Annotated in this window: 226 protein-coding genes, 2 tRNA genes, 2 pseudogenes and 1 riboswitch (2 of these 231 only partly in view); of the genes and pseudogenes, 104 read left to right on the forward strand and 126 right to left on the reverse strand. The window is 61.8% G+C overall.

Annotated elements, in window-relative coordinates; translation table 11 throughout:
• The 3 genes from J2J99_RS20160 to J2J99_RS20170 all read left to right on the forward strand — a co-directional run.
• Positions 1-166, forward strand: the 3' end of a protein-coding gene (locus tag J2J99_RS20160; RefSeq protein ID WP_168296677.1) for a cell division protein FtsX. Its footprint begins 848 nt before the window's first position; only the last 166 of its 1,014 coding nucleotides appear in the window; the start codon falls outside the window, past its left edge; its stop codon occupies positions 164-166.
• Between the two features lie 67 nt (positions 167-233).
• Positions 234-950 (forward strand): YdcF family protein, encoded by a 717-nt coding sequence (locus tag J2J99_RS20165; RefSeq protein WP_205918807.1) that lies wholly within the window; start codon positions 234-236, stop codon positions 948-950.
• Positions 951-1,036: 86 nt separating this feature from the next.
• Positions 1,037-1,834, forward strand: coding sequence for a lysophospholipid acyltransferase family protein (locus J2J99_RS20170; RefSeq protein WP_168296675.1), 798 nt, complete (start codon positions 1,037-1,039; stop codon positions 1,832-1,834).
• Between the two features lie 21 nt (positions 1,835-1,855).
• Here the strand turns inward: J2J99_RS20170 and J2J99_RS20175 are convergent, their stop codons facing one another.
• Complete coding sequence (locus J2J99_RS20175) at positions 1,856-2,419, reverse strand: gamma-glutamylcyclotransferase (protein WP_168296674.1); 564 nt, start codon at positions 2,417-2,419, stop codon at positions 1,856-1,858.
• A 50-nt stretch (positions 2,420-2,469) separates the two neighbouring features.
• Here J2J99_RS20175 and J2J99_RS20180 point away from each other — a divergent pair, with 50 nt between their 5' ends.
• Positions 2,470-3,486, forward strand: coding sequence for a DUF2125 domain-containing protein (locus J2J99_RS20180; protein WP_168296673.1), 1,017 nt, complete (start codon positions 2,470-2,472; stop codon positions 3,484-3,486).
• A 12-nt stretch (positions 3,487-3,498) separates the two neighbouring features.
• Here the strand turns inward: J2J99_RS20180 and J2J99_RS20185 are convergent, their stop codons facing one another.
• From J2J99_RS20185 to J2J99_RS20200, 4 genes are all read right to left on the reverse strand, one after another.
• Positions 3,499-3,918 (reverse strand): GNAT family N-acetyltransferase, encoded by a 420-nt coding sequence (locus J2J99_RS20185; RefSeq protein ID WP_168296672.1) that lies wholly within the window; start codon positions 3,916-3,918, stop codon positions 3,499-3,501.
• Between the two features lie 7 nt (positions 3,919-3,925).
• A complete protein-coding gene (locus J2J99_RS20190) occupies positions 3,926-4,852 on the reverse strand; it encodes a prephenate/arogenate dehydrogenase family protein (RefSeq protein ID WP_168296671.1) in 927 nt (308 codons plus the stop codon).
• Positions 4,849-5,958 (reverse strand): histidinol-phosphate transaminase, encoded by a 1,110-nt coding sequence (gene hisC, locus J2J99_RS20195; protein ID WP_168296670.1) that lies wholly within the window; start codon positions 5,956-5,958, stop codon positions 4,849-4,851. Before hisC ends, J2J99_RS20190 begins: the two co-directional genes overlap by 4 nt.
• Positions 5,959-6,039: 81 nt before the next feature.
• A complete protein-coding gene (locus tag J2J99_RS20200; protein WP_168296669.1) occupies positions 6,040-6,816 on the reverse strand; it encodes a class I SAM-dependent methyltransferase in 777 nt (258 codons plus the stop codon).
• Between the two features lie 53 nt (positions 6,817-6,869).
• Here J2J99_RS20200 and gloB point away from each other — a divergent pair, with 53 nt between their 5' ends.
• A complete protein-coding gene (gloB, locus tag J2J99_RS20205; RefSeq protein ID WP_168296668.1) occupies positions 6,870-7,640 on the forward strand; it encodes a hydroxyacylglutathione hydrolase in 771 nt (256 codons plus the stop codon).
• On the forward strand, positions 7,640-8,062 hold the full coding sequence (locus J2J99_RS20210; RefSeq protein ID WP_168296667.1) for a cupin domain-containing protein: 423 nt from the start codon (positions 7,640-7,642) through the stop codon (positions 8,060-8,062). Before gloB ends, J2J99_RS20210 begins: the two co-directional genes overlap by 1 nt.
• Before the next feature lie 3 nt (positions 8,063-8,065).
• Here J2J99_RS20210 and yddG read toward each other — a convergent pair whose 3' ends face one another.
• Both yddG and J2J99_RS20220 read right to left on the reverse strand, forming a co-directional pair.
• The gene (yddG, locus tag J2J99_RS20215; protein WP_168296666.1) at positions 8,066-8,956 is read right to left on the reverse strand and encodes an aromatic amino acid exporter YddG; all 891 of its coding nucleotides are present in this window, start codon (positions 8,954-8,956) and stop codon (positions 8,066-8,068) included.
• A 30-nt stretch (positions 8,957-8,986) separates the two neighbouring features.
• Positions 8,987-9,766 carry a DUF3108 domain-containing protein gene (locus tag J2J99_RS20220; protein WP_168296665.1) on the reverse strand — a complete coding sequence of 260 codons (780 nt, stop codon included), beginning with the start codon at positions 9,764-9,766 and terminating at the stop codon, positions 8,987-8,989.
• A gap of 240 nt (positions 9,767-10,006) precedes the next feature.
• Here J2J99_RS20220 and rpmB point away from each other — a divergent pair, with 240 nt between their 5' ends.
• Both rpmB and J2J99_RS20230 read left to right on the forward strand, forming a co-directional pair.
• Positions 10,007-10,297 carry a 50S ribosomal protein L28 gene (gene rpmB / locus J2J99_RS20225; protein ID WP_168296664.1) on the forward strand — a complete coding sequence of 97 codons (291 nt, stop codon included), beginning with the start codon at positions 10,007-10,009 and terminating at the stop codon, positions 10,295-10,297.
• Positions 10,298-10,412: 115 nt separating this feature from the next.
• On the forward strand, positions 10,413-11,048 hold the full coding sequence (locus tag J2J99_RS20230) for a VUT family protein (RefSeq protein ID WP_168296663.1): 636 nt from the start codon (positions 10,413-10,415) through the stop codon (positions 11,046-11,048).
• A gap of 14 nt (positions 11,049-11,062) precedes the next feature.
• On the opposite strand, the gene J2J99_RS20235 is transcribed toward J2J99_RS20230, so the two are convergent.
• The 5 genes from J2J99_RS20235 to J2J99_RS20255 form a co-directional block, all read right to left on the reverse strand.
• The gene (locus tag J2J99_RS20235) at positions 11,063-11,629 is read right to left on the reverse strand and encodes an ATP-binding protein (protein ID WP_168296662.1); all 567 of its coding nucleotides are present in this window, start codon (positions 11,627-11,629) and stop codon (positions 11,063-11,065) included.
• A 60-nt stretch (positions 11,630-11,689) separates the two neighbouring features.
• Positions 11,690-12,715 (reverse strand): esterase-like activity of phytase family protein, encoded by a 1,026-nt coding sequence (locus J2J99_RS20240; protein ID WP_168296661.1) that lies wholly within the window; start codon positions 12,713-12,715, stop codon positions 11,690-11,692.
• Positions 12,716-12,739: 24 nt separating this feature from the next.
• Complete coding sequence (gene cobT, locus J2J99_RS20245) at positions 12,740-14,641, reverse strand: cobaltochelatase subunit CobT (RefSeq protein ID WP_168296660.1); 1,902 nt, start codon at positions 14,639-14,641, stop codon at positions 12,740-12,742.
• Between the two features lie 12 nt (positions 14,642-14,653).
• Positions 14,654-15,646, reverse strand: a complete 993-nt coding sequence (gene cobS / locus J2J99_RS20250) for a cobaltochelatase subunit CobS (protein WP_168296659.1) — start codon at positions 15,644-15,646, stop codon at positions 14,654-14,656.
• A 306-nt stretch (positions 15,647-15,952) separates the two neighbouring features.
• On the reverse strand, positions 15,953-16,570 hold the full coding sequence (locus tag J2J99_RS20255) for a J domain-containing protein (RefSeq protein ID WP_168296658.1): 618 nt from the start codon (positions 16,568-16,570) through the stop codon (positions 15,953-15,955).
• A 102-nt stretch (positions 16,571-16,672) separates the two neighbouring features.
• On the opposite strand from J2J99_RS20255, the gene J2J99_RS20260 reads away from it, so the two are divergent.
• The gene (locus tag J2J99_RS20260) at positions 16,673-16,957 is read left to right on the forward strand and encodes a BolA family protein (RefSeq protein WP_205918806.1); all 285 of its coding nucleotides are present in this window, start codon (positions 16,673-16,675) and stop codon (positions 16,955-16,957) included.
• A gap of 44 nt (positions 16,958-17,001) precedes the next feature.
• On the opposite strand, the gene J2J99_RS20265 is transcribed toward J2J99_RS20260, so the two are convergent.
• From J2J99_RS20265 to J2J99_RS20275, 3 genes are read right to left on the reverse strand one after another with little or no spacing between them, the layout of a single operon-like run.
• A complete protein-coding gene (locus tag J2J99_RS20265) occupies positions 17,002-18,312 on the reverse strand; it encodes an HlyC/CorC family transporter (RefSeq protein ID WP_168296657.1) in 1,311 nt (436 codons plus the stop codon).
• Complete coding sequence (aroB, locus tag J2J99_RS20270) at positions 18,312-19,442, reverse strand: 3-dehydroquinate synthase (RefSeq protein ID WP_168296656.1); 1,131 nt, start codon at positions 19,440-19,442, stop codon at positions 18,312-18,314. Before aroB ends, J2J99_RS20265 begins: the two co-directional genes overlap by 1 nt.
• The gene (locus tag J2J99_RS20275; protein ID WP_168296655.1) at positions 19,439-20,029 is read right to left on the reverse strand and encodes a shikimate kinase; all 591 of its coding nucleotides are present in this window, start codon (positions 20,027-20,029) and stop codon (positions 19,439-19,441) included. Before J2J99_RS20275 ends, aroB begins: the two co-directional genes overlap by 4 nt.
• 148 nt (positions 20,030-20,177) lie before the next feature.
• Between J2J99_RS20275 and J2J99_RS20280 the strand changes: the two genes are divergently transcribed.
• The 5 genes from J2J99_RS20280 to J2J99_RS20300 all read left to right on the forward strand — a co-directional run bounded on the left by J2J99_RS20280 (position 20,178) and on the right by J2J99_RS20300 (position 23,982).
• Positions 20,178-20,354, forward strand: coding sequence for a hypothetical protein (locus J2J99_RS20280; protein ID WP_168296654.1), 177 nt, complete (start codon positions 20,178-20,180; stop codon positions 20,352-20,354).
• A gap of 5 nt (positions 20,355-20,359) precedes the next feature.
• A complete protein-coding gene (gene xerD, locus J2J99_RS20285) occupies positions 20,360-21,313 on the forward strand; it encodes a site-specific tyrosine recombinase XerD (protein ID WP_168296653.1) in 954 nt (317 codons plus the stop codon).
• A gap of 62 nt (positions 21,314-21,375) precedes the next feature.
• Complete coding sequence (locus J2J99_RS20290) at positions 21,376-22,329, forward strand: acetyl-CoA carboxylase carboxyltransferase subunit alpha (protein WP_168296652.1); 954 nt, start codon at positions 21,376-21,378, stop codon at positions 22,327-22,329.
• Between the two features lie 196 nt (positions 22,330-22,525).
• On the forward strand, positions 22,526-23,752 hold the full coding sequence (locus tag J2J99_RS20295; RefSeq protein WP_168296651.1) for a L,D-transpeptidase family protein: 1,227 nt from the start codon (positions 22,526-22,528) through the stop codon (positions 23,750-23,752).
• A 5-nt stretch (positions 23,753-23,757) separates the two neighbouring features.
• Positions 23,758-23,982: a sulfurtransferase TusA family protein gene (locus J2J99_RS20300; protein ID WP_168296650.1), complete on the forward strand. Its 225-nt coding sequence runs from the start codon at positions 23,758-23,760 to the stop codon at positions 23,980-23,982.
• On the opposite strand, the gene J2J99_RS20305 is transcribed toward J2J99_RS20300, so the two are convergent.
• Together J2J99_RS20305 and J2J99_RS20310 are read right to left on the reverse strand one after the other, a co-directional pair.
• Complete coding sequence (locus J2J99_RS20305) at positions 23,979-25,181, reverse strand: CobW family GTP-binding protein (protein WP_168296649.1); 1,203 nt, start codon at positions 25,179-25,181, stop codon at positions 23,979-23,981. The two genes, J2J99_RS20300 and J2J99_RS20305, sit on opposite strands and share 4 nt — an antisense overlap.
• A gap of 19 nt (positions 25,182-25,200) precedes the next feature.
• Positions 25,201-26,334, reverse strand: a complete 1,134-nt coding sequence (locus J2J99_RS20310; RefSeq protein WP_168296648.1) for a D-alanyl-D-alanine carboxypeptidase family protein — start codon at positions 26,332-26,334, stop codon at positions 25,201-25,203.
• Between the two features lie 157 nt (positions 26,335-26,491).
• On the opposite strand from J2J99_RS20310, the gene J2J99_RS20315 reads away from it, so the two are divergent.
• A complete protein-coding gene (locus J2J99_RS20315) occupies positions 26,492-27,655 on the forward strand; it encodes a M20 aminoacylase family protein (RefSeq protein WP_168296647.1) in 1,164 nt (387 codons plus the stop codon).
• Positions 27,656-27,812: 157 nt separating this feature from the next.
• Positions 27,813-27,889, forward strand: a tRNA-Arg gene (locus J2J99_RS20320).
• A gap of 33 nt (positions 27,890-27,922) precedes the next feature.
• Here the strand turns inward: J2J99_RS20320 and J2J99_RS20325 are convergent.
• Both J2J99_RS20325 and J2J99_RS20330 read right to left on the reverse strand, forming a co-directional pair.
• Positions 27,923-28,168, reverse strand: coding sequence for a DUF982 domain-containing protein (locus J2J99_RS20325; protein WP_004679623.1), 246 nt, complete (start codon positions 28,166-28,168; stop codon positions 27,923-27,925).
• Positions 28,169-28,260: 92 nt separating this feature from the next.
• Positions 28,261-28,779 (reverse strand): DUF2937 family protein, encoded by a 519-nt coding sequence (locus J2J99_RS20330; RefSeq protein ID WP_168296646.1) that lies wholly within the window; start codon positions 28,777-28,779, stop codon positions 28,261-28,263.
• Between the two features lie 167 nt (positions 28,780-28,946).
• Here J2J99_RS20330 and J2J99_RS20335 point away from each other — a divergent pair, with 167 nt between their 5' ends.
• Positions 28,947-29,210, forward strand: a complete 264-nt coding sequence (locus tag J2J99_RS20335; protein ID WP_168296645.1) for a hypothetical protein — start codon at positions 28,947-28,949, stop codon at positions 29,208-29,210.
• Positions 29,211-29,313: 103 nt separating this feature from the next.
• Entirely contained in the window at positions 29,314-29,466 is a 153-nt protein-coding gene (locus tag J2J99_RS20340; protein WP_010023044.1) for a hypothetical protein, read from the forward strand.
• A 118-nt stretch (positions 29,467-29,584) separates the two neighbouring features.
• Here J2J99_RS20340 and J2J99_RS20345 read toward each other — a convergent pair whose 3' ends face one another.
• Both J2J99_RS20345 and J2J99_RS20350 read right to left on the reverse strand, forming a co-directional pair.
• Positions 29,585-29,875, reverse strand: a complete 291-nt coding sequence (locus tag J2J99_RS20345) for a BON domain-containing protein (protein ID WP_168296644.1) — start codon at positions 29,873-29,875, stop codon at positions 29,585-29,587.
• Positions 29,876-29,938: 63 nt separating this feature from the next.
• Positions 29,939-30,592: a hypothetical protein gene (locus J2J99_RS20350; RefSeq protein WP_168296643.1), complete on the reverse strand. Its 654-nt coding sequence runs from the start codon at positions 30,590-30,592 to the stop codon at positions 29,939-29,941.
• 361 nt (positions 30,593-30,953) lie between these two features.
• On the opposite strand from J2J99_RS20350, the gene dxr reads away from it, so the two are divergent.
• Entirely contained in the window at positions 30,954-32,144 is a 1,191-nt protein-coding gene (gene dxr / locus J2J99_RS20355; protein ID WP_168296642.1) for a 1-deoxy-D-xylulose-5-phosphate reductoisomerase, read from the forward strand.
• A 40-nt stretch (positions 32,145-32,184) separates the two neighbouring features.
• On the opposite strand, the gene J2J99_RS20360 is transcribed toward dxr, so the two are convergent.
• From J2J99_RS20360 to hemA, 7 genes are all read right to left on the reverse strand, one after another.
• Positions 32,185-33,270 (reverse strand): ABC transporter ATP-binding protein, encoded by a 1,086-nt coding sequence (locus J2J99_RS20360; RefSeq protein WP_168296641.1) that lies wholly within the window; start codon positions 33,268-33,270, stop codon positions 32,185-32,187.
• Between the two features lie 10 nt (positions 33,271-33,280).
• Positions 33,281-35,203, reverse strand: a complete 1,923-nt coding sequence (locus tag J2J99_RS20365) for a glycoside hydrolase family 127 protein (protein WP_168296640.1) — start codon at positions 35,201-35,203, stop codon at positions 33,281-33,283.
• A 15-nt stretch (positions 35,204-35,218) separates the two neighbouring features.
• Positions 35,219-36,082, reverse strand: coding sequence for a carbohydrate ABC transporter permease (locus J2J99_RS20370; protein ID WP_168296639.1), 864 nt, complete (start codon positions 36,080-36,082; stop codon positions 35,219-35,221).
• Entirely contained in the window at positions 36,079-36,996 is a 918-nt protein-coding gene (locus J2J99_RS20375; protein ID WP_168296638.1) for a carbohydrate ABC transporter permease, read from the reverse strand. The genes J2J99_RS20370 and J2J99_RS20375 overlap by 4 nt, the downstream gene beginning before the upstream one ends.
• A gap of 74 nt (positions 36,997-37,070) precedes the next feature.
• Positions 37,071-38,309: an ABC transporter substrate-binding protein gene (locus J2J99_RS20380; protein ID WP_168296637.1), complete on the reverse strand. Its 1,239-nt coding sequence runs from the start codon at positions 38,307-38,309 to the stop codon at positions 37,071-37,073.
• A gap of 54 nt (positions 38,310-38,363) precedes the next feature.
• A complete protein-coding gene (locus J2J99_RS20385; RefSeq protein ID WP_168296636.1) occupies positions 38,364-39,341 on the reverse strand; it encodes a LacI family DNA-binding transcriptional regulator in 978 nt (325 codons plus the stop codon).
• A gap of 338 nt (positions 39,342-39,679) precedes the next feature.
• A complete protein-coding gene (gene hemA / locus J2J99_RS20390) occupies positions 39,680-40,894 on the reverse strand; it encodes a 5-aminolevulinate synthase (protein WP_168296724.1) in 1,215 nt (404 codons plus the stop codon).
• A 326-nt stretch (positions 40,895-41,220) separates the two neighbouring features.
• Here hemA and J2J99_RS20395 point away from each other — a divergent pair, with 326 nt between their 5' ends.
• The 3 genes from J2J99_RS20395 to J2J99_RS20405 all read left to right on the forward strand — a co-directional run bounded on the left by J2J99_RS20395 (position 41,221) and on the right by J2J99_RS20405 (position 50,063).
• A complete protein-coding gene (locus J2J99_RS20395; protein WP_168296635.1) occupies positions 41,221-41,478 on the forward strand; it encodes a YMGG-like glycine zipper-containing protein in 258 nt (85 codons plus the stop codon).
• 167 nt (positions 41,479-41,645) lie between these two features.
• Positions 41,646-43,574: an autotransporter assembly complex protein TamA gene (locus J2J99_RS20400; protein WP_205918805.1), complete on the forward strand. Its 1,929-nt coding sequence runs from the start codon at positions 41,646-41,648 to the stop codon at positions 43,572-43,574.
• 66 nt (positions 43,575-43,640) lie between these two features.
• Positions 43,641-50,063 carry a translocation/assembly module TamB domain-containing protein gene (locus J2J99_RS20405; protein ID WP_168296723.1) on the forward strand — a complete coding sequence of 2,141 codons (6,423 nt, stop codon included), beginning with the start codon at positions 43,641-43,643 and terminating at the stop codon, positions 50,061-50,063.
• 66 nt (positions 50,064-50,129) lie between these two features.
• Here J2J99_RS20405 and J2J99_RS20410 read toward each other — a convergent pair whose 3' ends face one another.
• Positions 50,130-50,567: an Lrp/AsnC family transcriptional regulator gene (locus tag J2J99_RS20410; RefSeq protein WP_170960055.1), complete on the reverse strand. Its 438-nt coding sequence runs from the start codon at positions 50,565-50,567 to the stop codon at positions 50,130-50,132.
• Between the two features lie 122 nt (positions 50,568-50,689).
• Between J2J99_RS20410 and rocF the strand changes: the two genes are divergently transcribed.
• The 4 genes from rocF (at position 50,690) to J2J99_RS20430 (ending at position 55,583) form a co-directional block, all read left to right on the forward strand.
• Positions 50,690-51,625, forward strand: coding sequence for an arginase (rocF, locus tag J2J99_RS20415; RefSeq protein ID WP_168296633.1), 936 nt, complete (start codon positions 50,690-50,692; stop codon positions 51,623-51,625).
• Positions 51,626-51,664: 39 nt separating this feature from the next.
• Positions 51,665-52,864: an ornithine--oxo-acid transaminase gene (gene rocD / locus J2J99_RS20420; protein ID WP_168296632.1), complete on the forward strand. Its 1,200-nt coding sequence runs from the start codon at positions 51,665-51,667 to the stop codon at positions 52,862-52,864.
• 197 nt (positions 52,865-53,061) lie between these two features.
• A complete protein-coding gene (locus tag J2J99_RS20425; RefSeq protein WP_168296631.1) occupies positions 53,062-53,538 on the forward strand; it encodes a chemotaxis protein CheW in 477 nt (158 codons plus the stop codon).
• Between the two features lie 284 nt (positions 53,539-53,822).
• Entirely contained in the window at positions 53,823-55,583 is a 1,761-nt protein-coding gene (locus J2J99_RS20430) for a methyl-accepting chemotaxis protein (protein ID WP_168296630.1), read from the forward strand.
• A 94-nt stretch (positions 55,584-55,677) separates the two neighbouring features.
• On the opposite strand, the gene J2J99_RS20435 is transcribed toward J2J99_RS20430, so the two are convergent.
• The 10 genes from J2J99_RS20435 to soxR all read right to left on the reverse strand — a co-directional run bounded on the left by J2J99_RS20435 (position 55,678) and on the right by soxR (position 66,676).
• Positions 55,678-57,336, reverse strand: coding sequence for an OFA family MFS transporter (locus J2J99_RS20435; protein ID WP_168296629.1), 1,659 nt, complete (start codon positions 57,334-57,336; stop codon positions 55,678-55,680).
• 188 nt (positions 57,337-57,524) lie between these two features.
• Entirely contained in the window at positions 57,525-57,770 is a 246-nt protein-coding gene (locus J2J99_RS20440) for a formate dehydrogenase subunit delta (RefSeq protein WP_168296628.1), read from the reverse strand.
• Entirely contained in the window at positions 57,760-58,584 is an 825-nt protein-coding gene (fdhD, locus tag J2J99_RS20445; RefSeq protein WP_168296627.1) for a formate dehydrogenase accessory sulfurtransferase FdhD, read from the reverse strand. Before fdhD ends, J2J99_RS20440 begins: the two co-directional genes overlap by 11 nt.
• Positions 58,585-58,786: 202 nt before the next feature.
• Positions 58,787-61,666, reverse strand: coding sequence for a formate dehydrogenase subunit alpha (gene fdhF, locus J2J99_RS20450; RefSeq protein ID WP_168296626.1), 2,880 nt, complete (start codon positions 61,664-61,666; stop codon positions 58,787-58,789).
• A 69-nt stretch (positions 61,667-61,735) separates the two neighbouring features.
• Positions 61,736-63,292: a formate dehydrogenase beta subunit gene (locus J2J99_RS20455; RefSeq protein ID WP_168296625.1), complete on the reverse strand. Its 1,557-nt coding sequence runs from the start codon at positions 63,290-63,292 to the stop codon at positions 61,736-61,738.
• Entirely contained in the window at positions 63,289-63,768 is a 480-nt protein-coding gene (locus J2J99_RS20460) for a formate dehydrogenase subunit gamma (protein WP_168296624.1), read from the reverse strand. Before J2J99_RS20460 ends, J2J99_RS20455 begins: the two co-directional genes overlap by 4 nt.
• A 133-nt stretch (positions 63,769-63,901) precedes the next feature.
• Positions 63,902-64,795 carry a LysR family transcriptional regulator gene (locus J2J99_RS20465; protein WP_168296623.1) on the reverse strand — a complete coding sequence of 298 codons (894 nt, stop codon included), beginning with the start codon at positions 64,793-64,795 and terminating at the stop codon, positions 63,902-63,904.
• 76 nt (positions 64,796-64,871) lie between these two features.
• On the reverse strand, positions 64,872-65,213 hold the full coding sequence (locus J2J99_RS20470; RefSeq protein ID WP_168296622.1) for an ArsR/SmtB family transcription factor: 342 nt from the start codon (positions 65,211-65,213) through the stop codon (positions 64,872-64,874).
• Between the two features lie 102 nt (positions 65,214-65,315).
• Positions 65,316-66,086: an SDR family NAD(P)-dependent oxidoreductase gene (locus J2J99_RS20475; protein ID WP_168296722.1), complete on the reverse strand. Its 771-nt coding sequence runs from the start codon at positions 66,084-66,086 to the stop codon at positions 65,316-65,318.
• 119 nt (positions 66,087-66,205) lie between these two features.
• The gene (gene soxR, locus J2J99_RS20480) at positions 66,206-66,676 is read right to left on the reverse strand and encodes a redox-sensitive transcriptional activator SoxR (protein ID WP_168296621.1); all 471 of its coding nucleotides are present in this window, start codon (positions 66,674-66,676) and stop codon (positions 66,206-66,208) included.
• A gap of 217 nt (positions 66,677-66,893) precedes the next feature.
• Positions 66,894-67,007, forward strand: a riboswitch (TPP riboswitch).
• Here soxR and J2J99_RS20485 point away from each other — a divergent pair.
• From J2J99_RS20485 to J2J99_RS20510, 6 genes are all read left to right on the forward strand, one after another.
• Positions 66,998-67,204, forward strand: a complete 207-nt coding sequence (locus J2J99_RS20485) for a hypothetical protein (RefSeq protein WP_168296620.1) — start codon at positions 66,998-67,000, stop codon at positions 67,202-67,204. It overlaps the preceding riboswitch by 10 nt.
• A gap of 11 nt (positions 67,205-67,215) precedes the next feature.
• Complete coding sequence (locus tag J2J99_RS20490) at positions 67,216-68,022, forward strand: ABC transporter permease (RefSeq protein WP_168296721.1); 807 nt, start codon at positions 67,216-67,218, stop codon at positions 68,020-68,022.
• On the forward strand, positions 68,019-68,831 hold the full coding sequence (locus J2J99_RS20495) for an ABC transporter ATP-binding protein (protein WP_168296619.1): 813 nt from the start codon (positions 68,019-68,021) through the stop codon (positions 68,829-68,831). Before J2J99_RS20490 ends, J2J99_RS20495 begins: the two co-directional genes overlap by 4 nt.
• Positions 68,832-68,895: 64 nt before the next feature.
• Complete coding sequence (locus tag J2J99_RS20500; protein ID WP_168296618.1) at positions 68,896-69,906, forward strand: ABC transporter substrate-binding protein; 1,011 nt, start codon at positions 68,896-68,898, stop codon at positions 69,904-69,906.
• Between the two features lie 87 nt (positions 69,907-69,993).
• Positions 69,994-71,214 (forward strand): acyltransferase family protein, encoded by a 1,221-nt coding sequence (locus J2J99_RS20505; RefSeq protein ID WP_168296617.1) that lies wholly within the window; start codon positions 69,994-69,996, stop codon positions 71,212-71,214.
• 168 nt (positions 71,215-71,382) lie between these two features.
• Entirely contained in the window at positions 71,383-72,120 is a 738-nt protein-coding gene (locus tag J2J99_RS20510; RefSeq protein ID WP_168296616.1) for a sugar transferase, read from the forward strand.
• 243 nt (positions 72,121-72,363) lie between these two features.
• On the opposite strand, the gene J2J99_RS20515 is transcribed toward J2J99_RS20510, so the two are convergent.
• From J2J99_RS20515 to J2J99_RS20550, 8 genes and pseudogenes are all read right to left on the reverse strand, one after another.
• On the reverse strand, positions 72,364-72,771 hold the full coding sequence (locus J2J99_RS20515) for a F0F1 ATP synthase subunit epsilon (protein ID WP_168296615.1): 408 nt from the start codon (positions 72,769-72,771) through the stop codon (positions 72,364-72,366).
• Positions 72,771-73,009 (reverse strand): annotated as a pseudogene (locus J2J99_RS20520) (hypothetical protein). The gene J2J99_RS20515 and the pseudogene J2J99_RS20520 overlap by 1 nt, the downstream one beginning before the upstream one ends.
• A complete protein-coding gene (gene atpD, locus J2J99_RS20525; protein ID WP_168296614.1) occupies positions 73,009-74,436 on the reverse strand; it encodes a F0F1 ATP synthase subunit beta in 1,428 nt (475 codons plus the stop codon). The pseudogene J2J99_RS20520 and the gene atpD overlap by 1 nt, the downstream one beginning before the upstream one ends.
• A 22-nt stretch (positions 74,437-74,458) precedes the next feature.
• A complete protein-coding gene (locus tag J2J99_RS20530) occupies positions 74,459-75,343 on the reverse strand; it encodes a F0F1 ATP synthase subunit gamma (protein WP_168296613.1) in 885 nt (294 codons plus the stop codon).
• 26 nt (positions 75,344-75,369) lie between these two features.
• A complete protein-coding gene (gene atpA, locus J2J99_RS20535; RefSeq protein WP_168296612.1) occupies positions 75,370-76,899 on the reverse strand; it encodes a F0F1 ATP synthase subunit alpha in 1,530 nt (509 codons plus the stop codon).
• Complete coding sequence (locus tag J2J99_RS20540; protein WP_207600973.1) at positions 76,899-77,465, reverse strand: F0F1 ATP synthase subunit delta; 567 nt, start codon at positions 77,463-77,465, stop codon at positions 76,899-76,901. Before J2J99_RS20540 ends, atpA begins: the two co-directional genes overlap by 1 nt.
• Before the next feature lie 254 nt (positions 77,466-77,719).
• A complete protein-coding gene (locus tag J2J99_RS20545) occupies positions 77,720-78,109 on the reverse strand; it encodes an AGROH133_08824 family phage infection protein (RefSeq protein WP_168296611.1) in 390 nt (129 codons plus the stop codon).
• A 79-nt stretch (positions 78,110-78,188) separates the two neighbouring features.
• Positions 78,189-80,405, reverse strand: coding sequence for a primosomal protein N' (locus J2J99_RS20550; RefSeq protein WP_168296610.1), 2,217 nt, complete (start codon positions 80,403-80,405; stop codon positions 78,189-78,191).
• 187 nt (positions 80,406-80,592) lie between these two features.
• On the opposite strand from J2J99_RS20550, the gene J2J99_RS20555 reads away from it, so the two are divergent.
• Both J2J99_RS20555 and J2J99_RS20560 read left to right on the forward strand, forming a co-directional pair.
• Positions 80,593-81,525 carry a dihydrodipicolinate synthase family protein gene (locus J2J99_RS20555; RefSeq protein ID WP_168296609.1) on the forward strand — a complete coding sequence of 311 codons (933 nt, stop codon included), beginning with the start codon at positions 80,593-80,595 and terminating at the stop codon, positions 81,523-81,525.
• A complete protein-coding gene (locus tag J2J99_RS20560) occupies positions 81,522-83,147 on the forward strand; it encodes a GMC family oxidoreductase (protein ID WP_168296608.1) in 1,626 nt (541 codons plus the stop codon). The genes J2J99_RS20555 and J2J99_RS20560 overlap by 4 nt, the downstream gene beginning before the upstream one ends.
• A 21-nt stretch (positions 83,148-83,168) precedes the next feature.
• On the opposite strand, the gene J2J99_RS20565 is transcribed toward J2J99_RS20560, so the two are convergent.
• Both J2J99_RS20565 and J2J99_RS20570 read right to left on the reverse strand, forming a co-directional pair.
• Positions 83,169-83,648, reverse strand: coding sequence for a GNAT family N-acetyltransferase (locus J2J99_RS20565; RefSeq protein ID WP_168296607.1), 480 nt, complete (start codon positions 83,646-83,648; stop codon positions 83,169-83,171).
• 16 nt (positions 83,649-83,664) lie between these two features.
• Positions 83,665-84,615 (reverse strand): GNAT family N-acetyltransferase, encoded by a 951-nt coding sequence (locus J2J99_RS20570; RefSeq protein WP_168296606.1) that lies wholly within the window; start codon positions 84,613-84,615, stop codon positions 83,665-83,667.
• 139 nt (positions 84,616-84,754) lie between these two features.
• Between J2J99_RS20570 and J2J99_RS20575 the strand changes: the two genes are divergently transcribed.
• Positions 84,755-85,690 (forward strand): tyrosine recombinase XerC, encoded by a 936-nt coding sequence (locus tag J2J99_RS20575; protein WP_168296605.1) that lies wholly within the window; start codon positions 84,755-84,757, stop codon positions 85,688-85,690.
• A 160-nt stretch (positions 85,691-85,850) separates the two neighbouring features.
• Positions 85,851-86,927: a TraB/GumN family protein gene (locus J2J99_RS20580; protein ID WP_168296604.1), complete on the forward strand. Its 1,077-nt coding sequence runs from the start codon at positions 85,851-85,853 to the stop codon at positions 86,925-86,927.
• An 87-nt stretch (positions 86,928-87,014) separates the two neighbouring features.
• Here J2J99_RS20580 and J2J99_RS20585 read toward each other — a convergent pair whose 3' ends face one another.
• The 21 genes from J2J99_RS20585 to sdhC all read right to left on the reverse strand — a co-directional run bounded on the left by J2J99_RS20585 (position 87,015) and on the right by sdhC (position 106,425).
• Positions 87,015-87,515 carry a cytochrome b gene (locus tag J2J99_RS20585; protein WP_168296603.1) on the reverse strand — a complete coding sequence of 167 codons (501 nt, stop codon included), beginning with the start codon at positions 87,513-87,515 and terminating at the stop codon, positions 87,015-87,017.
• A 102-nt stretch (positions 87,516-87,617) separates the two neighbouring features.
• Positions 87,618-89,024, reverse strand: a complete 1,407-nt coding sequence (lpdA, locus tag J2J99_RS20590; protein ID WP_168296602.1) for a dihydrolipoyl dehydrogenase — start codon at positions 89,022-89,024, stop codon at positions 87,618-87,620.
• A gap of 26 nt (positions 89,025-89,050) precedes the next feature.
• A complete protein-coding gene (locus tag J2J99_RS20595) occupies positions 89,051-89,689 on the reverse strand; it encodes a LysE family translocator (protein ID WP_168296601.1) in 639 nt (212 codons plus the stop codon).
• A 20-nt stretch (positions 89,690-89,709) separates the two neighbouring features.
• Positions 89,710-90,462: an SDR family oxidoreductase gene (locus tag J2J99_RS20600; RefSeq protein WP_168296600.1), complete on the reverse strand. Its 753-nt coding sequence runs from the start codon at positions 90,460-90,462 to the stop codon at positions 89,710-89,712.
• Entirely contained in the window at positions 90,459-90,989 is a 531-nt protein-coding gene (locus tag J2J99_RS20605) for a hypothetical protein (protein WP_168296599.1), read from the reverse strand. The genes J2J99_RS20600 and J2J99_RS20605 overlap by 4 nt, the downstream gene beginning before the upstream one ends.
• Positions 90,986-91,735, reverse strand: a complete 750-nt coding sequence (locus J2J99_RS20610) for a DUF4241 domain-containing protein (RefSeq protein WP_168296598.1) — start codon at positions 91,733-91,735, stop codon at positions 90,986-90,988. Before J2J99_RS20610 ends, J2J99_RS20605 begins: the two co-directional genes overlap by 4 nt.
• Before the next feature lie 11 nt (positions 91,736-91,746).
• On the reverse strand, positions 91,747-93,012 hold the full coding sequence (gene odhB, locus J2J99_RS20615; RefSeq protein ID WP_168296597.1) for a 2-oxoglutarate dehydrogenase complex dihydrolipoyllysine-residue succinyltransferase: 1,266 nt from the start codon (positions 93,010-93,012) through the stop codon (positions 91,747-91,749).
• Between the two features lie 40 nt (positions 93,013-93,052).
• Entirely contained in the window at positions 93,053-93,361 is a 309-nt protein-coding gene (locus J2J99_RS20620) for a YciI family protein (protein ID WP_168296596.1), read from the reverse strand.
• Positions 93,362-93,377: 16 nt separating this feature from the next.
• The gene (locus tag J2J99_RS20625) at positions 93,378-96,362 is read right to left on the reverse strand and encodes a 2-oxoglutarate dehydrogenase E1 component (RefSeq protein ID WP_168296595.1); all 2,985 of its coding nucleotides are present in this window, start codon (positions 96,360-96,362) and stop codon (positions 93,378-93,380) included.
• A 150-nt stretch (positions 96,363-96,512) separates the two neighbouring features.
• Positions 96,513-97,415 carry a succinate--CoA ligase subunit alpha gene (gene sucD, locus J2J99_RS20630; protein WP_168296594.1) on the reverse strand — a complete coding sequence of 301 codons (903 nt, stop codon included), beginning with the start codon at positions 97,413-97,415 and terminating at the stop codon, positions 96,513-96,515.
• A gap of 13 nt (positions 97,416-97,428) precedes the next feature.
• The gene (locus tag J2J99_RS20635; RefSeq protein ID WP_168296593.1) at positions 97,429-97,920 is read right to left on the reverse strand and encodes a DUF1579 family protein; all 492 of its coding nucleotides are present in this window, start codon (positions 97,918-97,920) and stop codon (positions 97,429-97,431) included.
• 8 nt (positions 97,921-97,928) lie between these two features.
• A complete protein-coding gene (sucC, locus tag J2J99_RS20640) occupies positions 97,929-99,122 on the reverse strand; it encodes an ADP-forming succinate--CoA ligase subunit beta (RefSeq protein ID WP_168296592.1) in 1,194 nt (397 codons plus the stop codon).
• 34 nt (positions 99,123-99,156) lie between these two features.
• Positions 99,157-100,119 carry a malate dehydrogenase gene (gene mdh, locus J2J99_RS20645; protein ID WP_168296591.1) on the reverse strand — a complete coding sequence of 321 codons (963 nt, stop codon included), beginning with the start codon at positions 100,117-100,119 and terminating at the stop codon, positions 99,157-99,159.
• Positions 100,120-100,293: 174 nt separating this feature from the next.
• Positions 100,294-101,457 (reverse strand): cell division protein ZapE, encoded by a 1,164-nt coding sequence (gene zapE, locus J2J99_RS20650; RefSeq protein ID WP_168296590.1) that lies wholly within the window; start codon positions 101,455-101,457, stop codon positions 100,294-100,296.
• Between the two features lie 64 nt (positions 101,458-101,521).
• Positions 101,522-102,037, reverse strand: a complete 516-nt coding sequence (locus J2J99_RS20655) for a protease inhibitor Inh/omp19 family protein (protein WP_168296589.1) — start codon at positions 102,035-102,037, stop codon at positions 101,522-101,524.
• 137 nt (positions 102,038-102,174) lie between these two features.
• A complete protein-coding gene (locus J2J99_RS20660; protein WP_246763146.1) occupies positions 102,175-102,438 on the reverse strand; it encodes a hypothetical protein in 264 nt (87 codons plus the stop codon).
• Positions 102,435-102,812, reverse strand: a complete 378-nt coding sequence (locus J2J99_RS20665) for a DNA polymerase beta superfamily protein (protein WP_246763147.1) — start codon at positions 102,810-102,812, stop codon at positions 102,435-102,437. The genes J2J99_RS20660 and J2J99_RS20665 overlap by 4 nt, the downstream gene beginning before the upstream one ends.
• Before the next feature lie 179 nt (positions 102,813-102,991).
• Positions 102,992-103,771: a succinate dehydrogenase iron-sulfur subunit gene (locus tag J2J99_RS20670; protein ID WP_088677571.1), complete on the reverse strand. Its 780-nt coding sequence runs from the start codon at positions 103,769-103,771 to the stop codon at positions 102,992-102,994.
• An 18-nt stretch (positions 103,772-103,789) separates the two neighbouring features.
• On the reverse strand, positions 103,790-105,631 hold the full coding sequence (sdhA, locus tag J2J99_RS20675; RefSeq protein WP_168296586.1) for a succinate dehydrogenase flavoprotein subunit: 1,842 nt from the start codon (positions 105,629-105,631) through the stop codon (positions 103,790-103,792).
• A gap of 7 nt (positions 105,632-105,638) precedes the next feature.
• Positions 105,639-106,019 carry a succinate dehydrogenase, hydrophobic membrane anchor protein gene (gene sdhD / locus J2J99_RS20680; protein WP_168296585.1) on the reverse strand — a complete coding sequence of 127 codons (381 nt, stop codon included), beginning with the start codon at positions 106,017-106,019 and terminating at the stop codon, positions 105,639-105,641.
• 10 nt (positions 106,020-106,029) lie between these two features.
• The gene (gene sdhC / locus J2J99_RS20685; RefSeq protein WP_168296584.1) at positions 106,030-106,425 is read right to left on the reverse strand and encodes a succinate dehydrogenase, cytochrome b556 subunit; all 396 of its coding nucleotides are present in this window, start codon (positions 106,423-106,425) and stop codon (positions 106,030-106,032) included.
• A gap of 438 nt (positions 106,426-106,863) precedes the next feature.
• On the opposite strand from sdhC, the gene J2J99_RS20690 reads away from it, so the two are divergent.
• Positions 106,864-107,352, forward strand: coding sequence for a hypothetical protein (locus J2J99_RS20690; protein ID WP_168296583.1), 489 nt, complete (start codon positions 106,864-106,866; stop codon positions 107,350-107,352).
• A 123-nt stretch (positions 107,353-107,475) separates the two neighbouring features.
• On the opposite strand, the gene J2J99_RS20695 is transcribed toward J2J99_RS20690, so the two are convergent.
• The 6 genes from J2J99_RS20695 to J2J99_RS20720 form a co-directional block, all read right to left on the reverse strand.
• Complete coding sequence (locus J2J99_RS20695; protein ID WP_168296582.1) at positions 107,476-107,829, reverse strand: RidA family protein; 354 nt, start codon at positions 107,827-107,829, stop codon at positions 107,476-107,478.
• Positions 107,830-108,057: 228 nt separating this feature from the next.
• Positions 108,058-108,927 carry a LysR substrate-binding domain-containing protein gene (locus J2J99_RS20700; RefSeq protein ID WP_205918802.1) on the reverse strand — a complete coding sequence of 290 codons (870 nt, stop codon included), beginning with the start codon at positions 108,925-108,927 and terminating at the stop codon, positions 108,058-108,060.
• 129 nt (positions 108,928-109,056) lie between these two features.
• Positions 109,057-110,121, reverse strand: a complete 1,065-nt coding sequence (locus J2J99_RS20705) for an ABC transporter ATP-binding protein (RefSeq protein ID WP_168296580.1) — start codon at positions 110,119-110,121, stop codon at positions 109,057-109,059.
• Between the two features lie 10 nt (positions 110,122-110,131).
• Positions 110,132-110,971: an ABC transporter permease gene (locus J2J99_RS20710; protein WP_168296579.1), complete on the reverse strand. Its 840-nt coding sequence runs from the start codon at positions 110,969-110,971 to the stop codon at positions 110,132-110,134.
• Complete coding sequence (locus J2J99_RS20715) at positions 110,968-111,852, reverse strand: ABC transporter permease (protein ID WP_168296578.1); 885 nt, start codon at positions 111,850-111,852, stop codon at positions 110,968-110,970. The genes J2J99_RS20710 and J2J99_RS20715 overlap by 4 nt, the downstream gene beginning before the upstream one ends.
• A gap of 95 nt (positions 111,853-111,947) precedes the next feature.
• On the reverse strand, positions 111,948-113,024 hold the full coding sequence (locus J2J99_RS20720) for an extracellular solute-binding protein (RefSeq protein ID WP_168296577.1): 1,077 nt from the start codon (positions 113,022-113,024) through the stop codon (positions 111,948-111,950).
• 261 nt (positions 113,025-113,285) lie between these two features.
• Between J2J99_RS20720 and speB the strand changes: the two genes are divergently transcribed.
• From speB to lhpI, 5 genes are all read left to right on the forward strand, one after another.
• Positions 113,286-114,347, forward strand: a complete 1,062-nt coding sequence (speB, locus tag J2J99_RS20725; RefSeq protein ID WP_199287210.1) for an agmatinase — start codon at positions 113,286-113,288, stop codon at positions 114,345-114,347.
• An 84-nt stretch (positions 114,348-114,431) separates the two neighbouring features.
• A complete protein-coding gene (locus tag J2J99_RS20730; RefSeq protein ID WP_168296576.1) occupies positions 114,432-115,229 on the forward strand; it encodes a transporter substrate-binding domain-containing protein in 798 nt (265 codons plus the stop codon).
• A gap of 55 nt (positions 115,230-115,284) precedes the next feature.
• A complete protein-coding gene (locus J2J99_RS20735) occupies positions 115,285-115,953 on the forward strand; it encodes an amino acid ABC transporter permease (protein ID WP_168296575.1) in 669 nt (222 codons plus the stop codon).
• Positions 115,950-116,597: an amino acid ABC transporter permease gene (locus J2J99_RS20740; RefSeq protein ID WP_168296574.1), complete on the forward strand. Its 648-nt coding sequence runs from the start codon at positions 115,950-115,952 to the stop codon at positions 116,595-116,597. The genes J2J99_RS20735 and J2J99_RS20740 overlap by 4 nt, the downstream gene beginning before the upstream one ends.
• A gap of 156 nt (positions 116,598-116,753) precedes the next feature.
• A complete protein-coding gene (gene lhpI, locus J2J99_RS20745; protein WP_168296573.1) occupies positions 116,754-117,725 on the forward strand; it encodes a bifunctional Delta(1)-pyrroline-2-carboxylate/Delta(1)-piperideine-2-carboxylate reductase in 972 nt (323 codons plus the stop codon).
• Positions 117,726-117,758: 33 nt separating this feature from the next.
• Here lhpI and J2J99_RS20750 read toward each other — a convergent pair whose 3' ends face one another.
• From J2J99_RS20750 to tsaD, 5 genes are read right to left on the reverse strand one after another with little or no spacing between them, the layout of a single operon-like run.
• Positions 117,759-118,406 carry a class I SAM-dependent methyltransferase gene (locus J2J99_RS20750; RefSeq protein ID WP_207600941.1) on the reverse strand — a complete coding sequence of 216 codons (648 nt, stop codon included), beginning with the start codon at positions 118,404-118,406 and terminating at the stop codon, positions 117,759-117,761.
• A complete protein-coding gene (locus tag J2J99_RS20755) occupies positions 118,403-118,834 on the reverse strand; it encodes an EVE domain-containing protein (RefSeq protein WP_168301717.1) in 432 nt (143 codons plus the stop codon). Before J2J99_RS20755 ends, J2J99_RS20750 begins: the two co-directional genes overlap by 4 nt.
• Positions 118,835-118,836: 2 nt before the next feature.
• Positions 118,837-119,130, reverse strand: coding sequence for a YciI-like protein (locus tag J2J99_RS20760; protein WP_168301716.1), 294 nt, complete (start codon positions 119,128-119,130; stop codon positions 118,837-118,839).
• Positions 119,131-119,140: 10 nt separating this feature from the next.
• The gene (locus tag J2J99_RS20765; RefSeq protein ID WP_168301715.1) at positions 119,141-120,124 is read right to left on the reverse strand and encodes an NAD(P)H-dependent glycerol-3-phosphate dehydrogenase; all 984 of its coding nucleotides are present in this window, start codon (positions 120,122-120,124) and stop codon (positions 119,141-119,143) included.
• Positions 120,121-121,218, reverse strand: coding sequence for a tRNA (adenosine(37)-N6)-threonylcarbamoyltransferase complex transferase subunit TsaD (gene tsaD / locus J2J99_RS20770; protein WP_168301714.1), 1,098 nt, complete (start codon positions 121,216-121,218; stop codon positions 120,121-120,123). Before tsaD ends, J2J99_RS20765 begins: the two co-directional genes overlap by 4 nt.
• Positions 121,219-121,290: 72 nt before the next feature.
• Here tsaD and hemC point away from each other — a divergent pair, with 72 nt between their 5' ends.
• From hemC to J2J99_RS20800, 6 genes are all read left to right on the forward strand, one after another.
• A complete protein-coding gene (gene hemC / locus J2J99_RS20775; protein ID WP_168301713.1) occupies positions 121,291-122,220 on the forward strand; it encodes a hydroxymethylbilane synthase in 930 nt (309 codons plus the stop codon).
• Positions 122,221-122,227: 7 nt separating this feature from the next.
• Positions 122,228-122,935 carry a uroporphyrinogen-III synthase gene (locus J2J99_RS20780; protein ID WP_168301712.1) on the forward strand — a complete coding sequence of 236 codons (708 nt, stop codon included), beginning with the start codon at positions 122,228-122,230 and terminating at the stop codon, positions 122,933-122,935.
• 68 nt (positions 122,936-123,003) lie between these two features.
• Positions 123,004-124,272 carry a COG4223 family protein gene (locus J2J99_RS20785; protein WP_205919213.1) on the forward strand — a complete coding sequence of 423 codons (1,269 nt, stop codon included), beginning with the start codon at positions 123,004-123,006 and terminating at the stop codon, positions 124,270-124,272.
• 4 nt (positions 124,273-124,276) lie between these two features.
• Complete coding sequence (locus tag J2J99_RS20790) at positions 124,277-125,884, forward strand: heme biosynthesis protein HemY (RefSeq protein ID WP_168301710.1); 1,608 nt, start codon at positions 124,277-124,279, stop codon at positions 125,882-125,884.
• A 17-nt stretch (positions 125,885-125,901) separates the two neighbouring features.
• A complete protein-coding gene (locus tag J2J99_RS20795; RefSeq protein ID WP_168301709.1) occupies positions 125,902-126,387 on the forward strand; it encodes a tellurite resistance TerB family protein in 486 nt (161 codons plus the stop codon).
• A complete protein-coding gene (locus J2J99_RS20800; RefSeq protein WP_168301708.1) occupies positions 126,356-127,129 on the forward strand; it encodes a glutamine amidotransferase in 774 nt (257 codons plus the stop codon). Before J2J99_RS20795 ends, J2J99_RS20800 begins: the two co-directional genes overlap by 32 nt.
• Positions 127,130-127,161: 32 nt before the next feature.
• On the opposite strand, the gene J2J99_RS20805 is transcribed toward J2J99_RS20800, so the two are convergent.
• Positions 127,162-128,394 carry an MFS transporter gene (locus J2J99_RS20805; protein ID WP_168301707.1) on the reverse strand — a complete coding sequence of 411 codons (1,233 nt, stop codon included), beginning with the start codon at positions 128,392-128,394 and terminating at the stop codon, positions 127,162-127,164.
• A 139-nt stretch (positions 128,395-128,533) separates the two neighbouring features.
• On the opposite strand from J2J99_RS20805, the gene J2J99_RS20810 reads away from it, so the two are divergent.
• Both J2J99_RS20810 and J2J99_RS20815 read left to right on the forward strand, forming a co-directional pair.
• Positions 128,534-128,824 (forward strand): YggT family protein, encoded by a 291-nt coding sequence (locus J2J99_RS20810; protein WP_168301719.1) that lies wholly within the window; start codon positions 128,534-128,536, stop codon positions 128,822-128,824.
• Entirely contained in the window at positions 128,821-129,132 is a 312-nt protein-coding gene (locus tag J2J99_RS20815) for a DUF167 domain-containing protein (RefSeq protein WP_168301706.1), read from the forward strand. Before J2J99_RS20810 ends, J2J99_RS20815 begins: the two co-directional genes overlap by 4 nt.
• Positions 129,133-129,136: 4 nt before the next feature.
• Here J2J99_RS20815 and ppa read toward each other — a convergent pair whose 3' ends face one another.
• The 4 genes from ppa to J2J99_RS20835 all read right to left on the reverse strand — a co-directional run bounded on the left by ppa (position 129,137) and on the right by J2J99_RS20835 (position 134,594).
• Complete coding sequence (gene ppa, locus J2J99_RS20820) at positions 129,137-129,673, reverse strand: inorganic diphosphatase (RefSeq protein ID WP_168301705.1); 537 nt, start codon at positions 129,671-129,673, stop codon at positions 129,137-129,139.
• A 149-nt stretch (positions 129,674-129,822) separates the two neighbouring features.
• Positions 129,823-130,329 (reverse strand): GNAT family N-acetyltransferase, encoded by a 507-nt coding sequence (locus J2J99_RS20825; RefSeq protein WP_168301704.1) that lies wholly within the window; start codon positions 130,327-130,329, stop codon positions 129,823-129,825.
• Positions 130,330-130,526: 197 nt separating this feature from the next.
• A complete protein-coding gene (gene typA / locus J2J99_RS20830; RefSeq protein WP_168301703.1) occupies positions 130,527-132,347 on the reverse strand; it encodes a translational GTPase TypA in 1,821 nt (606 codons plus the stop codon).
• A 159-nt stretch (positions 132,348-132,506) separates the two neighbouring features.
• On the reverse strand, positions 132,507-134,594 hold the full coding sequence (locus J2J99_RS20835) for a M3 family metallopeptidase (protein ID WP_168301702.1): 2,088 nt from the start codon (positions 134,592-134,594) through the stop codon (positions 132,507-132,509).
• Between the two features lie 227 nt (positions 134,595-134,821).
• Here J2J99_RS20835 and J2J99_RS20840 point away from each other — a divergent pair, with 227 nt between their 5' ends.
• A complete protein-coding gene (locus J2J99_RS20840; RefSeq protein WP_168301701.1) occupies positions 134,822-135,253 on the forward strand; it encodes a hypothetical protein in 432 nt (143 codons plus the stop codon).
• 1 nt (position 135,254) lies between these two features.
• Here the strand turns inward: J2J99_RS20840 and J2J99_RS20845 are convergent, their stop codons facing one another.
• The 3 genes and pseudogenes from J2J99_RS20845 to J2J99_RS20855 form a co-directional block, all read right to left on the reverse strand.
• Positions 135,255-135,896 carry a LysE family translocator gene (locus tag J2J99_RS20845; RefSeq protein WP_168301700.1) on the reverse strand — a complete coding sequence of 214 codons (642 nt, stop codon included), beginning with the start codon at positions 135,894-135,896 and terminating at the stop codon, positions 135,255-135,257.
• Between the two features lie 206 nt (positions 135,897-136,102).
• Positions 136,103-136,543, reverse strand: a complete 441-nt coding sequence (locus J2J99_RS20850) for a DUF6130 family protein (RefSeq protein WP_168301699.1) — start codon at positions 136,541-136,543, stop codon at positions 136,103-136,105.
• Positions 136,544-136,635: 92 nt separating this feature from the next.
• Positions 136,636-137,042: pseudogene (locus J2J99_RS20855) on the reverse strand (organic hydroperoxide resistance protein).
• Between the two features lie 236 nt (positions 137,043-137,278).
• Between J2J99_RS20855 and J2J99_RS20860 the strand changes: the two are divergent.
• Entirely contained in the window at positions 137,279-137,524 is a 246-nt protein-coding gene (locus J2J99_RS20860) for a DUF2798 domain-containing protein (protein WP_168301698.1), read from the forward strand.
• A 44-nt stretch (positions 137,525-137,568) separates the two neighbouring features.
• Here J2J99_RS20860 and J2J99_RS20865 read toward each other — a convergent pair whose 3' ends face one another.
• Positions 137,569-138,483, reverse strand: coding sequence for a LysR family transcriptional regulator (locus tag J2J99_RS20865; RefSeq protein WP_168301697.1), 915 nt, complete (start codon positions 138,481-138,483; stop codon positions 137,569-137,571).
• Positions 138,484-138,764: 281 nt separating this feature from the next.
• On the opposite strand from J2J99_RS20865, the gene J2J99_RS20870 reads away from it, so the two are divergent.
• Positions 138,765-139,733, forward strand: a complete 969-nt coding sequence (locus tag J2J99_RS20870) for a DMT family transporter (protein ID WP_168301696.1) — start codon at positions 138,765-138,767, stop codon at positions 139,731-139,733.
• Between the two features lie 153 nt (positions 139,734-139,886).
• Here the strand turns inward: J2J99_RS20870 and J2J99_RS20875 are convergent, their stop codons facing one another.
• On the reverse strand, positions 139,887-141,110 hold the full coding sequence (locus J2J99_RS20875; protein WP_168301695.1) for an argininosuccinate synthase: 1,224 nt from the start codon (positions 141,108-141,110) through the stop codon (positions 139,887-139,889).
• Between the two features lie 177 nt (positions 141,111-141,287).
• Here J2J99_RS20875 and J2J99_RS20880 point away from each other — a divergent pair, with 177 nt between their 5' ends.
• Together J2J99_RS20880 and J2J99_RS20885 are read left to right on the forward strand one after the other, a co-directional pair.
• The gene (locus J2J99_RS20880; RefSeq protein WP_168301694.1) at positions 141,288-142,139 is read left to right on the forward strand and encodes an SDR family NAD(P)-dependent oxidoreductase; all 852 of its coding nucleotides are present in this window, start codon (positions 141,288-141,290) and stop codon (positions 142,137-142,139) included.
• 184 nt (positions 142,140-142,323) lie between these two features.
• Entirely contained in the window at positions 142,324-142,965 is a 642-nt protein-coding gene (locus J2J99_RS20885; RefSeq protein ID WP_168301718.1) for a LysE family translocator, read from the forward strand.
• A gap of 45 nt (positions 142,966-143,010) precedes the next feature.
• On the opposite strand, the gene J2J99_RS20890 is transcribed toward J2J99_RS20885, so the two are convergent.
• The 5 genes from J2J99_RS20890 to J2J99_RS20910 all read right to left on the reverse strand — a co-directional run bounded on the left by J2J99_RS20890 (position 143,011) and on the right by J2J99_RS20910 (position 147,835).
• Positions 143,011-143,805, reverse strand: a complete 795-nt coding sequence (locus J2J99_RS20890; protein ID WP_168301693.1) for an ABC transporter ATP-binding protein — start codon at positions 143,803-143,805, stop codon at positions 143,011-143,013.
• A complete protein-coding gene (locus J2J99_RS20895; RefSeq protein WP_168301692.1) occupies positions 143,802-144,680 on the reverse strand; it encodes an ABC transporter permease in 879 nt (292 codons plus the stop codon). The genes J2J99_RS20890 and J2J99_RS20895 overlap by 4 nt, the downstream gene beginning before the upstream one ends.
• A 120-nt stretch (positions 144,681-144,800) precedes the next feature.
• Entirely contained in the window at positions 144,801-145,754 is a 954-nt protein-coding gene (locus tag J2J99_RS20900; RefSeq protein WP_168301691.1) for an ABC transporter substrate-binding protein, read from the reverse strand.
• Between the two features lie 93 nt (positions 145,755-145,847).
• Complete coding sequence (gene rlmN, locus J2J99_RS20905; protein ID WP_168301690.1) at positions 145,848-147,077, reverse strand: dual-specificity RNA methyltransferase RlmN; 1,230 nt, start codon at positions 147,075-147,077, stop codon at positions 145,848-145,850.
• Positions 147,078-147,325: 248 nt separating this feature from the next.
• A complete protein-coding gene (locus tag J2J99_RS20910; protein ID WP_168301689.1) occupies positions 147,326-147,835 on the reverse strand; it encodes an invasion associated locus B family protein in 510 nt (169 codons plus the stop codon).
• A gap of 337 nt (positions 147,836-148,172) precedes the next feature.
• Here J2J99_RS20910 and J2J99_RS20915 point away from each other — a divergent pair, with 337 nt between their 5' ends.
• Positions 148,173-148,733 (forward strand): sigma-70 family RNA polymerase sigma factor, encoded by a 561-nt coding sequence (locus J2J99_RS20915; RefSeq protein ID WP_168301688.1) that lies wholly within the window; start codon positions 148,173-148,175, stop codon positions 148,731-148,733.
• Positions 148,734-148,749: 16 nt separating this feature from the next.
• On the opposite strand, the gene J2J99_RS20920 is transcribed toward J2J99_RS20915, so the two are convergent.
• Positions 148,750-149,142: a YkvA family protein gene (locus J2J99_RS20920; RefSeq protein ID WP_168301687.1), complete on the reverse strand. Its 393-nt coding sequence runs from the start codon at positions 149,140-149,142 to the stop codon at positions 148,750-148,752.
• A gap of 79 nt (positions 149,143-149,221) precedes the next feature.
• Positions 149,222-149,527, reverse strand: a complete 306-nt coding sequence (locus tag J2J99_RS20925; protein ID WP_168301686.1) for a 4a-hydroxytetrahydrobiopterin dehydratase — start codon at positions 149,525-149,527, stop codon at positions 149,222-149,224.
• Positions 149,528-149,562: 35 nt separating this feature from the next.
• On the opposite strand from J2J99_RS20925, the gene J2J99_RS20930 reads away from it, so the two are divergent.
• A complete protein-coding gene (locus tag J2J99_RS20930) occupies positions 149,563-150,063 on the forward strand; it encodes a low molecular weight protein-tyrosine-phosphatase (RefSeq protein ID WP_168301685.1) in 501 nt (166 codons plus the stop codon).
• Here the strand turns inward: J2J99_RS20930 and thpR are convergent.
• Positions 149,970-150,563, reverse strand: a complete 594-nt coding sequence (gene thpR, locus J2J99_RS20935) for an RNA 2',3'-cyclic phosphodiesterase (RefSeq protein WP_168301684.1) — start codon at positions 150,561-150,563, stop codon at positions 149,970-149,972. The genes J2J99_RS20930 and thpR overlap by 94 nt on opposite strands.
• Positions 150,564-150,631: 68 nt before the next feature.
• Positions 150,632-151,276 carry an arylesterase gene (locus J2J99_RS20940; RefSeq protein ID WP_168301683.1) on the reverse strand — a complete coding sequence of 215 codons (645 nt, stop codon included), beginning with the start codon at positions 151,274-151,276 and terminating at the stop codon, positions 150,632-150,634.
• 72 nt (positions 151,277-151,348) lie between these two features.
• On the opposite strand from J2J99_RS20940, the gene J2J99_RS20945 reads away from it, so the two are divergent.
• The 3 genes from J2J99_RS20945 to J2J99_RS20955 all read left to right on the forward strand — a co-directional run bounded on the left by J2J99_RS20945 (position 151,349) and on the right by J2J99_RS20955 (position 155,504).
• Positions 151,349-152,056, forward strand: a complete 708-nt coding sequence (locus J2J99_RS20945; RefSeq protein WP_168301682.1) for an ABC transporter ATP-binding protein — start codon at positions 151,349-151,351, stop codon at positions 152,054-152,056.
• Positions 152,053-154,596 carry an ABC transporter permease gene (locus J2J99_RS20950; RefSeq protein WP_168301681.1) on the forward strand — a complete coding sequence of 848 codons (2,544 nt, stop codon included), beginning with the start codon at positions 152,053-152,055 and terminating at the stop codon, positions 154,594-154,596. The genes J2J99_RS20945 and J2J99_RS20950 overlap by 4 nt, the downstream gene beginning before the upstream one ends.
• Positions 154,597-154,775: 179 nt before the next feature.
• Complete coding sequence (locus tag J2J99_RS20955; protein ID WP_168301680.1) at positions 154,776-155,504, forward strand: Bax inhibitor-1/YccA family protein; 729 nt, start codon at positions 154,776-154,778, stop codon at positions 155,502-155,504.
• Positions 155,505-155,648: 144 nt separating this feature from the next.
• Here the strand turns inward: J2J99_RS20955 and J2J99_RS20960 are convergent, their stop codons facing one another.
• Positions 155,649-157,019 (reverse strand): IS1182 family transposase, encoded by a 1,371-nt coding sequence (locus J2J99_RS20960; protein ID WP_207600942.1) that lies wholly within the window; start codon positions 157,017-157,019, stop codon positions 155,649-155,651.
• 141 nt (positions 157,020-157,160) lie between these two features.
• Here J2J99_RS20960 and J2J99_RS20965 point away from each other — a divergent pair, with 141 nt between their 5' ends.
• Positions 157,161-157,718 (forward strand): GNAT family N-acetyltransferase, encoded by a 558-nt coding sequence (locus J2J99_RS20965; protein WP_168302263.1) that lies wholly within the window; start codon positions 157,161-157,163, stop codon positions 157,716-157,718.
• Positions 157,719-157,724: 6 nt separating this feature from the next.
• Here J2J99_RS20965 and J2J99_RS20970 read toward each other — a convergent pair whose 3' ends face one another.
• From J2J99_RS20970 to acnA, 3 genes are all read right to left on the reverse strand, one after another.
• Positions 157,725-158,126: a DUF2794 domain-containing protein gene (locus J2J99_RS20970; RefSeq protein WP_168302262.1), complete on the reverse strand. Its 402-nt coding sequence runs from the start codon at positions 158,124-158,126 to the stop codon at positions 157,725-157,727.
• A 289-nt stretch (positions 158,127-158,415) separates the two neighbouring features.
• Positions 158,416-159,156 (reverse strand): DUF1223 domain-containing protein, encoded by a 741-nt coding sequence (locus J2J99_RS20975; protein WP_168302261.1) that lies wholly within the window; start codon positions 159,154-159,156, stop codon positions 158,416-158,418.
• Between the two features lie 234 nt (positions 159,157-159,390).
• The gene (gene acnA, locus J2J99_RS20980) at positions 159,391-162,081 is read right to left on the reverse strand and encodes an aconitate hydratase AcnA (RefSeq protein WP_168302260.1); all 2,691 of its coding nucleotides are present in this window, start codon (positions 162,079-162,081) and stop codon (positions 159,391-159,393) included.
• A 262-nt stretch (positions 162,082-162,343) separates the two neighbouring features.
• Between acnA and ccmA the strand changes: the two genes are divergently transcribed.
• From ccmA to J2J99_RS21045, 13 genes are all read left to right on the forward strand, one after another.
• On the forward strand, positions 162,344-162,991 hold the full coding sequence (gene ccmA / locus J2J99_RS20985) for a heme ABC exporter ATP-binding protein CcmA (RefSeq protein ID WP_168302259.1): 648 nt from the start codon (positions 162,344-162,346) through the stop codon (positions 162,989-162,991).
• Positions 162,988-163,647: a heme exporter protein CcmB gene (ccmB, locus tag J2J99_RS20990; protein ID WP_168302258.1), complete on the forward strand. Its 660-nt coding sequence runs from the start codon at positions 162,988-162,990 to the stop codon at positions 163,645-163,647. The genes ccmA and ccmB overlap by 4 nt, the downstream gene beginning before the upstream one ends.
• Positions 163,648-163,694: 47 nt before the next feature.
• Entirely contained in the window at positions 163,695-164,456 is a 762-nt protein-coding gene (locus tag J2J99_RS20995) for a heme ABC transporter permease (protein ID WP_168302257.1), read from the forward strand.
• A 3-nt stretch (positions 164,457-164,459) separates the two neighbouring features.
• The gene (ccmD, locus tag J2J99_RS21000; protein ID WP_168302256.1) at positions 164,460-164,627 is read left to right on the forward strand and encodes a heme exporter protein CcmD; all 168 of its coding nucleotides are present in this window, start codon (positions 164,460-164,462) and stop codon (positions 164,625-164,627) included.
• Positions 164,624-165,232 (forward strand): DsbE family thiol:disulfide interchange protein, encoded by a 609-nt coding sequence (locus J2J99_RS21005; protein ID WP_168302255.1) that lies wholly within the window; start codon positions 164,624-164,626, stop codon positions 165,230-165,232. Before ccmD ends, J2J99_RS21005 begins: the two co-directional genes overlap by 4 nt.
• A gap of 177 nt (positions 165,233-165,409) precedes the next feature.
• On the forward strand, positions 165,410-165,799 hold the full coding sequence (locus J2J99_RS21010; RefSeq protein ID WP_425526056.1) for a helix-turn-helix domain-containing protein: 390 nt from the start codon (positions 165,410-165,412) through the stop codon (positions 165,797-165,799).
• Complete coding sequence (gene hyfB / locus J2J99_RS21015) at positions 165,796-167,817, forward strand: hydrogenase 4 subunit B (RefSeq protein ID WP_168302254.1); 2,022 nt, start codon at positions 165,796-165,798, stop codon at positions 167,815-167,817. Before J2J99_RS21010 ends, hyfB begins: the two co-directional genes overlap by 4 nt.
• Entirely contained in the window at positions 167,808-168,764 is a 957-nt protein-coding gene (locus J2J99_RS21020; protein WP_168302253.1) for a respiratory chain complex I subunit 1 family protein, read from the forward strand. Before hyfB ends, J2J99_RS21020 begins: the two co-directional genes overlap by 10 nt.
• Positions 168,764-169,429: a hydrogenase-4 component E gene (locus J2J99_RS21025; RefSeq protein ID WP_168302252.1), complete on the forward strand. Its 666-nt coding sequence runs from the start codon at positions 168,764-168,766 to the stop codon at positions 169,427-169,429. The genes J2J99_RS21020 and J2J99_RS21025 overlap by 1 nt, the downstream gene beginning before the upstream one ends.
• Positions 169,426-170,889 carry a hydrogenase 4 subunit F gene (locus J2J99_RS21030; RefSeq protein ID WP_168302251.1) on the forward strand — a complete coding sequence of 488 codons (1,464 nt, stop codon included), beginning with the start codon at positions 169,426-169,428 and terminating at the stop codon, positions 170,887-170,889. Before J2J99_RS21025 ends, J2J99_RS21030 begins: the two co-directional genes overlap by 4 nt.
• Before the next feature lie 11 nt (positions 170,890-170,900).
• Positions 170,901-172,418, forward strand: coding sequence for a hydrogenase large subunit (locus J2J99_RS21035; RefSeq protein ID WP_168302250.1), 1,518 nt, complete (start codon positions 170,901-170,903; stop codon positions 172,416-172,418).
• A gap of 12 nt (positions 172,419-172,430) precedes the next feature.
• A complete protein-coding gene (locus J2J99_RS21040) occupies positions 172,431-172,964 on the forward strand; it encodes an NADH-quinone oxidoreductase subunit B family protein (RefSeq protein ID WP_168302249.1) in 534 nt (177 codons plus the stop codon).
• A 159-nt stretch (positions 172,965-173,123) separates the two neighbouring features.
• Positions 173,124-174,020, forward strand: a complete 897-nt coding sequence (locus J2J99_RS21045; RefSeq protein WP_246735474.1) for a DUF4365 domain-containing protein — start codon at positions 173,124-173,126, stop codon at positions 174,018-174,020.
• A gap of 48 nt (positions 174,021-174,068) precedes the next feature.
• Here J2J99_RS21045 and J2J99_RS21050 read toward each other — a convergent pair whose 3' ends face one another.
• The 6 genes from J2J99_RS21050 to J2J99_RS21075 all read right to left on the reverse strand — a co-directional run bounded on the left by J2J99_RS21050 (position 174,069) and on the right by J2J99_RS21075 (position 179,499).
• Complete coding sequence (locus tag J2J99_RS21050; protein ID WP_168294968.1) at positions 174,069-174,656, reverse strand: DUF2585 domain-containing protein; 588 nt, start codon at positions 174,654-174,656, stop codon at positions 174,069-174,071.
• Entirely contained in the window at positions 174,653-175,297 is a 645-nt protein-coding gene (locus J2J99_RS21055; RefSeq protein ID WP_168294969.1) for a septation protein A, read from the reverse strand. Before J2J99_RS21055 ends, J2J99_RS21050 begins: the two co-directional genes overlap by 4 nt.
• A gap of 76 nt (positions 175,298-175,373) precedes the next feature.
• A complete protein-coding gene (gene ftsY / locus J2J99_RS21060; RefSeq protein ID WP_168294970.1) occupies positions 175,374-176,972 on the reverse strand; it encodes a signal recognition particle-docking protein FtsY in 1,599 nt (532 codons plus the stop codon).
• Between the two features lie 16 nt (positions 176,973-176,988).
• Positions 176,989-178,260, reverse strand: coding sequence for a tRNA (N(6)-L-threonylcarbamoyladenosine(37)-C(2))-methylthiotransferase MtaB (mtaB, locus tag J2J99_RS21065; protein WP_168294971.1), 1,272 nt, complete (start codon positions 178,258-178,260; stop codon positions 176,989-176,991).
• A complete protein-coding gene (gene dapF / locus J2J99_RS21070) occupies positions 178,257-179,162 on the reverse strand; it encodes a diaminopimelate epimerase (RefSeq protein ID WP_168294972.1) in 906 nt (301 codons plus the stop codon). The genes mtaB and dapF overlap by 4 nt, the downstream gene beginning before the upstream one ends.
• A 112-nt stretch (positions 179,163-179,274) precedes the next feature.
• Positions 179,275-179,499 (reverse strand): hypothetical protein, encoded by a 225-nt coding sequence (locus J2J99_RS21075; protein ID WP_168294973.1) that lies wholly within the window; start codon positions 179,497-179,499, stop codon positions 179,275-179,277.
• A 401-nt stretch (positions 179,500-179,900) separates the two neighbouring features.
• Here J2J99_RS21075 and ffh point away from each other — a divergent pair, with 401 nt between their 5' ends.
• From ffh to J2J99_RS21125, 10 genes are all read left to right on the forward strand, one after another.
• Positions 179,901-181,484, forward strand: coding sequence for a signal recognition particle protein (ffh, locus tag J2J99_RS21080; protein ID WP_168294974.1), 1,584 nt, complete (start codon positions 179,901-179,903; stop codon positions 181,482-181,484).
• Between the two features lie 16 nt (positions 181,485-181,500).
• Positions 181,501-181,821: a chorismate mutase gene (locus J2J99_RS21085; RefSeq protein WP_003543666.1), complete on the forward strand. Its 321-nt coding sequence runs from the start codon at positions 181,501-181,503 to the stop codon at positions 181,819-181,821.
• 47 nt (positions 181,822-181,868) lie between these two features.
• Positions 181,869-182,240, forward strand: coding sequence for a 30S ribosomal protein S16 (rpsP, locus tag J2J99_RS21090; protein ID WP_012485541.1), 372 nt, complete (start codon positions 181,869-181,871; stop codon positions 182,238-182,240).
• A 114-nt stretch (positions 182,241-182,354) separates the two neighbouring features.
• A complete protein-coding gene (rimM, locus tag J2J99_RS21095; protein WP_168294975.1) occupies positions 182,355-182,924 on the forward strand; it encodes a ribosome maturation factor RimM in 570 nt (189 codons plus the stop codon).
• Positions 182,924-183,625 carry a tRNA (guanosine(37)-N1)-methyltransferase TrmD gene (gene trmD, locus J2J99_RS21100; protein WP_168294976.1) on the forward strand — a complete coding sequence of 234 codons (702 nt, stop codon included), beginning with the start codon at positions 182,924-182,926 and terminating at the stop codon, positions 183,623-183,625. Before rimM ends, trmD begins: the two co-directional genes overlap by 1 nt.
• Positions 183,626-183,839: 214 nt before the next feature.
• Positions 183,840-184,382 carry a 50S ribosomal protein L19 gene (rplS, locus tag J2J99_RS21105; protein WP_064683853.1) on the forward strand — a complete coding sequence of 181 codons (543 nt, stop codon included), beginning with the start codon at positions 183,840-183,842 and terminating at the stop codon, positions 184,380-184,382.
• A gap of 160 nt (positions 184,383-184,542) precedes the next feature.
• Positions 184,543-185,340 carry a basic amino acid ABC transporter substrate-binding protein gene (locus J2J99_RS21110; protein ID WP_168294977.1) on the forward strand — a complete coding sequence of 266 codons (798 nt, stop codon included), beginning with the start codon at positions 184,543-184,545 and terminating at the stop codon, positions 185,338-185,340.
• A gap of 16 nt (positions 185,341-185,356) precedes the next feature.
• Entirely contained in the window at positions 185,357-186,172 is an 816-nt protein-coding gene (locus J2J99_RS21115; protein WP_168294978.1) for an amino acid ABC transporter permease, read from the forward strand.
• Positions 186,173-186,415: 243 nt separating this feature from the next.
• Positions 186,416-187,825 (forward strand): 3-isopropylmalate dehydratase large subunit, encoded by a 1,410-nt coding sequence (leuC, locus tag J2J99_RS21120; RefSeq protein WP_168294979.1) that lies wholly within the window; start codon positions 186,416-186,418, stop codon positions 187,823-187,825.
• 262 nt (positions 187,826-188,087) lie between these two features.
• Entirely contained in the window at positions 188,088-188,432 is a 345-nt protein-coding gene (locus tag J2J99_RS21125; protein WP_168294980.1) for a cell surface protein, read from the forward strand.
• A gap of 81 nt (positions 188,433-188,513) precedes the next feature.
• On the opposite strand, the gene J2J99_RS21130 is transcribed toward J2J99_RS21125, so the two are convergent.
• Both J2J99_RS21130 and J2J99_RS21135 read right to left on the reverse strand, forming a co-directional pair.
• Positions 188,514-189,344, reverse strand: a complete 831-nt coding sequence (locus J2J99_RS21130) for an aldo/keto reductase (protein WP_168294981.1) — start codon at positions 189,342-189,344, stop codon at positions 188,514-188,516.
• Between the two features lie 131 nt (positions 189,345-189,475).
• A complete protein-coding gene (locus J2J99_RS21135) occupies positions 189,476-190,024 on the reverse strand; it encodes a L,D-transpeptidase family protein (protein ID WP_168294982.1) in 549 nt (182 codons plus the stop codon).
• A gap of 140 nt (positions 190,025-190,164) precedes the next feature.
• Here J2J99_RS21135 and J2J99_RS21140 point away from each other — a divergent pair, with 140 nt between their 5' ends.
• Complete coding sequence (locus tag J2J99_RS21140) at positions 190,165-190,848, forward strand: response regulator transcription factor (protein WP_011427159.1); 684 nt, start codon at positions 190,165-190,167, stop codon at positions 190,846-190,848.
• Positions 190,849-191,075: 227 nt separating this feature from the next.
• Positions 191,076-191,531, forward strand: a complete 456-nt coding sequence (locus tag J2J99_RS21145; protein WP_168294983.1) for a cyclic nucleotide-binding domain-containing protein — start codon at positions 191,076-191,078, stop codon at positions 191,529-191,531.
• Between the two features lie 26 nt (positions 191,532-191,557).
• On the opposite strand, the gene J2J99_RS21150 is transcribed toward J2J99_RS21145, so the two are convergent.
• The 7 genes from J2J99_RS21150 to tesB form a co-directional block, all read right to left on the reverse strand.
• The gene (locus J2J99_RS21150) at positions 191,558-192,343 is read right to left on the reverse strand and encodes an ATP-grasp domain-containing protein (protein ID WP_168294984.1); all 786 of its coding nucleotides are present in this window, start codon (positions 192,341-192,343) and stop codon (positions 191,558-191,560) included.
• Positions 192,343-193,146 (reverse strand): exodeoxyribonuclease III, encoded by an 804-nt coding sequence (locus tag J2J99_RS21155; protein ID WP_168294985.1) that lies wholly within the window; start codon positions 193,144-193,146, stop codon positions 192,343-192,345. Before J2J99_RS21155 ends, J2J99_RS21150 begins: the two co-directional genes overlap by 1 nt.
• Before the next feature lie 100 nt (positions 193,147-193,246).
• The gene (locus J2J99_RS21160) at positions 193,247-193,915 is read right to left on the reverse strand and encodes an outer membrane lipoprotein carrier protein LolA (RefSeq protein WP_168294986.1); all 669 of its coding nucleotides are present in this window, start codon (positions 193,913-193,915) and stop codon (positions 193,247-193,249) included.
• Between the two features lie 140 nt (positions 193,916-194,055).
• A complete protein-coding gene (locus tag J2J99_RS21165) occupies positions 194,056-196,743 on the reverse strand; it encodes an FtsK/SpoIIIE family DNA translocase (protein WP_168294987.1) in 2,688 nt (895 codons plus the stop codon).
• 246 nt (positions 196,744-196,989) lie between these two features.
• Positions 196,990-198,414, reverse strand: coding sequence for an ammonium transporter (locus J2J99_RS21170; RefSeq protein ID WP_168294988.1), 1,425 nt, complete (start codon positions 198,412-198,414; stop codon positions 196,990-196,992).
• 27 nt (positions 198,415-198,441) lie between these two features.
• Entirely contained in the window at positions 198,442-198,792 is a 351-nt protein-coding gene (locus tag J2J99_RS21175; protein WP_003543684.1) for a P-II family nitrogen regulator, read from the reverse strand.
• A 210-nt stretch (positions 198,793-199,002) separates the two neighbouring features.
• A complete protein-coding gene (gene tesB / locus J2J99_RS21180) occupies positions 199,003-199,887 on the reverse strand; it encodes an acyl-CoA thioesterase II (RefSeq protein ID WP_168294989.1) in 885 nt (294 codons plus the stop codon).
• A gap of 84 nt (positions 199,888-199,971) precedes the next feature.
• Here tesB and J2J99_RS21185 point away from each other — a divergent pair, with 84 nt between their 5' ends.
• Positions 199,972-201,186, forward strand: coding sequence for a ubiquinone biosynthesis hydroxylase (locus J2J99_RS21185; RefSeq protein ID WP_168294990.1), 1,215 nt, complete (start codon positions 199,972-199,974; stop codon positions 201,184-201,186).
• 79 nt (positions 201,187-201,265) lie between these two features.
• Here J2J99_RS21185 and J2J99_RS21190 read toward each other — a convergent pair whose 3' ends face one another.
• From J2J99_RS21190 to J2J99_RS21205, 4 genes are all read right to left on the reverse strand, one after another.
• Positions 201,266-201,454, reverse strand: coding sequence for a Trm112 family protein (locus J2J99_RS21190; protein WP_010034724.1), 189 nt, complete (start codon positions 201,452-201,454; stop codon positions 201,266-201,268).
• 8 nt (positions 201,455-201,462) lie between these two features.
• The gene (locus J2J99_RS21195) at positions 201,463-202,149 is read right to left on the reverse strand and encodes an LON peptidase substrate-binding domain-containing protein (protein ID WP_205918644.1); all 687 of its coding nucleotides are present in this window, start codon (positions 202,147-202,149) and stop codon (positions 201,463-201,465) included.
• Positions 202,150-202,224: 75 nt separating this feature from the next.
• Positions 202,225-203,199 carry a thioredoxin gene (trxA, locus tag J2J99_RS21200; protein ID WP_168294992.1) on the reverse strand — a complete coding sequence of 325 codons (975 nt, stop codon included), beginning with the start codon at positions 203,197-203,199 and terminating at the stop codon, positions 202,225-202,227.
• A gap of 56 nt (positions 203,200-203,255) precedes the next feature.
• Complete coding sequence (locus tag J2J99_RS21205; protein WP_168294993.1) at positions 203,256-203,765, reverse strand: prolyl-tRNA synthetase associated domain-containing protein; 510 nt, start codon at positions 203,763-203,765, stop codon at positions 203,256-203,258.
• 254 nt (positions 203,766-204,019) lie between these two features.
• On the opposite strand from J2J99_RS21205, the gene J2J99_RS21210 reads away from it, so the two are divergent.
• Positions 204,020-204,094: transfer RNA gene (locus tag J2J99_RS21210), tRNA-Gly, on the forward strand.
• Positions 204,095-204,380: 286 nt separating this feature from the next.
• Here J2J99_RS21210 and J2J99_RS21215 read toward each other — a convergent pair.
• A complete protein-coding gene (locus J2J99_RS21215; RefSeq protein ID WP_168294994.1) occupies positions 204,381-205,817 on the reverse strand; it encodes a DUF6880 family protein in 1,437 nt (478 codons plus the stop codon).
• Positions 205,818-206,047: 230 nt separating this feature from the next.
• On the opposite strand from J2J99_RS21215, the gene J2J99_RS21220 reads away from it, so the two are divergent.
• Positions 206,048-206,302 (forward strand): DUF2934 domain-containing protein, encoded by a 255-nt coding sequence (locus J2J99_RS21220; RefSeq protein WP_168294995.1) that lies wholly within the window; start codon positions 206,048-206,050, stop codon positions 206,300-206,302.
• A 75-nt stretch (positions 206,303-206,377) separates the two neighbouring features.
• Here the strand turns inward: J2J99_RS21220 and J2J99_RS21225 are convergent, their stop codons facing one another.
• Positions 206,378-207,022 carry a ThuA domain-containing protein gene (locus J2J99_RS21225; RefSeq protein ID WP_168294996.1) on the reverse strand — a complete coding sequence of 215 codons (645 nt, stop codon included), beginning with the start codon at positions 207,020-207,022 and terminating at the stop codon, positions 206,378-206,380.
• 228 nt (positions 207,023-207,250) lie between these two features.
• On the opposite strand from J2J99_RS21225, the gene galE reads away from it, so the two are divergent.
• Both galE and J2J99_RS21235 read left to right on the forward strand, forming a co-directional pair.
• Entirely contained in the window at positions 207,251-208,234 is a 984-nt protein-coding gene (gene galE, locus J2J99_RS21230) for a UDP-glucose 4-epimerase GalE (protein WP_168294997.1), read from the forward strand.
• Positions 208,212-209,795, forward strand: a complete 1,584-nt coding sequence (locus J2J99_RS21235; RefSeq protein WP_168294998.1) for an alkaline phosphatase family protein — start codon at positions 208,212-208,214, stop codon at positions 209,793-209,795. Before galE ends, J2J99_RS21235 begins: the two co-directional genes overlap by 23 nt.
• Here the strand turns inward: J2J99_RS21235 and J2J99_RS21240 are convergent.
• Positions 209,792-210,289: a DUF1993 domain-containing protein gene (locus J2J99_RS21240; RefSeq protein ID WP_168294999.1), complete on the reverse strand. Its 498-nt coding sequence runs from the start codon at positions 210,287-210,289 to the stop codon at positions 209,792-209,794. The genes J2J99_RS21235 and J2J99_RS21240 overlap by 4 nt on opposite strands.
• Before the next feature lie 354 nt (positions 210,290-210,643).
• On the opposite strand from J2J99_RS21240, the gene J2J99_RS21245 reads away from it, so the two are divergent.
• The 13 genes from J2J99_RS21245 to J2J99_RS21305 form a co-directional block, all read left to right on the forward strand.
• Positions 210,644-211,573, forward strand: a complete 930-nt coding sequence (locus tag J2J99_RS21245) for a sugar ABC transporter substrate-binding protein (protein WP_168295000.1) — start codon at positions 210,644-210,646, stop codon at positions 211,571-211,573.
• Between the two features lie 69 nt (positions 211,574-211,642).
• The gene (locus J2J99_RS21250) at positions 211,643-213,184 is read left to right on the forward strand and encodes a sugar ABC transporter ATP-binding protein (protein WP_168295001.1); all 1,542 of its coding nucleotides are present in this window, start codon (positions 211,643-211,645) and stop codon (positions 213,182-213,184) included.
• A gap of 34 nt (positions 213,185-213,218) precedes the next feature.
• Complete coding sequence (locus tag J2J99_RS21255) at positions 213,219-214,244, forward strand: ABC transporter permease (RefSeq protein ID WP_168295002.1); 1,026 nt, start codon at positions 213,219-213,221, stop codon at positions 214,242-214,244.
• 156 nt (positions 214,245-214,400) lie between these two features.
• A complete protein-coding gene (locus tag J2J99_RS21260; RefSeq protein ID WP_168295003.1) occupies positions 214,401-215,459 on the forward strand; it encodes a dipeptidase in 1,059 nt (352 codons plus the stop codon).
• A 99-nt stretch (positions 215,460-215,558) separates the two neighbouring features.
• Positions 215,559-217,202 (forward strand): ABC transporter substrate-binding protein, encoded by a 1,644-nt coding sequence (locus tag J2J99_RS21265; RefSeq protein ID WP_168295004.1) that lies wholly within the window; start codon positions 215,559-215,561, stop codon positions 217,200-217,202.
• 18 nt (positions 217,203-217,220) lie between these two features.
• The gene (locus J2J99_RS21270) at positions 217,221-218,291 is read left to right on the forward strand and encodes an ABC transporter permease (RefSeq protein WP_168295005.1); all 1,071 of its coding nucleotides are present in this window, start codon (positions 217,221-217,223) and stop codon (positions 218,289-218,291) included.
• The gene (locus tag J2J99_RS21275) at positions 218,288-219,223 is read left to right on the forward strand and encodes an ABC transporter permease (RefSeq protein ID WP_168295006.1); all 936 of its coding nucleotides are present in this window, start codon (positions 218,288-218,290) and stop codon (positions 219,221-219,223) included. Before J2J99_RS21270 ends, J2J99_RS21275 begins: the two co-directional genes overlap by 4 nt.
• Positions 219,220-220,053 (forward strand): ABC transporter ATP-binding protein, encoded by an 834-nt coding sequence (locus J2J99_RS21280; protein WP_168295007.1) that lies wholly within the window; start codon positions 219,220-219,222, stop codon positions 220,051-220,053. The genes J2J99_RS21275 and J2J99_RS21280 overlap by 4 nt, the downstream gene beginning before the upstream one ends.
• Complete coding sequence (locus J2J99_RS21285) at positions 220,050-220,799, forward strand: ABC transporter ATP-binding protein (protein WP_168295008.1); 750 nt, start codon at positions 220,050-220,052, stop codon at positions 220,797-220,799. Before J2J99_RS21280 ends, J2J99_RS21285 begins: the two co-directional genes overlap by 4 nt.
• Positions 220,800-220,958: 159 nt before the next feature.
• The gene (locus J2J99_RS21290; protein ID WP_168295009.1) at positions 220,959-221,144 is read left to right on the forward strand and encodes a hypothetical protein; all 186 of its coding nucleotides are present in this window, start codon (positions 220,959-220,961) and stop codon (positions 221,142-221,144) included.
• Positions 221,145-221,270: 126 nt separating this feature from the next.
• Positions 221,271-221,435 carry a hypothetical protein gene (locus J2J99_RS21295; RefSeq protein ID WP_168295010.1) on the forward strand — a complete coding sequence of 55 codons (165 nt, stop codon included), beginning with the start codon at positions 221,271-221,273 and terminating at the stop codon, positions 221,433-221,435.
• A gap of 7 nt (positions 221,436-221,442) precedes the next feature.
• The gene (locus tag J2J99_RS21300) at positions 221,443-221,745 is read left to right on the forward strand and encodes a hypothetical protein (protein ID WP_168295011.1); all 303 of its coding nucleotides are present in this window, start codon (positions 221,443-221,445) and stop codon (positions 221,743-221,745) included.
• Positions 221,746-221,928: 183 nt separating this feature from the next.
• Positions 221,929-224,174 carry the 5' end (the start) of a glycoside hydrolase family 94 protein gene (locus J2J99_RS21305; protein WP_168295012.1) on the forward strand. It continues 6,274 nt past the right edge of the window, so the window shows 2,246 of its 8,520 coding nt (coding positions 1-2,246); the start codon lies at positions 221,929-221,931; its stop codon lies beyond the right edge, outside the window.

The raw sequence follows: 224,174 nt of genomic DNA on the forward strand, positions 1-224,174 counted from the left end.
CGGCACCTTTTCCGTTGGCGTTCTCGGTTATGCCGGCATCTTCGCGACCATGATCGTCATCGCGCTGCTGACGACCGTCACCGCGCGGCTGACCGTCATGCGAACGATCTATGAAATCGATACATTGCGCTCGGACCCGACGCGCACCGACGGCATCGCAAGTTGATCGTGGCCATGTCGTTTTGTCATTAAAGCGTCTGTTCCACGCCGTAATCAGCGTATAATCACGATTCATGACCATGGGCCATACGACACGCAACCCGATTCGGCGGGATCCGGAGCTTGATCGCCCGGCAGGCCTGCCGCCGCGGCGCGGGCCGATCCGGCGCCTGCTGCGCTGGGCCGGCTTTGGTTGCGTTCTGGCGATCGCCCTGCTGTTCGGCGGCTTCCTCCGCTTTGCCGATTCGGTGACGACGCTTAAGCCCCCGGTCGAGCCGAAGGCGGACGCGATCGTCGTGCTGACAGGGGGCTACCAGCGCATCGACCAGGCCGTGGAACTGCTGCAGAAGGGTGCCGGCAAGCGGCTCTTGATCTCCGGCGTCCACCCGACAACGACGCCGGCCCAGATCCGCAAGATGACGCAGGGCTCGGCCGATCTCTTCTCCTGCTGCGTCGATATCGGGCATGACGCCTTGGACACGATCGGCAATGCCGAGGAGACCTCCAACTGGATCCATGCCAAGGGATACAGAAGCGTGCTCGTCGTCACCAACAATTATCATATGCCGCGCAGCCTAGCCGAACTCTCCTATGTCGACCCGGACATCGACTTCATCGCCTATCCGGTGGTCAACTCGGATCTGAAGACCCGCAACTGGTTCACCGACCCGAACGCGATGCGCGTCATGCTGGCCGAATATGCGAAGGTGCTGCTGGCCGGCGCCCGCAACATTACCGGCTTCGGCCGTCATACCGGATTGCGCTCGGCCAGCGCGTCCGCCTCAAACTAGGTTTTACATCCGGGCGGCATCAAACGCTTTTTATGACGACCAATATCGTGTAGGCCGGTCGCGTGAGCATGCCTCGGGAAAATTTCATGATCGCCCTGCGTTCCGTCCTCTTCAACACGATCTTCTACGCTAATCTCATTATCCGGATGATCGTGCTCTCTCCCTATTATTTCGTGGTGCCGCGGCTTACGGCCTATGCGATCCCGAAGAACTGGGCGCGCTCCAACCACTGGCTGATGCGCATGATCATCGGCACGACCTTTGAGATCGAGGGGCTGGAGAACCTGCCTGATGGCAGCTTTATCCTGGCGCCGAAGCACCAGTCCTTCTGGGATACCTACGCGCTGCTGCCGAAACTCAAGGACCCTGTCTACATCCTGAAGCGCGAGCTCATGTGGATTCCGCTCTTCGGCTGGTATGCGAAAAAGCAGCGCATGATCCCGGTCGATCGCGGCGCGCGCGGCAAAGTGATGGTGGAAGTGTTGAAACGCACGAGGGAAGAGCTTTCGACCGGCCGCCAGCTTATCATCTATCCAGAGGGTACCCGCCGGCCGCCGGGCGCCGAGCCCGTCTATAAATACGGCATCGCCCGCATGTACCGCGACCTCGCCATACCCGTGGTGCCGGTCGCCATGCATCCCGGCCTGTTCTGGCCGCGGCGGAGCTTCCGTCGTTACCCCGGCCACTTCAAAGTCCGGATCCTGCCGCCGATCATGCCTGGAATGGACCCCGATGCCTTTTTCGCCCATCTGATTGAGGTGACCGAACGGGCAAGCGACGAACTGCTGCTCGACACTGTCGAACGCAATCCGCATCTGCCGCTGCCGCCGACAGCGATCGCCAGGCTGACGGAGTTGCGCAAGGTGAAGGCGGCGACGGCCTGAAATTACAGGGCCGCGCGTCTTTCAGACGCGCAAAGCACGCGGTAACTCTGAGTTGCTGCACGCCCGCAGCCGCGCCACTTCGGTGACGACCTGCTCCAGCCAATGATCGCGGATGCCCATCTGCCTCAGATGCGCGAGCGTGTTGAAGACATAGGCATCGTTCGGACCGGACTGGCCGCTGGCCTCGTTCACCACCCGTGCCGCCGCGAGCGCATCGAGCGTGCCGGCATATTGCTCATGGTCGCGATCGGCGACGTAGGTGATCGCCTCCATCCGGCGACCGCCGGCAAACTGCAGCCGGACCCGGCGTTCCAGATAGACATTGGTGACAAGTTCGCGGGCGCGGAGATAATCGATCACCTCATCCCATCTGTCCGGCGAAATCCGGAAGGCCATGCCGCGGCAAGCGCCACCCCTGTCGAGACCGAGAACCAGGCCCGGATTGTCGCGTGTACCGCGGTGAACATAGGAGCGGACACAGAGCGAACGCCTGTAGCCATGCACCAGGGCCTCTGCCCGCTCCAGGAACTCGAAGCCCGGATTCCACATCAGCGAGCCGTAGCCAAACACCCAAAATTCGTCCATATCGCACGCCAGACCGGAATCACATTTGCGATTCACCATTGGAGAACATCATGGCAGCGTCAAGCCGATCCGGCAGCGGTCAATCCACCAGCGGCAAGAAATTCTGGTTGCTGGGCGGAGGCATCGTTCTGGCGATCGCGCTCTATACCGGCGGCTGGTTCTATGCGGCATCGGCGCTGAAGACCACGGTCTTGGAGGCGATCGCGCCGCGCGACCAGGCGGGCGTCAGCGGCGAATGCTCCGACATTGAATTCCGCGGCTATCCCTTCCGCATCGGCCTGTTCTGCTCCAAGGTCGATGTCGACGACAGTGTTAACGGCGTCTCCGCCACCTTCGGTGCCCTGCGCTCCGCCGCCCAGGTCTATGCGCCCGACCATATTGTCTGGGAACTCGATTCGCCGGCCGAGATCCGCACCAGCAACGGCCTTTCGATCTCGGCCCAGTGGACGAACCTGCAGTCGAGCCTGGCGACTAGACTGAAGGGCATCGACCGCAGCTCGACCGTCATCGAGGGCCTGAAAGCGACGGCGGTCTCTTCCCTCACCGGCCAGACGGTGAACTTCGATGCCGCCCGCACGGAAATTCATCTGCGCCAGAACGGCGCCGATCTCGACGGTGCGATCTCCGTGCAGGATGCGAATACTGTTATCACCGACTGGCCTCAGGTCTTCCCGAAACTCTCCGCCAGCATCGATCTGACCGTTGCCGGCAAGGCCGGCCTGATCGACGGCAGCGATCCGAATGGCCTCAACGGTTCTGCCGGCGAGCTGCGCCGCATCGTCGCCGATATCGGTGACGGCAAGGTCATGACCCTGACCGGCCCCTTCTCGTTCGACGAACAGGGTTTCCTTTCGGGACAATTCAAGTTGGAGATCGAACGGCTCGGACCCTGGAGCGACAGCCTGAAACAGACCTTCCCGGACATCGCCTCGACCGTCAACACGGCGACCAAGCTCTTGAAATCGCTTGCCGGCGGCAAGGACAAGGTGTCGGTCGATCTCGTCGTCGATCACGGCAACGCCACCGTCAGCGGCTTCATCCCGCTCGGCCGGATCCCGCCGATCTGACCAGGGTGTTTCTCAGGCTAGGTGCTTGATGAAGAAAACCTCGGGCACCGATTGCAGACCGGGCAGCTCGATTGCGCCGGTTTCGGTAAATCCGTTGCGGTGATGCCAATCCTGCGGCCGGCTCTCGTCGCATTCGCACGACGTCATCAGCAGGCGGGCGCCTTCGCCGCGCATCGCCTCTTCCCAGGCAACAAAAAGTGCGGTGCCGACGCCCGACCGGCGATAGGCGGGCTGGATACGGATCATTTCCATATAGGGAACCCGGCCCCAGAAACGGGAAAAGCGCAGGAAGCCGACGATCTCGCCGGCCTCCCTGGCGACGAAATATTCGCCGAGCGCCACGCAGCGCGAAACCCAGGCCTGAGCAAGGTTGGCATCTTCGCGCACCAGCCAATCTATATCCGCCTGGCTAGCGCTCGCCACCTCCACCATCGCATGGCTACTTCTTGTCCAGCGCGTGGGGGCGGCCGAAATCCGGTGCGTCGACGTCCTGACCGGCCTGGACGATCGAGCGGCGAATGGCGCGCGTGCGGGTGAAAAGTTCGAAAATCTTGTCGCCCTCGCCCCAGCGGATCGCCCGCTGCAGATAGGCGAGATCCTCCGAGAAGCGCGCCAGCATTTCAAGGATCGCATCGCGATTGTGCAGGCAGACGTCGCGCCACATGGTCGGATCGGAAGCGGCGAGACGGGTGAAATCGCGAAAGCCGGAGGCCGAATATTTGATGACTTCCGATTCAGTCACCGTCTCCAGATCGTCGGCAGTGCCGACAATGTTGTAGGCGATGATATGCGGCAGGTGCGAAACGATCGCGAGCACCTTGTCATGATGTTCCGCATCCATCTCATCGACCTTCGAACCGAGCGCCTGCCAAAAGCCGCGCAGCCGCTTCAACGCCGTCTCGTCGGTGTCCGCAACCGGCGTGAAGATGCACCAGCGGCCTTCGAAGAGGCCAGGGAAGCCGGCATCGGGACCGGACTTTTCCGTGCCGGCCAGCGGGTGGCCGGGGATGAAATGGACATTCTCAGGCATATGCGGCTGCATCTGCGCAATGACGGAAGCCTTGGTGGAGCCGACATCGGTGACGATTGCGCCGGGCTGCAGGTTGCCGGCGATTTCCTTCGCCACGCTCTCGGAAGCGCCGACCGGCACTGAAACGATGATGAGGTCGGCATGCTTGACGGCCTCTGCCGATGAGGTCGTATAGCGATCGCCGAGGCCAAGCTCTTCAGCACGCTTCAGCGTATCGGCGCTTCGCGTGGCGACGACGATCTCTTTCGTAAGCCCGAGCCGGCGAATGTCGTGGGCGAGCGAAGATCCGATCAGGCCGATGCCGATCAGCGCGATTCGGTCGAACAGCACGCTCATGCCTGACGTCCCATGAATTCGCGGAGTGCTGCAATGACGCCGCGATTGGCCTCTTCAGGACCGATGCTCATGCGCAGCGCATTGGAAAAACCGTAGCTGCGCACGGCGCGCAGGATGTAACCGCGGCTCGTCAGCAGTTCGTCGGCATCGGCGGCGCGCTTGCCGTCAATGTCAGGGAAATGGATGAGGACGAAATTGGCGACAGACGGCGTCACTTTCAGTCCGATCGCTTCCAGAGCCTCTGTGAGCGTTTCCACCCACATCTGATTGAAAGAAACGGCCTGTTGGACGAAAGCCTGGTCGCGAACGGCCGCGGCACCGGCAGCGATCGCCGCCGCATTCAGGTTGAATGGCGCACGGACTCGGTTCACGGCGTCGACGATCTCGGCCGGCGCGTACATCCAGCCGACGCGCAGCGCCGCCAGACCGTAGGCCTTCGAAAAGGTGCGGGTCATCACCACGTTGGAGCTGGAAGACACGACCTCGATCCCGGCTTCGTAATCGTTGCGGCGCACATATTCGGCGTAAGCCGCGTCGAGCACGAGGACGACGTGTTTCGGCAGGCCGGCCTGCAGGCGGCGGATTTCGCTGACCGGAACATAGGTGCCGGTCGGATTGCCGGGATTGGCGATGAAGACGATCTTCGTTCTTTCCGTCACGGCGGCAAGGATCGCGTCGACATCGACGGTATAGTCCTTTTCCCGAACGACGACGGGTGTCGCACCCGTGCCCATGATCTGGATCTTGTAGACCAGGAAACCGTGCTCGGTGATGATGCCCTCGTCGCCGGAGCCGAGATAGACATGGCAGAGCAGACCGAGCAGTTCGTCCGAACCGTTGCCGCAGAGGATGTTTGCCGGATTCAGGCCATGCACGGCGGCGATCGCCTCGCGCAGTTCGATCGCCTGCCCGTCGGGGTAACGTCCGAGATTATCGGCAGCGGCTTTCACGGCCTCGATCGCCTTCGGGCTGGCGCCGAGCGGCGTTTCGTTTGAGGACAGCTTGTAGACGCGGGCAACCCCCGACGCATGTTCCTTGCCCGGCACATAGGATGCGATATCGAGAATACCGGGACGCGGAACGGGCTTGCTGATCTCAACGCTCATGGGTCGACCTTGGATTTTTCCGGAAAATGACCAAGTGGCATTAAAGCGGAATGTGGTTCTTGTCGAGAGCCGGGAACGGGCTCACCGATTGCGCGTCGTCGGCACGCCGTGGGGTGCGAGAACTGGCACGAAGACACGGCGAGAGGCGCGTGCCGCCACCGGCAGGCCCTGATAAAGCCGCTTCTGCGCCTCGACGATGATGACGCCCGAAAAAGCTGGCCACAGCGTCCTGCCGATCCGCTCGAAAGCACGGCGGAGCCGCAGGATGGTTCTGAGTTTTGAGGGCGGAAAGAACAGCGCCTCGGCCGTTGCGCCCGGCGTGAAATTCGTCTCGCGCAACAGATGCGTCAGCTGACCGCGCGAATAGGGCCGCCCCGAACCGAAGGGCGTATGCTCCATGCGGGCCCAGACGCCGCGCCGGTTCGGCACGACGATGACAAGCCGCCCGCCCGGCGCCAGCACCCGCCAGAGTTCCTTCAGCGTCTCGCGCGGGCTTTCGGCGAATTCCAGCGAATGCACCATCAACACCCGGTCGATCGAGGAGTCCGGCAGCGGCAGTTCCTCATCGAAAATCAGCGTCGTCGACGATAGCGAACCCATCGGCCAGTTCACCGCGCCCTGCCCGGCCGGCATGAAGGCAAAGGTACGCTCGGTATCGGACTGGAACCGATCGAGGAAGGGCACGGCATAACCGAGGCCGACCAGACGCTCCTGCGGCAGGCGCACCCAGAGCGACGACAGCGCCATGGCGATCGACTGCTCGGCAAAACGCCCGAGGTCGGAATGATAGAACTGACGTAGGTCGACGATATCGGCGTGCATTGCGATAAATGTTATCAGCGGGCGGTTGGACTTCAAGGCCGGAACCTCTACATTCCCGCGAGACTAGCAGGACAAAGGATTATTGAACGATGAAACCTTTGGAATTAGACGTTTTTCTCTGCCGCACCGACAATTTCGGCGTTCTCGTGAACGATCCGGAGACTGGCCTTACAGCGGCAATCGACGCGCCCGAGGAGGCGCCGATCCTGGAGGCGGCGACACGGCGCGGCTGGAAGATCACGCATATCTTCACCACCCATCACCACACCGATCACGTCGCCGCCAATCTGGCGCTGAAGGAGCGGTTCGGCTGCGAAATTATCGGTCCGATCAATGAGGCGGTCGCCATTCCCGGTCTCGACCGGGCGATGGCGGATGGCGACAGGTTCCTCTTCGGCAACCACACGGTGAATGTGATCGAGACACCCGGTCACACCGCCGGCCACATCTGCTATCACTTCCTCGACGACAAGCTGCTTTTTGCCGCCGACACGCTGTTTGCCCTCGGCTGCGGCCGTCTGTTCGAACGGCCCGCCGCTGATATGTGGCACTCCCTGCAAAAGCTGGCCGTCTTGCCCGATGAGACCGCCGTTTATTTCGGACACGAATATACGCTCTCCAACGCCCGTTTCGCGCTGACGGTCGATCCCGGCAACGAACGCCTGAAGAGCCGCGCCGCGGAGATCGAGGCTTTGCGCGCCGATGGCAAATTCACCATCCCGACGACGCTGGGACTGGAAAAGGAAACCAATCCGTTCCTGCGCGCCGGCGATCCGGCCATCCGCCGCAACCTGATCATGGAAGGCAAGACGAACGAGGAAGTCTTCGCCGAAATCCGCAAGCGCAAGGACAATTTCTGATGTCGCCTGAGAGGATCATTCGTGAGCTCGGCATGCAGCCGCATCCCGAAGGCGGCTGGTACGTGCAGACATTCCGCGACACGGCCGGTGGAGAGCGCGGCCATTCGACGGCGATCTATTATCTGCTGACAAAGGGACAGCGTTCGCACTGGCATCGCGTCCATGACGCGGTCGAGGTCTGGCATTATTACGCGGGTGCGCCGCTGGCGCTGCACCGGTCGCAAGACGGGTTTGCAAGCGAGACGCTGACGCTTGGAACAAACCTTCCTGCCGGCGAGCGGCCGCAGGCAATCATTCCCGCCAATTGCTGGCAATCGGCCGAATCGCTCGGTGATTTCACCCTGGTCGGCTGCACCGTTTCGCCCGGCTTCGAATTTTCGAGCTTCGAGATGGCGCCGGCGGATTGGAAACCTGACGACTGAGAGCTACTCCGCTGCCGCAGACTGCGCCGGAATTTTGCGGCGGAACATTTCCTGGGCAGCGAGCACCGCTCCACCGGTGACGAGCAGGCAGGCGAGAGCAATGCGCCAGCTCGGCTCGGCAAATCCGAACAGCGTCAGGATGAGCGTCGACAGCAGCGGCGCGGCATAACTTGCCGCACCGAGAATCTGGATATCACCGTTCTTGACGCCATAATCCCAGGCGTAGAAGGCAGCCCCCACGGGCAGGAGCCCGAGTCCGATGACGGCAACCCACTCGAACATCGTCGCCGGCCAGACGGTCGCCTCCAGGCCGAGATGGCAGAAGAGCGACAGGACGGAAGTGACAAGGCAAAAGCCGGTAACGACATCGGTGGAAACGGCCTCAAAACGCCTCGTCAGCAGCGAATAACCCGACCATGTGAAGGCGCAGAGGAAGGCCGCCCCATAACCGACCGGGTAGGCGCCGTCGAAATCGATGCCGTTGCGGCCGACGATCAGGAAGGTGCCGCAAAGCCCGGCAAGCGCGCCCGCCACGTGATACCAGCGCAGCCGTTCGCCCGGCAGCAGCGCCGACCCGACCACGATCAACAACGGCCAGAGATAGGCGATCAGTCCCGCCTCCACCGCCGGCGCGTTCCTGAGCGCCGTAAAATACAGGAAATGATAGCCGAACAGACCTGCAATACCTGTTATCCAGACCTTTGGCGGCTGCTTCAGCAACGCCAGCCGCGCCGGGTTGAGGACAAGCATGACGAGGCCGGGAACGCTGCCGATCGCAAAGCAGACGGCCGAAAGCTGGAAGGGCGGCATCTTGCCGGAGCCGGCCGTCAACAGCGCCAGGAACGACCACATCAGAATGGCCGTAAAACCGATGGCCGTCGCGCGAAACTTCATCTATCCCCCTTTACGGAGGCGGAAGCTCCGTCAACCGACGCTGCCGTATTTGACGGCAGTGATCGTCACCATTCCATATTCGGTTGGAATGCGCACATAAACAGGAGCATATACATTCGCCGCGTCCGACTTGGCAAACCAGATTTCCATGCGGTCGCTTTTGCTGAGATAGTCGATATCCTTGCGGCCCTTCTTGTAGCCGGAGCGCGGCACGAAACGCACGCCACAGACAACCGCCTTGCCTTTGAAACCGTCGGTCGAAAAATCCTCGTCGCCCTTCGGCGAAAGCACCAGATCCATGCGCGTCTCGCCATCGAAGATCGGCAGCGTCTGCGAGCAGACCTTGGTATTGCCGGTGAAGACCAGGCCGGAGATCGGGTCGAGGACCGCGCGCATGTCGCGCGGCGTGACATCGATCCAGTTCTTCGGCCGCTTAGGTGGAGGGGTCGTCGTCGCCGAAATGATATCGCCGTTGCGGTAGCTGACCTCGTAGACGCGGGCCTTCTTGCCGCTCTTGTAATAGAGCGAATATTTCAGCGCCTGTAGGCGGTCATTGCGCACAACGCCGGTGACGCTGGTCGTTGCCGAGATAGTCTTAATGAGATCGGCAAGGCCGGCCGATTTGATATCGCCGGCGATCTTGTAAGAGTGATCATCCTCGATCTGCGTCAGGAATGCGGCGCGCGCGATCGGCAGGCCGGCAAGCGTCACCCGATATACCGTCCGGTGCTGGATCTCGGCCGCCGCTGCCGGTATGGCAAAAAGCGCGGCGATGACCGAAATCAAAATGCGTCTGCCCGAATGAGCCATGTGTTAAGCCTTGTCTTGCCGCGCGCGGCAGGTCTTGCCGAGATGCTCTATACTCCTGCCATGCCGGGAAGAAAACAGCAGCTTTTTGACAGAATTGCGGGAAAGGCCAAGGTTTGGCTTGACGCGCGCAGGCTCTCTGACTATAGAACCGCAACTTTCCAATCATGCCTGTTGGATTGCGAGCCCGGTTTTGCCGGGGATGGCAATTCGATGGCCCGAGAAAACAAGAATAGGTGTTCCATGTCCCGCGTGTGCGAATTGACCGGCAAGGCCGTCCTGACTGGTAACAATGTCAGCCATGCCAACAACAAGACCAAGCGCCGGTTCCTGCCGAACCTGTGCCAGGTAACGCTGATTTCCGACGCTCTCAACCAGCGTTATCGTCTTCGCGTTTCGGCTGCTGCTCTTCGTTCCGTCGAGCATCGTGGCGGCCTCGATGCCTTCCTGCTGAAGGCCAGCGAAAACGAGCTGTCGATGCGCGCACGTCTGCTGCGCCGCCAGATCGTCAAGAAGACCGCCGAAGCCGCATAAGCTTCGACACGTCTTTTTCATACTGCTTCGAAAGGCTTGCACGGATAATCTCCGGTCAAGCCTTTTGCTTTGCCGGTCCGTCGCTCCAACTGGTGGCATCACCCAGGATAAAAAAATGCTGAAGACGCGCTATACGCTTGCCTATGTCGCATTGATGACGCTGATCGTCGTCGCCTCCAACTTCCTCGTCCAGTTTCCGCTGAACGCCGAAGTCGCCGGCATCAACCTCGCCGACATCCTGACCTGGGGCGCCTTTTCCTATCCGGTCGCCTTCCTAATCACCGATCTGACCAACCGCCAGTTCGGCCCGCAGGCGGCCCGCAAGGTGGTCTTTGCCGGCTTCGTCGTCGGCGTGACATTGTCCTTCTTCACCTCGGCGCCGCGCATCGCCATCGCCTCCGGTTCGGCCTATCTCGCCGGCCAGCTGCTCGATATCGCCGTCTTCAACCGCCTGCGCCGCCAGGCCTGGTGGCGCGCGCCGCTGATCGGCTCGCTGATCGGCTCGGCGCTCGATACGGTGATGTTCTTCTCGCTGTCCTTTGCCGCGTTTTTCGTCTTCCTTGGCCCGAACGAGCCCTTCGCGCTGGAAGCGGCTCCCGTCCTCGGCGTTTTCGCTGCCGAGGCGCCGCGCTGGATTTCCTGGGCGATCGGCGATTTCGCCGTCAAGATGATCGTCGGCCTCATCATGCTGCTGCCTTACGGCGCACTGATGAATGTGCTGCGGCCGATGCAGCCCGCCCGCGCCGGCTGATCACGCCGGAAATGTTACCGCCGCCGCCGGACCGAGCCGGCGGCGATCGCCGGATGCAGAAGAACCTCTGCGAGCAGATCGTCGATATCTCGCGACGAATCGAGACGCAGCACCGGCGCGGTCTGCGTTTCAAGCCATTGCTCATGCGCAGCGAGGCTGCGGCGCTCGGGGCTGGCCGTATCGTAGCTTGCCGCCCATGCCAGGAATTCTCCGCTCTTCACCTCCATGTCGCCGCCAGGCCCGATCCTCTGTCCGTATCGGGCGGCCTCGCGCGCACGGATTCGCGCCATGCGAAGCTGCGGCTCTATCCTGAGGAACACGATCAGATCGTAAAGCGGCTCGAGCGGCCTTCCCCATTTCAGCGCCGATCCGGAAAGAACCCAGCCGCCGGGCCGCCGCGTCTCCTCAAGCAGCAGCCTTATGCGTTCGTCGGCATCCCGTGGTGTCGTGAACGGCGGATCGTTGGGCAGCCAGAAGAAGTCGTCGGTGTCGAGATGGGCGATATCCAGCCGTTCCGCAAGCGCGCGGCCGAGCGACGTGGTGCCGGAACCGGACGCGCCCATGATATGAATATGCACCATGATTTCCTCCGAAAACCGCAGCTTGCGATACCGCCAGCGGGATAACCGAGGCATGTGACGTCAATCTGACGATCCGAGCAATTGGGGCTCATCGTAAAGCCGGAATTCCAGCATCAGATTGCGCTGCAGAATGGAATGATTGTCATCCGACACCAGAATGATGTGGGTCGTGCCGTCGGCCGCCTGGAAAGCGTCGAGACCTTCCATATTGTCGATCTGCGAATTGAAATTGCCTTCGAGCAGCAATTCGCCCTCGACCACGGCCCCCGGCCTGATATCGGCGCTTTTGATGCGCCGAAGGCGCATGCCGATGCCTTCGGCCATGTTGAAGCGGCGTTCGAGCAGCAGCAGATCGCCGTTCGGCAAAAAGGCGCCGTCGGTGACGTCGAAACTGCCGTCTCGCGCCACCGAGAAACGTCCCTTCAATGGCCCGCTGAGAATTGCCGCCGCCCGGTTGCCGTCGCTATCGAGGCCGCGCTCCGAGACGACGACCACGCCGCCCTTGAGCGGGCTCGATGCGGGCGCCACGGTGATCGTCTCGAGGCCGCGATTGTCCTTCAGCATCTTTCGCGGAATAAGGATCGGCAGGGTGCCGATCGCCCTCGATTCGACAAAGCCGGGATCGGGATAGACATCGACGCGATGATCCTGCTCGAAGGAGACCAGGATCCGATCGCCGTCGAACGCCAGCCCCTCGGCATCCATGTGTCCTTTGCCCTCGAAACTACGGCCCGAGCCGTTCTTCATCGGCATGATTTCGACATCCGAGAGGCCCGAAAGCCGGCTTTTGACATCACGCTCGATGGTGCCGGTCAGCCACTGGCCGGTATCGAGCACCCCGACGAAATGCTTCTGGTCTTGCCGGAAACGGATCGAGGAAAGCGAGCCGAACAGGGCCTTGCTCGAAACCATCTCCAGCCCGCCGAGAAATTCCAGCGATCCGAATTTCGTCTCGGCAGAGCCGATCCTGAAATCTGATATTTGCCGGCTGATGACCGGCACTTCGCCGTCGGCCCATGCGGGCCAGGCGCCTGTCGCGATGCAAAGAGCGATCAACGCCGCATGGCAAAGGCGCTTGCCTGTCATTCCGGACATTTTCCTGAAGCGGCGTCAGCCGGCACGGCGAAGCCGGCCGCCGCGCGGCTGGACGGATTGATCTTCGAAAAGCGAGGCAAGCTGTTCGGTCATCGCGCCGGCCAGCTCGTCGGCATCGACGATCGTCACGGCCCGGCGGTAGTAGCGCGTGACGTCGTGACCGATACCGATCGCCAGCAATTCCACCGGCGAACGGGTCTCGATCCGTTCGATGACGGCGCGCAAATGCCGCTCCAGATAATTGCCGGGATTGACCGACAGCGTCGAATCGTCCACCGGCGCCCCGTCCGAGATCATCATCAGGATGCGGCGCTGTTCGCGGCGTGCGAGCAGGCGGTTATGCGCCCAGATCAGCGCCTCGCCGTCGATGTTTTCCTTGAGCAGGCCCTCGCGCATCATCAGCCCGAGATTGGCGCGCGCCCGCCGCCACGGCGCATCGGCCGATTTGTAGATGATGTGGCGCAGGTCGTTGAGGCGGCCCGGCGTCTGCGGCTTGCCGCCGGCAAGCCAGCTTTCACGCGCCTGCCCGCCCTTCCAGGCCTTCGTCGTAAACCCGAGGATCTCGACCTTGACGCCGCAGCGCTCCAGCGTGCGGGCAAGAATGTCGGCGCAGGTGGCGGCAACCGTGATTGGCCGGCCGCGCATCGAGCCGGAATTGTCGATGAGCAGGGTGACAACCGTGTCGCGGAACTGCGTGTCGCGCTCCATCTTGAAGGAGAGCGCCTGCATCGGATCGATGATGATGCGCTGCAGCCGGGCCGGATCGAGATAGCCTTCCTCCAGGTCGAAATCCCAGGAGCGGTTCTGCTGCGCCATCAGGCGGCGCTGCAGCCGGTTGGCCAGGCGGCCGACCGCGCCCTGCAGATGCGCCAGCTGCTTGTCGAGAAAGGCGCGCAGCCGCTCCAGCTCAGCGGCGTCGCAGAGCTCCTCGGCGGTGATGATCTCGTCGAACTCTTCGGTATAGACGTGATAATCGACCTTCTCGTTGAAATCGGCAAACGGTGTGTTTGGACGGCGGGTCTCGCCCGGCGTTTCCGAATCGTCCTCGCCCTCTTCCATCATGTCGTCGTCGGAGATTTCGGCACCTTCGGTCTCGCCGTCCTCCATCTGTTCGTCGGCGACTTCACTGTCCTCGACCGGGGCGGCATCGGTGCCGGCATCCTCGTCGACCTCGTCCTGATCCTGCTCGTCGCCGCTCGGCTGGTCTTCCTGTTCCGACTGATCGTCATTGTCGGCCTGACTGTCGTCGTCGCCGTATTCCTCGGCCATCTCCATGGCCGACAGCATGTTGCGGATCACCTTGGCGAAGGCCTGCTGGTCGTTGATCGCGCCCGACAGGTTGTCAAGCTCGGAGCCCGCCTTGTCCTCGATGAAGCCGCGCCAGAGGTCGAGCACCTTGCCGGCGGAAGCCGGCGGACGCTGGCCGGTCAGCTTCTCGCGCACCATCATCGCGACCGCTTCGCCGATCGGTGCGTCTTCCTGGCGCTCGATGCCGGTGAAATTCGCCTTGGAATATTTCTCCTCCGTCATGGAGCGCAGGTTCGATGCCATGCCCTCCATGCGCAGCGCGCCGATCGATTCGACGCGCGCCTGCTCGACCGCGTCGAAGATCACCCGGGCGTCCGAGCCCTGCGGCGCCATCGTCGCATGCACCTTCTCGTCATGGCAGGCAAGCCGCAGCGCCATGGAATCGCCGAGCCCGCGGGTTACCGCCAGCTCATGCGCCGTCGGCCGCTTGGAAAGCTCCGGCAGGCGGATGCGCTCGCCGGTCATCCCCGGCCGTTCGTTGGCGAAGGTTACCTCGACATCGCCGTCGCCGGCGACCGAGCGCACGCAGCCTGATATCGCCCGGCGCAACGGCTCGACATCGACGGGCGCGCCGGGCTTTGCTTTCGAATTGTCACCGCGAGCTGCCATGATCGGTCGGTCTCAGGCTCCGAGAACGATGTTGGCGGCACTTTCCTTCAGCTCGACGCCGAAGGCGCGCTGATAGTGCTCAGCCACCAGCGGCCGCTCCAGTTCGTCGCACTTGTTGAGGAAGGTGACGCGGAAGGCGAAGGCAAGATCACCGAAGATCTCGGCGTTCTCAGCCCAGGTAATTACCGTGCGCGGGCTCATGACGGTGGAGAGATCGCCGTTCATGAAGGCGGCGCGCGTCAGGTCAGCGACACGGACCATCTTCGACACGGTCTCGCGGCCTTCCCTATCCTTGCCGAAGCTCTTCACCTTGGCGGCGACGATATTCACTTCGTGATCATGCGGCAGATAGTTCAGCGTCGTCACGATCGACCAGCGGTCCATCTGCGCTTGGTTGATCTGCTGCGTGCCGTGATAAAGACCGGTGGTGTCACCGAGGCCGATCGTATTGGCGGTCGCAAACAGGCGGAAGGCCGGGTGCGGCCGGATGACGCGGCTCTGGTCAAGCAACGTCAGGCGGCCGGAGGATTCGAGCACGCGCTGGATGACGAACATCACGTCGGGACGGCCGGCATCGTATTCGTCGAAGACGAGCGCGACATTGTGCTGATAGGCCCAGGGCAGGATACCGTCCTTGAATTCGGTGACCTGCAGTCCGTCCTTGACGACGATCGCGTCCTTGCCGACGAGATCGATACGGCTGACATGGCTGTCGAGGTTGATGCGCACGCAGGGCCAGTTGAGGCGTGCCGCCACCTGTTCGATATGCGAGGACTTGCCGGTGCCGTGATAGCCGGAGATCATCACGCGTCGGTTATGGGCAAAGCCTGCGAGAATGGCGAGCGTCGTGTCGCGGTCGAACAGATAGTCGGGATCGAGGTCCGGCACATAGGCGTCGCCCTTGCTGTAGGCGGGAACGCGGATGTCCGAATCGATGCCAAAGGTCTCGCGGACCGAAACGGTGGTATCGGGCAGTTCAGATATATCCAGGTCGATCTTGCTCATCATGTCTCCAAGGCGGGTGATGCCACCCGGCCATACTGTCTCAGGCCATGTCGCAACCGTGACGCCGCGATTTTGTCCGCGCCCGTCCAGGTCGGAACGTCGGCGATACTTCTCCGGGACTGAAACGAAACCTCGGCGGGATGATGACCGCTTGCGAGCATTCTTGAAAGAGTCCCGGACAAGAAACGCCGCGTCCGGAAAGGTCGGCGGAGGCGATCGGTAAACACGCAGATAGGAGCCGCGTTTGCCTGCGGCCTCAGCCGACTTGGACCATACCCGATTGAAGCCTAAGAGCAAGGACGGGAATTAACAAAAACCGTTCTGCTTCAACAATTGATAGGCCTGGATGACGGCGCGGAAACGCTCCTCCGAGCCGCGGTCGCCGCCATTCGCATCCGGATGGTGCTTCTTGACCAGTTCCTTGTAGCGGCTCTTGATCTCCGCCGACGTCGCATTGGCATGCAGGCCCATCGTATCGAAGGCCTTGCTTTCCAGCGATTTCAGCTTGCGCGCCTGGGGAAAACGCGGCCCGCTGCCCTTGCCGCCCTCCTTGACGAACCCAAAGGGATCGCGAACGCGCGTATAGGCGCCGGAGCGCACTTCCGAATGCAGCGGACTGTCCTTCGCCGATTTGTTGACGCCGACGGTCCATGTCGGCCGGTGGCCGGTGATCGCCTCTTTCTGGTATCGCGCGATCTCGCCGTCCGAAAGACCGGAGAAATAGTTATAGCCCTTGTTGTATTCCTTGACGTGCTCGAAACAGAACAAAAAGAACTGGCCTTCCGCATTGCGCCCGACGGGCGCGCGATGCGAACCTTTCTTGTCGCAGCCGTCCCACTGACAGGTAGGCGGCGCCTCCTCTGCCTCCTGCTCGCGTTTGCGGCGTGTTCGGATGCGATCGAAATATTTGGAATCAAGTCTCATGGCGGCGCTAATTATGGGGCTGTCGGCAGGCGACAACAAGAATTGACAAATGGGAATGTTGCTGGCTTGGTGGGAACCCCTTTCGCGCAACAGCAAGACCGGATGATGACCCTCAGGACCCGCATCGAAGAAAAACTTGTCGACGCCTTCGCGCCCGAACGCCTGAGCGTCATCGACGAAAGCCACCTGCATGCCGGCCATCAGCCTGATATATCTGGCACCGGCGAAACCCACATGCGGGTGAGGATCGTTTCGGCGAAATTTGCCGGCCTGTCACGGCTGGCGCGCCATCGCGCCATTACCGACCTGCTGAAACCGGAACTCGATGCCGGCCTGCATGCGCTGGCCGTCGAACCGGCAGCGCCGGGCGAGGCGACGCGATGGTAGAACCGCAGCTTATATAGGAACCGGTTGCCTTCGCGCCAAGCCGATCAGCCGGGCTTGGCGCCGCCTTCCCCGGCCGGACGGATGCGAAGCTTGGTGATGCGGTTCTTCTCCCGCTTCATGACGACGAAACGTTTGCCGTAAAAGGTGAAGGCCTGGCGCTCTTCCGGAATGGTCATCGATTCATGGATGACGAGGCCGGCGATCGTCGTCGCCTCCTCGTCGGGCAGGTTCCAGTCGAGCGCACGGTTCAGGTCGCGAATCGGCACGCCGCCGTCGACGACGACTGAACCATCCGCCTCCTGGCGCACACCCTGAATCTCGATGTCGTGCTCGTCGGAAATGTCGCCGACGATTTCCTCGAGAATATCCTCGAGCGTGACGATGCCTTGCACCTCGCCATATTCGTCGACGACGACAGCGAAATGCTGCTTGCGGCGCAGGAAGGCATTGAGCTGGTCTTCGAGGTTGGTGCTGTCGGGCACGAACCACGGCTTCTGCGCGATCTTGACGATATCGAGGTTCTGTGGCTCCATGTTCGGCTCGGCCAGTGCCCGCAGCAGATCCTTGGCGTGAACGACGCCGATGATGTTGTCGATCGTGCCGCGCCACAACGGCATGCGCGTATAGGGGCTTTCCAGGATGGCGCGCACCACCGCCTCCGGCGGGTCGTCGGCATTGATTGCCCGCATCTTGGTTCGGTGAACCATGATGTCGGAGAGTTCCAGCTCGCCGAGATCGAGCACGCCGCCGAGGCGATCGCGGTCGGCCTTGACCACCGATCCCTCGCGATGCAGCAGGTCGACGGCGCCGCGCAGCTCCTCATGCGCCGTCAGCATCGATATTTCCCGCGAGAGATTGATGCCGAACAGCGCCAGGATCCGCCGGACGATCGCATTGACGAAGGAGGAAACCGGTCCGACGACGGTGACGAAGAGCTTGGCCGGCAGCGCGACGGCAAGTGCGAAGCGGTCGGGCGTCGAAATCGCCCAGCTCTTCGGCAGCACTTCCGCGAAAATGACCAGGATAACGGTCATCGCCAGCGTCGCCAGAGCCACGCCGGAACTGCCGAACAACCCGAGAAACAGGCTGGTGGCGATCGAGGACGACAGGATATTGGCGAGATTATTGCCGATCAGCAGCGCGCCGATCAGCCGGTCACGCCGCTCGATCAGCTGGCGCACGAGCCCGGCGCGCTCGTCGCCGTTGACCTCAAGCGTATGGATGCGACTGCGCGAAACGGCGGTCAGCGCAGTTTCCGAGCCGGAAAAGAAGGCGGACGTCAGCACGAGCGCCGTGATCGAAAGGATCTCCGGCCAATATGTCGCGAGAAATGCCAGAGCGCCTTCGACCGTCATCAGGGGTGTTTTTCCCGGAGAAAGCTGATCACCTCGGAGGCCGGAACGTCGTCGGCGACGAAGGACTGGCCGATGCCGCGCGTCAGGATGAAGGTGAGCTTGCCGCCCTTGACCTTCTTGTCCTGCGCGATCGCATCCATCAGCCGCTCGGCCGGCGGAAGCTCGCCCGGAATTTCGGACATCCGGGTCGGCAGGCCGACCGCCTGCAGATGCCGCTCGACGCGGCGCGCATCGTCAGGGCTGGCAAGGTTCATCCGTGCAGAGAATTCATGCGCCAGCACCATGCCGATCGAAACGCCCTCGCCGTGCACAAGGCGGCGGCTGTCATAGGCGGTCGCCGCTTCCAGTGCATGGCCGAAAGTGTGGCCGAGATTGAGCAGTGCCCGGTGGCCGTTCTCCCGCTCGTCGGCAACGACCACATCGGCCTTTGCCTGGCAGCTCGCGGCGATCGCTTCGATGCGCGCCGCGCCACCTGCAAAAACCGCCTTCCAGTTCGCTTCCAGCCAGGCGAAGAAATCCGGCTTGTCGATCAGACCGTATTTCGCCACCTCGGCGTAACCGGCGCGGAATTCACGCTCGCTCAACGAATTCAGCACATCGGTATCGGCCAGAACCAGATCCGGCTGATGAAAAACGCCGATCAGGTTCTTGCCGTGGCGGGAATTGATGCCGGTCTTGCCGCCGACGGAAGAATCGACCTGCGCCAGCAGCGAGGTCGGCACCTGCACGAAACGCACGCCGCGACGCACGATGCCGGCGGCAAATCCTGAGAGATCGCCGATGACACCGCCGCCGAGCGCGATGACGCAGTCGTTGCGCTCGACGCGTGCTTCCAGCACCTTGTCGCAGGCGGTCACCAGATGCTCGAAACTCTTCGTCTTCTCGCCGGCCGGCAGCACGACCGCAGCCGAGGCGATACCTGCCGCATCGAGGCTGGCAACGAGGGCGTCGAGATAGAGCGGCGCGACATTTTCATCGGTGATGACAGCCGCCTTGCGGCCCTTGAGGCGCGAAGCGATCTCGGCGCCGGCCCGCGCGATCAGCCCCGGCCCGATCAGAATGTCGTAGGCGCGCTCGCCGAGCGGCACATGCACGGTCTGGGCGGCGGGAGCGGAGGTTATCGCATTCATGACGCTGGACTTTCTTTGCGAGATTCGATCACCGCCGTCAGCACCTCATCGGCCATGATTTCCTTGCGCACATCGCGCGAGAGCACGGTAAGATCAGCCTGGGCGTAGATCGGATACCGTGCGTTCATCAGGTTTTCGAGCGTCTGCTTTGGATTTTCCGTCTTCAACAGCGGCCGCGTGTCGCGTTTGTTGACCCGTTCCCAGAGGACGTCGAGATCCGCCTTCAGCCAGACCGAAAGGCCGCCCCGCTTGATATGCCTGCGCGTTCGCTCGTTGACAAAGGCGCCGCCGCCGGTGGAGACGACGCGCGGACCGCTCTTCAGCAGACGCTTCATGACCCGCGTTTCCAGCGCCCGGAACTCGTCCTCGCCATAGGCGGCGAAGAGTTCGGCAATCGTCATGCGCGACACCCGCTCGATTTCGTGGTCGGTGTCGATGAAGGGAATGCCGAGCTGGCTGGCAACAATGCGCCCGACCGAGGATTTTCCCGCGCCCATCAGGCCGACCAGGATCAGATTGCGTGAACCGAGAGCGGCGCGAGCTCTGTCTTTCAGGCTGTCAGCAACGGTCAGCAGTGGTTCACTCATCGGTCCATTCACACTTTGTTTGCAAACCGTATCGACAAATGCAGGTGGAGCGTCAAGTCGCGGACAAGGGAATCACGGCATGAATACCGCTTCTTGCGCTTGCAGATACGCTTCTTATAACAGAAGCAGAGCATGAAGGAGTTGCCGGATGCCGACCCTGTTCCGTTTTCTGTTCTTTTGCGCGATCCTCGCCGGGACGGTTTACGGAGCGATGTGGGCGCTCGTGACCTTCGTCGAGCCCGAGCCGCGTGACGTGACGATCCGCATTCCGTCCGAGCGGGTCAATCCGCCGGCGACCGGCACGATCAACACCACCGGGAAGTGAGCGACATGAGGGATCTCGGCCGCGTCCATGTGGAATCCTTCCTGGAAATGATGAGCGCCGAACGCGGTGCCGCCGCCAACACGCTGCAATCCTATGAGCGCGACCTCGATGACATCAGGTCCTTCCTGAACGGCCGCAGCATAAGGCTGATCGAAGCCGCCTCCGCCGATCTTTCCGCCTATCTCACCTCGCTCGCCAGCCAAGGCTTCAAGCCCTCCTCGCAGGCGCGCCGGCTTGCGGCCATGAGGCAGTTCTACAAGTTCCTCTACGCCGAAGGCATTCGAACCGACGACCCCACCGGCGTGCTCGACGCGCCGAAGAAAGGCCGGCCGCTGCCGAAGACGATGGGGGTCGACGAGGTCGGCAGGCTGCTTTCTCAAGCGCAGAACGAGGCCGACGATCCGGCCCCTGGCCAGTTGCAGCGCCTGCGCATGCTGGCGCTGCTGGAACTGCTCTATGCCACCGGCATGCGCGTCAGCGAGCTCGTCTCGCTTCCCGCCCGCGTCCTCGACCAGGAGGGACGCTTCCTGATGATCCGCGGCAAGGGCAACAAGGAGCGGCTGGTGCCGTTGTCACAATCGGCGATCAGAGCCCTGAAGTCCTATGGCCGGCTGCTGGCGGCCGAAAATGCCGCGGCGAAGGAGCCGCAGGAGAGCCCTTGGCTGTTTCCGGCCGCCTCGAAGGAGGGCTACCTGCCGCGCCAGGTTTTTGCGCGAGACCTGAAAAACCTTGCGATCCGCGCCGGCCTGACGCCGTCGCTGATCTCGCCGCACGTCATGCGCCACGCCTTTGCCAGCCATCTGCTCGCCAACGGCGCCGATCTGCGCGTCGTGCAGGAACTCCTCGGTCATTCGGACATTTCGACCACACAGATCTACACACATGTGCTCGAAGAGAGGCTCCAGCAGCTCGTCCAGACGCATCACCCCCTTGCCAAACAGGCGAAAAAGCACGAATAGGACCGGCGACAAGGGGCGGAGCCAGGAAAACGCCCCGGGCACAAGGAACGGAAACGCACCTCATGCACAATTATCTCGACTTCGAAAAGCCGATCTCCGACCTCGAAGGCAAGATCATCGAGCTGAAGAAGCTCGCAACGGAAGACGAGAGCATCGACACCACCGATGAAATCGGCCGGCTGGAGGTTCGCGTCCGTGAGGCGATCGTCGAAATCTATTCCAAGCTCAATGCCTGGCAGAAGACGCAGGTCGCGCGCCACCCGCAGCGACCGCATTTCGTCGATTACGCCAAGACCCTGTTCCAGGAATTCACGCCGCTGGCCGGCGACCGCAAGTTTTCCGAGGATGCCGCGATCCAGGCGGGTCTTGCCCGCTTCCGCGGCCAGCCGGTCGCCGTCATCGGCCAGGAAAAAGGCAACGACACCAAGTCCCGCCTGAAACACAATTTCGGCAGCCCCCGCCCGGAGGGATACCGCAAGGCGATCCGCATCCTTGAGATGGCCGATCGTTTCGGCCTGCCGGTGATTTCGCTGGTGGATACGGCCGGCGCCTATCCCGGCGTCGGCGCCGAAGAGCGCGGCCAGGCCGAGGCGATCGCCCGCTCGACGGAAATGTGCCTCGGCGTCAAGGTTCCCCTCGTTTCCGTCGTCATCGGCGAAGGCGGCTCGGGCGGCGCGATCGCGATCGCCACCGGCAACAAGGTCTATATGCTCGAGCATTCGATCTACAGCGTCATCTCGCCGGAGGGCGCCGCTTCCATTCTCTGGCGCGATTCGACGCGCGCCCGGGAAGCGGCGACCAACATGAAGATCACCGCCGAAGACCTGAAATCGCTCGGCGTCATCGATGGTATCATTTCCGAGCCGCTCGGCGGCGCGCATCGCGATCCCGACAGCGTCATTGCCGCAACCGGCGATGTGATCGCCAATGCGCTGGCCGAAATGGCATCCCGCTCGGGCGAGCAATTGCGCAATGAACGGCGCCAGAAATTCCTCAATATGGGCCGGAATCTGTAAGCTCAAGCTGCAGCTCTTTGCGGATTGAGGCCAAACCTTGGCCACATTGATGTTATTTCTGACATCTGCGCTTGCGGGGGCGTTCCTCACACGTCATAGGCTGGTAAGGATTTGTGAAGTATAAGCCGCTTATGATTCTGCCTCGTGCCAGGACTCCTTAGGCGACCGGGTCGCACTTCTTTATGGGCTAGTTTGGATGCGCATACGTCATTTTGCCTATGTTTCACTCATCGCGCTGGCGCTGACCGGCTGCAATGATGCGCTGGAAACCGCGCAAGTCGACCTTTCCAAGGTCAAGAACAAGGTCGAGCAGCCGCTTCCTCCGCATATTCTCGCCGCCATGTCCGCCAAGGGAATGGACCGCAATTCGCCGATCATGATCCGCATCTTCAAGGAAGAGGGCGCCATGGAGATCTGGAAGGCGAAGACCGACAACCGCTTCGACAAGATTGCCGACTACAAGATCTGCGCCTGGTCCGGCCGTCTCGGTCCGAAGGTCAAGACCGGCGACCGGCAGGCGCCGGAAGGTTTCTACGAGCTGACACGCGCCAATCTGAACCCCAACTCGAAATATTATCTGGCAATCAACACCGGTTTCCCGAACCGCTACGACGCAGCGAACGGCCGCACCGGCTCTGATCTGATGATCCATGGCGCCTGCTCGTCCTCCGGCTGCTATTCGATGACCGACCAGCAGGTGCTGGAGATCTATGCCTTCGCCCGCGACGCCTTCAAGGGCGGCCAGGCGACCGTGCAGCTGCAGGCCTTCCCCTTCCGCATGACGGCCGAAAACATGGTCAAGCATCGCCTCGACAGCAATTACGACTTCTGGAAAATGCTGAAGGTCGGCTATGACAATTTCGAAGTTACGAAGCGCCCGCCCGAGGTGAACGTCTGCGAGAAGAAATACGTCTTCAATCAGCAGGTCACCGATGGCGGCGCCTTCAATGCCGCCGGCAAATGCCCTGCCATGTCGACGCCGCCGGCGCTGGCGGCCGCGCTGGCGTCCTACGGCAAGACCTATGATGCCGACTATGCCAAGGCGATGAGCAAATATGACGGCATGGCCTGGTACGATCCGTCCGAAGCCGAGCGCAAGGCGGTGGTCGCCAAGCTGCGCAAGGGCCGCGAGCTGGCCTTCGCCCCGACCGGCACCTCGCTGGAAGCCGGCCGCATGGTCAAGGTCGCCGAACTCGAGGACCTGATGGCCAAGCGCACGGCCCAGAGCCTCACCGCCAAGACCGCGCCGGGCGCGGCCCCCGCAGCCCCTGCCCAGCCGCAGGCAGTGGCCGTCGCTGCCGCCACCCCGGCGGTGGTGCCTGTGCCGACCCAGAACCCGCTGGCCTTTGCCGCGCCCGAATCGCAGGAAACGGCGGAAGCCGCGGCAAAGAAGCCGTTCTGGAAATTCTGGGCACGGAACTGAACGGCTTGAACCCCGTTCTCTACGATCTTCGCGGCTTGAAATGCCCACTTCCTGTGATGAAGACACGCAAGAAGCTTGCCGCCATGGCAAGCGGCGCCCTCATTCGCGTCGACACCACCGATCCGATGGCTGTGATCGACATGCCGCATTTCTGCAATGAGGACGGCCACGAACTGGTCGAGGCCGAAAAGACCGAAGACGGCCACCGCTTCCTGATCCGCAAGCGTTAAATTCTCAAGCCGGGAATGGCGAGCGGGTTGTCCGACAGCGCCGCACGATCCGGCCTGTCGACGCGCGGCTTGCCGAGGAAGGCGTCGAACAGATCCTTGACGAAGGCTTCCGGCAGGCCCCTGGTGATCAGCACCATGCGCGTGCGCCGGTCGCTGGGATCCGGCCAGGCGGCAAGCCGCACCGGCGGATGGAAGATGCTCTGGACACCGTGCAGCACCAACGGCCGTTCCGGCCGGTCGGAGACGGAAACGATCGCCTTCATCCGCAGCAGCTTCTCGCCATGGGCCGAGCGCAGGAGATCGATGAACATCTCGAGCGCCATCGGATCGATCGGTTTTTCCTCGATGATCGAAAAAGACCGGATCGAGGCATCGTGCCGATTGACGTCGTGGGCGTGCTGGTGCGCGTGATGATCATGATGGTGGTGGCCGTGGTGACCGCCAGGGTGATCATGATCGTGATCGTGATCATGATCATGATGGTGATCGTCATCATGATCGTGGTCGTGGCTGTGTTGCGCCTCGTGCGCATCCTCATCGCGCAGCCAGCGGCCGACATCGGCGATCTTCGTCGCCGGATCGTAGAGCCCGTTCACCAGCACCTCGGCGCTGCCGGCGACCGCGCTGTCGGCATCCATCATCGCCGCGCGCGGATTGAGCGCCCGCAGGCGCTGTTCCAGCCCGGTCGTTGCGCCGGCCATCGATTTCTTCGAGACGATCAGCCGGTCGGCGACGGCCGCCTGCTTGCGCGCTTCCTCGTGATTGTCGAGCGTCTGCAGCCCATTGACCGCATCGACGACGGTGACGACGCCGTCGAGCTCGAAATTCGTGGCAATGACCGGATTGCCCATGATCGCCTGCATCACCGGGGCAGGATCGGCAAGGCCGGTCGTTTCGATAACGACGCGCTTCACCGGCTTGACGCGCCCCGTCTGCACCGCGTCCATCAGGTTGGCCAGCGTATCGACAAGTTCGCCGCGCACGGTGCAGCACAGGCAGCCGTCGGAGAGTTCGATGATCGAATCGCCGGAGCTTTCGACCAGCAGATGATCGATGCCGACATCGCCGAATTCATTGATGATGACGGCGGCATCCTTCATCGCGGGGTCTTTGAGGATGCGGTTGAGCAGCGTCGATTTGCCGGCGCCGAGAAAGCCGGTCAGGATGGTGACCGGAATCCTGTCGTTGAGGGCGCTCATCTCGTTTGACCTTGGCAGTTTAGAAGGATGTCGGGCGCGGCAGCGGCACCGGCACGTTGGCGATGCCGCCGGCCGTATCGCCGGTCGCCACGTTTTCCGGCTGCTGAGACGGCTGTGGGTCCTGCCCCGGAATGAGGCCGGCGAAGACGAATTGCGGGTCGTGGTCCATTTCCAGAATATAGGGCGAGTGCACCTTCATGCGGCCGACCTCGTCGCGCGTTTCGCTGCGTATCTTGGCGCCCTTGGCGCTGCAGATATCGGCGCTAATGTCGGCCACCTGATCCTGACCCTGCCCGTAAGGCTTCAGCGAACCGAGCGTCTCGTTGCTGGGAAACTGGGTGGTGAAGCCCTTCTGCAACAGGTTCGCCGTTGCATCGGCACGCGCCGCCAGACTGTCGGTGCCGAGCACGACGGAGACGAGGGTACGGCCGTTGCGTGTCGCCGAACCGATCTGGTTGAAGCCCGAGGCGCAGATGAATCCGGTCTTCATGCCGTCCGCGCCGGCAAAACGGCCGATCAGCATGTTGAGATTCGGCACATTCTGCTGGCCGGTAGTAAAACCCTCCAGCGAGAAATAGCCGGCATATTGCGGAAAGTCGCGGCGCAGCGCCACCGTCAGCACCGCCAGGTCACGCGCCGTCGTATATTGTCCTTTGCCCGGCAGGCCGTTCGGATTGACGAAATGCGAATCCGTCATGCCGAGCTTCAACGCCTCGCCGTTCATTCGCGTCACGAAGCCTTCCTGCGTACCGCCGACGGCCTCGGCGACCGCGACGGCGATGTCGTTGGCCGATTTCACCATCAGGATCTTCAAGGCACTATCGAGCGTCAGCTTCTGCCCCGGCTTGAAATACATCTTGGCGGCCGGCTGTGCGGCGGCGCGTTTGCTCATGACGATGGGCGTATCGAGGCTGATCTGACCGGCGCGGATAGCATCGAAGACGGTATAGACGGTCATCAGCTTGGTGAGCGAGGCCGGATACCACTTGCGGAAGGCCTCTTCGTGTTCGAGCACGCGGCCTGTCTGCACGTCGACGAGAATATGCGGATTGGCCTGAACGAGCGAAACGGAGGCGACAAAAGCGGCAGTCGCGGCAATCGTGAAACGAAACGGCCGCATGGCGGCAAACAAACGGGAGTGGCTCGTCGACACGGTTCGTCCTTCAGATGTCCGGAAAATCTCGCAACCTTCATCTATCTAGCCTATATGGCTATGACATGGCAAAGGTCATTGACGAAGTAATTTGCAAAGCCTCACACCCTTGTGAAGCGATCAAAGATTGTCGGGATTTGATAACAGGAACGCCAACATGCCGATTTTGAATAGAGCCGCCGAATTGCAGGATGAAGTCGCCGAATGGCGCCGCCACATTCATGCCCGGCCCGAGCTCCTCTTCGCGGTCGAAAACACGGCCGCCTTCGTCGCCGAAAAGCTCAAGGAATTCGGTGTCGACGAGATCGTCACCGGTATCGGCCGCACTGGCGTCGTCGGGCTGATCAAAGGCAAGGGCGAGGGCCGCCGCACCATCGGCCTGCGCGCCGACATGGACGCCCTGCCGCTGACCGAGATCACGGGAAAACCCTGGGCCTCGAAGACGCCCGGCAAGATGCATGCCTGCGGCCATGACGGCCATACCGCCATGCTGCTCGGCGCCGCGAAATATCTGGCCGAGACCCGCAATTTCAACGGCAATATCGCCGTCATCTTCCAGCCCGCCGAAGAAGGCGGCGGCGGCGGCAATCTGATGGTCAAGGACGGCATGATGGAGCGCTTCGAGATCGAAGAGGTCTATGGCATGCACAATCTGCCGGGCCTGCCCGTCGGCCAGTTCGCCACCCGCAAGGGCGCGATCATGGCGGCAACCGACGAATTCACCGTCACCATCAAGGGCCGCGGCGGCCACGCCGCCCAACCGCACCGGACGATCGATCCGATCGCCATCGGCGCGCAGATCGTCACCAACCTGCAGATGATTGCTTCGCGCACCGCTGATCCGATCAGCTCGGTCGTCGTCTCGGTGACCAAATTCAATGCCGGTTTCGCCCATAACGTCATTCCGAACGATGCGACCTTCGCAGGCACGGTCCGCACGTTGGACGACGGGATGCGCACACTTGCCGAAACGCGCTTCCGGCAGATCGTCGAGGGCGTGGCTGCTGCCCACGGCGCCGAAGCCGAGATCAGCTTCCACCGCAACTATCCCGTCACCGTCAACCATCCTGATGAGACCGAGCACGCTGTCGCCATCGCCGGCGCCATTGCCGGCGAGGCAAACGTGAACGCCGAAATCGATCCGATGATGGGAGGCGAGGATTTTTCCTACATGCTGAACGCCCGCCCCGGTGCCTTCATCTTCATCGGCAACGGCGACAGCGCCGGCCTGCACAACCCGGCCTACGACTTCAACGACGAAGCCATCGCCCACGGCATCTCCTATTGGGTCCGCCTTGCCGAACAGCGCCTGGGTCTCTAAAGCGCGTCGCGATCTTTCCGATTGCTCCTCGCGCTTTAGGTCTATGTTTTTGCGCATGTCGTTAGCGCAAAACCGTCGCACATTTTTGCGCGACATGCTTCGGCAACAATTAAGGCTTGGCTTCACGCCAAGCCTTTTGTATGCATGGCGTGCAAGTGGTCCCGTAGCTCAGCAGGATAGAGCACCAGATTCCTAATCTGGGGGTCGCGCGTTCGAATCGCGCCGGGATCACCAGTCTTTAAGCGCTGCACCAGATCGGGCATTGCCTCACACCTTGATCGGAATTCCGGCCTCGATTGCAGCCTCGATGAAAGCCTGTCGCGCCTCCTCCCGGCTTCGCTTTCCGGAGATGACATCGGCGCATACGGCACAAGCCCGATCCAGGGCGGGGCCCTCGTCTGTCGGCCAGTCTTCGATCAACGCCCATGTCGCAGCCTGCGTGGTTTGTATCACCACCCATTGATCCGGACCTTCAAGGGCGATCGTCACCGGCTTCTTCCAGATGGTCTGCATTCTCTTCGGCCTTCCATGCTTGCTGCGGGGTAGTTAGACTGATCGATCTCGTCTTGCAAATCGGCGCCGACCGCATTGGCTCCCGCGTCGATTCATCGCACCTGGGGAGAGGCTCGCCGGCCGCGCACAACCCGCCGCACGCCAAACCCGAGCAGCGCCGCAACGACCCAAGCGCCGACAAAACCGATCGCGCCCCATACAAGGCCTGCGAAGCTGACCGGTACGCCGGGCACGAAATCCCGCCAGGTATTGGCGAAAACAACATCATCCGGCTCCCCGATGAGCACGAACGGCTTGGCGACGGGGGCAGCGGTGCCGAGTTTCAGCTGCTGCGACTGCAGCGTCTCGTAGCGTGTGATCGTGCTTTGCATCGAGACGCCGCGATCGCGCAGGAAATCGTCGGAAGATTGCGCATAGGTGTTCAACGCCTGCTGGCGATCGAGATGGTGCTCGGCCGCCTGTCTGTTGAAATCCTCGACGATGACGCGCAGCTCGTCGATTGCTCCGCCGATTCGCTGGCGATATTGCCGGGCAAATTCCGGCGCCTGCGAAAACACCGTGCCGCCCGCAAGCCCGGCGGCGATGGCGATGATCCTTGCAATCGATCCCATGATCGATGCCTCCGGCTGTTCCCTGCGCTAACGATGCGCGGCCGCAAAGGTTTCTGCTTTTGACACAATCGGTAACGCTATGTGATTGAACCGGCGACACTTCCGGTGAGTTGACACCATGACAACCGAGTTGCTCCCCGTGAGCAACTGAGAAAGAGAGGCTCGTCATGAAACAGCTCATCCTCGCCTGCACGCTCGCCGCAGCGTCCGTTTTATCCGCCGTGCCGTCTCAGGCAGCAAGTCTGACCATCACCACGGATGACGCGCGCCCCTATTATTACCGTGATTCGGAACGCCCCTATTACCGCCACCACAGCCCCTACTACCGCCACAACATGCGGCATTACGTTTCCCGCGATTGCTTCACCAAGACGGAAAGGATCCGCCGCCACGGTCATACGGTCATCAAGGAAACCCGAATCTGCCGATAAGGCAAAGCCCGGCCGATCTTTCGGCCGGGTTTTTTCATCTGGTTTCCGCGGCAAGGAACTTCGCAAATCCGGCCGCGTTTAAGGCGAAATGGGAGTATTCGCCATGCTTATCAAGATGACTGTTCTGGCAATCGCCTATGTCGCGGTCTGCGCTCTGCTTCTCACCATCGCCTATCAGCTGCAGGGGCCGGTGACCACGGCGAAGACCGATCGGCCGGCCGGCTCGTCTTTCCTCGTCGAACGCTTCGCAGGTTGATCAACTGAACGCCGGCCCCAGAAAGGCCGACTGATAAGACAGCGTGGCTCGTCATCGAGCCGCGACAGGACGACCTATCTGAATGCGCTCCTGCCAATGCGACGGAGCACCCTCACCATTAATGCGTGCCGTCCACGGAGAATCCACCGAGGAGGATCTGGTTCTGAACGCTCTGCACGCCCTCGACCGCCTTGGCGACTGCAGTCGCCCGTTCGATCTCACCGACTGTGCCGACCGTGCCGCTGAGCACGATCTGGTCCCTTTCCATCGTCACCTCGACATCGGAGGCATCGATGCCGCCGGCAATCGCCAGTGCATTGGCGACGGCCGCCTCGACCGACGCACGATTGGCGATTTCCGCTTCCATTTCAGGCTCGAGCCCGTGAAATGTCTGCTCCTTGAAAACCATGACCTATTCCTCTGCCAAACCTTGAAAGGAAACGCCTGCCGGTTGGTTTTGGTTTCAGCCGTGTTACCAGTTGAGGCGATAGCGCAGATTGACGCTACCAGCCTCGTCTTCCGAAAAGGGATTGTTCATCGACGCATCGAGATTGAGGTTCGGCAGGATCGCCTGACTGACGGCCACCGAACTGGAGAAGTCGCCGCTCGCATTGCTGAGGCCGGCGCCGGCCGAAAGCGCGGTTCCTGTCCAGGGATGGATGAGCTTCAGCGCCTGCGACGCCGTGACCGAGGCCTGCCGGGCATCGACCGGATCGTAACCGATGCGGACGGAGCGGCTCGATTGCATGTCGAGCGAATCCGACAGGATCCAGCTGCGCGAACGGCTGAGCGTCAGCGCACCGCTGCCGCGCAGCGTATCGACGCTCACCTTCACCCCCTGCTGTGATTGGCCTGCCGGTGTGACGTCCGTTCTCACGATTCTGCACCAGAGCATCGCCTGTTCGGAATCGGGCAGCGGCGCGCCGCCTTTCGTCGCCGCCAGTGCAACGTCGGCGCCAGCGCTGGTTTCCCATTCCGCCGGCAGACGAAAACCCATCGTCGCCTTGTACGACCGCTCCGAAAGCTTGGCGGGTGACCAGATCAGCAGGTCGTCCGCCTTTGCAGCCGCGGTGAGCGAAAAAGGCAGCATGGTGAAAAGAATGCAGGCTATTTTGAATATCGTCATGTGACCCGATCGTTTGACAAGCTTGCTCGCCGAACGGCGCGATGCCGAAAAAATGTGCACGGCGAATACGCGAGGAAGCAGCGCGGCCAAGCCGTCCATCCCAATGCCATCCTCGATTTAATGTTTGGCCGAAACGGCCGGCGGCAGCCAAGTGCCTGTTCAATGGACGCCGTGACGCCCTTGATACCCATGCGACCATAAGCGGCCGCCTGGGATTCACGATTCCCTACTGCCACGATCACATCTCGCCGCCGCTCTGTAAACCCCTTGATGGCCGAAATCTGCTGCACCGCACACTTGCCGCACCCTCCAAACCCTAGTAGAGCCTGAGCCTACGAGACAAATTTTCGCGAAAATCCACATGACGACCGGCAAAACCGCGCCGCGGCGCCTCAGCATCTTCGGTTCGACCGGCTCGATCGGCCGCAACACCCTGAATGTCGTCGAACACCTGGGTGGACGGGACAACTTCGAAATTTCCGTGCTGACGGGCAACGGAAATGTCGAATTGCTGGCCCGGCAGGCAAAGGCATGGGGCGCGCGACTGGCGGTGACGGCGAGCGACCGGCATTACGAATCGCTGAAGAGCGCGCTTTTCGGCAGCGGCATCGCGGTCGCGTCTGGAAAATCAGGCCTTATGGAAGCCGCCGATCGCGAAGCCGACTGGGTGATGGCGGCAATCGTCGGCACGGCCGGCCTCGCGCCGACACTCGCCGCCGCACGCCGCGGCGCCGATATCGCCCTTGCCAACAAGGAATGCCTGGTCTCGGCCGGCGATCTCTTCATCAAGTCGATCCGTGAAGGCGGCGGCAGGCTGCTTCCCGTCGACAGCGAGCACAATGCGATATTCCAGGTGCTGGAAGAGAACCAGCGCCACGCCGTCGAACGCGTCATCCTGACGGCCTCGGGCGGCCCCTTCCGCACCGCGTCGCTCAAGGAGATGGCCGATGTGACGGTGGAAACCGCACGCGCCCATCCGAACTGGTCGATGGGCTTGAAGATTTCGATCGACAGCGCCTCGATGTTCAACAAGGCGCTGGAAATGATCGAAGCCCGGCATCTGTTCGGCCTGACGCCCGAACAGATCGAGGTCATCCTCCACCCGCAATCGATCGTTCATTCGATGGTCGGCTATACCGATGGCTCTGTCCTGGCCCAGCTCGGCGCGCCCGATATGCGCACCGCCATCGGTTATGCCCTGTCCTTTCCGCGCCGGCCGAACCTGCCGATCGAGCGCTTGGATTTCGCCAGGCTCGCAAGGCTCGATTTCGAGGCGCCCGATGAGGTGCGGTTCCCGGCGCTGCGGCTGGCGCGTCTTGCGATGACCCGCGGCGGTGTCCAGGGCGCTGTGCTGAACGGCGCCAAGGAAGTGTCGCTGGAGGCCTTCATCGAAGGACGCCTGTCCTTCCTCGCCATGGCCGACATCACCGAGAGGGTCATGGACGATCTGGCCCACCTGCCGCCGGCTGCCGGTATGGACGATGTTTTCAGCGCCGACAGCCAGGCCCGGCAGCGGGCTTCGCAATTGATGAAACTGGATCTCGTCGGCTGAGGCCTACTGCATAACTCCTTGAGCGCTGTAGCGGCTGCAATTACCGCAGCCGCTGGCCGCCCTCGTCGAACAGCCGGCAATCAGCCGGCTCAAACAGCAGGCTGACTTCGTCGCCGGCCGCGATGCTGACCGGCGAACGATGCTCGACGGTCAGCGACTGGCCGTCGCCGAGTTGACAGTAGAGATATTGCGTTCCCCCGAGATACTCCGAGAAATCGACCGTGGCGACCAGCCTACCCGACCGATCGGGCGCCACCTTCAGATGCTCCGGCCGCAGACCGAGCGTCACGGCGCCGCCGGCCGGCCGGCCCGTGCAGGACAGGGCGGTTTCGATGCGGACGCCGGCGACCTCGACCAGGCCCTGCTCGGCCGCGCGGGCGTTCAGTAGGTTCATCCGCGGCGAACCGATGAAGCCAGCCACGAAGGTATTGGCGGGATCTTCGTAGATCTGTCGCGGCGTTCCGGCCTGTTCGACCCGGCCGTCGCGCAACACGACGATCTTGTCGGCAAGCGTCATCGCCTCGGTCTGATCGTGGGTGACATAAATCATCGTGTTGCCGAGTTCGCGGTGCAGGCGGGCGATCTCGATGCGCATGGAAACGCGCAGCTCCGCATCGAGATTGGACAGCGGTTCGTCGAACAGGAAGACATCAGGCTTGCGCACGATCGCCCTGCCGATCGCCACGCGCTGGCGCTGGCCGCCGGAAAGCTGTCCGGGCCGCCGGTCGAGAAGGTGGTCGATCTTCAGGATCGCAGAAGCCGCCTTGACCCGCGTCTCGATGTCGGCGGCCTCAGTGCGCGCCATCTTCAAGCCGAAAGCGAGATTGTCCCGCACGCTCATATGCGGGTAGAGCGCGTAGGACTGAAAGACCATCGCAATGCCGCGCTCGGATGGGTCGAGATCGGTGACGAGGCGTCCCTTGATCTCGATCTCGCCGTCGGTGACGTCCTCAAGGCCGGCGATCATGCGAAGCAGCGTCGATTTTCCGCAGCCGGACGGTCCGACGAAAACGACGAATTCGCCTTCATCGATCGTCAGATCGATCCCGTGAACCACCGGCAGATTGCCATAGCTTTTTCGCACGTCCTGGAGCACGACGCTCTTATTGCCCATACCGTTCGTCATCCCAAACGACCTACTTGTCCGCCTGGACCCAGACGAGCATCTCTCCGGGCGCGCGGTTGTCCCACAGATGATAGGGCACGAAGCGTGCGGTGGCGGCCCGCCTTTCGGCCGGCGCCTTGCGGTAGAGCGAATTGCCCCAATTCGATGTTTCCTCACGCTCGACCTTGAGATCGACGGCGACGGCATCATTGAGGTCCTTCAGCACGACGGTTTCGGCAGCCGGGAGTTCGCGGGGCAGAACGATGGCGTTGAGATCTTTGCCATTGTCCGTTGTCTCAACGCAATAGACGAGCGGACCGCGCATCAAGGCGACGCGGCCGGCATCCTGGCGCACTTTCGGATTGGCATATTGCGGGCGAAGCGCCAGCGGCAGGTAAAGGGCCACCTTATCACCGTCCGCCCATTCGCGGTCGATCCTCGCATATCCGTCGCGGACATGGGCATTGAGGTCGAGCATCGCCCTGTTGACGCTGAGGGTTGCGCCCTCCGCCCAATCCGGAATGCGCAGCGACAGCGCGAACCGAGCCGGCTTTGCCAGTCTGGCCGTGAAGGCGACTGCGCCGTCCCACGGATAATTGGTGGCCTGCTCCAGCTCCACCTCGGCGCCATTGGCAAGCTTCAGCCGGGCGGTGCTTTCGCCGTAGAGATGCACGGCGATCTCATCATCGGCAACTGCATACATGTATGATCCGATCGACGTCACCAGACGGGCGATGTTTGGCGGGCAGCAGGGGCAATGGTGCCATTTCCAACGGTGGTGCTTGCCCGCACTTTCCAGCGGATTGTCATAGAAGAAAGTCTTGCCGTCTGTGGAAAGACCCGGCAGCGCGCCGTTATAGAGCGCCTGTTCCATGATGTCGGCATAGCGGCGGTCCGGTCCACGTCCGAGCATGCGGCTCGCCCAGAAGACCAGGCCGACGGAGGCGCAGGTTTCCGCATAGGCCGTGTCGTTGGGCAGATCGTAATAATCGGTGAAGCCTTCATTGGACGCGGCCGGGCCGATGCCCCCGGTGATGTACATCTGCTTGGTGGTCAGATCGTCCCACAGCGTTTCCAGCGCCGCCGTCAGGCTGTCGTCCTTGTATTCAGTGGCAATATCAGCCATGCCGGAATAGAGGTACATGGCCCGCACGGCATGGCCGACGACCTTCGTCTGTTCGCGGACCGGCCGGTGCGCCTGGCCATATTCATAGGTCTTCTGATGGAAGTCGGCAGCGCTCCGGCCATCGCGCGCGGCCTCCGCCGTGAAGAAGTGCGGCTCGGTGCCGCGCTCGTCGATGAAGTATTTCGAGAGGTCGAGATATTTCTTTTCGCCGGTGACGCGGGCAAGCTTGACCAATGCCAGCTCGACTTCCTCATGGCCGCAATAGCCGGCGATTTGCCCCTCGCCATGGCCGAAAACCTTGATCATGTAATCGGCGTAGCGGCACATGATATCGAGCAGCTTGCGCTTGCCGGTCGCCTGGTAATAGGCGACCGCGGCTTCCATCAGATGGCCCGCGCAATAGAGCTCGTGATGATCGCGCAGATTGGTCCAGCGCCGGGATGGCTCGACGCGCTGGAACCAGGCGTTCAGATAGCCGTCCCTGTCCTGCATCCTTTCATACATGTCGATGATCTCATCGGCGCGTGCCTCGAGCTTCGGGTTCGGCCGGCGATAAAGCGAATAGGCGATCGTCTCGATCGACTTGCCGAGATCGGAATCCCAGAACATCTGCGTGGTCCCGCCCCAGGGCTGGATGGGAATGACGACGCCCGGGCTCGGCTGATTGACATCGATCGCCTTGAGCATGCCGGCCTCGACGCAGCGGTCGAGCAGCGTCTCGGCGGTGGAATTGCAGACGGCATCCTGCCATTTGCCCCAGAACCCGCCGAGATCGACATCGGGAACGGCGACGGGACGGAACTGGCGGTCATTGCTTGCTTTGGTCATGGGCTCGACTTTCTCTCATTTCACCGCGCCGGCCATCAGCCCGCGCATATAGTAGCGTTGCAGGAGCAGGAAAACGATCAGGCAGGGGATCGTCATGACGATGACGCCGGCCTGCACCGCTCCCCAGTTGATGCCGCCGAGGCGGCCGGCGCGGACCGCCGTCATCAGCACCGGCAGGGTGTATTTCTCATTGCTGGAAAGCAGCACGAGCGCGGCAAGGAACTCGTTCCACGCATTGAGGAAGGCAAAGATCGCCACCGTCGCGACACCGGGCAGCACCAGCGGCAGCAGAACACGCGCCAGGAGCCTGAGGTCTCGGGCGCCGTCGATGCGCGCGGCTTCTTCGATTTCCTTCGGCACGGCGTCAAAGGCGTTGCGCATCATGAAGACGGAGAAGGGCAGCTGCAGCGTCACATAGACGAGCGTCAGCCCGACGAGCGAATTGTTGAGGCCGAGTTTTGCCAGGATGATGAAGAGCGGCGTCAGGATCGACTGGAACGGGATCATCAGCGTGGCGATGATCAGCACGAAGAGCGCATTTTTCATCGGGAAGCGATAACGCGAGAAGCCGTAGCCGGCCAGCAGGCTGACGAGAACGGTCAGCGCCACGGTGGCGACCGACACGAACAGCGAGTTGATCATATGCCGCCAGATGCCGGCGCCGAACGTATCGAGCAGCGCATAGGCATCGAAGCTGATGCCAGATGTCGGCCAGGGCGGCAAGGGTGGCAGGCTGGCTTCCGTGCCCTGCCGGAAGGAGGCGAGCAGTGTGATGACGAACGGCGCCAGAAAGAAGATCGAAATGGCGATGCCGGTGAGATGATAGGCCGACTTCACGCGAAGGGCCTTGCGGGCGCGGCGCTCTTTCGACGTCATCATGGACGCTCCTCCCCGACGCGAAGCAGCCAGAGCTGCACGATGCTGATGGCGACCAGGATGGCGAGAAGCGCGATCGAAAGCGCTGCGCCGTAACCGAGATTGAACGAAACGAAGGACTGGTTGAAGATGTAATAGACGACCGAGATCATCTTGTTCTGCGGTCCACCGGCCGTCATGATGTAGAACTGGTCGAAGGCGAGGATCGAGCCGGTGACCGAGACGATCAGCGCCAGCGCGATCGTTTTACGCATCAGCGGCAGCGTCAGATGCCGGAAACGCTGCCAGCGGCCGGCGCCGTCGATGCGCGCCGCCTCCGTCAGCTCGGACGGAATGGCCTGCAGCCCGGTCAGCAGAATGATCATGGTGAAGCCGGCGATCTTCCAGACGACCATCACCACAACTGTCAGAAACGCCGTGTCGAAGGTCGCAAGCAGATTGGGGCTCTTTTCGACGACGCCGAGCGCCTTCAGAGCCGGGCCGACGAAGCCGCTATCGACATTGGCAAGCCAGACCCAGAGCAGCGAGGCGGTGGCAAGGCCGACGACGACGGGCAGGAAGATGATGGTGCGGTAGGCGCTGACGAACTGCCGCTCCTTTTCGACGAAGATGGCGAGCGGAAAGGCGACGGCGAAGATCGCGATGGTGACGATGACAGTGTAATAGGCGGTGAAATTCAGCGCCGTCATGAAGCGAGTGTCGTTGACCATGCGGTAGTAGTTGTTGAAGCCGATCCAGCGCGACGCCCCCATCAGCGGCCAGTTGTGCAGGCTCATCCATCCGGTGAACAGAACCGGCATGATGAAGAAGACAATGACCAGCGCCATGGCCGGCGCGATATAGGCAAGGCCGCGCCAGTTCGATCTGCGCCGTCGCTTTCGCCGAGGCAATAGGGTGTCGGAACCGGAACCGGTCATCGAAACGCTCCGCATCTGTCTATGGAAATTGGCCGGGAAGCTGCCACCGCTCCCCGGCCGCGGCCACGGGAGAGTTACTGGCCGCTATCGATGATCGACTGCATTTCCGACTGGGCGCTGGAGAACGCACCGTCGACATCGTCGCCGAAGATCGCCGCGTTGGTGAAGCTTGCCCACGGACCGTTGGCGCTGTTGATCAGGTCGTTGAACTGCAGTGTATAAGGGGTTTTGGCGACACTGATCGCCTTGAGGCCGATCTGCATGCGCGGGTCGAGGCCCTCGAGCACCTTGTCGGCAATATCGCCGCGTGTCGGCAGGCTGCCATATTTCGCCATGATCTTCTGGCCTTCCATCGAATAGATATATTCGAGGAACTCCTTCACCTCGTCGATCTTCTTCGTTCCCTTGGTGATGACGAAGTTGTCGCCGCCGGCAAAGGACGAAGGCTTGCCGTCGACGCCGGGAATGAGGGTCACGCCGAAATTGATCTCGGGATGCTGGGTCACCAGCGTGCCGATGGCAAAGGCGCCAAGGCTTTGTTGGCCGATCTTGCCGTTGGTGAAGGTCAGGAAGTTCGTGCCGTTGTCGCTGGCCGCACCCGCCGGCACAAGATCCTTCTTGACCATGTTGCGGTAGACGTCGACGGCCTTGCGCATTTGAGGCGTATCGAGCGTCGCTTTCTTGCTGTCGGCTGACAGGATGTCGGCGCCCGCGCCCCAGACCAGCGGCGTGAAGGTGAAGATCATGCAGCCGCCGCAGCCGCCGCCGGAGAAATAGAAGCCGTAGGTATCGTCACCGAGAGCCCGGATCTTCTCCGCATTGGCGGTGATTTCGTCCCAGTTCGCCGGCGCCTTTTCCGGGTCGAGGCCGGCCTTCTTGTAGAGATCCTTGTTCCAGGCGAAGACCGATGTCTCGACGGAAAGCGGCAGCCCGTAAACCTTGTCCTGATAGGTGCCGAGGCGGACATGCGACGGCGAAAGTGAGTTGAAATAGGGAAGCGACTTCGCCCAATCCGTCAGGTCTTCCAGCTGGCCGGCCGCGGCAAAGGCAGGATTGTAGATGAGGTCCATCGACAGGGCATCTGGCGCCTGTCCGCCGGCGATTGCCGTCGCATATTTCTGCACCAGCTCGGAGAACGGCACTTCGGTCATCACGACCTTGTTCTCATGGCTGGAATTGTAGGCTTCAACGACCTTCTTGAAGGCATCGCCAATCCCCGATCGGACCCACATTTCGACGTTCTCGGCAGCCGATGCAGCCGACACCAGGCACAAGGTAGCGATGCCGGTCGCCGCCAACAGACGCTTGATCATGACATTCCTCCCAATATGGCGCGTCTCCTCGCGCCTTCGCTCATTCCCTTGCTTTCACTCCCCGGGGGCTCTGCCCCCGCATGACTGCCGGACGATCAGCCGGCACGGCAATTTCCTGACACCCGGCTCGACGGGCCGGCCTTCCGCAAGCGCCAGCACCGTCAATCCGGCCTGCCGCCCGAGCTCTTTCAGCTCCATATCCACCGTCGTCAACGGCGGCCGCGTCTGAGCCGCGACGATCTCCCAGTTGTCGAAGCCGATGACCGAGACGTCCTGCGGCACCTTGACACCGCGCTCGCGCAGCGCGTCGACCGCGCCGCGAGCGATCTGGTCGTTGCCGCAGAAGAGCCCGTCCGGCTTCTCGCCCGGCCTGCTCCACAGCTGTTCGACCGCCTCATGGCCCCAGCTTTCCGACCACACGCCGTAGAGCACCGGCTCACGGTGACCTGCCACCTGATGATAGGCACCGGCCCTTTCCCGCACCGAGAAGAAGTCCTCCGGCCCGGTGATATGCGCGATCCGCCGCCGCCCGATCATCGCGAGCCATTCAACCGCCAGTTTCGCGCCCTGTTCGTCGTCCGAACGGAAGGTAACGCTGTTCTGCGTCCCCTCCGTGAAGGCGTAAACGACGGGCACATGCAAATTCGACAGATCGACGGGCAGGCGCTTGTCCAGCCGCTTGCCGGTGGCAATGATGCCGTCGACCTGCTTGTCCAGCATCGCGTCGACATGGGTCTGGGCGAGCGCCGGATCGTCTTCGATGGCGCAGAGGAAAACCGAAACCCCATGGTCGACGAGGGCGTCCGAAATGCCCGCCATCACAGGCAGCGTAAAACGGCCGTACGTGTCGTTCGTCAGCAGTCCGATGGTGAAGCTGCGCTTGCTGAGCAGCCCTCTCGCCAGCGCATTCGGCCGGTAGCCGATTTCGCCGGCGATCCGCTTCACCCGCTCGCGCGTTTCTGCCCCCATCCGGCCCGTATCGTTGAGCGCCTTCGACGCCGTCGAAATACTCACCCCGGCCGCCGACGCCACCTCGTGGATGGTGATCCTCCCTCTTTTTCCTCCCGTTAGGTTCAGAGCTTCCTCCTTCTGAAGTGGCCTGAGAAAAGCTTTTACCAGCTTCATTGTCAAGTGAGAAAAGGTTTTCTCATACAATTCGCGAGGCAGCGGGGAGAGACGGCTACTGCGAGGAAGATACAGAGAAGGTCGATCCGCGTCGGCCCGACCGGATTGCCGTGTGGATCGACCGCCCGGATCGGCGCAGCGGCGATAGCGGATTTGTGGCGGGAACTTGGGCGCAGAACCAGCCCAATCAGAAGCTCCGACGGAGATCCCGATTGGCGGTTTGAAGCGAAGCGATCATCGAAAAATCAGGCGACGTGCCTTGCCAGCGCGCAGCGCGACCAGAGCGAGTGCAGGGCTTCGACGAGATGGGCGATATCGGCGTCGGAATGCAGCGGCGTCGGGGTGATGCGCAGCCGCTCGGTCTTCTTCGGCACGGTGGGATAGTTGATCGGCTGGACATAGACGCCGCAATTGTCGAGCAGCAGGTCGGAGATCCATTTGCATTTGGCGGCATCGCCGACCATCACCGGCACGATGTGGCTGGGATTGTGCATATGCGGAATGCCGCGCTGGTCGAGCAGCGAGCGCAGCTTGCGCACCCGGTCCTGATGGCGGGCGCGCTCGAACTGGCTGACCTTCAGGTGCTGGATCGAAGCGACCGCACCGGCGGCCAAGGCCGGCGGCAGCGCCGTGGTGAAGATGAAGCCGGAGGCAAACGAGCGGATGAAATCGCACAGCGCTGCCGAGGCGGCGATATAGCCGCCCATCACCCCGAAGGCCTTGCCGAGCGTGCCCTCGATGACAGTCAGCCGGTCCATCAGCCCTTCGCGCTCGGCAATGCCGCCGCCGCGCGGGCCGTACATGCCGACGCCATGCACCTCGTCGAGATAGGTCATCGCCCCGTATTGGTCGGCGAGATCGCAAATCTCCTTGATCGGGGCGATGTCGCCATCCATCGAATAGACGCTCTCGAAGGCGATCAGCTTCGGCGCCTTCGGATCGGCGGCTTTCAGCTTGGCTTCGAGATCGGCGACGTCATTGTGCTTCCAGATCACCTTGTCGCACTTGGCATAACGAATGCCCTCGATCATCGAGGCATGGTTCAGCGCGTCGGAGAAGATGATCAGGCCGGGGATCCTGGCGCCGAGCGTGCCGAGCGCCGCCCAGTTGGAGACATAACCGGAGGTGAAGATCAGTGCCGATTCCTTGCCGTGCAGGTCGGCGAGTTCACGCTCGAGCAGGACGTGATAGTGGTTGGTGCCAGAAATATTCCGGGTGCCTCCCGCACCCGCGCCACAGTGGTCGATGGCCGCCTTCATCGCCTCGATCACCTTCGGGTTCTGGCCCATGCCGAGATAGTCGTTGGAGCACCAGACCGTGACGTCCTTTTCGCCATCGGCCGTATGGCGGGTGGCGCGCGGGAAGTGGCCGCGCTGACGCTCGAGATCGGCAAAAACGCGGTAACGGCCCTCGGCATGAAGCCCGCCCAGTTCGTTTTTGAAAAATGCTTCGAAATCCATCATATGCTCCAGTATCGCGCAGCCGTTCTTGCCGACCGGACGTCCGCGCGTCAATGCTTACCCTTTGCTTTAACATCAACTGCGGCAAAAGGCCCAGATCTTTGAATGATTCCAGATAAAAAATATGCGCGTAATCATCGATGAGTTTGATAGGGCGCAGCGCGCTGGAAATCGCAAAACCACAGGCGCCGCGACGACACTCGTGCTGCAAAAAAATCGGGGCAATGGTGGACAACCCTTTCTTCCGACATAGTTTTCGAGCTAGCGTGCCAAAGAAACAAAAGGGACGGCCTATGCCCATTGGGCGACAACCCAGGAGAAAAGTAATGAAGAAAGCTGTCATACTCGCATTGATCGGCCTGTCGGTCGCAAGCTGCACACCGACCCAACAGGGCGCCGGCATCGGTGCTGCATCCGGCGCCGTCATTGGCGGTGCAGTCACCGGTGATGTCCGAGGTGCTGCGGTCGGTGCCGCCATCGGCGGCGTGTCGGGCGCCCTGATCGGCAGCGTCGCGGAACAGCCCGGCCAGTGCTACTATCGCGACCGCTATGGCCGCCGTTACATCGACGCTTGTCCGCGCTGAGGACGCTGACGAACGGTAAAAACAGGAAATCCCGGCCACACATCCGGGATTTTTTGTACTGAATTAGCGCGTGGGCAATTTAAAATGGTACACCGTGCGCGATTTTGCCGCTAAGCTGTTCACGGCTGGGCAACGAAGCTTCATGTAGGCGTAACCAAAAGCAGCGGATGCGGATTAGAGGGACAAGTCCGAAAACAGGTACTGCGTATCGGCGAACAGGCACCATGATGGTGGTCGCAGCGGCAGCTGCTTTCTCACCGGTCCTGATCGGCGATGCCTACGCCTTCAAGCTTTTCGGCATCACCATCTTCGGCAAGGAGGAGGATGAAGGCGAACAGGTGCCCGATCCTGTACGCTATCACGTCGACCTCAAGACCGACACCGCCGATCCGGATCTTAGGGAAGCGCTCGAAACCAGCTCCCGCCTTGTCAGCGACCAGAAGCAGCCCGTCTCCGGCGACCTCGGTATCGTCGTCAAGGCGCGTGACGACCGCGAGCGGCTGATTGCCGCCTTGTACGAAAAGGCACGTTACGGCGGTGTGGTCACGATTACCATCGATGGCAAGGATATCGACGACCTGCCGCCCAATCCGGCATTCGACCGCTCCGGGCCGATCCCCGTCACCGTCGATATAACACCCGGCCCCGTCTTCAGGGTCAGAGAGGTGCAGTTCGGCGGCGACGCCGCGGACCGCAATCCCGCCGATTACGACCTTGCCCCCGGCGCCGAGGCCGGCTCGCTCGCCATCATCAAGGCCGGCGACAAGATTGTCGAACAGTTGAAAAGCGAAGGCCGGCCCTTCGCCAAATTGACCGAACGCAAGGTCGTCGCCGATCACAGAAGCGATACGGTCGACATCGTGCTTGCTGCCGAAGGCGGGCCTGTCGCCCCGATCGGCGATGTCGGCGTCACCGGCGAGAAAACCGTCAAGCCGGATTTCATCCAGCGTTATTCCCGGCTGAACAAAGGCGAGGCCTACTCGCCGGAGACGCTGAAGAAGGCCGGCGAGCGCCTGCGTGCCCTCGGTGTCTTTTCAAGCGTCACCATTCACGAAGGCGATGCGCTGGCGCCGGACGGCACCTTGCCGATGACCATCGAGGTTTCCGAAGGCAAGCGCCGCTATTTCGGCGTCGGCGCGCAATATTCGACCACCGACGGCCTCGGCGTTCAGGGCTATTGGGGCCACCGCAACCTGTTCGGCGAAGCCGAGACGCTGAGGATCGAGGGCTCCGTCTCGCGACTCGGCGAAACGACCGATGTCGGCGACCTCGACTATTCCGCCGGCATCCTCTTCACCAAGCCCGGCGCCTTCTTTCCGGCCGCCACCCTGAAGGCCGGCATCGTCGCCAAGACGCAGAATCCGGACGCTTACAACGCGACGCTCGTCACCGCCTCGCTCGGCCTTTCCTACGAACTGACCGATAAGGACACGATCTCGGCCAGCGGCGAAGTCAGCTGGGAGCGCGACGACGACGCCTTCGGCACCAATGACTATCTGACCTTCACCTTGCCGATCCAATATGATCGCGACGCCCGCGACGACAAGTTCAACCCGACAGAAGGCTATCGCGCGACAGTTTCGGCAAAGCCCGGCTACGAAATCTTCAATTCCACGCCCTATGCGGCGTTCGAGGGCTCGATCTCCGGCTATCTGCCATTCGGTGCCGAGGACCGCCTGGTCATGGCCGGCAGGGTCGCCGCCGGTGTGTTGATAGGCGGCGGCGGGATCGAGGACATTCCCGCCACGCAACGCTTCTTTGCCGGCGGCGGTGGTTCGGTCCGCGGCTACAGCTATCAGGAGATCTCGCCTTACAACGACAATGGCGACGCCACCGGCGGCCGCTCCTATGTCACGGCGTCGCTGGAGGCTCGCATCAAAATCACCGATACGATCGGCTTCGTTCCCTTCGTCGATGTCGGCACCGTATCGGACAGCACCTTCCCTGGTTTTTCCGATATCCGCGCCGGCGCCGGCGGCGGAATACGATACGCCACACCTTTCGGCCCGCTGCGGCTTGATTTTGCCGTGCCGCTGAACAAGTACGAAGATGGCACAGATTATGGAATTTACGCCGGCATCGGCCAGTCCTTCTAGGACTGCGATTCCGCTGTCATGCCCGATCTGTGAGCCGTCATGAAAACGGGGGTAATGTCCGCGCCGATGCAAACGCTGGCAAAAATCGTCAACTGGATCATACGGCTCACCGGCTATGTCGTGGGCACCGGCTTGATTCTCGCTGTCGCAGCGCTTGCGATCTTCGGCTTCACCTCCTTTGGCGCCCGCATCGTCACCGAGAAGATAGCCTCCACGCTTTCCAATCGCGACATGACGATCGAGGTGCGCGAACCGGAAGGGCTGTTGACCGGCGGGCTCCGCGCGGCCGAAATCTCCCTCTCCGACACGCGGGGCGTTTTTGCTGAGATCCACGGCGTGGCGATCGACTGGAATCCGCTGGCGCTGCTGACGGGAACCTTCCACGCCAAGCGCTTCGAGATCGAAGCGATCGACCTGCTGCGCAAGCCGGTGCGCACCCTGCCCTCCCGGCCCGGCGCCGAAAATTCCGGCGGCTTCTCTCTGCCGATCAAGATCGAGGTCGACCAGGTTGCGCTGCCCAATATCAAGCTTGCCGAACCCTTTGCCGGGCGGGCCTTTGCGCTCGCCGCCGAAGGCAGCCTCTCGGCAGATGGCGACGGCGGGGAAGCGATCGTCAATGTCAGCCGTCATGCGGTCCCGGATGCGCGGCTTACCGCCGATATCGCCTATGCGCCGGCCGAAAACCGGCTGCGACTGAAGGCAAAGCTCGCCGAGCCGAAGGGCGGGCTGCTGGCAGGCTTCCTCGGCCTGCCCGATAGTCCTGCCGTCAACATCGACCTTGACGGCCAGGGACCGATATCCGACTGGAAAGGCAAATTGCAGGCGGCGCTCGACGGGCAACAGCGGGCCGCAATCGAAGGCCGGCATGCGATCACCGCCGACGGGCTGCACCATCTCGACCTCAAGGGCGGCGGTGACCTGAGCTCGCTTCTGCCGGCAGCATTCCGGCCGCTTTTCGCCGGCCAGACCAACATCGATCTTGCCGCCACCTTCAACGATCATGGCAAGATCGATATCCAGACGGGCAATGTCGCCACCGGCAGCGTCGTCATTGCCGCATCGGGCACGCTTGATCCTGCCGGCAACAACAGCCTCAACGCCAACCTGCTCGGCCCCTCCGGGCCGGTCGATTTCCGCTGGCCGCTCGCCGAGGGAGAAGCGCGCTTCCTGATATCCGGCCTCAATCTGGCGCTGACCGGCGACGCGCAGGCGGCGCGACTGAGCGTCAGCGGCTCGCTTGACAGCGCGACCCTGCCGCAGGCCGATCTCGGCAACATCAAGCTGACGGCAAAGAGCGACGCCTTCAATCTTGCCGCCCGCTCCGGCAGCGTCCAGCTGCGCCTCGTCGCCGGCGACGCGACTTTTGCCGAGCCGAACCTGAACCGCGCGGTCAAAGGTCCCGTCACCATCGCCGCGCCGCTGCAGATCGCGGACGGCAGCATCGGTTTCAATGGCACCACCGTCGAAAGCGCCAATATCAACGGCAGCCTCAACGGCTCCTATCGGCTGACAGACCGGGCTTTGACCGGCAATCTCAAGCTGACCGTCGAACCGGCGGCTCTGCCGGCTGCGGCGACGAGCCGGTTCGACACATCGATCTCGCTCGAAAGCCAGGTGGCGGGCACCGTCCCGTCGAAATTGGCGCTGACCAACCTCGTCGTCAAATCCGGAACGCTCGAAGCCGCCGGCAATGTCGCGCTCGACGGCTCGACTTTGAACGCCGATCTCTCGGGCCGGCTGCCCGATGTCGGCAAGCTGATGGCGGGCGCGAGCGGCGGAGCAGCTTACGGATTGCGCGTCGGGGGCGAACTGCCGGCCCTCTCCGTGTCAGCCAATATCAAGGCCACCAGCCTGCAGATGGCCGATCGCAGGCTGGCCAACCTCAATGTCGATCTCACCGGCGTCGCCGATCCCAGGGCGCCGCAGGGCAAGATTGCCGCGACCGGCACGATCGACGGCCAGCCGATCGGCGTCAACGGCGATATCCGCTCGGAGAACGGCGGGATGAGCGTTCCGGCACTGACCGCCGACATCGGCGGCAACCGGCTGACCGGCAGTCTGGAATTTTCGCCCTCCCTGACGCCGTCAGGCGCATTCACCTTCGATTTTCCCAATATCGGCCTGTTGGCCGCCCTCGGCGGACAGAAAGCCGAAGGCGATCTGAAGGGATCGCTCGGCGTCGCCAGCGACGGCGGCAGGATTACCCTGAAGCTGCAGGCGACTGGCGCTTCGCTTCGCCGCGATACACTCGCCATCGTCAAACCCGAGGTCGACGTCACGGTCAGCGATCTCAGCGCGCTTGCAGCCACCGGCACGGTCCGGGCTGAGGAGGTGAGTGCCGGCGCGAACAGACTCGCCGGCCTTTCGCTGGCTTTCACCAAGCAGCAGAATCAGACCGACTTCGATCTCCACGCCGCCTATGATGGCAATCCGGTGCTGGCGGGCGGCAATATTCAGACGGCGGATGGCACGATCGACGTAAACCTCGATCGCTTCTCGGCGAGCCCCCGCAACATCCCGGTCGAGCTTGCCGAAGCGACGCAGGTCAAAATCGCCGGCGGCGTCGTCAGCCTGAACGGGCTGACGCTGAAAACAGGCGCCGGTTCGGTGAGCGTAACCGGTTCCGCCGGCGAGATGCTGAAGCTCGACGCCGTCATCAAGGAGCTGCCGGCAGCACTCGCCGACGGTTTCGTGCCCAACCTTTCGGCTGGCGGCACGATCTCCGGAACGATCGCCGTGACGGGAACACCGGCCGCGCCCATCGCCGACTTCAAGCTTGACTGGAAGGATGCAACGACAGGCCAGACCAAGGGTGCCGGGCTGGCGCCGCTCGGCATCACCGCCGGCGGCAAATTTGCCGACAAGAAGCTCGATTTCGACACGACGATCGGCAGCGCCGACGGCCTCTCGCTCAAGGCTGCCGGCAATGTCGGGCTCGCCGATCCGGCGGCGCCGGTGCTCGATATCAACGCCGATATTCTCAGCCTGCCCGCTCGCGTCGCCAATGGTTTTGTTCCCGATCTCGCCGCCGAAGGCGCGATCACGGGAAAGGTACGCGCCACCGGCTCCCTCAAGGCTCCGACAGCCAATTTCGCTCTCGCCTGGAAAAGTGCTGCGACGAGCCATACCAGGCGCGCCGGCCTTACCGGTCTTGATCTGACCGCGTCCGGCAAAATCGCCGACAACACGCTCGATTTCGACGCCGCGGTCAGCGGCGCCGAGCGCCTCTCTCTCAAGGCAAACGGCAATGTCGGCATAACCGGGACGACAATCGGAGGTGTCAGGATCGACGCGACACTGGCCAACATCCCCGCAGCCGTGGCAAACGGTTTCGTTCCCGATCTCGCGGCGGCAGGCCTTGTCTCCGGAACAGTCTCGGCGAGCGGATCCCTTGCCGCCCCTATCGCCGATTTCGATCTCCATTGGCAAAATGCCGTCACGAGCCACACGAAACGCGCCGGCCTTGCCGGTCTTGGCGTGACGGCATCCGGCAAATTAACCGACAGTAATCTCGATTTCGACGCTGCGGTCAGCGGCGCCGACGGCCTTTTGCTCAAGGCAAACGGCAATGTCGCCGTCAGCGGCAAGACGGTCGGCGCCGCCAAGGTCGATGCGACGCTGGCAAATATCCCGGCAGGCATTGCAAACAGCTTCGTCGCCGATCTCGCGGCCGAAGGTTCAGTCTCGGGAAAGATCTCGGCGGCAGGTTCGCTTTCGGCGCCGACCGCCGATTTTGACCTCAATTGGAAAGACGCTGCGACGAGCCACACCAGGCGTGCCGGGCTTGCCGCTCTCGGCATTACCACATCCGGAAAATTTGCCGCGAACAGACTGGATTTCAACGCAGCAGCCCTGGGCGATCAAGGCCTCTCACTGAAGGCCGTGGGCAACGTCGCCCTCGCCGGCACGGCGATCGACAGCGTGAAGCTTGATGCCGAGATCACCAAGATCCCCGCCGCTCTAGCCAATGCCTTCGTTCCCGAACTGGCGGCCGCCGGCACGATATCAGGCACCATGTCTGCGGCCGGCACACCCGCCGCACCAAAGGCCGATTTCAAGCTCGACTGGACGGATGCCGCAACCAGCCATACCAGGACCGCCCATCTTTCCGGCCTCGCACTGTCCGCATCGGGGCACCTCGCTGACAATAAGCTTGATTTCAACGCCAATCTCGGCGGCAAGGACGGCCTCTCGCTGAAAGCTGCGGGCAATGTCGGGATATCGGGAGCCTCGGTCCGCAACCTTGACGTCAAGGCCGATCTCGCCAATCTGCCCGCGGCCCTTGCCAATGGCTTCGTTCCCGGACTTGCGGCGGAGGGCACGGTGTCGGGAACGGCCTCTGCCTCGGGCGCACTTCCCAAGCCCGCCGTCGACTTCAAGCTCGACTGGAAAAACGCCGCGACCGCCCAGACCAGAAGCAGCGGCCTTTCTGGTCTCAGCGCCGCGGCGTCCGGCAAATTCGCCAATGACAGGGTCGATTTCGATGCCAACCTCGCCGGCACGGACGGCGTGTTGGCCAAGGCAACTGGGGGCGTCACGATTGCCGGAACGGCCATCCGCGACCTTTCGGTCAATGCCGATATTCCTGCCCTGCCGGCAAATATCGCCAATGCGTTTGTTCCCGGTCTCGGGGCCGAGGGCACGCTTTCGGCAAGCGCCGTGACTTCCGGAACGCCGGCTAATCCGATCGTCGATTTCAAGCTTGACTGGAAGGATGCCGCGACCAGCCACACCAAGGCTGCCGGCCTCTCCCGTCTGGCATTGGCCGCAACAGGAAAATACGCCGGCGAGCGGCTCGATTTTGATGCCAAGCTCAGCGGCAGCGGCGGCATTGCGCTGAAAGCCGCCGGTAATCTCTCCATCGCCGGCACGTCGATCCGATCGATCGACGTCACAGCAAACGCCACCAATGTTCCGGCGGGCATCGCCAACGGTTTTGTTCCCGGTCTTGGAGCCGAGGGCGCGGTCACAGCGACCGCAAAAGCTGCCGGCGGGCTGTCGGCACCCTCTATCGATTTCAAGGTCGATTGGAACAATGCCGCAACGAGCCAGACAAAGGGCGCCGGTCTTTCGCCGCTCAGCATCAGGGCATCCGGAAAGCTGGCCGGCAACAAGCTGACCGTCGACGCCAGTCTTGCCGGTGACGCCGGCATGTCGCTCAAGGGCGGCGGCAGTGTCGTGATATCAGGCAACCGGGCTCTCGACTTGCGCTTCAACGGCAATGTTCCTTTCGCGGTGCTCGGCACCCCGCTTGCGCAGCAGGGCCTGGTCGCCGACGGGGTCGCCACCGTCGACCTTGCGATCGGCGGAACGGCCGCAGCGCCCGTCATCAACGGCACGGTCTCGACAAATGGCGCCAAGCTCGTCGACGTCAGACGCAATCTTGCCGTCAACAATCTCGCAGCCACCGTGACCTTCAATGGCACCCAGGCCGTAATATCGCGTCTCAGCGGCAATCTTGGCAGCGGCGGCACGATTTCGGCGAGCGGCGCCATCGGCATCCAACCGGCCGGCGGCTTTCCCGCCGACATCTCGATCAAGCTCGACAAGGCGGTCTATGTCGACGGAACCCTCGTCGTCTCGACCGTCAACGGCACAGTGAACCTGCGCGGGCCGATCATGAGCGCGACGCTGAGCGGCAAGCTGCGGCTGGACAAGACCTCGATCACCGTCCCGGAAAAATTGCCGACCTCGCTCAGCGAAATCGACATACGGCACAAGAACGCGCCTCGCGCGGTGCTCGCTCAGCTGCGGGATGAAGGCGAGCGGAAAACCGGCGAGAAATCCTCGGTCATCACCCTCGATCTCGAAATCGACGCGCCCTCGAAAATCTTCGTGCGCGGCCGCGGCATCGATGCCGAGCTCGGCGGCCGCGTGACGATCCGCGGCACGGCGGCGGTACCCGTCGTCACCGGCGGCTTCACCATGCGTCGCGGCCGGCTGACCATTCTCAACCGCCGTCTGGATTTCTCCGACAAGAGCAGGATCACCTTTGCCGGCGACCTGACGCCGGCGCTCGATATGGAAGCCACCTCCACCTCCGGCACGACGACCCTGACAGTTGATGTGGCCGGCCTCGCGACCGATCCTTCGATCACCTTTTCCTCCTCGCCGCAGCTGCCACAGGACGAGGTGCTGGCGCAGCTGATCTTCGGCCAGTCGATGTCCAAGCTCTCTCCGGTGCAGATCGCCCAGCTCGCCGATGCCGTCAGCCAGCTGGCCGGCAACCGCTCCACCTCGCTTTTCGAAGGCCTGCGCAACCAGCTCGGCGTCGACGACTTCGACGTCAGCACCGACGAGAAGGGCCAGACGAACGTCAGCGTCGGCCGCTACCTCAACGACCGCACCTATTTTGAACTTCAGCAGGGCGGCTCGGTCGGCGCCAAGGCAATCATCAATCTCGATGTTGGCCGCGGCGTCAAACTGCGCGGCGCCGCCGGCGGTAATGGCGCCGGCGAAGCGGGCATCGTTTATGAGCGGGAGTATTGAGCCGGCTTAACCTCAGTTTGCGCAGTCCCGGACGGAAAACCGCTTCGCACTTTTCCTGGGATTGCTCTAGAAACCGGTCTTGCTCGTCTTCAGCAGGATATTCGTCTCGGTCGAGTTGATACCGTTGATCAGCCGAATGCGGCGCAGCGTCTCGTCGAAGGAGGCAAGGTCGCGATCCTCGAGTTCGGCGACGAAGTCCCATTTGCCATTGGTGCTGTGGAGGGCGCGGACCTGCGGCAGGCCCCGCAGCTGATCGGCCACCCTGTCGGCCAGTTTGCCGAGCACCTCGATCATGACGATGGCGCGTACGCCGGCCGAACGCGTCTCGTGGCTGGTGCGGATGGTGAAGCCGACAATCGTGCCGCTGGCGACCAGCCGATCGATGCGGGCGGCAACCGTTGCCCGCGATGCACCTGTCATTGCCGCAAGCGAGGAAACGGAAATGCGGGCATTGTGGCGAAGGGCGCTCAAGAGTTCGGTATCGAGATCGTCCACGCTGATCACTCTGTCAAAATGGCTTTATCAATCTGCGCAATCATAATCCATTTCTGACACTTTTCCATCTTTTTGCCGGCAGCCCTTTATCCCACTATCGGCCGAAACAGGCCTCAACACGGAGCCCTCGAATGAATGTCCAATCGCGATCTGTCACCCTCATCGGCGCACCATTGGAGGAAGGCTCCGGCCGTAGGGGTGCTGCAATGGGCCCCGCGGCGCTACGCATCGCCGGCGTCGACCAGACGCTGATCGATCTCGGCCACGATGTCACGGATAATGGCGATCTCAGGATCGTGCCGGCAATGGACCTGCCGGATCATCCGAAGGCCCATAATCTGAGAACCGTCGGCGCCTTCACCCGCGCACTCGAAAGCAGCGTTTATGATGTCGCCGCCTCCGGCCGCTTTCCCCTTATTCTCGGCGGCGACCACAGCCTATCCATGGGCAGCGTCTCCGGCATGGCCCGCTTTGCTGCCGGCAAAGGTCGCCCGCTCTTCGTGCTATGGCTCGATGCCCATGCCGATTTCAATTCTCCCAGCACCTCCCCCTCCGGCAATATTCACGGGATGCCCGTCGCCTTCTTCTGCGGCGAGGCGGAGTTCGCCGAGATCCTGCCGAAGGACCGTCCCTTCGTCGATCCGAAGCATGTCTTCCAGGTCGGTATCCGTTCGGTCGATGCGCGCGAGCGCGAGGAAATCCATGAACACGGCGTCAACGTTTTCGATATGCGCGCCATCGACGAGCAGGGCATCGGCGCTATCATGCGGGAGATTCTCGCTGTCGTTGCCAAGGCCAACGGCCTGCTGCATGTCAGCCTCGATCTCGATTTCCTCGATCCCGACATCGCCCCCGGCGTCGGCACGACGGTGCCTGGCGGTGCGACCTTCCGCGAGGCCCATCTCGTCATGGAAATGCTGTCGGACAGCGGTCTCGTCTCGTCGCTCGATCTCGTCGAGCTCAATCCTTTTCTCGACGATCGCGGCAAGAGCGCCCGCATATTGGTGGAGCTGACGGCAAGTCTCTTCGGCCGCAGGATCTTCGATCGTCCAACCCGTGCCGCATAGAAGGCACGCGCCGCAAACAAGGCTCAGAGGGAGAAGCGCATGCCCACGTCGGAAAAATTGATCGCCACGGAACAGCGGCTCGGCGCCAACAATTACAAGCCGCTCGACGTAGTGCTGACGCGCGGCGAAGGTGTTTATGTCTGGGATACCGACGGCAACCGTTATCTTGATTGCCTCTCGGCCTATTCCGCCGTCAATCAGGGCCATTGCCATCCGAAGATCCTCGCCGCCATGGTCGCGCAGGCGGGCCGGCTCACCCTCACCTCCCGCGCCTTCCGCAACGACCAGCTCGCCTATTTCTACGAAGAGCTCGCCGCTCTCACCGGCTCACACAAGATCCTGCCGATGAATTCCGGCGCCGAAGCGGTGGAGACCGCCATCAAGGCCGTGCGCAAATGGGGATACGAGGTCAAGGGCGTGCCGGAAGGCCAGGCGGAGATCGTCGTCTGCGCCGACAATTTCCATGGCCGGACGCTGAGCATCATCAGCTTCTCCACCGATCCCGACGCCCGCAACGGCTTCGGCCCCTACACGCCAGGCTTCCGCGTCATTCCCTTCGGCGATTCCGAGGCTTTCGCCGCCGCCATCAATGACAATACGGTGGCGGTGCTGATCGAACCGATCCAGGGCGAAGCAGGCGTCATCATCCCGCCGCCCGGTTATTTCACCCGCATCCGCGAACTCTGCACTGATAACAACGTCACCCTGATCCTCGATGAGATCCAGACCGGCCTCGGCCGCACCGGCAAGCTGCTGGCCGAGGAACACGAAGGCATCGAGGCCGATGTGACGCTGATCGGCAAGGCGCTGTCCGGCGGCTTCTATCCGGTATCCGCGGTCCTTTCGAATTCCGAGGTGCTGGGGGTACTGAAGCCCGGCCAGCACGGCTCGACCTTCGGCGGCAACCCGCTCGCCTGCGCAGTGGCGCGCACCGCGCTGAAGGTGTTGACGGAAGAAGGCATGATCGAAAACGCCGCAGCGATGGGCGACTATTTCCTCGACGGCCTGAAGTCGATGCGCTCGAACATCGTCCGCGATGTGCGCGGCCGAGGTCTGATGATGGCCGTCGAGCTGGAACCCGAAGCCGGCGGGGCACGCCAATATTGCCACGCGCTGAAGGAGCGCGGCCTTCTCGCCAAGGATACTCACGACCATACGATCCGCCTCGCTCCGCCGTTGATCATTTCAAGGGAGCAGGTCGACTGGGCGGTCTCGCAGATCGAAAAGACGATCGGCTGAGGTAAAGCGAGACTGAAAACCCGGCTAATCCGGCTTCCGATTTAGATTTGGGCAACACTCTTTCGCTAATGTCGTCGTAACCGTAACGATACTTCGCCGAATGCAAAGTCATCGCGTGGTGTGAAGGCAAAGCTCGTCAGCGCCAATGGGGGCGCACTCGCTTCTGCTTTGGCTTACGACAGTTGGGAAGAATTCTAATGGCCACGATCAATTCCACTAGCTTCAGCGGCGATACACTCGAGATCATTGCCTTCCGCCTGCATGATCAGGAATTCTGCGTCAAGACCACGACCATCCGCGAAATCCGCGGCTGGGCGCCGTCGACGCCGATCCCGCACGCGCCGGCTGATGTCATCGGCGTCATGAACCTGCGCGGCTCGGTGATACCGATCATCGACCTTGCATACAAGCTTGGCATGAAGAGCACCGTCGCCAACGAGCGCAGCGCCATCGTCGTCGCCGAAGTTCACAGCATGGTCATTGGCATGCTCGTCGACCGCGTCTCGGATATTCTGACCATTTCGTCCAGCCAGGTCCAGCCGGTGCCTGAGGTGACCGCCTCCTTCGACCGCGCCTATTGCGAAGGCATCATCGCGTCGGAAAATGGCATGATCTGCTTCCTGAACCTCTCCAAGATGTTCAAGGAAAATGAGACGGACGAACTGGCGGCGTAAATCGTCCCAATGCTGCAGATGCTGAAAACCGCCCGTGAAGGGCGGTTTTTTGTGGACACACGCACCTGAGCCAGACCGCAGTTTTTTCAACTTCTGACATATAAGCGGTCGCTTTCATATATCGAAAATTAACCACGCTCCATCACTATGGAATGTGAAGCACAAGGATGACATGGTTTCCGATCGGTGGGGGTTAACTCCCCGGCACCGCGCCTTCCTCGCCCCGAACGGCTTCGTTCTAGCAGCCCGAAACAGCAAAAGCTGTTAATCTCGAAGGGACAGGAATGTTTGGACTAGCCCCCGATTCGAAATACATTCTTGAAGCCATTTCCAAGTCGCAGGCGATCATCGAGTTCGACCTCAAGGGAAAAATCCTGGCGGCCAACGAGAATTTCTGCAACGTGCTTGGATATAGCCTGAGCGAGATCCTTGGCAAACATCACAGCATGTTCTGCGAGCCGGCTTATGCGGCAACCGCGGAGTACCGCGAATTCTGGGCGCGGCTCGGACGCGGCGAACATGATGCCGGTGCCTATAAGCGTTTTGCCAAGGGCAACAGGGAGATATGGATCCAGGCATCTTACAATCCTGTTCTCAAGGGCGGAAAGCCATTCAAAGTGGTTAAATTCGCGGCCGACATCACCGCCGCGAAGAAGAAGGCGGTCGAAGATTCCGGCAAGCTGGAGGCGATCTCACGCTCGCAGGCGGTGATTGAATTTGCCCCGACGGGCGAAATCCTGACCGCCAACGAAAATTTCTGCACCGCCATGGGATATTCGCTGGACGAGATCACCGGCAAGCACCACAGCATGTTCTGCGATCCCGCCTATACCAGCACCGGGGATTATGCCGACTTCTGGAGGCGGCTGGCGCGCGGCGATTTCATCGCCAACGAATTTGTCCGTTTCGGCAAGGGCGGCCGGCAAATCTGGATCCAGGCGGCCTACAATCCGATCGTCGATGCCAACGGCAAAGTCTACAAGGTCGTGAAATTCGCGACCGACGTCACCCAGCGCATGAGCGCCATTTCCATGCTCGGCGGCGCATTGCACCAGCTCTCCGAAGGCGATCTGACAAGAACGGTGGACACGGCTTTCGTGCCCTCGATGGAGCAGTTGCGCCACGATTTCAACGCCGCGATCGCGGGCCTTGCCGAGACCGTCAAGACGATTGGCGAAAATGCCGCGGCGATCGCTGCGGGCTCGCTCCAGATCGGATCATCGGCGGACGCCTTCTCCAAACGGACCGAACAGCAGGCCGCGTCGATCGAGGAAACGGCAGCGGCTCTGGAGGAAATTACCACGACGGTCAACGATTCCAGCAGCCGCGCCGATGAGGCGGGACGCCTCATCGCCAAGACCAAACAGGGCGCCGAACAGTCCGGCATCGTCGTTCGCAATGCCGTCGCGGCCATGGACCAGATCGAGCAGTCCTCGCGCGAAATCAGCAACATCATCGGTGTCATCGACGAGATCGCCTTCCAGACCAATCTTCTGGCATTGAATGCCGGCGTCGAGGCAGCGCGCGCCGGTGAAGCCGGCAAGGGGTTCGCGGTTGTGGCCCAGGAGGTTCGCGAACTTGCCCAGCGCTCTGCCAACGCCGCCAAGGAGATCAAGGCGCTCATCAATACGTCGAGCCAGCTCGTCAAGAACGGTGTCGGTCTCGTCGGCGAGACCGGCAAGGCGCTCGAGGAGATCGTCGCCCAGGTCGGCGATATCAACGGCAATGTCGAGGCGATCGTCGAGGCGTCGAGAGAACAGGCGACTGGACTGAGCGAAATCAATCAGGCGGTCAACACGCTGGATCAGGCAACCCAGCAGAATGCCGCCATGGTCGAGGAAAGCACGGCCGCCAGTCATAGCCTTGCGCGGGAGGCAGAGACGCTGCGTGTGCTGCTGACGAAGTTCCGTCTCCCGGGCCAAACCCAGCCCTCCGTCAGGCAGGAGGCAAGACAGGCGGGCTCACCGGCGCGGCATCTCGTTTCACGCGTCGCCAGGGCGCACGGCGCTGCCGCGGCAAGCGCCGAGAGCTGGGAAGAGTTCTGATCCTGGAGCCTTCCTATAAGATCGATTCAGGGAATGCGCCGTAGCACCAAGAGGAAGCGCGCCGTAGCATACCGACTTGGCGCGCTTCGATCGGTTACCCGAACAGCGCGAAGGTCGCCCGCAGCGTCACCCACACACCCCAGAGCAGCGGAATGCCGACGACGGCCCAGGCAAGCATTGCTTTGGCGTCGAGCCCGCCGGTACCGATGCCGAAGGAGCCCGTCGGCCCGGCTTTGACGGCGGCCGATTTTGCCTGCAGCGCTGCGACCTCGTCATCCGACATGAACCACTTGTTGCCAAGCGGCTTGACCAGCGCATTGGCGATCAGACCGAAAGCCAGCATGCCGGCGAGGATATACATGGTGCCGGTATAGAGGGTCGGGCCCGGTGCAACGCCGGCCGCGATCTGCGCTTCGCGGATATAGTTCACTACGACGGGGCCGACGATGCCGGCCGTTGCCCAGGCCGTCAGCAGTCGCCCATGGATGGCGCCGACGAACTGGGTGCCGAAGATATCGGCGAGATAGGCCGGGATGGTCGCAAAGCCACCTCCATACATCGACAGGATGATGCCGAAGGAGAGAACGAACAGCGCCTTGTTGCCCATGCCCGCGAAGGTGGGCGCCAGTGCATAGAGGGCAATGCCGATGACGAAGAAGCAGTAATAGGTGTTCTTGCGGCCGATCTTGTCGGAAAGCGACGCCCAAAAGAACCGCCCGCCGATATTGAAGAGTGACAACAGGCCGGCAAAACCGGCAGCAATTGTCGCAATCGCCGCCTTCTGCCCGGCATCGAGCTGCGCAAAGGCGACATCCGGCAAGCCGATCAGCGAGCCGGCGAAGATTTCCTGCAGCATCGGCGAGGCCATGCCGATAACGCCGATGCCGGCCGAGACGTTGAGGCAGAGCACGGCCCAGATCAGCCAGAATTGACTGGTCTTGTGGGCATCGCGCAGGTGCACGTGCCTGGTGGTGATCATCGTGCTCTTAGCCGCCGGCGGCATCCAGCCTTCCGGGCGCCAGCCGGCCGGCGGGATGCGATAGCCGAAGGCGCCGCCCATCATGAAGACGAAATAGATCGCCGCCAAGACGATGAAGGTCTGCCAGACGCCGACCGACTTATCAGTCTTGAACGCATTCATCAGCAGGTTGGCTAGCGGAGCGCCGATCATCGCGCCGCCGCCGAAACCCATGATCGCCATGCCGGTCGCCATGCCACGCCGGTCGGGAAACCATTTGATCAACGTCGAAACCGGCGAGATATAACCGAGGCCGAGACCGATGCCGCCGATGACACCGGCGCCGAGCCACATCATCCACAGCTGATGGGTGATGACGCCAATGGCGGCAAGCACGATGCCGCCGCACCAGCAGCAGGCGGAAACGACACCCGCTTTGCGCGGACCGGCCCGCTCGAGCCAGCCGCCCCAGATGGCGGCCGACGAGCCGAGCAGGACGAAAAACAGCGTATAGATCCAGCCGAGGTCGGCAACCCGCCAGTCGCAGGTCGTGGTGAACAGCGCCGAGGCGAGGGTCATATCGGGGCAGGCGGTCGAGGCGGTGATCCCCAGCGATTTGGACAGCGGCAGCCAGAACACGCTGAAACCGTAGGCCATGCCGATGCAGAGATGGATGGCGAGTGCTGCCGGCGGCACCAGCCACCTGTTGAAACCGGGCCTTGCGATAATTCTTTCGCGATCGAGCAGGCCTGAGCCCGCCACTGCTCCGTCTATACCTCTTTCGGCTGCAGTCATGAACCAACTCCTCCTTGTTTCAGACCTTGACGTGATGGGAGCGCCACCTGTTTTTTCAGGAGCGCAAGGGACGCTGTAACACTGTGAGTGTTCCGCCGAGTCTAATTTTAAATCGATTGAATTTTCAGGAATTATGCGGTGGCGCAGGCAGTATGCGCTGCCTCCCCCCCGGCATACGCCGCTTTGGATTACCGGATCTGGTGTGTTTCCGCTTCCGGTTTGCGGATCATCGGAGCGGCCTGCAGCACAAGCGCATCCAGGCCGTTCTCCTCTTTCTCGATAATTTCGAACAATTGCCGCCGCATCCGCGGCTCCCAGAATTTGTTGATATGATTGGCGACCCCCTCCGCTGCCTCGCTTGCCGGCTGGCTCTTGAAGAAGGTGGCGATCTGGTTTGCCATATAGACGAGTTTGGTCTTGGTATCATGCGACATCGGCGATGCTTCCGGACGAGATGCGGTGCGGGTGGCTGAAAATCTCAAAGTCCTCGCCCCGCACCAGGGCGACGAGCGTCATGCCGGCCTTTTCGGCCGTGCGGATGGCGAGAGCCGTCGGCGCTGAAATGGCAATAAGCACCGGGCTGCCGAGGATTGCCGCCTTCTGCACCATTTCGACCGAAAGCCGGCTGGTGACGACGACGGCGCCGTCACCGCCGCTTTCGCGGCAGTCGATGACGGCGCCGCAAAGCTTGTCCAGCGCATTGTGCCGGCCGACATCTTCGCGCACGGCAATCAATCCCTTGCCGGGACGATAGAAGGCGGCGCCATGCACCGCCCGCGTCTCGCGATGCAGCGGCTGCGCCTCGTTCAGAAGCGAGACGGCACGAACGATATCGGAATGCGACAGCGCCAAGGGTGATGCTGAGACATCGGGCACCGGCCGTACCGCCTGTTCGATCGATTCGATGCCGCAGAGCCCGCAGCCGACCGGCCCCGCCATGCTGCGCCGCCGCGCACGCAACCGATCGGCGACGTCGTCGACCAGGCTGACCTGCACATCGATCCCCTCCTCACCCGCAACGACCTCGATGTCCGATATTTCCGTCCGCTCGGCAATGATCCCTTCGGTCAGACTGAAGCCGACGGCAAAGTCTTCGAGATCGGCGGGCGTCGCCATCATCACTGCGTGTGAGGTGCCGTCATAGGAAAAGGCGATCGGCACTTCTTCCGGTACGATACGAGAGCCGCCGACCATGAGGCCGTTGCGGCGGGCGGTTTCGGAGGCGCGGGCGGTGGTGGGGAAAGTCATGATGCGCGCTCCCCCTTCTCCCCAGCGAGGAGAAGGGCCAAGCGAAGCGAGGCGATGAGGGGGGGAGCGACGATAGGAGCGAACGAACGAGCCGAAGCGGGTTCGCATTTGCCGAACCGTCCCCTCATCCGTCCTTCGGGCACCTTCTCCCCGAGGGGAGAAGGAGAGGCCTCACGATCGACGCCAGCCCACTCACCCATCATCACTCCGCAGCCTCGAGCTTGCCGGCGATGCGGCGCGATTGCCGCGCCTGCTCGTCATATTCCATCTGCCAGTCACTCGGCCCATTGGAAGGCGAAACCTGCACCGCCGTCACCTTATATTCCGGGCAGTTCGTCGCCCAGTCCGAGAAATCGGTGGTGATGACGTTCGCCTGCGTATTGGGATGATGGAAGGTCGTATAGACGACGCCCGGCGCAACGCGCTCGGTGATCAACGCCCGGAGCGTCGTGTCGCCGGAGCGGCTCATGAGCTTCACCCAGTCGCCGTCGCGGATGCCGCGCTGTTCGGCATCGTGCGGATGGATTTCCAGCCGGTCTTCCGCATGCCAGACGACATTCTCGGTCCGCCGCGTCTGCGCCCCGACATTGTACTGGCTGAGGATGCGGCCGGTGGTGAGCAGCAGCGGGAAGCGCGGACCGGTGCGTTCGTCGGTCGCCACATATTCGGTGCGGATGAATTTGCCCTTGCCGCGCACGAAGCCGTCGACATGCATGATCGGCGAGCCGAGCGGGTTCTTCTCGTTGCAGGGCCACTGCACCGAGCCCATCTTGTCGAGATAATCGTAGGAGACCAAGGCGAAACTCGGCGTTGTCGCCGCGATCTCGTCCATGATTTCCGACGGATGATTGTAGTTCCAGTCGAGCCCCATGGTCTGGGCAAGCTTCTGGGTCACCTCCCAGTCGCCATAACCGTTGCGCGGCGACATCACCTTGCGCACGCGATTGATGCGGCGCTCGGCATTGGTGAAGGTGCCGTCCTTCTCGAGGAAGGTCGAGCCCGGCAGAAAGACATGGGCGTAATTGGCGGTTTCGTTGAGGAACAGGTCCTGAACGACGACGCATTCCATTGCCGCAAGGCCGGCCGCGACATGTTTGGTATCGGGATCGGACTGGAGGATGTCCTCGCCCTGGACGTACAGGCCCTTGAAGGACCCGTCGACCGCCGCATCCAGCATGTTCGGAATGCGCAGGCCCGGCTCGTTGCTGAGCTTCACACCCCAGAGCTTTTCGAAGATATCGCGCGTCGCATCGTCGGAAATGTGCCGGTAACCCGGCAGCTCGTGCGGGAAGGAGCCCATGTCGCAGGAGCCCTGCACATTGTTCTGGCCGCGCAGCGGATTCACGCCGACGCCGGGACGGCCGATATTGCCGGTCGCCATCGCCAGATTGGCGATGGCGATGACCGTGGTCGAACCCTGGCTGTGTTCGGTGACGCCGAGACCGTAATAGATCGCGCCGTTGCCGCCCTTGGCGTAGAGCCTTGCCGCGCCGCGCAGATCCGCGGCCGGCACGCCGGTGAAGATCTCGGTCTGTTCGGGGCTATGCGCCGGTTCGGCGACGAAGGCGGCCCAGTCCTCGAATTCCGACCAGTCGCAGCGCTCGCGGATGAAGGTCTCGTCATAGAGCCCTTCGGTGACGATCACATGCGCCAGCGCCGTCATGACGGCCACATTTGTGCCGGGCTTCAACGGCAGGTGATAGGAAGCCTCGATATGTGGCGACCGGACGATATCGGTGCGGCGCGGATCGATGACGATCAGCTTGGCCCCCTGGCGCAGCCGCTTCTTCAGTCGTGACGCGAACACCGGATGGCCATCGGTCGGGTTGGCGCCGATGATGACCACGACATCCGACTGTTCGACGCTGTCGAAATCCTGCGTGCCGGCCGAGGTGCCGAATGCCTGGCCGAGGCCGTAGCCGGTCGGCGAGTGGCAGACGCGAGCGCAGGTATCGACATTGTTGTTGCCGAAACCGGCGCGGACCAGCTTCTGCACCAGATAGGTTTCCTCGTTGGTGCAACGCGACGAGGTGATACCGCCGATCGCATCGCGGCCGTACTGATACTGGATGCGGCGGAACTCCGACGCCACATGCGCGAAGGCCTCGTCCCAGCTCACCTCCCGCCAGGGGTCGCTGACCTTTTCGCGAATCATCGGATTGAGGATGCGATCCTTATGGGTGGAATAGCCGTAGGCGAAGCGACCCTTGACGCAGGAATGGCCGCGATTGGCCTGGCCGTCCTTCCAGGGAACCATGCGCACCAGCTCCTCGCCGCGCATTTCGGCCTTGAATGAACAGCCGACGCCGCAATAGGCGCAGGTGGTGACGGCCGAATGCTCGGGCTGGCCGATCGCAATCACCGACTTCTCGGTCAGCGTCGCCGTCGGGCAGGCCTGAACGCAGGCGCCGCAGGAGACACATTCGGAATCGATGAAGTCTTCATGCGCGCCTGACGAAACGCGGGACTCGAAACCGCGCCCCTCGATCGTTAGCGCGAAAGTGCCCTGCACTTCCTCGCAGGCGCGCACGCAAAGCGAACAGACGATGCATTTGGAGGGGTCATAGGTGAAATAGGGATTGGATTCGTCCTTCGGCATCCATTTCAGATTGATCTCGCCGTTGTTGCGCGCCTTGACGTGGTTGTCACCCTCATAGCCGTAGCGCACGTCGCGAAGGCCGACAGCGCCCGCCATGTCCTGCAATTGACAATCGCCATTGGCGGCACAGGTGAGACAATCGAGCGGATGGTCGGAAATATAGAGCTCCATCACACCGCGGCGAATATCCTTCAGCCGTCCTGTCTGCGTATGCACCACCATATTCGCCGTGACCGGCGTCGTGCAGGAGGCCGGCGTGCCGGCCCGGCCCTCGATCTCGACGAGACAGAGCCGGCAGGAGCCGAAGGCGTCGATCATATCGGTGGCGCAGAGCTTCGGCACCTCGATGCCGGCTTCCATCGAGGCGCGCATGATCGACGTGCCTTCCGGTACGCTGATCTGCTGCCCGTCGATGGTCAGCGTCACCATCGTTTCCGATTTCGAAGCGGGAGTGCCGTAGTCGATTTCATGAATGAGAGACATGGTCGGTCTCCTGTATCGAAATGGAATTGAGCAGGTCGGGCCAGAAGCGGGCCAGCACGTGAAATGTCATCACTCGGCAGCCTCCACCATCGGCGCCGGCGAAAAATCTTCCGGGAAATGCGTCATCGCGCTCACGACGGGATAAGGCGTGAAACCGCCGAGCGCACAGAGCGAGCCGTACTTCATCGTGTTGCAGAGATCGGCCAGCAGCGCCCGGTTCTTCTCCGGCTCGATGCCGTGGGCGATCCTGTCGACTGTCTCGACGCCGCGCGTCGAGCCGATGCGGCAGGGCGTGCACTTGCCGCAGCTTTCGACCGCGCAGAACTCCATGGCGAAGCGCGCCTGCTTCAGCATGTCGGCGGTGTCGTCGAAAACGACGATGCCGGCATGGCCGATCAGCCCGTCCTTGGCGGCAAAGGATTCGTAATCGAACGAAGTGTCGAACAGCGCCCGCGGAAAATAGGCGCCGAGCGGCCCACCGACCTGGACGGCCTTGACCGGCCGTCCCGTCGCCGTACCACCGCCGATCCTGTCGACGATATCGCCGAGCGAAAGACCGAAGGCTGTTTCGTAAAGACCGCCATATCTGACATTACCGGCGATCTGCAGCGGGATGGTGCCGCGCGAGCGGCCCATGCCAAAATCGCGATAGAAGGCAGCACCCTTATCCATGATCACGGGCACGGAAGCGAGCGAGATCACGTTGTTGATGACGGTCGGACAGTCGAACAACCCCTTGTGCGCCGGCAGCGGCGGCTTGGCGCGCACGATGCCGCGCTTGCCCTCGAGGCTGTTCAGCAGGGCCGTCTCCTCGCCGCAGACATAGGCGCCGGCGCCGGTACGCACTTCGATATCGAAGGCGCGGCCCGAGCCGAGTACCGACGGGCCGAGAATCCCGGCCTGTCGCGCGATGCCGACGGCCTCGTTCATCACAGCGATCGCATGCGGATATTCCGAACGCGTATAGACGAAACCCTTCGTGGCGCCGGTCGCAAGTCCTGATATCGCCATGCCCTCGATGAGCACGAAGGGATCCCCCTCCATGATCATCCGGTCGGCAAAGGTGCCGCTGTCGCCCTCATCGGCGTTGCAGACGATATATTTGCGTTCGCCGGCCGCATCGAGAACGGTCTTCCACTTGATGCCTGTCGGGAAACCCGCGCCGCCGCGTCCACGCAGGCCGGAATCGGTGACTTCCTTGACGATTTCGGCAGGCGCCATCGAAACGGCGCGGCGAAGGCCGGCAAGGCCGCCATGCGCCTCGTAATCCGAAAGCGAGAGCGGATCGATGACGCCGCAGCGAGCGAAGGTGAGGCGGGTCTGTTGCTTCAGGAACGGGAGGTCTTCAACCTCCCCGAGACAGAGCGGGTGGCCGCTGCCGCTCATTATCCCGGCCTCGAACAGAGCAGCCACATCCTTTGCCTTCACCGGTCCGTAGCCTATGCGCTTGCCGGCAAGCTCGACCTCGACCAGCGGTTCCAGCCAGAACATTCCGCGCGAGCCGTTGCGCACAATCTCGGCATCAAGGCCGCGGGCGACGATCTCCTGGGCAATCGCCTTTGCCACCTTTTCGGCCCCGAGCGCCAGCGCAGCGGCATCGCGCGGAACATATATCTTGACTGTCATCGGCGCGCCTCCGCAACGAGTTCCGTCGCCAGCTGATCGTCGACCCGGCCATACACCTCACCGTCGAGCATCGCCGACGGGGCGCAGGCGCAGAGCCCGAGGCAGTAAACCGGCTCCAGCGTCACGCTGCCGTCGAGCGTCGTCTGGTGGAAATCGATGCCGAGCAGCGCCTTGACGCGCTCAGCCAGCGCAACGCCGCCCATCGACTGGCAGGCCTCGGCGCGACAGAGCTTCAGCACATGCCGCCCAGCGGGGTGGTTGCGATAGTCGTGATAGAAGGTCATCACGCCATGCACCTCGGCGCGCGAAAGGTTCAGTTCCTCCGCGATCACGGGCAGGGCTTCCTGCGGCACATAACCGAATTCCTGCTGAACTTCATGCAGAATGGGAAGCAGCGGCCCTTCGAGGAAGCGAAGGTCGGCGACAATGGTACGCGTGCGCGCTGCGATATCGCCTTCGGCGATATGAATGGTCATAAGGCAGCCCTCCCAGCCGCTGGCTCGTTGCGGAATGTCGCCCTTCCCAGCATCAGGCCATTCCTCATGCACCATCTCAGGGAAGCCGGCGCCGATCAATAAAGCTGTCTCGTGAATTGATAGGTTTTTCCTATCAAAGCTCTTCATCCCGCACGAGCACTCGCGCCTCATGCAGCAAGGCCGACACGAGCGGCGTGAAGGGCTCGCGATAGGGCGCGACGAGGCCGACCAGATGGTGGGCTTCCGGCTCAACGATCGGAATCATTCGAATTTCTATTGGGAATCCAAATGATTTCGCGACGTTGCGCGGCATGATGCTTGCCCAGCGTCCGGTTCTGACATGCGAGAACAGCACGATCATCGAGTTGGATTCGAGTGTTGGATGCACTGTCGCCCCGGCTTCCGTCAGGTGCCGGTTGATGATGCGCCGGTTCTGCATGTCGGCGGTCAATAGGCAAAGCCGAAGATCGCCGACCTCCTTCCAGGTCACGTTGTCGCGATCAGACAGCGGGCTGCCCGCAGCCGTGATCAGATGATAGCGCTCGGCATAGAGGGGAACGCTGGTGACACGCCCGAGCGGCTCATTTTCAAGATAGGTGATACCGGCGTCGATCTCGAGATTTTCGAGCATGCTCAGCACCTGCAGCGAATTGCGCGAGACGATCGAGAAGGTGACGCCCGGATGTCGCTCCTGAAACGGCGTGGTGATGCGCGAAAGCATGGCGAGGGCCGTCGGAATGGCGGCGAGGCGAATGTGGCCGGAAAGACCGCGCCGCGCCGCGCGCATTTCCTCGCGCATGGTGCGGGCATCGCCGACGATGCGCCGCGCCCATTCGAGTACGCGCTGTCCCTCCGGCGTCAGCCCCTGATACCGCGACCCGCGCTGCACCAGCATGACGCCGAGCTGATCCTCCAGTTGGCGGATGGCGGCCGAGAGCGTCGGCTGCGAAATCCCGCATTCCTCCGCAGCGCGGCCGAAGTGCTTTTCATTGGCAAGGGCGATGAAGAATTCCAGCTTGTCGATCATCCGGTCTCCCGACCCGGTATGCTAGCATCCGGATCCAGCCCATCTTCTGCGCAGCCCCCGCGCAGTCCGATATGCTTTAACCGTTTTCGACAGCCGGAAAAAGATCGAACAGCGATTCGAGGAAGGCAAGCACGCTGAGATTGCCGATGCTGTAATAGACCAGCCTGCCCTGACGGCGCGTATTGACCAGCCCTTCGAGCCTCAGACGCGCGAGCTGCTGCGAGACCATTGCCTGTTGTATGCCGAGAATATTCTCGATTTCACCCACCGTCCGCTCCTCATTCGCGAGAATGCAGAGGATCAGAAGTCGGCTCTGATGCGCCAGCGCCTTCAGCAGATCGCTCGCCTCATGGGCTTTTGCAGCGAGTTTGTGCAAGTCCTGGCCGGTCATCCCCGGCTCCGGTTTAGGCAACGGCATTCGGCATCTCGGAAGGGAAGCAAAAGGTAGATCAGCACAATAGCATATTCGCAAAAGCGAATTCGTCAAATGTGATGAAATGCCAAAAAAGGTCCAAGTAAATCAGCACATAAGCTGACCGCCGTTGATCTCGAGGATCTGGCCGGTAATGTATCCGGACAGAGAAGGAGCCGCCAGGAAGAGATATGCGGGAGCACAATCCTCGGCGGTCCCGAGACGCTGCAGGGGAATGGATTTTCTCGTCTGTTCCAGCTTTTCGCGGGAGGAATAGCGCTCATGGAAATCCGTCTCGATCGTCCCCGGCGAGACGCAGTTGACGCGGATGCCATCCGGCGCCAGCTCACGAGCAAGCGCTTTGGAATAGGTGGAAACGAATGCTTTCGAGGCCGAATAGACCGAAGAACCGGGACTGCCGCCGGTCAGCGCTGAAATCGAAACCGTGTTGACGATGGCCGCGCCTTCTGCCGCCTTCAATGCCGGCAACAGCGCCCGGGTCAGCGCCACCACCGACGTCTGGTTCAGCCGCACGATCGCTTCATAATCCGCGTCGGTCAGTGTCGCAGCCGGAAAACGGCCGAGCATGGTGCCAGCGTTGTTGACCAGCACATGCACCTTGTCGAAGAAGGCGAGAGCGTCCTCTGCAAATTGCGCAGCGCCGCCGACGGCGGTGAAATCGGCGTGCAGCAACAGCGCCCGTCTTTCCGATTCGGCCGTCAGCAGGAAATCCGGCAGATCCCGTCCCGGTTTGCGCCCGGTATGGACGATCACCTTGGCGCCGCAGTCCAGGAACTGCCGGGCCACCTCGAGGCCGATGCCCCGCCCGGCGCCGGTGACGACGACATTGCGATTTTCGAATAGTCTCGGATGAAACACGAAGCCGTCCTCCTCGCGGACAATGCCGCCGGTTGCGCCCTTCGCCCTTAACATATGAGCGCGCCGGCCGAAAGAAAGGCACGCACCGATCTTTCCGCCGGTGACCGGCTGCAGGAAGCTCAGCTTTCGTTCTCGGTCTCCAGAAGCCGCGCGCCCGGCCCTTCCTCACCGAGCCGATCGCAGGGATTGCGCAACGGACAGCTCTCGATCGACAGGCAGCCGCAGCCGATGCAGCCGGTCAGACGGTCGCGCAGCAGGCTGAGCCGTCTGATTCGCTCGTCGAGTTCGCCCTTCCAGCGCGCTGACAGCGTCTGCCAGTCGGCAGCCGTCGGCGTGCGCCCCTGCGGCAGAGCGGCGAACGCCGTCTGGATTTCCGATAGCGGTATGCCGACACGTTGCGCCACCTTGATGATGCCGAGCCGGCGAAGCACGTCACGCCCGTAGCGCCGCTGGTTGCCGCGGGTGCGGACGCTGGCGATCAGCCCCTTGGCCTCATAGAAATGCAGTGCCGAGACGGCAAGACCACTGCGTTCCGCCACTTCGCCAACCGTCAGAAGCCTGCCGAGCGGCGTTGTAGAAATCCTATCCATCGCCTCTTGACCTCAATATTAGTTGAGGTTTTATAACGCCTGCTCCGCCGGTCGTAAAGCCCAAGCTCGGGTTCCGTTCCCGGCAGGTACGGAACCTCGGAAAACACCCGGACAGGACTCCGTCCGGGTGTTTTTTCGCGGCTGCGATTTCATTCCGACCGGGCGGACGGGTGCGCGATTTTGCGGTTGCGGTAAGAAAACCCCGATGATAGTTTTCGTTGAATAACAGGGGAGCTCCGTGTCGCCGGGGCTGAGATGCGAAGCGCAAGCCTCCGGACCCTTCAAAGCTGATCTGGGTAATGCCAGCGGAGCGAGGTTCAGATGTTTTCCGGCGCACAAGTGTCACCTTTTCCGATGTCCAGCCGGTTCGCCGGCACCATTCTCGATGTCTTCGACAGCTTTGCCCATCTGCAGCGGCGCGCGACTCTTCAACTGCGAAAAGGACGCTGCGGCACGTTGAATTGCTTGGATGATTTTATCCTTGCACAATTCCGATTTGAGCAATCATGCCGCCGGACGAAAGCCTGAAATCGACGCTGATGACATCGCCACCACCATTCGATTCGCGTCTTGCCGCGCTCAGTGCCTCCCTCTACCGGGCGAGCCCCGCCCTGCTCGCCGGTTTTGCCTTTCTGGCCGCATGGGAACTTTATGTCGATCTTTCCGGCATCAAATCGTCCATCCTGCCGGCGCCTTTGCGCATCCTTACCCAGGGCTGGCTGAACCGCGAAGCGCTGATATCAAACACCTGGCCGACGCTCGGCGCCACACTCGGCGGCTTCGCCCTGTCGCTCGCCTTCGCTTTCGTCTCGTCGATCCTTATGGATTTCATGCCCTTCATGCGCCGGGCATTGCTGCCGATCTTCATTGCCAGCCAAACGCTGCCGCTGGTGGCGATCGCGCCCCTCGTCGTTCTCTGGTTCGGTTTCGGCCTGTTGCCGAAGATCTTGCTGGTCGCGCTCGTCACCTTCTTCCCGCTGCTCGTCGCCCTGCTGCAGGGCTATGAGGCGACCGACCGCGACATCACTGAACTCTTGAACTCGATGAAGGCAAGCCGCTGGCGCATTTTCCGCCTGGCCCGGCTTCCCTCCTCGCTGCCCTATTTCTTCGCCGGCCTCAGGATCTCCATCACCTATGCCGTCGTCGGCGCGATCTTTGCCGAATATGCGGGAGCTGCGCGCGGCCTCGGCATCTATATTCTCAACGCCAAGAACAATTTCCGGCCGGATCTCGTCCTCGCCGCCGTCGTCGTCAGCGCCGTTCTGACACTCTGCCTCTTCGGGATGACGCTGATGATCGAGCGCCTCGTCATGCCCTGGCAACCGTCCGGGGAGCGCCGCCGATGACCGATCAACTGGTCGAACTGCGCAAGATTTCGAAATCCTTCGACGGCATGCAGGTGCTCGGCGATATTTCGCTCGCTGTCGCAAGCGGCGAGTTCGTCTCGATCGTCGGCCCCTCCGGCTCTGGAAAATCGACGGTGCTGCGATTGCTGACCCAGGCGCTGCGACCCGATTCCGGCGCCTTGCTGTTCAAGGGCGCCCCGCTGGAACAGGCGCCACATTCCTTCGCCTTCATGCCGCAACGCGATGCGCTGATGCCCTGGCGCCGGATCATCGACAATGCCGCGCTCGGCCTGGAGGTACGCGGCATGAGCCGCCGCGCCGCCCGCGCCACTGTGGCGCCGTTGTTCGAGCACTTCGGCCTTGCCGGCTTCGAACACCATTATCCCGCCGAACTTTCCGGCGGCATGCGCCAGCGCGCCGCGCTGTTGCGCACCGTCGTCCAGAGCCAGGACATGCTGCTGCTCGACGAGCCTTTCGGCGCGCTCGACGCGCTGACACGCACGCAGATCCAGGAATGGCTGCAGGGCATGTGGACGCACCATCGCTGGACGGCCTTGTTGATCACCCACGATGTTCGCGAAGCGGTCTTCCTCTCCGACCGGATCTACGTGCTGTCGGCCCGCCCGGCGCGTGTCATCCGCCAATTCCGCGTTCCCCTGCCCCGTCCGAGAAGCATCGCCGATCTCGGCTCGCCGGCGGCCCAGGCGATCGAGACCGAAATCCTGCAAACGCTGCTTCATCCGCTAGAACAGGATGATTTTAGGCCGGACGGCCCAAAATCTGAATCCTATTCCAATTTAAAGAGTTAGAGCATGATGCCGAATACCGCTCACACCTTTCGGCATCATGCTCCAGAGACCTGAGGAGGTCACCATGCTGCTTCTCACCCGTCGACAGACGATCCTTGCCGCCCTCGCGACAAGCCTCGCCGGCCGCACCGGCTTCGCCCAGTCGGCACCGGCAAAGGTTCGCATTGCGCTCGACTGGACGCCCAACACCAACCATATCGGCATCTATGTCGCCAAGGCGAAGGGCTTCTATGCCGCCGCCGGCCTCGATGTCGAAATTCTACCCTTTACCGATACCAGCGCCGGCACGCTGGTGTCGAACGGGGTTGCCGATTTCGGCATCAGCAGCGAGATCGAGGCCCTGACGCAGCGCGCCGGCGGCGGTGACGTCAAGATGGTTTACGGCGTCGTCCAGACCGAAACCGCGCGCCTGATCTACAAGGGCGGACGCGACGACATCAAGAGCCCCAGAGATCTCGACGGCAAGACCTATGGCGGCTTTGGCGGCACCTGGGAGAGCGCACTGATCTCGGCGATGATCCGCAACGACGGCGGCACGGGCGACGTCAAGACCGTCACTCTCGGCACCTCCGCCTACGAGGCGCTGGACAATGGCTCGGTCGATTTCACGCTGGAGATCTACACCTGGGAAGGAATCGCCGCCGAGCTGGAAAACCGCAAGCTCGGCCGCTTCCACTATTCCGATTACGGCATTCCCGACGAGCAGACGACCGTCATCGTTTCCAGCGACGCCTATCTCGCGGCGAGTCGAGAACAGGCCCGCGCTTTCATCCAGGCCACGCGCCAGGGTTATGCCTATTCCGTCGACCATCCTGAAGAGGCCTGCGACCTGCTGATTTCCAACAGCAATGGCGCACTGATGAACACGGAACTGGTGAAAGCGTCCCAGAAGGCTTTGATCGACGGGCATTTCCTCAAATCCGAAGCAGGCGTGATCGGCACCATCGACCCGGCGAAGGCCGATGCCATCGGCGGCTTCCTGCTTGAGAACGGCATCCTGCTCGATGCGAATGGCGCAACGCTCAAGGAGAAGCCGGATTTTTCCAGCTATTATACCAACGAACTCTTCGGCTGAACTCGGCCCGGTCTTGCCCGACGAGGCGTTCCACGGCAAGCTTTTGTCTGGTGTGGTTTGAGCCGGATCGGCAGGGTGGGGAACGACATGCGACCGCAGGAGAGACTGGCCGGAGCGGACTTTTTGCGCGCGATGGCCTGCCTGCTGGTGCTTGCTCACCATCTCACGCTCCGGCTGGATATGCGCCGAATTCCCGATGAATTGGCGTCGACGGCGCACATCCTCCGCTTCGGCAACTTCGGCGTTGCCATTTTCTTCGTGCTCAGCGGATTTCTTCTGGCCCGTCCCTTCTGGCGCGCGCTCGATGGCGGCAGCGGCATGCCGAGCCTTGGGAACTATGCCATCCGCAGGGCGGCGCGCATTGCCCCCGGCTTCTGGTTCGCCGCCACCGTCAGCTTCATTGTCAGCCTGACGCTGCTTGCGCTGCCGCTGACGCCGGAGCTTGCCCTTCGATACGTTTCCGGATTGCTGTTCATGAGCCAATGGCATTGGCGCACGTTTTTCCCTGTCGAGGCTGACGGGCCGCTCTGGTCCATCCCCTTCGAGGTCACCAGCTATGTGCTCCTGCCGGCCTGCTTTTCCCTGCTGTTTCGCCTGCCCGGGCTGCGGCAGCGCCTGTTCCTGGCCCGTTGCGCCTGGGTCTGCGTCGTTGCCGGCGCCCTCATTGCCCATCTGGCCATCTTAAGGCTTTTTGCGCTCGACGACATCGGGCGCGGCTGGGCCTATGGCCTGCAGGGCGGGGCGAAGGAATGGATGCCCAACTACAATCCGATCGGCTTCTTCGCCGTCTTCGCGCTCGGCGCGCTTGCCGCCGGCATAGAAATCATGCTGCCGGCAAAGCGTTCCCTCGGATTCGATGTCGCGGCACTTCTCGCCTTTTCCATTGCCGGCTACCGCCTCGCCATATCGCCCGGCGGTTCGGCCGAGGCTTACGGCTGGCTCGGCATCCCCTACGGATTTCCCGTCTTTCCGCTGGCGATCGCAACGGCGCTCGTATCGCTCTGCCATTCGCAGCGTCTGGGCAGGTTGCTCGACAACGCGCCGGTCCGCTACGTCGCCAAGATCTCGTTCGGCATCTACATCTGGCAGGAGATCATCTTGACATTGATTCAGAGACTCGACCCCGGTTCGTTCGGCGCCTCCTCGGACAATGTGGTCATCGGCTGGCTGCAATCCTGCGGTCTAGCGGCGACGCTCGTCATTCTGGTGGCAAGTCTGAGCTATCATCTGCTGGAAGGAGCGGCGATCGACTTCGGCAACCGTCTGACATCGCACTCACCCGATCAGGCTACTCCTTTTAAAGTATAATTTTGTTTCCGCATCAACTACAGGCATTAAGGTGAACAGGCAATACTCCCATTTTCGGTGTCTTTAGGGTTATCGATTTCTTATTTATACCGATGACAAACCTTACGTGAGCATGTATTTGTCTCCACACAGTTTCAGAATTGCATCTAAACTTGTGGGCCTTGCGTAATGAATGCTTTTATTTCGAAGACGCGTTCACGCTTCGATCCGTCCCAGCGTCAGACCAAAACCAGGACCCTGCTCGTGGCGAATTCCAACATTCGCCAGCCGGAGAGCTTTGCGAAGGCCGAAGGAAGGCCGGCACTGCGATTGGCCGTCAAACGGCTGATCGACATCGTCATCTCGGCCAACGCCCTGATCGTACTGGCGCCGCTTTTTCTGGCGATCGCGCTTTTCATCAAGCTCGACGATGGCGGCCCGGTGTTCTTCCGCCAGCTCCGCTGGGGGCTGAACGGCCGGAAGATCAAGATCTTCAAATTCCGTTCAATGCGGGCGGACGCTTGCGATCCCAGCGGCGTGCAGCAGACCGTCAAGGGCGACGTCAGGATGACCGCCATCGGCGCCATGCTCCGCAGGACCAACATCGACGAACTGCCGCAGCTTCTGAACGTCCTCAAAGGCGAGATGTCCTTGGTCGGCCCACGCTGCCATGCCATCAACATGCGCGCCGCCGGCAGGCTCTACGAGGAGGCGGTGCCGAACTACCACCATCGACACATCATGCGCCCCGGCATTACCGGCCTGGCGCAGACACGCGGCTGGCGCGGTCCGACGACAAGGCCGCTGGAAGCCCGGGCCCGCATCGCCTGTGATATCTATTATGTCAGGAATTTCAGCCTGTTGCTCGACCTGAAGATCCTGTTCAAGACACTGATCATCGAGCTGCGCGGCGGCACTGGCTTCTGAGGCGCCGCGACAACACGACGGCAGCGTCCGCTTTCCCAGCCGGTTGAAATCTTCTGATCGCTCACAGCCTTGCAAGACAAGCGACACTCTGTTGCAGCAAGGCTCTATCGTTGACGTTTGGCAAACCGGCAAGGCGGCCCTTCGCTTTCAAGCCGCTCGACAACGCTGGGTTCGCAATCGGGAAACCGGCAGAAACAAGAAAGCGGCCTCGAAGGCCGCCTTTCATTGATGCTGTCGCCGCCATCAGTCCTGCTCGACGACACCACGCAGATGAGTCAGTTCCAGGATGAAGTGCTCAAGCTTCGATTTGTGCTCGTGATGCACGGCATCCTCGAGTTCCTTCTTGGCAGCTTCGATGCGGCGGGTCAGTTCATCCTTGTTGAGCTCTTCAACCGGAACGGCAGACTCGGCAAGCAATGTGCAGCCTGTCGGAAGGATATCGGCAAAACCACCGAACACCACATAGTCCTGCTTTCTGCCGGAGCCGGAGCGGACGCTCACGATACCCGGCTTGATCGTTGTCATGGTCGGCGCATGATGCGCCATAACCGTCATCTCGCCTTCGGTTGCGGGAATGACGACTTCGGTCACCATCTCCGACAGCAGCAGACGCTCCGGCGAAACGAGCTCAAAGTTGAAATTGTCAGCCATCAGTGACTTACCTTCTCGGCTATGGCTTTGCAGCTTGCAATTTGGTCCCGCAGAACGGGCAGTGCAGTATCGCCTGATCGAGATATCCGAGGCCTTCCTCGGTCCGAACCAGCCCGACAACCATCATCGTCACGCCGTTATCGGCGCGGTAGACGGTCGGCGCGGCCGGCTCTGGCAGCTCCGCCACGACTCCCTTGAGAGAGTCGCAGCAGAATATCTCGTCCTGAGCGTCGCTCATCAAGCGGCGGCGAGCTTCTTGGCCTTCTCGACGGCTTCATCGATCGAGCCGACCATGTAGAAGGCGGCTTCCGGCAGATTGTCGTATTCGCCGTTAACGAGGCCCTTGAAGCCCTTGATCGTGTCTTCGAGAGCAACCAGCTTGCCCGGCGAGCCGGTGAAGACTTCGGCAACGAAGAACGGCTGCGACAGGAAGCGCTCGATCTTGCGGGCGCGCGCGACGGCAACCTTGTCTTCTTCGGACAGTTCATCCATGCCCAGAATGGCGATGATGTCCTGCAGGGCCTTGTATCGCTGCAGCGTCGACTGGACCTTACGGGCGACTTCGTAATGCTCTTCGCCGACGACCAACGGATCGAGCATGCGCGAGGTGGAGTCGAGCGGGTCGACGGCCGGGTAGATGCCCTTTTCAGCAATCGAACGCGACAGAACCGTCGTTGCGTCAAGGTGGGCGAACGAGGTCGCCGGCGCCGGGTCGGTCAAGTCGTCGGCCGGAACGTAGATGGCCTGGACCGAGGTGATCGAGCCCGTGGTCGTCGTGGTGATGCGTTCCTGCATCTGACCCATGTCGGTTGCGAGCGTCGGCTGATAACCTACGGCCGAAGGAATACGGCCGAGCAGAGCCGACACTTCGGAACCCGCCTGCGTGAAACGGAAGATGTTGTCGACGAAGAACAGAACGTCCTGGCCCTGGTCGCGGAAATGTTCTGCGACGGTCAGACCGGTCAGCGCGACGCGAGCACGCGCGCCCGGCGGTTCGTTCATCTGGCCGTAAACGAGCGCAGCCTTCGAGCCCTCGCCTCCGCCATGCTTGTTGACGCCTGATTCGATCATTTCGTGGTAGAGGTCGTTGCCTTCGCGGGTACGCTCACCCACGCCTGCGAAGACCGAGTAACCACCGTGCGCCTTGGCGACGTTGTTGATCAGTTCCATGATGAGAACCGTCTTGCCGACGCCGGCGCCGCCGAACAGGCCGATCTTGCCGCCCTTTGCGTAAGGGGCGAGAAGGTCGACGACCTTGATGCCGGTAACGAGGATCTGCGCTTCCGTCGACTGCTCGACGTAAGCCGGCGCGTCCTGGTGGATGGCGCGCTTGTGGGCAGTGTTGAGAGGGCCCGCTTCGTCGACCGGTTCGCCGATGACGTTCATGATGCGGCCAAGCGTCTCATCGCCGACCGGAACCGAGATCGGGGCGCCGGTATCGACGACCTGCTGGCCGCGGACGAGACCCTCGCTCGAGTCCATGGCGATGGTGCGGACTTCGTTTTCGCCCAGATGCTGAGCGACTTCGAGAACAAGGCGGTTGCCGTTGTTATCGGTTTCGAGCGCGTTCAGGATCGCCGGCAGTTCGCCTTCGAAAGCGACGTCCACGACGGCGCCGATAACCTGGGTGACTTTGCCGACAGAGCGGGTAGCTGCCTCAGCCATTTTCTTACCCTCTTTTCCTAACTCAGAGCGCTTCCGCGCCCGAAATGATTTCAATCAGTTCCTTGGTGATCTGCGCCTGACGCTGGCGGTTGTAGCTCAGTGTCAGCTTATTGATCATCTCACCAGCATTGCGCGTCGCATTGTCCATGGCGCTCATCTTGGCGCCCATTTCGCCCGCGACATTCTCGAGAAGAGCGCGGAAGATCTGGACCGAGATGTTGCGCGGGATCAGATCGTCGAGGATCGACGCCGGATCCGGCTCGTATTCGTAGACGGCGCCAGCATGCTCCTCATCCTCGACGACGGCTTCCGGGGCCTTGGCGGGGATGAGCTGCTGCGCGGTCGGAACCTGGCTGATCACCGACTTGAACTCGGAATAGAACAGCGTGCAGACGTCGAATTCGCCGGCCTCGAACATCTCGATGATGCGCTTGCCGATCTGGTCGGCATTCTCGAAACCGATCTTCTTGACCTCGCGCAATTCCTTGCGCTCGACAATCAGTGACGCGAATTCGCGGCGCAGAATGTCATAACCCTTCTTGCCGATGGTGAAGATCTTCACCGTCTTGCCTTCGGCGACCAATTTGCGGACATGGTCGCGAGCGAAGCGGGCAATCTGCGAGTTGAAACCGCCGCACAGGCCGCGTTCGGCCGTGCAGACCACGAGCAGGTGCACCTGGTCCTCGCCGGTGCCGGTCATCAAGACCGGCGCCCCGTCCGCATCGGTAACGGCCTTGGCGATATTCGCCAGGACCGCGTTCATACGCTGCGAGTAAGGCCGGGCGGCCTCGGCCGCCTCCTGCGCACGCCGAAGCTTCGCCGCGGCGACCATCTTCATCGCCTTGGTGATCTTCTGCGTCGCCTTGACGGAGGCGATCCGGTTTTTCAGATCCTTAAGTGAAGGCATCCGTTATCCGTCCTAACCTGGCCCGATTACTGGAAAGACTTGGCGAAGTTGTCGAGAGCAGCGGTGAGCTTGCCCCTGGTGTCGTCGCTGATAGCCTTTTCCGTGCGGATTGCGTCGAGGATGGCGGAGCCTTCCGAACGCAGATAGGACAACAGGCCCTGTTCGAACTTGCCGACCGATGCGACCGGCAGCTTGTCGAGGTAACCGTTGACGCCTGCGAAGATCACAGCGACCTGCTCTTCCGTCTTCAGCGGCGAGAACTGCGGCTGCTTCAGGAGTTCGGTCAGGCGAGCGCCACGGTTCAGCAGGCGCTGCGTCGCAGCGTCAAGATCCGAACCGAACTGGGCGAAGGCGGCCATTTCGCGGTACTGGGCGAGCTCGCCCTTGATCGAGCCTGCGACCTGCTTCATCGCCTTGATCTGAGCCGAAGAACCGACGCGGGAAACCGACAGACCGACGTTCACGGCAGGACGGATACCCTGGTAGAACAGGTCGGTTTCAAGGAAGATCTGGCCGTCGGTAATCGAGATCACGTTGGTCGGAATGAAGGCCGAAACGTCGTTGCCCTGCGTTTCGATAACAGGAAGAGCGGTCAGCGAACCGGCACCCATGTCGTCGTTCATCTTCGCAGCGCGCTCGAGCAGGCGAGAGTGCAGATAGAAAACATCGCCCGGATAGGCTTCGCGGCCCGGCGGGCGACGCAGCAACAGCGACATCTGGCGGTAGGACACGGCCTGCTTCGACAGGTCGTCGTATCCAATCAGCGCATGCATGCCGTTGTCGCGGAAATATTCGCCCATGGCGCAGCCGGCAAACGGGGCCAGGTACTGCATCGGCGCCGGATCGGAAGCGGTGGCGGCGACGATGATCGAGTATTTCAGCGCGCCGCGCTCTTCGAGCACCTTGACGAACTGGGCGACGGTCGAACGCTTCTGGCCGATAGCGACGTAAACGCAGTAAAGCTTTTCGCCCTCCGGACCATTGTCGTGAATGGCCTTCTGGTTGAGGAAGGCATCGAGAAGGATGGCGGTCTTGCCGGTCTGGCGGTCGCCGATGACGAGTTCGCGCTGGCCGCGGCCGACCGGGATCAGCGCATCGATGGCCTTGAGGCCGGTCGACATCGGCTCATGGACCGACTTGCGCGGGATGATGCCGGGAGCCTTGATGTCGACGCGCGAACGGCGCGTCGCATTGATCGGGCCTTTGCCGTCGATCGGGTTGCCGAGCGCGTCGACGACACGGCCGAGCAGTTCGGGACCAACGGGAACGTCGACGATGGCACCAGTCCGCTTGACGGTGTCGCCTTCCTTGATGTCGCGGTCGTTGCCGAAAATAACGACGCCGACGTTATCGGATTCAAGGTTCAGGGCCATGCCGCGGATGCCGCCGGGGAACTCGACCATTTCACCGGCCTGGACATTGTCCAGCCCGTAAACGCGAGCGATACCGTCACCGACGGAGAGAACCTGGCCGACTTCCGAGACTTCCGCCTCTTTGCCGAAATTTTTGATCTGGTCTTTGAGAATTGCGGAAATTTCCGCGGCGCGGATATCCATCAGCCAACCTCTTTCAATGCGAGCTTAAGGGTAGAGAGTTTGGTACGAAGAGACGTATCAATCTGACGGGACCCGACCTTCACGATCAGACCACCAAGAATTGACGGATCAACCGTGACGGCCATCGTCACGTCTTTGCCGGTGACGCTCTTGAGTGCCGCCTTCAATTCGGTTTCCTGCGCCTGGGAGAGCGCATGCGCCGAGGTGACCTCGGCGGAGATTTCACCGCGATGATTCGCGGCGATGAGGCGGAAGGCCCTGATCATCCCCGGCAGGGCAAACAGGCGGCGGTTGCGCGCCACGACCTTCAGAAAATTGGCGAAGAAGCCGCTGATGCCGGCTCGCTCGCTGATGGCGACAATCGCCTTCAGCTGATCTTCAGCGGAGAAAACCGGACTTGCGACGAAGCGCTTCAGTTCGGCGCTCTCATCCAGCATCGCCTGGAAACGGTCAAGATCGGCGGTTACGCTGTCGACGGCGCCGTGCTCGAGCGCCAGCTCGAAAAGCGACGAAGCATAGCGCTCGGCAACACCAGAAGTAAGCTGGGACGTGTCTGCCACTGGCACAAATTTCCCTGATTTCAATCCAAAATCCGGCTCTCGGCGGGCGCCGAACCTATGATCTTGAATTCGTTTTGATTTCCCCCAGAAATCACAAGAGAAGCCTCTTGCTTCTTCCGAAATTCGGGGTCCGTCTAACATAGGATGTTCGGACTCGCAACACGCGTAATGCCCGAATACGCCTTTCGCATGAATTTCTGTTCGCAAAATTGCGCAATGGCCTGAAAGCGGGCCGCGCAAGCCGCCGCCGGCGGCGAAAATCATGTTTGGAAGAAGCCGAAAACATACAGCAGCGGCAGTGCCGCGATAACTGTTTGCACAACCAGAAGTAAATAGTTGAGATAAGTACTCCCCTTATCTGACAGAATGGAGACGATGCGGGCGAACGCGGCCATGGCGAACGCTGCGCCGAATGCCGTATAAATCAGCGGCTGCGCCAGCACGACGGAACCGAGACCAAAACCGAGATAGAAGCCACCTGTCGATCGGACCTCGCTGAAACCTTCACGCCGCTCGCCGCTCGGCGCCAGGCCGAAGATCCTCATCGCAAGACCGGGCGCAAACATGATGACGAAGCCGGCGATGGCCGTGAAGGCGGCTGCGCCGAAGGCAAGCTGCTCACCAAATTCCGTCGGAAACTCAAATTCCATGCCTCGACCCCAAATCATCCGCTGATTCTGCGTTTATGCCATGATCGGCCGCATCCGGAAACGCAGCGTGCGGAACGATCTACAGAAAGCTTTGCGGATCGATATCGAGCTGCACCTGCACCGATCCGCGCTCCTTCGGCGATTGCGACAGCATCGCCCGCAGGAAGCCCTGCATGTCGGAGTTGCGTCGTCCGTGCACCAGAAGCCGGAAGCGGTGGCGGCCGCGCACCAGCGCCAGCGGCGCCTCCGCCGGGCCGAGCACCGAGATGCCGGACACCTGGGGTGCGGCGTTGCGCATGCCGCGCGCATGGTTTTCGGCGTCGTGGCGGGTTTCTGCCGATACGATGATCGAAGCCAGCCGGCCGAAGGGCGGTAGTGCAGCGCGTTCGCGCTCGGTGATCTCGCGCTCGTAAAAGGCATCGGAATCGCCTGATACAATCGCCTGCATCACGGGATGCTGCGGCTGGTAGGTCTGCAGCAGCCCATGGCTCTTGAGCCCTGTGCGCCCGGCCCGGCCGGTCACCTGCGACAGAAGCTGGAAGGTGCGCTCGGCCGCACGCGGATCGCCATTGGCGAGGCCGAGATCGGCGTCGATGATGCCGACCAGCGTCATCAGCGGAAAATTATGGCCCTTGGCGACGAGCTGGGTGCCGATGACGATATCGGCCTCGCCCCTGGCAATGGCATCGAGCTCCAGCCGCAGCCGCTTCACGCCGCCCATGATATCCGAGGACAGAACGATCGTCCGCGCCTCCGGGAAATGCCGCTCCACCTCTTCGGCAATGCGTTCGACGCCAGGCCCGCAGGCGACGAGATGGTCGAGCGTGCCACATTCCGGGCATGCTTCCGGCGTGCGCTCGGCGTGCCCGCATTGATGGCACTGCAACTGCTTGCGGAAACGATGCTCGACCAGCCAGCTCGAACATTGCGGGCATTGGAAGCGGTGACCGCAGACCCGGCAGAGCGTCAGCGGCGCATAACCACGCCGGTTGAGAAAGAGCAGCGCCTGTTCGCGCCGCTCCACCGTCTTGCCGATCGCCCGGATCAGCACTGGCGACAGGAAGCCGCCGCGCTCCGGCGCGTGCCTGCGCATATCGATGAGATGCAGGTCCGGAAGCGCCGCATCGCCGAAACGAGTCGGCAGATGGACGGTGCTGTAGCGGCCGTTCTGGCCGTTGACCTGGCTTTCCACCGACGGCGTCGCCGAGACCAGGATGACGGGAAAATCGCCGATGCGGCCGCGCACAACGGCCATGTCGCGGGCATTGTAGAAGACGCGATCTTCCTGCTTGTAAGCAGGATCGTGCTCCTCGTCGACGATGATGAGCCCGAGATCCTCGAAAGGCAGGAAAAGCGCCGAACGGGCGCCGGCCACGACGCGCACTTCGCCGGTCACTGCCTGGCGCCAGACTTTTTCGCGCATGCGCGGGGCGAGGTCGGAATGCCATTCGGCGGGTTTTGCCCCGAAGCGATCCTGGAAACGTTCCATGAAACTGGCGGTCAGCGCGATCTCCGGCAGCAGGATCAGGACCTGCCTGCCCCGTTTTAGCGTCTCGGCGATCGCTTCGAAATAGACTTCGGTCTTGCCGGAGCCGGTGACACCGTCGATCAGCGATACGCAAAATTCGCCCTTGCGAACGTCGGAGACGATCTCCGCAGCCGCCTCTTTCTGCGGCCCTTCGAGACGTGCGGCAGCAAAATCGGGATCGGGCATCGCCACGACCGGCGGCGGCGGCAGGAATATCGTCTCGAAGATGCCGAGCGTGACCAGCCCATCGACGACGCTGGTCGAAACGCCCGCCGCATGCGCCAGGCCGCTGCGCGTCCAGGACAAGCCGTCGGACGCGGTCTCGAGCACGCGCGCACGCGCCGGTGTCAGCCGCTCCGGTTCGCCGCCGACGAACTTCAGCCCCTCGACCATCGGCTCGGGCTCGAAGGCGTTCGGCGCCCTCAGCGCCATGCGTGCGACGAGCCCGGGCGGCGAGAGCGTATAGCTCGCCACCCAGTCGATGAAATCCCGCATCTCCCTGGAAAGCGGCGGGCAGTCGAAGACATGGCTGATCGGACGGAGCTTCTTCGGATCGATGCCATCCTCGCCGCCGTCCCAGACGACGCCGATCACCTGTCGCGGCCCAAGCGGCACCTGCACGACCGAGCCGGGCTCGACCGCCATGTCATCGGGCACCGAATAGGAATAGGGTTTCGGCGCCGGCATCGGTACCAGCACCGGAACCGTTCGGTTCAGGGGCGGTGCTTCGAACAGTGCGCCAAAAAGATCGGACGAATCTGTGCTCATCGGGCGAGACCATGCCCGCAAATCGACGGAATTGGAACCGCAAAGACGAGGGCGCTGCATCGGTCGGGAATGCGGATGACGACGCTTTGCCGAGTTTGGCGGCGCCCTCACGAAATGGTTGCCCAGTAAGCGATTGGCCGCATAGATTGCCTGAAGATGCGTTCGACCGCTGAATCGGAGAGCAGGAATGGCCAGACTGACCGCGGATGCGAAGGGCGTCTATTTGATCGCCGTAACGCCCTTTGCCGATGACGGCGCGCTTGATCTCGAAAGCATCGACAGCATGGTCGATTTCTACGAAGGCGCCGGCGCCACCGGCCTGACGGTGCTTGGCCAACTCGGCGAGGCCCCGAAGCTGACCGCCGAAGAATCGCGCGCCGTCGTCGAACGCGTGTTGCAGCGCCTTGACGGGCGTCTGCCGGTGGTGGTCGGCGTGTCGGCGCCCGGACTTGCTCCGATGCGCGAGCTTGCCGAAGCCGTCATGGGAGAGGGCGCTGCCGGCGTCATGGTTGCGCCGCCGTGGACCGTCAAGACCGACGACCAGGTTTTCGCCTTCTACCAGTCGGTCGGTGAAGCCCTGGGCGACACGCCCTTCGTGCTGCAGGACTATCCCCTTACCACAAATGTGACAATCGCGCCCGCCGTCATCGAGCGCATCGTCAAGGAGGTGCCGAGCTGCGTCATGCTCAAGCATGAGGATTGGCCGGGCCTGTCGAAAATCACCGCCCTTCGCGCCGCTAGCGACAGGGGCGACATGCGGCGCATCTCCATCCTCTGCGGCAATGGCGGGCTTTTCCTGCCCGAGGAAATGGGCCGCGGCGCCGATGGCGCCATGACTGGCTTTTGTTATCCGGAAATGATGGTCGGCGTCGTCGAAGCCTATGCCGCCGGAAATCCCGATCGCGCCCACGAGATATTCGATGCCTATCTGCCGCTCGCCCGCTATGAACAGCAGCAGGGCATCGGTCTCGCCTGCCGCAAATATGTCCTTGCCAAGCGCGGCGTCATCAATTCCGCGACCCTGCGCAAGCCGGGCGCGAGGCTTTCGGCGCTCGACATCGCCGACATCGAGCGGCTTTTGGCCCGTCAGGCCATTCGTCTCAAGGAGATCGACGCATGACTTGGGACAGGAGTTTCGACTTCATCATAGCTGGCGGCGGATCGGCGGCCTGCGTTGCCGCCATGCGGCTGGTGCGCGACTTCGGCTTTTCGGTGCTCGTCATCGAGCGCGGACCACGCGACACGGCACGGCTGATGTCCTTTCCCGCCGGCTATATGAAATATCTCGCCCGCGACGATTTTCTCGAAATGCACCATACCGTCCCGCAACCCCAGCTCGGCGGGCGCGGACCGATCGTGCCCGTTGCAAAGGCTCTCGGCGGCGGCAGCGCCGTCAACGCCATGGTCTACATGCGCGGCCAGAAGGAGGATTATGACGGCTGGGCCGCCCATCTCGGCAATGTAGACGAATGGTCCTACGAAGACATGCTGCCGCATTTCAAAGACCTCGAGGCCAATAGCCGCTTCAACAACCGCTACCACGGCATATCAGGCAATCTGCGTGTTTCAGAACCGCGCCACATCTCCGATACGACGGAGGATTTCATCCTGGCGGCGCAGGGGCTTGGCCATCCCTACAATCCCGACTTCAACGGCGCGCGGCAGAACGGCGTCGGCATCATGCAGCATACTTTCGCGCCGTGGGGCCGGCGCATTGAGCGATCCGATGCCAAAAAGGCGTTTCTCGATCCTCTTGCAGGCGACACCAGGCTGGAGATCGTCACGCAGGCGCGGGTCGATCGCATTCTGATCGAAAACGGGCGGGCCATCGGCGTCATCTATACCAGCAACGGCGAAAGCCGCAGAGCCCTTGCCGGACGCGAGGTACTCGTCGCGTCCGGTACCTACAACAGCGCCAAGCTGATGATGCTGTCCGGCATCGGTCCGGCCGACCATCTTCGCGAACACGGCATCGCCGTTGCCGCCGATCTTCCCGGTGTCGGCGCCAATCTCCAGGACCACCACGAGGTTCCGGTCATCGCCTCGACGAAATCGAAATCCGGCTATTTCGGCCAGGATCGCGGCTGGCCGATGATCCGCAACGGCCTGCAATATCTGTTGTTCAATTCCGGCCCCGTCACCACGACGGGCATCGAATCCTGCCTCTTCTATGATCCCGATGGCGGCGACCGTCCGACCATCCAGCTGTATTGCGCGCCGATCGTCTATCTCGACCGCGACGTTTCGTCGGCAAAGCCGACCTACGGGGTGACCTTCACCTCCTGCCTGTTGCGGCCGAAGGCGCGCGGCAGCGTCAGGCTGCGCTCTGCCAACCCTGGTGAACAGCCGCTGGTCGATTGCAATTTCTTCGGCCATCCCGACGACCTCCGCTTGACGCTCGCCTCGCTGAAGACCGCACGCCGGCTCCTTGAGACGGAGCCTTTCAAGAGCAAGATCGCCGAGGAGATCCTGCCGGGACGATCGCTTCAGGACGAGGCGTCGCTGGTAAAATTCGCCGGCCAGACCGTCAAGACGAACTACCATCCTTCCGGCAGCCTGAGGATGGGCCCGGCGATCGATCCCATGTCGGTGGTCAACGACCGGCTGCGGGTGCGCGGCGTCGACGGGCTGAGGGTGATCGATTGCTCGATCATTCCCTTTATCCCGTCAGGCAACACCAATGCACCGGCGATGGCGATCGGATCGAAGGCGGCAAGCATGATTGCCGAGGACTACCAATGATGTGGCGGCGACTTCGCCTCGCTATCTGACCTTGTCATCTGAGCCCAGGCCATTTCGACCGAGTCCATGCAGCTCAAGAACGTGGCTGTAGCCATCCTGCCCGACGGGCTGAAATCCGAGCGATTCCCAGAATTTCGCTGCGCCGTCGTTTCCCGCACGGACGGTCACGAAACTGCTGAATCGCCGTGCATGCTCCAATAAAGCCAGCGCCATCATGTGGCCGACACCGCGACCGCGCATCTCCGGACGCACGTAGAAGCGCCGCATCCGCATGGCTGCCGGGACGGAAGGTTCGACGATCATGCCCCCGATACCCACGAGTGCCTCATCCATAAAGGCACCAAGCAGCCTTTCGCCCTCACGCGCAAACCTGATGTCGCCAGCCGACCAGTCATCGACAAGACGGGTAATATGGAAATGGCCTTCCTGCCAAGCTTCGCGCGCAAACCCCGTGATCTGACCGGGCAATTCATCGCGGAGAATGCGGATATCGATCGTCATGGCGATGCCAATGCATCTAGAAGGCAGGTACCGGAACCTCGCGCGACATCGCCGTGGCCGGCATGCCGACCGGCAGGAAGGTGAGATCGCCGTCGCTGGCCAGATCATACACCGTATGTTTCTCCAGCGCCTTCGTCACCTCGTTAAGATCGCCGTCGAGATGCTCGGCCGGGATGAGATTGCCGATCACGAAATCGAAACGGTCGCCCCGTTTGTTCAACAGTTCATGAAAGACGGTCATGTCGCGCAGTTCCGTCGACCACTTCGCCAGCCAGTAGAACAGGCCGGAATTGCGCGCCGTCATGTGGACGGGAAGGATCGGCAGATTGTATTTGCGCGCCAGCCCGACGGCCGAGGTCTTCCATGGGCGTTCGTTCAGCCGGCCGTTCGCCCAATAGGCAATACGGCCTGATGGAAAGAGCACCGTCGCCTTGCCTTCCCTCACCGCATGGTTCGTCAACTGCAGCGTCTCACGCGCCTTGAGCTTGCTCTTGTGCTCCTCCCGCCACTCGACCGGGATGACCATCTCGGCAAAACGCGGATTGACGCGGATCGCATCGCGATTGGCAAAGAACATCATGTCAGGCCGGCGCGTTTTCAGCAGGTCGAATACGGCGACACCGTCGGCAATGCCGGTCGGATGGTTGCTGACGAGGAGGAAGCCGCCTGTCTCGGGAATGCGCTCGCCATTGGCGATGCCGATGTCGAGCTTCAGCACGTCGCTCAGATATTCGAACGACTGGTAACCCGACATCTTGGCAACCGCATTGGCGAATTCGATCGCCTTGTTGTAGCGCAGCAGCGTGTAGAGGAACGGCCGCATGACCGGCCAGAGCGGATTTTTGACGATCCTCTGGCCGCGTTCGGCAATCAGCGTGTCGACGATATGACCAGGCTTTCCCTGTGAAACGAGAGCGATCGCTTCCGCGAGTTGTCCGAAAGCCGTCATGGAATCGCGCCGTGCCATGAAAGATCCTGTCTATGGGCTGTAAGCTATCGCAGTACAATATGATCTAGGGATGACAAAGGTTTGGCCGGCATTAGCAATTCCATAACCGTTCCTGCTTCAAATTGGCAGACTTGAAGGCAAATTCAAGGCCAGCGACGTGAATGAACTGCTTGTTATCGCCGACCCTCGCCTGATGGCGGAACGCGCCGCGTGGCTCGAAAACCTCGCTCGTGAACGCCGTCTTTCCGAGCATACGCTCGATGCCTATGAGCGCGACACCCGCCAGTTTCTGACCTTCCTGACCGGCCATCTCGCCGGTCCGGTGACGCTCGGTGACATCAGGGAATTGCGCCCCGCCGACTTCCGCGCCTTCCTCGCGGCAAGGCGCAAGCAAGGCTCCGGCGCCCGTTCGCTCGGCCGCAACCTCGCCGGTCTTCGCTCGCTGCTGCGCCATCTCGAAAAGAAGGGCCTGGTCAATGCCGCCGGTGCTGCCGCGATCCGCTCGCCGAAACAGCCGAAGTCGCTTCCCAAGCCGCTGTCGGACACGCAAGCGATCACCGTCGTCAGCAACGAAGCCCAGCTGCATGACGAGCCCTGGATCGCCGCGCGCGATGCGGCGGTAATGACGCTGCTCTATGGCTGCGGCCTGCGCATTTCCGAGGCGCTGGATCTCGTTCCTGCCGACTTGCCGCAGGGAGCGGCGACGCTGCGCATCACCGGCAAGGGCAACAAGACGCGGCTGGTGCCGCTGCTGCCCGTGGTGCTCGACGCGGTCGAGAAATATCGCGCGCTCTGCCCCTATCATCTCGAAAGCGACGCGCCCCTGTTTCGCGGCGCCCGCGGCGGCAAGCTGCAGGCGGCGATCATCCAGCGCGCCATGCAGAAGCTGCGCAGCGCCTTCGGCCTGCCGGAGACGGCAACGCCCCATGCGCTTCGCCACTCCTTCGCCACCCACCTGCTTGCCGGCGGCGGCGATCTGCGCACCATCCAGGAACTGCTGGGCCATGCCAGCCTTTCGACGACGCAGGTCTATACCGGCGTCGATGCATCGCGCCTGCTCGAGGTGTATGATCGAGCCCATCCGCGCGCCTGAGGCATGCTTGTGGCGGCGGCACGCGGCTTATCGGCAGCTCAGCGCCCATGAATACGACGTAATGGGATGCGCTAAGTTTTCGTTAACGCATTCTCTTAAAGGATTATCCGCAAGCCGAGCGTAGAGCATGAAGCATAAGGCATGTGACCGGAACATCATCATGACGACATCAATCGGCCGCCGGACCTCTTTCATCGCAGCATCCGGCAACCTGCTGCTTTGGTTGATTGCAGCCTTCCACATGCTGCTTCTTGCGGCGCTGTTCGTCGCCTTCCTGGCGGCACGGCCGGCGTCGGCCGAAGATGGTGCCTGCACCGGCCGCAATCTGATGAATGATCTGCAGCAGAGCGACCCCGCCCGCTACGCCGAGGCGGTCAGGGAAGCCGAGGCAGTGCCGAACGGCAAGGGCATCTTCTGGAAGATCGAAAAAGCAGGACTTGCACCGTCATGGTTGCTCGGAAGCATGCATGTCACCGATCCGCGCGTGCTGGCCCTGCCGCCGCGCGCCCAGGCAGCCCACGACGCCGCCAATACGATTATCATCGAATCCGACGAGATCCTCGATGAACGCAAGGCGACCGCGGCGGTGCTGGCGCGGCCGGAGCTGACGATGTTCACCGACGGCACGACGATCGACAAGCTGCTGTCTGCCGAGGATTACAAGAGGCTGGAAGCCGGCCTCAAGCAGCGCGGCATCCCGCTCAGCGCCGTCTCACGCATGCGGCCATGGATGATCTCGAGCGCTGTCGCGCTTCCGGCTTGCGAACTCGCCCGCAAGGCCAAGGGCGTGCAGTTCCTCGACCAGAAGATTGCCACCGACGCCGTTGCCGAAGGCAAGCAGGTCAAGGGGCTGGAGACCCTTGCCGAACAGATTCAGGCCATGGCTGACCTGCCGGTTGAATTCCATATGAAGTCGCTGATCGAGACGCTGGAACTTGGCGACAAGATGAGCGACGTCGTCGAAACGATGACCGATCTCTACCTCTCCGGCGATATCGGCATGACGATGCCGATGCTGAAGGCCGTGACGCCGGCGAATGAAGACCAGGCCGGCGACTACGCCGCCTTCGAACAGCGCGTCATCCTCGATCGCAACAAGGTGATGGCCGAGCGCGCCGCCCCGATTCTCGACGGCGGCAACGTTTTCATGGCCGTCGGCGCCCTGCATCTGCCGGGTCAAGGCGGTGTCATCGAACTGTTGCGCAAGCAGGGTTTTACGGTGGCTGCCGTAAACTGAAACAGGTCGCCTAAAACGTCGGCCGCAATGGCAGATTGCGCCAGCAGGGCTTCACCGTCAGCGCCGTGAACTGAGCCGGGCAGGCGCTCAGCCGAGCGTCATCCGGCGCAGCGCATTGCTTTTCCAATAGAACTGATGGGCAAGCGCCCCCACGACATGCGCCGCAATCAGCGCCCAGAGAATGATCTTCAGGATCTCCGCGTGCAATGAACCGGCGGAATTGACGCCAAAATAATAGGCGGCGATGCCCGTAAGCGGCATGGCGAAGATCAGTATGTAAAGACCGGCATGGGCAAGCTTCGCCGCAAGACGGAAGATCGCCGGCCCTTCCCCGACCTCGGCCGGCACGCCGTTGACGAAACGCAGCCCGAGCCTGACGACGGCGAGCAGCAGAATGGCGATGCCGACATAGGCATGGATGTTCGCCGACGCAATCTGCTCCGGTGTCGGCACCTCGCCCCTGCGCACGAGCCGATGCCAGATGTTCATGCCGTCGGGAAACAGCAGGTTGAAGAAGATCAAAAGAGCCACCGTCCAATGAAGCAAACGCTGGCTGAGGCTGTAGCCCTTGGCGGACTGCTGTAGCATTTTCTAACCTTCGTCACATGCCGAACTCTGCGATCCGCCACAATTAAAACAGCCGCCTGCCTCGCGGCAAGCGGCTGAATGCTTTGTTACGAATATGTAAGATTACATGTGGATTGGCTTGAAGAAGGTCGCGAGCGCAGCTTCCTTGACCGCTTCCGACATCGTCGGATGCGCGTGGCAGCTGCGGCCGAGATCTTCGGACGAACCGCCGAACTCCATCAGCACGGCAATCTCGTGGATCATCTCGCCGGCGCCGAAGCCGACGATGTGGCCGCCGAGCACGCGGTCGGTTTCCTTGTCGGCGAGGATCTTGACGAAACCGTCGGTCGCCAGCATCGCGCGGGCGCGGCCGTTCGCCGTGAACGGGAACTTGCCGACCTTATAGGCGATGCCCGCCGCCTTCAGCTCTTCCTCGGTCTTGCCGACCGATGCGATCTCGGGCTGCGTGTAGACGACGCTCGGAATGACATCGTAGTTCACATGGCCATGCTGCCCGGCGAGGATTTCGGCAAGCGCTACACCCTCATCTTCCGCCTTGTGCGCCAACATCGGACCCTTGACCACATCGCCGATCGCATAGATGCTGGCGACATTGGTCTTGAAGTGACCGTCGATCTCGACACGGCCGCGATTGTCGAGCGCAACACCGGCCTCTTCAAGGCCGAGACCTTCCGTGTAAGGCTTGCGGCCGGTCGCGATCAGAACGACGTCGGCGTCGAGCGTCACGGCGTCGCCGCCCTTGACCGGCTCGAAGGTGACCTTGGCGCCCTTCTCACCCTTTTCGACGCCGGTGACCTTGGCGCCGAGATGGAAATCGATGCCCTGCTTGGCAAGCATGCGCTGGAACTGTTTGGAGACCTCTCCGTCCATGCCGCCGAGAATGGTGTCGAGATATTCGACGACGGTGACCTTGGCGCCGAGACGCGACCAGACCGAGCCGAGTTCGAGACCGATGACGCCGCCGCCGACGACGATCAGCGTTTCCGGCACCTTGTCGAGCGCGATGCCACCGGTGGAGGAGATGATGGTCTTTTCATCGATCTCGACCTGCACGCCGGGAATGCCGGCGACATCCGAACCGGTGGCGATGACGATGTTCTTGCCTTCGATCTCCTGCACCCGGCCGTCCTCGGCGGTGACGGCAACCTTGCCGGCCGAGACGATCTTGCCGGTGCCCTGGAAGGCATCGATCTTGTTCTTCTTGAAGAGGAAGGCGACGCCGTCGACATTCGCCTTCACCGTTGCATCCTTGTGCGCCATCATATTGGCGAGGTTGAGCATCGGCGCCGGAATGTCGATGCCGAGCGCGCTCATGCCGTGGCCGGCCTGATGGAACATTTCGGAAGCATGCAGCAGCGCCTTCGACGGGATGCAGCCGACGTTCAGGCAGGTGCCGCCATAGGTCGCGCGCTTTTCGACAACGGCGACCTTGAGGCCGAGCTGGGCTGCCTTGACGGCGCAGACATAGCCGCCCGGGCCGGTTCCGATAACGATCACATCATAAGACATTGCTTCTTTCCCTTTGGATTTTTCAATTAGTCGGCGGCGCGCGACAGCGCGAGGCGGAAGCCGAAGCCGACGAGTGCCGCTCCGGTGATGCGGTTGAACCATTTGCCGCTGGCGATGAAGCGGTCACGGATCGTCTTGACCGTGAAGAAATAGGAGACGCCGGCAAACCAGGCCACCAGCGCCGTCGCCATGCCGATACCATAGGAGAACTGGATCAGCGCTGGCGTGTCGTGGTGGACGAGCGTCGAAAACAAGGACAGGAAGAACAGCACCGGCTTCGGGTTCAGCGCATTGGTGATGAACCCCATGCCGAGGCATGTCAGCATCGAGGCCGACTTGCGCTCGTCGGCCGTGACGTCGATCTCCTGCACATTGAATCCCGGTTCGCGGAACGACTTGATGCCGAGATAGACGAGATAGCCGACACCCGCCCATTTGATCATCGCAAACAGCATCAGCGACTTGGAGACGATCAGGCCGAGGCCAAGGATCGTGTAGCTGATATGAAAGAGCAGCGAGAAGCCCATGCCGAGCCCGGTCATGATGGCGGCGCGGCGCCCATGCATGATGCTCTGGCGCAGGATGACAGCGAAATCTGCGCCCGGTACGACGATGAAAATCGAGAAGACGGCCATCAGGCCGAGGAATTCGAAGATGTAGCTCATATTGATTCCGCCCTGTCTTTCTAACGGCCGCCGCTCACATTGAGGATCGATCCGGTGACATAGGACGCCGAAGGTGAAAGGAGATAGAGGATTGCATCCGCCACCTCCTCCGGCAGGCCGGCCCGCTGCATCGGGACCGATGGCGCCATTTCGCGCGCCCGGTCCGGCAAGCCACCCGATGCGTGGAGATCGGTTTCGATGATGCCGGGCCTGACGGCATTGACGCGAATCCCTTCCCCGGCGACTTCGCGCGCAAGCCCGATGGTGAAGGTGTCGATCGCCGCTTTCGATGCCGCATAATCGACATACTGCGTCGCCGAACCGAGGACTGCCGCCATCGAGGAGACGTTGACGATCGCCCCACCCTGCCCACCATATCGGCGCGACATGCGGCGCACGGCCTCGGCGGCGCAGAGGATCGAGCCGGTCACATTGACGCGGAGCATGCGCTCGATCCGCTCGACCGACATCTCGTCGACTCGTTGCGGATAATCGACGATGCCGGCATTGTTGACCAGCCCGTCGAGCCGCCCGAACTGACGATCAACCGCCGAAAACATCGCGGCGATATCCGCGGCCTTGCCGACATCGCCCTTAATTGCCACAGCCTCGCCGCCGCCTTCGATGATCGCGGCAACGACGGCATCCGCCGCTTCATGGCTCGTGGCGTAATTCACCGCGACGCGCCAACCCCCGCGCGCAGCAAGCCGGCAGACCGCCGCGCCGATGCCCCGGCTTCCGCCGGTGACGAGAACAACAGGTGTATCGCTCATGTCGCACACTCCTTGAATGTCAGCACGTCCCAAGGCGCCACCGAGGCCTTGCCCTCACCCCAGGCGCTGGATTCGCGAATGGCGGGACCAAGACCGGGAAGCACCAGCTTTTCGGCGGCAGCAGCGCCCTCCGGCTGCAGATTGTCGATCTCGCCCTTGGCGTCCATGCCATAGACGGCGCCCTGCCAGACCGTGCAGGCATCGAGATCGGCGCCGGTCACATCGCCTTCCGGACAGTTGAACATCAGGATGCCGATGGCGCGCATCGGATCCTCCGACGGCATGATATAGCCTTCCATCACTACGGCCGTCTTGAGCGCCCTGACCTTGAACTGGTTGCTGGCGGCCGCCGACGCCGAGTTCAGCGGCGCGAAGCGCAATTCATAGGCACCGTCGCGATCGATATAGACGGCTTGTTCCTGCTTGCAGTCGGCGCCGAAGACGGTCACCGGAATGCCGAAAACCGCAGCGGCTGCGATTGCCGCCACGCCCTTTCGGCCCGCGGTGATACCGACCCGACCGCTCATTGCAGCTTCGGCTCCCTGCGCCCGTCGGCATTCTCGATCACAGCGAAATCCGTCAACAGCACCAGCGGGTGACCGTCCCTGTCGAGTCCCCAGGCGACCGGATAGATGCCGTCACCCCAGCCGCTCCAGAACACCGCGACATTCCCCTTCTTGCCGGCAACCGGCCGGTGCAGCGCATAATGGCCCTTGTTGGCATCGAGATCCGCGGCCAGCACGTCGTCGTAATAATTGATGTCGGCGTCCGGCTTTTGCGCCTGCACCTGCGCTTGACCTTCGTCGATCCGATCAAACGTCTGCGCATCCATGTAGCAGCCGACGCCGGCATCGACGGAGTAGCCGAAGATCTCGTCGTCCTTCAGTACTGCCGGATCTTGTCCGGGCAGGACGGCGAGCTCCCAATGATCCGGCGTGCCCTCGGCAAACCGCATGCTGGCGGCGGCGATGCGCCCGAAGGCCTGGTAGAGCGTCACCGGATAGTCACCCGGTGCAACCGTCCTGGCGAGCGCCGGCCGATCGGGCTGGGCGAGCGGATCGGCAGCGACGATGCGCCCCGAGGTCAGCTCGACATTGCCCATGGGGATCACGTTGATCGACCGTCGGGAGAGTTCGCCGTCGCCGTGCGCCACCAGTTCGAAGTTGCTGCTTGCCTTGTTGACGTCCGAACCGGCCGCCGACGCGGAAACCGGTACATGCGCGGCGGCAGCGCAAAGAAGAAGGCGCGCCGCTCGCATCATCCGGTTCCGCATCGAAAAGCTCCTTAGAGATCGAGAACCAGGCGTTCCGGATCTTCCAGGCTTTCCTTGACGCGCACGAGGAAGGTGACTGCTTCCTTGCCGTCGACGATGCGGTGATCGTAGGAAAGCGCCAGATACATCATCGGACGGATGACTACCTGGCCGCCGATTGCAACCGGCCGTTCCTGGATCTTGTGCATGCCGAGAATGCCGGACTGCGGTGCGTTGAGGATCGGCGAGGACATCAGCGAGCCGTAAACCCCACCATTGGTGATGGTGAAGGTGCCGCCCTGCATGTCGGCCATGGAGAGCGAGCCGTCACGGGCTGCCTTGGCAAGACGGCCGAGCTCCTTCTCGATTTCGGCGATCGACATCTGGTCGGCATCGCGGATGACGGGAACGACGAGGCCCTTGTCGGTACCGACGGCCATGCCGACATGGCAGTAGTTCTTGTAGATGACGTCGGTGCCGTCGATCTCGGCATTGACCGCCGGCAGTTCCTTCAGCGCATGCGTCACCGCCTTGGTGAAGAAGCCCATGAAGCCGAGCTTGACGCCATGCTTCTTCTCGAAAATGTCCTTGTACTTGTTGCGCAGGTCCATGACCGCCTTCATGTCCACCTCGTTATAGGTGGTCAGCATGGCGGCGGTGTTCTGCGCGTCCTTGAGACGCTTGGCGATCGTCTGGCGCAGGCGCGTCATCTTCACGCGCTCTTCGCGCGAGGCATCCTCGACCGTCGAAGGGCCGCGCGCAGCGGCGGGCGCTGCCGCCGGGGCGGCTGCCGGAGCAGAAATACCCTTGGCGACGGCAGCGATGACATCGCCCTTCAGCACCTGGCCGCGCTTGCCGCTGCCGTCGACCTGATCGGCCGAAAGGTTGCTTTCGGCCAGCATCTTCGCAGCCGCCGGTGCCGGCGGCATGGTGGAGACGGAAGCGCTCGACGACGATGCAGCCGCAGCGGCAACCGGCGCCGGCTGAGCGGGAGCAGCCGGAGCTGGCTGGGCCGGCGCGGCGGCGGGTGCAGCAGCAGCCGGCGCAGCGGCAGCGACGGCACCTTCGGCGATCTGGCCGAGCAGCGCGCCGAGGCCGACGGTCTCGCCGGCGGCAGCGACGATTTCCGAAAGCGTACCGGAGACGGGTGCCGGAACTTCGATGGTCACCTTGTCGGTTTCAAGCTCGAGAATCGGCTCGTCGGCCTTGATGGCGTCGCCAACCTTCTTGAACCAGGTGCCGACGGTTGCCTCGCTGACGGATTCACCGAGAGTTGGAACGCGGATTTCTGTGGCCATTGTTCAGATCCTGATTTCGTGTGTGTTCGTTTTAAGCGTTTCAGACGGCGGGCGGCCGCAAAATGAGCGAGGGCATCGGCAGGATATCGAAGCGGAAACCGAAACCGGAGGCGATGATCGGATCGCCGTCGGCAAGAGCCTGCGCCGCCGCCTGATCCTCGACTTCGACCACTGCCATGCCGAAGGCGCCTGCACCTTCGAACACGGGACCGACGACGATTGCCGATCCCGCAAGGGCGTGCCGATGCCAGTATTCGGCGTGGCGTTTCATCGCCGCCATTTCGTCCGCCGTCCCATCATGCGGAAAAGTGGGGCGCGGCGGCTGCAGCCTCAGAAAGAAGTAAGCCATTGCGCCCCCCTTTGATTTAACCGCCCAAGGCATCCTCGAGGAATGCGGCGAGCTGTGACAGATGCTTCGACATCAGGCCGGTCGCCGGCGAGGCGGCGGCCGGACGGCCGGTATAGCGGACGCGCTGATACTTCGCATCGATATGGGCAAGCACCCATTCGAGGAAGGGGTCAATGAACGACCATGCTCCCATGTTCTTCGGCTCTTCCTGGCACCAGACCATTTCGGCGTTGCGGAAGCGCGACAGCTCGTTGATGAGTGCCTTTGCCGGGAACGGATAAAGCTGTTCGACGCGCAGCAGGTAGATGTCGTCGATTCCGCGCTTTTCACGCTCTTCGAGAAGATCGTAATAGACCTTGCCGGAGCACATGACGACGCGCCGGATCTTGTTGTCCTTCTGCAGCTTGATCGGGCCGTCCTTGATCACCTCGGCATCGTCCCAGAGCAGGCGATGGAAGGCAGATTCGCCGGCCATTTCGGCCAGCGTCGAGACCGCCCGCTTGTGGCGCAGCAACGATTTCGGCGTCATCAGGATCAGCGGCTTTCGGAAGTCGCGCTTCAGCTGCCGGCGCAGGATGTGGAAGTAGTTCGCCGGCGTCGTGACATTGGCAACCTGCATATTGTCTTCCGCGCAGAGCTGAAGAAAACGCTCCAGGCGAGCCGAGGAGTGCTCCGGACCCTGCCCTTCATAGCCGTGCGGCAACAGGCAGACGAGGCCCGACATACGCAGCCACTTACGTTCGCCCGACGAGATGAACTGATCGAACACCACCTGCGCGCCATTGGCGAAGTCGCCGAACTGTGCTTCCCAGAGCGTCAACGCGTTCGGGCGGGCAAGCGAGTAGCCGTATTCGAAGCCGAGCACGGCCTCTTCCGAAAGCATCGAGTTGATGACTTCGTAACGCGCCTGCGTCGGCGAAAGATTGGCGAGCGGAATGTAACGCTCCTCGGTCTCCTGATCGTAGAGAACCGAGTGGCGCTGCGAGAAGGTGCCGCGCTCGCAATCCTGGCCGGACAGGCGGATCTTGTGGCCTTCGAGGCAGAGCGCGCCGAACGAGAGCGCTTCTGCCATCGCCCAGTCGATGCCCTCGCCGGTGGCGATCATGTTGGCCCGGTTTTCCATGAAGCGCTGGATGGTGCGATGCGCGTTGAAGCCGGCCGGGATCTCCGACAGCTTGCGGCCGATCTCCTTCAGCGTCTTCATCGGCACGGCGGTCTTGCCGCGGCGCTGCTCATCGGCGTTGTCGGCGGTGCGAAGGCCCGACCACTCGCCGTCCAGCCAGTCGGCTTTGTTCGGCTTGTAGTGCTGGCCGGCCTCGAACTCCTGCTCGAGATGGGCGCGCCAGTCGGCCTTCATCTTTTCGACTTCGCCTTCGGTGACCAGGCCTTCGGCGACCAGGCGCGCCGCATAGAGCTGCAGCACGGTCTTATGACCGCGAATGACCTTGTACATCTTCGGCTGCGTGAAGGACGGCTCGTCGCCTTCATTGTGGCCGTAGCGGCGATAGCAGAACATGTCGAGCACCACAGGCTTGTGGAACTTCATGCGGAATTCGGTCGCGATCTTGGCTGCGTAGACGACCGCTTCCGGATCGTCGCCGTTGACGTGCAGAATCGGCGCTTCGATCATCTTGGCGACGTCGGACGGATAGGGCGACGAGCGCGAGAAGGCCGGATTGGTGGTGAATCCGATCTGGTTGTTGATGATGACGTGCATGGTGCCGGCAACACGGTGGCCGCGCAGACCGGAAAGACCGAGGATTTCGGCAATGACGCCCTGGCCGGCGAAGGCCGCATCGCCGTGGATCAACAGCGGCAGAACCTTGGAGCGTTCAGACAGCGGAATGATGTCGCCTTCCCAGACCGTAGCGCTCATGTCCTGCTTGGCGCGAGCCTTGCCCATGACGACAGGGTCGACGATTTCGAGATGCGACGGATTTGCCGTCAGCGAGACGTGCACCTTGTTGCCGTCGAATTCGCGGTCGGAGGAAGCGCCCAGATGGTACTTCACGTCGCCGGAACCTTCGACTTCGTCGGGCGCATACGAACCGCCCTTGAACTCGTGGAAGATGGCGCGATGCGGCTTGCCCATCACCTGGGCAAGCACGTTCAGACGGCCGCGATGGGCCATGCCGAACACGGCTTCCTTGAGGCCGAGATGGCCGCCGCGCTTCAGGATCTGTTCCAGTGCGGGAATCAGCGATTCTCCACCGTCGAGTCCGAAGCGCTTGGTGCCCTTGAACTTGACGTCGAGAAACTGTTCGTAGCCCTCGGCTTCGACCAGTTTGGAAAGGATCGCCTTCTTGCCCTCAGGCGTGAAAGCCACGCCCTTGTCGGGACCTTCGATGCGCTCCTGAATCCATGCTTTCTCTTCCGGGTTGGAGATGTGCATGAATTCGACGCCGAGCGTCGAGCAATAAGTCCGCTCGAGAATCTCGATCATCTCACGGATGGTCGCGTATTCCAGGCCGAGCACGTTATCGATGAAGATCTTGCGATCGTAATCGGCGGCGGTGAAGCCGTAATTTTCCGGCGACAGCTCATGATAGTCGTCGACGGCAGCGGCGATGCCGAGCGGATCGAGCTTGGCATGCAGATGGCCGCGCATGCGATAGGCACGGATCATCATGATGGCGCGCACCGAATCGCGGGTCGCCTGCAGCACGTCGGTGGTATCAGTGGGCTTACCGGCGGCTTCGGCCTTCGCCTTCACCTTGGTTTCGATCGCCTTCTCGACGATGCCCCAATTGCCGTCGAGCGCCGACACGAGATCGCCACCGGCGGCCAACGGCCAGTTCTTCTTGCGCCAGGATGCTCCCTTGGCCGCCTTCTTCACATCAGCAGGATCGTCTTCCAGCGCCTTGAAGAAGGCGCGCCACTGGTCGTCGACCGATGCCGGATCCTCTTCGTAGCGCGCATAGAGCTGCTCGATATAGGCCGCGTTGGCGCCATCCAGAAACGAGGTGATCTGAAACTGCTCGTTGGCTTCTTGCCGTGCCATGGTGATACGCGGACGCTTCCGTCCGCCTCCTGACTTTGATGAATTGCCGCATTCCGATTGCCGCCTGTCCGCGGCGCATCTGCTGGTCTCGTGCTATCGCACCGGGCGGAAACGCAGATGCCGTTCTTCCGCCCGGTCTATATGGCTGGCTTAGCCCTTGAGAACTTCAACCAAGGTCTTGCCGAGGCGGGCCGGAGACGGCGAGACACGAATGCCTGCCGATTCCATCGCCGCGATCTTCGATTCCGCATCGCCCTTGCCGCCGGACACCACGGCGCCGGCATGGCCCATGGTGCGGCCCTTCGGCGCCGTACGGCCGGCAATGAAGCCGGCCATCGGCTTCTTGCGGCCCTTCTTGGCTTCGTCCTTGAGGAACTGCGCAGCGTCTTCCTCTGCAGAACCGCCGATTTCGCCGATCATGATGATCGACCGGGTGGCTTCGTCGGCCAGGAACATTTCCAAGACGTCGATGAACTCGGTGCCCTTGACCGGGTCGCCGCCGATGCCGACGGCCGTCGTCTGGCCAAGACCCTCGTTGGAGGTCTGGAACACGGCTTCATAGGTCAGCGTGCCCGAACGGGAGACGATACCGACCGAACCCTTGCGGAAGATCGAGCCCGGCATGATGCCGATCTTGCATTCTTCCGGCGTCAGGATGCCAGGGCAGTTGGGGCCGAGCAGGCGCGACTTGGAGCGGTCGAGGCGCGCCTTGACGCGCACCATGTCCATCACAGGGATGCCTTCGGTGATGCAGGTGATGAACGGGATCTCGGCGTCGATCGCCTCGATGATCGCATCGGCCGCACCCGCCGGCGGAACGTAGATGACGGTCGCGTCGGCGCCGGTCTTTTCCTTGCCTTCGGCAACGGTTGCGAAGATCGGCAGGCTTTCGCCCTTTGCGCCGGTCCAGGTTTCGCCACCCTTCTTCGGGTGGATACCGCCGACCATCTGCGTGCCGTAATAGGCAAGCGCCTGTTCGGTGTGGAAGGTTCCGGTCTTGCCGGTTAGGCCCTGAACGAGAACCTTGGTGTCTTTGTTGACGAGAATGGACATGCGAGGCCTTTGTTTAGGAGAGGTTGGAAGACGTGGGGGCGGCGCGACGATAGATGCCGCTGACCACCTCCTGCCAAGTATCGCTGCCTGCAGGCGAAAAGCTGACGCCCATCCGGTAGCAGTCTTCATTTTCAAACGTGAATGCAGTGCGCTGTCTGCCGCGCGGCGAAGTCTTCGTCAGCACGAGCTCATTGCCATTCCATTCGCCGGAAGCCGGCGAAGGCGTTGCAAAACCGGCGCTATCGAACTGGTAGAGCTTGTAAGTCTGGTCCGAACCATCGAAGCCGAAGACATTGCGGGCTTCGAAAGAGACCGCGCCGTCGCGCATCTGGCAATAGCGCTGCTCCAGGAAGAACCCGCCGAACAGCGCCTCGCCGGAAAGCGCGGCGCTCGCCTTGCCTTCACTCGTCCACGCCGACGCCGCCACGTGCTCCTCTCCTTCCCAGGCGCCGGCAAAGGCGCTGAGACGGAAATGAGCGGCGGATGGTGTGGACTGGAAGGCCATGACTATTCTCAGCCGTTGATCGCCGCGACGATCTTCTTGGCCGCATCGTCCAAGTCGTCCGCCGCCGTAATCGCCAGACCCGACTCGTTCAGGATCTTCTTGCCAAGCTCGACATTGGTGCCTTCAAGGCGCACGACGAGCGGAACCTTGAGGCCGACTTCCTTGACCGCGGCAATGACGCCCTCGGCGATAACATCGCACTTCATGATGCCGCCGAAGATGTTGACGAGAATTCCCTCAACTTTGGGATCGGCGGTGATGATCTTGAAGGCCGCAGCAACCTTCTCCTTGCCGGCGCCGCCGCCGACGTCGCAGAAGTTGGCGGGCTCCTTGCCGTAGAGCTTGATGATGTCCATCGTCGCCATGGCAAGGCCGGCGCCGTTGACCATGCAGCCGATGTTGCCGTCGAGCGCGACATAGGCGAGGTCCCACTTGGAAGCCTCGATTTCCTTGGCGTCCTCTTCGGTCTCGTCGCGCAGCGCCCGGACGTCGTCGTGACGGAAGAGCGCATTGCCGTCGAAGGACATCTTCGCGTCGAGAACGCGCAGGTGCCCGTTCTTCATGACGATCAGCGGATTGATTTCGAGAAGCGACATGTCCTTCTCGTTGAAGGCCTTGTAGAGCAGCGGGAAGAGCGACTTGGCGTCTTCTGCGGCAGCGCCTTCGAGCTTGAGAGCCGAGGAGATCTTGGCGACGTCGACAGCCGTCACGCCGGCCCCAGGATCGATGGCGATCGTTTGGATCTTCTCGGGCGTGTCGTGGGCAACGGCCTCGATGTCCATGCCGCCTTCCGTGGAGACGACAAAGGCGACCTTGCCGACCGAGCGGTCGACCAGCAGCGAGCAATAGAGTTCGCGGTCGATGTCGGCGCCGTCCTCAATGTAGAGGCGGTTGACCTGCTTGCCGGCCTCGCCGGTCTGCGCCGTCACCAGCGTGTTGCCGAGCATTTCCTTGGCATTGGCTACGACGTCCTCGATCGACTTGGCGAGACGCACGCCGCCCTTGGCTTCGGGCGACAGTTCCTTGAACTTACCCTTGCCGCGGCCGCCCGCATGGATCTGGCTCTTGACCACGTAAAGCGGGCCGGGAAGCGACTTGGCGGCAGCCTCGGCCTCTTCGGCCTTGAGAATAGCCACACCTTCGGCGACCGGCGCGCCATAGCCCTTCAGTAGAGCCTTGGCCTGATATTCATGAATGTTCATGGGTCTATCCCTGTTTGGATTGCTTCAGCGCCGATTACTTGAGGGCGGGCGCGATGTTGATGCAGGCCTCGCAGAGACCGGCAACGGCGGCCACCGACTTGTCGAAGGCCTCCTTCTCGCTCTTGTTGAGGTCGATCTCGATGACGCGCTCGACGCCGCCGGCGCCGATGACGGTGGGAACACCGACATACATGTCCTTGACGCCGTACTGGCCGGTGAGATGGGCAGCGCAAGGCAGGACGCGCTTCTTGTCCTTGAGATAGGATTCGGCCATTTCGATCGCCGATGCAGCCGGCGCATAATAGGCCGAGCCGGTCTTCAGCAGGCCGACGATTTCGGCGCCGCCGTCACGGGTGCGCTGGATGATCTCTTCGAGGCGCTCCTTGGTGACCCAGCCCATGGTGACGAGATCAGTGAGCGGAATGCCGCCGACCGTCGAATAGCGGGCGAGCGGCACCATCGTATCGCCGTGACCGCCGAGAACGAAGGCCGTCACGTCCTGGACGGAGACATTGAATTCCTTGGCGAGGAAAAGGCGGAAGCGCGAGGAGTCGAGAACGCCGGCCATGCCAACGACCTTGTTGGCCGGAAGGCCGGAAAACTTCTGCAGCCCCCAGACCATGGCGTCGAGCGGGTTGGTGATGCAGATGACGAAGGCGTTCGGCGCGTACTTCTTGATGCCGGCCCCGACCTGCTCCATGACCTTGAGGTTGATGCCGAGAAGATCGTCGCGGCTCATGCCTGGCTTGCGCGGAACGCCGGCGGTGACGATGCAGACGTCAGCACCCTCGATGGCGGAATAGTCGCTGGCGCCAGTCAGGTTGGCGTCGAAGCCTTCGACCGGGGAGGACTGTGCGATATCGAGGCCCTTGCCCTGGGGAATGCCGTCGGCGATGTCGAAGAGAACGATGTCGCCCAGTTCCTTCAAGCCGGCGAGATGCGCCAGCGTGCCACCAATCATGCCAGAACCAATGAGTGCGATCTTGTTACGCGCCATTTCGCTGTTTCCTTTGCGATCAAATTCGTCGAACGACGCCTAGGCACCGCTCAATGACGCAATCGCATAGACCCAAAGCCAAAAAATGGCAATCCATTAATTTTGATGCAGCATTTTCAATCGTTTAGATACAAAAATTCTTACGTAAACGTAAGATATTCTGTCACCGAATTGTTATTCGGCGGCACGTTTCTCATGATGCAGTGCAAGATATTCAGCGCTGCGCATTTCGAAAAGACGTGACACCGTGCGGTCGAATTCGAAGCCTTCGGTCCCCCGGCGGCCGACGAGCAGTTCCTCCGGCATTGCCGCCGCGGAAATGTAGAGGCGAACGGCATGATCGTAGAACGTGTCGACCATAATGATGAGGCGCTTGATCTGGTTCCGTTTTTCTGGTCCGAGCATCGGAACGTGATCGACGAAGACGATATCGAAGCGTTCGGCGATGGCCAGGAAATCGGCAGCGCCGAGCGGCTTGTCGCAAAGATCGGCGAAAGAGAACCGCGCCATGCGGTCGGCGGCGAGAGGCACATGGATGGCGCGCCCCTTCATCGGAATGTCGAGCGGCTGCGCTTTGCGCCCATGCAGCGCCTGCGTCCAGGACGCCTCCATCGCCATGTCGTTATGTTCGCTGATCGGCACCAGATAGACCGGCTGGCTGTTCAGCTTCTCCATCCGGTAATCGGTCGGCGAATCCAGAGTGACGACATCGACATGCTGCTTGAGCAGGGCAAGGAAGGGCAGGAACAAGCCGCGGTTGAGACCATCCCTGTAGAGATTATCCGGCTCGACATTCGACGTCGCGACCAGCACGCATCCACGCGCGAAGAGTTCGGAGAACAGCCGCGACAGGATCATCGCGTCGGCAATGTCGGTGACGGTGAATTCATCGAAGCAGAGCAGTTCTGCTTCCTCGTAAAGGGCTGCGGCGACCGGCGGCATCGGATCGGCCTGCTTCGTCTCTCCATTCTTGAGCTTCAGCCGGTGCGCGGCGATGCGGTTGTGCACATCCGCCATGAATTCATGGAAATGCGCGCGCCGCTTCCTCCCGCACGGCGCCATCGAGAAGAACATGTCCATCAGCATGGTCTTGCCGCGCCCGACGCTGCCGTGGATATAGAGCCCCTTGATGCCGCCCACGGCTTTCTTCTTCGAGGCGAACAGCCAGCCGAGCGCGCTCGATTTCGCCGCCGGCCGCTGCTGCTTCAAACCCGCGAGCACCCGATCCAGGCTTTTGGCTACATCCAACTGGGCGGAATCGACCTGCAGCGCACCAGAAAGCGTCAGCGATTTAAGCTGTTCGCAGACGCTGAGCGCATAATCTGGCATTGGCTGCATAAGGGCATGTCCACCTGTCAGTCATCGGCGGGGCGCCGCCGGATCGTTTACCGCGCCGGTTCCTTTACCGGCTGAGGCTGATCGGCTGACCTGTATTCGTCTGGCCCTGGAAGCGATTGTCGGCCGTCTTGTAGACGCTGCCGATCGCGTTGCCCGAGCGGTCCTTGAGCAACACCTGCTTGCCGGCGACCTCCCAGGAACCCATCGCCGTCAACTCGCCGACGCAGCCGCGTGTGCCGCCACGCGAACCGCTGCCGAGGTTGGTGAGCGTCAGGAACATGTCGCAGCTGCCGTTGACGCGCCAGCTTCCGACCATCGATTCCTTCGTGACGTCGAGCGCATTCGCCGCGACCGCCGGCTGGCCACCCGGCATCGGCGATGCCGACGCCGGCGCGGCCGGGAACTGCGAGCTGCCGGTCGGCGGCGGAAGCTGTCCGCCCTGCACGGAGGGAACCGGCTGCGCCGTCAGCGGCGCCGGCGCGGCACTGGGAGAGTTGGAGCTGTAATCATATGCCGTACGCTGACAACCGGCTAGGGCGAGAGTCACTACCAAACCTGTCATCGCATATCGCAACTGCATCATCATACTCCTGAATTCGGCTGTCGCCGCAGAGAAACGGGCGTGAGACAAGTTCGATTACCGTAATTCGCTTTGGTTAATCAAGTCGGACTGCATAAATTGCCGGGTGACAACACCTAACCGAAAAACGATACAGTTCAACTGTCCCGCTGCAAAACTTCCTGCACATAGAATTTGTCAGCAAGGTGTTGCGCGCGTTGATCTCCGTCGGCATCCCTCCTGAACTCCCGCGATAGCTCCGAATAACGTTGGAATGCGTCCCGGAGAAAAGATTGAACCAGCATCGGCGGCGGCGCTTCTCCCATTTCGCGGGTCTGCTTCTTGACCTGTACGAGATCGAGTATCGCCGCTCGAAGGTCGGGAGCAATGGAGGTCGCCTCGAGGCACTCCAGCATATTCATCGGCGGCAGCGCGCGAAACGAACGCTGCCGCATCCATTCGAGCGCAATGGCCGGGGGCGCACGGCATAAAGCAGCTTCTTCAGCTTGATCGCCCCCTCACTGTCGCTCTTAAAATGCTGCCGCATGAGCCCGATATAATGGGCAGCGACCTTTTCCGGCACCATGATGAGATCAAGCAGCGCGCCGAGGCGCGAGCGAAAACCCGCCTCCTCTTCATAAGCGATCGGCGATTTCAGCCATTCGACCACCACCGCGTTTCCCTTCAGGGCAAGCAGCAGCGCCTTTCGCAGATCCCAGCCACCGGTATCGATGTCGCCAACGATCGGAAACTCGGTGACATCGCGTGCCGTAGCAAGCGCCAGATGATGCTCCACGGGCCGGATATAGACGAAACGGCAGTCACAATCGCTGTCGGGAGACGGAAATCCCAGGCGCGACTGCCGCTCTCGATCGCAAAACCGATACGAATGCCCTGCACCGAGGCGAGCCGCGACCTGATCTCTCTGACGGCTTCCGGATCGAAACCGTCTATCCCGCCATCGGCATCCACCGATCAAACCCGGCGCTCGACCATCATCTTCTTGATTTCGGCGATTGCCTTGGCCGGGTTGAGGCCCTTGGGGCAGGTCTGCGCGCAGTTCATGATCGTGTGGCAGCGATAGAGGCGGAACGGATCCTCGAGATTGTCGAGGCGTTCACCGGTCGCCTCATCTCTCGAATCGATCAGCCAGCGATAGGCTTGCAGCAGCACGGCCGGGCCGAGATAACGGTCGCCGTTCCACCAGTAGCTCGGACAGGAGGTCGAGCAGCAGGCACAGAGGATACATTCGTAAAGACCGTCGAGCTTCTGCCGGTCCTCGTGGCTCTGCTTCCATTCCTTGGCGGGCGCCGGCGACACCGTCTTCAGCCACGGCTCGATCGAACGATGCTGGGCATAGAAGTTGGTGAGGTCGGGCACCAGATCCTTGACGACCGGCAGATGCGGCAGCGGATAGATCTTTACCGCGCCCTTGATGTCGTCGAGACCCTTGGTGCAAGCAAGCGTGTTCGTGCCGTCGATATTCATCGCGCACGAGCCGCAGATGCCTTCGCGACAGGACCGGCGCAGCGTCAGCGTCGGGTCGATCTTGTTCTTGATGTAGAGCAGGCCGTCGAGCACCATCGGGCCACAGTCGTCGACATCGATGTAAAACGTGTCGATCGACGGGTTCTGGCCGTCATCCGGGCTCCAGCGGTAGACACGGAACTCGCGGGTGTTCGTCGCACCCGCCGGCTTGGGCCAGACCTTGCCTTCGCGCATCTGAGAATTCTTGGGGAGAGCGAGTTCAACCATACCAGGTTCCTCTTGAAATCAGTATACGCGAGCTTTTGGCTCGATCTTGTGCGGATCGATGCCTTCCGCGATCAGGTCGGTGTGAACCGGCCGGTAATCGAGCTTGACGTCGCCTGCCTCGTTCACCCAGGCAAGCGTATGCTTGCGCCAGTTGACATCGTCGCGGCCGGCGAATGCGCCCTCGGTATAATCCTCGCGAGCATGCGAGCCGCGGCTCTCCTTGCGGGCTTCGGCGCCGTAGATCGTTGTGATGGCGTTGGCCATCAGGTTCTGCAGCTCCAGCGTTTCCACCAGATCCGAGTTCCAGACCATCGACCGGTCGGTGACCTTGATGTCGCGCATTTCCTGCCAGATCGCCGAGATCCGCCGGCAGCCGGATTCGAGCGATTCCTGCGTGCGGAAGACGGCGGCGTCTTCCTGCATGGCGCGCTGCATCTTCTCGCGCAGCACCGCCGTCGGCGTGCCGCCGCTGGCGTGGCGCAGACCGTCGAAGCGATCCATGATCTTGTCGCAGGCCGCGACGTTGAGATGCGGGATCGGCGCTGCGCGGTCGATCACCTCGCCGGCGCGGATCGCCGCGGCGCGGCCGAAGACCACGAGGTCGATCAGCGAGTTGGAGCCGAGACGGTTGGCGCCGTGCACCGAGGCGCAGCCGGCCTCGCCGACAGCCATCAGGCCGGGGATGATCCGCTCCGGATTGGCACTGTCGGCGTTCAGCACTTCGCCCCAATAATTCGTGGGAATGCCGCCCATATTGTAGTGAACGGTCGGCAGAACCGGGATTGGCTCGCGGGTGACGTCGACGCCGGCGAAGATCTTGGCGCTCTCGGAAATCCCCGGCAGGCGTTCATGCAGCACGGCCGGATCGAGATGGTCGAGATGCAGGAAGATGTGATCCTTGTTCTTGCCGACGCCGCGGCCTTCGCGGATCTCCAGCGTCATGCAGCGCGATACCACGTCGCGCGAGGCAAGGTCCTTGGCCGACGGCGCGTAACGCTCCATGAAGCGCTCGCCTTCGGAATTGACGAGATAACCGCCTTCGCCGCGCGCGCCTTCGGTGATCAGACAGCCCGAGCCGTAGATGCCGGTCGGGTGGAACTGGACGAACTCCATGTCCTGCAGCGGCAGGCCGGCACGAGCCACCATGCCGCCGCCGTCGCCGGTGCAGGTATGGGCCGAGGTCGCCGAGAAATAGGCGCGGCCATAGCCGCCGGTCGCTAGCACCACCATCTTGGCGGCGAAGCGATGGATCGTGCCGTCATCGAGGCACCAGGCGACGACGCCGATGCAGCGGCTGCCGTCCTCCGACATGATCAGGTCGAGCGCGAAATATTCGATGAAGAATTCGGCGTTGTGGCGCAGCGACTGGCCGTAGAGCGTGTGCAGGATGGCGTGGCCGGTGCGGTCGGCGACGGCGCAGGTGCGCTGCACCGGCGGGCCTTCGCCGTAATTCTGCATGTGGCCACCGAACGGCCGTTGGTAGATCTTGCCTTCCTCGTTGCGCGAGAACGGCACGCCGTAATGTTCGAGCTCATAGACCGCCTTCGGCGCTTCCATGGTCAGATACTGCATGGCGTCGACGTCGCCGAGCCAGTCGGAACCCTTGACCGTGTCGTAAAGGTGCCACTGCCAGCTGTCCGGCGTCATGTTGCGTAGCGAGGCGGCTATGCCGCCCTGCGCCGCGACCGTGTGCGAACGGGTCGGGAAAACCTTGGTGATGCAGGCCGTGCGAAACCCCTGCTCGGCCATGCCGAGCGTCGCGCGCAGCCCGGCGCCGCCGGCGCCGACGACGATCACGTCATAGGCGTGGTCGACATATTGGTAGGCCTTGCCATTCTGGGCGGGTGAAGTCGGTGCCATAGCGAGCTTATCCTACGAATGCGATTTTCAGAATGGCGAAGAGACAGAGGCCGGCGATGACGATCACGAAGAACGTGTTCAGCATCAAGAGAGCGATCTTGCCGAACTCGCCATGCACGTAATCCTCGATGATGACCTGCATGCCGAGCTTCATATGGATGACGCCCGAGATCACCATCAAGCCCATGACGACGGCGACGAACGGGTTCGACAGCGCTCGAACCACATCCGCATAGGGCGCGCCCGCATAGGCGATCATGAAGATGACGAAGAAGAGGATCAACGGAATGTTGGCGACGGCGGTCAGCCGCTGACGCCAGAAATGGCTCGTGCCTTCCTTGGCAGAGCCGAGCCCGCGAACCTTGCCGAGGGGGGTGCGCATATCCATGAGGGGACCTTCAGAAGCGAATGAGGAAGCCGATCACCCAGACCAGCACGGTCAGACAGAGCGACCCGATGATGTTCGCGATGGCGAGTTTGGTCGAGACTTCCTTCTCGAAGCCGTACCCGAGATCCCACATGAGATGGCGCAAACCGCCGAGCATGTGGTGCAGCAGCGCCCAGGTGTAGCCGAGCAGCACCAGCTTGCCGAGAAGGCTGCCGAGCACCCAATTGGCCCAATCATACGACGCTTGGCCGCTTGCCGCCGCGATCAGCCACCAGGCGACGAGCAACGTGCCGACATAGAGCGCACCGCCGGTAATGCGGTGGACGATGGACATGACCATGGTGGGAATAAGTTTGTAGACTTGCAAATGCGGCGACAGGGGCCGGTTATTTGTCACGTTCGCCATCAGAACCTCGCGGCGGCTTCTCTGCGCTCCCGGATTTCGGAGCATGCTCAGTCAACCACACGAATGACAAAATTCTCTGTGTGCGTTGCATCAATTGCGACGTTTACTCACCGGAAAGCCCGACGACAAGCACAATCGCTGTGAGCTTTTAATTTAATCGATTCGGGTTACCGGGAAGTTTGCCGGCGTGGACAAATCCAGGAAATGCGAAGCGGCTTTCCCGAGCGAGACGCGACGCGATTTTGCCGGCAATCGGGTAAAAAACAATCGATTGGAGGGGTTCTACCCCTCGACGGAAATTTGAGCCCCTCTCACAAAACTCGCCTTTTTCGCTCAATATTTATCGCGTTCCTCCCCTGCACATGGACAAGCCACGGCTTTTGGCGCAATCTGGCGTTAACGATTTGTTAACGATTGGAATTTCGGAGGCCGGCGCCCATGTTTCGCAGTCTGTCCGTCGTCACCCTGCTTGCCCTGTCCGCGCTCGTCGCATTTCCCGCCACCGCCGGCGAACGCCGCCACGGTGAGCGCTTTTTCGGCCATCGCCACAATTTCCACAACGGATTGTTTCTTGGCGAACGTGCGGGCTGGCGCACTCGCGGCATCCCCCGTGCTTTCGGCCCCCGATACGTCAGGGACCGGATGCCGTTCCTGAAGCGGTTTTCATCCCCGGTGACAAATCGCATCGCCCGCGGCCCTCTGGTCATCATCGCACCCCAGGCACCGGGTGGCGACAGCGGCGGCACCTATTCCGGCTCTTCCTATGCCTATCAGGTCGACGGCGGAACTTATGTCGGCGGCAACGGCTATGGATATGGTCCTGCGGCACGGCCCGAGCCGCAGGCCCCGAAGGCGAAGGTCATCGACGTCGCCATCCAGGACGACCCTTGCGCCTATGAGGCCAATGTCTGCGTCATCCGGCCCTAGCATGTCGCGCAAAAGTGTGCAGCGGTTTTGCGGCAATGACATGCGGAAACAAAGACCTAAAGCGCGAAGAGCGAATCTGAAAGATCGCGACGCGCTTTAGAATATTTGCCGAAAGCAGGCGGCTCAAATTTGCCGGCCCCCGCTTTTTCGCGACGCGGCTATGTCGATACGGACGGCGCACATCGGCGGGAGATTCTTGTCCTCGAACGTCGCCCGCCGCGGCGTTCCGCCATCCGGCATCCAGGCATCCCATGCTCTGTTCATTTCCTCGAATGAGGCAAGATCCCTGAGCCAGATATTGGCGAGTATGATCTCCGACTTGTCGGTACCTTCGCGCAGCAGCATCTCATCGATGCGCTCCAGTATTTCGTTGGTTTGCGCTGTCACGCTCGCTCCCCGCGTCAGATTTGCGATCTGGCCGGGCAGATAGGCGGCATCTGCAAGGAGAGTGTCATCAACTTTGGCTTGCCCCGTCATCGTATTCGCAGACTTCCATGAATGCTTGAGATCGGGCCGTCGCCCCTTCATCGGACCACTATGGAGCTTCGCTCGCCATCCCGGTAGAGCGAATTAAATTGAGCCGATATAATGGAAGTTGAACGCGCATGACGCCCGTCACACCAAACTTGATTCATACGACGTCTTTAGGTGCTTTTTACGCATGTCGTTGGTCGCAAAACCACCGCGCACCTTTTGCGACATGCGTTAGCTCGACAATATGGCCGTATGCCGCGAAATGAAGTCCACAAGATACCGCGCGCCTTCGGCCGTCTCGGACTGAGCATACAGACCGATCTCGATGCGCACCGGACCGGGCAGGTCCGTCGATCTGTCGAGTGTCCGGCAGCCCTCGGGTTTCGTTGTGAGCATCATCGGTGCAATACCGATACCGACTCGAACCGCAGTCGCCATGGCCACCAGCGTCGATGCTACGCAGGCCGTCTTCCACTTGACGTTCCGCTGCGACAGAGCCGCAATCGTCGGGAGCGTCCAGGGACACTCCTCCTCGAACATAATGATGGGCAGCGGCTTTTCCGCATCCACCACAAAGTCGGATCTGACCGTCCACATCAAATATTCGGTCCAGATCAAGGTCGGTTTTCGCGAGAGGCAGGTGATGTCGCAAACCACGAGATCCAGCTTCCTGTCTTCAAACAGATGGGCGAGGCGGCGATTGGGTTCGACGATGATGTCGATATCGACCTTCGGGTTCTGGGCTCTGAAATCACTCAGAATGTCGATCAGGTGGCCGGCAGCGAAGTCCTCGACGACGCCGAGGCGAATGCGGTCCTCGATCATCTTGCCTGTCAATCTCTTCTCGACTTCGTCGCTGAGGGCGACCATTTCGCGGGCATAAGCCAGCATGATCTGCCCATGGCTCGTGAGCTCGAGGCCTTTTGACGAACGTGAAAACAGCGCAACGCCGACAAGCTCCTCCAGCTTGCGGATCTGCATGCTCACGGCCGCCTGCGTTCTGTTGAGCTTGACGGCGGCCCCATTGACGGTGCCGATCCCCGCGACGGTCAGAAATGCACGAAGCAGATAGGAATCAAGATCAAGCATCAGCAGCCGCATTCCATACTTTGTGGCGATCGAGGGCCGATGCCTCTCTGCCTATAAGCGGATATTGGACGAACCATGTTCTTCCGGCAACTGGCGATCCCTAGCCCGAGGCGCAGCGCAAGCTGCGTCCCGTCAATGCCCTTACCGCGCGAAGAGAACGCAGGCTTCGGGGGGAATGGAAACGCCGACCTCCTGCCCGCGGGTGAAGGCTATGTCCGGACGGTTCGGGCAAGCCGAGATTATACGGTCGCCACTGACCAGGTCGAGGACGACATGCCTGAAGGCACCGAGTGTCACAACGTCGGCAACACGACCGAGCACGGCCCCGGCACTCCGAGCATCCGACGATATCTCGACGCTTTCCGGCCTGACACAAATCTCGGCGGCACCTGACAGGCTTCCCGTGGTCACGACCGGAAATTCCCAGCCGGATTCGGAGCGAAATTTGCGGTAGCTTTCGCCCGCTGCCGAAATCGAGCCGTGAATCCAATTCGTCCGTCCCATGAAATCGGCGACGAAACGCGAGTCTGGACGCCAATAGACATCATCCGGTCTGCCCGATTGCATGATCGCTCCGCGATTCATCACGAATATGCGTTCTCCCAGGCTCATCGCCTCCTCCTGGTCGTGGGTTACCACGATTGCGGTGGAGCCGACCGCGGCAAGCACATCCTTCAATTCGGTGCGCAGCTCATGCCGAAGTTTGGCGTCGAGGGCCGACAGCGGCTCGTCCAGAAGGACGAGGCTCGGATGGGTGGCGAGCGCCCGCGCAAGCGCAACACGCTGCTGCTGGCCGCCGCTCAACTGGTGCGGCCGCCGCTGTCCGAAGCCGACGAGCCGGACGAGCTCAAGCATCTCGGCAATGCGCCGAGGTATTTGCCCCGGCGGATGGTTGCGATGGCGAAGGCCGTAGCCGATATTCTGCTCGACGGTCATATGCGGGAAAAGAGCATAGTGCTGGAACAGCAGCCCGACATTGCGCTCATAGGGTTTCAATCCCGCCATCGGCATGCCGTCGATCAAGATCGAGCCTTTGTCGGGCCGCTCGAATCCAGCAATAAGCCGGAGAACGGTGGTCTTGCCGCAGCCGCTCGGTCCGAGCAGTGCGATTGTTTCACCTGGGTTCACCGAGAAGGAGATATTGCCGAGGGCGACGGTTTCGCCGAAGCGCTTGCTGACCCCTTGAAATTCCACCGCAGAAATCATCGTATTGCCCTCAAGAACGAAACAAACCCTGACCGACGACAGTATCGAAGCCGACGACACGGTCCAGTATGACGATCAGCAATGCGGTGACCGCAATCAGCACCACGGCTGCTGCAGCGATCGTTAAATCGAAAGCCGCGCGCATGTTGCTGACCAGCGTAACAGGCAAGGTCGTTGCGGACGGATCGCTCAGGAAGAGACTGATGGATACGTCATCTATCGAAATTGCGAAGGCGAAGATCGCACCGGTGACGACGCCCGTCCGCATGAGCGGCAGGGTAACGGTCCAGAAGGCCTGGCGCTCGGTAGCACCGAGAACTATTGCGGCTTCCGTCAATCGTCGGTCGCTGCCGAGAAGGCTGGCAAGGCTGGTCCTGATGCAGTAGGGCAGCGTCACGATCACGTGGCCGAGGAGCAGGCGCGCCATACCATTTGCAATACCGACCTTGGAAAGGAAAAGCAGCAGGCCGAATCCGATGACGACCGGCGGGACGATGAGTGGCGAGAGAAAGGCCGAAGTCAGCGCTCCCCTTCCCGGAAAATTGCCACGGGCAAGGCCGACAGCCGCCGCAGTTCCGATCGTGACGGACAGAACCGTCGTCAGGACCGCCAAGATGAGGCTGGTGCGTAGGCTGGCAAGGATATCCGCCTGGGAGACGAGCCGTTCGAACCAGTGAAGCGACAGCGCAGGCGGCGGCAGCGGACCCAGATAGGTCCTGGCGTCGAAAGCCATCAGGCATGTTATCACCAACGGGATGGCGAGGAACGCCAATCCGAGGCCGACGACACCGTAGGCAAGGGAAACGGCGATCCGGTCTCCGGTTCGCGCTGCAAGAGACTGTATGCTCATCGGGAAACCTTCCAGGCCTGCGCAAACGTGATGACAGCGACGACCGCCAACGCCACGGCAAGCATGACGAGCGAGATGGCCGCGCCGCTCGGATAGTTGGCGATGTCACTGAACCGGGTGTAGATGACGTTCGACATGAAAAGCACCCGGCCCCTCCCAAGCACCATAGGAATGACGAAAGCGCTGATCGCGAAAGTCAGCGACACAAGCGCGCTTGAGATCAGCGCCGGGAAGCTCAGGGGAAGCGTGATCGACAGATGCGCTTTCCATCCCGGCGCGCCGAGGGACTGGGCGGCATCGAGCAAACGCGGATCGATCGATTGCATCGCACCAATCAGCGTCAGGGTTGCGACCGGTATGATCGAGTGAACCAGACCCGCAATAACAACGATGTTAATATATTCGCGGCTGTTGGGCGAAAGGCCAAGCGTCAGGAGGAGGGGTCGGAAGACGCCGACCGCCCCGAAGGTCAGTTCGATCGCGTATGTCTTGATCAGGACGCTGGAGAGCACAAGCGTGATCAAAAAGCCGAGGGTGAGTGCGCGCATCCGCGGGGAAATGCGCCGCACGATGAAGTAGGCAAGCGGGAATGCCACAAGCTGGCCGATGATTGCGGCAGCTCCACCGATCCAGAAGGTTGTCAGCAGGACACTCGCAAACGCCTGGTTTGCAAGCTCATAATAGTTTTGAACCGTTGCCGCCGCATTTTCAACGGAACCGACGCGCCCCGGCGTAAACTCCTTCAGGCTTTCGATTGCCAGATTGACCAACGGTGACAGAAAGCCGAATGCGAACACCAGCAGGGCCGGCCCGAGCGTCAGGGCAGCATCTCGGCGATCAGGAATTGAAATGGCAACGGGTTGCCGCCTTGCTTGGGTCATGGTGGAACAGCCTTTTCCTCGCTCTGAACAGGGCATGAGAAAGGGAGGTTATCGATGTCCGCGTTCCCGCCGACGATAACATGCCGCGGGGTGCCCTAGAGCAGCGGGGCGATATCCTGTTCCCAGCGCTTGGACCAGGCATCCTGCTGTTCGAGAACAACATTGTAATCCGGCACGTAGACGAAGTTTGAAAACTCGTCCGATGTGAAGGACAGATGCTTGAGATTGTCCGGCGTGACCGCCTTGCTGTTCAACGGCGCTTCGCCAGCCACCTTGGCGTAGAGCGAATTCATGTCCGGGCTGATCGCGAAATTGACGAAATCGAGCGTTGCCTTGGTATTCGGTCTATTCTTCAGCACGCCGAAACCGCTCTGGTAGAGGAAAGCCTTGAAGTTGTTGTCCTTGGTGAAACGAGTGACAGGGAAGTTCTTCGCGACGGCCGCCCAACCGGGTTCGGCGAAGAAGCCGACGGAGGTCTCGCCCGACGTCAGCGAATTGGTGAAGTCGATGTCGGTGATGGCGACACGGCCAATATTGCCGGATTTCGCCAATTCCTTCATGAGCTTCCATCCCGGCTCCATATTCGTTTCACTGCCGCCGGCGTGAAGGGCGAGCGCGACAATCTGGAGCATCATGCTCTGTGTCGGGCCCGGCCAGCAGATCGCGCCCTTAAGATCGGGGCTCAGCAGATCATCGATGGTCTTCACGGCGATGGGAGCCGTGTCGGTTCGGGCACCGAAATACATGCCGCCGACTGCGCGCGGCACCGCCTTGATATTACCCTTGCCATCACGAATGATGATTTTCTCGGGAATATTCGCAAGATTGGGAACATCGGCAGGATTGATGGTCTCGAGCCAATCCTCCTTCACCATGCTGTTGAATGAGCCTTCCCAGCCGGCGACGTAGTCGTAGTCGACATTCGGCCAGGCGGCCTTGATCTTTGGAAGAATCGCGCCCGCACCGCCCTGGTGAAGAACCCAGTTGAACGTCGCCGCATTCTGGTCGGCGGCAATCTGCTTCATGGCTTCGACGACATCACCGCCCCATTCGACGGCGGTAAGACTGCCGCTCTCGGCCGCGGCGGATCTCGCAATCCCGGCCATCGTGCCGGCAATCCCCGCAGCAGCGGCGGACCCGAGGAAGCGGCGACGTGTCATATCGTGCAACATGGTAAAGTTCCCTTTGTTGTCGGCCCTCTGCCGGACCGTTCGCATCGGAGACTGCTTGCAGGTTGCCAACCGCGGTAGTGGGAAAATTCTCGCCGGGCCATAAGGTTTTCTGAATAGCTCGATGAACGCGCCACCCGCAGCGCGGAACTCAGCGGAGCCAAGCTATCAACAATCGTTATATCCCCTCTCGAATTTTCGCGGTTCCAAGAGAAGCGGACGGCGCCGATGATGATGGCAGCATCAAGACCGTGGGAGCCTGCCTTGACCATTGACCGGGATTTTTTGGAAGACTTGAGAAGGCGCTTCGGCAGCGCTGCAGGCGGGGAGATGGAAGATCCGCACTTCCGTGCCGTGGCGGCGAGCGTTTTCAAGGACGGCGACAGCCGCAAGTGGCCCTTCGCCGATCCTGCCACCTTTCTGGACGCCCGTTTCATCGAAAACGGCTTGCGGCCCGAGGTGCTTGAGATGCTCGACGTGGCTCTGATCGGCGTGCCGATGGATCTCGGTGTCACCAATCGCGCCGGCGCGCGGCTGGGGCCGCGGGCCGTCCGGGCGATCGAGCGTGTCGGTCCCTACGAGCATGTTCTGCGTGTCGCACCGATGGGAGGGCTAAAGGTCGCCGATGTCGGCGACGTGCCGATGCGCAGCCGGTTCGGCCTGGCAGAATGCCACGCCGACATCGAGGCCTGCTACCGGATGATCTCGGCAACCGGGGTCATCCCGCTGTCGGTCGGCGGCGACCATTCGATCTCCGGCGCCATCCTCAAGGGCTTGGCGGCCAGCCAGCCGGTCGGCATGATCCATATCGACGCGCATTGCGACACCGCAGGTCCCTATGAGGGTTCCAGGTTCCATCACGGCGCGCCCTTCCGCGAGGCGGTTCTGGCGGGCGTGCTCGACCCGAAGCGTACGATCCAGATCGGCATCCGGGGCGGCGGCGAATATCTCTGGGAGTTCTCCTTTGCCTCCGGCATGACCGTCATCCACGCGGAAGAGGTGGCGGAGATGGGTCTCAAGGCCGTGATCGCAAAAGCTCTGGAGGTTGTCGGGGCCGGTCCAACCTATCTCAGTTTCGACGTGGACAGCCTCGATCCGGCTTTTGCTCCGGGAACCGGCACGCCGGAAGTGGGCGGGCTTCAGCCGAGGGAGGCCCTGACCCTGCTGCGCGGCTTCAAAGGCATCAACCTTATCGGCGGCGACGTCGTGGAAATCGCGCCGCAATACGACAACACCAGCAACACTGCGCAGATCGCCGCGCAGGTCCTGTTCGAACTCCTGTGCCTCGCGATGTTCAGTCCCGCGGTCAGGACAAACGTGCCGTGAGAACCAGCTCCACTACGGCAGCGTGCCTCGCGCCCGCTGCCGCCCATCGTCTGTCGCACAATACATCTCAAAAAGGGGAACGACATGAATGCTCTTATGAAATTGCGCTACACCGCCACCGCGGCAATTGCCGTGTTCGGCATTTTGGCAGGAGCCGCTCAGGCCGACGAGCTTGCCGATATCAAAACCGCAGGCGAGATTAACATCGGCATCTTCTCCGATTTCCCGCCCTTCTCCTCGGCAAGCGCCGATATGAGCATCAAGGGCTATGACGTCGACGTCGCCCAGAAGATCGCCGACGGGCTCGGCGTGAAACTCAATCTCGTCAGCGTCACGGGCCAGAACAGGATCGCCTACCTGAACGACGACCGTGTCGACCTGCTGATGAGCGTCGGCTATTCGAAGGAACGCGCCGAGGTTATCGATTTTGCCGCGCCTTACGCCCCCTACTATATCGCTGTCATCGGTCCGGCTGCGCTGAAGGTGAGCGGCAAGGAAGACCTTGCCGACAAGACCGTTGCCGTCAATCGCGGGACGCTCGAAGACACGTCGCTGACCGCCGCCGCCCCCGGCTCGGCCGCGATCCAGCGCTTCGAGAACTACAATTCGGTCATCCAGGCCTTCATCTCAGGCCAGACCGAGCTGATGGTCGTCGGCAACGATGTCGGTGCGCAGGTTCTGGCACGACAGGACGCCCTGAAGCCGGAGCAGAAATTCCAGCTGCTGAGTTCGCCCTCGCACATTGCGCTCCGCAAGGGCGAGGAAGGCCTGAAGAAGGCCGTCAATGACAGCGTCGCCGCAATGATCGCCGATGGCTCACTCGACGCAAGCTCGAAGAGCTGGCTGAAAGCGCCGCTCAACCCTGAAAATCTGAAGGACTGACGGAGCCGCCCCCGGTCCGACCCAGCCCAGATCATCCGGCTCCAAAGGAAAAACGATGAGATACAGCCTGGATTTCAATTGGCTTTGGGATGGAATGGGACCTCTGGCTTACGGCGCAGGCACGACGCTTGCGCTGACGGCCTCCACATCGGCCCTCGGGATCGTTCTCAGCGTTCTCGGCGCAGCCGCGCGCCGGGGACCGTATCCATGGTTGCGGAAGGTCGTCGGCCTGTATGTGGAAGTCATGCGCAATACGCCATTCCTGGTGCAGCTGTTCTTCATCTTCTTTGGCTTGCCTAGCCTGGGCCTTCGCCTCGATCCGATCTCTGCCGCAGTCCTTGCCATGACCCTCAACATGGCGGCCTACACGATCGAGGTGGTCGGGGCCGGACTCGATGCCATACCGAGAGGCCAGAAGGAAGCGGCGCAAGCGCTTGGCCTCAGGCCTCGGCTGGTGTTCTTCAAGATCATCCTGCCGCAAGCGCTCGCCATCATTTTCCCGGCACTCACAAGCCAGATCATCATCATGATGCTGGAATCGGCGGTGGTTTCGCAAATATCCGTCCGCGAGCTGGCGCAGGAAGCCGATCTGCTTCAATCGCGCACCTTCCGCTCCTTCGAGACCTATCTGGTGGCGACGTTGATCTACCTTTCGATGTCCGCCGCACTGCGCCGGCTCCTTTTCGCCGGGAAACGCCGTTTTCTGGGAGCTGGTCTGGCATGATTGAGTTCACGTTCTGGGACATTCTGCGCAATCTTGTCTTCGCGACACGCTGGACCCTGCTGCTTTCGGTCGCAGCCTTTGCCGGCGGCGCCGTCGTTGGCCTGGCGATCTTGTCTGCATGGATTTCGAAAATGCGCTGGCCGCGCAGCCTGGCGTCCGGCTACATTGCCCTATTTCAGGGAACGCCGCTGCTCATGCAGCTCTTTTTGATGTTCTTCGGCCTGCCGATGCTCGGGTTCCGGATCGAGTCATGGACCGCCGCCGTCTGCGGCCTGACATTCTATGCCAGCGCTTATCTCGCCGAAATCTGGCGGAGCGGCGTCGAGGCGGTGCCGCGCGGGCAATGGGACGCCGCAGCCAGCCTGGGCCTGCATCGTCTCCTCGAACTTCGCCTTGTCATCCTTCCGCAGGCTTTCCGGATTACGCGCGCGCCGACTGTCGGCTTCCTGGTCCAATTGATCAAGAGCACCGCACTGGCCTCGATCCTCGGCTTCGAGGAACTGCTGAAAACCGCAAACGCCATCAACAATGCGACCTTCGAACCCTTCAGGGTCTACGGTCTCGTCGCGGTGATCTTCTTCGCCCTGTGCTATCCGCTTACGCAATACGCCAGAACCCTGGAGAAGAAAGCGGCCTTTGGCTGAGCGGTGCCGAATTGCTCGGCATCCGGCGCTGCAACGGAGTGGCCCCCAAAGGCCGATACCGGTGGAAAAGCTGCTGCGCCGCGGCGGCGCTGCATTCGTTCAACCACACTGAACTCGCCCTATCGGGCAGTTAGACCTTCCTGAGAGATCGCTTCAATGACCGACACGCAAATCCGTATTCTCGATGCCCGGATAACAGGCGAGCTTCTCCCTTTCGGCGCGCTGGTCGCGACCTTGCGGCAGGCATTTGCCGAAGGGTGCGTTGTCCCGGTACGGCATCACCACACGATAGCCAACAGCGACGAGTCGGATGCGACGCTGCTTCTGATGCCAGCCTGGCATGAAACGCACCGGTCGGAGCGCTATCTTGGCATCAAGATCGTTACCGTCTTTCCCGGCAATACGGTGCGCGGCATTCCCGGCTTGACTTCGACTTACATGCTCTATGATGGCCGGACCGGGATACAGCTTGCATTAATTGACGGAAACACGATCACGGCGCGCCGTACGGTAGCGGCATCAGCCCTTGCCGCTGACTATCTTGCCCGAAAGGACGCGCGCCGCCTGCTGGTGATCGGCGCAGGTCGCGTTGCGAGCCTCATACCCGATGCCTACCGCGCCGTCCGGCCAGTCTCACATGTCGATATCTGGGATATCGATCCCGCCAGCGCGGAGCGGCTGGCGCAGAGCCTCGCGCAACGGGGATTCCACGCCACCGCCGTCACGAATCTGGAAGCCGCGACGCGGCAAGCCGATATCGTCAGCGCGGCGACGCTGGCGACCGCACCGCTTATCCGAGGCGAATGGCTGAGGCAGGGCACCCATGTCGATCTGATCGGCGGCTTCACCCCGGCGATGCGCGAGGCAGATGACGAGGCGCTTCGGCGCGCCTCGGTCTATATCGACACTCAAGAAGCCCTTCACGAAGCGGGCGATCTGGTTCAGCCGATCAGCGCAGGCGTCATTTCTAGAGAGGCGGTGCATGCGACACTTGACGAATTGTGCCGCCGGGATATTCCGGCGCGGGCGTCCAACGATGAGATTACTCTCTACAAGGCAGTCGGAACAGCGTTGGCTGATCTCGCCGCCGCGACGATGGTCTATGAAGCCGCCTTGATTGCCGGCTGACATCTTATGGCCCCGAGGGCCGCGAATACCAACCTAAGGAACGAACCGCCAGACCGTCGTCTTCTTGATTTCGCTGTCCTCCAGCGCCCGCGTCACCGGCACCTGATAGACCGCGCAGAATTCCAGCCGATCTCTAGGCAGGTAGCTGCGCCCGGGATCGCCGACCAGAACCGATTTGCCGCCAGCCGCCAGCCTCGAGAGCCAGGGAACGAGCGCAGCGGCGAAAGCGCTATCGTAGAAGACGTCGCCGGCAAGCAGCATATCCGCATCGACGGCCTGGCCGATCAGATCGGCGCCGGTAAATCCGAGAGAAACGCCGTTCGCCTCGGCATTCAGCCGGACCGCCGCCTCCGCCCAGGGATCGATATCGCATGCCGTGACCTCAAGGGCGCCGGCCATGACGGCCGCGATGCCGACGAGGCCCGAGCCGCTGGCAAAATCCAGCACGCGCTTGCCGCGCACCGTTTCCGGATGATCGAGAATGTAGCGCGCCAGTCCCTGCCCGCCCGCCCAGGCGAAAGCCCAGAAAGGCGGCGGCAGGCCGATCGCTTCCAGCTCCTCCTCCGTCTTCAGCCAGAGCTCATGCGCCTCGCTGGCCAGATGAAGCGAAATTTCCGGCACATGCGGCGGCGCCATCAGACTGGTATTGGCGCGGATGAAGGCTTCCGGATCGGTTTTCAACGCAGGGGATTGTCGAGCCCGCCCATGCGGCAGACTTCGGCCCACTCATCGTCGGTGACCGGCTGCACGGAAAGGCGCATGGAGGTGACGAGCGACATCTTGGCGAGCTTCTCGTTCGCCTTGATGTCCTTCAACGTCACCGGCTTTGGCATGTCCATGACGGCGCGGATATCGACGCAATCCCACTTCGGATCGCCCTTGGCGGTGGAATCGGGATGCGACAGGGCGCAGACTTCGACGATGCCGACGATCTCCAGCCCGTCATTCGAGTGGTAGAAGAAGCCTTTGTCGCCCACCTGCATCGCCCGCATATTGTTGCGCGCCAGGTAGTTGCGCACGCCGGTCCATTCCGTGCCCTTTTCGCCGGCGGCCTTCTGCTGCTCCCAGGACCAGGAGGCGGGTTCTGATTTATAGAGCCAATGCGCCATGATTACGCTTCCGGTTTATTGAAGACCCAGTTGTAGGCCTTGACCTCGACACTTTCGAACAGCCCGGCCTGGGTGTAAGGGTCGGCATCCGCGAGCGCACGCGCAGCCTCTTTCGATTCCGCTTCCACGATGATCAGGCTGCCGCAGGGCTTACCCTCCTCATCGAGAAACGGGCCGGCGATCTTCAGCGTGCCCTTGGCATTCAGCCTGTTCAGATATTCGAGATGCGTCGGCCGCGTCTCCATGCGCACGTCCAAATGTCCCGGCTTGTCCTTGCAGAGCAGGGCGAAAAGCATGTCTGTTCTCCTATTCGGTGGTGATCGGACGCGTCATCAACTGCTCGATGGCGTCCGATATTTCGAGCCTGCCGTCGATGATGGCGGAAACGGCGTCGGTGATCGGCATGCTGATCGAAAGCTCCGCGGCAAGCCGCGAGGCGACCGAGGCGGCAAGCGCGCCCTCCACCAGCGCGCCGTGCAGCGGATCAACCTTCTCGCCACGCCCGAGCGCAATGCCGAAGCGCAGGTTGCGCGATTGATGGCTCGTTCCCGTCAGCACCAGATCGCCGAGACCGGAAAGCCCACGCACGGTATCCGCCTGGCCGCCTTTGGCAACGACGAAGCGCGACATTTCCGCAAGCCCGCGGGCAATCAGCGCCGCACGGGCGGATTCACCAATGCCGCGGCCCTCGACGATGCCGCAGGCGATCGCCAGCACATTCTTGAGCGCACCGCCGAGCTGCACGCCGATGCGGTCGCTGGAGGCATAGAGCCGGAAGGTCCGGCCTGATATCGCCTGGGCGAGCCGCTCGGCAGTCTCCATATCCGCCGCCGCGATCGCCATCGCCGTCGGCAGGCCCTTGGCGATATCGGCGGCAAAGCCCGGACCCGAGAGCACCGCGATCGGATGGTCCGGCAGTTCCCGCTCCAGCATGTCGGTCAACAGCTTGCCGGTCGCCCGCTCGATGCCCTTGGCACAGGTGACGACAATGGCGTCTTTCGACAAATATGGGCCATAATGCCGCGCCGCATCCGCCTGCGCCTGCGATGGCATCGCAAAAAGCACGATGGAGGCGCCGGCGATCGCCTCCGCCTCGGCGGAAAATTCGAGCGATTCCGGCAGAACGATGCCGGGCAGCACTGCATCATGCAGACGTTCGCTCTTCAGATCGGCCATCAGCGATGGATTGCGCCCGACGAGCGTCACTGTGCTGCGACCGGCAAGGGCGATGACGGCGGCAAGCGCCGTGCCGAAAGCGCCCGATCCGACGACGGCGATCCTTTCGCTCATGCCTTGGCTCCTCTCTTTCCAAAGCCGATCAGCCTTTCCGCATTGGCATCGAGCGGCCAGCGCGAGCGCGGCTGGACGTCGAGTGCATCCGGGACCGCACCTGTCGCCATCCGCTCCAGCCCTGCCCAGGCAATCATCACAGCATTGTCGGTGCAGAGGCTCAGCGGCGGCGCGATGAAGCGGAAGCCGTTCTTGTCGCAAAGACCCTGCAGCGTCGCCCGCAGTTCGAGATTGGCGGCGACACCGCCGGCAACGACGAGCGCCGGCTTTTCCTGGTTGGCCGGAAACTCGGCCTTGAAACGCTGCAGGCCGCGGCCGATGCGGTCCTTCAGCGTGCGTGAAATCGCCCGCTGGAACGAAGCGCAGATATCCGCCACGTCCTGATCGCTGAGCGGCGCGATCTCCTGCGCCGCCTGCCGCACCGCCGTCTTCAGGCCGGAGAAGGAGAAATCCAGCCGCGCCTCGCCGACCAGTGGCCGCGGAAAATCGAAGCGATCGGCGTTGCCGTCCCGCGCCATGCGTTCCACTGCCGGGCCGCCGGGATAGGGCAGGCCGAGCAGTTTTGCCGTCTTGTCGAAGGCTTCGCCGAGCGCGTCGTCGATCGTCGTGCCCCAGCGCTCATAATCTCCGACGCCGCGCACCAGGATGAGCTGGGTATGGCCGCCGGAGACGAGCAGCATCAGATAGGGAAAGGAAAGCCCGTCGGTCAGCCGCGCCGTCAGCGCATGGCCTTCGAGATGGTTGACCGCATAGAGCGGCTTGCCGGCCGCCCTTGCGATCGCCTTGCCGGTCATCAATCCCACAAGCAGCCCGCCGATCAGCCCCGGGCCTGAGGTGGCGGCGATGGCGTCGACATCGGCCAGCGACACATTGGCGCGCTTCAGCGCCTCCTCGATCAGCTCGTCCAGCGCCTCGACATGAGCGCGCGCGGCGATCTCCGGCACGACGCCGCCATAGGCGCTGTGCTCGTCGAGCTGGGAAAGCACGACATCGGAGAGTATTCTGGAATGCCCCTCCGCATCGCGCTCGACGACCGCCGCGGCCGTCTCGTCGCAGCTCGTTTCGATGCCAAGGATGCGCAGAAAGGGAACCATAGGGCCTGTTCGTTCATTGCGATGGGGCCGAAACCCGTTTACGAGAACTCCGGTAACAACGGAACAGAGCGGATGCAAACAAAACCTTTCCGGATCGGCACGCGGGGCAGCCCGCTGGCGCTCGCCCAGGCGCATGAGGCCCGCGACAGGCTGATGGCGGCGCATGGCCTGCCTGAAGAGATGTTCGAGATCGTCGTGCTGTCGACCAAGGGCGATCGCATCACCGACCGGTCGCTGGCCGAGATCGGCGGCAAAGGCCTCTTCACCGAGGAGCTCGAACAGCAGCTTGTCTCGGGCGAGCTGGATTTCGCCGTGCACTCCGCCAAGGACATGCCGACGCACCTGCCGGACGGCCTGCATCTCTCCGCCTTTCTGCCGCGCGAGGATATCCGCGACGCCGTCATCGGCCGCACCGCACCCAAACTGATCGACCTGCCGCATGGCGCCACGGTCGGCTCCTCGTCGCTGCGCCGGCAGGCGCTGATCCGCCGCATGCGACCCGACATCAACGTCATAATCTTCCGCGGTTCGGTCGAAACCCGGCTGCGCAAGCTCGAAGAAGGTCAGGTGGACGCGACGCTGCTGGCGCTTGCCGGCCTCAAGCGCCTCGGCAAGGTCGAAGTGCTGACCGATATCCTCGACCCCGACACCTTCCCGCCGGCGCCGGCCCAAGGGGCAATCTGCATCGAGAGCCGGATCGGCGATACGAGGATCGACGAACTGCTGGCGGCGGTCAACGATGCCGCGACCTTCGACACCGTCTCCTGCGAACGCGCTTTCCTCGCCGCCCTGGACGGTTCCTGCCGCACGCCGATCGGCGGCTATGCCATCTGCGAGGGTGACCTCATCCGCTTCTCCGGCCTGATCATCACGCCCGACGGCAGGAGCCAGCATGGGGTGACGACCGATGGACACCGTCGCGATGCGGCCGCGCTTGGCACCCGCGCCGGCCAGGACGTGCGCGCAAGGGCCGGCAGCGCATTCTTCGACGACTGGCACTGAAACGGCCATGCGCGTGCTCGTCACCCGCCCTGCGCATTCGGCCGAGAAATCCGCACAACGTCTGCGCGATATGGGCCACGAGCCGCTGCTGCTGCCGCTGCGTCGGCCACAACATGACAGTGCCTCAGCCGCCGATGCGCTTGCAGCCACCGGCGGCGCGATCGCGGTAACCAGCGGCGAAGCCGTCCGGGTGCTGTCGGCTCTCGGCGAGACACTTCGTCCCCACCTTGACCGCCCGATTTTTGCGGTCGGCGAGATGACGGCGCAAGCGGCGCAGGGCCTTGGCTTCCGGTCCGTCACCGCATCGTCGGGCAACGGCCGCGATCTCGCCGATCTCGTCGGCGCGCAGGGTGCAGAGGACTTGCTTTACCTCGCCGGCAGACCCCGCGCCGAAACCTTCGAAGGCAGATTGCGCGAACTTGGCATCCGCTTTTCCGTCGCCGAATGTTATCGCATGCTGCCGGTCGCTCCCGGCGCGGCCGACATCGCGGCAATTTTTTCAGGCCATCACCCGGATGCCGTTCTTTTCTATTCTCGGCAGACAGCCGAGGATTTCTTTCAGGTGGCGGAGCTGCGATCGGCCCTGTCGGAACGGGGCGGAATCCGCCTTCTCTGCCTCAGCGAGGCGGTAGCGCAGGCGATTCCGACTTTCCTGAAAGGGACAGTGACGATTTCGCCGATGCCGGATGAGATAAGCCTTTTGTCGCTGCTTTGAATACTCCAGCCGCCCAAATTTGATCTAACCTCTTCCCTTAACTGGCATCACTGTCTAGTTTCGTTGCAATGCAGGATAAAGAGGACCTCATGGTATCGGGAACCCCGCCACGCCATTCCAAGAGCGCCGACGAGCCAGTCACGATCGACCTCGATTCTCAGGAATTCGCCTCCGTAGCCGATACCGAAAAGCCGGTAGACACCGATGCCGGCGAGGCCGACAGCCCCGTCGCGGATGCCGATCTGCCGCCCGAAACCGAAGCGACGTCGGAGCCTGAACAGGAAAGCCAGCCCGAAGCGGCGGCAGCGGAGGAGACGCCGGCGGCCGCCGAGCCTTCCTTCCCCCCTCGTAGCGACCAGTCCGCGCCAAAAGGCCCCGGCACCTCCGGACTGATCGCCGCCGGCATCTTCGGCGGTCTCGTGGCACTGCTCGGCGCAGGCGCCATCCAATATGCCGGATACCTCCCGGGTTCCTCGGCACCGCAGGCGGCCTCGCCTGAGATCGCCGATCTCTCCGGCGAGATCGACGGCTTGAAACAGACCGTCGCCAACCTTGCCGCCAATCCGGCAGGCACCGGTGACAGCGCGCTTGAGACACGCGTCGCTGCACTCGAGACGGCTGCGAAGAACCCGGCGGCGGCACCATCGGGCGACCAGGCAAATGTCGAGGCGCTCAACCAGAAGATTGCCGAGCTGAGCGGTCAGGTCGAACAGCTGCGTTCGACGCTTACCCAGTCCGCCGAGCAGCAGACCAGCAATGGCGCCGATATCGCCAAGCGCCTCGACGAGGCCGAAAAGAAGCTGAACGAACCGCGCCAGGATGTCGCCGTCGCCCGGGCGATCGCGGCAGCCGCCCTCAAGGCGGCTATCGATCGCGGCGGCCCGTTTCTGGCGGAGCTCGACACATTCGCCGGCGTCGCGCCCGACGATCCAGCCGTTGCCGACCTGCGCAGATTTGCCGAGACCGGCATTCCCTCGCGCGCCGAGCTCGTGCGTCAGGTTCCCGACGTTGCGACCGCGATCGTTGAGGCCGTCAACCAGCCGGATCCCAACCAGAGCTGGTCGGACCGGCTGATGGCGAGCGCCAAATCGCTGGTGACCGTCCGTCCCGTCGGCAATATCGAGGGCGAAAGCGTCGAGGCCATCGCCGCCCGCATGGAGGACAAGGTGAAGAACGGCGACCTGCCCGGCGCTTCCGCCGAATGGAATGCTCTGCCGGCTTCCGGAAAGCAGGCGTCCGCCGCCTTCAAGCAGTCGCTGGAGGCGCGCATCCGCGTCGAGGAGTTGGTCGGCGGGGCGCTTTCGAAAGCGGTCAGCGGCGCCGGCAAGGAGGGGTGAGACTATGATCAGACTTGTCGTCTTCGCCCTGCTCGTATTGCTTCTCGCCTACGGCTTCTCCTGGTTCGCCGATCGTCCCGGCGATCTCTCGCTAATCTGGGAAGGTCAGATCTACCAGACGAAGCTGATCGTCGCAGTGAGCGCGATCATCGCCCTGATCGCAGCCGTGATGATCGTATGGTGGTTCGTTCGCATGATCTGGACCTCGCCGCATTCGGTGACGCGTTATTTCCGCGCCCGCAAGCGCGACCGCGGCTATCAGGCGCTGTCGACCGGCCTGATCGCCGCCGGCACCGGCAATGCGCTCCTTGCCCGCAAGATGGCGGCCCGCTCGCGCGGTCTCATCCGCGCCGATCAGGAGCCGCTGATCAACCTGCTCGAAGCCCAGGCCGCCCTGATCGAGGGCCGCCACGATGAGGCGCGCGCCAAGTTCGAGGCCATGGCCAACGATCCGGAAACGCGCGAGCTTGGCCTGCGCGGCCTCTATCTCGAAGCCCGCCGTCTCGGCGCCAACGAGGCCGCCCGCCAATATGCCGAAAAGGCCGCCGATAATGCGCCTTATCTGCCCTGGGCCGCCCAGGCAACGCTCGAATATCGCAGCCAGGCCGGCCACTGGGACGATGCGATCCGCCTTCTCGAACAGCAGAAGGCCGCCCGCGTCGTCGAGAAGGCCGAAGCCAACCGCCTGCATGCCGTGCTGCTGACGGCGCGCGCCGTCGAGAAGCTGGAAGGCAACCCGGCCGGCGCCCGTGACGACGCCCTGCACGCGCTGAAGCTCGCCGTCGATTTCATTCCGGCCGCCCTGATCGCCGCTAAGGCTCTTTTCAGAGAAGGCGGCCTGCGCAAAGGCGCTTCGATCCTCGAGCAGGCATGGAAATCCAGACCGCATCCCGAAGTCGGCCGCGCCTATGTCAGAGCCCGCAGCGGCGATTCCACGCTCGACCGGCTGAAGCGCGCCGAGCGGCTGGAGGCGTTGCGCCCGAACAATGTCGAATCCCTCCTCGTCGTCGCCCAGGCTGCGCTCGACGCGCAGGAATTCGCCAAGGCGCGGGCCAAGGCGGAAGCGGCGGCACGCATCGAGCCGCGTGAAGCCGCCTTTCTGCTGCTCGCCGACATCGAGGAGGTCGAGACCGGCGATCAGGGCCGCGTGCGCCATTGGCTGGCGCAGGCGCTGAAGGCTCCGCGCGATCCCGCCTGGGTGGCAGACGGCTTCGTCTCCGACAAATGGCTGCCGGTGTCGCCGGTCACCGGCCGTCTGGACGCGTTCGAATGGAAGGCACCTTTCGGTCAGATCGACGGTCCGCTCGAAGACGGTTCGGCGCCCGCCGCGATCGAAACAGCCCTGAAGACCCTGCCGCCGCTGCGTGACGTCAGGCCGGAAAGCCCGGTCAACGATCACCGCATCATCGAGTTGGAACGCGCCGCGACGATCGCCGAGTCCGTGCGCCCCGCGTCGGCGCCGGCAAAGCCGAAGTCTGCCGAACCGGTCACCGGCGATAAAGCGCAGGCACCGAACGAAGCAAAGCCTTTCTTTGGCGGACTGCCAGATGATCCCGGCGTTCGTGATTCCAGGGCGGAACCGGAACCCAAGACCCGGCTTCGCCTTTTCTGAGATGGAACGAAAACCGCATGTTCGAACGCTTTCAGGCATTCTTTCAGAAGCTTACCGCCGATCAGCCCCGCAAGGGTTTCGCCCCGGATGATCCTCGCATTGCGGTGGCGGCGCTGTGCATGCAGGTCATGGAGGCCGACGGGCAGATCAAGGCCAGCGAGAAGAAGCGGCTGCGCAACCTGTTGAAGGAACAGTATGCGCTCGACGCCAAACAGCTCGACGCTCTGATGGCCGCCGGCCTCGAGGCCGAGAGTTCCGCGGTCGACTATTATCGCTTCACATCCGATCTGAAGCGCCACCTGAACACCGAGCAACGGCTGGAGCTGATCGGCATTCTCTGGGACATAGTCTATGCCGATGGCGAACGCAGCGAGATGGAAGATCATGTGATCTGGCGTATCGCCGATCTGCTGGGCGTTTCCTCACGCGAGCGCATCCAGAAACGGCAGGAGGCCGCCGCCAGGGTGACGGATGTCCGGGTTGCGCAAGATGATGCCGACTGAGCAAAATCCGAGCCGCGACCGGCGTCCCATCCTCATCGTTCTCCATCAGGAGCGGTCGAGCCCCGGCCGGGTCGGCCAACTGCTTGTCGAAAAAGGCTATCGCCTCGATATCCGCCGCCCGGTTCTCGGCGAACCGCTTCCGACGACGCTCGAAAACCATGCCGGTGCCGTCGTCTTCGGCGGTCCGATGAGCGCCAACGATCCAGACGACTTCGTCAAGAACGAGATCGATTGGATCGAGATTCCGCTGCGAGAAAAACGTCCCTTTCTGGGTATCTGCCTCGGCGCCCAGATGCTGGTGCGTCATCTCGGCGGCAAAGTGCAGCCGAACGCCGACGGCTCGACGGAGATCGGCTGGTATCCGCTGCACCCGACCGAGAAGGGCCGGCTCTTAATGCACTGGCCGAAGATGGTCTATCATTTTCACCGCGAGGGCTTCGAGCTGCCGCATGGCGCCGATCTTCTGGCCGAAGGCGATGCCTATCCGAACCAGGCCTTCCGCTACGACGGCAACGCCTGGGGCCTGCAGTTCCATGCCGAGCTCACGAGGGTAATGATGCATCGCTGGGTCGTGCATGGCGCCCATCGCTTCATCCTGCCGAACGCCCAGCAGGGACGCGAACATCTCGAAGGCCGCATGCTGTTCGACGCGCCGCTGAGAGCCTGGCTGACCGAATTCCTCGATCTCGTCTTCGAGGGAAAAGCCGCGAAAGCGGCGCACCCAATCACGCTTCCGGCATAGGAGCGCGCTTCCTGGCAGGAAGCGATCGTTCTCTAAGCCGGCGCGTCGAGCGAGTCGATCCTGCGCAGTTTCGGGAACCTGGACGCCCAGATCGCTGCGACGACCAGGGTACCGATGCCGCCGATGACGACCGCCGGCACCGCGCCGAAGATCGAGGCCATCGTGCCGGCCCTGAATTCCCCGAGCTCATTCGAGGCGCCGACGAAAACCATGTTGACCGCATTGACGCGGCCGCGCAGCTGGTCCGGCGTCCAGAGCGCAATCAGGCTCTCACGTACATAGACCGACACCATGTCGGCCGCCCCCATCACCGCCAGCGCGGCGATCGAGACTTCGGTGTTGCTCGAGACCCCGAAGATGATGGTTCCCAGACCGAAGAGGGCGACGCCGATGAACATGTAGAGGCCGGCACGGTGCTTCAGCGGGTAGGCGGCGAGGAAGATCGCCATGACGATGGCGCCGAGCCCCGGCGCCGCGCGCAACAGTCCGAGGCCCCAGGGGCCGAGCGTTAGAATATCACGAGCGAAGATCGGCAGCAGCGCCGTGGCGCCGCCGAGCAGCACGGCAAAGAGATCGAGAGAAATCGCGCCGAGCACCACCTTTTCGGCGCGGATGAAACTGAAGCCGCCGAGAATCATCGCCCAGCTCTTGGCCTCACCCACCGTCTTCTGCTCCGGCTTTGGGATCATGAAGAGAAGGCCCGCGCCGAGAATGGAAAAGATCACCGCCACCGTATAGGCGGTCGTCGCGCTGACTCCATAGAGCAGGCCGCCGATCACCGGCCCGGTGATCGCAGCAAGCTGCCAGGACGATGAATTCCAGGCGATCGCGTTCGAAAGCGCATGCTCCGGCACGAGATTGGGCGCGAGAGACTGCACTGCCGGCGACATAAAGGCGCGTTCGATGCCGAAGATCAGCAGCACCGCAAAGACCGGCCAGGGCGCGAAGGTGTCCGTCGCCGTCATGATCAGCAGCGCCAGCGTGCAGAGCGCGCTCACCAGCGAGCACAGCGCTGCAATCGCCCGGCGATTGTGCCGGTCGGCCACCGAGCCGGTGACGAGGATGAGCAGCAGCGACGGCAGGAACTGGACGAGCCCAATGAGGCCGAGATAGATCGCCTTGCCCGTCTGGTCGTACATCTGCCAGCCGACGGCGACGCTGACGATCTGCTGCGAGAAGGAGAGCAGAAAGCGGGCGAAGAAGAAGCGGGTGTAAGACGAATGCCGGAACGCGGCAAAACGGTCTCCGGTGGCCGAGAACGACATGAGCCTTGTCCGAGAAAGCGGAGGCCGGAATGGTTGCGAGGCCGCCCGTTAAACATGATCTGCCATGCGTTTCGACACGGCACTTGCCCGTTTAGTCGCCAATGTCTACATGTCTGTCAACAACCAATTGGAGACGTCGATGTTTGCCTTGTTTCAAACCATTGATTTGGTTTTGAATATTTATACGTGGATCCTGATTGCCAGCGCCGTTTTCTCCTGGCTCTATGCGTTCAACGTCATCAATTCCAGCAATCAGTTCGTCAATTCGGTCGGCATGTTCCTTTATAATGTCACCGAGCCGGTGCTGAAACCGATCCGTAGTCGCCTGCCGAACCTCGGCGGCATCGACATTTCGCCGATCATCCTGCTGGTGATCATCTTCTTCCTGCGCACCTTCCTCTGGACCACCGTTTACCCGCTGGTCTCTTGAGCCCTCCCTGGAAGCTCTTCGCTGATCATCTGCGCCTCACTGTTCGGCTGACGCCGAATGGTGGGCGAGATGCGTTCGACGGCATTGAGACGGACAGCGAAGGCGAGACCTATCTGAAGGCGCGCGTCACCGCCGTTCCGGAAAAGGGAAAGGCCAATAGGGCGCTGATCGCGCTCATTTCCAAATCGGTCGGTATTGCCAAATCCAGCTTCAGCCTCGTTTCCGGCGAAACGGCGCGCAAAAAAATCCTCCGGATCGAGGGCGATCCGGAGGGTCTGGCAAGAAAGCTCGAAGCTTTCCTTAAGTGAACGATCAAACCTTCGCCTTCTTGGCGCGCTCAACGGCTTCGATAATGAGCTGGCCGGCTTCCTTGGAGTCGCCCCAGCCGAAGATCTTCACCCACTTGCCGGGCTCAAGATCCTTGTAGTGCTCGAAGAAGTGCTCGATCTGCTTCAGCGTGATCTCCGGAAGGTCGGTGTAGTCCTTCACCTTCTCATAACGCAGGGTCAGCTTCGGCGACGGCACGGCGATGATCTTTTCGTCCTTGCCCGAATTGTCTTCCATCTTCAGGACGCCGATCGGGCGCACGTTGATGACGCAGCCCGGAACCAGCGGGCGAGTGCTGGCGATCAGCACGTCGATCGGGTCGCCGTCTTCGGACAGGGTGTGCGGCACGAAACCGTAATTGCCCGGATAGGTCATCGGCGTATAGAGGAAACGATCGACGACCAGCGTGCCGGCGTCCTTGTCCATTTCATACTTGATCGGATGACCGCCGACCGGAACCTCGACAATAACGTTGACGTCTTCAGGGGGATTATTACCGATGGAAACGGCGTCGATGCGCATACGGAACTCCTGCGAGGTTGAATTGCTCGCAGCCAGATAATCAGTTTCATGCGGCAACGCAACATTGGAGATCACCAATGCGTGATGGCGACGGCACGCAGCCAGATCGAAATTCTAGCAAGAGATGATCGAACTGCAGGCGGGATGGCTCAGTTCCAGATGAAGCCGATCTTCTTCAACTGCTTGTGGTCGAAATTTTCCATGCCCTCGCAGAAATCGATCCCGCCGTGATGGCGGTAGAAGCGGCTGGCGGTCTCGTTTTCCTCGAGGCACCAGACGACCAGCCCGTTGCAGCCGAGCGACCTCAACAGCCGGCGCGCCTCGCCGAACAGCATCCTGCCGAGACCGATGCCCTGATATTCGGGACGAAGATAGAGCTCGTAGATTTCGCCTTCCTGCGGCAGGGCGCGAGCGCGATTGAGGCCGAGGGTCGCATAGCCGGCGACCGTGCCGGCGACATCAAGGACCAGCAATGTCGCAGGTCCGCGCGTTGCCTTGCGCCACCAGTTTTCGCCGCGCCGCTCGATCATCTGCGTCAGGGCGCGATGCGGAATAATCCCCGCATAGGTGTGCTGCCAGGCGAGCCTGTGCGTTTCCGAAATGGCTCGGGCATCGTGCGGTTCGGCCCGCCGGACATCGATCGACAACGTCTTCATAACGTTTACTCTGGTCCTGCCGGGGGCAATTAACCATACGCGATGACGCATTCGGCTCGATTGCCCACAGACTTAACATGTGGACGATGGTCAAAATTTAACGCTTTTTTAACGATTGTCACAAGTCGGAATCGGCGCAGCGCACAATAAAAAACCCCGGCGCGTAGGCCGGGGCTTTGAGGAATAACCCGAGACGCTCAGAGAGCCGCCTTGGTCTTTTCGAACCGCTTGCGGTCGTTGGCGTCGAGATACATCTTGCGCAGGCGAATGGACTTCGGCGTCACCTCGACCAGCTCGTCCTCCTGGATCCAGGAGAGCGCGCGCTCCAGCGTCATGCGGATCGGCGGGGTGAGCTTGACGGCCTCGTCCTTGCCGGCGGCGCGGATGTTGGTCAGCTTCTTGCCCTTCAGCACATTGACCTCAAGGTCGTTGTCGCGCGTATGGATGCCGATGATCATACCCATATAGACCTTTTCGCCGGCATCGATGATCATCGGGCCGCGGTCTTCCAGATTGAACAGGGCATAGGCCACCGCTTCACCAGCTTCGTTGGCGAGCAGCACGCCGTTGACGCGGCCGCCGATCTCGCCCTTGTAAGGCTGATAGCTGTGGAACAGGCGGTTCATGATCGCCGTGCCGCGCGTATCCGTCAGCAGTTCCGATTGGTAGCCGATCAGGCCGCGGGTCGGCGCGTAGAAAACCAGGCGGACGCGATTGCCGCCCGACGGACGAAGCTCGACCATTTCAGCCTTGCGCTCCGACATCTTCTGAACGACGACTCCGGAATGTTCTTCGTCGACGTCGATGAGGACTTCCTCGATTGGCTCCAGCAGCTGGCCGCTCTCGTCCTTGTGCATGACGACGCGCGGACGCGAAACGGCAAGCTCGAAGCCTTCGCGGCGCATGTTTTCGATCAGAACCGCAAGCTGAAGTTCGCCGCGGCCGGAGACGAAGAAACTATCCTTGTCGGCGCTTTCCTCGATCTTCAGCGCAACGTTGCCTTCGGCTTCCTTGAACAGGCGGTCGCGAATGACGCGGCTGGTGACCTTGTCGCCTTCGGTGCCGGCAAGCGGCGAGTCGTTGACGATGAAGGACATGGTGACCGTCGGCGGGTCGATCGGCTGCGCCCTCAGGGCTTCCGTCACGGACGGATCGCAGAAGGTATCGGCGACCGTGCCCTTGGAAAGGCCGGCGATCGCGACGATGTCGCCCGCATGCGCCTCTTCGATCGGCTGACGCTCGATGCCGCGAAAAGCGAGAATCTTGGAAATTCGGCCCTGCTCAATCAGCTTGCCGTCCTGGCCGAGAACCTTGACCGCCTGGTTCGGCTTGATCGAACCGGAAGCGATACGGCCGGTGATGATGCGGCCGAGAAAGTTGTTGGCCTCGAGGATCGTGCCGATCATCCGGAACGGACCTTCCTCGACCTTCGGCTCGGGCACGTGCTTGACGACGAGGTCGAGCAGCGGTGCGAGGCCTTGATCGGTCGGGCCTGCCGGATCGTAGTTCATCCAGCCTGCGCGGCCGGAACCGTAGAGGATCGGGAAATCGAGCTGTTCGTCGGTGGCATCGAGCGCGGCGAAAAGGTCGAAAACTTCGTTGACCACTTCGTCGGCCCGGGCATCCGGACGATCGATCTTGTTGATGGCGACGATCGGACGAAGGCCGACCTTGAGGGCCTTGCCGACGACGAACTTGGTCTGCGGCATCGGGCCTTCGGCCGCGTCCACGAGAACGATCGCGCCGTCCACCATCGACAGAATACGCTCGACTTCACCGCCGAAGTCGGCGTGGCCGGGCGTATCGACGATGTTGATGCGGGTGTCCTTCCACTCGATCGAGGTCGCCTTGGCGAGAATGGTGATGCCGCGCTCTTTTTCGATGTCGTTGGAGTCCATCACGCGTTCCATGACGCGCTGGTTCTCACGGAACGAGCCGGACTGTTTCAGAAGCTCGTCAACGAGAGTGGTCTTGCCATGGTCAACGTGCGCGATGATCGCGATGTTGCGAAGTGCCATATGTCATAATCTCTGAGGCTGGGGCGCTACGCCAAGTGGACGCGCCATTTACGTTTGGCGCGCTCATACCGGTTTTTTCGCGATTGCGAAAGGGGGTCGCGCGCGAAAGCTGCGGCATGGCTGCCGCCATGCCGCGTGGGTCTCTGTCATCAAACTGTCTTAAGCGTCGCTGCCTGTCAATTCCTCGAAGGTCGCAAGCCCCTTCTTGACGAGCATCGCATCCGGCCTCGGCAGCTTGCCGCGGAAGCCCTTATAGGCATCCTCCGGATCGACCGAGCCGCCGGTGGAATAGATGTTTTCCTTGAGCTTTTTCGCCATCTCGCCGTTGAAGGCGTCGCCCGTCTCCTCGAAGGCGGCAAAGGCGTCGGCGTCGAGCACCTCGGACCACATGTAGGAATAATAGCCGGCCGAATAGCCGCCGGAGAAGATGTGCTGGAAGTGCGGCGTGGCGTGGCGCATGACGATCGATTTCGGCATGCCGATCTCGGCCAGCACCTCGGCCTGCACCGCCATCGGGTCTTCGACAGCCTCGCGCGTGTGAAACGCCATGTCGACCAGCGCCGACGAGGTGAACTCGACGGTGTTGAAGCCGGCATTGAAGGTGCGGGCCGCCAGCACCTTGTCGAGCAGCGCCTGCGGCATCGGCTCACCGGTTTCGAAATGCACGGCATAGTGCTTCAGGATGGCGGGCACCGTCAGCCAGTGCTCGTAGAGCTGCGACGGCAATTCGACGAAATCGCGCGAGACGCCGGTGCCCGACACGGAAGGATAGGTGACGTTGGAAAGCATGCCGTGCAGCGCATGCCCGAATTCGTGGAACAGCGTGCGGGCATCGTCGAGCGACAGCAGCGCCGGCTTGCCCTCGGCCGGTTTGGCGAAGTTGCAGACATTGTAGATGATCGGCAATTCGCCGTGGCGGCCATTCTTCAGTTCCAGCTTGTGCTGCGATTGCAGCGAGCTCATCCAGGCGCCTGATCGCTTCGAACTCCGGGCGAAATAGTCGCCGAGGAACAGGGCGACCAGCCTGTCGTCGCGGTCCCTGATTTCGAAAACCCTGACATCGGGATGGTAGGCCGGCACGCCCTTCTTTTCGACCGCACGGATGCCGAACAGCCGTCCGGCGACGTCGAAGCAGGCCTCGATGATGTTCTCGAGCTGCAGATAGGGCTTCAGTTCAGCCTCGGAGAAATCGAATTTCCGCGCCCGGATCTTCTCGGCGTAGTGGCGCCAGTCCCAGGGCATGACCTCGTGGTTCCGGCCCTCTTCGGCGATCAGCGCCGCAATGTCGATCTCCTCTTCGCCGGCGCGCTTCACCGCCCGCGCCCAGACCGCTTTCAGCAGGCCGTTCACCGCTTCCGCCGTCTTCGCCATGGTGTTGTCGAGCTTCAGCTTGGCGAAATTCCCGTAGCCGAGCAGCCTCGCCACCTGGTGGCGCAGGGCGAGCGTTTCCTTGATGACGCCGCGGTTATCTGTTTCCCCGCCGTTGGCGCCGCGCGCCACCCATGCGTTGAAGGCCTGTTCGCGCAGGTCCCGGCGCTCCGAGAAGGTCAGGAACGGCTCGATGATCGAGCGCGACAGCGTCACGGCATACTTGCCGTCCTCGCCCCGCTCGCGCGCCGCCGCCGCCATCGCGTCGCGCAGGAATTCGGGAAGTCCGTCGAGTTCGGCGCCGTCCGAAAGCATGAGCGCCCAGGCCTTCTCGTCGGCCAGCACGTTCTGGCCGAACTGCGTGGCGAGACCGGCGAGCTTCTCGTTGATCGCGGCAAGCTGCTCCTGCTCGGCCTTCTCAAGCTTGGCGCCCGACTTGACGAAGCCTTTCCAATGGCGTTCCAGCACGCGCATCTGTTCGAGCGTCAGTCCGAGGCTCTCGCGGTTTTCCCAAAGCGTATCGATACGGGCAAAGAGCGCGGCGTTCATCCCGATCTTCGAATAATGGCGCGACATTTTCGGCGAGATCTCCCGCTCCAGCGCCTGAATCACGTCGTTGGTATGGGCTCCCGCTCTGTTCCAGAATAGCGACGAGACGCGCGACAGCGCTTCGCCGGCGATTTCAAGCGCAACGATCGTATTCGCGAATGTCGGCGCGTCGCCGTTTCCGGCGATCTCGTCGATCTCCCTTTCATGCTCGGCAAGCGCGGCCTCGAAGGCGGCGGCGAAATCATCATCGTTCAAGGCATCGAACCGCGGCAGGCCATGAAGGCCGTCCCAATTGACGAGCGCCGGATTGAAATCATGTGGAGAAGGCATCGGAGAATCCTTTTTGGCATGCGAATGGATCGTCAATATAGGAGAGCGTCCGGAGAATTGGTATGTCGCAGGCAGGGCCTTTTGCCTCGCCCGCCAAATCCGGTGGACATCCGCAAAATCTGGTGGACGAAATTTGACGCGTGCAAATTAACCATTTGTTAACGATTGACGCGAATCGGGCACAAGCGCTAGTTTTCGGGTGATCTTCCTGCCAGGGGACATGCGCCATGGAAATTTTTTCCCTGCGGTCTTCTCAGAGTTTGCTATTTAAAAACAACCCTAATAACGCAAAAAATTCGAAGACTGCCGATATTCACATCGAGACAAAGGCTCCGGCCCCCGTCTCGTTTCACATCGAAGACAATCCCGATGAGGGCCCCGATTTTACTGCGGTCAGCCCCGGAGAGCTGCGTTCCTACGCGCGCCAAAGCTTCGATAGCGGCGTGATCGACCAGAACACCTACGCCGCGATCTCCGAGCCGTTGCCGATGCATGCGATCGATCCGCTCGGCAACGTGATCGACCTCTCCAGCGTTACCGACGGCACGAGCTTCAATTTCCTCGATTATTACAAGAACCAGCTCCAGGTCGCCATGTCGATCGGCGATCCCAGCGAAGTTCAGACGCTGAAATCGGTGGTCAACTTCCTGGACGGTTGAATCACGCCTTGCGCCAGCCGAAAAGGCCGGGCGTCGCGTGCCACAGCGCCTGGGCGGCAAAGCCCATGAAGAGGACGCCGGAACAGCGCACGATCAGCCGTTCATAGGCGCGATAGAAGCGTCGCACCGCGCCTGCGCCGATAATGCCGATCAGGATGATGTCGGCCGTCACGAAACCGACCAAGGACACGCCGAGAAGCACCGGCAGCGCCTCGAAATCGAGCGCGCCGGCAGATCCTGCAACCAGGGCGGTGAAGGTGGCAAGCGCCACCGGATAACCCTTCGGATTGGTGACGCCGAAGATCAGGCCACGCCGGAACGGACGCTCGACCATGACAAGCGCCTGCCCATCCGCTTTCGGCTTGGTATTGACGGCGCTCCAGCCGATCCAGGCGAGATAGAAGCCGCAGGCGAGGCCGAGCAGATCGAAGACGAAAGTCCCGATCGTCTTCGCGCCGACGATCGCGATCAGCGCCAACGACGACCAGATCAGATCCCCGACCAGATGCCCCATCATGAAGAAGGCCCCGGCCTTGCGCCCCTGCCCGGCGCCGATGCCGAGCAGTTGCAGGAAGGCGGGTCCGGGAATGAGCACATAGAAAAGCGCCGCCAGGAAGGCGCCGAACAGCAGGGACTGCGTCATGGAAATGCTCCGAGGGTGACTGCGGCAGAGTAAGCCATCCCCGGCATCCGTCAAGGGCACGGCGGCGACTTCCGGCTCAAAGCGGACGCCGCCGAATTCGCCTCTAAAGCATGTCGCGCAAAACTGTGCAGCAGTTTTGCGCTAACGACATCCGAGAAGATAAAGTCCTAAAGCGCGGTAGCGAATCTGAAGGATCGCGGCGTGCTTTAGTGGCGCGCGCGGTCGATTGCCGGTACGGTAAACTTCACGACCTTTCCGCCCAGCACTTCATGTTCCGGCGTGGCCATTTCGATGAGCAACTTGTGCTCGCCTGGCGGCAGGGCGGTGAGGACTATAGCGCCGGTGCCGCCCGCGTCGGCCCACCGCCAGGGCAGGTCGTCGATACTGACATGAAGGTGACCGGCCCTCGGCGAGACGTCCCTGGCACTGGCGCCAAAGATCGGCAGGATGCGGAAATTCTCGGTTCGATAGGGTATGATGGCTACCGCTCGGCTCGCGAGCGGTCCCGCAAGGGGCTGATCCACGACGAGTTTGGGTGCAGGCTCGTTCGTGATGGGAAGGAACTGCGTCGCCGTTTCCGCATGGATGGGCCTGCCGGCGGCAAGCAGTAAAGCTGCCGCTGCCAGGGCTCTTGCTATGGTGGTCATGACGGAATCCTCTGGTGTTCGCCCTGTCCTGGCCGGCATCTTCTCGGGACGCCGGCACGATATCGGGTCGGAAGGCCTTAATCGGAGACCGATCAGGCAACGTTGAGTTCGACGGCGATATTGCCGCGGGTGGCCTTGGAATAAGGGCAGAGCTGGTGCGAACGCTCGACCAGGGAGCTCGCGAGATCCGCCTCGATGCCCGGCAGCTTTGCGTTCAGCCGTGCCTGCAGCACATAGCGACGTCATTCGAGACCAGGTCAATCTCGGCGTTGATGGCAGCGCCGGCGGGCACGCGAAGCTGACGCTCCGCGGCCGCTCTCCCGATCGCGCCGAGGAAACAGGCGGACCAGCCCGCAGCGAAGAACTGCTCGGGATTGGTGCCTTTGCCCGAGGAACCGGATGGGGATAATTTCACGTCGAGGCGACCATCGGAACTACGAGACGCGCCGTCAAGCCCGCCGGTGGTGCTGGTTTCGCCTGTGTAGATGACTGTCGGCATTCACATACTCCTTGTTGGATTTCAGCCGGCGAGATGGCGGCGGCCGACTCGCGCTTTAGGCTGCGATGAGGGGAAGATGAGCTTCGCAAGACCGATCCGGTAGCGAGCAGAAGCGAGAGGGAGCCTCTCGTTTTCTCGCGCTACCGCCGGCACCGAAGCTGCGCGATCTTCAGGGCACCAACCGAAATCGCGACCGCTGAAGCGATCCCGCTTTCACATCCGTCCGGGAGACCGACATGAACACGCATTTCAAACGCAAGATCGTCTTCGCTCTGTCGATGGGCGTCGTGACGACAGGGCTGATCTCTTTCACGCTGCTCGCACTCAATCTGGGCTTCTCGAAGGAGTTCGTCCTGACATGGTTCCGCTCGTGGAGCATCGCCTATCTCATCGTCATTCCCGCCATCCTGCTGATCGGTCCCCGCCTTCAGGCGCAGATCGATCGCGTCATCCGTGACGCGGAAGAGGAACCGTCAATATGACAATGGCCACCCTTCGCCACGCCGTAGTCAAGAAAGTGGGCGCCTTATTCCGGTGACGGCGTATCGCCATAGCTGCCGCAGGCCGCGCGAAGCCGGGGGAGCGCCCAATCGATGAAGGCGCGCACCTTCAGAGCGAGCAAGCCCTGACGCGAATAGATGATGTGGATCGGCTTGGGCTCGCCGTCATAGTCCTTCAATATCTGCACGAGCGCGCCGGAGGACACCTCCTCCGGAACTTGGTAATCGAAGAGGCGGGCGATCCCGACCCCCTTCAGCGCGGCGACAACGCTATTGGCGGCCGTGTTCACCTCGATCCGGGACCGTGGCATGACCTCGACAGCCTTCCCTTCGATCTCGAAACTCCAAAAGAACGACCGCTTGTGAAACATGATCCCATCGTGATTGGCGAGCTCGGTGGGATGTTGGGGGACGCCATGCCGTTCCAGATAGGCTGGGCTTGCGCATGTCAGCAGACGGAACTCGCCGGCTTTGACGGCGTAGAGCGAACTGTCGACCAACTCACCAAGCCGGATGGCGACATCGACCTGCTCATTGACCAGATGAACCGAGCGGTCGAGCGAAAGAGCCCTCAGCGTCACCTCCGGATGCTTGTTCATGAAGTCGAGTGCGATCGGCAGAACGTAGCGTTGGCCGAACTCGATCGGCATCGTGATGGTCAGCAGTCCCCGCGGCATCTGATATTCACCCGACGCCCTGCGTTCGACCTCCTCCAGATCGGCGATAATCTTACGCGCCGCCTCGACATAGTCGCGCCCGGCATCCGTGAGCTGCAGGTTGCGGCTCGTTCGTATGATGAGATTCGTGCCGAGGTATCGCTCCAGATCGGCGACCTTGCGGCTGACGCTCGGCAGCGGCGCGTTCAGCTTCCGGCTGCCCGCCGACAAGCTCCCGGCGTCCACCACCGCAAGGAGAACCCGCATTGCATCAAGCCGATCCATAACGCCCCGACGATTAAAGCCGCGATATTGGAGGATATGAAAAATCAGTTCTGCTGGATAGCCGGTGCAATTGTCCGATTGAACCGTATTCCGTTCATAGCGCGATTGCCGCTTTGGGTGCGGCACACGCCCGAGAAATCGATGAGCACCAAGAGGGTGGCTCTCATTTTCACCGAGTACCGGCCAAGGCTCTCAGCCAGTAAATTGCGGCTAATCGATCAAAGCGGTTGGCGTCACGGAGGCAAAAGCTCGGGGCGCGCAACGTCAAAGGGGTGAAGATTATGGACAGATCCTTCTATGTCGGCGTGTCGGCCGCTCTCTTTGCGGCCTTTGCCTTTTCGCTCAACTTTGTCGTGCCCTTCATCATCGGCGACTATTCCACCTTCGATTTCGCTCTCATCCGTCATCTCGTCTCGGCGCTCGTCGGCTTGTTCATCCTGTTTTCGAAGAAGCACGTCGTGCGCCATCTCACGCTCAGCAACGTTCTGAAGGCTCTGTGGCTCGCCTTTGTCGGATATGTCGGTTACTTCCTCACGGTAACGGGAGCGGCCATCTTTGCCGGCCCGGTCATCGCGCCGGCCTTTCTCGGCCTGGTACCGATCACCTTGATGGTCATTGGCAATCAGCGTCAGGGATCCTTGCCGTGGCGGTCCCTTATGCCGCCTTTGGCGCTGGTGCTGATCGGACTTTTTCTGGTCAATGGCACGGCATTCACCGCTGAAGGATTGAACTCCGTCGGATCCTTGTGGGTCGGCGTGCCGCTGGCGCTCGCGGCCGTGGGACTTTGGGTGTGGTTTGCTCTTGCCAATCAGGCTGCACTCGCCACCCGACCGGAAATGCCCTCCGGTGTGTGGTCGGCGCTGATACTGGCGGGCGGCGGCGTCTTTATGCTGGCCTTCTATCCCGTCGGTGCCGCGATGGACCTCTTCAAGCTTCCGGCATTGGGATTCGGCTGGAGTGCCGCCGGCGGCCTGTATGTTTGGGGTGCATCTCTGGCGCTGCTGGCAACCGTAGGTGGCGTATGGGCCTGGAATGTTGCGTCACGCAGCCTGCCCGTGGCCTTGGCCGCGCAATTGATCGTTTCGGAAACAGCCTTCGGCGTCATCGGAGGACTTGTCGTGCATGCTCGCTGGCCGACCCCGATCGAAGTCGCTGGGGTGGCTGTTCTGATCGCCGGCGTCGTTCTGTCCGTGCGAATTTTCTACGATCGCCAATTTGCGCCGGGAAGGAAATTGCTTGCGCAGGAATGACCTCGGGACGCAATGACCTCGGGACGCAAGGCCACGTTCAACGAAATCTCCGCTCCTGTCGGAATCCGGCACCTCAAACGCTCTCGGGAGACACGAAAACGCCCGCGCGGCAAAAGCCGGCGGGCGCATAGCCGGTTCGAAAGCGAAGCGCGATTACTTCGCGAGGTTTCGTTTGCCGAGCGTGCGCAGGCGCAGCGCGTTGAGCTTGATGAAGCCGGCTGCGTCCTTCTGGTCGTAGGCACCCTGGTCGTCCTCGAAAGTGACGAGCTTGTCGGAATAGAGCGACTTTTCGCTTTCGCGGCCGATGACCATGACATTGCCCTTGTAGAGCTTCAGCGTCACTTCGCCTTCGACATGCTCCTGGCTCTTGTCGATCAGCGCCTGCAGCATCTCGCGTTCCGGCGAGAACCAGAAGCCGTAATAGATCAGCTCGGCGTAGCGCGGCATGATCTCGTCCTTGAGATGGGCGGCACCCCGGTCGAGCGTGATCGATTCAATGGCGCGATGGGCCGAGAGCAGGATCGTGCCGCCGGGCGTTTCGTAAACGCCGCGGGATTTCATGCCGACGAAACGGTTCTCGACGAGATCGAGACGGCCGATGCCGTTGTCGCGGCCGTAGGTGTTGAGAGTGGCGAGCAGCGTCGCCGGCGACATCTCGACACCATTGATAGACACGGCATCGCCCTTGCGGAAGCCGATCTTGATTGTCGTCGCCTTGTCGGGAGCGGCCTCCGGCGAGATCGTGCGCATGTGCACATATTCCGGCGCCTCCTGAGCAGGGTCTTCCAGAACCTTGCCCTCGGAAGAGGAATGCAGAAGGTTGGCGTCGACGGAGAAGGGAGCCTCGCCCTTCTTGTCCTTTGCAACCGGGATCTGATGCTTCTCTGCGAATTCGAGCAGGTCGGTGCGGCTCTTGAAGGACCAATCGCGCCACGGCGCAATGATCTTGATGTCAGGGTTCAGGGCATAGGCGGAGAGCTCGAAGCGAACCTGATCGTTGCCCTTGCCCGTGGCGCCGTGGGCGATCGCATCGGCGCCGGTCTTGCGGGCGATATCGATCAGATGCTTTGAGATCAGCGGACGGGCGATCGAGGTGCCGAGCAGGTAGACGCCCTCGTAGACGGCATTGGCGCGGAACATCGGAAAGACGAAGTCGCGCACGAATTCCTCGCGGACGTCCTCGATATAGATCTCCTTGATGCCGAGCATTTCGGCCTTCTTGCGCGCCGGCTCCAGCTCCTCGCCCTGGCCGAGATCGGCGGTGAAGGTGACGACTTCGGCGCCGAGTTCCGTCTGCAGCCACTTCAGGATGATCGAGGTGTCGAGGCCGCCGGAATAGGCGAGCACGACTTTCTTCACGTCTTTGTATGATGCCATGATGATGAGGTCCGTTGCATAAAGCCGGCGAAAACCCGGTGTCGCGGCACTTTTAGCGAGATTGGCGCGCGACGCAAGGGCAAGTGCGATGGCTGAGGCGCCGATAGCGTTTGACAGTGCGAAAGCGCCGCCCATATTCGGCTGCGTGCGAACAATGCTCGAGGAGGGGCTGTCCCCGTGACGAATATTCAAGATATTTTCAAGAAGTCCAATGTTGCCGTCATCACCGGCGGCGCTTCCGGCATCGGACTTGCGGCGGCGAAGTATTTTGCCGGACGCGGCATGAGCGTCGTCATCGCCGATCTCGGCGGTGATCGGCTGGCCAACGCCGCCGAGGAGCTCAAAGCCATTGCCGGCGAAGAGGATGTGATGGCAGTTGAGACCGACGTCGCCAGCCGCGACTCCCTGGAGGCGCTCGAACGCGCCGTACTCCAGCGTTTCGGCCGCGTGCACGTGCTGATGAACAATGCCGGCATCGGCCCGGAAACCTCGATCTTCAGTTCGCAGTCAAATTGGGACCATATCTTCGCCGTCAACCTGATGGGCGTGGTCAACGGCACGCGCGTCTTCGGGCCGAAGATGCTGTCCCACGGCGAGCCCGGCCTGATCATCAATACCGGCTCCAAGCAGGGCATCACCACGCCGCCGGGCAACCCCGCCTACAACATCTCCAAGGCTGGCGTGAAAGTCTTTACCGAAGCGCTCGAACACGAACTGCGCAACACCGCGGGTTCAAAGATCTCGGCGCATCTGCTGATCCCCGGCTTCGTCTTCACCGGCCTCACCAAGGGCGACCGGGCGGAAAAGCCAGCCGGCGCCTGGACACCGGAACAGACGGTCGATTTCATGGTCGAAAGCCTGGAACGCGGCGATTTCTATATCCTCTGCCCCGACAACGACGTGACCCGCGCGGTCGATGAACGCCGCATGGCTTGGGCCGCCGGCGATATCATCGAGAACCGCCCGCCGCTGTCGCGCTGGCACAAGGATTACGCCGACAAGTTCAAGGCCTTCCTCGAAGAGAAGTAATTGGTGCCACTGCATTTCACCCGGAAGCGTGCAGCGGTCCCGGGATAACGACATGCACAAAACAAACAGCGAATGCGCGCCGCATGAATCAAGTTTAGTGCGACGCGCATGAGAAGGTTTGATTGGTAATTTTCTGAAGGCTGGATAAGTAGTCACCTTGACTGTCCAGCTTTCCGAGCGTGCTATGGATTTCCTGCCGAACCTGCCGACCCTTCTCGCCTTTGCCGCCGCGACGCTGCTGCTCGCGGCGACCCCAGGTCCCGATATGACGCTGTCGATCAGCCGTTCACTCGCCCAGGGCAAGAAGGCGGCCCTTTTCGTCGTCGTCGGCACCAGCCTCGGCATCGTCGTCCACACCATGCTGGTCGCTTTCGGCATCTCGGCGCTGATCACTGCCTCGCCGACCGCCTTCCTGATCCTGAAGACCGGCGGCGCCGGCTATCTGCTCTGGCTCGCCGTGCAGGCTATCCGCTTTGGCTCGAAGCTGACCGTCGCCAAGGTCGAGGAGCAGAAGGGCACCGCCCTTTCGAACATCTCGTCGGGCTTCTGGGTCAACCTTCTGAACCCGAAGGTCATCATCTTCTTCATGACGTTCCTGCCGCAATTCGTCAGCGCCGGCGATCCCGCCGTCACTCAGAAGCTGCTGTTCCTCGGGCTTTGCTTCATCCTGATCGGCATGCCGATCAATGTCGCGGTGGTCCTTGCCGCCGACTGGCTGGCTTCCTGGCTGCAGAACAACAGCAAGGTGCTGCGCGGCATGGACTATACTTTCGCCGGCGTCTTCTCGATCTTCGCCGCGAAGATCCTGCTCACCCAGGCTCGATAGGCCACGGCTATCAGCCTGGATTCAGCTGATCGGCCCGCTGTCGGGCTAGCCGATCAGCAAAGCGTCGTCGTCGAGCGTCTGGCCGCGCATCTTGCGGAACATGGCGATCAGATCCTCGACCTGCAGGTTCTTTCGGTTGTCGCCCGCCACGTCGAGAACGATCTCGCCGCCATGCAGCATGATCGTGCGGTGGCCGTAATCCAGCGCCTGGCGCATGGAATGGGTCACCATCATCGTCGTCAACTTGCGCTCGGCGACGATCTTCTGCGTCAGGTTCATCACGAACTCGGCCATCCCGGGATCGAGCGCGGCCGTATGCTCGTCGAGCAGCAGCACTTCCGAGCCGGCAAGTGTGGCCATGACGAGTGAGACCGCCTGCCGCTGACCGCCCGAGAGAAGATCCATGCGGTCCTTCAGCCGGTTTTCCAGCCCGAGATTGAGTTCAGCGATCCGCTCCTTGAAATAGTCGCGCCTCTTGCCGCCGAGCGCCGGCGCAAGCCCGCGCCGCTCGCCGCGGCGGGCGGCGAGAGCGAGATTCTCCTCGATCGACAATGAGCCGCAGCTTCCCGTCAGCGGATCCTGGAAGACGCGCGCCACCAGACCGGCGCGCGCCGCGGTCGACTTGCGCGTCACTTCGGTCTTGCCGATCAGCACCTGTCCCTCGCTCGGGATGACATCGCCGGCGAGTACGCCGAGCAGCGTCGATTTGCCGGCGCCGTTGGAGCCGATGACGGTGACGAAGGAGCCCTGTTCGATGGTCAGGCTGACGCCGTTCAGCGCCTGCTTCTGCAGCGGTGTGCCGCGTCCGAAGACGACCTTGATGTCCTTGACGCTGATCACGATACGGCACCTCTGCGAAGGCGGGGAAGAATGAGCGCGAAGGTCACCAGGACCGCCGTCACGAAATTGAGGTCGGAGGCCTGCAGGCCGATGACGTCGCTCGACAGCGCCAGCTGGATGGCGATGCGATAGAGGATCGAGCCGAGCACGCAGCCGATGAGCGCGATCAGCAGGCCGCGCCGCCCGAGCAGCGTCTCGCCGATGATGACGGCGGCAAGACCGACGACGATCGTGCCGACGCCCGAAGTGACGTCGGCAAAGCCGTTGGTCTGGGCAAACAAGGCGCCACCGAACGCCACCAGCGCGTTCGAGATCGCCATGCCGAGATAGATCTGCCGGCTGGTGTCGACGCCTTGGGCGCGGGCCATGCGGGCATTGGCGCCGGTCGCACGCATGGCAAGCCCGGCATCGCTTTCGAGGAAGCGCCAGACCAGGATGAGCGCGACGATGACAAGAACGCCGACGAAGAGCGGCCGCACGTAGAAATCACGCAGGCCATGGCCGAAAAACGGGCTGATCATCGTATCGGCATTGATGAGGGCGACATTGGGTTTGCCCATCACTCTGAGGTTGACGGAAAACAACGCGATCATCGTCAGGATCGAGGCGAGCAGATTGAGGATCTTGAAGCGCACGTTGAGCAGCGCCGTCACCATGCCGGCCGCCGCACCCGCCGCCATCGCGATCAGCGCCGCGAACCAGGCATTGACGCCGGCAATGATCAGCACCGCGGTCACCGCCGCGCCGAGCGGAAAGGAGCCGTCCACCGTGAGGTCAGGGAAATCGAGGACGCGGAAGGCGAGATAGACGCCGAGGGCGACGAAGGAATACACCAGGCCGAGCTCGACGGCCCCCCAGAATGCGATTTGGCTCAAGGCTTTCTGCCCCTTTTGTTTATGTTCCGCCCGTCGCGAAACCGCAGCCTTTTAATACTTCAGCCGCCCCCGCGCAAACGGGAGCGGCTGAATGTGAATGGTTGATGCGACGATGAGCGCTTATTCGATGACCTTGTTGGCGCGCGAAAGTACGCTCTCGGGCAAGGTGATGCCCATCTTGGCCGCGGCCGCCTTGTTGACGACGAGATCGCTGCCGGCGGCGGTCTTGACCGCGATATCGCCGGGGTTTTCGCCCTTCAGGACGCGCACGACGATTTCGCCCGTCTGCTTGCCGACATCATAATAGTTGAAGCCGAGCGCGGCGATCGAGCCGCGCGACACCGAATCCGTATCGGCGGTGAAGAGCGGCAGCTTGCTTTCTTCGGCAACCGCAACGGCGCCTTCGAGCGCCGAGATGATCGTATTGTCGGTCGGGATGTAGATCGCATCGGCGCGGCCGACGAGGGCGCGGGCGGCACCCTGAACCTCGGCCGATTTGGTTGCGGCCGATTCGACCACTGTCAGGCCGGCCTTTTCGGCTTCGGCCTTCAGCACGGCGAGCAGCGAAACCGAATTCGCCTCGCCGGAGTTGTAGAGATAGCCGATCGTCTTCACCTTCGGCAGGATTTCCTTGATCAGCGCCAGGTGCTCGCCGACGGGCGACATGTCGGAAAGGCCGGTCACATTGCCGCCCGGCTTGTCCATGTTCTTGACGAGCTGGGCGCCGAGCGGATCAGAGACGGCCGTGAAGACGACAGGAATGTCGCGCGTCGCCGAGACGACGGCCTGGGCCGACGGCGTGGAAATCGGGATGATCACGTTGGGCTCGTCGCCGGCGAACTGACGGGCAATCTGGGCTGCCGTCGCCGGATTGCCCTGCGCCGATTCGAACATGAATTTCAGGTTCTCGCCTTCCTTGTAGCCGGCCGACGTCAGCACGTCGAGAACGCCCTTGCGGGCGGCATCGAGCGCGGGATGCTCGACGATCGCAGTGACGGCAACGGTCACATTATCGGCCTTGGCGGGCAGGGAAAGGGCCAAAGTGGCGGCAAGAGCGAGCAAAATCGGGCGCATGGATGTCCTCCTGAATGATTTTGGCGGCACTATTAGGAAAAGCGCATACTTAAATCAATGCAGGAGAATTGTAGCGAGGATCAAACTTGCTGATCAGTCGTCGGCGCCGTGATTGGCGATCATCATCGCCTCGAAGGCCAGGCGCTCGGTCTTGCGCATGCGTTCGGATTCCGATTTCAGCTGGCCGCAGGCGGCAAGGATGTCGCGGCCGCGCGGTGTGCGAATCGGCGAAGCGTAGCCGGCCGAATTGATGAAATCGGCGAACTTTTCGATCTGCTCCCAGTCCGAACACTGGTAATTGGTGCCGGGCCAGGGATTGAACGGAATGAGGTTGATCTTCGCCGGCACGCCTTTCAGGAGCTTGATCAACCCCTTGGCGTCCTCCAGGCTGTCATTGACATCCTTCAGCATCACATATTCGAAGGTGATGCGCCGCGCATTCGAAAGGCCCGGATAGGCCTTGCAGGCATCGATCAGTTCCTTCAGCGGGTACTTCTTGTTGATCGGCACCAGAATATCGCGCAGGTCGTCGCGCACAGCATGCAGCGAGATCGCCAGCATGACGCCGATCTCCTCGCCGGTGCGGAAGATCTCCGGCACGACGCCGGAGGTGGAAAGCGTCACACGGCGTTTGGACAGCGACAGGCCGTCGCCATCCGTGGCGATCAGCAGCGCCTGCTTGACGCTGTCGAAATTATAGAGCGGCTCGCCCATGCCCATCATGACGATATTGCTGACCTTGCGGCCCTCGGCAGGCATGATCGTGCCTTGCGGCGCCTCACGATCCGGGAAGTCGCCGAGCCGGTCGCGAGCGAGAAGCAACTGCGACAGAATTTCCTCCGCCGTCAGGTTGCGCACCAGGCGCTGTGTACCGGTATGACAGAAGGAACAGGTCAGCGTGCAGCCGACCTGGCTTGAGATGCAGAGCGTGCCGCGGCCCTCTTCCGGAATGTAGACGGCCTCGATCTCGACCGGGCGGCCCGCGCCCCGCGCGGGAAAGCGCAGCAGCCATTTGCGGGTGCCGTCGTTGGAGACCTGCTCCTCGACGATCTCGGGACGCGCGATGGTGAAATGCTGTTTCAGCATTTCGCGCATGTCCTTGGCGACATTCGTCATGTGATCGAAATCGGAGACGCCGCGCACATAGATCCAGTTCCAGAGCTGCGCGACGCGCATCTTGATCTGCTTCTCGGCCACGCCTTTTTCCCTGAGCGCCGCCGCTATTTCCTCGCGCGACAGCCCGATCAGGGAAGGCTTTTCGACGCCGGAAGAGGCCTTCGGCGCCTGCGGCTTGGTGACATCAATCGCATCCATGACGGACATGCTCTATAGATCCCGAATTCGAACACGTAACCGCCCCGCAAGCCTCGCGGACTTCTGGAACAAGCCGGAAGAGGTGAGGCGCATGGCGGCACATTGACAGAATTGAATGGCGGAACGGCGACTGATATCGCGATCTGTCCGCTGTTGGCCCGGCCTTTAGCACCATTTTGCCGGCGCGTCACTACAGTTGGAAAACAGCAAGGGCCGGCGCAAGGCCGGCCCTTGGAATTCCGCGGGCCAAAGGGCGCTTACTTGCAGCTTTCGATCTGCTTCAGCGCCGCCGAGATGCCCGAGAGCGAATAGCTGTAGGATGTGCCTGTGCCCTTGCGCGAGACGGCATTGACCGTCATCGAATGACCGGTCTTCATCGCCGCGACGAGTGCCGGCTCCTGAGCCGCGTTCTCGACCCAGCCGGCCTTGTCCTTGGTGAACATCACGAAGGTCTTGTTGTCGATGACGACGTTGATCTTCGAATTCTCCTTCACCGTATAGCCCATCATCGCCTGCGGCTCGTAGGAGATGTTCTGGCCGGGGCGCTGCGAGACGATGAAGAAATTGTCGCCGTGGTCGACGCTTGCCGGCTGCTTTGCCGTCGGCACCGACAGCACGTAGCAGACGGTGCTGGCGCCCGACTTGTAGGAATAGGCGCCCCATGCCTGAAACTGCTGGATGCGGGTTGGCGCGGCCTGCTGCGCTGCCGCCACTCCGGCCATTGTCAGGGTAAGGGCGAGGGCGGATACGATACTTCTTACAAACATGGATTCCTGCCGGTTCTTGCGATTCAAGGCCCGAAGCGATCATAGCGGGCGGCGCATAATCACGATCTGCTTTATTTTGACTTAATTCAGGTTACCAAATGGTCAACAATAGCTGCGATTTGTATGTGCCTGTGTCATTTCAGCTCGACCACGACTTTTGCCCCTTGCTGAAATCGGCTGCGATGCCGGTGCGCCGATGGCACCGGCCGGCCGTTCGGGTTGAATCTAAGACACAAAGATTCAGGCAAGAGTTTGACCTTTCAAAAATCCGTTGTACCTGATTAAGACTTTGGAAATCCGGGATGAAATTTTCGCCGCAGGGGGCTCGTGAGACGACATGGATGCCGAGGAAAGACAGCGTTTCGCTGCCCTCGCAAAGGCCGTCGCGGACGATCGCGACCAGCAGGCCTTTTCGATCCTGTTCGACTATTTCGCCCCGCGTCTGAAGAGCTGGCTGATGCGCCGGAAGATGACATCAGGCGAGGCCGAAGAGCTGGTTCAGGAGATCATGATCGTGCTCTGGCACAAGGCCCATCTCTACGATGCGACGCGGTCCTCCCTCTCGACCTGGCTCTTTCGTATTGCCCGCAACCGCCGCATCGACCTGCAGCGCCGCGCGAACTCCCGCATCTTCGACGAGACGGACCCGGCCCTGCAGCCGCCGGCCGACATCGGCGCCGAAGAAATCATGGTCAATGACGATCGCGACGCCAAAATCCGTGCCGCAGTCGGCCAACTGCCGCAGGAACAGCGCGACATGCTGCGTGCCGCCTTTTTTCTCGGCCAATCGCACTCCGAGATCGCTGAAGCGACCGGGCTGCCGCTCGGCACGGTGAAATCACGTATCCGGCTTGCCTTCGGCAAACTCCGCAAGGTGCTGGAGCAGGAACTCGGCTGAACCGCGCGCCGGCCCTTCAGATCGTTTTCATCGTATCCGCAGGCGGGTCGGCGAGGACGCGGTCCGCCGCCTCGTAGTGGCCTGGCCGGATATGGCCGCGCACCATAGCGAAGGCGGCCGAAAGCACCGCGACGTCGTCAGAAAAGCCGATGACGGCGAAAATATCCGGGATGATGTCGACCGGCATGACGAAATAGGCGAGTGCTGCGAGCAACACACCGCGCACCTTGGTCGGCGTTTGCGGATCGAGTGCGCAGTAGAAGCCGGCGACGACGTCGCGTGAGAACGGGATCTGCCGCACGGCCCGGCGGAACGTCGGCCAGAACTTCTGCCGCACCGTCTTCTCCCGGCGGCTCTGGGTGTCCTCGTCGCCCGGCAGCAGGATTTCCCCGAATTTGACCTCGTCCATCCCTGACATCCTTTCGTCCCCGCGCACATATGGTGATGGCGCCCAGGGTTTCAATCGACCCCTTTCAATTGGCTCGCCTTCAGCGCAGACGTCGCGCCGCAACCTTCTCCATCGCCCTGGCGAGCTTGAAATCCAGCTCCGTCAGCCCGCCGGCATCATGCGTGTTGAGCGTCACATCCACCCGGGAATAGACGTTGAACCATTCGGGATGATGGTTGAGTTTCTCAGCCATGATCGCTGCCTCCGTCATGAAACCGAAGGCTTCGATGAAATTCGAAAACTTGAACGTCTTCGAGATCGAAGAGGCCGCGTCATTGAGCGCCCAGCCGGCAAGCCCCGCCAGTTCCGCCTCGACTGCCGCCCTTTCCAGTCTTTCCCATTTCATGCCATGCTCCTCTGGTTCTTCCGACAGGTCCGCCGATGACGTCTATCAGTATCCTTTTCGTGTGCATGGGCAATATATGCCGTTCTCCGCTTGCCGAGGCAATTTTTCGTCACCTCGTCACCGAGGCTGGCCTCACCGGCCGTTTCACCATCGATTCCGCCGGCACCGGCGGCTGGCATGAAGGCGAGCCGCCCGACCGGCGTTCGGTCGCCACCGCTCAACGCCATGGCATCGACATAGCGGGGCTGCGCGGCCGCCGCATCCAGCCAGCTGATTTCAACAGTTTCGAGCTGATCCTTGCCATGGACCGCGACAATCTGGCGACGCTTGGCAAGATCGCGCCGCCCGAGGCGAATATCCGGCTCTTCGGTGATGCTGCTCTAGGAACGGGAGAGGATATTCCCGATCCCTATTATGGCGGCCCTGATGGTTTCGAGCTGGTCTATACCAGGCTCTTGACCGGCTGCAGCAGCCTGCTCGAAGCGTTGGGCGTCGAACGTGCCTCGTGCAGCGGGAACACTTCCTCTGTCAGGTAGGGTCCGCCGCCAACCGATTCACGCGACGAAAGCAGCACGAAGCGTGGCGCCGTGAAGGTTGCGGTGTGGAAGTTGCCGCGTCCGGCCAGATATTGCACGACATCGTCAAGCCGCGAGGATTTGAGCCGTGCCAGCGTCACATGCGGCATGAATTTGCGCGGGTCGGGCGGCAGCCCGATGCGCTGGCAGATACGCTCGATCTCACCCTGCAGGGCGTACATTTCCGGTGATTGCGAGACGCCGGCCCAGACCGAATGCGGTTTCTTCGAGCCGAAGGAGCCGATGCCTTCGAGCCGGAACTGGAATTCCGGCCGGTCGATCCGGTCGAGGCGTTCGACGATTTCATCGGCCGTACGGCCGTCGACATCACCGATGAAGCGCAGGGTGATGTGGTAATTCTCCACATCGATCCATCGTGCTCCGGGGAGGCCACCGCGCAGCAATGAAAGGCTCATCGCCGCATTGCGCGGAATTTCGAGGGCGGTAAACAGTCTCGGCATAACGAGCACTCCCCGAATCTTTTGCAGGTGCTTACACGGAATCACGCAATCAATGGCCGCGCAAGCCCTTATTTCTTCACAGTAGAAATCGTCCTGACGAAATTTGTGACATCGGATTCCATCTTTTCGACCATGACATCGACACCTCTCGCATTTGGATGCATCCCGTCGTCGAGTTTCAGCCCCGCATCGAGCGCCACCCCGTCGAGGAAGAAGGCATAAAGCGGAACCCCATGTTTTTCCGAAAGCTTCTGATAGATCGGATTGAAGCGTGCGGCATAATCCGCCCCCATATTGGGCGGCGCCATCATGCCAACGAGCAGCACCGCGATGCCCCGCTGCTTCAGCCGGCCAATCATCTGGTCGAGGTTCTTCTCGCTCTCTTCCGGCGGGATGCCGCGCAGCGCATCGTTGGCGCCTAGCTCCAGGATGACGCCGTCGGTGCCGTCGGGCACGGACCAGTCGATGCGGGCAAGCCCGGCCGTCGTCGTGTCGCCCGAGACGCCGGCATTGGCAACGGCGACGTCGAGCCCCTTCGCCTTCAAGGCCGCCTGCAGCTTCTCCGGAAAGCCATTCCCGGGCGGCAGTTGATAGCCCGCCATCAGGCTGTCCCCAAAACCGACGAGATTGATCGTCCGGGCCGCGGCGGCACCGGCAAAGATCAGCGAGATGGCGATGACGGTGAATTGAAGGGCGGCAACTTTAAATCTCATTCTGGCTTCCCTAGATTGGCGAGGTGCCGTCATCCGGCCATTCGGTTAGAGATTCATATAGGGCGATTTCTGTTGGCAAAAACCATCATCGAGTTGAAGGGCGCCGATCTGACCCTTGGCAGTGCAGCCGCTTCCGTCCATGTGCTGAAGGGCATCGATCTCGATATATCAGTCGGCGAATCCGTCGGCATCGTCGGCCCCTCCGGTTCCGGCAAGTCGACGCTGCTGATGGTGCTTGCCGGATTGGAGAAGCTCGACAACGGTGAAATCAACATCAACGACACGCCGCTCCATGCGCTCAGCGAGGACGAGGTCGCCGATTTCCGCGGCCGCAACATCGGGATCGTCTTCCAGTCCTTCCACCTGATCGCCAATATGACGGCGCTGGAAAACGTCGCCGTGCCACTGGAGCTCGCCAATGTTCGCAACGCCTTCGAAATCGCCCATCGCGAGCTGAATTCGGTCGGCCTCGGCGAACGCCTGAACCACTATCCCGGCCAGCTTTCCGGCGGCGAACAGCAGCGCGTGGCGATCGCCAGAGCGCTCGCCCCCTCGCCCGCTTTGCTGATCGCCGACGAGCCCACCGGCAATCTCGATACCGAGACCGGCCGCCAGATCGCCGACCTGCTGTTTTCCAAACAGGCCGAACGCGGCATGACCCTGCTGCTCGTCACCCACGACGTCTCGCTTGCGAACCGCTGCTCGCGCCAGATCCGCGTCCGCTCCGGCCGGATCGAAGGCGACAGCGCCGCCCGCCGCAGCGAGGCGGCGATCGCATGAGGATGATCACGCCGCGCACCGCGCTTGCTTTTCGCCTGGCGCTCCGTGAGCTGCGCGGCGGCATTCGCGGCTTCTACATCTTCCTCGCCTGCATCGCGCTCGGCACAGGCGCGATTGCCGCCGTCAATTCGGTTTCGCAGTCAATCACCGACACGATTGCCTCGCAGGGGCAGGAGCTCTTGGCCGGCGACGTCCGCTTCGAACTCAACAACCGCGAGGCTACACCTGAGGAAATGGCTTTCCTCGAAAGTCTCGGCACCGTCTCGGTGTCGACCGGTCTGCGCTCGATGGCCCGCACGCCGGATGGTTCCGACCAGGCGCTGGTCGAGGTCAAGGCCGTCGACGATGCCTACCCGCTCTATGGCAGCTTCGCGGCCGAGCCGGACTATCCGCTTGCAGCCCTGCTTTCGGCCCAGAGCGGCACCTATGGCGCGGTCGCAGCCCCGCTGCTGCTTGATCGGCTTGGCCTTGCGGTCGGCGACGAATTGCTGCTCGGCAATGTCAAACTCAGCATCACCGGCACCGTCAAGACCGAACCGGACGCCCTCTCCGAAGGCTTCGGGTTTGCGCCGCGCCTGCTCGTCAGCCGTCGGGCGCTCCAGGCCTCGGGGTTGATCCAGACCGGAAGCCTGGTCGAACATGCCTACAAGATCCGGCTGGAGGACAAGAGCGCTATATCGGGCATCCAGGCGCGCGCCTCCAGGGAATTCCCCTCCGCCGGCTGGGCGATCCGCACCAGCGACCGGGCCGCGCCCTCGCTTACCGAAAACATCACCCGCTTCTCGCAGTTCCTGACGCTGGTCGGCTTGACTGCGCTGATCGTCGGCGGCGTCGGCGTCGCCAATGCGGTGCGGGCCTTTCTCGATTCCAAACGCACCACCATCGCAAGCTTCAAATGCCTCGGTGCGCCGGCCGCCGTCGTCGTGCTGATCTATCTATTCCAGATCTCCATCATCGCGCTTGGCGGCATCATGATCGGCCTTGTCGTCGGCGCCCTGTCGCCGATCTTCGCCGCGCAGTTCCTGGCGCAATTCCTGCCGGTGTCGACAGCGCCGACGCTCTATCCCGGCGCCCTGCTGCTTGCGGCGCTCTTCGGCATCCTCACGACGCTCGCCTTCGCCATCCTGCCGCTCGGCCATGCCCGCGAGGTGCCGGCGACGGCGCTCTTCCGCGAGCAGGGTTTCGAGGCCCGCCGCCTGCCGTCCTGGCCCTATATCCTGCTGGCCGCCTTCTTCATGGCGGCACTTGCCGGCCTCGCCGTCCTCACCGCCTATGACCGCTTCATCGCCGTCGTCTTCGTCGGCGCGATCCTCTTCGCCTTTGTCATGCTGCGCCTGGTCGCCGCCCTGATCGCCTGGCTCGCGCGCCGCAGCCCGCGCGTCAACTCGCCGGCGCTAAGGCTTGCGATCGGCAACATCCACCGTCCCGGCGCCCTGACGCCCTCGGTGGTGCTGTCGCTCGGCCTTGGCCTGGCGTTGCTGGTGACGCTGACCTTGATCGACGGCAACCTGCGCCAGCAGCTGACCGGTCGGATGAACGAGGGGGCGCCGAACTTCTTCTTCGTCGATATCCAGAGCGCCGAGGTCGATGCATTCCGCAATCTCGTCCAGGCGCAGGCGCCAAAGGGCAAGCTCATGGAGGTGCCGATGCTGCGCGGCCGCATCGTCGCCTTCAACGGCGAGGACGTCAGCAAGATGAACGTGCCGGCCGCCGGCCGCTGGGTGCTGAACGGCGATCGCGGCATCACCTACGCCGACACCCTGCCGGAAAATGCGGCGCTGACGGAAGGCAGTTGGTGGGAAAAGGATTACAATGGCGAGCCGCTCGTCTCCTTCTCCTCGGAAGAAGCGCATGAACTCGGCCTGAAGATCGGCGACAGCGTCACCGTCAATGTGCTCGGACGCAATATCACGGCCAAGATCGCCAATCTGCGCCGCGTCCAGTGGGAATCGCTGTCAATCAATTTCGTCATGGTCTTCTCGCCGAACACCTTCCGCGGCGCTCCGCATGCCTGGCTCGCGACGCTGACCGATCCCGGCTCGACGCCGGCCGAAGATGCGGCGATCCTCAAATCCGTCACCAACACCTATCCGACGATCACCAGCGTGCGCGTCAAGGATGCGATCGATATAGTCAACCAGCTGGTGGCCCAGCTTGCGACCGCGATCCGCGCCGCGGCATCGGTGGCCCTGATCGCCTCGATCCTCGTCCTCGCCGGAGCGCTTGCCGCCGGCAACCGGGCGCGCACCCATGATGCGGTGGTGCTGAAGACGCTCGGCGCCACCCGGGCCATGCTGATCCGCGCCTTCAGTTACGAATATCTGATCCTGGGGCTCGCAACCGCGATCTTCGCGCTATTCGCCGGCGCCGTCGCCGCCTGGTTCATCGTCGCCCGCATCATGCGCCTGCCCTCGGCCTTTCTGCCCGATGTGGCGGGACTGACGCTGGTGACGGCGCTCGTCCTGACCGTCGGTATCGGCCTGATCGGCACCTGGCGCATCCTCGGGCAGAAGGCGGCGCCCGTCCTGCGCGAGCTATGACCGGATAGCGACGGCCAAACCCTTCACCTTACGGCGATTTAACCGGCCGGGCCTTTGCAAGCCTCTTGTTTGCAAGGGGCGGAGGCCTCATATTGTCTGCAGGCATGCTGGAGCTCCGCAGCGGCGCCCGGGTCGAAAACCCGACACCGTAACTCCATCGGAGCTTGTAAGAGGAAACTATGGCTGACCTTCGTAACTATCAAAGCCGCGCTCAGACCGGCGAGATGATTGATCAAGGCCTCCGCGCTTATATGCTCAAGGTCTACAACCTGATGGCGCTGGGTCTGGCGATCACCGGTGTGGCCGCATATCTGTCGTTCCAACTCGCTTTCTCCAATGGCGAGATTACCGCTTTCGGCCAGGCGATCTATCTGAGCCCGCTGAAATGGGTGGTCATTCTGGCGCCGCTGGCTCTGGTGTTCTTCCTGAGCTTTCGGATCCATAGCATGACGGTGAGCGCCGCCCAGACGACCTTCGCGATCTATGCCGCGCTCGTCGGCCTGTCGCTTTCGTCGATCTTCCTGATCTATACCGGTCAGAGCGTCGTGCAGACCTTCTTCGTCACCGCGGCCTCGTTCGGCGCGCTGTCGCTTTACGGTTACTCGACGAAGCGTGACCTGTCGGCAATCGGCTCGTTCCTGATCATGGGTCTCTTCGGCCTGATCATCGCCTCGCTCGTAAACGTCTTCCTGGCCTCATCCGCGATGCAGTTCGCAATCTCGGTGATCGGCGTGCTGATCTTCGCGGGCCTCACCGCCTACGACACGCAGCGGATCAAGGAGCTTTACTATGAAGCTGATGACGTGGCTGTTGCCGGCCGCAAGGCGATCATGGGCGCGCTGACGCTCTATCTCGACTTCATCAACCTCTTTATGTTCCTGCTGCAGTTCATGGGCAACCGTAAATAAGCAGGTCCATCAAGATCGAAAAGGCGGCTTCGGCCGCCTTCAGACAGCTGACAAACCCGTCGATATTTTTCGGCGGGTTTTATTTTGGAGTTGGCTGCTTCGAATTGGGTGCGGCTGCGGAGCGGAGGTGGCGGCCTGTGGCCCTCATGCCATGGCTGGTTTGGGTGCTTTGGTGAGCGCCATTGCGATCTTCTTGATGTTTTGGGCTGCGGCGGCCAGCAGGCACTGACAAGCGACGCGGGTCAGACTTCGAAAGCGCGCATAGCGGTGCCCGTGAAGCTGCTTGGCATCGGCGAAGGAGCGCTCGACTGTCTCCTTGCGGCGCTTGTAGATCGCCTTGCCCCAGGGCGTCAGGCGATGAGCGTCGGTGCGCTCCCGGGCGTCTTGCCAGACATGACGGGTGATGGTGCGGACGGCCTTGCTGTTGCTGGTGCACGACGCCAGCAACGGGCAGGAACAGCAGATGGCCGGATCGGATGTGTAGTGTTTGTAGCCGTTGCGGTCGGTGGTGGCATAGGTCAAGAGCTGACCTTCGGGGCAGCGGTAGCCGTCTGTCTCGGGCTCATAGTCGAATTTCGACTTGCGCATCATGCCGGCCTTGGGCGGCGTCGGATTGCGGTAGCCGGTGACGCCGAGAATAGTGCGATCTTCAAGACCCTTGGCGATGCCGGATGTGGCATAGCCGGCATCGAGCCCGACCGCCTTCACATCGAAGTCGAAGCGATGCCGCTGCCGGTCCAGCCGATCGAGATAGACGATACTGTCATGCACATTGGCCGGCGTCACATGCGTGTCGGTGATGATGGCGAGCTTGCCGTCCACCGTGCGGTGATCGAGATAGAAGAAGCCCTTCGGCTTGCCGTCGCGCACCATGTAGCCGGCCTGGGGGTCGGTACGGCTGACCTTGGTCTGCTTCACCTGCGGCTCGCGCTCCTTCTCCGTCAACGGCTTCTGCCCATGCAGCGCCCGCTCAGCCTCGATCGCCCGGTCGAGATCGGCCCAATAGTCGGCACGCGACTTCTCGATCATGGCAAGATCGTACTTGCCCTTGTTGGCATTGGCCTTCAGATGCGTCGAGTCGGTATAAAGCACCGTGCCGTCTACCAGCTTGTGGGCGATCGCCTGTTCGACGATATGGTCGAAGATATCCTGGGCCACCGATGTGTCGCTGAAGCGCCGACGCCGGTTCTGGCTCAGCGTCGAGGCGTCGAACACGCCATCTGCCAGCTTCAACCGCAGGAACCAGCGATAGGCGACGTTGACCTCGATCTCGCGCACCAGCTGACGCTCGGAGCGGATGCCGAACAAATAACCGATGAACAAGGCCCTGAACATCAAGGTCGGATCAAGCGCTGGCCGGCCGTTGTCCGGGCAGTAAAGCAAAGCCACACGATCATGAATGAAGGAAAAGTCGATCACCTGATCAATCTTGCGAAGCAGGTGATCCTTCGGCACTAGGCTATCGAGCGTCACCATCTCGATCGCCGTCTGTTCGGCAGAGGGTTTCTTCAACATGTCCCAATGAATCACAAAACCCCCGGCATCGCCAGGGGTTTGTCAGCAGTCTGAAGGCGGCTTCGGCCGCCTTTTTTGTTGCGCCGTTTTCGGAGGAATGGTTTTAGAGGAGCTCTGCCCCGCCGCTGGACCAGCTGCCCGATGTCCTTTCTTCTGCGCGACGCCTTTGAGGCCGATATCCCCGCCATTACCGGGATCTATGGCGACTCCGTCCTGAACGGCGTTGCAAGCTACGAGATCACACCGCCCTCCGAGACCGAGATGGCGCAACGTTTTGCGGCGATCATCGACCAGCGATATCCCTATATCGCCGCAGTCGATGCGGATGGAGACCTGCTCGGCTACGCCTATGCCTCGGCCTTCCGCACCCGCCCGGCCTATCGCTGGATGGTCGAGGATTCGATTTACCTGGCGCCCGAAGCCCGCGGTCAAGGCATCGGCAAGGTGCTGATGAGCGAGTTGATCGACCGCTGCACTGCCCTCGGTTTTCGTCAGATGGTGGCCGTCATCGGCGGCGCAAGCCCCGCCTCGATCGCGCTTCATCTGAAGGCGGGTTTCGTGGAGGTCGGCCTGATGCAGGGCACGGGCTACAAGCATGGGCGCTGGCTGGATACGATGTTCATGCAGCGCAGCCTCGGCGAAGGCATGACGACCGATCCGGATCCATCCGTTTATCCCGGGACGCTGTCTGCACGCTGACGAGGCTTACTTATCGACGAGCTTCAAGGCCTTGTCGAATACCTTCAGCACTTGGTTCAGCTCGTGTCCGCGCTTCAGGATCATACCGTTGACGTTAATGACGGAATAGGCGCCTTGCTTGGCGGCGAGCTTCGGGTTCTTTTCGATTCGGAAGAACGGCATTTCACCGGAGCGTTTGAAGACGGAAAACACCGCCCTGTCTTTCAGGTGATCGATGGCGTAATCGCGCCATTCGCCCTCGCCGACCATGCGGCCGTAGATCCAGAGGATCGCATCGAGTTCGCGCCTATGGAAAGTCACCGGAAGCGGGTCCTTGCTTTGTCTGTACTCCCTGAGATCGACGACGACCGAGGAACTATTGTCGACGGAGCGGCTTTCGCCGTGTCGCAAATCCGGCTGATCTGTCATCAGGTCTCCAAGGCCTCCGCTTGTGACAGGAGAATGACAGTTTGCCCGAGCCGCCACAAATTGCAAGAGTGCGGCCCGTCACATTCGACTGCAGTGGACTGTGGACAGATGCGATGCTTTCTCGGCAGCGCCGCATTTCAGTCAAAACAGCGCCTCATTTGCAGGAGAATTATGCATCCCGGTTTGGCGCCAGCGCGCCAAAGGGCCCGGCGGAGCGTATCGACCTTAACCCCAGCCCCGAATACGTTCAGCCGGGCCGCCCGGACCTTCATCCGTATAGGATGAAATCTCAGATATTTTTACCCGCCAGCACCACGGTCGCGCCAAGGATCGCGGCCGGATCGCCTTCCGCGGTCGCCGACTGCAGCAGGATAGCGCAACCCTCGAGCTGCGGCCGCTGCAGCACGCTTGCCGGCAGCGTCAGATTGGTCGCCTTGCCATCCCACATGCCGACGGTTTCGACATTGGTGACGCTGTGCAGATAGGCGATCTTCTTGCCGCTGTTTTCACCCTTTTCGACGTCGATCGTCTTTTCCTTGTCGAAATAGACCATGACGACATTGGCTTTGCCCTGCCCTGCGCCGATCTTGATCTCCAATTCGTCACCACGCATCGATGCGCTGATGGGAACGGTCAGCCCGTTACCTTCGCCGCTGTAAACGTCGATCTGCCGGTTGATTCCGGTGAGATCGGAGCCGGCCAGATGACCGCGCCCGTTGACGATGGCCTGCGGCGTATAGACGTTGCTGCGGCCCATTGTCCTGGCATAGCCGTACTGGCGCTCGGTGTTTTCCTTGGAGCTCAGCGTATCGGCCCAGCCGAGATAATTCCAGTAATCGACGTGATAGGCGAGCGCAATGACATTGCCTTGGTTCACCAGCTTGCGGAACGCCGCGTCAGCGGGCGGACAGGAGGAGCAGCCCTGCGACGTGAACAACTCGACGACGCCTTTCGGCGTGCCGTCTTCGGCATGCAACGAGCCTGCGAAAACAACACCGGCGAACAGCGGGATCAAGAAACGGGGGGACATTCACCTGCACCTCTTATTCAGCGCCGACGGCAGATCGGATCCGGAAGCTCTGAGATATGAACGTACGAATAATCCTTCCGGGTCCAAACGAAAAGTCACGAACGGGTGAGACGTAGCCCGCCCGGAAGCCACAGAAAACAAATCATCGTGAACCCGCTCGAATGCTGCCGCCGCAAAAGAAAAGCCGCCGGAAATTACTCCCCGGCGGCCATTATCATGTCAGGCTCTTGACGATCAGGCAGCGAGATCGCGCAGGACGGTCTGCAGGATGCCGCCGTTGTTGAGGTAGATCACCTCGTCGAGCGTATCGACGCGCGACAACAGCGGAACGTCCTTAACGGTGCCGTCGCTATAGGTGATCTTGGCGATCTTCCGCTCGCGCGGCTTGATCTTGTCCAGGCCCTCGATGGTGACGAGTTCGTCACCCTTGAGGCCGAGGCTCTGCCAGGTCGTGCCCTCTTCGAAGACGAAGGGGATGACCCCCATTCCGACCAGGTTCGAGCGATGGATGCGCTCGAAAGACTGGGCAATCACAGCCTTGACGCCGAGCAGGTTGGTGCCCTTGGCCGCCCAGTCGCGCGACGAGCCGTTGCCGTATTCGACGCCGGCGAAGATGACGAGCGGCACGCCCTCGGACTTGTACTGCATGGCCGCGTCGTAGATCGAGGTTTCTTCCTTCGACGGGTAGTGGATGGTGTAGCCACCTTCCTTGCCGTTCGGGCCAAGCATGTGGTTGCGGATGCGAATGTTGGCGAAGGTGCCGCGCATCATCACTTCATGATTGCCACGGCGCGTGCCGTACTGGTTGAAGTCGGCAACCGCGACGTCGTGGTCGATGAGGTAGGTGCCTGCCGGCGAAGCCGCCTTGATCGAACCGGCCGGCGAGATGTGGTCGGTGGTGATCTTGTCGCCGAACAGGCCAAGGATACGCGCGCCCTTGATGTCTGCGACGCCGGTGCCCTTCTTGCCCATGCCGACGAAGTAAGGCGGGTTCTGGACATAGGTCGAATCGTCGTCCCAGGCATAGGTCTGGCCCGGCGGAACCTGGACGGCCTGCCAGTTGACGTCGCCCTTGAAGACATCGGCGTACTTGGTTTCGTAGAGCTCGCGGGTGACGTACTTCTGGATGAATTCCTGCACCTCGTGCGAGGTCGGCCAGATATCCTTGAGGTAGACGGGGTTACCGTTCTGATCCTCGCCGATCGGCTCCTTGGTCAGGTCCTTCTGCACCGTGCCGGCGAGCGCATAGGCGACGACGAGCGGCGGCGAAGCCAGATAGTTCGCCTGGACGTCGGGCGAGATGCGGCCTTCGAAGTTGCGGTTGCCGGAAAGAACGCCCGATACGATCAGGCCCTTGTCGTTGATCGTCTTCGAGATCGGCGCCGGCAGCGGGCCGGAATTGCCGATGCAGGTGGTGCAGCCGAAGCCGACGAGGTTGAAGCCGAGCTTGTCAAGATCGGCTTGCAAGCCGGACTTGGCAAGATATTCGCCGACGACCTGTGATCCCGGTGCGAGCGAAGTCTTGACCCACGGCTTGGTCTTCAGACCCTTGGCAACGGCGTTGCGGGCGAGAAGGCCGGCAGCGATCAGCACCGACGGATTGGAGGTGTTGGTGCAGGAGGTGATGGCGGCAATCGCCACGTCGCCATGGCCGAGATCGAAATCCGTGCCTTCGACCGCATAGCGGTTGTTGAGCTGGCCGGGCTTCTTGTAATCGGCATCCATCGAGCCGGCAAAACCGGAAGCGATGTTTTCGAGCGCGATGCGGCCTTCCGGACGCTTCGGGCCGGCCATCGACGGCACGACGTCGCCGAGGTCGAGTTCGAGCGTGTCGGTGAAGACCAGATCGGAACCGTCGCCCTCACGCCACATGCCCTGGGCCTTCGAATAGGCTTCGACCAGCGCGATCCGATCATGCGTGCGGCCGGACATGGTGAGGTAATTGATGGTTTCACCGTCAACCGGGAAGAAGCCGCAGGTAGCGCCGTATTCCGGACCCATATTGCCGATTGTTGCGCGGTCGGCGAGCGGCATATTGTCCATGCCGGGGCCGAAGAATTCGACGAACTTGGAAACGACGCCCTTCTTGCGCAGCATCTGCACGACGGTCAGAACGAGGTCGGTCGCGGTGACGCCTTCCTTGAGCTTGCCGGTCAGCTTGAAGCCGATGACTTCGGGCAACAGCATCGATACCGGCTGGCCGAGCATCGCCGCCTCCGCTTCGATCCCGCCTACGCCCCAGCCGAGAACGCCGAGACCGTTGATCATCGTCGTGTGGCTGTCGGTGCCGACGCAGGTATCGGGATAGGCTATCGTTTCGCCGTCTTCTTCCTTGGTCCAGACGGTCTGGCCGAGATATTCGAGGTTGACCTGGTGACAGATGCCGGTGCCGGGAGGCACGACGCGGAAGTTCTTGAAGGCCTGCTGGCCCCACTTCAGGAAGCGGTAACGCTCGCCGTTGCGCTGGTATTCCAACTCGACGTTCTTGGCGAAAGCCTGCGGCGTGCCGAATTCATCGACGATGACAGAGTGGTCGATGACGAGGTCGACGGGAACAAGCGGGTTGATCTTTTCGGGATCGCCGCCGAGCGACACCATCGCGTCGCGCATCGCGGCAAGATCGACGACGGCCGGAACGCCGGTGAAGTCCTGCATCAGCACGCGCGCCGGGCGATAGGCAATCTCGTTTTCGACCGCGCCCTTGTTCTTCAGCCATTCGGCAACGGCCAGGATGTGCTCCTTGGTGACCGACTGGCCGTCTTCGAAGCGCAGCAGGTTTTCCAGCAGTACCTTCATTGAATAGGGCAGCTTGGACACGCCGGGCAGACCGTTTGCCTCAGCCTTGGGCAGGCTGTAATAGACGTAGTCCTTCCCGTTCACGGAAAGCGTGGAACGACAATTGAAACTGTCAAGAGATTTAGACACGAGAGACCCCGTTTCTGATAGCCAACACAGTCGTGCGAACGCCTATGCACTTAATGCACATCAGGATGCGGGTACGGCCATTTCCGCTGTCCGCACGTGGAGCAAACGCTCCAAGTTCGGCGCAAGGATGAAATTCACGCCGACCGCTGGCGTGGTTGCAGGTCTTATAGATAATTTCCTAAAAACTTGCCATACCCGGAAACGGTCAAATTCGGACATTTTTTGACTCCTCCGCAAGCCGAAACGAAGAAAGAATTGATGCATGCATCTCACCGCCGAAAATCTGGCCGCAAGGCGCGGTGACGATCTCATTTTCGTTAATCTTTCCTTTCACTTGGCGGCCGGCGAGGCGCTTGTGCTGACGGGGAGAAATGGATCCGGAAAGTCTACTTTGCTGCGCGTTGTCGCCGGGCTCCTGCGGCCGGAAAAGGGCACTGTCATCTTTCATGGCGACGGCAGCCGGGAAGGCCGGCATCCCGGCGAGGTCAGCCACTACCTCGGCCATCGAAATGCAATGAAAAATGAACTTACGGTTGCAGAGAACCTCGATTTCTGGCGCGACTTTCTCGAAGAAACGCAAGCCCCTGCCGGCCTGTCCCTCGAGGAGGCAGCCGAAGCCGTCGGCCTCTCGGGAATAACCCACCTTCCCTTCGGTTATCTCTCCGCCGGCCAGCAGCGCCGATTCGCCTTCGCCAAGCTGCTCGTCGCGCACCGCCCCGTCTGGATCCTCGACGAGCCCACCGCGGCCCTCGATGCCAGCGCCGACCGGCTGTTTGCTGGATTGATCGAAGCGCATCTGGCAAAAGGCGGCATCGTGCTGGCGGCAACTCATCAGCCGCTGGGACTCCAGAATGTGCAGGAATTGAAGATGACGGGCTTTGCCGGTGTGGATCAGGGAGTGTGGGGATGACCGCCCTCTTCCTCCGCGACCTGAAACTTTCCATCCGCGCCGGCGGCGGCGCGCTGATCGGCGTGCTGTTCTTCCTGACCGTCGTCGCCGTCATCCCCTTCGGCGTCGGGCCGGATCTCAAGCTGCTCTCGCGCATCGGCCCCGCCATCGTCTGGATCGGCGCGCTGCTTGCCGCCCTTCTCGGCCTCGACCGGCTGTTCCAGGCCGAGCGCGACGATGGGTCGCTCGACCTGATGCTGATGCAGGAAACGCCGCTTGTGCTCACCGTACTCCTCAAATGCTTCGCCCACTGGACCGCCACCGGCCTGCCGCTGGTCATCGCCTCGCCGCTGCTCGGCCTATTCATGAACATGGACGAGACGGCGATCGGCGCGACCATGCTGACGCTCCTTGTCGGCTCGCCGGCGATCACCTTCATCGGCGCCGTCGGCGCCGCCGTTGCCGTCGCCCTGCCTCGCGGCGGCCTGCTGGTATCGATCCTGGTCCTGCCGCTGACCATCCCGGTGCTGATCTTCGGCGTCAGCGCCACCTATGCCGCGGTCGAGGATCCTGCCCCCTTCCTACCGCCCTTCCTCATCCTGACCGCCCTGACACTGTTCTTCGCGGTGATCGGCCCGGCCGCCGCTGCGCTCGCGCTGCGAAACACGTCGGATTGAATGCCATTCGATTGCGGGAAAAGCCGGATCGAGGTAAGGAAGCGCTCATGAGCCAAACCAGCCTTGCCATCAGCAAAATCAGCGATCTCGCCAACCCGACGCGGTTCTTGGCGCTGGCGGCCCGCGTCATTCCCTGGTTGGCCGGCATCACCACCCTCTGTTTTGCGGTCGGCCTTTATTTGAGCTTTGCGACAGAAGGCGATTACCAGCAGGGCGAGACCGTGCGCATCATGTATATCCATGTGCCCGCCGCCTGGCTGTCGATGATGTGCTACACGATCATGAGCCTTTCGGCGATCGGCACGCTCGTCTGGCGCCATCCGCTCGCTGATGTTTCCGCCAAGGCCGCAGCCCCGCTCGGCGCCGCCTTTACGCTGCTGGCGCTCATCACCGGCTCGCTCTGGGGCAAGCCGATGTGGGGCACCTGGTGGGTCTGGGACGCGCGCCTGACCTCCGTCTTCGTTCTCTTTCTGATGTATCTCGGCCTGATTGCGCTGAGCCGCGCCATCGACGATCCCTCGAGGGCTGCGCGCGTCTCCGCCGTGCTGATCCTGGTCGGCTTTGTCAACATCCCGATCATCAAGTTTTCCGTCGACTGGTGGAATACGCTGCACCAGTCGGCAAGCGTGCTCAGGATCGGCGGTCCGGCGATCGACCCGGAATTCCTGCGCCCGCTCTTCGTCATGGCGATCGCCTTCACGCTGCTGTTCTTCACGCTGCACATCATGGCGATACGAAACGAGATCTGGCGCCGCCGCGTCGCCGCCCAGCGCCGTCTTGCCGCCCGCATGGCCAGCCGGGAGGAATAGGTCGTGACGCACGCCTTTTATGTCTATGCATCCTATGGCATCGCCGCATTGGTGACGATCGCCGTCGTCCTGTGGACATGGGCCGACGGCCGGGCGCGCCGCCGCGAGCTTGCGAGCCTCGAAGCCGCCGGTATCCGCCGCCGCTCGGCGCGGCCAAAGGATGGCGAATGACCGATGCGCCCGACACCAAAACTGCCAAGCCACGCGGATTTGGCCGCTATGCGCTAGCGCTTCTGCCGCTGATCGTGTTCGGCGGTATTGCCGCGACGGCCGCGAAGATGCTCTACGACCAAGATTTTCACGGCAAGAACATCGCCGAAATCCCGTCCGCCCTGATCGGCACCAAGGCGCCGTCGCTGAACCTTCCGCCACTCGACGGCGCCAACCTGCCGGCGCTGACCGACGCGGCAGTCAAAGGCAAGCTGACGCTTGTCAATGTCTTCGCCTCCTGGTGCATCCCCTGCCGCGACGAGCACCCTATTCTCAAGGAACTGGCGAAAAACGGTCGGCTGAACATCGTCGCCATCAATTACAAGGACAAGAACGAGAACGCCCTGCGCTTCCTCGGCGAACTCGGCAATCCCTATCAAGCGATCGGCGTCGACCCGAACGGCAAGGCGGCGATCGACTGGGGCGTCTACGGCATCCCGGAAAGCTACCTCGTCGGCCCAGACGGCACCATCCTCTATAAGCGCGTCGGCCCCTTCGACGACATCAGCCTGAAGGAAGGCCTGTATCCGGCGATGGAAAAGGCGCTGGGCAAGCCGGCTTCGTAAGTTTCTCCCTACGAATATACGATCTAGCTGTCGATTACGCCCGCCGAGGGCGATGCCTCCAACTCCCGCGCCTCCAGTGATCATTGATCCGGCTCCACGGACCGGTCGCACGCCATTCACCGCGATCGATCTTTTCGCGATGGTTCATATCAAAACCTCTGCTTAGACATCAGAATATTGATTTCAGACATCAATAGGCACATCATGGACCTCAACTGTCAGAGTGTGCGCAAGATAAGCGATGCTTTAATCGTGATCACTGCAGCTCAGATGCGGGCCGCCAGGGCCATTCTCGGTATCGACCAGCGGCAGTTGGCCGAACTGACAGGAATTTCGGTTCCGACGATCCAGAGAATGGAGGCGAGTGCCGATGTGGTGCGCGGGAATGTCGACACCCTGATGCGTCTGCTGGCGGCGCTGGACAGTGCAGGTGTCGAGGTGATCAACGAGGGAGCCGTTAGCACGGATGGCGGGCGCGGGGTCAGGCTCAAAGCGAAGACCAAGCCCTCAGAGAGCGCAACCACGGAACGGTCGGCGTCCTTGTCCACAGCGAGGACGAACTCGTGACATCGGTTTCAGTCCTATTGTTATGCGCGGCGGCATTGCTTGGGACGGCGGTTTTGGCGGTAGTGCTCACTCATTCGAGCCGGTCGACGCCAGTTGTCTACGGTGTGAGCCTGGCTTTCTCCGCCATCGCCTTTGTCACTGCCCTCGCATATCTTGTCGGAGAGCCTCCTTCCGCCGAAGCATCGTTGCTTGCCCTTCCTATCGGCCTTCCATGGCTGGGAAGCCATTTCCGGCTCGACGCGCTCGCTGCCTTCTTCATAGTCGTCGTCAATCTCGGCAGTACCCTTTCAGCTCTCTACGCCCTTGGTTACGGCCGTCACGAACATGCGCGGCATCGCGTGCTGCCGTTCTTTCCCGCCTTCCTCTCCGGCATGAACCTGGTGATCCTGGCGGACGATGCCTTCACCTTCCTCATCTCCTGGGAGTTCATGTCGCTTGCTTCCTGGGCACTGGTGATGGCCCACCACCGCGATGCCGATAACCGGAAGGCCGGCTACGTCTACATCGTCATGGCGAGCACCGGCTCGCTTGCCCTGTTGCTCGCATTCGGCCTCCTCGCAGGATTTGCCGGCGATTATAGCTTCGCAGCCATGCGGTTGTCGGCGCACAGTCCGTTCATGGCCGGCCTTACGCTTGTCCTGCTGCTGCTCGGCGCCGGTTCCAAGGCTGGTCTCGTGCCGTTGCATGTCTGGTTGCCGCTGGCGCATCCTGCAGCCCCAAGCCATGTTTCCGCCTTGATGAGCGGCGTCATGACCAAGGTCGCGGTCTATGGTTTCATCCGGGTGGTCTTCGATCTGCTCGGCATGCCGACCTGGTGGTCGGGTATCGTCGTGCTGATTATCGGCAGCGGGAGCGCCGTGCTCGGCATCCTGCAGGCGCTGATGGAGAGCGATCTGAAACGGTTGCTCGCCTACAGCACTATCGAAAATATCGGGATGATCTTCGTCAGCCTCGGGCTGGCGCTTGCCTTTAAGGCGAATGGTATGGAGCTGGCGGCAGCATTGGCGCTGACTGCCGCGCTATTTCATGTCCTCAACCATTCATTCTTCAAGAGCTTGCTCTTCTTCGGCGCCGGCGCGGTGCTGACGGCGACGGGTGAGCGGAACATAGACAAGCTCGGCGGCCTCATCCATCGCATGCCAGTCACGAGCGTCGTTTTCCTCGTCGGCTGCGTCGCGATCTCGGCCCTGCCGCCATTCAATGGCTTTGTTTCCGAGTGGCTGGCGTTCCAGGCTATGCTGCAGAGCCCGATTCTGCCGCAATGGGGCTTGAAGATTCTGGTGCCGGCGGTGGGCGGCATGCTGGCTTTATCAGCTGCCCTGGCGGCAGCCTGTTTCGTCAAGACATTCGGTGTGACCTTTCTCGGTCGTCCTCGCACCATTGTGGCCGAGAAGGCCGTGGAGGTCGATCGCTTCTCGCTCGCGGCGATGTGCGTGCTGGCCGCGCTGTGTCTTCTGGCGGGCATCCTGCCGGGGATTGTCATCGACGCGCTCGCGCCCGTAACGCTGTCGCTGATCGGGGAACAGATGCCGGTGCAGACGGATATTCCATGGCTGTCGATCATGCCGATCGCCGAAAGCCGCAGTACCTATAATGGTCTGCTGGTATTCCTGTTCACCCTCTTCTCAGCGTCGTCGACGGCCTATCTCATCCACCGTTTCGCCTCGCGGGCGCTGCGCCGGGCGCCCGCCTGGGATTGCGGCTTTCCCGAAATCAACCCGGCGACGCAATACACGGCAGGCAGCTTCGCCCAGCCGGTTCGGCGCGTTTTCGGGACGGTGGTTTTCCGCGCCCGCGAAAGGGTGGACATGCCGCCGCCGGGGGATCTTCGGCCGGCGCGTTTTGCCGTCGAGGCGCGTGATCTGATTTGGGAGGGACTCTACCAGCCGATCGTCGGCGTCGTCGGGTTCACCGCCGAAAAGCTCAACCATCTGCAATTCCTGACGATCCGGCGCTATCTAAGCCTGGTCTTCCTCGCGCTCGTCTTCCTGCTTCTGGTGCTGGCGCTATGGTCGTGATCTCCGCTCTCCTCGTCCAGGCCGTTCAGATGGCGCTCGTCGTGCTGATCGCGCCACTGCTGACCGGTTTCATCCGTCTGATCAAGGCGAGGTTGCTGCGCCGGCGAGGGCCTTCCATGATCCAGCCATACCGCGACATTCTGCGGCTCGTGCGCAAGGAAGTGGTGCTGGCCGAGAATGCCTCATGGCTGTTCCGGGTGACGCCCTATCTCATCTTCGCCGCGACTTGGGTCGCGGCGGCAATCATCCCGACTTTCGCCACTGGCCTCATCTTTAGCTGGACGGCGGATCTGATCGCCATCATCGCACTGCTTGGCAGTGCGCGTTTCTTTCTGGCGCTCGCCGGCATGGACGTCGGCACCAGCTTCGGCGGCATCGGATCGAGCCGCGAAGTGATGATCGCAACGCTGGCAGAACCGTCGATGCTGCTCATCATCTTCACGCTCGCCCTGATCGCCGGTTCGACCCAGCTTTCGAGCATCGCCGCCTTCATGACGTCACCGCAGGTGGGGCTGCGCGTTTCGCTGGCGATCGCCTTGATCGCGCTCGTCATGGTCGCAATCGCCGAAAACGCACGTATTCCCGTTGATAATCCCGCAACTCATCTGGAACTGACCATGGTGCACGAGGCCATGGTGCTCGAATATTCCGGACGGCACCTCGCAATCATCGAACTGGCGGCCTTTCTGAAGCTCGAGCTCTACATCTCGTTGATCGCCTGCATGTTCGTTCCGTGGAAACTCGCCGGATTGGGAGAAGGCCCTTCTGCCTATCTGGCGGGCATGCTTGCCTATCTCGCCAAGCTCGCAGTCGGCGGTGCTCTCCTCGCCCTGTTCGAAACGGCAACCGCCAAGATGCGGGTTTTCCGGGTGCCGGAGTTTCTTGGCGCCGCGCTGATGCTTGGCCTGCTCGCGACTCTGCTGCGCTTCGTTTCGAGGAGCCTTTGATGAACGGTGCGGTCTTCGACATCGCCCATATGCTCGCCGGCGGTCTGGTCTTGGTCAGCATGATGATGCTCTATCAGGACCGTCTCTACGCATTGCTCAACGTCTTCGCGCTGCATTCGCTGATATTGACCCTGTCGGTCGCCTGGCAGGCCTTCGTCCAGGATGCTCCGCATCTCTATGTCACTGCGGCGATCGCTCTCGTCTTCAAAGCCATCATTATCCCCGTCGTACTTCATCGCATGATCCGCCAACTCGGCATCCACCGTGAGATCGAAACCGTTGTCGGCATCGGCCCCACCATGCTCGCCGGCATCGGCCTCGTCGCTTTGGCGACGGTGGTAATGCTGCGGGTGACGCCGGAGGCGGATCCTCTGGCGCGCGAGGACCTCGCATTCGCATTGTCCGTCCTGCTGCTGGGACTGCTGATCATGGTCACGCGCCGCAACGCGGTCAGTCAGGTCGTGGGCTTCATGTCGCTCGAAAACGGGCTGGTGCTCGCCGCGACCGGCGCCAAGGGCATGCCGCTCGTCGTCGAGATCAGCGTCGCCTTCTCGATCCTGATCGCCTTCATCGTCATCGGCGTTTTTCTGTTTCGCATCCGCGAACGCTTCGACACGGTCGATGTCCGCGCGCTGGATGACTTTAAAGGGAGACGGCGGAAATGAATGCGTTCTCCTCCGTCGTGGCCTTTGATGCCGTGACAGCCGTCCTTGTGATTCCGCTCGCTGCGGCTGCTCTCCTGGCGCTTTTGCCCGGTTATCGGATGACGGCACGGCTGAACGTATTTGCAAGCCTGCTGACCTTGCTCGCCGCGCTTTCCTTGTTCCTGACCACGCGGCCGGCACCGGGGCAATATCTCCTCGTCGACGATCTCAATATCGTCTTCATCGTCCTCAACAGCTTCGTGGGCTTTACCACCAGCATGTTCAGTGCCAGCTACATCGCGCATGAACTGGATATCGGCCGGCTGACACCTGCAAACCTTCGTTTCTACCATGCCATGTATCAGATCATGATGTTCGGCATGAATCTGGCATTCGTGTCGAACAATATCGGCCTGATGTGGGTCGCCGTCGAGCTTGCAACGCTCGCCACCGTGCTGATGGTCGGCATCTACCGTACCCACGAAGCACTGGAAGCTGCCTGGAAATATTTCATTCTGGGAAGCGTCGGCATCGCGTTTGCGCTCTTCGGCACCATTCTCATCTACCTGGCGGCGCAGCCGGTCGTCGGCGAAGGGTATGACGCCATGGTCTGGACCATTCTGATCGATCACGCCTCGGCCTTCGATCCGGCGATTCTCAACGTCGCTTTCGTCTTTCTGCTGCTTGGCTATGGCACCAAGATCGGTCTCGCGCCATTGCATGCCTGGCTGCCCGACGCCCATGCCGAAGGCCCGACGCCGATCTCGGCGGTCCTGTCCGGCTTGCTCCTGAATGTCGCGCTCTATGCGGTCTTGCGCTTCAAGATGCTGTTGTCGGCCAATCCCGAAGCTCTTGCGCCTGGACCGCTGATGATGACGATGGGGCTTGCCTCGCTGATTTTCGCAGCCTTCATGCTCTATCGTCGCCGCGACATCAAACGCCTGTTCGCCTATTCTTCGATCGAGCACATGGGCATTATCGTCTTTGCTTTCGGCCTCGGCGGACCATTCGCCAATTTCGCCGGACTATTGCATATGGTCATGCATTCGCTGACGAAATCGGCGATCTTCTTCGCCGTCGGCCATATTGCTCAGGTCAAGGGAACGCAAAGGCTCTCCGCTATCCGCGGCCTCAGCGAAACGCATCCCGGGCTGGGCTGGGGCTTGCTGACCGGCGTTGTCGCCATCGCCGGCGTGCCGCCGGCGGGGATATTCATGAGCGAGTTCCTGATCGTCAGTTCAGCTTTCGCAAAGCAACCGCTGCTCGCCATTCCGCTCGTCTTCGGATTGCTGGTCGCTTTCGGTGCACTGCTGCTGCGGCTCACGGGAGCGGTGTTCGGACAGCCCCGCGGCAGCACGGCGCCCGCCGAGGCATCCTATGTGCCGATGTATGCTCATCTCGTGCTGGTGCTGGTCGCCGGCGTCTATCTGCCGTCAGAGCTGGTTGCCTGGTTCCAGCATATCGCCAACCTTCTTCGATGATGCGAGGGGAGATGTCGACGCTCAGTGATATCCTCAAGAAAGGTCGTTCCGTTCCGCACCACGCTCCGTGGCAGCGCGCCATCGTCGATGCGGCCACATGGACATTGGCCATATCGGCGCTATCCGAAGGGCGCCTGATCCTGCTCGGCCTATGGGGCGAGGCGAGTGCCGTTCATATGGCCTTACTCGACGAACCGACCCGCGCGATCGGAGTCCTCAGTCTGGAAGAGCAGGAGGAGGGCGGATATCCTTCCGTCGCGCAATTGCATCCGCCGGCGTTGCGGCTGGAGCGGGCGCTCCGCGACCTCACGGGGCTTGAACCGCAGGATTTGCCGGATGGCCGGCCGTGGCTCGATCACGGCCGCTGGGATCTGCGCCATCCTCTCGGAGAGCGCGGGGTTGCGTTGCCGGAAGTCGGGCCTTATGCCTTTTTGCCCGCCGAAGGTGATAGTCTGCACCAGATCGCGGTTGGCCCGGTGCACGCCGGCATCATCGAGCCGGGACATTTCCGCTTTGCAGCCAATGGCGAGACGGTCGTCCGCCTTGAGGAGCGACTCGGCTATGTCCACAAGGGGATAGAGGCGCTGATGGCAGGCGCGGATCTGATCCGCGGAGCCCAGCTCGCCGGGAGAGTCTCCGGCGACAGCACCGTCGCATACGCCTATGCTTTTTCGCGGGCCGTCGAGGCCGCGTTAGGGATTGATGTTCCGCCTCGGGCAATCTGGTTGCGCGCCCTGATGGCGGAATTGGAAAGGCTCGCCAACCATCTCGGCGACATCGGCGCCATCTGCAACGACGCCGCGTTTCCACTGATGCTGGCTCATTGCGGCGTGCTGCGCGAGCGTGTGTTGCGGGCAGCCGATGCCGCCTTCGGTCACCGCCTGATGCGCGACCGTATCGTGCCCGGCGGCGTCACCAGCGATCTGAATGGCGACGGGGCGGCCGGCTTGCGAAGCCTTCTTCTCGAAATCCGCCGTCAGTTTCCGGCCCTGGTCGAGCTCTACGACAACACTGCCTCCTTGCAGGACCGGACGGTCGGCACAGGTAGGCTGCGCGCCGAATTGGCACGCGCGTACGGGGCAGGCGGCTACGTCGGGCGCGCATCCGGGCGCGGTTTCGATACCCGGCAGGCCCTGCGCTTTCCGCCGTATGATCATTTGGTCTTCGACGTTCCGGTGCTTAACGACGGCGATGTCAACGCCCGCGTCTGGATCCGTATTCGGGAGGTCGAGGAGAGCCTGTTGCTCATCGAGCAGATTCTCGATCGTCTCCCGATCGGATCTGTCCTCAAAGCAATCCCTTCCGTCGGTGAACGTCGGGAAGGCATGGCGCTTGTCGAGGGTTTTCGTGGTGACGTGCTGGTCTGGCTTCGGCTTGCACCGGAGGGTGTCGTCGAACGCTGCCATCTACGCGATCCATCCTGGTTTCAGTGGCCGCTGATCGAGGCAGCGATCGAAGGCAATATCGTTGCCGATTTCCCGCTCTGCAACAAGTCGTTCAATTGTTCCTATTCTGGTCATGATCTTTGAAGGCAGGCTCGCATGCGAAAACTCCTCTTCGAAAACCTGATCCGCCTGCCGCTGACGGAACCGGCGCCATCCCCCTCCGATGCGGCAATGGAAGAGCTCATCGCCGCTATCGACAAAACCGCTCGCCGGCGCCTTGGGCGCAGCCTGTCAATCCGCGCAGTCGATGCCGGTTCCTGTAACGGCTGCGAGTTGGAGATGCACGCGCTGAGCAATGCCTTCTACGATATAGAGCGTTTCGGCATGCGTTTCGTTGCCTCGCCGCGCCATGCCGACGTGCTGCTCGTAACTGGTCCCGTAACCAAGAACATGCGCGAAGCGCTGGAACGGACAAACAACGCCACACCGGCTCCAAAGTGGGTGGTTGCGCTCGGTGGTTGCGCCCGCGACGGTGGCTGTTTTGCGGGCAGTTATGCGGTTGTCGGCGGGGTCTCCAAGGTCATACCCGTCGACCTGCATATTCCAGGTTGCCCGCCGTCGCCGACGGACATCCTCCGAGGTCTTCTTTCTTTACTTGAATACGTGGACACAGGAGGCCGCGCTTCGTGACGGCGAGCTTCAATGGTTCGACTTCTCCAGGCTGGACTTGTTGCAATAAGGATGCTGATCACGGCGGCACTCACCCTTCTCGCTGCCGTCCGGCGTAGGGCCTTTCCGCCGGAGCCGCCACGGCGACGGTTACAATCTCGAAAGCCGGACATCCATCAAATGGATCCGTCCACACGCATTGGCATTGACCTGGTCGAGAAGGTTTTCATCCGGGATTTCGGATGGTCTTTCCGCAGGCAGACGGATTCGAACATCGGTATCGACGCTCGCGCTGAAATCCTCGAAAACGGTTGGCCAACGGGCCGGCTTCTGCCGCTGCAGATCCGGCCGATATCCTGCGTGGAGAGAACCGAAGGCCATTACATCTATCGCGGCGAAAAACACCATCTGGACTGTTGGGCGAGGTATTCGCTACCCATTTGCGTCATCATCGTTGACACCGAAACCGGACTGATATCGTGGCAGCGAATAGAGAAGCAGCTATGTGAGGAAGTGAGGATGGAATGGTCTATTGCCATCCCAGCAACCAACTTACTCGACGCCACCGCCAGGCTCTGTTTCGAGGAGGCGATACCGACCGATCCGGAATCCCTGATGCGCTCGGCCTTTGCGCTCGATCTCGTTTTGATGGAGCAAATACAAGACCAGACAACCTTTTTCGTATGGGACGAGTGGGGCGATACAACCGCGATCTTTGGCAATCTGCGCATCTACATCGGTGAAGGCCAGGAGGCAGAGCCGGATGTGCAGATCGATTATCGGCTCCGAGCTCAAAATCTCCACGACGTCATGGTCAGGCTTTTCCCTTGGGCGAGCTATTCGTATGCTGAGCCTATTTCGGAATATTCCGGTGAGGTTGCCGTTCATACTCTCGAAGTCGCACTGCGGCCCGAAGCGCGTGCCTATCTCGAGGCCGAGAATTTTCTGGTTGCAGGCTATCCCGAGGATGAGGCGCCATCGGCCCCGGAACCTGAGGACTTCATCACGGAAGAAGAGGAAAGTGAGTTTTGGCGCAGCCGGGGAACACCTCACGATCCTCGCGATCGGCAGGATTAGGAGCAGCGGGAGGGATTGGGGTGGGATTGGGGAGGGATCTTCTAAACCCTAAACCCCACCCTGCCAGATCTTGATCGCCTCAACCGGCCAGATCAGCATCAGCACATTCAGCGTCAGATTATCCCGGATCACATAACCGGTGAAAATCTCGAAGAATATGGCGACGACCACGGTCAGTGCCACCGGCGCCCGCCAGGCGAAGAAGAAGCCGACACACATGAAGACGGTGTCCATCGCCGAATTCAGGATGCTGTCGCCGTAATAGTCGAGCGCGATCGTCGCGGTGCGGTAGCGGTCGATGATGAGAGGGGAGTTTTCCAGCAATTCCCAGCCGGACTCGATGACCAGCGCCAGAAGCAGTCGTGCCACCAGTGGCTGGCGGCGCAGGACGAGATATCCGAGCCCGTAGAACAGGAAGCCGTGGATGATGTGCGACGGCGTGTACCAGTCGGACAGATGCTGCGAATTGCCGCTGGTATTGACCCCGCCTTCCCATAGCTTGACATAACCGCAGGCGCAGATCGGCACGCGGCCCATCAGATATTCGGCGACGATCTGCGCGCCCAGCACGGCAAGGCAGGCGACGAACCAGAAACTCTGCTGTCTGACACGATATTCGGCGTCTGCAGCGCTCACTTCTCGCCGTCCGTTTCCAGGTTGATACTGTGTTTCAGCACCAGCGGCATCTGCGCCAGCGTGAAGATGACGGTGATCGGCATCGTGCCCCAGACCTTGAACGCGACCCAGGTATCGTCGGAAAAATTCCGCCAGACGACTTCGTTCAGCACGGCGAGGAACAGAAAGAAGATGCCCCAACGGATGGTGAGTTTGCGCCAGCCTTCGGCATCGAGCTGGAAGGCGGCGTTGAAGACATAGCCGAGCAGCGACCGGCCAAAGGCGAGCCCGCCGAGCAGCGCCACCCCGAAGAGCGTGTTGACGATGGTCGGCTTCATCTTGATGAAGGTCTCGTTCTGCAGCCAGATCGACAGCGAACCGAAGATAATGACGACGATGCCGGAGACGAAGGGCATGATCGGCAGATGGCCGAGCACGATCTTCGAAACGACGAGCGAAATCACCGTTGCCGCCATGAAGAGCCCGGTCGCGACGAACAACGGCCCGCCCAGTTCGGAAAGGGCGGGAAATTTTTCGACCAGCCATTGGCCACGCAGATTGGCGAAGAAGAAGATCATCAGCGGCCCGAGTTCCAACGCCAGCTTCAGCATCGGATGATGGCGGTCGGCCGCGGACGGGGTGATATCGCTTTCGGTGGTCATGCGTTCTTCGAACCTGCTATTCCTGAAAACCTGTTCCCGTCATGCCCTGCAGGCTTTCGGCGGCATATCTGTGGCATTATTGGGGAAGTCCGGCAATGGCATGGGCGAAATCCTCGGCCTCGAACGGCTCGAGATCGTCGACACCCTCGCCGACGCCGATGAAATAGACCGGCAGCTTGTGCTTGGCGGAAATGGCAACGAGGATGCCGCCGCGCGCCGTGCCGTCGAGCTTGGTCATGATCAGCCCGTTGACGCCGGCGACATTGCGGAAGATCTCGACCTGGCTCAGCGCATTCTGCCCCGTCGTCGCGTCAAGCGTCTGCAGTACGGTGTGCGGCGCATCGGGATCGAGCTTGCCGAGCACGCGCACGATCTTCTCGAGCTCGGCCATCAGCTCGGCCTTGTTCTGCAGCCGGCCGGCGGTATCGACGATCAGCACGTCGCATTTTTTTGCTTTCGCCTGTTCGAAGGCATCGTATGCGAGGCCGGCAGCATCGGCGCCAAGCTTGGTGCCGACGAATTCCGAGTTCGTCCGCTCGGCCCAGATCTTCAGCTGCTCGATCGCTGCCGCGCGGAACGTATCACCGGCCGCCAGCATCACCTTCAGCCCGGCGCCCGAAAGCTTCGCCGCAAGCTTGCCGATCGTCGTCGTCTTGCCGGTACCGTTGACGCCGACGACGAGGATGACATGCGGCTTGTGCGAGAGATCGAGCTGCAGCGGCTTGGCGACCGGCGTCAAAACCTTGGCGATTTCGGACGCCATAATCCGGCTGACATCCTCGCCGGTCACATCCTTGCCATAGCGCTCGGAAGCCAGCGTATCGGTAACGCGCAACGCCGTTTCGACACCGAGATCGGCCTGGATCAACAGGTCTTCGAGATCCTGCAGCGTCTCGTCGTCGAGCTTGCGCTTGGTGAAGAGCGCCGTGATCTGGTTGGTGAGCTGCGAGGAGGTGCGCGCAAGCCCGTTCCGCAGACGCTGGAACCAGCTGAGCTTCGGCTGTGGGGCAATGGGCTCGGGTTCGGCGACCTTCGGGCCGGTGGCGAAGCCTTTGGGGAGGACGGGAGATTCAGCCTTCGGCCATTCCGTGATCGTCTCGGAAGGCTCGGCGAATGTGATACCCCCCTCTGCCCTGCCGGGCATCTCCCCCACAAGGGGGGAGATCGGCTGAACCGAGGTGTCTGGTACCTCATCGATCTCAGGCGAAATCTCCTCTGGAGGCGCTTCTGCAACTTCCTCGGTCCCTTCGATCGAAACCGGCGCGTCAGGCTCCAAATGATCTCCCCCCTTGTGGGGGAGATGTCCCGAAGGGACAGAGGGGGGTATTTCCGCAGCGGTTTCGACAGGTGCCTGGATCTCGGACTGCGCCTCCGCTGCCGCCTCGGCTTCCAGCAATGAAAGCGGCACGACGCCCATATCGCTCAACTGGTCGGCAGCGGGCAGGATCGCAGGTTCCGCATCGTCTGGAGCAACAGGCGCCTCGCCCCTGTCCTCGTCAATATCAGCCGCCGGCCCGCCGGCCGTATCCATTTCCTCGGCCAGCACCGGATCATCTGCAATCGGCAGATCTTCGTCGCGCGAGCGTGGCCCCAGCTCCTTTTCCACGGCCTCGGGCATAGGCTCTTCTGCCGGCTTGCCGAAGGTGAAGACCTTTTTGATGAAACTGAGCGCCATGAGAATTCCGTGAAAGTCAGGCCGCTGCGGCCGTCAATTGCATGTCGAGATGCCTGCCATTGTGGCCGGTGATGGTGGCCGGCACAAGTTCGCCGGGGCGGAGGCCGTCGGCTGCGACCAGCGTGAAGTTCTCCGTATGCGCCAGGCCGTTGTTTTCGACAAGCAGCCATTGCCGGGTTCCGACCATGCCATCGAGATGGGATTGATAGAGCCTATGTCCAGCGGCGCGCAGGCGTGCGGCGCGATCCTTGACCAGCGACCGGTCGAGCTGCGGCATGCGGGCGGCCGGTGTGCCGGGACGCGGGCTATAGGGGAAAACATGCAGATGCGCGATCCCGGCCTCTTCGGCCAGCCGCACGGCATTGCCGAACATCTCCTCCGTTTCGGTGGGGAAACCGGCGATCATATCGGCGCCGAAGCTCATCCCAGGGCGGAGGCGACGGGCGTCTTCAATGAAACGCAGCGCATCGGCACGCGAATGCCGGCGCTTCATCCGTTTCAGGATCATGTCGTCGCCATGCTGCAGCGACAGATGCAGATGCGGCATGAAGCGCGGTTCTTCGGCGATGAGATCCATCAGATGGGCATCGGCCTCGATGCTGTCGATCGAGGAAAGCCTGAGGCGCCGGATATCCGGGATCTGCTTCAACAGCGTCTTCGCCAGCAGCCCAAGGGTCGGGGTACCCGGCAGATCGCCGCCATAGCTGGTGGCGTCGACGCCGGTCAGGACGATCTCGCGGTAACCGCTGTCGGCGAGCTTGCGGGCCTGGTCGACGACCGCCCCCATCGGCACGGAGCGGGAATTGCCACGGCCATAAGGGATGATGCAGAAAGTGCAGCGGTGGTCGCAGCCGTTCTGCACCTGGATGAAGGCGCGCACATGGCCGTCGATGTGCCTCACCATCTGCGGCGCCGTCGCCTTGACGCTCATGATATCGTTGACGCGCAGCTTCTCTTCGGCCGAAACGCCGAAATCCGGCAGGCTTCGGTAGGAGGCGCTCGCAAGCTTCTCCTCGTTGCCGAGTACGGCATCGACTTCCGCCATGGCGGCGAAGGTCTGCTTTTCCGTCTGCGCGGCGCAGCCGGTGACGATGATGCGGGCATGCGGATTGTCGCGCCGCGCCCGGCGGATCGCCTGGCGGGCCTGACGCACAGCCTCGCCGGTCACCGCACAGGTATTGACCAGGACGGCGTTGTTGAGCCCGGCCTCCTCGGCCTGCGCCTTCATCACTTCGGATTCATATGTGTTGAGGCGGCAGCCGAAGGTAATGACCTCGATGCCGCTCACTGCGCCTCTGCTCCCCGGTCCGCATCGCGCGACCAGAGGCCGGTCGAAGGATCGAGCCTGCCCGACCACTCCCATTCAGCCGGACCGGTCATGATGACGTGGTCGTCGCGCTCGCGCCATTCGATTGAAAGCGTGCCCGGCGGCTTGGCGCTCGCCACATTGATCGTCACCTTGCGGCCGGTGCGGCCGGTGCGCGCGGCGCTGACGGCGGCGGAACAGGCGGCCGAGCCGCAGGCAAGCGTCAGGCCCGCACCGCGCTCCCAGGTGCGCGTCGTCATCGACGTCGGTGAGGTCACTTGCGCCAAGGTGATATTGGCACGCTCGGGAAACATCGGATGGTTTTCCAGCAGCGGCCCGAAGCGGGCGAGATCATAGGACATCACGTCCTTGTCCACCCAAAAGATGGCATGCGGATTGCCCATAGACATGGCGGAAGGCGAATGCAGCACCGGATTGTCGATCGGACCGATCTGCATTTCGATGCGGCTGGTGTCGTGGAATTCTTCCGCCAGCGGGATCTTGTCCCAATCGAAGACCGGCTTTCCCATATCGACGGAGATCGTCCCGTCCTCGTGTTCGACGGCGTTGAGAATGCCGGCGACCGTTTGGAAGGTGAAGGCCTTCCGGCCGGTCTCGGCGGCAAGCGCCTGCACGACGCAGCGCGTGCCGTTGCCGCAGGCCTGCGCCTTCGAGCCGTCGGAATTCAGGATATCGACGAACGCGTCGGTGCCGTCGGCCTTCGGATCATGGATCGCCATGATCTGATCGAACTCGGTCTCAGGATCGGCATTGAGCGCGACCGCCGCCGCGGGCGTCACCTTGTCCGGCCGTCCGCGCATGTCGACGACCAGGATCTTGTTGCCAAGCCCATTCATCCTCGCGAATTCGACCGTTGCGTTCATGATATCATTCCGTCCGTCTTTCCGCTGTATATGGCGGAAACGTGAGGGAATTACCAGTGGGTGAGTGCCATGCAGGCCTTGCAGCCGACCGAGGTCTCGGGCCGTCCGGCTTCTACCGCTGCCCGCCGTCGGGCTCGAACGACGCCGCATGCGCCTCGACGATAGCGGCGGTGATGACCTTTCTCAGCTCATAGACCAGCGAGCGGGACCGTTTGCGGTCCAGATCCTGTGCCGCTTTTGCAAGACTAAGGCCTTCGTTGAGAACAATATGATGGGCCCGTGTCAGCGCCCAACTTTCAATATCAGCATTGATCATTCGATATCTCCGCCGGATCATCCGGCATCAAGGATATTCACGAATCATTTTACAGGACGCACTTAAGTAGAAAATAGAATCACAAGCAGAATATTTTGCAACTCGCCTGAATAGCGAATTTGAACTGTGAGCGGGAATTCAACCGCTTGCCCCATGCGGCGCCGCTTCCGAAAAGTCCGCCATGCGGCCATCTGCCCGCATTCGCCTTGACTTTCCCGCCGCTTTCCTGTTTATCGCGCCCAATCCGCGACGAGCCACATGACTCCGAGCCGCCGACCGGGACTTCGAGATTCCGGAGGTCAACACCCGACAGCGCGATGCGCCCTCGGGTGCTTTTTGGCTTTGCGTCTTGTTTTCGTCAAGGAAAAGCACGACGATTCCGGGCATGTCGAACCCGCCCGAAACGTATCAAGGAAGAGCCGATGTTTGAAAACCTCCAGGACCGTCTTGGATCCATTCTGAATGGACTGACAGGCCGTGGCTCGCTTTCGGAAGCCGATGTTTCCGTAGCGCTGCGCGAGGTTCGCCGTGCGCTGCTGGAAGCCGACGTCGCGCTCGACGTCGTGCGCTCCTTCACCGACCGCGTGCGTGAAAAGGCCGTCGGCGCCGAGATCCTGAAGTCGATCAAGCCCGGCCAGATGGTCGTCAAGATTGTCCATGACGAACTGATCGAGATGCTCGGCGGCGAAGGCGTCGGCATCGATCTGCATGCGCCCGCCCCCGTCGTGGTCATGATGGTCGGCCTGCAGGGCTCCGGCAAGACGACGACGACCGCCAAGATCGCCAATCGCCTGTCGACGCGCGAGAAGAAGAAAGTGCTGATGGCGTCGCTCGATACGCGCCGCCCGGCAGCCCAGGAGCAGCTTCGCCAGCTCGGCGCCCAGGCCAGCATCGACACGCTGCCTGTTATCGCAGGTCAGTCGCCGACCGATATCGCCGCCCGCGCCGTGCAGGCGGCGAGACTCGGCGGCCATGACGTCGTCATCCTCGATACCGCCGGCCGCACCCATATCGACGAGCCCTTGATGGTCGAAATGGCCGACATCAAGAGAAAGTCGAACCCGCATGAAATCCTGCTGGTCGCCGACAGCCTCACCGGCCAGGATGCCGTCAACCTCGCCCGCAATTTTGACGAACGCGTCGGCATCACCGGCCTCGTGCTGACCCGCATGGACGGCGACGGCCGCGGCGGCGCGGCGCTTTCGATGCGCGCCGTCACCGGCAAGCCGATCAAGCTGATCGGCGTCGGCGAGAAGATGAGCGAGCTCGAGGAATTCCATCCCCGCCGCATTGCCGACCGCATCCTCGGCATGGGCGACATCGTCTCTCTGGTCGAGCGCGCCGCCGAGAATATCGACGCCGAAAAGGCGGCGGCCATGGCCGCCAAGATGGCCAAGGGCAAGTTCGACCTCGACGACCTCGCCGATCAGCTGCGCCAGATGCAGAAGATGGGCGGCATGGGCGGCATCATGGGCATGATGCCGGGCATGGCCGGCATGAAGGACAAGATGGCCGCCGCCGGCCTCGACGACAAGCTTTTCGGCCGCCAGATCGCCATCATCCAGTCGATGACCAAGGCCGAGCGCGCCAATCCCGACCTGCTCAAGCATTCGCGCAAGAAGCGCATCGCCGCCGGCTCCGGCACTGACGCCGCCGCCATCAACAAACTTCTGAAAATGCACCGCCAGATGGCGGATATGATGAAGATGATGGGCGGCAAGGGCAAAGGCGGCCTGATGAAGCAGATGATGGGTGGCCTTGCCGGCAAGATGGGGCTTGGCGGCCTCGGCGCCATGGGTGGCGGCATGCCCGATCTCTCGAATATCGATCCCCGGCAGCTCGAAGCCCTGCAGAAGCAGGCGGAAGCTGCGGGTTTGGGAAAACCGGGTGGGGGTATGCCCGGTCTCGGCGGTCTGCCGGGTGGTTTGCCCGGCCTTGGCGGCGCCAAGCTGCCGGGCCTAGGCGGTGGTTTCCCGGGATTGCCCGGCTTGCCGAAGAAGAAGTGAAAGGATCGCTTGCCCCATGATTGATCCAAACGTCAAAGCCCAGCTCGCGAGCTATCGTCAGTCGATCGACAATATCGATGCCGCTCTTGTGCACATGCTGGCCGAACGCTTCCGCTGCACCAAAGAGGTCGGCGTGCTGAAGGCCAAATACAATCTGCCGCCGGCCGACCCGGCGCGCGAGGAATACCAGATCGAACGCCTTCGCCAGCTGGCAAAGGCCGCCAATCTGGACCCGGATTTCGCCGAGAAGTTCCTGAACTTCGTCATCAAGGAAGTCATCCGGCATCATGAGCAGATCGCTGCGGATCACGCTGAACAGAGCGCCGCAGCCCGATAACCACACCGCCCACGAAGCGGTCAAGAAAAGCCTAAGGAGTAAAGAACATGGCACTGAAAATTCGTCTCGCCCGCGGTGGCTCCAAGAAACGCCCGTACTACCACGTCGTGCTCGCCGATGCGCGCAGCCCGCGTGATGGCCGCTTCCTCGAGAACCTCGGTTCCTGGAACCCGATGCTCGCCAAGGACGACGAGAAGCGCGTTCAGCTGAACGCCGAGCGCATCAAGCATTGGCTCGACAACGGCGCCCAGCCGACCGACCGCGTTCTCCGCTTCCTCAATGAAGCAGGCGTTGCCAAGCGCGAAGCCAAGAACAACCCGATCAAGGCGAAGCCCGGCAAGCGCGCCCAGGAACGCGCCGCCGAAAAGGCTCAGAAGGCCGCTGACGCCGCCGCTGCTGCTGCCGACGCCGCCGAATAATCGGGACCTTCCCAATCGAACGGGCGGCGTGGCGACATGCCGCCCGTTTTCGTTTCCAATTACCCGCACTTCGTTTATGAGAAGCTGTCTTTCCGGCTTCACATGAAGGAACCCATGACAAAGCTCGAAAACCCCGTTCTGATGGCGACGATCGGCGGCGCACAGGGCCTGCGCGGCGAAGTGCGCGCCAAGGCCTACACCGCCGACCCGGTCGCGCTCGGCGACTACGGCCATCTCCACAGCTTGGACGGACGCAGCTTCGAAATCCTCGAGATCCGCGAGATGAAGAATGTCGTGGTGGTCCGTTTCCGCGGCATCAACGACCGCAACGCCGCTGACGCGCTGAACGGGCTGGAACTCTATATCGAGCGCGACAATCTGCCCGACGAGGAGCTGGAGGACGACGAATTCTACTATGCCGATCTCGAAGGACTCGAGGCGCGGGACGACCAGGGCGTCAGCTACGGCACGGTCACAGGCGTGTTCGATTTCGGCGCCGGCGATCTCCTGGAGCTCAAGGGTCCGGGCAAGCGCCCGGTGCTAATCCCCTTCTCCGAAGCTTCGGTGCTGGAAATCGACCTCGAAGCCGGCACCCTGCTGATCGATCCGCTGGCGGCGGGGCTGATCGACGATCCCGAAGAGCTTTCTAAATTCACCCCGGACAAGCCGAAAAAGAAGAAGTGATGGCTTTCCGGGCGAGCGTACTGACACTCTATCCGGAGATGTTTCCGGGACATCTGGGCTTTTCGCTCGCCGGCAAGGCGATGCAGCGCGGGCAATGGTCGCTGGACGCGGTGCAGATCCGCGATTTCGCCACCGACAAACACCGCACCGTCGACGACACGCCGGCCGGCGGCGGCGCCGGCATGGTGCTGAAACCCGACGTTCTAGCCCGCGCCGTCGACAGCACCGGCCAAGGCGATACCCGCCCGCGCCTGTTGATGAGCCCGCGCGGCCGACCACTGACGCAGCGGCGCGTGCGCGAACTTGCGGCGGGCGACGGCGTCATCATCGTCTGCGGCCGCTTCGAGGGAGTCGACCAGCGGGTGATCGAGGCGCGCGGACTGGAAGAGGTCTCGGTCGGCGACTATGTGCTGTCGGGCGGCGAGCCGGCGGCGCTGATCGTGCTCGATGCGATCATCCGCATCCTGCCCGGCGTCATGGGCAACGATATTTCCGGTCTGCACGAGAGCTTCGAAGGCGGACTGCTGGAACATCCCCATTATACGCGGCCGCAGGAGTGGGAAGGCCGGGAAATACCCCCCATTCTGACATCGGGCAACCACGGCGCCATCGAAAAGTGGCGCCACGAGGAGGCGTTGCGGCTGACGCGGGAGCGGCGGCCGGATCTCTTCGAAAAGGCTGAGCCCAAGAAAAACGGCTGATTCCACCCTCCCCCTTCACAAAAATGTCGTGCGAGGGATGACAAGCCCCGGCCTTTCGTGTATTGGCGCACGCGGAAATGGGGTTAGCCCTGTCTGCCAGCAAACAAAGAATGGCGAATCCGCTCCCGCCCCCAATGGGGCAAAATCCTGAGGCTGGTCCAAGGGATCTGTGTCGAGCGCTCTGGCTGTTTCAGAAGAACCAAAGGTTAAGACGATGAACATCATTCAGCAGCTTGAGGCCGAACAGGCCGCCAAGATCGAAGCCAAGCGCACCCTCCCCGAATTCTCCCCGGGCGACACCGTCCGCGTCAACGTGAAGGTCACGGAAGGCAACCGTACCCGCGTTCAGGCCTATGAAGGCGTCTGCATCGCCCGCTCCGGCGGCGGCCTGCAGGAAAACTTCACCGTTCGCAAGATCTCCTACGGCGAAGGCGTCGAGCGCGTATTCCCGGTCTACTCGCCGCTGATCGAAAGCGTCGACGTCGTCCGCCGCGGTAAGGTCCGTCGCGCCAAGCTCTATTACCTGCGCGACCGTCGCGGCAAGTCCGCCCGTATCGTTGAAGACACGGGCGTCCGCGCCCGCAAGCTCAACGACGCCGAACGCGCTGCGGTTGCCGAGGAAAAGGCACGCATCGAAGCTGAAAAGGTTGCAGCCGCCCAGGCGCTCGCCGCCGAGAAGGCAGCAGCAGAAGCCGCCGAAGCCAAAGCCGCTGCTGAAGCAGCAGCCGCCGCCGCAGCGGAGCCGGCAGCAGAATAAGATCTGCTCCAGGCAAATTCTTCGCTTGGAGCGAAATTCTTCGCTTGGAAAGGCGGCCTTCGGGTCGCCTTTTCTCTTTTTTGCGTCGGCGCGCCGCCGGCGGCCTTGCCTTCGGCAGGTCTTCCGTGACAATTTTCGCGTTCAATCTGGGAGCCATTCCATGCTGTTTCGTCGTACCGTTCTTGCGGGCTTTGCCGCCCTTGCGCTCGCCCCTTTGACCGTATCGGCCGCCGAGCTGCCCGATCTTGGCGGCAAGAGCGTCGTCGTCGTCACCGAGAATGCCTATCCGCCGCTGCAGTTCGTCGACCCGAAATCCGGCAAGGCGATCGGGTGGGAATATGATGCGATGAACGAGATCGCCAAGCGGCTGAATTTCAAGGTCGAATACCAGAACACCAGCTGGGACGCGATGATCCAGGCGGTTTCGGACGGCCAGTACAACATTGGCATGACCGGCATCACCATCAAGGACGACCGCAAGCAGAAGGTCGATTTCTCCGATCCCTATATGCGCTCACAGCAATTCATGCTGGTGCGCGGCGACGAGAAGCGCTTCACCGACGCCAAGAGCTTTTCCGCTTTCAACGACGGCCTGATTGGCGCCCAGCCGGGCACGTCACCATTCTACACCGCCGTCTATGAAATCCTCGACGGCAACGAACAGAACCCGCGCATCAAGCTTTTCGAAACCTTCGGCGCGACCGTGCAGGCGCTGAAAACCGGCGACGTCGACCTCGTTCTCACCGACAGCGTCGCTGCCAAGGGCTATGTCGATTCCTCGAACGGCGCCCTGAAGGTGGTCGGCGAACCGCTCGGCACCGAGGACTTCGGGTTCATCTTCCCGAAGGGCTCCGATCTCGTCGCTCCGGTCAACGCGGCCATCGCCGCTCTGAAAGCGGACGGCACCTTTGATGCGCTGAACAAGAAGTGGTTCCTCGACTACAAGATGGGCGAATAGTCCCGAGCAATCGCAGATGGCGCCACAACCATCCCTGCGACACGAGAAGGACGACCGTCCCTGGTGGCTGGCCGTCCTCGTTCTGATCGGAATCATTCTCGCCGTCGTCATCGCCACAAACGACATTTACGCGCAGGTGTTCCGGACTGTGGTAAATGGCGCCGGCATCACCGTATTCGTGACCCTCGTGGCCTTCATGCTGGCGACAGTGCTTGGTCTCGGCATCGCGCTGCTTGGCCTCGCCGACAGCATCGTGCTGCGCCAGATCGCCCGCTTCTATATCGAAACCATCCGCGGCATCCCGATCCTGGTGCTGCTCTTCTACATCGCTTTCGTCGGCGCACCTGGTCTTGTGGCGGCCTATAACTTCATCATCACGCCACTTGTGCAGGCTGGCATTGCCGAACCGATCCTCGTGCGCGACCTGTCGCTGATGTGGCGGGCCATCATCGCATTGATGATCGGCTATTCCTCCTTCATTGCCGAAATCTTCCGCGCCGGTTTCCAGTCGGTCGATATCGGCCAGATCGAGGCTGCAAAGTCGCTCGGCCTGTCGCGCTATCGCCGCTTCCGGCTCGTCGTCTTCCCGCAGGCGATCCGGGTCATCTTCCCGCCGCTCTCCAACGACTTCGTCTCGATGGTGAAGGATTCATCGCTCGTCTCCGTCCTCGGGGTGGCCGACATTACCCAGATGGGCAAGGTCTATGCCTCCGGCTCGTTTCGCTTCTTCGAGACCTATTCGATCGTCACCTATATCTACCTGATCCTGACGATCGGCCTGTCGTTGGCGCTGCGGCGCATTGAACAGAAGATGAAGCAGAAGCCGCGCTGAGCCACATCACGATTCGAATTGCCGTTTCGTTCAAAAATCGCTATATGCGGGCGATGGAATCCAAGTTCAGATGCACTGGCGCGCATATTTTCGTGCTGCAGGACCACTATCGCCTGCCGGCCCGGTTTTTCGCATGCGTATCCGGTGCGCTCAACAGCCGACTTCGTTGATCGAATGACGGCCGGCGGAGCCTGATCCGCTTTTTCCGATTTTCCAAAGCTTCCAAAAAACGGACTTAACGCCATGAGCGCACCGCGTACCCTCTACGACAAGATCTGGGACGACCACCTGGTCGACGAACAGGCCGACGGAACCTGTCTTCTCTACATCGACCGCCACCTGGTCCACGAAGTCACCTCGCCGCAGGCCTTCGAAGGCCTGCGCATGAGCGGCCGCAAGGTCCGCGCGCCAGAAAAGACGCTCGCCGTCGTCGACCACAACGTTCCGACCTCGGCCGACCGCCATCTCGGCATCAAGAACGAAGAAAGTCGCATTCAGGTCGAGCAGCTCGCCAAGAATGCCGCCGAGTTCAATGTCGAATATTATTCCGAGAACGACAAGCGCCAGGGCATCGTCCACATCATCGGGCCGGAACAGGGCTTCACCCTGCCCGGCATGACGATCGTCTGCGGCGACAGCCACACCTCCACCCATGGTGCTTTCGGCTCGCTCGCCCACGGCATCGGCACGTCTGAGGTCGAGCATGTTCTCGCCACCCAGACGCTGATCCAGAAGAAGGCCAAGAACATGCTGGTGCAGGTCGACGGCCAGCTACCGGCAGGCGTCACCGCCAAGGACATCGTTCTTGCCATCATCGGCGAGATCGGCACGGCGGGCGGCACCGGCTACGTCATCGAATATGCCGGCGAAGCGATCCGCTCGCTGTCGATGGAAGGGCGCATGACGATCTGCAACATGTCGATCGAAGGCGGCGCCCGTGCCGGCCTGATCGCCCCCGACGAAGTCACCTTCGAATATATCAAGGGCAAGCCGCGCGCGCCGAAGGGCGAAGCGCTGGAACAGGCGATCGCCTACTGGAAGACGCTGAAATCGGACGAAGGCGCCCATTTTGATCGCGTCGTCAAGCTGAACGCCGCCGAATTGCCGCCGATCGTTTCCTGGGGCTCTTCACCTGAGGACGTCGTCTCGGTCCAGGGCACCGTGCCGAACCCCGACGAAATCCAGGACGAGACGAAGCGCGCTTCCAAGTGGCGCGCCCTCGATTACATGGGCCTGAAGCCGGGCACGAAAATGACCGACATCAACGTCGACCGCGTCTTCATCGGCTCCTGCACCAACGGCCGCATCGAGGATCTGCGCGCCGCCGCCAAAGTGGTCGAAGGCAAGACCGTTGCCGCGACGGTGAACGCGATGATCGTCCCAGGTTCAGGCCTCGTCAAGGAACAGGCGGAAGCCGAAGGCCTCGACAAGATCTTCAAGGCCGCGGGCTTCGATTGGCGCGAGCCTGGCTGCTCGATGTGCCTCGCCATGAACGACGACCGCCTGAAGCCGGGCGAACGCTGCGCCTCCACCTCGAACCGCAACTTCGAAGGCCGTCAGGGCTTCAAGGGCCGCACGCACCTCGTCTCGCCGGCAATGGCCGCCGCCGCGGCAATCGCCGGTCACTTCGTCGATATCCGCGAGTGGAATTGATCCGTCATCCCTCGGAACGAGAATGAGAGCCGCCCGATGCGCAGAGCGCACCGGGCGGCTTCGTATTTCATGGCAGCGGCGCCTCCGTTTCCGGGCGTTGTGAATCAGCGGGCGAGCCCGTTTGTGCATGGGCCGTGTTCCCGATTTCATCCTTTCGGGCAATCGACACCCGGAAATGCCTATGGCCTCATCGGCTTAGGGCGCGATACGCGATAAATAGCGTTCAGGCTTCGGCGAATTCCGCGCCAATGGGGGAATGGCCATGAGGCAGAGAATAGTAAGGCGTTTACTGCAAACCAGCTTGATCGCGCTTACCTCGCTGGCATCGAACGAGGCCGCCGGCGCCGCGCCGATCCATTCGGCGATCCCTCCGGTCATAACGCCCTCCGGCCTGCTGCAACAGGTCGCGCGAAGCAAGATACCGTCTCTCAATGGATATCGCGGCTATGACAGGGCCCGGCCCGGTTATATCAAGAGTTCCAACGGTTATTGGTATCCCTCGCGCGCCTTTGACGATTATACGGGCTCGATCGGACGGTCGCAGCCCAGGAGCAATAGCTGCGACTATGGCTTTGCCCCGACCAACGGATCGGGCTGCAATTATTGACTCGACGGCTGCATGTCTCGTCGTCGGCGGCCGCGGCGAGTATCCTTCCCTCGGAGCGGCCGCTGATGATCGGAAGGGCGGTCAGAACGCCGCTGTCATCGGGTCCGGTCCCATGCGCGCGCCGGCGCTGTCGAGCTTGGCGATCGCCGCCATGTCATCGGCATCGAGCTTGAAATCGAACACCTGGAAATTCTCCTCGATGCGCGACGGTGTCACCGACTTCGGAATAACGACGAGGCCGGTGTCGACGTGCCAGCGGATAATGACCTGAGCCGGCGTCTTCCGATGTTTCCTGGCGATCTCGCCGATGACAGGGTTCGAGATGAACTGCCCCTGGCCGAGCGGGCTCCAGGATTCGGTGGCGATGTTCAGTTTCTTGTGCGCCTCTTGCGCCGCCTTCTGCTGGAAATCGGGATGCAGCTCGATCTGGTTGATAACAGGAACGACTCCGGTTTCGCCGATGATCCGCTCCAGATGCTCAGGATAGAAATTTGACACACCGATCGAGCGGGCGCGCCCCTCTTCCTTGATGCGAACGAACGCCTTCCAGGTTTCGGTGTAGAGGCCTCGATGTGGCGACGGCCAGTGTACGAGATAAAGGTCGACATAGTCTAATCCGAGCTTCTTCAGGCTGCCGTCGAAGGCACGCAGCGTATTGTCGTAGCCCTGGTCGGTGTTTCTGAGCTTGGTGGTGACGAAGATGTCCTTGCGGTCGAGGCCGGAGGATCGGATGCCTTCGCCGACACCCTCCTCATTGTCGTAACCGGACGCTGTATCGATATGGCGGTAGCCGGCGGCAATGGCTGTGCGTACGGTCGGAGCGGCAATCTCCTGCGGTGTCTGCCAGACGCCGAGCCCGACCTGCGGAATGGAATGTCCGTCATGGAAAGTGATGATGGGTTGAGTGGTCACAATATATCTCCGGGAGTTTGAAAAATTGGACGAGGCATAAATTGCGCCCGCACGCGGGGCGTCCCCGGAACGCATCTCAGCCTGAGCGTTCGGTCACCGAAAAGATATAGGCAGCCGCATCCGGAAGACAATCAGACCACCCGGACAATTGTCCCCTTGCGAAGATGCGGCAGGAGGCGGCGCATGTCGCCGAGGCTCACCGCCACGCAGCCGGCCGTCGGCTCGTAGCCCGGCCGGATGAGATGGAAGAAAATCGCCGAGCCGCGGTTGCGCGCCCGCGGGGAGATATTCCAGTCCATCACCAGGCAGATATCGTAGAGCCCGTCGCTGCGCCGCATCTCCTCGTGACTGGCACCGAACGGCGCTCTGACGAGGCGGTTGTAATTGGCATCGCCGGACTGGTCGCACCAGAGCATGCCGGCGACGATGCGGCGGATGGGAAGCGCAGTGGCGAGCCGGCCGTTCCGCTCGCCGCGCCGGAAGCCTGACAGCAGTTTCATCGATGTGATCGGCGTGGCGCCATCGCCCTCGCGTTTCAGGACGGTGCGGCCGGAGCGGCCGATCGCGGCAGGCACGATGATCGCGCCGAGCCGGACGATCGCGCGGCTCTTTCTCCCTGGTGCCGGGCGCACCACGACCGTCAACGGCCTAACTCTCGGCTTTCGCCTTGCTTTTTCCATTTTTCTCGCATGTCTTGCATTGCCTGAGGCTTTGATTGAAATCATATGCAAACATGCCCGGCAACAGCCCCGCCGGCCGATCCTTGCCAAACCTACAATTTGGCGTAGGACTAGGGGACCTAACATGAGGACGCAACGGCATGACTGCACGCACCATTCTTTTGGTGGATGACGACGAAGACCTTCGGCAGACGCTGACGGAGCAGTTGTCGCTTTATGAGGAATTCACGGTTCTGCAGGAAGCCAACGCCGGCAAGGGTGTTGCGACCGCCCGTTCGACGCCGGTCGATCTGTTGATCATGGATGTCGGCCTGCCTGACATGGATGGCCGCGAAGCGGTGAAGCTCCTGCGCAAGGGCGGCTTCAAGGCGCCGATCATCATGCTGACCGGCCATGATACGGATTCCGATACGATCCTCGGCCTCGAGGCCGGCGCCAACGATTATGTCACCAAACCCTTCCGCTTCGCCGTACTGCTGGCGCGCATCCGCGTGCAACTGCGCCAGCACGAGCAGAGCGAGGACGCCACCTTTACCGTCGGCCCCTATCTCTTCAAGCCGAGCCAGAAGCTGCTGACCACCGACAACGGCCAGAAGATCCGCCTGACCGAAAAGGAAGCGGCAATCATCCGCTATCTCTACCGCGCCGAACAGAAGGTCGTCACCCGCGACGTGCTTCTCGAAGAGGTCTGGGGCTATAATTCCGGCGTGACCACACATACGCTGGAAACCCACGTCTACCGGCTGCGCCAGAAGATCGAGCGCGATCCCTCTAACGCCGAAATCCTGGTGACGGAAAACGGCGGCTACAAGATCATCCCCTAGAACAGGATGATATTAGGCCAGCTCGGCCTGAAATCTGAATCCTGTTCTCAATGAAAGAGTTGGAACATGATGTCGCCCGAAAGCCACTCACGCCTTTCGGCATGATGCTCTGGAGAATTTCCGTTTTCTCCGAATCACGGTAATCCTCTATCTCTTTGTTTTCACGCAGTTCCGCACACAAGCCGCTCGGCAGTTTTGTTGGAATTGCTCTAAGGCGAAAAGCCCACATGGCGCTGACGGACGACATTCATCTGCTCTCGCAGCTTCCGCTGTTCAAGGACATGAGCGAGGACCAGCTGCGCCTGATCGCCTTCGGCGCCGACCGGCGCATGATCGCGGCCGGCCAGATGCTGTTTCGCCAGGGCGCGCCGGCCGAGAGCGCCTATGTCGTCTTGAGCGGCAGCCTGGCACTCAGCACGACGAGCAGCGACGGCATGCAGCGGACCGATGCGGTTGCCGGACCCGGCACGCTGATTTCCGAGCTGGCGCTGGTGACGCTGGTCGAGCGCAAGTTCACCGCGATCGCGCGTGAGGACACGAACATCATCCGCATCACCCGCGCCCTCTTCCACCGGCTGCTCGAGGAATATCCTGATGCGGCCCGTCTGATCGAAAATCGCATCCGCGACAATCTCGTCGAACTTGCCGCCAAGGCCGCAAGCCAGTTCCACCGGTTCAGCTGATCCACCTGGATACAACTGAAAAAACGTCAGTCGCAGACGAGGCCATCGATCGCTGCGGCGAGCTTTGTGAGGTCCGCGGCGTAGAAGCCGGCAGCATTGAGACAGTTCGTCTCGAGGAGCTTCAGGCCCTCTTCTGTACGGCAGACGTCAATGACATAGGCCGGAGAGTAGCCCGGATTGAGATCGGCCATCCGCTGCCCGAATTCGAGCGCGTCGTCATCGATCTCATGACGGTGGATGACGCGCGATCCTTCTTTGTAAAGCGAATAGGTGACGATCCTGTCATTGACGACCCAGAGACGCCATTCGCGCAGGATGCGGACAGGCTTGGTGAACATCAGCAGCGTGTTATGGCGCAGCGATCCCGCCGGGATCTCATCTTCGTCGAGCGCCAGGACCCTCTCGGCCATACGGACGATCTCGCCGGCCGATTTCACGTTGCCGGGCTCTTCCTTGCTGTCGTCGACGGGACGCAGGAACCATTCCCGCCCATCGTCAGCCAGACGCGCGGGAACCTCGCGGAGCGTCAGGAACAACGCATCGGCGCCGTTGAGTAGGTAGGGATGCCACACCTTTTCCTGGACAAACGGACGCAGTTTGAACATGCCCGGCCGGTAGCCGTTCGTCTCGGCGTTTCTCCAGAGCGTGTAGGAACCGAACATCACCACCGCGCTGGGATCGGCGACAACCGGCTCGGGAATAAGCTCGCCGATGAACGGAACGACCCTGTGCCAAGTGTAGCGGATACCGAGCCGGTCGAGTGCCTCGGCAAGCTTGTGATGGTCCTCGAACTCCTGAAGAATCCACTGCATCAGAGATCGAAATGCGCCGTCACCGGCACATGGTCGGAAGGCCGGTCCCAGCCGCGCGCTTCCTTCAGGATATCGATGCGCTTGAGATGCGGCCCGAGATCCGATGAGGACCAGATGTGGTCGAGCCGCCGGCCGCGGTCGGCCGCTTCCCAATCCTTGGCGCGATAGCTCCACCAGGTGTAGAGCTTCTCGCTGATCGGCACATGCTGGCGCATGAGATCGAGCCAGGCGCCGCGTCGCATCACCTCGAGCAGCCCGTCGGTTTCGACGGGCGTATGGCTGACGATCTTCAGCAACTGCTTGTGCGACCAGACGTCGTGTTCCAGCGGCGCGATGTTGAGATCCCCGACTAGGATGGCCGAAGTATTGGCCTCGCCATTGGCCTTCAAAAGCTTCATCTCCTCGATGAAATCGAGTTTATGGCCGAATTTCGGATTGATCGTCCGGTCCGGCTCGTCGCCGCCGGCCGGGACGTAAAAATTGTGCAGCCGGATGCGGCGGTTGCCGCGTTCGAAGATCGCCGATATGTGGCGGGCGTCGCCGACGCCGCAGTAATCCTGCCGGTGATCTTCGGTCAGCGGAATGCGCGAGGCGATCGCCACGCCGTGATAACCCTTCTGACCGTGGATGATGATGTGATCATAGCCCATGGCCCGCAAAGGCGCGGCGGGAAAGAGCTCGTTCGGCACCTTGGTTTCCTGCAGGCAGAGAATATCCGGCCGGTGCTTGAGAACGAGCTGCTCGACGATCGGCATACGCAGCCGTACCGAATTGATATTCCAGGTGGTAATCGAAAAGCTCATGCGGCAAGCCCTTTCACTGTCATGAAGGGGCTTTAGAACAAAGGCGGACAGGAGGGAACCGGGCCGCGTGCAAAAGCGTCAGGAGATCAACCGAAAAGCCTCAGTCGCGCGATTGCGGCGTGCCGGGAATGCTCTCATAGGGAACCCGGAAGACGCGATCATCGAACTGCACGCCGGTCTTGACGTTGAAGATCATCACCGAGGTGTCCTTGCCCTGATTGTCGGTGATCGTCCACTGACGCAGGTCATAGGTTTTTGGGTCGAACATCATGGTGATGGTCGAGTTGCCGAACACCGTATTGTTGCCGAGCGCGATCGTCGTCAGGTCCGACTCCTCCTTGACACCCTTCACCATTCCGGCCGACAGGTCGATATGCTGCGCCAGCAGCAGGCTGAGCGGCGTCTTGGAGAGCGGATAGAGATCCCAGGTCTTGAGCTTGGTATTGCCGATGGCGACATTCTTGCCGTCGGCAATCACCCGCATCGGCGAAGGGTCGTCATAATTGAAACGCAGCTTGCCGGGGCGCTGGATGAAAAATTTGCCGCCGGTCTGCTCGCCGCGCGGGCCGAATTGCACGAACTCGCCCTGCATCGTCGTGACGCCGGAGAAATGGTCGGCAATCGCCTGCGCCGTGCCGGAGGCGGGCGCCGCCGCCTGCGCAAGGGCGCCGAAGGGAATGGCGCTCGCCATCGCAGCGACGGCGAAAGCGCCGAGAAGATCGCGCCGCGTCATCGTCAGGCCGGAGAGGGAAGAATCGGAGTTACGCATCTAAAGTCTCCTTTATGCGATCTGCATGCTGCCGAAAGACGGCGTCTTCAAGGCGTTGCGATCGGCCCGCCAGAGGTAACGGCTTTGCTGCGATCAGGTTTCCGCAAAAGCGGCCCTCTCTGAAATATATGGCTGTTATGTCAGCGATCGAGGATGTCGTCTTCGGTCGGAACCAGGATTTCGCGTTTGCCGGCATGGTTGGCTGGCCCGATGATGCCCTCCTTCTCCATGCGCTCGATCAGCGAGGCGGCTCTGTTATAGCCGATGCCCAGCCGGCGCTGCACGTAGGAGGTCGACGCCTTGCCGTCACGGAGCACAACGGCGACGGCCTGATCATAGGGATCTTCCGAATCTGAAAGGTTCGACGTGCCGGCCGGGCCACCGCCACCGCCGCCATAATCGCTATCCTCGTCGTCATCGGCGGTGATCGCATCGAGATATTGCGGCGAGCCCTGCGTCTTCAGGTAGGAGACAATCTCTTCGACCTCGACATCCGAGACGAATGGCCCGTGTACGCGCTGTATGCGCCCGCCGCCGGCCATGTAGAGCATGTCGCCCATGCCGAGCAACTGCTCGGCGCCCTGTTCGCCGAGAATGGTGCGGCTGTCGATCTTCGAGGTGACCTGGAACGAGATGCGGGTCGGGAAATTCGCCTTGATCGTGCCAGTGATGACGTCGACCGAGGGGCGTTGCGTCGCCATGATCACATGGATGCCGGCCGCACGCGCCATCTGCGCCAGGCGCTGGACGGCGCCTTCGATATCCTTGCCGGCGACCATCATCAGGTCGGCCATTTCGTCGATGATGACGACGATATAGGGCATCGGCCTGAGGTCGAATTCCTCGGTCTCATACATCGCTTCGCCGGTATGGCGGTCAAAGCCGGTCTGCACCGTGCGCGAGATCACCTCGCCCTTCGACAAGGCCTGTTCGACACGGGTGTTGAAGCCGTCGATATTGCGCACGCCGATCTTCGACATCTTCTTGTAGCGTTCTTCCATCTCGCGCACGGTCCATTTCAGCGCGACGACGGCCTTCTTCGGATCGGTGACGACGGGCGAAAGCAGGTGCGGGATACCGTCATAGACGGAGAGCTCGAGCATCTTCGGATCGATCATGATCAGCCGGCACTGTTCCGGCGTCATGCGGTAGAGCAGCGACAGGATCATCGTGTTGATGGCGACCGACTTGCCCGAGCCGGTGGTGCCGGCGACGAGCAGATGCGGCATTTTGGCGAGGTCGGCGATGACGGCCTCGCCACCGATCGTCTTGCCGAGCGCCATCGCAAGCTTGGCCTTGCTGCCGTCGAAATCCCGGGAGGCGATCAATTCGCGCAGAAAGACGGTCTCGCGCGTCTGGTTCGGCAGTTCGATGCCGATCGCGTTGCGGCCGGGAACGACGGCGACGCGGGCGGCAATGGCGCTCATCGAGCGGGCGATATCGTCGGCAAGGCCGATGACGCGCGACGACTTGATGCCGGGTGCCGGTTCCAGTTCGTAAAGCGTGACGACCGGGCCGGGACGGACATGAATGATCTCACCCTTGACGCCGAAATCCTCGAGCACGCCCTCAAGCATGCGGGCATTCTGCTCCAGCGCGTCGGCCGACAGCGTCGAATCGCGCACAACATTCCTCGGTTCGGCGAGCAGGTGCATCGAAGGCAGCTGGAAACCCTCGGGACGAATGAATGAACCCTGGGCTTCGCGCTCGACGCGGGCTCCGGGTTTTGGGCGCGAGATCGCCGGCACGACGCGAGGCTCCGGCTTGCCGACGGCTTTCGCCGGCGCGCGGATCATCCAGTCGTCGCCATCGTCGTCGGGCAGGATATCGGCCGGGCGCGGCGGCATGTCGGTATCGAAAGGCGGATCGTCGTCCTCATCCTCGTCGTCGATGGAAAGCGACGGTGCGGCGACGACGCGCCGCGGCGAAGCCGCCCTTGCCCCCATTGATGGCTCCATCGACGGTTCCATGCGCTCGCCGCGCACGGCCGGCGCCTTGGCGCGGACCGGTTCGTTCAGCGTACCGAACTCATCATCGTTGAAATCATAGGGCGATTCGAAATCGCCTTGGCGCCGCTTGCGCGGTCCCATGCCGAAGAGACGGCGCAGCCGCCCCTGGCTCATATACCAGGCATGGGTCATGGCGCCGCTGAAAGCGACCCAGCGCGACTCGTCCTCCTCGTCTTCCTCGCCGACGACCCGCGCCTTGCTTGTCGTCTCGACGTAATCATCTTCGATTTCGTCATCCGCTTCGCTGTGACCGACGAGGCCGGAGGCAAACAGCATCATCCAGGCAGTCGGTACGGCAAAGATGCAGCCGACGACCATGGCGAAGGTGCCGGTGGGATAGGCGCCGACGAAAAGTGCGGGAAAACGCAGGATCATATCGCCGACGACGCCGCCGATGCCGTTCGGGATCGGCCAGGTGAGCGGCGGCGGGAAACAGCCGATGACGGCGGAAGACAAAACCGAACCGGCAAGCCAGGCGCCGATGCGGGCGGGAATGCGGTTGAAGCGGCGCCCCGAGATCATCGCCAGCGCCCATGCGACGATCGGCAGCATCGAAACGATGCTGGCAAGCCCGAGGAACTGCATGACGATATCGGCGAAGGCAGCGCCGCTGTAGCCGAGGATATTCGTCGGCAGATTGGCGGTGGCGTAAGAATAGCTCGGATCCGCGACGTTCCAGGTCGCCAGCGCCGCGACGCAGAACGCCAGCAGCACAAAGATCGCAAAGCCAATGAGCGCCTGGATCTGCCGCAGCATGAATGCCGAGAAGGAGAACCGATCCGGACGGCCATCCATCGCCGGCGACGTGCTTCTTGCCATGTGTCTAACCCGTCCAATGCCTGAGGGCATGCGAATCACCGAAGCTTCGCCATGCCAAAATGCGTCCGCTCTACCTAACCAGAGCCGGGTTAAAGCGATGTTAACCATGCGTGCCGGGACGGGCATCCAGCCCGGAAAAAGAAAAAAGCCCGAACCTTGGAAGGTCCGGGCCAAATGCGGCTTATGGTTAGATAGGCCGCGACGGGCCGTGAAGGACGCCCTGATGCCGGGCGCCCAAACCTGGCGTTACGAGTGGTAGGCGGCTTCGCCGTGAGTCGAGAGGTCGAGCCCTTCGCGCTCGGCTTCGACGCTGACGCGCAGGCCGACGATCACGTCGACGATCTTGTAGAGGATCGCCGATCCGATGCCCGACCACAGCAGCGTCGTCAGCACGCCCTTGGCCTGGGCGAGCACCTGGGTTGCCGTGCCGGCATAGGAGGCTGCGAAATCGGCCGTCGAATAATCGACGATGCCTGCGCCGCCCAGCGCCGGGTTGACGAGGATGCCGGTGCCGAGAGCGCCGATGATGCCGCCGATGCAATGCACGCCGAAGACGTCGAGGCTGTCGTCGTAGTTGAACTTGTTCTTCACGACGTCGACGAAGAAATAGCAGACCGGCGAGACGATGAGCCCGAGAACGATAGAGCCCATCGGTCCGGCAAAGCCCGCTGCCGGCGTGATGGCGACGAGGCCGGCAACCGCACCGGAAGCGCCACCGAGCATGGAAGCCTTGCCGCGGGCGAGGCTTTCAACGATGCACCAGGATACGGCAGCAGCGGCCGTCGCGACGAAAGTGTTGATAAAGGCAAGCGAGGCGTAGGAATTAGCTTCGAGGTTGGAGCCGGCATTGAAGCCGAACCAGCCGACCCACAGCAGCGAGGCGCCGACCATTGTCAGCGTCATCGAATGAGGCGCCATGATTTCCTTCTTATAGCCCGTGCGCTTGCCGAGCATGATGGCGCCGACCAGGCCGGCAATACCGGCATTGATGTGAACGACCGTACCGCCGGCGAAGTCGATTGCGCCGAAGGAGAAGATCAGGCCCGCCGGCGAGGTGTAGGAGCTCGGACCGCCCCAGAACCAGACCATGTGCGCCATCGGGAAGTAGATGAAGGTAACCCAGAGCACGACGAAGAGCATGACGGCCGAGAACTTGACGCGTTCGGCGAAGGCGCCGACGATCAGGCCGGGCGTGATGCAGGCAAATGTCATCTGGAAGACGATGAAGGTGTATTCCGGAATGGCGACACCCTTCGAGAAGGTCTCGGCGAGCGACGAGGTGTTGACGCCGGCAAGGAAGGCCTTGGAGAAGCCGCCGACGAAGCTATTCAGCGAGCCGCCGTCGGTGAAGGCGAGCGAATAGCCGTAGGTCACCCAGAGCAGCGCCACGACGGCGGTGATCATGAAGACCTGCATCAGCACGGAGAGCATGTTCTTGGCGCGCACGAGACCGCCGTAGAAAAGCGCAAGGCCCGGGATGGTCATCAGCAGGACGAGCGCCGAGGAGATGAGCATCCAGGCATTGTCACCCTTGTCCATGGTGAAGGCAGGAGCAGCGGCGGCAGCAGCAGCCGGCGCAGTCTCCTGCGCAAAAGCGACCGCCGGCGCAAGGAGCGCGGCCGTTGCTGCGCAGACCCGCGCAAAGGTGGAGGAAAACTTCGAAATTGACATTGGAAAAAGCTCCTTGATCTGCCGTTCTTACAGCGCTTCTGAATCGGTTTCGCCCGTACGGATGCGCACGGCATGGTCGATCGAATAGACGAAAATCTTGCCGTCGCCGATCTGGCCGGTCTTGGCAGACGCCGCGATGGCTTCGACCGCCCTGTCGACAAGTTCCGATGCAACGGCGATTTCGATCTTGAGCTTTGGCAGGAAGCTGACCGCATATTCGGTGCCGCGATAGATTTCGGTATGCCCCTTCTGGCGACCGTAGCCCTTCACTTCGGTCACGGTCAGGCCCTGAATGCCGATCGCCGTCAGGGCTTCGCGGACCTCATCGAGCTTGAACGGCTTGATAATAGCCATCACAATTTTCATCTGGTTTCCCATCCTTCGTTATCCTCGGCGCGGAGCCGACTCTCCTTGCCGCTGACGTTCCTGAACAGCGACCGGCGATATACATTCAAAGGACGTGCCAGATTCGTGCAGCGATATAAGTTATTGAAAAACAAAGATTAAAATAAAGGATACCAATAAACAGGCAGATGATTGAGCGATAAGCGCACAAATAATGCCCAAATTCGGAAATATGCCTATTATTTATTCATTTGCCTTTTTACGAATCAAACCCTCCTGGGCGACCGAGGCGATGAGCCGTCCCGACCGAGTAAACAGGCTCCCGCGTGTCAGCCCCCTGGCGCCGGAAGCCGACGGGCTATCCTGCGTATAGAGCAGCCAGTCGTCGAGCTTGCAGGGCCGATGGAACCACATGGAGTGATCGAGGCTCGCCACCTGCAGGCTCTGGTCGAAGATGGACGTCCCATGGGCATAAAGCGACGTATCCAGCAGCGTCATGTCGGAGAGATAGGCAAGCACTGCCGCCTGGTAGCACCGATCGTCGGGAACCGGCCCGGTCGCCCGTACCCAGACATCCTGCCTGGGATCGAGCTTCCTGTCGGAGAAGTAGTGGGTCAGCGAGACAGGGCGGATCTCGATCGGCCGCTCGCGCTGCCAGTATGCCCGGATCGCCTCCGGCGCATGGGCAAGATACTGTTCCTTGATCTGCTGCTCGCCGAGCAGCGCCTCCGGCATCTGCACCTCGGGCATGCCGATCTGGTGGTCGAAGCCCGGCTCTTCCAGCTGGAAAGAGGCCGATAACGCGAAGATCGCCCGGCCGTGCTGGATCGCGGCGACACGCCTGGTATTGAAGCTCGATCCGTCGCGGATGCGCTCCACCTGATAGATGATCGGCACCGAGGGATCGCCGGGCCGCATGAAATAGGCGTGCAGCGAATGGACGAAACGCTCAGCCTCGATGGTGCGCTGCGCCGCCATCAGCGCTTGGCCGATCACCTGCCCGCCGAAGACCCGTTGCCACCCAGCCTGAGGGCTGCGGCCGCGAAAGATGTCGACCTCGATCGGCTCCAGGTCGAGCGTCGAAAGCAGCCTCTCCATCGCCGAAGATCCTGATGTCTCGCGCGTCATTTTGTATGCCTCCCGGCGGTAGGAAGTGAAGTGGCGATGATCTATATAGATCACATCTGAGGCACAAGGTACGGGAGCGGCGTGATGCTTGATATGCTGGTTGTGGGCGGGGGCTATGTCGGCCTTTCCGCTGCCGTTGCGGTCAAGCAGGCAGCCCCACATCTGAAAGTCTCGGTGGTCGAGGCCGCACCCGAGCATGTATGGAAAAGCGACGCGCGCGCTTCCGCCGTCATCGCCGCCGCCGTGAAGATGCTCGAAATCTTCGGCCTCTGGACCGAGATCGAGCCGGAAGCTCAGCCGATCACCAAGATGATCGTCACTGATTCGAGAACCTCGGACCCAGTGCGCCCGGTTTTCCTCACCTTCGACGGCGAAGTGGCCGAAGGCCGGCCCTTCGCTCACATGATCCCCAACGTCGTCATGGTCGCAGCACTGCGTGGCGCCTGCGAACGGCTCGGCATCGACATCCGCCACGGCCTTGGCGCGACGGCGCTCAAAACTGAGGACAGCCATGCCACCGTCACGCTTTCGGACGGCAGCGTGTTGCAATCGCGGCTGGTGGTGGCCTGCGACGGCGTGCGCTCGAAGCTGCGGAATCTCGCCGGCATCAGGACCGTCACCTGGGACTACGGCCAGTCCGGCATTGTCGCGACGGTCGAGCACGAGCGGCCGCATGACGGTTGCGCCGAGGAACATTTTCTGCCGGCCGGCCCCTTCGCCATCCTGCCGCTCAGAAACAACCGCTCCTCGCTGGTCTGGACCGAGCGCACGCATGATGCCGACCGGCTGGTTGCCGCCGACGAGCTGGTCTTCGAGGAGGAGCTGGAACGCCGCTTCGGCCACAAGCTCGGGGCGCTCAAGGTGATCGGCGACAAACGCGCCTTTCCGCTCGGCCTGACGCTGGCCCGCGCCTTTGTCGCCCCGCGTTTCGCGCTCGCCGGCGACGCCGCCCACGGCATCCATCCGATTTCAGGACAAGGCTTGAACCTCGGCTTCAAGGATGTGGCGGCGCTGGCCGAAACCATCGTCGAAGCCGATCGTCTCGGCCTCGATATCGGTTCGATCAATATTCTCGAGCGCTACCAGACCTGGCGGCGCTTCGACACCTTCCGCATGGGCGTGACGACCGATGTGCTGAACCGGCTCTTCTCCAACGATGCAATGCCGATGCGCGTCGCCCGCGACGTCGGCCTCGGCATTGTCGACCGGCTGCCGCGCCTCAAATCCTTCTTCATCGGCCAGGCGGCCGGAACGACGGCGAAGGACAACCCGCGCCTGCTGGCCGGCGAAGCGATTTAACTTTTGTTTTACGCAGTTCCCGGCAAAAGCCCTTCGCGCTTTGCCTGGGAAGCCGCTTCCCGCTTTTCCTGGAATTGCTTTATTCGTCGAGGCGCCGCGCCTCGGACACCAGCATGATCGGGATGCCGTCGCGGATCGGATAGGCAAGGCGCGCCTTCTCCGAAACGAGCTCATTATGTTCGCGATCATAGGAAAGCCGGCCCTTGGAGAGCGGGCAGACCAGGAGCTCCAGCAGTTTCGGATCGACGCGGCTCAGTTTTTCGTCCATGGCCGAGTTTACTGCAGAACCGTGTCGGAGTCACCGAAGACCCGCGCCAGCACGATCTCGGTAATGGCGATCAGCGTCTCGGCCCGCGTCTTGAGATCGGGCGCCTCGAGGAGAGCCTGTTTTTCGGCCGGTCCGAACGGCGACATCATGGCGAGCGAATTGACCAGCGTCAGATTGCTCGCGCGCTCGACGCTCTCCCAGTCGGCTTCCAGCTTGTTGGCATCGAGATAGGATTTGAAGGCGGTGAGCAGGGCTGTGCGATCGACCGCCTCCTCCTCCTTCTCCGCAGAGAGATCGGCGATGAAAGGCGCGATCCGGAAGGTGCGGAAGGGATCGCTCGTCACCTTCTCTTCCAGCAGCCGGAAGCGGCAGACGCCGGTCAGCGACACGATATAGCGCCCGTCGCCGGTCTCGGCGAAGGAGGTGATTCGCCCGAGGCAGCCGACGGTGGCAAGGCTGGGCTCGCCCCCCTTCTCCTCATGTTCGCCGAGCGCCGGCTGTACCATGCCGATCAGCCGGTTTCCGGCAAGCGCTGCATCCAGCATCGCCAGATAGCGCGGCTCGAAAATGTTGAGGGGAAGCTGTCCGGCCGGCAGGAGGAGGGCCCCGGGCAGCGGGAAGACGGCGATCGCATCAGGCAGATCGCCCGGCTTCAGGTATCTGGCATTACCGACTTGCATGAAACCGTCCCGCATTCTTGTAAACGGGCATGCCCGTTCTGACGAGAATGTGGTGCCCCCGCTTAAAAACGCAAGGGCCGATATCCAATCTTAAGAGAACAGCATCGCCGAAAGCTTGCGGCGAGCGGCAACCGTCGCCGGATCCTTGAAACCCCAGACTTCGAAGAACTGCAGCAACTGACGACGCGCACCGTCATCGTCGAAGTTGCGATCCTTGCGCATGATGAGAAGCAGATGTTCGGCGGCTTCCTCTCGGCGACCCTCCACATTTCGGATCTTGGCGAGCTTTAGCCGTGCCTCGTGATTATCAGGATTGAGCGCCAATTCGTGCTCGAGGGCAACGGGATCGCCGAGCTTGCGCGCCTCCTCGATCTGGTCGAGCTTCTTCAGGACCGCCTGGATGCCGGCATCTCTAGCGAGCTCCTCCGGCAGATCGGTCAGTGTTTCGCGCGCCCGCTGGTGCTGGTTTGCGGCGATCATGCATTCGGCCATTCCGGCAAGCGCCTTGGCATTCTCGGGATCGGCCTGCATGACGGCGCCGTAAAGCTGCGCGGCCTCGCTGAGCTTGCCGGCGGCAAGCAGTTCCACCGCTTCAGTCAGGACGGCCTCGATTTCGGCCGCCTCATCGGCGCCAGCCGGCCCGGCGATCCGGTCGATGAACTGAGTGATCTGGCTTTCCGGCACCGCGCCCATGAAACCGTCGGCCGGGCGGCCGTTGACGAAGGCGATGACGGCGGGGATAGACTGGATGCCGAGCTGGCCGGCAATCGAGGGATGGTCGTCGATGTTCATCTTGACCAGCCTGACGCGGCCCTTGGCCTCGTTGACAACCTTCTCCAGCACCGGTGTCAGCTGCTTGCACGGACCGCACCAGGGCGCCCAGAAATCGACCAGCACCGGCTGTTTGCGCGATTCCTCGATGACGTCCTTGCCGAAATTCGCCGTCGTCGTGTCGGTGATGTAGCTGCCGGCCGCAGCCGCCGGTGCGCCCTGAGCGCCGAAGCTTGCCGTTGCCGACATCTGATTTCCGAAGGAACCGTTATAGGGATTGTTGCTGCCGCTCATAGGTATCTCCCGCCGCGCCGATCCTGCCGGCATCATTGTAGCGCTAAAATCGTATGTCAGGACGTCACTTTCAAGACAAGCGGCTTATGTCCCGTCGCTTCCATGAAACGGACGAGGTCGCCGCTTGCGATCGATGTCGTCGCGTCGTTGGACAGCGGATGGCAGTTGACGATTTCCTCAGCCATCAGATCGGCATCGAGCACGAAGGTGACGTTTCCTTCCGTATCGTTGATCGCGCCGAAGGCGGTGACCGCGCCCGGAATGACACCGAGATACTCCATGAGCTTCTCAGCCCGGCCGAAGGAAACCCGGCCGGAGCCGCCGATGATGGTGTGAACCTGCTTGAGGTCGACCTCGGCATTCTCTTCTACAGTCAGCAGAAAATACCTGTCCTTCTTGTCCTTGATGAAGAGGTTCTTGGTGTGGCCGCCGGGGATCTCGTCGCGCAGCGCAACCGATTCGGCCACGGTAAAAACAGGCGCATGATCGACCGTCTTATGGGCGATGCCGAGCCCGTCGAGAAAGGCGAACAGATCTTTTTTCGTCTTGGGGGTGTTTTCGGGCATCAAGCAATCCGTTGGTGGCGAGGAAAAAGCGAGGCGTCCTGATTAAGTCCGTCCACATCATTTGGCAATCTTCGCCACCGACGCCCTACCCCCACATTTGCGGCCTTTCCGCCAGCCTCGTGCGACCGCACGAATTTTTCTTCGTTTCTTCGTCATTTCCCTGTTGCATTTGAAAATCCGTTAGGCCATATAGCGCCCGTCGCCACGAGGCGGCGCCCACGGTCCAACGACTACCCCGGACCGATGCGGATTGAGCGGGTGTAGCTCAGGGGTAGAGCACAACCTTGCCAAGGTTGGGGTCGAGGGTTCGAATCCCTTCGCCCGCTCCAGTTTTCCCAGTTTCATACCGAAGACGTGGAAGCAGACTTTCTCCGTGACGATCGCCGCGCCCGAACGGGCTATCGGCGGCCGCAAGATCATTGCCAAGCGCTGGTCGCTACCTTCTGCCGGCACCGGCAGTGTCAGTGACCCAGCACCTTCTTGGCCCAGGTCGCAGCCTCGTCGCCGCTGCTGACGTCCGCCTGCACCGGCCATTGCCCCAGCTCAGCGGAGCCGCGTGCCACGAAGTATCGGTCATAGCGATGTCCTTTCGGTTTCCTGAAATCGGCGATTCGGTTAACGTATCAAGCTCCAGAAGCCATGCTTCTTTCCATGTTGACGCCTCAGCTCGGCGACATAGACGTCGTGAGGCCGGACGCTGCCGAAATCGTCGATATGAGGTGCGAGCGATGCGCACTCCGCCAGATGGCGCGCGGCATGCCTGTAACGGCTGGACCGGCCGTTATCGAGGGCGAAGCCGATCATCGAGCGCAGCAGCATGGTTGCCGCCAGCGGGTATTTCTCCTGCAGCATTTCGGCGGCCGGCGTCATCAGCTCGTACAGGTCGCCGTCCAGTTCCGCCTGGCGCCCGGAGATGAGCTTGGCTGCCTCGGCAGCTGCGGGCCAGACCAGGAAAAAGGCAAGGGCCCGATGAACATCGGGATAGCCGTGCGCGAAGGCGAATGCCTTTTCCTCGGCCTCGATATCATCGAAGTCGGCGAGCTTTCGCAGGAAGGCGCGAAGGTGTTCTCCGTTCAGCGACTGCTCGAAGCATTGCCATCGATAGGCCTGCGCCTCCTCTCCCCGTCCGAGCGCGTCGAGCGCTTCTGTGCGGGCGCGCTGCCATTCAAAAGGCAGTTCGAACCGCCCCCGCTGGTCGATGCCGTCCAAAATCTTCAATGCTTCCTCGGCGCGTCCCGCCGAAAGCAAGCGGCCGGCGATCTCTGCCGCGACCGTCGGCACCCTTAAGGTTTCCTCCGGCTGGTGGGCGATGAAGGCATCGACATCATCCTGGGTATCGGCAATTTCCTGCAGAGCGATGCGCGCCGTCCGTCGCCGATGGTTGGCAAAGATCTCGTCCTGGTAGATCGGGCCGCTGCCGCCCCAGCCGAAAATTTTCCGGTCGGCGTCGGCTGGCTTCTCCTCCTGTTCGTTCGACCATTGCACCAGCAGGCCCTTCAAACGTTCCAGACCGTCCTTGCCTAGAGCCGGAACCATCTCGGCGATCAGCCGGTCATATTGGCCGTGGTCATTGTCCTGCAATGCGGTGAAGACCTTGTCGGCAAGAACTTCGATACCGATCCCCGCGGACCTGGCGATGACGCCGGCATCGGCGCACGCCTGGTGGAATGTCTCGATGAAGGCTGTGTCGCCGCTGTTGGATCGCGCGAATATCGTGTCGGCGACAGCAAGGAATTGCCAGATGAGATCGAACGCTTCCTTCGGATCGTCGGCAGCCACGACGGTGACGATCGCGGATCGTTGCGTTTCGAGGTCGGCGTTGACGGTTTTTACTTTATGCCATTCGATGACGCTCTGCGCCCGTGCGATGCTGCCGAGGCGCTTGCGGATCTCACGCGCGACCTCGGTACTGCCCTGATTGCCGGCCAGTTCCATGCGAAGCCGCCGTTTATGGGCGGCGCTGCCGGTGCTGATTTCGATCAGCAATTCAGCGAGACGCTGCGCACCGAGAGCTTCCAGATTCTTCGCATTGAGGGTCGTCTTTGCTGCCATGGGTCACCACTGTCGTTGCGCACCGACCCTAACTCGGTATTCAAATCAGTCCAAGGGGAGGTGCAGGGTACATTGCATCGCGAATTCGTATGACTTTATCGACGCTTAGTCGCCCCGAATCATGGCCGTTAGCCAAAAAATAACGCTGCCTCGTAACGACTCCTAAAGCCCGCTTTGGCACGCTGTCGCCTATCGATATTTGCTTCCAAATTTTTCGGCTGGGGTTTGTCATGAGTCACAATAGAGACGCCTGGGTCAGCCAGCGCGCTTATTCGCTGTGGGAATTGGAAGGCAGGCCGGAAGGGCGCGGGGAAAGCCATTGGATGCAGGCGCTGCGGGAATTCGAGCAGCTGGAGCTGACGAAGGCTTCGCCCGATGGAAACGATCTAATCGAGAAGCTGAAGGCAGCCGGGCGGCTGATGCGGGTCTATGACGAGCCGGTCCTTGCCGTCGAGAACGAGCGGCAGCTGAAAGCGGCCCTTTAAGCCCCTTTTGCCGCGCAGGCCGGAATATTTCAGCTGCATTGCAGGCGGACGATCGGCCTTGTGCCCTTCCCAAATCTACCGGCGGGCGGCCCAGCGGAGGCCGCGCCGCAGGATGAGCGGCATGTAGGGATGATCGAACTCGGCCGCGACATGGCCGAGAGCGGAATAGAAAACGCGGCCGGCGCCGAAATGGCGCTTGAAGACGACCGGCATCACGACATTGCGGGCCGCCGGATCATATACGCCGGTGAAGGTGGTGGTCGCCAGGATTTCGACTGTGGGATCGTAATGCAGGTAATATTGCTCCGAACGGTAGTCGAAGTCGGGAATGCCCTCCATAACAGGATCGTCCTGGCGGGTGACGGCGACGCGGAAATCGATGATGTTGCCGGGATGGGCGACCCAGGTGACGCCGGAGACATAGCGGAACGGCGCGCTTTCCTTGAAGGAGGTGGCGAGCGCGCCATGATGGCCGGCAAGCCCGAGCCCGCCGCGCACCGCTTCGACCAGGCCAAGGGCATGTTCCTTCTCGAGCCTTTCACCGGTGATGATCGGAACCAGCAGATCGGCTTTCGCCAGCGTCGGAGATCCGAATATGCCGAGATCGCCGGTCACTTCGACCGCAAAGCCCTCTTCACGCAAGAGATCGGCGACGATATGGGCACATTGTTCCGGCTCATGACCCTGCCAGCCGCCCCAGACGATCAATGCCTTCCTCATTCGCGCGCTCCCGGCTGATTGCTGTGGACACATGGTGAAAGCCCCTTAAGACGGGCGGTTATGCAAATCACGCGAATAATTCACGAATCGCCGGTCCGGGAGAAATCGCATGAAGCCGGCGGTCGGCATTTGGTCGATTGCCATTCACGCCTGCCGCAGTTCCTTCTTTTTATTGCCGTTCATCTCGTCTAGATTTCTCCCGTCTTTCAGCAACAACAAGGGTGGTGCATGGCAGGTGAAACGGTTCTTGTGGTCGGCGGCGCCGGTTATATCGGCTCGCATACGTGCCTCGACCTGGCGAACAAGGGCTATAAGCCTGTCGTCTTCGACAATTTTTCGAATGGTCATCGCGAGTTCGTCAAATGGGGGCCGGCCGAGGAAGGCGATATTCGCGACCGCGCCCGGCTGGACGAGGTCCTTGCCAAGCACAAGCCGGCGGCGATACTGCATTTCGCGGCGCTGATCGAGGTCGGCGAATCGGTCAAGGATCCGGCTTCCTTCTACGAAAACAATGTGATCGGCACCTTGACGCTGCTTTCGGCGGCACAGGCCGCCGGCATCAACGCCTTCGTCTTCTCGTCCACCTGCGCCACCTACGGCCTGCCGCAGAGCGTGCCGCTCGACGAGACGCACCGGCAGGTGCCGATCAACCCCTACGGGCGGACGAAATATATCGTCGAACAGGCGCTTGCCGATTACGACCAGTATAAGAGCCTGCGCTCGGTGGTGCTGCGTTATTTCAATGCCGCAGGCGCCGATTTCGAGGGCCGGATCGGCGAATGGCACCAGCCGGAGACGCATGCGATCCCGCTGGCGATCGATGCCGCGCTCGGCCGCCGCCAGGGCTTCAAGGTGTTCGGCAGCGATTACGAGACGCGCGACGGCACCTGCGTGCGCGATTATATCCACGTGCTCGATCTTGCCGATGCGCATGTGCGCGCCGTCGAATATCTTCTGAAGGGCGGAGAGTCCGTCGCACTCAACCTCGGCACCGGTACCGGCACGACGGTCAAGGAATTGCTCGGCGCGATCGAGGACGTCTCGAACCGGCCGTTCCCGGTCGAATATATCGGCCGCCGCGAGGGCGATTCGCATACGCTGGTCGCCAACAACGACAAGGCGCGCGACGTGCTCGGCTGGGCACCGCAATATGATCTGTCCGAGATCATCCGCTCGGCCTGGAACTGGCATGCAAGATCCAACCAGAATTGAGCCAGCCGGAATTGAGCCAGCTGGAATCGCGAGGGACCGCCGACCGAACGTCCTGCTGATCACGGCCGACCAGTGGCGCGGCGACTGCCTGTCTTCGGTCGGTCATGCTTGCGTGAAAACCCCGAATGTCGACGCCTTGGCCCAGGAGGGCACGCTCTTCCGGCGGCATTATGCCGGGGCGGCACCCTGCTCGCCGGCGCGGGCTACCCTCTATACCGGCCTTTACCAGATGAACCATCGGGTCTGCCGCAACGGTTCGCCGCTCGACGCCCGCTTCGACAATCTGGCGCTGGCGGCCCGGCGGGCGAGATACGACCCGACGCTGTTCGGCTATACCGACACGGCGCCCGATCCGCGCGGCATGGATGCCGGCGATCCGCATCTGACGACCTATGAAGGCGTATTGCCGGGCTTTACGGTCCGCCAGCTTCTGCCCGAGCATGAAAGACAATGGCTCTCCTGGCTCAGGTCCCGCGGCCATACCGATGCCGTCAGCCGCGACATCCATATTCCGCTCGGTGCGCGGGCCGGTGAAATTTCCAATGCGGCGCCGGCCTATTCCCGCGACGAGACCCAGACGGCTTTCCTGGCCGGCGAATTCATCCGCTGGATGGGCGAGCAGGACGGGCCGTGGTTTGCGCATGTGTCTTTCTTGCGTCCGCATCCGCCGTTTTCCGTTCCCGAGCCGTTCAACCGGATGTTCGGGCCGGATGACGGTCCGGCTTTTAACCGTGCGACAAACGCCCAGGCGGAAGCGGCAAGTCATCCCTATCTCGCCTATTCCATGCCACGTACCGGCAAGGGCAATTTCATTCACGGCGCCACCGGACCGCTCAGCGGCTGGAATGGCGACGATTTCGCGGCGATCCGGGCGATCTATTACGGCATGATCTCTGAGGTTGACGCGCAACTCGGCCGCATTTGGCAGGCGCTGAAGGACGCGGATGCCTGGGAGAATACGCTTATCGTCTTCACGTCCGATCACGCCGAGATGGCGGGCGATCACTGGACGCTGGGCAAGGGCGGCTTCTTCGACGGCAGCTATCATGTTCCGCTTGTAATCCGCGATCCCGCAAGCGGTGCCGCGGGCGGGATCGTCGAAGAATTCACCAGCGCAGCGGATATTTTTCCGACATTGTGCGAAAAGCTCGGCGCCGAGGCAAAAAACGCGCTCGACGGCCGGTCGCTCATGCCGTTCGTCAACGGCCGGAGTGAGCCGAGATGGCGGGATGCGGCATTCTGGGAATTCGATTTCCGTGATATCGCCGCTGGCGAAGCGGAACGGCATTTCGGGCTGAGGTCCAACCAATGCAATCTCGCGGTGATCCGCGATGCACAGTTCAAATATGTGCATTTTACGGCACTGCCGCCGCTGCTCTTCAATCTCCGCGACGATCCGATGGAGCTCGACAATGTCGCGGCGGATCCGGCCTATGCGGCGATACGGCTTGAATATGCCGAAAAGTTGCTGTCGCTGAGAGCGCGGCATCTGGACCAGACGCTGGCCTATACCGAGCTGACGGAAAAAGGGCCGGTGACGCGCCGGCCCTGGCCCCTTTAGCCGAGATAATCACGCTTGCCGATCGGCGCACCCTGATTGCGCAGGATTGCGTGGGCGGTCGCGACGTGGAAATAGAAATTCGGCAGGGCGAAGGTGGTGACATATTCGTCACCCGGAAGCACGATGCCGCGGTTACCAGGCAGGGTGATCTGCCGGCCTTCCACGCCTTCCAGCGCCTGCGTCGAAAATGTGGCGAGATAGGCTTCGGTCTTTGCTAGGCGCTCGCGCAACTCGTCGAACGTCTTCTCATTGTCTTCGAATTTCGGGGCGTCGGTGCCGGTCAGCCGAGCGAGGGTGAATTTGGCGCTGTCGCTGGCGCGCTGATACTGGCCGGAAAGCGGCAGCATGTCGGGCGCAAGGCGAGCGGCGACCAGGACGGCAGGATCGAAATTCTTCTCCTTCGCATAGGCCTCCGCCTTGTCGAGGTAGGTTTTGAGGCTGGCGAGGCCGCGCTGGAACATGGGGACGGTGAGGCGATACATCGAAACGGACATGTGTCCTATCTCCAAATTTTCACAATGATCGGGCAGCAATGAGAGAGCCGAGAGCGCCTGCGGCCGTAGCGTACCTTCGGCTTCGCATAGATGGATATTCCCGCCGCCTTTGACAATGCAGCGAAAGGGGCGGTGTTGGCTGGCCCCGCCCATCGCTTTCTTGCGGCGAAAGAGACTTGACGTCGCCGCAGGAAAATGGAATGAATATTCCGAAGGACAAATTTTACGGTTTGTTTGTTCCGTTTTACGGGAAGCCGCGGGAGAGGCGGCGCAGCAAATTGCGGCTTCAGGGCAAATGCCTGGGGCCCCGGCGTGAGGAGGGTGCAGCCGGGCACCGTTTGTGGAGGAAGTACAATGAAAAAGTTTATCCTGGGCACTGCGATGGCGCTCGTCATGTCGACGGCGGCTCACGCGGAAACCGTCGGCGTCTCGATGGCGAAGTTCGACGACAACTTTCTGACCGTTCTGCGCAACGGCATGACCGATTACGCCAAGACGCTGAGCGGCGTGACGCTGCAGGTCGAAGACGCACAGAACGACGTTTCCAAGCAGCAGAGCCAGATCCAGAATTTCATCGCCTCCAAGGTCGATGCGATCATCGTCAACCCTGTTGATACCGATGCGACGACGGCGATGTCGAAGCTTGCCGCTGATGCCGGCATCCCGCTGGTCTACGTGAACCGCCAACCGGTCAACGTCGATACGCTGCCGGAAAAGCAGGCCTTCGTTGCATCAAACGAGCAGGAATCCGGCACGTTGGAAACCAAGGAAATCTGCCGCATTCTCGGCGGCAAGGGCAAGGCTGTCGTCATCATGGGCGAGCTTTCCAACCAGGCCGCGCGCATGCGCACCCAAGACGTTCATGACGTCATCAAGACCGATGAATGCAAGGGTCTGGAGATCGTCGAAGAGCAGACCGCCAACTGGGACCGCACCCAGGGCGCCGACCTGATGACCAACTGGCTGTCCAGCGGCATCGAATTCGACGCCGTCATCTCCAACAATGACGAAATGGCGATCGGCGCCATCCAGGCGCTGAAGGCAGCCGGCAAGGATATGAGCAAGGTGGTCGTCGGCGGCGTCGATGCCACCCAGGACGCGCTTGCCGCCATGCAGGCGGGTGATCTCGACGTTACCGTGTTCCAGGATGCCGCCGGCCAGGGCAAGGGTGCTCTCGACACCGCGCTCAAGATCGCCAAGGGCGAAAAGATCGAGAAGAAGGTCTATATTCCCTTCCAGCTCGTCACGCCTGCCAATGTCAAGGACTTCGTCACCAAGAACTGAGGCGAACGCCAAACAGGATGCGGGCAAAGCCCGCATCCTTTTCGCCTGCCCGTATCCGGAGGAGATGATATGGCCGTCAGTCCGACAACCATGGCAGCCGTGCGCGCAAGCGGCGCGGTTCCGAATGCGGAATATCTGTTGAGCGCCGAAGGCGTTCGCAAGGAATTTCCCGGTGTCGTCGCGCTCGACGACGTGCAGTTCCGGCTGAAGCGCGCTTCGGTGCATGCGCTGATGGGCGAAAACGGCGCCGGCAAATCGACGTTGATGAAGATCCTGGCCGGCATCTACACGCCTGATAAAGGCGACATCCGCCTGAAAGGGATCGAAATCCAGCTGAAATCTCCGCTCGACGCGCTGGAGAACGGCATTGCCATGATCCATCAGGAACTGAACCTGATGCCGTTCATGACGGTCGCTGAAAATATCTGGATCCGCCGCGAACCGAAGAACCGCTTCGGCTTCGTCGATCACGGCGTGATGCACCGGATGACCGAGGAGCTGTTTGACCGGCTCAATATATCAATCGATCCTGATATCGAGGTCCGGTACCTGTCGGTCGCCAACCGCCAGATGGTCGAGATCGCCAAGGCGGTTTCCTATAATTCCGACGTGCTGATCATGGACGAGCCGACTTCGGCGCTGACGGAGCGCGAGGTCGAGCATCTTTTTCGCATTATCCGCGACCTCAGGGCGCAGGGCATCGGCATCGTCTACATCACCCACAAGATGAACGAGCTTTTCGAGATCGCCGACGAGTTTTCTGTGTTCCGCGATGGCCGCTATATCGGCACGCATGCTTCGACCGACGTCACCCGCGACGACATCATCCGCATGATGGTCGGACGCGAGATCACCCAGATGTTCCCCAAGGAAGAGGTGCCGATCGGCGAGGTCATGCTCTCCGTCAAGGATCTTTGCCTCAACGGCGTCTTCAAGAACGTCTCCTTCGAGGTAAGGGCGGGCGAGATCCTCGGGGTCGCCGGCCTTGTCGGCTCCGGGCGGTCGAATGTCGCCGAAACGCTCTTCGGCGTGACGCCGGCAAGCTCCGGCTCGATCGAGCTCTACGGAAAACCGGTAACGATTTCTTCGCCGACCGAGGCCATCCGCAACCGGATGGCGTTCCTGACCGAGGACCGCAAGGATACCGGCTGTCTGCTGATCCTGGATATTCTCGAGAACATGCAGATTGCCGTTCTGCAGGACAGATACGTCAAGGGCGGCTTCGTGCAGCAGAGCGCGATCGAGGCAACTTGCGAAGACATGGCAAAGAAGCTGCGCGTCAAGACGCCTGATCTTTATGAGCGGGTGGAAAATCTTTCCGGCGGCAATCAGCAGAAGGTGCTGATCGGCCGCTGGCTGCTCACCCATCCGAAGATCCTGATCCTCGACGAGCCGACGCGCGGCATTGATGTCGGCGCCAAGGCGGAAATTCACCGGCTGGTCACCGACATGGCGCGAAACGGTGTGGCAGTCATCATGATCTCGTCCGAGATGCCCGAGGTGCTCGGGATGAGCGACCGCATCATGGTCATGCACGAGGGCCGCGTGACCGGTTTCCTCAATCGCGATGAAGCAACGCAGATCAAGGTGATGGAGCTGGCTGCGCAGTGATGCGCGGTCTGCACTCGCGCAAGGGAGGTTTGACATGAGTACCAAGGCAGCAGAGGGCGCGGCTCCGCTCGTAACCCGGCAAAGGCGCCGGCGCCTACCGACCGAGCTCAGCATTTTCCTCGTGCTCATCGGCATCGCGCTGATCTACGAAGCGCTCGGCTGGATGTTCATCGGCCAGAGCTTCCTGATGAATTCGCAGCGCCTGACGATCATGATCCTGCAGGTCTCCGTCATCGGCATCATCGCCGTCGGCGTTACGCAGGTCATCATCACCGGCGGCATCGATCTTTCGTCCGGCTCCGTCGTCGGCATGACGGCAATGATCGCGACGAGCTTTGCCCAGTCATCGAGTTGGGGACGGGCCGTGTTCCCCTCGCTGACCGACCTGCCGGCGCTCGTGCCGATCATGGTCGGCCTGCTGATCGGAGCGGCTGCGGGCCTGGCGAACGGCGCACTCATCGCCTACACGAAGATCCCGCCCTTCATCGCAACGCTCGGCATGTTCGTTTCGGCCCGCGGCGTGGCGAAGTGGTATACCAAGGGACAGCCGGTATCCGGGATCACCGAGCAGTTTCACTTCATCGGAACCAAGGCTTGGCCGGTCGTCGTCTTCCTCGTCGTCGCGCTGATCTTCCATATTGCGCTGCGCTACACGCGCTACGGCAAGTTCACCTATGCCATCGGCGCCAACCCGCAGGCGGCGCGCGTCTCCGGCATCAACATCGAGGCGCATCTCGTCAAGGTCTATGTGATCGCCGGATTGCTTGCCGGCCTTGCCGGCATCGTCACGGCGGCACGCGCGGAAACCGCGCAGGCAAGCATGGGCGTCGGATATGAACTCGATGCAATTGCCGCGACCGTCATCGGCGGCACCTCGCTCACCGGCGGCGTCGGCCGCATCACCGGCACCGTCATCGGCACCATCATCCTCGGCGTCATGACATCGGGCTTCACCTTCCTGAGGATCGACGCCTATTACCAGGAGATCGTCAAAGGCTTCATCATCGTCGCGGCTGTCGTCATCGACGTCTACAGACAGAAGAAACGCCGCAAGCACTGATCCCGGCCAGTATCATTGGTGATCTCACGGGGGCTTCGGCCCCCGTTTTGCGTTTTGGCGCCGATGACCGATTTTCAAAAAAAGAGATGGCGAATTCCGTCAGCTTTTCTATTCTGGCCACTTCATTCGCCCGCCTCGGGCAGCGCAGGAAGACAGATGCAATTCGTATTTGACGGTCACAACGACGTTCTCCTTCGACTCTGGACACATTCAAAAGACAGCAGCGACCCTATCGCGGAATTCATGGACGGCACGACGGTCGGCCATATCGATGCGCGCCGGGCGAAAGCGGGCGGTCTGTCCGGTGGTCTCTGCGCCATCTACATTCCCTCCGGCGATCTCGTCTTCGCCGATCCGGATGCCGACGGCCGTTATGTCACGCCGATGGCTGCCCCGCTCGATCCGCTTCCGTCCCTGGCCATCGCCACTGAAATGGCGGCGATCGCGCTCCGGCTCGACCAGGCGGGCGCCTGGCGTCTTTGCCGCACGGTCAACGACATCCGCGGCGCCATGGCGGAGGAGATTTTCGCCGCCGTCATGCATATGGAAGGCTGCGAGGCGATCAGCGCCGACCTGTCGGCGCTCGAGGTGTTCTATGCGGCAGGGCTGCGCTCGCTCGGGCCGGTCTGGAGCCGGCACAATGTCTTCGGCCACGGCGTGCCCTTCGCCTTCCCGATGTCGCCGGACACCGGGCCGGGTCTCACCGATGCCGGTTTTGCGCTGGTGCGGGAATGCAATCGCCTCGGCATCCTGATCGACCTTGCCCATATCACCGAGAAAGGCTTCTGGGACGTGGCGAAGACGACGGATCAGCCGCTAGTCGCCAGCCACTCCAATGCCCATGCGCTCACGCCAGTCGCGCGCAACCTGACGGACATGCAGCTGGATGCCATCCGCGAAAGCCGCGGTCTCGTCGGCATCAATTATGCCACCGCCATGCTACGTCCGGACGGCCGCTCGGACAGCGATACGCCGATTGCCGACATGATCCGTCACATCGACTATCTCGTGAACCGCATCGGCATCGATTGCGTGGCGCTCGGATCGGACTTCGACGGCGCCACGATCCCTGACGAAATCGGTGATGCGGCCGGCAATCAGAAGCTGATTGCCGCTCTCAGGGAGGTTGGTTATGGTGAGGCCGATCTCGTGAAACTAGCCCGTGAAAATTGGCTTCGCATTCTCGCACAAGCCTGGCGGGAGGACTACGCCTAAAGCGCCGCCCGCCTCTGGACGCGCGGAGAACAGACAATAGTTTTAATGGGCATGACCGACAAAACGCTTCGGAATCAATCAAGAACAGGGGAACATACCATGATGATCACCAAGCTCAGCCGCAATTTCCGCCTGCTTTCCGCAGGAGCCGCTCTTTCGCTCCTGATGATGACGGCACCTTCCGCCTTCGCCGAAACGCCCAAAGATACGCTTGTTGAGGGTTTTGCCATCGACGACATCATCACGATGGATCCTGGCGAGGCCTTCGAGCTTTCGACCGCCGAAATCACCAGCAACAGCTACAGCCTGCTCGTCCGTCTCGATCTCGCCGACACATCAAAGGTGAAGGGCGATCTTGCCGAGAGCTGGAGCGTTTCGGATGACGGCCTTACCTATACGTTCAAGCTGAAGCCAGGCCTCAAATTTGCATCCGGTAATCCGATCACCGCCGAAGACGTTGCATGGTCGTTCGAACGCGCTGTCAAGCTCGACAAGAGCCCGGCCTTCATCCTTACCCAGTTCGGCCTGACCGGCGACAATGTCACCGAAAAGGCCAAGGCGGCCGATGCCAATACGTTCGTCTTCACGGTCGACAAGCCCTATGCCCCGAGCTTCGTGCTCAACTGCCTGACAGCGACGGTCGCCTCCGTGGTCGATAAAAAGCTCGTGCTGGAGCATGTGAAGGCGGTAACGCCGGATGCCGAGCACAAATACGACAATGATTTCGGCAATGAGTGGCTGAAGACCGGTTATGCTGGTTCCGGCGCATTCAAGCTGCGCGAATGGCGGGCCAACGAAGTCGTCGTGCTGGAGCGCAACGACAATTATTACGGCGATAAGCCGAAGCTCAACCGCGTCATCTACCGCTACATGAAGGAAAGCTCCGCCCAGCGGCTGGCGCTCGAAGCCGGCGATATCGACATCGCCCGCAATCTCGAGCCGGGCGACATCGACGCCGTTTCCAAGAATGCCGATCTTGCGGCGACAAGCGCGCCAAAAGGTACGATCTACTACGTCAGCCTGAACAACAAGAACGAGAACTTGAAGAAGCCGGAAGTTCAGGAGGCCTTCAAATATCTGGTCGACTACGATGCGATCGGCGCGACGCTGATCAAAGGCATCGGCGAGATCCATCAGACCTTCCTGCCGAAGGGCCAACTCGGCGCGCTTGATGAAAACCCTTACAAGCTCGACGTCGCCAAGGCCAAGGAACTGCTTGCCAAGGCCGGCGTACCCGACGGTTTCTCGGTGACCATGGACGTGCGCAACACCCAGCCTGTAACCGGCATTGCCGAATCGATACAGCAGTCGCTGGCGCAGGCCGGCGTGAAGCTGGAGATCATCCCCGGCGACGGCAAACAGACATTGACAAAATATCGTGCCCGCACCCACGATATCTATATCGGTCAGTGGGGTTCGGACTATTTCGACCCGAACTCGAATGCCGACACCTTCACCAGCAATCCCGACAATTCCGACGCCGGCACGGTGAAAACCCTCGCCTGGCGCAACGCCTGGGAGGCGCCGGAGCTCGACAAGCAAGCCAAGGCGGCGCTGCTGGAACGTGACGGTGAGAAGCGTGCGGCCATGTACGAGGACATCCAGAGGAAGTTCCTCGCCAACAGCCCCTTCGTCATCATCTTCCAGCAGACCGAAGTGGCCGGCTATCGCAAGAATTTGAAGGACTTCAAGCTGGGTCCGAGCTTCGACACCAACTTCGTCGGGCCGATCGCCAAGGAATGATCCGGCAGGATTGATCGCTTGAGCGCTATTGAAACAACACAGGTGGCGGCACGGCCCCAAAAGGGCCGTTCCAGCACCCTAGCCAAGGCGGTCGGGCGATTTCTGTTCGCGGCCGTCACCACCTATCTCGGCCTCTTGGCCGTCACCTTCTTCATCGGCCGCGTCGTGCCGATCGATCCCGTGCTCGCCATCCTAGGCGACCGCGCGCCCACCCATGTCGTCGAGCGAGTGCGCCAGGAAATGGGCTTCAATCTCCCGCTCTACCAGCAGTTTTTCATTTACGTCAAAGGCGTCCTCTCCGGCGATTTCGGCAATTCGGTGCTGACGACCAACCCCGTCATGGTCGATATCCGCCGCGTCATGCCGGCGACGATCGAGCTCGCGACGCTCGGAACGCTGATCGGCGCCTGCGTCGGCGTGCCGCTCGGCGTTCTTGCCGCCGTGCGCCGCGGCAGTATCACCGACCAGGTCGTGCGTGTCATTGGCCTGATCGGCTATTCGGTGCCGATCTTCTGGCTGGCGCTGATCTCGCTCGTCATCTTCTATGCGCAGCTGCGCTGGGTGGCCTTTCCCGGCCGCATCGACATCGTCTTCGAATATACGTTCACCCCGATCACCGGCTTCTATCTCCTCGACAGCGCCTGGCAGGGGCAGTGGGATGTCTTCTACGACGTCTTCCGCCACATTATCCTGCCCGCCTCGCTGCTCGGCTATTTCTCGCTTGCCTATATCAGCCGCATGACCCGCAGCTTCATGCTGAACGAGCTGTCGCAGGAATATATCGTCGCGGCGCGCGCCAAGGGTCTTTCGGAAACGCGAGTGATCTGGGGCCATGCGCTGCGCAACGCCGCCGTGCCGCTCGTCACCGTCATCGCGCTTTCCTATGCTGGCCTGCTCGAGGGATCGGTGCTGACCGAGACTGTCTTTTCCTGGCCGGGCATCGGGCTCTACATCACCAATTCGCTGCAAAATGCCGATATGAACGCCGTGCTCGGCGGCACGATCGTCATCGGCACGGTTTTCATCGGCATCAACCTTCTGTCCGACCTTCTCTACCGGACGCTCGACCCGAGGACGCGAAACCGATGACGGCTCCCGCCAGTCCCTCTCCAACGATGAGCCGCCGCGACTGGCTGCTTTCCGACCGGCCGCAATCGCGCATGCAGGCGCGCCTCGGCCGCGCCTATGTCACCTGGCGGCAGTTCACCGCAAACCGGCTTGCCGTCGTCGGTCTGCTGATCATCGTGGCGCTGCTGTTCATCGCCGCCTTCGCCGATATCATCGCCACACACAATCCCGTTGTCGGCGATCTGCGCAATGCCCGGCTGCTGCCGCCGGCAACGGGTGAATTCCTGCTCGGCACGGACGATCAGGGCCGTGATATTTTTTCGCGGCTGATCTACGGATCGCGTTTGACGCTCTTGGTCGTCGTGCTTGTTGCCGTCATCTCGGCGCCGATCGGCCTGATCGTCGGCACCGTCTCCGGTTATGCGGGCGGCTGGGTGGATGCGACGCTGATGCGCATCACCGATATTTTCCTCGCCTTTCCGAAGCTGGTGCTGGCGCTCGCCTTCGTCGCGGCACTCGGCCCCGGCATCCAGAACGCGATCATCGCCATCGCCATCACCTCCTGGCCGCCCTATGCCCGTATCGCTCGCGCCGAAACGCTGACGGTCCGGCGGTCCGACTATATTTCGGCGGTGAGGCTGATGGGCGCCTCGCCGCTGCGCATCATCGTGCGCCATGTCATGCCGCTCTGCATTTCCTCGCTGATCGTGCGCGTGACGCTCGATATGGCCGGCATCATCCTGACGGCCGCCGGCCTCGGCTTCCTGGGTCTCGGGGCGCAGCCGCCGCTGCCGGAATGGGGCGCGATGATCGCTTCGGGCCGGCGCTTCATCCTCGATCAATGGTGGGTGGCGGCGATGCCGGGCATCGCCATCCTCATCGTCAGCCTTGGCTTCAATCTGCTCGGCGACGGCCTGCGCGACGCACTCGATCCGAAGGAGAGCGGCCAGTGACGACGCTTCTGACGGTTGACAAACTCAAGGTCAGCTACCCCACGCGCACCGGGATGATCGAGGCGGTGCGCGGCGTCTCCTTCACACTTGGCAAGGAAAGGCTCGGCATCGTCGGCGAATCCGGCTCCGGCAAGTCGCAGACCGGCCGGGCGATCATGGGCCTGACGCCGAAACACGGCATCGTCACGGCCGATAGGCTGGATTTCAGCGGCATCGACCTCCTCGAGGCCTCGGCCGGGCAAAGGCGCAGGCTGCGCGGCAAGCGCATCGCCATGATCCTACAGGATCCGAAATATTCGCTCGATCCTGTGATGACGATCGGCCGGCAGATCTGCGAAACGCTGCGCACCCACGAAAAGGTCGGCAAGGCGGAGGCGCGCGAGCGTGCGCTTGCCATGCTGGAGGCCGTGCAGATCCGCGATCCGAAACGCGTCTTCGATCTGCATCCGCACGAAGTTTCGGGCGGCATGGGACAGCGCGCGATGATCGCCATGATGCTGATCGCCGGGCCCGAGCTGCTGATCGCCGACGAGCCGACCTCGGCGCTCGACGTGACGGTGCAGCTCGATGTGCTCAGAATCATGGACAGGCTGGTGTCGGAGCGCGGAATGGGATTGATCTTCGTCTCCCATGACCTCCGGCTGGTTTCCTCATTCTGCGATCGCGTCATCGTCATGTATGCCGGAAAGATCGTCGAGGAGCTTGCGGCCGCCGATCTCAGACATGCGCAACATCCCTATACGCAAGGGCTGCTGAACTGCATGCCCGAAATCGGCACAAGCCGTCATCCGCTGCCGGTGCTCGACCGCAGGCCGGAGTGGGCGGCATGAGCGCAGCACTCCACGTCGACAATCTCAACGTCGTCTACGACCAATTTCACGCGTTGAAGGATGTCAGCATCGATGTCGAACGCGGTGAATCCTTCGGTCTTGTCGGTGAATCCGGCTCGGGCAAATCCACCTTGCTGCGCGCCGTGGCCGGCCTTGCGCCGATCAGCGGCGGCGCGATCCACGTCGACGACGAGGCATTGAAAGGCGCAAAGCGCAGCAAGGCCTTTTATCGGCGCGTGCAGATGGTCTTCCAGGATCCTTATGGTTCGCTGCATCCGCGCCAGACGATCGACCGGCTGCTGCTCGAACCGCTTGCGATCCACGCCATTGGCGATAGCGACAGGCGCATTGCCCGTGCGCTCGATGAAGTCGGTCTCGGCAATGGTTTTCGTTTCCGCTACCCGCATCAGCTTTCCGGCGGCCAGCGGCAGCGCGTCGCGATCGCCAGGGCGCTGATCGTCGAACCGTCGATTCTGCTGCTCGACGAGCCGACGTCGGCGCTCGACGCTTCGGTGCAGGCGGAAGTGCTGAACCTGCTCGAGCAGATCCGCCGCGACCGCAAACTCACCTTCATTATGGTGAGCCACGACCTCGGTGTGATCACCCATATGTGCGACAGGCTCGCCGTGATGCGCAATGGCGCCATTGTCGAGCGATTGAGCTCACAGGCGCTAGCCGCGGGCGCGGTCCAGCAGGACTACACGAAAAATTTGATGATCGCGAGCAAGGGTTATGTCAAAGCCTGAAAGGCAATGATTTCAAGCCATTGAAAAGCAAAGAGCGGCGTCGGCGTTAAGGATAACGCTTATCTAAAAGACGACCATTCAACTAGACTATTGACAGCTGCCCGGCTTCTGTCATGATCCTGTTAACGATTGTTAGCTTTCGTGATCGGAGGTCAGGGCATGTTCTTTCTCGGCGGGATGACCATGGGCTACCTCGATCCGCCCCTCAGAGCCGAACGCAAGGAACAGATGACGGTCTCCATGCCTGCGGAAAAGGACCGGCACCTGATCGAGACTTCCAACCCGCCGCAGGACGAGAACGCCATCGAGCGCTCGTTGATCTGGGCATGGCGCACGCTCTGCTAACAGCTGGTTGAATTTTCTCTTCCGCTCCCTCTGGACGGAATTTTATCTCTACCTACCTGATAGAGAATAAGAAATATAACAGCGAGCCGCACAACCGGCCGAACGAGAACAACGGAGGCGACACATATGGCAGAACTGGGTATTTCGCATACTCACGTGAACCACTATGGTTCCGTGCCGACCAAGAAGCCGCACGCCGCGCGTCACAGGCTTCAGGCGGTGCTCCATGGGACAATCTTCACCGCGGCATTCCTGTTTGTGGTGGCCGTGGTCTTCGGCCTCGTCGGATAGCCGGCGGATGACAAGCCTCGGCAGGTGCCGGGGTTTAAATCATTCTGTTCCAGTGAATTCGGGGCAGCTTATCTGTCCCGGTATTCCGCCTTTGATCATTCACTATTTTTTCAAGAATTGCGGACGCGTCGCATCCATCCAGATGCGGCGCATTTTTGGTGTCGTTCTGTCGACGGCCGATTTCATGATTGCCATGCGACCTGTTCCGCCCCGCGTCGGCAAGCGCGCGCTGACCCGGTGGTCTGCACCTCTTGACTTGAATTATTTCGATGGCGTCCAACTTTTCGACATGGTTTTGCGCAGAGGGTAACGATCGCCCTTTGGGGCGACCCTGCAACAACAGCCTCGTCCGTTTGCATCGCCTGTCCGACGTTCATTCGCCGGCTTCATCGATCTTCGAAGAATCCGGGCCCGTTCATGTAGCAGTCATGATAAGCAGTGCAAAAGGCTGAGCAAAACAGCCATAACTTTGTTTGGATCCAGAACCGAACCCATGTCTATTGCCAATCTTTCTCCGAGCCTCCCCCGCGAACCCGAGATGAGGCAGATCGATCATAATGATTCGATCCGCTCGACCTATCTTTCCATCGAGGACATCAAGGCGATGGGCGATGCCGTCGCCCGCAACGGCGTCAGCAAGCTGCCGGCCTTCGCCCCCTTTGATTTCTTCGCGCGCCATAGGGAAAACGAGAAGGAAATCCTGCGCGTCTACCGCACCACGGCCACGGATGTCGAGGCCGGCGAGACGATCACGCCGGCGGCGGAATGGCTGCTGGACAATCATTACATCGTCGAGGAAGCGATCCAGGAAGTGCGGCGTGACTTCCCCCGCCGCTTTTACCGCGAATTGCCGACCATGTCTGTCGGCGGGGTCGAGATTCCGCGCACTCTGGTGCTTGCCTGGCTCTACGTCGCCCATACCCACAGCACGATCTCGCAGGAAAGCCTAACGGCGCTGGTCGACGGCTTCCAGGCCAGCGAGACGCTGAGAATCGGTGAACTCTGGGCGCTGCCCTCGCTGGTGCGCTACGTGCTCGTCGAAAATCTTCGCCGCATTTCGAGCCGTGTCGAAGCCAGCCGCCGCCTGCGCCGCCGCGCCAATGAAGCGGCCGACGAACTGGTCCGCCTGACCGATCCGGCCAAGGCGGCCGCCTATCTGAAGACGCTGGAACCACTGGCCGAGGACAATACTTTCTCGACGCAGTTCCTCTACCGCCTGCGTGACGGCTCGCAGACCTCGAGCCTGGCGATCACCTGGCTCGACGAGCGGCTCGAAGAGCTTGGCCGCAACACCGAAGAGGCGACGACGGCGGAACACAGCCGCCTCTCCTCCGGCAATGTGACGATGGGCAACATCATCCGCAGCCTGCGCGAGATCGACGATACCGAATGGTCGGTCTGGGTCGAGCAGGTCAGCCATGTCGACAAGCTGCTCTGGGAACATTCGGATTACGGCATCCTCGATTCCGGCTCGCGCAACAAATATCGCAAGCAGATCGAAAAGCTCGCCAAGCGCTCGCCGCTGACCGAAATGGAAATCGCTCAGCTGGCGCTCGACATGACGGATGCCGCCAAGGCCTCCGGCGAGCCGCAGCCGCATGAACCGAATGTCGGCGGCTTCCTGTCCGGCGCGCAGCGGCCGAAGCTCGAGGCGCGGGCGAATTATCGCCCGACGATTACCCAGCATTTCGTGCGCGCCGTGCGCCAGTTCAACTGGCTGGCAATTGCCGTCCCGGTCATGCTGCTGACTGTTATTGCCATGGCCGTTGTCGGGAAGTTCATGGCGAGTGCCGGCATGGGTGCGCTCGAAATCGCCGTGCTGCTGATCATGTTCTCATTGCCGGCGTCGGAGGGGGCGACGGGTCTCTTCAACACGCTTCTTTCCTTCTTCGTGACGCCGGCGCGTCTCGTCGGCTACGAGTTCAAGGAAGGCATTCCGGAGGATGCACGCACGCTGCTCGTCGTGCCCTGCCTGATTTCGAACCGCGACAGCGTCGACGACCACGTGCGCAATCTCGAGGTCCACTATCTCGCCAATCCGCGCGGCGAGATCTATTTCGCGCTGCTTAGCGACTGGCCGGACAGCGATGTCGAGGAGACGGCCGCCGATCTCGAGGTTCTCGACTATGCAAGGCGCGAGATCGCCAATCTTTCCGCCCGCTATGCCTATGACGGCAAGACGCGTTTCTACCTGTTGCATCGCCGCCGCCTCTACAACGCCTCGGAAGGCGTTTGGATGGGCTGGGAGCGCAAACGCGGCAAGCTGCACGAGCTGAACATGCTGCTGCGCGGCGACCGCGACACGACCTATCTGCCTGGCGCCAATGCCGTGCCGGCCAATGTGCAATATGTCATGACGCTCGACGCCGACACGCGCCTGATGCGCGACGCCGTCACCAAGCTTGTCGGCAAGCTCTATCATCCGATCAACCGTCCGGTCATTAATCCGAAAACCGGCCGCGTCGAAAGCGGCTATGGTGTGCTGCAGCCGCGTGTCACGCCGTCGTTGACGACGGGCAAGGACGCCTCGGTCTTCCAGCGCGTCTTCTCGATCAACCGCGGTCTCGATCCTTATGTATTCACCGTTTCCGACGTCTATCAGGATCTTGCCGGCGAGGGCACCTTCACCGGCAAGGGGCTTTATCACGTCGATGCCTTCGAAGCCTCGCTGAAGGGGCGGATCGAGGAGAATTCCGTGCTCAGCCACGACCTTCTCGAAGGTTCGATGGCGCGCTGTGC

It is taken from the genome of Rhizobium binae, from assembly GCF_017357225.1.
Lineage (GTDB): Bacteria > Pseudomonadota > Alphaproteobacteria > Rhizobiales > Rhizobiaceae > Rhizobium > Rhizobium binae.

Excerpts from the sequence above, each read along its gene's own strand:
- J2J99_RS20330 (WP_168296646.1), bottom strand. The coding sequence starts at position 28,779 with ATGGGATCGATTGCAAGGATCATCGCCATCGCCGCCGGGCTTGCGGGC.
- J2J99_RS20165 (WP_205918807.1), top strand. The coding sequence starts at position 234 with ATGACCATGGGCCATACGACACGCAACCCGATTCGGCGGGATCCGGAG.
- J2J99_RS20930 (WP_168301685.1), top strand. The coding sequence starts at position 149,563 with ATGACGTCTATCAGTATCCTTTTCGTGTGCATGGGCAATATATGCCGT.
- J2J99_RS20915 (WP_168301688.1), top strand. The coding sequence starts at position 148,173 with ATGGATGCCGAGGAAAGACAGCGTTTCGCTGCCCTCGCAAAGGCCGTC.
- J2J99_RS20350 (WP_168296643.1), bottom strand. The coding sequence starts at position 30,592 with ATGACGATATTCAAAATAGCCTGCATTCTTTTCACCATGCTGCCTTTT.
- J2J99_RS20780 (WP_168301712.1), top strand. The coding sequence starts at position 122,228 with ATGCGCGTGCTCGTCACCCGCCCTGCGCATTCGGCCGAGAAATCCGCA.
- J2J99_RS21160 (WP_168294986.1), bottom strand. The coding sequence starts at position 193,915 with ATGCGTAACTCCGATTCTTCCCTCTCCGGCCTGACGATGACGCGGCGC.
- J2J99_RS21235 (WP_168294998.1), top strand. The coding sequence starts at position 208,212 with ATGCAAGATCCAACCAGAATTGAGCCAGCCGGAATTGAGCCAGCTGGA.
- J2J99_RS20530 (WP_168296613.1), bottom strand. The coding sequence starts at position 75,343 with ATGCCTTCACTTAAGGATCTGAAAAACCGGATCGCCTCCGTCAAGGCG.
- trmD (WP_168294976.1), top strand. The coding sequence starts at position 182,924 with ATGGCTTTCCGGGCGAGCGTACTGACACTCTATCCGGAGATGTTTCCG.
- J2J99_RS21125 (WP_168294980.1), top strand. The coding sequence starts at position 188,088 with ATGAGGCAGAGAATAGTAAGGCGTTTACTGCAAACCAGCTTGATCGCG.
- J2J99_RS21170 (WP_168294988.1), bottom strand. The coding sequence starts at position 198,414 with ATGTCAATTTCGAAGTTTTCCTCCACCTTTGCGCGGGTCTGCGCAGCA.
- J2J99_RS20840 (WP_168301701.1), top strand. The coding sequence starts at position 134,822 with ATGGAAATTTTTTCCCTGCGGTCTTCTCAGAGTTTGCTATTTAAAAAC.
- J2J99_RS20730 (WP_168296576.1), top strand. The coding sequence starts at position 114,432 with ATGAATGCTCTTATGAAATTGCGCTACACCGCCACCGCGGCAATTGCC.
- J2J99_RS20695 (WP_168296582.1), bottom strand. The coding sequence starts at position 107,829 with ATGACGGGGCAAGCCAAAGTTGATGACACTCTCCTTGCAGATGCCGCC.
- sucD (WP_168296594.1), bottom strand. The coding sequence starts at position 97,415 with ATGTCCATTCTCGTCAACAAAGACACCAAGGTTCTCGTTCAGGGCCTA.
- J2J99_RS20670 (WP_088677571.1), bottom strand. The coding sequence starts at position 103,771 with ATGGTTGAACTCGCTCTCCCCAAGAATTCTCAGATGCGCGAAGGCAAG.
- J2J99_RS20720 (WP_168296577.1), bottom strand. The coding sequence starts at position 113,024 with ATGTTGCACGATATGACACGTCGCCGCTTCCTCGGGTCCGCCGCTGCT.
- J2J99_RS20660 (WP_246763146.1), bottom strand. The coding sequence starts at position 102,438 with ATGAATATGCTGGAGTGCCTCGAGGCGACCTCCATTGCTCCCGACCTT.
- J2J99_RS20860 (WP_168301698.1), top strand. The coding sequence starts at position 137,279 with ATGAACACGCATTTCAAACGCAAGATCGTCTTCGCTCTGTCGATGGGC.
- J2J99_RS20295 (WP_168296651.1), top strand. The coding sequence starts at position 22,526 with ATGCGCATACGTCATTTTGCCTATGTTTCACTCATCGCGCTGGCGCTG.
- J2J99_RS20700 (WP_205918802.1), bottom strand. The coding sequence starts at position 108,927 with ATGCGGCTGCTGATGCTTGATCTTGATTCCTATCTGCTTCGTGCATTT.
- J2J99_RS20565 (WP_168296607.1), bottom strand. The coding sequence starts at position 83,648 with ATGACGATCGATATCCGCATTCTCCGCGATGAATTGCCCGGTCAGATC.
- J2J99_RS20460 (WP_168296624.1), bottom strand. The coding sequence starts at position 63,768 with ATGACCATTCATATCGCCGAAGGCGATATCGCAGCGCGCACGCGTACC.
- J2J99_RS21140 (WP_011427159.1), top strand. The coding sequence starts at position 190,165 with ATGACTGCACGCACCATTCTTTTGGTGGATGACGACGAAGACCTTCGG.
- J2J99_RS20550 (WP_168296610.1), bottom strand. The coding sequence starts at position 80,405 with ATGAGCACAGATTCGTCCGATCTTTTTGGCGCACTGTTCGAAGCACCG.
- J2J99_RS21245 (WP_168295000.1), top strand. The coding sequence starts at position 210,644 with ATGAAAAAGTTTATCCTGGGCACTGCGATGGCGCTCGTCATGTCGACG.
- yddG (WP_168296666.1), bottom strand. The coding sequence starts at position 8,956 with ATGAAGTTTCGCGCGACGGCCATCGGTTTTACGGCCATTCTGATGTGG.
- J2J99_RS21020 (WP_168302253.1), top strand. The coding sequence starts at position 167,808 with ATGGTCGTGATCTCCGCTCTCCTCGTCCAGGCCGTTCAGATGGCGCTC.
- zapE (WP_168296590.1), bottom strand. The coding sequence starts at position 101,457 with ATGCAGCCAATGCCAGATTATGCGCTCAGCGTCTGCGAACAGCTTAAA.
- aroB (WP_168296656.1), bottom strand. The coding sequence starts at position 19,442 with ATGAATGCGATAACCTCCGCTCCCGCCGCCCAGACCGTGCATGTGCCG.
- ccmA (WP_168302259.1), top strand. The coding sequence starts at position 162,344 with ATGCATCTCACCGCCGAAAATCTGGCCGCAAGGCGCGGTGACGATCTC.
- J2J99_RS20400 (WP_205918805.1), top strand. The coding sequence starts at position 41,646 with ATGCGGATTAGAGGGACAAGTCCGAAAACAGGTACTGCGTATCGGCGA.
- J2J99_RS20500 (WP_168296618.1), top strand. The coding sequence starts at position 68,896 with ATGCTGCTTCTCACCCGTCGACAGACGATCCTTGCCGCCCTCGCGACA.
- J2J99_RS20515 (WP_168296615.1), bottom strand. The coding sequence starts at position 72,771 with ATGGCTGACAATTTCAACTTTGAGCTCGTTTCGCCGGAGCGTCTGCTG.
- J2J99_RS20210 (WP_168296667.1), top strand. The coding sequence starts at position 7,640 with ATGTCGCCTGAGAGGATCATTCGTGAGCTCGGCATGCAGCCGCATCCC.
- J2J99_RS20875 (WP_168301695.1), bottom strand. The coding sequence starts at position 141,110 with ATGGCATCATACAAAGACGTGAAGAAAGTCGTGCTCGCCTATTCCGGC.
- J2J99_RS21250 (WP_168295001.1), top strand. The coding sequence starts at position 211,643 with ATGGCCGTCAGTCCGACAACCATGGCAGCCGTGCGCGCAAGCGGCGCG.
- J2J99_RS20315 (WP_168296647.1), top strand. The coding sequence starts at position 26,492 with ATGCCGATTTTGAATAGAGCCGCCGAATTGCAGGATGAAGTCGCCGAA.
- J2J99_RS21005 (WP_168302255.1), top strand. The coding sequence starts at position 164,624 with ATGACCGATGCGCCCGACACCAAAACTGCCAAGCCACGCGGATTTGGC.
- J2J99_RS20970 (WP_168302262.1), bottom strand. The coding sequence starts at position 158,126 with ATGACAGATCAGCCGGATTTGCGACACGGCGAAAGCCGCTCCGTCGAC.
- J2J99_RS20825 (WP_168301704.1), bottom strand. The coding sequence starts at position 130,329 with ATGAAGACGTTGTCGATCGATGTCCGGCGGGCCGAACCGCACGATGCC.
- J2J99_RS21040 (WP_168302249.1), top strand. The coding sequence starts at position 172,431 with ATGCGAAAACTCCTCTTCGAAAACCTGATCCGCCTGCCGCTGACGGAA.
- J2J99_RS21145 (WP_168294983.1), top strand. The coding sequence starts at position 191,076 with ATGGCGCTGACGGACGACATTCATCTGCTCTCGCAGCTTCCGCTGTTC.
- J2J99_RS20620 (WP_168296596.1), bottom strand. The coding sequence starts at position 93,361 with ATGGCTTACTTCTTTCTGAGGCTGCAGCCGCCGCGCCCCACTTTTCCG.
- J2J99_RS21055 (WP_168294969.1), bottom strand. The coding sequence starts at position 175,297 with ATGACCACCGAAAGCGATATCACCCCGTCCGCGGCCGACCGCCATCAT.
- hisC (WP_168296670.1), bottom strand. The coding sequence starts at position 5,958 with ATGAGCGTTGAGATCAGCAAGCCCGTTCCGCGTCCCGGTATTCTCGAT.
- J2J99_RS20175 (WP_168296674.1), bottom strand. The coding sequence starts at position 2,419 with ATGGACGAATTTTGGGTGTTTGGCTACGGCTCGCTGATGTGGAATCCG.
- J2J99_RS20800 (WP_168301708.1), top strand. The coding sequence starts at position 126,356 with ATGTCCGGGTTGCGCAAGATGATGCCGACTGAGCAAAATCCGAGCCGC.
- J2J99_RS20960 (WP_207600942.1), bottom strand. The coding sequence starts at position 157,019 with ATGTTGAAGAAACCCTCTGCCGAACAGACGGCGATCGAGATGGTGACG.
- J2J99_RS21265 (WP_168295004.1), top strand. The coding sequence starts at position 215,559 with ATGATGATCACCAAGCTCAGCCGCAATTTCCGCCTGCTTTCCGCAGGA.
- J2J99_RS21035 (WP_168302250.1), top strand. The coding sequence starts at position 170,901 with ATGTCGACGCTCAGTGATATCCTCAAGAAAGGTCGTTCCGTTCCGCAC.
- J2J99_RS21165 (WP_168294987.1), bottom strand. The coding sequence starts at position 196,743 with ATGGCAAGAAGCACGTCGCCGGCGATGGATGGCCGTCCGGATCGGTTC.
- J2J99_RS20740 (WP_168296574.1), top strand. The coding sequence starts at position 115,950 with ATGATTGAGTTCACGTTCTGGGACATTCTGCGCAATCTTGTCTTCGCG.
- sdhD (WP_168296585.1), bottom strand. The coding sequence starts at position 106,019 with ATGGATATGCGCACCCCCCTCGGCAAGGTTCGCGGGCTCGGCTCTGCC.
- J2J99_RS20305 (WP_168296649.1), bottom strand. The coding sequence starts at position 25,181 with ATGAGCGCCCTCAACGACAGGATTCCGGTCACCATCCTGACCGGCTTT.
- J2J99_RS20185 (WP_168296672.1), bottom strand. The coding sequence starts at position 3,918 with ATGGTGGAGGTGGCGAGCGCTAGCCAGGCGGATATAGATTGGCTGGTG.
- J2J99_RS20710 (WP_168296579.1), bottom strand. The coding sequence starts at position 110,971 with ATGAGCATACAGTCTCTTGCAGCGCGAACCGGAGACCGGATCGCCGTT.
- J2J99_RS20430 (WP_168296630.1), top strand. The coding sequence starts at position 53,823 with ATGTTTGGACTAGCCCCCGATTCGAAATACATTCTTGAAGCCATTTCC.
- J2J99_RS21135 (WP_168294982.1), bottom strand. The coding sequence starts at position 190,024 with ATGGAAAAAGCAAGGCGAAAGCCGAGAGTTAGGCCGTTGACGGTCGTG.
- J2J99_RS20950 (WP_168301681.1), top strand. The coding sequence starts at position 152,053 with ATGAGGATGATCACGCCGCGCACCGCGCTTGCTTTTCGCCTGGCGCTC.
- J2J99_RS21175 (WP_003543684.1), bottom strand. The coding sequence starts at position 198,792 with ATGGGAAACCAGATGAAAATTGTGATGGCTATTATCAAGCCGTTCAAG.
- J2J99_RS20920 (WP_168301687.1), bottom strand. The coding sequence starts at position 149,142 with ATGGACGAGGTCAAATTCGGGGAAATCCTGCTGCCGGGCGACGAGGAC.
- J2J99_RS20605 (WP_168296599.1), bottom strand. The coding sequence starts at position 90,989 with ATGAGCGGTCGGGTCGGTATCACCGCGGGCCGAAAGGGCGTGGCGGCA.
- J2J99_RS21225 (WP_168294996.1), bottom strand. The coding sequence starts at position 207,022 with ATGAGGAAGGCATTGATCGTCTGGGGCGGCTGGCAGGGTCATGAGCCG.
- J2J99_RS21185 (WP_168294990.1), top strand. The coding sequence starts at position 199,972 with ATGCTTGATATGCTGGTTGTGGGCGGGGGCTATGTCGGCCTTTCCGCT.
- J2J99_RS21150 (WP_168294984.1), bottom strand. The coding sequence starts at position 192,343 with ATGCAGTGGATTCTTCAGGAGTTCGAGGACCATCACAAGCTTGCCGAG.
- J2J99_RS20595 (WP_168296601.1), bottom strand. The coding sequence starts at position 89,689 with ATGAGCTACATCTTCGAATTCCTCGGCCTGATGGCCGTCTTCTCGATT.
- J2J99_RS20380 (WP_168296637.1), bottom strand. The coding sequence starts at position 38,309 with ATGATCAAGCGTCTGTTGGCGGCGACCGGCATCGCTACCTTGTGCCTG.
- ftsY (WP_168294970.1), bottom strand. The coding sequence starts at position 176,972 with ATGGCGCTCAGTTTCATCAAAAAGGTCTTCACCTTCGGCAAGCCGGCA.
- J2J99_RS20235 (WP_168296662.1), bottom strand. The coding sequence starts at position 11,629 with ATGGTGCATATTCATATCATGGGCGCGTCCGGTTCCGGCACCACGTCG.
- J2J99_RS21190 (WP_010034724.1), bottom strand. The coding sequence starts at position 201,454 with ATGGACGAAAAACTGAGCCGCGTCGATCCGAAACTGCTGGAGCTCCTG.
- J2J99_RS20885 (WP_168301718.1), top strand. The coding sequence starts at position 142,324 with ATGGATTTCCTGCCGAACCTGCCGACCCTTCTCGCCTTTGCCGCCGCG.
- J2J99_RS20370 (WP_168296639.1), bottom strand. The coding sequence starts at position 36,082 with ATGATGACGTCGAAAGAGCGCCGCGCCCGCAAGGCCCTTCGCGTGAAG.
- tesB (WP_168294989.1), bottom strand. The coding sequence starts at position 199,887 with ATGACGCGCGAGACATCAGGATCTTCGGCGATGGAGAGGCTGCTTTCG.
- J2J99_RS21255 (WP_168295002.1), top strand. The coding sequence starts at position 213,219 with ATGAGTACCAAGGCAGCAGAGGGCGCGGCTCCGCTCGTAACCCGGCAA.
- J2J99_RS21260 (WP_168295003.1), top strand. The coding sequence starts at position 214,401 with ATGCAATTCGTATTTGACGGTCACAACGACGTTCTCCTTCGACTCTGG.
- J2J99_RS20845 (WP_168301700.1), bottom strand. The coding sequence starts at position 135,896 with ATGACGCAGTCCCTGCTGTTCGGCGCCTTCCTGGCGGCGCTTTTCTAT.
- J2J99_RS20850 (WP_168301699.1), bottom strand. The coding sequence starts at position 136,543 with ATGACCACCATAGCAAGAGCCCTGGCAGCGGCAGCTTTACTGCTTGCC.
- J2J99_RS20280 (WP_168296654.1), top strand. The coding sequence starts at position 20,178 with ATGCCGACCCTGTTCCGTTTTCTGTTCTTTTGCGCGATCCTCGCCGGG.
- J2J99_RS20290 (WP_168296652.1), top strand. The coding sequence starts at position 21,376 with ATGCACAATTATCTCGACTTCGAAAAGCCGATCTCCGACCTCGAAGGC.
- cobS (WP_168296659.1), bottom strand. The coding sequence starts at position 15,646 with ATGAGCAAGATCGACCTGGATATATCTGAACTGCCCGATACCACCGTT.
- J2J99_RS20485 (WP_168296620.1), top strand. The coding sequence starts at position 66,998 with ATGTTTTCCGGCGCACAAGTGTCACCTTTTCCGATGTCCAGCCGGTTC.
- J2J99_RS20600 (WP_168296600.1), bottom strand. The coding sequence starts at position 90,462 with ATGAGCGATACACCTGTTGTTCTCGTCACCGGCGGAAGCCGGGGCATC.
- J2J99_RS20365 (WP_168296640.1), bottom strand. The coding sequence starts at position 35,203 with ATGACCAAAGCAAGCAATGACCGCCAGTTCCGTCCCGTCGCCGTTCCC.
- J2J99_RS20870 (WP_168301696.1), top strand. The coding sequence starts at position 138,765 with ATGGACAGATCCTTCTATGTCGGCGTGTCGGCCGCTCTCTTTGCGGCC.
- hemA (WP_168296724.1), bottom strand. The coding sequence starts at position 40,894 with ATGGATTTCGAAGCATTTTTCAAAAACGAACTGGGCGGGCTTCATGCC.
- J2J99_RS21110 (WP_168294977.1), top strand. The coding sequence starts at position 184,543 with ATGCTGTTTCGTCGTACCGTTCTTGCGGGCTTTGCCGCCCTTGCGCTC.
- J2J99_RS20275 (WP_168296655.1), bottom strand. The coding sequence starts at position 20,029 with ATGAGTGAACCACTGCTGACCGTTGCTGACAGCCTGAAAGACAGAGCT.
- rlmN (WP_168301690.1), bottom strand. The coding sequence starts at position 147,077 with ATGTCCGTCATGGATGCGATTGATGTCACCAAGCCGCAGGCGCCGAAG.
- J2J99_RS20835 (WP_168301702.1), bottom strand. The coding sequence starts at position 134,594 with ATGCCTTCTCCACATGATTTCAATCCGGCGCTCGTCAATTGGGACGGC.
- gloB (WP_168296668.1), top strand. The coding sequence starts at position 6,870 with ATGAAACCTTTGGAATTAGACGTTTTTCTCTGCCGCACCGACAATTTC.
- leuC (WP_168294979.1), top strand. The coding sequence starts at position 186,416 with ATGAGCGCACCGCGTACCCTCTACGACAAGATCTGGGACGACCACCTG.
- J2J99_RS21240 (WP_168294999.1), bottom strand. The coding sequence starts at position 210,289 with ATGTCCGTTTCGATGTATCGCCTCACCGTCCCCATGTTCCAGCGCGGC.
- J2J99_RS20340 (WP_010023044.1), top strand. The coding sequence starts at position 29,314 with ATGCTTATCAAGATGACTGTTCTGGCAATCGCCTATGTCGCGGTCTGC.
- rpsP (WP_012485541.1), top strand. The coding sequence starts at position 181,869 with ATGGCACTGAAAATTCGTCTCGCCCGCGGTGGCTCCAAGAAACGCCCG.
- J2J99_RS21155 (WP_168294985.1), bottom strand. The coding sequence starts at position 193,146 with ATGAGCTTTTCGATTACCACCTGGAATATCAATTCGGTACGGCTGCGT.
- ffh (WP_168294974.1), top strand. The coding sequence starts at position 179,901 with ATGTTTGAAAACCTCCAGGACCGTCTTGGATCCATTCTGAATGGACTG.
- J2J99_RS20755 (WP_168301717.1), bottom strand. The coding sequence starts at position 118,834 with ATGGCGCATTGGCTCTATAAATCAGAACCCGCCTCCTGGTCCTGGGAG.
- J2J99_RS21300 (WP_168295011.1), top strand. The coding sequence starts at position 221,443 with ATGACAAGCCTCGGCAGGTGCCGGGGTTTAAATCATTCTGTTCCAGTG.
- J2J99_RS20240 (WP_168296661.1), bottom strand. The coding sequence starts at position 12,715 with ATGACAGGCAAGCGCCTTTGCCATGCGGCGTTGATCGCTCTTTGCATC.
- J2J99_RS20335 (WP_168296645.1), top strand. The coding sequence starts at position 28,947 with ATGAAACAGCTCATCCTCGCCTGCACGCTCGCCGCAGCGTCCGTTTTA.
- rpmB (WP_168296664.1), top strand. The coding sequence starts at position 10,007 with ATGTCCCGCGTGTGCGAATTGACCGGCAAGGCCGTCCTGACTGGTAAC.
- J2J99_RS20375 (WP_168296638.1), bottom strand. The coding sequence starts at position 36,996 with ATGACCGGTTCCGGTTCCGACACCCTATTGCCTCGGCGAAAGCGACGG.
- J2J99_RS20435 (WP_168296629.1), bottom strand. The coding sequence starts at position 57,336 with ATGACTGCAGCCGAAAGAGGTATAGACGGAGCAGTGGCGGGCTCAGGC.
- J2J99_RS20505 (WP_168296617.1), top strand. The coding sequence starts at position 69,994 with ATGCGACCGCAGGAGAGACTGGCCGGAGCGGACTTTTTGCGCGCGATG.
- J2J99_RS20655 (WP_168296589.1), bottom strand. The coding sequence starts at position 102,037 with ATGCAGTTGCGATATGCGATGACAGGTTTGGTAGTGACTCTCGCCCTA.
- J2J99_RS20765 (WP_168301715.1), bottom strand. The coding sequence starts at position 120,124 with ATGAGCGAAAGGATCGCCGTCGTCGGATCGGGCGCTTTCGGCACGGCG.
- J2J99_RS21115 (WP_168294978.1), top strand. The coding sequence starts at position 185,357 with ATGGCGCCACAACCATCCCTGCGACACGAGAAGGACGACCGTCCCTGG.
- J2J99_RS20360 (WP_168296641.1), bottom strand. The coding sequence starts at position 33,270 with ATGACGAACGGTATGGGCAATAAGAGCGTCGTGCTCCAGGACGTGCGA.
- J2J99_RS20805 (WP_168301707.1), bottom strand. The coding sequence starts at position 128,394 with ATGTCGTTCTCGGCCACCGGAGACCGTTTTGCCGCGTTCCGGCATTCG.
- J2J99_RS20690 (WP_168296583.1), top strand. The coding sequence starts at position 106,864 with ATGTTTCGCAGTCTGTCCGTCGTCACCCTGCTTGCCCTGTCCGCGCTC.
- cobT (WP_168296660.1), bottom strand. The coding sequence starts at position 14,641 with ATGGCAGCTCGCGGTGACAATTCGAAAGCAAAGCCCGGCGCGCCCGTC.
- J2J99_RS20555 (WP_168296609.1), top strand. The coding sequence starts at position 80,593 with ATGGCCAGACTGACCGCGGATGCGAAGGGCGTCTATTTGATCGCCGTA.
- J2J99_RS20440 (WP_168296628.1), bottom strand. The coding sequence starts at position 57,770 with ATGTCGCATGATACCAAGACCAAACTCGTCTATATGGCAAACCAGATC.
- J2J99_RS21205 (WP_168294993.1), bottom strand. The coding sequence starts at position 203,765 with ATGCCCGAAAACACCCCCAAGACGAAAAAAGATCTGTTCGCCTTTCTC.
- lpdA (WP_168296602.1), bottom strand. The coding sequence starts at position 89,024 with ATGTCTTATGATGTGATCGTTATCGGAACCGGCCCGGGCGGCTATGTC.
- J2J99_RS21285 (WP_168295008.1), top strand. The coding sequence starts at position 220,050 with ATGAGCGCAGCACTCCACGTCGACAATCTCAACGTCGTCTACGACCAA.
- J2J99_RS21045 (WP_246735474.1), top strand. The coding sequence starts at position 173,124 with ATGGATCCGTCCACACGCATTGGCATTGACCTGGTCGAGAAGGTTTTC.
- ppa (WP_168301705.1), bottom strand. The coding sequence starts at position 129,673 with ATGCGCATCGACGCCGTTTCCATCGGTAATAATCCCCCTGAAGACGTC.
- rocF (WP_168296633.1), top strand. The coding sequence starts at position 50,690 with ATGAATGTCCAATCGCGATCTGTCACCCTCATCGGCGCACCATTGGAG.
- thpR (WP_168301684.1), bottom strand. The coding sequence starts at position 150,563 with ATGCCGAGACTGTTTACCGCCCTCGAAATTCCGCGCAATGCGGCGATG.
- J2J99_RS21025 (WP_168302252.1), top strand. The coding sequence starts at position 168,764 with ATGAACGGTGCGGTCTTCGACATCGCCCATATGCTCGCCGGCGGTCTG.
- J2J99_RS20790 (WP_168301710.1), top strand. The coding sequence starts at position 124,277 with ATGATCAGACTTGTCGTCTTCGCCCTGCTCGTATTGCTTCTCGCCTAC.
- typA (WP_168301703.1), bottom strand. The coding sequence starts at position 132,347 with ATGGCACTTCGCAACATCGCGATCATCGCGCACGTTGACCATGGCAAG.
- dxr (WP_168296642.1), top strand. The coding sequence starts at position 30,954 with ATGACGACCGGCAAAACCGCGCCGCGGCGCCTCAGCATCTTCGGTTCG.
- J2J99_RS20795 (WP_168301709.1), top strand. The coding sequence starts at position 125,902 with ATGTTCGAACGCTTTCAGGCATTCTTTCAGAAGCTTACCGCCGATCAG.
- J2J99_RS20785 (WP_205919213.1), top strand. The coding sequence starts at position 123,004 with ATGCAGGATAAAGAGGACCTCATGGTATCGGGAACCCCGCCACGCCAT.
- J2J99_RS20635 (WP_168296593.1), bottom strand. The coding sequence starts at position 97,920 with ATGGCCTTCCAGTCCACACCATCCGCCGCTCATTTCCGTCTCAGCGCC.
- J2J99_RS20545 (WP_168296611.1), bottom strand. The coding sequence starts at position 78,109 with ATGGAATTTGAGTTTCCGACGGAATTTGGTGAGCAGCTTGCCTTCGGC.
- atpD (WP_168296614.1), bottom strand. The coding sequence starts at position 74,436 with ATGGCTGAGGCAGCTACCCGCTCTGTCGGCAAAGTCACCCAGGTTATC.
- J2J99_RS20965 (WP_168302263.1), top strand. The coding sequence starts at position 157,161 with ATGTCCTTTCTTCTGCGCGACGCCTTTGAGGCCGATATCCCCGCCATT.
- odhB (WP_168296597.1), bottom strand. The coding sequence starts at position 93,012 with ATGGCCACAGAAATCCGCGTTCCAACTCTCGGTGAATCCGTCAGCGAG.
- J2J99_RS21295 (WP_168295010.1), top strand. The coding sequence starts at position 221,271 with ATGGCAGAACTGGGTATTTCGCATACTCACGTGAACCACTATGGTTCC.
- J2J99_RS20230 (WP_168296663.1), top strand. The coding sequence starts at position 10,413 with ATGCTGAAGACGCGCTATACGCTTGCCTATGTCGCATTGATGACGCTG.
- J2J99_RS20490 (WP_168296721.1), top strand. The coding sequence starts at position 67,216 with ATGACATCGCCACCACCATTCGATTCGCGTCTTGCCGCGCTCAGTGCC.
- J2J99_RS20705 (WP_168296580.1), bottom strand. The coding sequence starts at position 110,121 with ATGATTTCTGCGGTGGAATTTCAAGGGGTCAGCAAGCGCTTCGGCGAA.
- galE (WP_168294997.1), top strand. The coding sequence starts at position 207,251 with ATGGCAGGTGAAACGGTTCTTGTGGTCGGCGGCGCCGGTTATATCGGC.
- J2J99_RS20760 (WP_168301716.1), bottom strand. The coding sequence starts at position 119,130 with ATGCTTTTCGCCCTGCTCTGCAAGGACAAGCCGGGACATTTGGACGTG.
- sdhA (WP_168296586.1), bottom strand. The coding sequence starts at position 105,631 with ATGGCACCGACTTCACCCGCCCAGAATGGCAAGGCCTACCAATATGTC.
- J2J99_RS20570 (WP_168296606.1), bottom strand. The coding sequence starts at position 84,615 with ATGGCACGGCGCGATTCCATGACGGCTTTCGGACAACTCGCGGAAGCG.
- rplS (WP_064683853.1), top strand. The coding sequence starts at position 183,840 with ATGAACATCATTCAGCAGCTTGAGGCCGAACAGGCCGCCAAGATCGAA.
- J2J99_RS20715 (WP_168296578.1), bottom strand. The coding sequence starts at position 111,852 with ATGACCCAAGCAAGGCGGCAACCCGTTGCCATTTCAATTCCTGATCGC.
- J2J99_RS20955 (WP_168301680.1), top strand. The coding sequence starts at position 154,776 with ATGGCTGACCTTCGTAACTATCAAAGCCGCGCTCAGACCGGCGAGATG.
- trxA (WP_168294992.1), bottom strand. The coding sequence starts at position 203,199 with ATGAGCGGCAGCAACAATCCCTATAACGGTTCCTTCGGAAATCAGATG.
- tsaD (WP_168301714.1), bottom strand. The coding sequence starts at position 121,218 with ATGGTTCCCTTTCTGCGCATCCTTGGCATCGAAACGAGCTGCGACGAG.
- J2J99_RS20180 (WP_168296673.1), top strand. The coding sequence starts at position 2,470 with ATGGCAGCGTCAAGCCGATCCGGCAGCGGTCAATCCACCAGCGGCAAG.
- J2J99_RS20455 (WP_168296625.1), bottom strand. The coding sequence starts at position 63,292 with ATGACAGTCAAGATATATGTTCCGCGCGATGCCGCTGCGCTGGCGCTC.
- fdhF (WP_168296626.1), bottom strand. The coding sequence starts at position 61,666 with ATGTCTCTCATTCATGAAATCGACTACGGCACTCCCGCTTCGAAATCG.
- J2J99_RS20865 (WP_168301697.1), bottom strand. The coding sequence starts at position 138,483 with ATGGATCGGCTTGATGCAATGCGGGTTCTCCTTGCGGTGGTGGACGCC.
- J2J99_RS20580 (WP_168296604.1), top strand. The coding sequence starts at position 85,851 with ATGACGACATCAATCGGCCGCCGGACCTCTTTCATCGCAGCATCCGGC.
- J2J99_RS20395 (WP_168296635.1), top strand. The coding sequence starts at position 41,221 with ATGAAGAAAGCTGTCATACTCGCATTGATCGGCCTGTCGGTCGCAAGC.
- J2J99_RS21195 (WP_205918644.1), bottom strand. The coding sequence starts at position 202,149 with ATGCGGGACGGTTTCATGCAAGTCGGTAATGCCAGATACCTGAAGCCG.
- J2J99_RS20190 (WP_168296671.1), bottom strand. The coding sequence starts at position 4,852 with ATGAGCGTGCTGTTCGACCGAATCGCGCTGATCGGCATCGGCCTGATC.
- sdhC (WP_168296584.1), bottom strand. The coding sequence starts at position 106,425 with ATGGCGAACGTGACAAATAACCGGCCCCTGTCGCCGCATTTGCAAGTC.
- ccmB (WP_168302258.1), top strand. The coding sequence starts at position 162,988 with ATGACCGCCCTCTTCCTCCGCGACCTGAAACTTTCCATCCGCGCCGGC.
- J2J99_RS21290 (WP_168295009.1), top strand. The coding sequence starts at position 220,959 with ATGTTCTTTCTCGGCGGGATGACCATGGGCTACCTCGATCCGCCCCTC.
- J2J99_RS21075 (WP_168294973.1), bottom strand. The coding sequence starts at position 179,499 with ATGATCCGGCGGAGATATCGAATGATCAATGCTGATATTGAAAGTTGG.
- J2J99_RS20560 (WP_168296608.1), top strand. The coding sequence starts at position 81,522 with ATGACTTGGGACAGGAGTTTCGACTTCATCATAGCTGGCGGCGGATCG.
- J2J99_RS20940 (WP_168301683.1), bottom strand. The coding sequence starts at position 151,276 with ATGAGATTTAAAGTTGCCGCCCTTCAATTCACCGTCATCGCCATCTCG.
- J2J99_RS20405 (WP_168296723.1), top strand. The coding sequence starts at position 43,641 with ATGCAAACGCTGGCAAAAATCGTCAACTGGATCATACGGCTCACCGGC.
- J2J99_RS20510 (WP_168296616.1), top strand. The coding sequence starts at position 71,383 with ATGAATGCTTTTATTTCGAAGACGCGTTCACGCTTCGATCCGTCCCAG.
- J2J99_RS20325 (WP_004679623.1), bottom strand. The coding sequence starts at position 28,168 with ATGCAGACCATCTGGAAGAAGCCGGTGACGATCGCCCTTGAAGGTCCG.
- J2J99_RS20975 (WP_168302261.1), bottom strand. The coding sequence starts at position 159,156 with ATGTCCCCCCGTTTCTTGATCCCGCTGTTCGCCGGTGTTGTTTTCGCA.
- J2J99_RS20220 (WP_168296665.1), bottom strand. The coding sequence starts at position 9,766 with ATGGCTCATTCGGGCAGACGCATTTTGATTTCGGTCATCGCCGCGCTT.
- J2J99_RS20810 (WP_168301719.1), top strand. The coding sequence starts at position 128,534 with ATGTTTGCCTTGTTTCAAACCATTGATTTGGTTTTGAATATTTATACG.
- J2J99_RS21215 (WP_168294994.1), bottom strand. The coding sequence starts at position 205,817 with ATGGCAGCAAAGACGACCCTCAATGCGAAGAATCTGGAAGCTCTCGGT.
- J2J99_RS20735 (WP_168296575.1), top strand. The coding sequence starts at position 115,285 with ATGAGATACAGCCTGGATTTCAATTGGCTTTGGGATGGAATGGGACCT.
- J2J99_RS21275 (WP_168295006.1), top strand. The coding sequence starts at position 218,288 with ATGACGGCTCCCGCCAGTCCCTCTCCAACGATGAGCCGCCGCGACTGG.
- J2J99_RS21085 (WP_003543666.1), top strand. The coding sequence starts at position 181,501 with ATGATTGATCCAAACGTCAAAGCCCAGCTCGCGAGCTATCGTCAGTCG.
- J2J99_RS20900 (WP_168301691.1), bottom strand. The coding sequence starts at position 145,754 with ATGCGCCCGATTTTGCTCGCTCTTGCCGCCACTTTGGCCCTTTCCCTG.
- J2J99_RS20910 (WP_168301689.1), bottom strand. The coding sequence starts at position 147,835 with ATGTTTGTAAGAAGTATCGTATCCGCCCTCGCCCTTACCCTGACAATG.
- J2J99_RS20470 (WP_168296622.1), bottom strand. The coding sequence starts at position 65,213 with ATGCCGTTGCCTAAACCGGAGCCGGGGATGACCGGCCAGGACTTGCAC.
- J2J99_RS20265 (WP_168296657.1), bottom strand. The coding sequence starts at position 18,312 with ATGACGGTCGAAGGCGCTCTGGCATTTCTCGCGACATATTGGCCGGAG.
- J2J99_RS20425 (WP_168296631.1), top strand. The coding sequence starts at position 53,062 with ATGGCCACGATCAATTCCACTAGCTTCAGCGGCGATACACTCGAGATC.
- rocD (WP_168296632.1), top strand. The coding sequence starts at position 51,665 with ATGCCCACGTCGGAAAAATTGATCGCCACGGAACAGCGGCTCGGCGCC.
- J2J99_RS20465 (WP_168296623.1), bottom strand. The coding sequence starts at position 64,795 with ATGATCGACAAGCTGGAATTCTTCATCGCCCTTGCCAATGAAAAGCAC.
- mdh (WP_168296591.1), bottom strand. The coding sequence starts at position 100,119 with ATGGCGCGTAACAAGATCGCACTCATTGGTTCTGGCATGATTGGTGGC.
- J2J99_RS21030 (WP_168302251.1), top strand. The coding sequence starts at position 169,426 with ATGAATGCGTTCTCCTCCGTCGTGGCCTTTGATGCCGTGACAGCCGTC.
- xerD (WP_168296653.1), top strand. The coding sequence starts at position 20,360 with ATGAGGGATCTCGGCCGCGTCCATGTGGAATCCTTCCTGGAAATGATG.
- sucC (WP_168296592.1), bottom strand. The coding sequence starts at position 99,122 with ATGAACATTCATGAATATCAGGCCAAGGCTCTACTGAAGGGCTATGGC.
- J2J99_RS21220 (WP_168294995.1), top strand. The coding sequence starts at position 206,048 with ATGAGTCACAATAGAGACGCCTGGGTCAGCCAGCGCGCTTATTCGCTG.
- lhpI (WP_168296573.1), top strand. The coding sequence starts at position 116,754 with ATGACCGACACGCAAATCCGTATTCTCGATGCCCGGATAACAGGCGAG.
- J2J99_RS20610 (WP_168296598.1), bottom strand. The coding sequence starts at position 91,735 with ATGCGGAACCGGATGATGCGAGCGGCGCGCCTTCTTCTTTGCGCTGCC.
- rimM (WP_168294975.1), top strand. The coding sequence starts at position 182,355 with ATGACAAAGCTCGAAAACCCCGTTCTGATGGCGACGATCGGCGGCGCA.
- J2J99_RS20495 (WP_168296619.1), top strand. The coding sequence starts at position 68,019 with ATGACCGATCAACTGGTCGAACTGCGCAAGATTTCGAAATCCTTCGAC.
- dapF (WP_168294972.1), bottom strand. The coding sequence starts at position 179,162 with ATGAACGCAACGGTCGAATTCGCGAGGATGAATGGGCTTGGCAACAAG.
- J2J99_RS20255 (WP_168296658.1), bottom strand. The coding sequence starts at position 16,570 with ATGAGACTTGATTCCAAATATTTCGATCGCATCCGAACACGCCGCAAA.
- fdhD (WP_168296627.1), bottom strand. The coding sequence starts at position 58,584 with ATGACTTTCCCCACCACCGCCCGCGCCTCCGAAACCGCCCGCCGCAAC.
- J2J99_RS20170 (WP_168296675.1), top strand. The coding sequence starts at position 1,037 with ATGATCGCCCTGCGTTCCGTCCTCTTCAACACGATCTTCTACGCTAAT.
- J2J99_RS20260 (WP_205918806.1), top strand. The coding sequence starts at position 16,673 with ATGATGACCCTCAGGACCCGCATCGAAGAAAAACTTGTCGACGCCTTC.
- soxR (WP_168296621.1), bottom strand. The coding sequence starts at position 66,676 with ATGGATAGGATTTCTACAACGCCGCTCGGCAGGCTTCTGACGGTTGGC.
- J2J99_RS20585 (WP_168296603.1), bottom strand. The coding sequence starts at position 87,515 with ATGCTACAGCAGTCCGCCAAGGGCTACAGCCTCAGCCAGCGTTTGCTT.
- J2J99_RS20345 (WP_168296644.1), bottom strand. The coding sequence starts at position 29,875 with ATGGTTTTCAAGGAGCAGACATTTCACGGGCTCGAGCCTGAAATGGAA.
- J2J99_RS20625 (WP_168296595.1), bottom strand. The coding sequence starts at position 96,362 with ATGGCACGGCAAGAAGCCAACGAGCAGTTTCAGATCACCTCGTTTCTG.
- J2J99_RS20995 (WP_168302257.1), top strand. The coding sequence starts at position 163,695 with ATGAGCCAAACCAGCCTTGCCATCAGCAAAATCAGCGATCTCGCCAAC.
- J2J99_RS20925 (WP_168301686.1), bottom strand. The coding sequence starts at position 149,527 with ATGAAATGGGAAAGACTGGAAAGGGCGGCAGTCGAGGCGGAACTGGCG.
- hemC (WP_168301713.1), top strand. The coding sequence starts at position 121,291 with ATGCAAACAAAACCTTTCCGGATCGGCACGCGGGGCAGCCCGCTGGCG.
- atpA (WP_168296612.1), bottom strand. The coding sequence starts at position 76,899 with ATGGATATCCGCGCCGCGGAAATTTCCGCAATTCTCAAAGACCAGATC.